Origin of the sequence: Acidovorax sp. NPDC077693 (genome assembly GCF_044542805.1) — a bacterium.
Classification (GTDB): Bacteria; Pseudomonadota; Gammaproteobacteria; order Burkholderiales; family Burkholderiaceae_C; genus Acidovorax.
Window position 1 is genome coordinate 115,343 of record NZ_JBITVD010000010.1, and the last position, 164,124, is coordinate 279,466.

Here is a 164,124-nt window from a genome sequence, read left to right on the forward strand (position 1 = left end):
CGACGGCACCCCCGACGAGGTGCGCAACAACGAAGACGTGATCAGCGCCTACCTGGGCACCAGCCACTGAAGGGCGGGAGAAAAAACAATGGCATTCTTTCTCGAAACACTGATCGGCGGCCTCATGGCCGGCATGCTGTATTCGCTGGTGGCCCTGGGCTTCGTGCTGATCTACAAGGCCTCGGGCGTCTTCAACTTCGCGCAGGGCGCGATGGTGCTGTTCGCCGCGCTGGCGATGGCGCGCTTTGCCGAATGGATCCCCAAGTGGACGGGCATCGCGAACCCCATCGTCGCCACGGTGGCGGCCTTCATCATCGCGGGCGCCATCATGTTCGTTGTGGCCTGGCTGATCGAGAAGCTGGTGCTGCGCCACCTGGTGAACCAAGAGGGCGCCACGCTGCTCATGGCCACGCTGGGCATCACCTACTTCCTCGAAGGCCTGGGCCAGACGATGTTCGGCAGCGACATCTACAAGATCGACATCGGCATGCCCAAGGAACCGATCTTCATGCTCGAGTCCCTGTTCCAAGGCGGCATCCTCGTCAACAAGGAAGACGTGATCGCCGCGGGCATCGCTGCAGCGCTGGTGGTGCTGCTCAGCGTCTTCTTCCAGAAGACCTCCACCGGCCGCGCCCTGCGCGCCGTGGCCGACGACCACCAGGCTGCCCAGTCCATCGGCATTCCCTTGAACCGCATCTGGGTCATCGTGTGGTGCGTGGCCGGGGTCGTGGCGCTGGTCGCCGGGATGATCTGGGGAAGCAAGCTCGGCGTGCAGTTCTCGCTGACCACGGTGGCGCTGCGTGCGCTGCCGGTGGTGATCCTGGGCGGCCTCACCTCGGTGCCCGGCGCCATCATCGGCGGGCTGATCATCGGTGTGGGCGAGAAGCTGTCCGAGGTGTACCTGGGCCCGTTCGTGGGCGGGGGCATCGAGATCTGGTTTGCGTATGTGCTGGCGCTGGTGTTCCTGCTGTTCAGACCGCAGGGCTTGTTCGGCGAAAAAATTATTGATCGCGTATGACGTACGCGACCAATAATTTTTCGAAGGAGGCACAACGCGCACCGCGCGTTGTCAGCGGGGCCGCAGGCGCCGCGTGGCACCGCAGGTGCGCCCCCGTGCAAAAGATCATCGATCGCGTCTGAAACATAACAAGACCAACAGGACACACACCATGCTCTACCGCGAAAACGGCCAGTTCAAGACCAGCTACCGCGCCGACCAGCAGATCTTCCCGATCGCGCAGGACCGCATCGCCATCGGCCTCATCCTGGCCGTGGCCTTCATCGCCGTGCCCATGCTGGCCAGCGACTACATCTTTCGCGCCATCCTGATCCCCTTCGTCATCATGGCGCTGGCGGCCCTGGGGGTGAACATCCTGGTGGGCTACTGCGGGCAGATCTCGCTGGGCTCGGGCGCCTTCATGGCCGTGGGGGCCTACGGTGCGTACAACTTCTTCGTGCGCATCCCCGGCATGCCGCTGGTGCCCGCGCTGATCCTGGGCGGCCTGTGCGCCACGTTCTTCGGCATCCTGTTCGGGCTGCCCAGCCTGCGCGTCAAGGGCCTGTACCTGGCGGTGGCCACGCTGGCCGCACAGTTCTTCTCGGACTGGATGTTCCTGCGCATCAAGTGGTTCACCAACAACTCCGATTCGGGCTCGGTGTCGGTGAACAGCCTGCAGGTCTTCGGCCTGCCCATCGAGAGCGCGACCAGCAAGTACATCTTCTGCCTGGCGGTGCTGGTGGTGGTGGCGCTGCTGGCCAAGAACCTGGTGCGCGGCGCCATCGGTCGCGAGTGGATGGCGATCCGCGACATGGACGTGGCCGCCGCGGTGATCGGCATCCGCCCGATGTATGCCAAGCTCAGCGCGTTTGCCGTCAGCTCCTTCATCATCGGCATGGCCGGCGCGCTGTGGGCCTTCGTGCACCTGGGTGCGTGGGAGCCGGCGGCCTTCTCGGTGGAGGTGTCGTTCCGCCTGCTGTTCATGGTGATCATCGGCGGCCTGGGCTCCATCATGGGCGGCTTCTTCGGCGCGGCCTTCATCGTGGTGCTGCCCATCGTGCTCAACCAGTTCCTGCCCGCACTGCTGGGCCTCTTCGGCATCACGATCTCCACGGCGGGCGTGTCGCATGCCGAGCTGATGATCTTCGGCGCGCTCATCGTCTGGTTCCTGATCGTCGAGCCCCACGGCCTGGCCAAGCTGTGGTCTACCGCCAAGCAAAAGCTGCGGCTGTGGCCCTTCCCGCATTGACTGATATGCACCCCCTGAGTCGCTTCGCGCCTTCCCCCTCTCCTTCGGGAGGGGGACGCCACCGGTGGCCTGGCAGAGCCAGTTCCACGGTGGCGCTGGCCTCGTGCATGCCAGTGCAAAGCTCGCAGCCCTTGAATCCGTCAGTTTCTTCCCCGTGCTTCAACACATTCATTCAAAGGAGACATCCATGAAGCTTTCGAAACTCGTGATCGCCGCTGCGGTGGTTGCCGCTGGCGCATCGTCCGTCGCGACGAGTGCCTTCGCGCAAGCCAAGGAGCAGTTCTTCCCGCTGCTGTCTTACCGCACGGGCCCCTACGCTCCCAACGGCGTGCCTTGGGCCAACGGCAAGCAGGACTACATCAAGATGATCAACGCCCGCGACGGCGGGATCAACGGCGTGAAGCTGACCTTTGAAGAATGTGAAACGGGCTACGCCACCGACCGCGGCGTGGAGTGCTACGAGCGTCTGAAGGGCAAGCCCGGCGTGGCGCTGTTCGACCCGCAGGCCACCGGCATCACCTTTGCGCTGACCGAAAAAGCGCCCGTGGACAAGATCCCGCTGATGACGCTGGGCTACGGCCTGTCGGTGGCGCAGGACGGCCAGGCCTTCAAGTGGAACTTCCCCTTCATGGGCAGCTACTGGACCGGCGCCGACATCCTGATCCAGCACATCGGCAAGTCCGCCGGCGGGCTGGACAAGCTCAAGGGCAAGAAGATCGCGCTGGTCTACCACGACAGCCCCTTCGGCAAGGAGCCCATCCCGCTGCTGCAGGAGCGCGCCAAGATGCACGGCTTCGAGCTGCAGATGCTGCCCGTGACCGCGCCCGGCGTGGAGCAGAAAGCCACCTGGCTGCAGGTGCGCCAGAGCCGCCCCGACTACGTGCTGCTGTGGGGCTGGGGCGTGATGAACTCCACCGCCCTGAAGGAAGCGCAGGCCACCGGCTTCCCGCGCGACAAGCTGTATGGCGTGTGGTGGGCCGGCGCCGAGCCGGACGTGCGCGATGTGGGCGAAGGCGCCAAGGGCTACCACGCCCTGGCGCTGAACGGCTACGGCACGCAGAGCAAGGTCATCCAGGACATCATGAAGCACGTGCACGACAAGGGCCAGGGCACGGGCCCCAAGGACGAAGTGGGCTCGGTGCTGTACACGCGCGGCGTGATCATCCAGATGCTGGCGGTCGAGTCGGTGCGCCGCGCGCAGGAGCGCTTCGGCAAGGGCAAGGTCATGACCGGCGAGCAGGTGCGCTGGGGCATGGAGAACCTGGCACTGGACCAGAAGAAGCTCGACGCCATGGGCTTTGGCGGCGTGATGCGCCCCCTGTCCACCAGCTGCGCCGACCACATGGGCTCGACCTGGGCGCGCGTGCACACCTGGGACGGCAAGAAGTGGGACTTCTCGTCCGACTGGTACCAGGCCGATGAGCAGATCCTGAAGCCCATGGTGAAGGCCGGGGCGGAGAAGTATCTGGCGGACAAGAAGATGACGCGTCGCGACGCTGCCGACTGCCAAAGCTAAGTACATCCCCCTGAGCGGCTGCGCCGCTCCCTTTCTCTCGAATCGCTGGCGCGATTCGGGAAGGGGGACGCCACCAGCGCGGCGGGGCGGCCCTTGCGCGGTGGCCCTCGCGTCTGGGCTGCGACCGTACCGACGGGCGTGACGAAGCGGTTGCTCCCGGGGGCAGCCGCCAACCCAAAGCGTTGCGAACTACCGCAGCTCTTTGGATTGGCACAGCGAAGGAAGAGAAGACCATGGACTCCAACAGCAATATCGTTCTCAACGTCAACGGCATCGAGGTCATCTACAACCACGTGATCCTGGTGCTCAAGGGCGTTTCGTTGCAGGTGCCGCAGGGCTCCATCGTGGCGATCCTGGGGGGCAACGGGGCGGGCAAGACCACCACGCTGCGCGCGATCTCCAACCTGCTGCAGGGGGAGCGCGGCGAGGTCACCAAGGGCAGCATCGAGCTGCGCGGCGAGCGCATCGAGAATTTGTCGCCCGCCGACCTGGTGCAGCGCGGCGTGGTGCAGGTGATGGAGGGGCGGCACTGCTTTGCCCACCTGACCATCGAAGAGAACCTGATGACGGGCAGCTACACCCGCACCAGCAAGGCCGAGATCGCGGCCAACCTGGAGAAGGTCTACAACTACTTTCCGCGCCTGAAGACGCGGCGCACCTCGCAGGCGGCGTACACGTCGGGCGGCGAGCAGCAGATGTGCGCCATCGGCCGCGCGTTGATGGCCAACCCCAGCATGGTGCTGCTCGACGAGCCCTCCATGGGCCTGGCGCCGCAGATCGTGGAGGAGGTGTTCAACATCGTGAAGGACCTGAACACCAAGGAGAAGGTCACCTTCCTGCTGGCCGAGCAGAACACCAACATGGCCCTCAAATATTCGGACTACGGCTACATCATGGAAAGCGGCCGCGTGGTCATGGACGGCGCCGCGAGCGACCTGGCCAACAACGAGGACGTCAAGGAGTTCTACCTGGGCGTGGGGGGCGGGGAGCGCAAGAGCTTCAAGGATGTCAAGAGCTACAAGCGGCGCAAGCGCTGGTTGGCCTAGGGTGCCCCCTGAGGCGCTGGCGCGCCTTCCCCCTCAGGGGGACGCACCCGGTGGACTGGCGGAGCCAGATCCACGGGTGCGCTGGTGGGGGCAGTGGGGGGGTTTGGCGGTGTGACGCAACCAACTTTTTTGTTTACTCCTGATTTCATAGCTGCTGGCGCTTGATGGGTGTGCGGTAGCGGCTTATTTCATTCAAAACACTGCAGAGGAATCCCGGCATGACGACGTTTTTTGACGCCCAGGAAACCCGGAGCACGGCCGAGCGCGAGGCGGCGCTGCTGGCGGCGTTGCCGCGGCAGGTGGGGCATGCGCAGCAGAACAGTGCGGCGTTTGCGGACATCCTGGCCGGCGTGGATGCGGCGGGGGTGACCAGCCGTGCAGCGCTGGCGCGACTGCCGGTCACGCGCAAGTACGAGCTGCTGGAGCGCCAGCAGGCGCAGCGCGCGAGCAATGTGTTCGGCGGGTTTTCGGCGCTGGGCTTTGGGGCGGGCATGCCGCGGGTGTTTGCAAGCCCGGGCACCATCTACGAGCCCGAGGGCACGCGGCCCAACTACTGGCGCATGGCGCGGGCGATCTACGCGGCGGGGTTCCGGCGGGGCGAGCTGATCCACAACAGCTTCAGCTACCACTTCGTGCCCGCGGGTTCGATGATGGAGACCGGTGCCCATGCGCTGGGCTGCACCGTGTTCGCGGGCGGTACGGGCCAGACCGAGCAGCAGGTGCAGGCCATGGCCGAGTTGCGGCCCGCGGGCTACATCGGCACGCCGAGCTTTCTGAAAATCATCGTGGAAAAAGCCGCCGAGCTGGGCGTGCCGCTGCCCACGGTGACCAAGGCGCTGGTGTCCGGCGAGGCGTTCCCGCCGTCGCTGCGCGACTGGTTTGCCGAGCGCGGCATCGCGGGCTACCAGTGCTACGCCACGGCCGACCTGGGCCTGATCGCCTACGAGACCTCGGCGCGCGAAGGCCTGGTGCTGGACGAAGACGTGATCGTCGAGATCGTGCGCCCCGGCACCGGCGACCCGGTGCCCGAGGGCGAGGTGGGCGAACTGGTGGTGACCACGCTCAACCCCGACTACCCGCTGATCCGCTTTGGCACCGGCGACCTCTCGGCCGTGCTGCCGGGCACCTGCCCCACGGGCCGCACCAACACCCGCATCAAGGGCTGGATGGGTCGCGCGGACCAGACGACCAAGGTGCGCGGCATGTTCGTGCATCCGGGCCAGATCGCGACCATCGCACGGCGCTTTCCGCAGGTGCTGCGCGCACGCTTGGTGGTCAGCGGCGAGATGGCCAACGACCAGATGGTGCTGCAGGTCGAGACCACCGAGACCGCCGAAGGCCTGGCGCGCCAACTGGGCGACGCCATCCGCGAAGTGACCAAGCTGCGCGGCGACGTGCAGATGGTGGCCCCCGGCACCCTGCCCAACGACGGCAAGGTGATCGAGGACGCCAGAAGCTACCAGTAGGCCATCGGCTTGGCCGCGGCGCGCCCGGCCGCCGGCTGCGGCCAACCCTAGTGCCAGGCGTCCACCGCACGGCACCGCAGGTTTGCGCCAGCGCAAGAAACCGCCCATTCAGGCGGCCGCCACCGCCCGCCATTCCCATCCTGCCCCCCCGGGAACTGCAGTATTTACCCTAACGCATGCTCACTATTCAATAGCACTTGGCGCTTGATAGGCAAGCCCTGCAGGCCTTTTTGGCTTGAAGACCCTGCAGGGGGTGTGCTACGTAATATCCGCAATACCTCGCCAGACCCCCCTCGCTATCATGGCCCGTCATTTACAGGAGAGACCATGAAAAAAATGCTGAAACTCGCACTGATCGCTGCCGCTGCAGCCACCGCCTTTGGCGCCAGCGCCCAGGAGTTCCCGTCCAAGGACAAGACGATCACCATCGTGGTCCCCTACGCCGCTGGCGGCCCCACCGACCGCGTGGCGCGCGACCTGGCCGAAGCCATCCGCAAGCCCCTGGGCGGCATCAGCGTGGTGGTGGACAACTCGGCCGGCGCCGGCAGCACTATCGGCTCCGCCAAGGTGGCCCGCGCCGCACCGGACGGCTACACCCTGCTGCTCAACCACGTGAGCATGGCCACCATGCCCACCATGTACCGCAAGCTGGCCTTCAACGTCGCCAACGACTTCGAATACCTGGGCGTGATCAACGACGTGCCCATGACGCTCATCGCCCGCCCCTCGATGCCCGCCAACAACTACAAGGAACTGGCTGGCTGGCTGCAGCAGAACAAGGGCAAGATCAACCTGGGCAACGCAGGCCAGGGCTCGGCATCGCACCTGTGCGGCCTGATCTTCCAGAGCGCCGTGCAGGTCGACATGACCGCCGTACCGTACAAGGGCACCGCACCTGCCATCACCGACCTGATCGGCGGCCAGATCGACCTGCTGTGCGACCAGACCACCAACACCACGTCGCAGATCGAAAGCAAGAAGGTCAAGGCCTATGCCGTGACCACCAGCAAGCGCCTGACCACCCCCGCCCTGAAAGACCTGCCCACGCTGGCCGAGTCGGGTGTGAAGGACTTCAACGTGACCATCTGGCACGGCCTGTACGCCCCCAAGGGCACGCCCGCACCGATACTGACCAAGATCAACGACGCCCTCAAGGTCGCCCTGAAGGACCCCGAGTTCATCAAGAAGCAGGAAGGCCTGGGCGCCGTGGTTGCGACCGACAAGCGTGTCGAGCCTGCGGAACACAAGAAGTTTGTGCTGGCTGAGACCGAGAAGTTCGGTGCGGCCATCAAGGCTGCGGGGTCGTACGCGGACTGATTGACCACCGCACAGACGGTCTGGCGCAGCCGGTTGCGCTGAGCCCGCAAAGCAGCCGCCCTGGCGAAAAGCAGGGCGGCTTTTTGTTGGCGGCAGTCGTGATGATTGGGCGGTTGCGTGACCCCGCTGGCCGCGCCCGCTAGAGGAATGAGGCAGACGAGCAGGGGGCGATCATTCAGTCATCTGTTCACAGCGGACATCGCGCGGGTCCAGCGCCACGAACCGGTCATTGGCCGCATCGATCATCCATACAGCCTCCACCCCCGGCGGCCCGGCCACTGTATCGCGCCCACCCCAGCGAAGCAGCACATAGACAGGTTGCGATCCAGACTGGCCCACATCGCATTGACCGGCTGTGGGGGAAATGAGCTCCAGAGGGTCGTCCCCCAAGCCTTCTTCGGCGTAGTTGCTGACTTGGGGGAGCACCTGGACCGCGACGATTTCCCAGAGGGGAAAACTGAGGAGCGGGGCATTGCTTTTACGCGTTTTGGCGATCAGAAGAACAGGCACGCCTTGACACACTGCCACCACGTCGGACCAGCCGATTTTCTCTGGCTCGTTCTCCCATTCCACACTGGCACCCATGAAATCGCAGGGAGAGCCCTCCACCAAACGTCCCTGGGCCGCGGAGGACAGGTAGGTTTTCCCGAGCAAGGCTTGCGCGTCGGAGACTCCAGCGATTGGGACCTCCTCGGTGCGCTGGCATGCCGCCAAGGCGCAGCACAGGGCCAGGGTTACAACCATGTGTTGGCCCATCACCAGCGCCTCATGTCTGTGGCGTGAATCTTCAAACCGGTGCTGCCTGACAACAGCCGCTTTTGCGCATGTGACTCCACGATGGTCATCCCCTTCGGAGCGCGTCCGTAAAGCTCCTCGGGATTGATTCTGCCGGCGAGCCCTCCACGGGCGTACTGGTCCGTCCGAATTTCGAAATGCAAGTGCTGATCTTCCCCGGTCATACCTCTGGCATTGCCGGAGGTGCCGGTATAGGCAATGATTTCCCCTTGCTCGACCTTGCAGCCCGCCGCCACGTTGAAGAGGCTCAAGTGCGAGTACAGCGCAAACAGCGCGCGTCCCTGAAATGAAAACTCCAGCACGACGGTCTTTCCGTGACCTTTGGGTCCTTCATCCTTCGCACTTTTGATCACACCGTCCGCAATTGCGTAGCAAGCCGTGAGCTTGGTCGCCACCAAGTCCCACCCTTGGTGATCACGCTTCGTCCCATCGGCGTTGGTCCGCACCGTGCCGAAAGTGTTGTTCGTCACATCACGCCGGATGCGGTTGCTCTCCAAAGGCCATGCCAGAAAACCCATCGACAAATCCCTCCTGATTCGCAGCACCTCTACTGGGTGCTGGCGGCGCGAATCATAGGAGTCGAAAATTCTTTTCAGCCACGAGAGGGCGTAACAGACTTGCTCGCGTGTAACGGGCTACAACCCCTCAGAACAATGTAGCAAAGTATGCACTTGATACGGGTTATCCCATCTGCGCAGGGCGTCCGAGCCCACGTACAAAGAGAGTCACAGCCGTCGAGCTGGAAGACCATCCGTACTACGAAAGCCCGCCCATGGCTCAGCCGCAACCAGCCCCCTACCAACCCGCGCGCACCAGCGCACAGATCCAGGCCCGCAGCCAGGCGCGCAGCCGCCGCAAGGCCGTCGCGCTCGCCTTCACCCTGAGCGCGCTCGGTGCCCTCGCCATCGCCGCGGCGGGCTCGCTGCTGGTAGCACCGGGCGCTGCCCATGCGCAGACCGCAGCGCCCACGACCGGCGGCGGCTGGCCCACCAAGCCCGTGCGCATCGTGGTGCCGTTCGCCCCGGGCGGCACCACCGACATCCTGGCGCGCGCCATGGCGCCCGAACTGAGCCGTGCATTCGGACAGCAGTTCATCGTTGACAACCGTGCGGGCGCGGGCGGCAATGTGGGGGCCGAGATCGTGGCCAAGTCACCGGCTGACGGCTACACGCTGCTGATGGGCACGGTGGGCACGCACGGCATCAACCGCGCGCTGTATGCCAAGCTGCCGTACGACCCGATCAAGGACTTCGTGCCCATCACCATGGTCGCTGCGGTGCCCAACGTGATGGTGATGAATGCCGACAAGGCCAAGGCCCAGGGCATCTCCAACGTGCAGGACTTCATCCGCGTGGCCAAGGCCAGCCCGGGCAAGATGAACATGGCGTCGAGCGGCAATGGCACGTCCATCCACCTCGCGGGCGAGCTGTTCAAGAGCATGACGGGCACCTTCATGCTGCACCTGCCCTACCGCGGCTCGGGCCCCGCGCTGCTGGACATGGTGGCGGGCAATGCCGATGTGATGTTCGACAACCTGCCGTCGTCGATGGCGCAGATCAAGGCGGGCAAGCTCACGGCGCTGGCGGTGACCAGCTCGCAGCGCTCCAGCGCCTTGCCCGATGTGCCGACGGTGGAGCAGGCCGGCGGCCCCACGCTCAAGGGTTACGAAGCCAGCTCGTGGTTCGGCCTGCTGGCGCCTGCTGGCACACCGGCCGACATCGTGAACCGCATCCAACAGGAAGTCTCCAAGTCGCTCGCCACGCCGGCGATGAAGGAGCGGCTGGTGGCGCAGGGCGCGATCCCTGGGGGCAACACGCCCGCCGACTTCGCCAGGCACATCGACAACGAGCACAAGAAGTGGGCGCAAGTGGTGAAGACGTCGGGAGCGAAGGTGGATTGATCGCCGCTGACGGCGCGGCCATCGCGCCACGCGCTGTCGCCACAACTATGCGCCTCTTTCAAATTTGAATGCCTGCCGGATCGCTGCGGGCATGTTCCGGCAGTGATTCAAAGGCGGCCAGGGCGTCCGTCCGCCCCAGTGCGAGAGTCCAGATCAGATCACATCTGATCACGCACCCCAGACCACATCCGCGCCCTCGGCCGCGCTGCGCTTGAGCATGTCGATCAGCGGTGCCACCCGCTGGCGCAGGCGCACGGCCTCGGCGCGTTCCTGCGTGGTGGCTTCGTCGTCGCCGTCCGCGTCTGCAGAGGCCGGCAGGGCTTCTTCGGCGGCCACGGCCGACTCGAGCGCTGCGATGGCGGCAGGGATCTGGGCGACCGTCACGATGCCGCTGGCACCCGGCGTCTTGCCCATGATGGTCACGACCTGGCGGCCCTGCGGCTCCAGCATGATCAGGTCGGCTGCAGCGCGGGATTTGAATTTGTAGAGCATGGAGGTGAACCGTTTTCTTGGTTGGATGAAGCAGACTCAGCTGCGGTAGATGTACTCGCGGGTGAACGGATAGTCCGATTGTGCGCCGGGCATCGCCCCCGTGGTCATGTCGCCGTCGGGCCGGACGGCCAGCATCTGGTGCAGGGCCATCCAGCCGCGCTCGAACCCCAGCGCACTGCCTGCAAGGTACAGGCGGTACGCACGCAGGACTTTATCGCCCTGCTCGCTGCCCCAGTGTGCGGCCAGCACGTCGCGCGCCGCAGGCAGGCGGGCCTCCAGCCTGTCGGACCATGCCCACAGCGTGCGCGCGTAGTGCGGGCGCAGGTTTTCGGTGTCCACCATCTCCAGGCCCGCGCGCGCCATGTCGTGCAGCACCGCGCTCACATGGATGAGCTCGCCGCCCGGAAAGATGTACTGCTCGATGAAATCCTCCATGCCCGCGCCCAGTTGCGCGTTGTCCACCGCGCCGGCGGTGATGCCGTGGTTCAGCATCAGGCCGCCCGGGCGCAGCAGGCGGTGCACGGTGTCGAAGTAGCGGCCCATCTGCGCGCGGCCCACGTGCTCGAACATGCCGACCGAGGCGATCTTGTCGAAGGGCTGGCCGGGCGGCAGCTCGCGGTAGTCGCGCAGCTCCATGCGCACCCGGCCCTGCAGGCCGCGCTCTGCGATGAGGCGCTGCACGTGCGCATGCTGGTGGTGCGACAGCGTGATGCCCGTGGCGTCCACGCCGTAATGCTCGGCCGCCCACAGCAGCAGGCCACCCCAGCCCGCGCCGATATCGAGAAAGCGCTCGCCGGGCGCCAGGCGCAGCTTGCGGCAGATGTGGTCGAGCTTGGCCTCCTGCGCGGAGGCCAGGTCCAGGGCGGCGTCCCGGTAGTAGGCGCACGAGTACACGCGCCGCTCGTCCAGCCACAGCGCATAGAAGTCGTCGGACAGGTCGTAGTGGAACTGCACATGCCGTGCATCGTGCCCCAGGGTGTGCACGGCCATGGAGCGGGCCCGCGCCAGCACGCGCTGCCACCAGCCATGGTGCTGGTCGCGGGCCGGATCGCGCGTCAGCAGGCCCGCGGCCGCAGCCATGAGGTCGCGCATGCCGCCCTCCAGCGCCACCCGGCCTTCGACGATGGCGGCGCCCACGTTGCCGATCTCGCCCGTGGCCAGCGCCACCAGCGCCAAGCGGTCGCGAAAGCGCAGCGTGACCGCGGGGTCGCGCGCGCCCAGTTGCTGCCCGGCGGGCAGTTGCACGGCCATCGGCACCGGCAGCGCCGCCAGCCGCCCTTCCAGGGTGTTCAGAAGGTGCTTCATGCAATTTATTTTTGGCAGCTTGCTGCACTGCGTCAACACCTGGCGCCATGACCTTGCCCGCGCCATGGGTCGCCGGGAAGGCCCCATTGACAGCATGTTGTTTAAGCCTAAACTATTTTCCCATGAACATCCTCTGCATTGGCGGCGGGCCCGCAGGCCTTTATTTCGCACTGCTCATGAAGCAGCAAGACCCTGCCCACCGGGTCACGGTGGTCGAGCGCAACCGGCCGTTCGACACCTTCGGCTGGGGCGTGGTGCTGTCCGACCAGACGCTGGCCAACCTGCAGGCGGCCGACGCGCCCACGGCCGCGCTCATCGGCGACGCGTTCAACCACTGGGACGACATCGAGGTGTTCTTCAAGGGCCGCAGCGTGCGTTCTTCGGGCCACGGCTTTTGCGGCATCGGGCGCAAGCGGCTGCTCAACATCCTGCAGGACCGGTGCCTGGCCGTGGGCGTGGAGCTGGTGTTCGAGACCGATGTAGCCGACGACCAGGCCCTGGCCGCGCAGTACGGCGCCGACCTGGTGATCGCCAGCGACGGCCTCAACAGCCGCATCCGCACGCGCTACGCCGCCACCTACCAGCCCGACATCGACCTGCGCGAGTGCCGCTTTGTCTGGCTGGGCACGCACAAGAAACTGGACGCTTTTACCTTCGCTTTCGAGCAGACCGAGCACGGCTGGTTTCAGGCGCACGCCTACCAGTTCGACGCCGACACCTCCACCTTCATCATCGAGACGCCCGAAGCGGTGTGGAAGGCGCACGGCCTGGACCAGATGGAGCAGCCCGAGGCGATTGCGTTCTGCGAAAAGCTGTTTGCCAAGTACCTCGATGGCAACGCCCTCATCAGCAATGCCACGCACCTGCGCGGCTCGGCCAACTGGATCCGCTTTCCGCGCGTGATCTGCAACACCTGGGTGCACCGCGAGACCATCGGCGGCAAGCAGGTGCCCATCGTGCTGATGGGCGACGCGGCGCACACCGCGCATTTCTCGATCGGCAGCGGCACCAAGCTCGCGCTCGAAGACGCGATCGACCTGGCCAACGAGTTCGCCACCGGGCTGCCGAACGGCATGCCCATGGATGAAATCCTCACCCACTACGAGGCGCGCCGCAGCGTCGAGGTGCTCAAGATCCAGAACGCCGCGCGCAACTCCACCGAGTGGTTCGAGAATGTCAACCGCTACACCGGCATGCAGGTGGAGCAGTTCGCGTACTCCCTGCTCACCCGCAGCCAGCGCATCAGCCACGAAAACCTGCGGCTGCGCGATGCGCAGTGGCTGGAGGGCTATGAAACCTGGCTGGCCGGTGGCAAGACAGCCGTTCCCCCGATGCTCACGCCCTTTGCGTTGAAGGGCCTCACGCTCAAGAACCGCATCGTCGTCTCGCCCATGGCCACCTACAGCGCGGTCGATGGCGTGCCGCAGGACTTCCACCTGGTGCACCTGGGCGCGCGCGCGCTGGGCGGTGCGGCGCTGGTGATGGTGGAGATGACCAGCCCCACGCCCGAGGGCCGCATCACCCCTGCCTGCACCGGGCTGTGGAACGATGCGCAGCAGGCCGCGTTCACGCGCATCGTGCACTTCGTGCACGGCAGCAGCACCGCCAAGATCGGCCTGCAGCTGGGCCACAGCGGCCCCAAGGGCTCCACGCGCGTGGGCTGGGAAGGCACGGACGAGCCGCTGCCTGATGGCAACTGGCCCCTGCTGGCCGCCAGCGCCCTGGCCTACGGCGAGCAGAACCAGTCGCCCGCCGCCATGACCCGCACCGACATGGACCAGATGACCGCCGCGTTCACCGACAGCACACGGCGCGCACTGGCCTGCGGCTTCGACTGGCTGGAGCTGCACTGCGCGCACGGCTACCTGCTGGCCAGCTTCATCAGCCCCATCACCAACCAGCGCACGGATGAATACGGCGGCAGCAGCATCGACAACCGCTGCCGCTACCCGCTCGAAGCGTTCGCCGCCGTGCGCGCTGTGTGGCCGGCCGACAAGCCGCTCTCCGTGCGCATCTCGGCCCACGACTGGGCGCCGGGCGGCACCACGCCCGACGACGCGGTGCAGATCGCGCGCCTGTTCCAGGCCGCCGGCGCCGACCTGATCGACGTGTCGTCCGGCCAGACCACGCGTGCCGCCAAGCCGGTGTACGGCCGCATGTACCAGACGCCGTTTGCCGACCGCATCCGCAATGAGGTGGGCATTGCCACCATGGCCGTGGGCGCGATCAGCGAGGCCGACCACGCCAACAGCATCATTGCCGCCGGCCGCGCCGACCTGTGCGCCATCGCCCGCCCCCACCTGGCCGATCCGGCATGGACGCTGCACGCCGCTGCGCAGCTGAGCCCCGTGGCCGCCGCGCACACCGACTGGCCGGAGCAGTACGCCAGCGGCCGCGACCAGATGCTGCGCGAGATCGCCAAGCAAAAGCAGGTCGCAGCGCTGGCTGCACAATCGCCATCAGCTATCAAAAACAGAGCATCAGCCGAGGAAGAGGGCTAGCCATGGACCTCGAAGCCCGCCTGCACGGCGCCGCCCCCAGCGAGCACCCCGAGGCGCTGCGCCTGTGGCTGCGCATGCTCACCTGCACGCAGCTCATCGAAAAGCAGGTGCGCAGCAACCTGCGCGCGCAGTTCGACACCACGCTGCCGCGCTTTGACCTGATGGCGCAGCTCGAACGCGCGCCCGAAGGCATGAAGATGAAAGAGCTCTCGCGCCGCATGATGGTGACGAGCGGCAACATCACGGGCATCACCGACCAGCTGGTGGCCGAAGGCCTGGTGGAGCGCCTGGACGTGGAGGGCGACCGCCGCGCCTACCTGGTGCGCCTGACACCGCAAGGCCGCCAGCAGTTCAACGACATGGCGCGCCAGCACGAGCAGTGGATCGTCGAGGCGTTTGCCACGCTGGGCGAACGCGACATCGCCACCTTGCACCGCCTGCTGGGCAAGGTGAAAGAACACACCCAAGACAACTCTTTGGAGACAGCCGAATGAAACACTTCATCGGGGCCAGCAACCCCATGCGCGAGCAGTTCAACCCAGAGGCCCGCTACGTGGCCGAGCATTTTGCGTGGAGCTTTGACGGCGGTGTGGGCACCGTCAAGCTCAACCGGCCAGACCGCAAGAACCCGCTCACCTTCCAGAGCTACTCGGAGCTGCGCGACTTCTTCTACGCGCTGCGGTTCGCGACCGACGTGAAGGCCATCGTCGTCACCGGTGCGGGCGGCAACTTCTGCTCGGGCGGCGACGTGCACGAGATCATCGGGCCGCTGACCACCATGACCATGCCCGAGCTGCTGGAGTTCACGCGCATGACGGGCGACCTCGTCAAGGCCATGCGCGCCTGCCCGCAGCCCGTGCTAGGCGCCATCGACGGCATCTGCGCCGGTGCGGGCGCGATGATGGCGCTGGCCTGCGACATGCGCTACGGCACCCAGGCGACCAAGACCGCCTTCCTCTTCACCCGCGTGGGCCTGGCCGGTGCCGACATGGGCGCCTGCGCCCTGCTGCCCCGGATGATCGGCCAGGGCCGCGCCAGCGAGCTGCTGTTCACCGGCCGCGCGATGACGGCGCACGAAGGCCTGGCCTGGGGCTTCTTCAATGATTTGTATGAGAGCGCCGACCTGCTGGCCAACGTGCAGGCCACGGCGCGCACGCTGGCCGACGGCCCCACCTTTGCCCACGGCATGACCAAGACCATGCTCAGCCAGGAGTGGAGCATGACCATCGAGCAGGCCATCGAAGCCGAGGCGCAGGCGCAGGCCATCTGCATGCAGACCGAAGACTTCCGGCGCGCGTACGAGGCGTTTGCGGCCAAGCAAAAGCCTGTGTTCCAAGGGGATTGAGAAGATGCACGTCGCAACGCCCCCAGCCCCCCGCCCGCCCTCCACGGCGCACCTGGCTCTGCCCTTCTTCGACGACGCCCACCGCGCGCTGGCCGGCGGCCTGGTGCCCTGGGCTGCCGCGCAGCAGGTCGACGAAACCGACGACCGCGCCGCCTGCCGCGACTGGGTGCAGCGCCTGGGCGCGGGCGGCTGGCTGCGCTACTGCGTGCCCGCCGAACACGGCGGCGCGCTGCCCGCACTCGACTCGCGCGCGCTGGTGCTGCTGCGCGAGACACTGGCTTACCACTCGCCGCTGGCGGACTTTGCCTTTGCGATGCAGGGCCTGGGCAGCGGCGCCATCACGCTGGCCGGCAGCCCCGCGCAGCAGGCGCACTACCTGCAGGGCGTGGCGCGCGGCGAACTGATCGCGGCATTCGCGCTGAGCGAGCCCGAGGCAGGCTCCGATGTGGGCGCTATGCAAACGATAGCTACTTGCGCTCATCCATCCAGCGATAGCGGCCACAACGGCTCCTATTCGCTGACCGGCACCAAGACCTGGATCAGCAACGGCGGCATTGCCGACTTCTACTGCGTGTTCGCCAAGACCGACCCGGCGGGCGGCACGCGCGGCATCAGCGCCTTCATCGTCGATGCGGACACGCCGGGGCTCGATGCCTCGCACCACATCCACGTGATGGCACCGCACCCGCTGGCCACGCTGCAGTTCACCGATTGCAAAGTGCCTGGCGACGCGTTGCTGGGCGAAGAAAATGGCGGTTTCAAACTGGCCATGCGCACGCTCGACATCTTTCGCGCGTCGGTCGCCGCCGCCGCGCTGGGCATGGCGCGCCGCGCACTGGCTGAGGCCGTGCACCACGCGCGCCAGCGCCGCATGTTCGGCCAGACGCTGGCGGACTTCCAACTCACGCAGGCCAAGATCGGCGAGATGGCCGCGCTGGTGGACAGCGCCGCGCTGCTCACCTACCGCGCGGCCTGGCTGCGCGACACGGGCCAGGCCCGGGTCACGGCCGAAGCCGCGATGGCAAAAATGACCGCCACCGAAAACGCCCAGCGCGTCATCGACATGGCGCTGCAACTGCACGGCGGGCGCGGCGTGGAAGTGGGCAGCAAGGTCGAGTCGCTGTACCGCGACATCCGCTCGCTGCGCATCTACGAAGGTGCCACCGAAGTGCAGCAACTCATCATCGGCAAGGCCACCCTGCAGGAGTAACACGACATGAGCAGCACCAGCACGAGCAGCAGCAGCAGCAGCAGCACCGCCCCGTCCGCACAGCCCGACCATTTCGTGCACGACCGCCTGCCCCCACCCGAGGCCTGGCCCACGCTGCACTACGACCTGCCCGAGCAGCAGATCGCCGCGCAGGCCAACCTGGTGCAGGCGCTGTTCGAGCAGGCCGAGCGCGCCGGCCACATCGACCGCCCCCTGCTGCGCGGCCCGCACCGCACGTACACCTACCGCGACGCCTGGACCGAAGCCGCGCGCATCGCCGAGGTATTGACGCAGGACCACGGCCTCGTGCCCGGCAACCGCGTGCTGCTGCGCGGCGGCAACACGGTGGAGATGGCGCTGGCTTGGCTGGGCACGGTGTACGCCGGCCTGGTCGCAGTGGCCACCATGCCGCTGCTGCGCGCGGGCGAGCTGGCCAGCATCATCGAACGCGCACAGCCCACGCTGGCGCTGTGCGACGGCCGCCTGCTGGCCGAACTGCAGGCGGCGCAGGCGCAGCAACCGGTGCTGGCCGCCATCGTGCCGTTCCACACCGCGCCCGACGCGGCCGACCTGATCCAGCGCGCCCAGGCCAAGCCGGGCACCACGCCGCCCTGCCCCACATCGGCCGACGACATCGCGCTCATGGCCTTTACGTCCGGCACCACGGGCGCACCCAAGGCCGCGGTGCACACCCACCGCGACGTGCTCGCCGCCTGCGAGGCCTGGCCGCGCCATGTGCTCAAGGCCACGCCCGACGACATCGTGGCCGGATCGCCGCCGCTGGCCTTCACCTTCGGGCTGGGCGGCCTGCTCGTCTTCCCCATGTGGGCCGGGGCCAGCGTGTACTTCCCGGACCAGCCCTACACGCCCGAGACCATGGTCACGCTGATGCGCGATGCGGGCGTCACCATCTGCTACACCGCGCCCACCTTCTACCGGCAGATGGCGCCGTTCGCCCAACAGATCGGCCTGCCGCAACTGCGCATCAGCGTGAGCGCGGGCGAAGGCCTGCCTGACGCCACACGCCAGCTGTGGAAAAACGCTACCGGCATCGACATGACGGATGGCATCGGCGCCACCGAGATGTTCCACATCTTTGTCTCGTCGGCGGGCGGCGAAACACGCCCCGGCGCCATCGGCAAGGTCGTGCCCGGCTACACCGCCAAGGTGGTGGACGACGACGGCCAGGAGGTGCCGCTGGGCACCGTGGGCAAGCTCGCCGTCGTCGGGCCCACTGGCTGCAAGTACCTGGACGACCCGCGCCAGGCCAAGTATGTGAAGGATGGCTGGAACTATCCCGGCGACGCGTTCACGCAGGACGCTGACGGCTATTTCTTCTACCAGGCGCGCGACGACGACATGATCATCACCGCTGGCTACAACGTGGGCGGCCCCGAGGTGGAAGACGCCCTGCTGCGCCACCCCGCGGTGGCCGAGTGCGGCGTGATCGGCGTGCCTGACGAAGAGCGCGGCATGGTGGTCAAGGCCATCTGCGTGCTGAAACCCGGGCACACCGGCGACGCAGCCATGGTGAAGACCTTGCAGGACCACGTGAAGGCCACGATTGCCCCGTTCAAGTACCCGCGCGTAGTGGAGTTCGTCACGGTATTGCCGCGCACCGAGACGGGCAAGCTGCAGCGGTTCAAGCTGCGTCAGGGGGCTATGGGCGCGCCTTCGCCTGCTCCGTCTTCCTCATCGTCGTCCTCGTCGTCGTCCTCTTAGAAGATAGTAGAAACAACATGATCAACACACTTTTGCAACCGGAAGGTTGGGTGGCACCCAAGGGCTATGCCAATGGCGTGGCGGCGCGTGGCACGATGGTGTTTACCGGCGGTCAGATCGGCTGGAATGCGCAGCAGCAGTTCGAGAGCGATGACTTCATTGCGCAGACGCGGCAGACGCTGCTGAACGTGCGGGCCGTGCTGCAGGCCGGTGGCGCTGGGCCGGAGCATCTGGTGCGGCTGACGTGGTATGTGGTGGACCGCCAGGAGTACAACGCGCGGCTGAAGGAGCTGGGGGCGGTGTACCGCGAGGTGCTGGGGAAGAATTTTCCGGCGATGGCGTGTGTGCAGGTGGCGGGGTTGATGGAGGAGCGGGCGAAGGTGGAGATTGAGGCGACGGCGGTGGTGCCGGATGGGGAGTGATGGGTGACTGGGTACGCTGGTGCTGAGCCGGTCGGACCCGACCGACAGGCCGCAAACTTCGATCCAGTCCGTTCGGGCAGAACCTCTCACGTTCTTGAGGCTGTTGTCCGGGCTTGCCTGGGTAAGTGGGAGCAGCAGATCGAGCAGATCGCCCAGTTGCCCAAGGCCCGCCAGCGCTTCGTGAGCCAGGTGCTGGACCCACGCGCGAGACTTCGATGCACTCTTCGCGCTGCTGATGCCGGGGCGCCTGAACGACATCCGGCTGATGACCACCGCCAGCAGCGAAGGGAGCAGCCCGGGCACGCCCACCTATGCGGTTTTCAATACCAACGTGATCGGCTCCCAGGAGATGCGGGCCGTGCTGGCGGCGATGAACCGCGCGGGGGTGCAGGACTGACGGCGCAGGTCGGCAGCAACAGCAGGCAGCGAACCCAACCCTTACGACAAAGCCCTCGCCAACCCCGGCCTATGCGCGAGGGTGGGGAGGCTTTGTCGATTTTTACTGCTTATATCCAGGCGGTACACGATTGGCTTGTGGCGGCATGGGCCTACTTCCTCGTTGCTCCAAGCTCCTTCATGAATGCACGCATGTTATTCATGGAAGCCGCATTTTCACCATATAGCAGGTAATGTCGCTGGTTTGTCGGGCACACAAGGCCAGATATGGGATGCCCCGGCTGCACTCCTGCGGGAATGGGCTGAAGCGCTGCAGCGCACACAGGACAGACAACGCGCAGGCCAGCCTCATACTTTCGGAGCGCTTCAGATCCTGTAAGAGAAGCTGCATTGACGGTTTCTTGCATCATTGACCTCCGAAGGGGTTTTTCCACTAGGCTGATGGGGATACAGGTCCTGCACCCTTCCCATGATTTGTTGACGCTCAAACAAACTCGGTCTACGACCTTCGCTGAAGAGGCACTCGTTACGTGTCGTATCCCGGACGATCATATGGCCGCTTGAGAAACAGATCCGGGCGCTCCTGGTACCACTCTTTCATCGCCTGCATGGGCGTCTTGCTGCCCAGCGCTGACTGTGGCAATTGGTGGTTGTACAGCGCCACATAGCGCCGCAAGGTCTGCTGCATGTCCTCGCGACTGTTGAAGCGGTGGGTCTTGAGCACGTCTGCGATGCGGCTATTGAAGCGCTCCACCATGCCATTGGTTTTGGGCGTCCTGCGCCTTGTCATGGTCCTGCGCCCGCTCCCGCTATTGCACTGCCGATGCTCTTGCTGATCCTTCGCCCGAATGGGTCATACCGGTACCTGGTCCAGTACCTCGTCGAAGTGGTGCCCGTCGTGCTCGCTGGCCGTGCCCGTGGCGAGGCGGCGGATGAAGCCGTGCTTGAGGTCCACACTGACGCTGAGCTTGTAGCCGAAGTAACTCTTGCCGTGCTTCTTGGTGTGCGTGGCGTCCACATCCTTTTGCCGGGCTGAGCCTCGCTCCACTCGGGCGTTTTGCCTTCGGACAGTGCCTGGCGCTCTTGCCTGCCCAGGTGCTGGCGGGGCGCGGGCACCAGCGTGGCATCGATGGCCTGTCCGCCCCGGGCTATGTAGCCGTGGCGCTGCAGTTGCGCATCCCCCCCTGGAACAGCGCCGTCGCCCCATCCGCGCCCAGGCGCTCGCCGAAGCGCCAGATTGTGTTGCGGTTCGGCACGTTCATCGCGTCCTGCAGCAGGCAAAAACGCTGATAGCTCGCACGATCAGAAACTGGTATTGCATCTGCTCGCGCGAGAGGTTGTACAGCCGCTTCAGTACCAGGATGCGCACCATGACCTCGGTGGGGTAGCTGGGCCGCCCGCCCTTGCAGCCATCGCCGCGCTCGATGACTGCATCCACCAGCCGGGCCAGCTGCGCGAAGTCGATGTGCCGTGCGATCACCTGCAACGGATCGCCCGCCTCATCCCTCTTGTGCTGGCGCGAGACCTCGGCGAACAGGTCGAACTTCGGGGGGTGATCATGGCTATGGCGACTCAGGCGTTTTGGGTCAAAGAGGGGCTGGGTTTTGAGAGGTTCCCAATCATCCGGGATGCGACAGCTACCTCTTAAAAATAAACTCTCTTTAGAAATATGCAAATATCAAGAAGTGGCAATAAAAAAGAAACAAAACAACCAGACAAAAACCATTTTTTAGCGGAAAAATCCGTCTCCCTCATAGATAAAACTATCTTAACAACGAAGAATCCAGTTACCCCCAATGGAATAGATATAATTGGTGAAAAAATAATGGGGTAAATCACCCCCATTTCAGGAGCATCATTTTGCAAGAAATAATAAATTGATCTGACCAATTGATACAAAAGTACAGAGACAAAAACACCGACTACAAAATAAAAAAAATTTTTAATTTCCGCAGCAACCATTTTTACAATCCTTAGTACTATATTTCGACGAGCAAGATAATCCAAAATTAAAGGCAACTCCTCCCAAGTCGCGAAAACCACCGCAAACTCCCCATCTTTGACACAAATCTACAGGATCTGTAAATCTGTCGAAAGCTTTCGCAGTCAAAGAGCATTTGCTTTCAACGCAACAACCATCCCCTGAAGCGATACAGTCGGCATCTTGCATATGCCCATTTCCGCTGCCAAAAGAATAAATCGAGAAAGGACTAATAACCAAATTTCGGTTCTTCTTGATTTGATATTGAAGGGTACCTCGAAAGCCGAGTAGTTTTTTGTTTTGAATTTTAATATCTTTTTTTATTGATTCAATGGACCCTTCAACTTGAGCATCAGAAACATAGTCGCCGCACCATTCAGATATGTCCATATAGCTGCCTGTTCCCCCGTAAAAGTGACGCACCAGAGCAAAATCAGCCCCAGAAGAAAACAAACCATAGGCATCTTTACGCATCAAAGGATTTCCCTCAACATAGGCAAATTCGTTGACCCCACCATTCAATCCGATCGGATCAGATTGCACATATCTGCCGAGGCTTGGCACGTAATCCCGATGGAAGTTGTAATGCGCTCCGGTCTCACTGTCCCAATACTGCCCCGGGAACCTGATGTTCATCTCGATAGCCTGGATCGTTGTGGTAGTCGCCCCAAACGCCTCTGACGCCCCCTTCCATGTAGTGCTGCCCGTCTTATCCGTCGCCAGGGTCAGTGTTGCCAAGTGATCCGTGTGCAGATAGTGGTAGATCGTGGCTCGGTCGGTCAAGCTGTTGCTGTTGGCTCTCACGTCGGCCTGCCAGATCGGATCCGTGCTCCACAACCCTTGCTGCGCTGCCTTGGGATCGAAGCCGTACGCTTTGCTCAGTTGCCCCTGGCTGTCGGTTTCTGCCATCAGCCCCGTCTCGCTGTACAGGTAGTACGTGGTCGTTGATGGTCCTGCTCCCGCTCTTGCACTGCCGATGCTCTTGCTGATCCTTCGCCCAAACGGGTCATACCGGTAGCTGGTGCTTTGCCCGTTCTGGTTCGTCTCGATCAGACGCTCGGCCGCGTTGTAGCGGTAGTCTCTTTGCCAGGCCCCACTTTTCTCATTCTGCGTGTGCCCCTGTGCGGTGTAGGTGACCTGCGTGTTCTGCGCTGGTGCCCCGCTGAAGGGCGTGGTGCGCGGGTACTGGGTGAGCTGGTTGTCCCCGTTGTAGCTCCACACTCCCGGCTGGTGGCCGCTGCTGGTGCGGTTGCCCACCGGGTCGTAGCTGTATTGCTCCAGCGGCAGGCCCAGGTTCTTGAGGCTGTTGTCTGGTGCGGCCTGGGTGAGGCGGCTCAGTTTGTCGTAGCCGTACTGGGTGTTGCCCAGGTCGCTGCCGATCTGCGTGATGTTGCCCGCCAGGTCATATTCGTATTGGCGGCTTGCCAGTAGCTGGTTGGCGTTGGTTTTGACTTCGATGCGGGTGTGCCTTTGCAGGGCGTCGAATGCCTGGGTCTTGGCCGCTCCCGGGGTCTGGATGCGGGTGGGTTGCATCCATTGGTAGTCCAGGTAGCTGATGCGGCTCTGGTCGGGCAGCGTGACCTGGGCCAGGCGTCCTTTGTCGTAGGTGTAGCTTTGCTGGCTGCCGTCCGGGTAGGTGTGGCTTTGCAGTTGGCCGTCGGCGTTGAAGGTTTGGCCGATGGTGAAGCTGAATGTTCCTGCGTTAGCTCCGGCTGCTGTCCCCGCATTCACCTTGCCGTAGGTGATTGCGCTCTGCGTGGTGCGTCCTTGGGCGTCTTTGATATAGCTGGCACTGCTGATCAGTTGGCCCGCGCCGTCTTGTTGTTCGTAACCTGCCAGCAGGCCGTCCTTGTCGTACTGGCGGCCGATGCGCTGGTCCATCTGGCTGCCCTGCAGGCGGTGTTCTTCCAGGCCCATGCGACCGGCGGTGTCGTAGCTGTAGCTTCGGGTGTTGCCGCCCGCATCGGTTCTTTGGGTCAGCTGGCCTGCGGCGTCGTAGCTATACTGGATGGCTCCGCCCATCGGTCTGGTTTCTTTGGTAAGGCGCCCTGCCTTGTCGTAGTCGAACCGGTGGGTGTTGCCGTTGGCATCAGTCACGGCCACGAGTTGGTCTTGTGCGTCCCAGCTTTGCTTGGTGCTCTGGTTCAGGCTGTCGATGGTTTCCACCAGCCGGCCCAGCGCGTCGTAGCGGTACAGCGTGGGGTTGCCCGCCGGGTCGGTGCTGCTGACGCGCTGGCCTCGCGCGTCGTAGGCCTGGTGCTGGGTGCGGCTCTTGGCTGGGGTGGCTGGGTTTGCCGGGGCGTCCAGGCTCTGGATGGTCTGGGTCTGCCGCCCTCTTTGGTCGTAGCGGTAGGTTTCTGTGTAGGTGGGATAGGCGGTGGCCGTCAGCAGGCCGGCCAGGGGCGTGCCTGCAGCGCCGTACTCGTATCGGGTGGTGTTGCCTGCGGGGTCGGTGGTCTGGGTGATGCGACCCAGGGCGTCGTAAGCGCTGGTGCTGATGAGGCCGCCAGGGCTGGTGGTGGCTGTGGCGCGGCCTGCCACGTCGTAGCTGACCTTGGTGCCTCTGGCTTGACCGGGCTGGCGTTGTTCCACAACGCGGCCTGCCGCGTCGTACACGGTCTGGCGGGTGCGGCCTTCTGCGCTAGTTGTTTGAATGCGCCTGCCTAAGTTGTCGTAGCTGAGGCGTGTGGGGTGGCCCAGGGCATCGGTGTTTGTAAGCAGGTTGCCTGCAGCGTCCCAGGTATGGAGGCTGGTGTGGCCCAGAGGATTTTTCTGAGTGAGGATCTTTCCTTGACTATTGAAAGTGAAGCTGGCGCTGTGCCCCATGCTGTTGGTGGTTTTGACGAGGTTGCCTGCGCTGTCGTATTCATAGCTGATACCCACAGCGTCGGGCCCGAGGCCGTTGCCTGTGCCTTTGCTACGGCGAATCAGTTGGCCCCATTGATCGTATGTGTTGCGCGTGGTGCGTTGCTCGGAGAGACCAAGCGCCTCGATGTGCTCGAGTGCATTTCCTGCCGCGTCATAGACCCAGGTGCTGATGACACCCAAAGGGTCTGTATATCGCACGGTGCGGCCATGGCCGTCGTACTGAAATGCTTCCCGGCTGCCATCCGGGTAAGTGATCTGCAGCGGCTGCCGGGCGGCATCGTAGTGGGTGGTTGTGGTTTGTCCGCGGGCGTCGATGCTGCGCTCCTGACTCAAGCTGTCGATGATGCGTTTAATTTGCAGTTGGTCGTTCGTGCCATCTTCCAGCAGCAGCCCGGCCTTGTTGTAGACCCGTGTGCGACTTGCGCCTGCGGGGTCCTGGCTGTGGATGGTGTACTGCTGGCGTGTGCGGTCGTACTCCACCCTGTAAAGGGTGTTGGCGCCAGCTTCGTCCTGAATGCTGGCCACACGTGCGATAAGCGGTGGCGCGACTTTGGTCTGCCCGCTCGAGGCTGTCGAACTGCCGGCGGGATCCTTGCCCGCTCCGAACCCACTGCCAGCACCGGTGCCCGCGAAACCGGGGCTTGCGGGAATGGGCGACATGCTGGTGAGATAGGTGATGCTGAGCGCTGCCCCCTGGGGGTTGGTGCGCTTGGTGATTTGCCCATCTCCGTTGTACTCGTACTTCCAGGTTTGCCCTAGCAGGTCCGTCACTTGGCTGAGCCTACTGTCAACGCCGCTGCCGCTCCACTGGTAGCTGACTTTGCGGCCTTCACTGTCAGTCACACGAACAATGCGACCTTCGCTATCGCTTTCCAGCATGAGCACGGAACGTCCGCCGTGATCCACAACAGTGTTGATCTGACCCCGGGCATCACGCTCAAAGCTGACTCTCACCCCATTGGGATTTTCGTAACGCTCGATACCTCCTACCGAATCGTAGTGGACGCTATTGCCCAGACGGTCATACCAGCGCCATCCATTCGGCGTTTGGGCGATGTAATTGTTGGAGTCGAAGCGATAAACACTACCTGCACCTTGGCCGGTCTGACTTCCTGTGCGCTCGTAAGTGCTGCTGGCACGTTGTACTGCAAGTACGCCGCCCAGCGGATCGGCGATAAATCGCAGGTTCGACCAGGCGGGGTTGAGGTACCAGCGGCCTGCCGACCACGTGCGATAGATGGCTACTTCTCCACCCAAGACTTTCACGGCGATGTCCTGTCGGGTTTCTGTGTATTCCTGGTTGGGCAAGCGCACGGTGTGGCTGAGGGACTGCGCGTATCCAGGTGCGGGTAAGCAAAAGCAAGCTGCAAATGCGACGGCAACGAAAAAAAAGAGCTTCATGAACTTCGCAGAAATAAACAAAACGGAAAGCAATTCGCCCAAATCGGGAAACGCTGCGCAGTGTGAAAAATTTGTGGCTATGCGAGTGAGCGAGGCTATGCACAATGGCGCTTGATCCAGAGCAAGGTTTGGGTCCCAGCGGTGGCCTATTGCTAGCAGCATCACAAAGAGAACCAACCGCTAAGACCCACCGCCACCGGCACCACAGCCGGGCGGCGACCCACCCCCACCGGTTCCGCCACCAGGGGACCCAGCACACGTGCAGCCAGGCATGCAAGTGGTAGACAACGGCATCGGTGTGCTAGAACTGCCACTGCCGCCTCCCCAGCCCCCTCCCGCACCGCCACCGGGCCGTCCCGCATTGGAGGGGCCATAGGTGTTGTTGCCCGTCGCACAACTTGCGCCAGAAATACGGCTCATGTTCGTGCAAGCAGCCCCTTGGCGTTTGTCGCCCGCCGCACAGGCGTACGCGTAGCCAACGCATGCACTAGCTGCGTAGCTGCTGCAACCGGTAGCCTTTGCGACCAACTCTGCCTTGGACTGCGGCACCGCCGAACTGCGGCCAGTGCTCAACATGTGCCGGATCGCATGCTGGATTTGCAGGCTGGGGCTATAGCCACTGAACAACGGCAGCTCTGCAGCCGCGCCCTGGGTTGCGCGCGAAGTGGACAAGGCCAGACTCTTGACCGGAGCCAATGCGGTGATTCGGTAGGGGATCACCACACGGCTTTTCGCAGCAAGCTCCCTGGGCATATCTCCAAAGAACTCATACCGGTAATTCGCATCAGACTTGGGAAGAACAAAATCCAATTCGTCAGCCCGGACCAGCCCGTAGTTGCTGACCGTGAGTTCCCCCGTCAGCTCTTCCCCCACCTGCATATCGGGCAGATTGATGCTCATAGGCTCCATCAGCACCACAGGCGCCGGTACCTGGGTCTGGTAGGTGGCTTCCAGTGTGATGTGGTATTCATCCGTGATGGTCGTTTCCGTGACGCTGAACTCAATGCTGATGAGTTGGCTGTCCAGAAAAACCCGCTCGTTGGCGGTCAGGCCCGCTTTAATCTGGATGCGACCGCTGGCATCGGTGTGCTGCGGCGCGCTGGCTCGCCAGCGGTAGTTGCCCGGTGGCAGATCTGGCAACTCAGCAATGCCCTGCTCATTGCTCAGGAGGCTGCGAATGTCAGCAGTCAGCGCCTCGTTCTGTAGCTTGATGGTGGCGCCTTGCAGGCCGGCAATCAGTTGGCCGCTTTTGTTCAAGGTGTTGGTATAGATGTCCACCATCTTGAAGCGCACGCCGCCTTGGCCACTTTGTGCCACGGCGACGGTGACAGGCACCTTGCCACCAGGATCGTTGTCTGCGCCAACGCGGAGCTCGAACTGGTAGTAGCCGTCCACCACATCGGCGCCAGGCCTGGCCAACAGCTGCAGCGTCGTGGCTTGGCCCACATCGAGATTGCCGATGTCTCCATTGCTGGCCAGGCGCATCCACGCGGGCGTTCCAGTGCCTTGTGGAGTCACCAGTTGCGCCCGCACGTTGCGCGCCACCGCCAATCCCTTGTTGGTCAGCGTGACCGAACCACTTGCGGCCTCCCCCTGCCTCACGCCAATTTCGATGAACCCCGGGTTGGGACTCAAACCCGGCGTCGCCTCGTGGAGCTGATAGTCCAGGCGCAGCTCCGCACGCGGCACTGCGCCGCTTTCGTGAGCAAACGCCTTGAGAATGATGCTGCCTGTGGCGCCCGCCGAAGCTGCGCCGGTCACATTGATTGTCATGGGTACGCTGGTGCCCGCGGCCACATCGACAGGCTCGCCAACATCCAGCGTGATGCCCGGCGGCAGTGCGCCCGAGGGCTGGTCCGCTGCCAATGCCTGCCAACGAACGGCCTTGGCACCTGTTCCGGCGCTCGCCCTGACCTCCAGCACAGCCGGTGTTGCCTGGCCCCGGATCGCGTTCAGCTTGTACTGGCTGTAGTTCACACTCAGACGGTTGATGGTGAACTGTGCGGGCGCGGGTTGAGCCGCATACACGGTGTCGTCTGGATGAACGACATGGACCGAATATGTGCCGGCATCGTTGGCCTGTGGTACGAAGCTGTAGCTGAACTTGCCGGTCGAATCGCTCACCAGCGTGATACGTCGCTCGAACCCCTGTATCCGAAGTGCCAGGCGCACGGTAGCGTTCGGCACGGGTTGAGCCGCTGCATTCAACGCGACCACCTGTCCACTGATCAAGATCGGCTGCTCTCCGAAAGAGAACGCAGGGGAGACGCTCACGCCGCGAACGCCGTAGGGCAGCACAGGAGGTGGCGATGCAGGAGGCAACTGCTGCACGCGCACGGCGCGTGAAGCCTGGGCGGTTTTTCCGGCATTGCCTGTCGCAGTCGCTCTGAGAACATAGTCGCCATCGGGCACCTGGGTGGTATCCCAGTCCACACTCCAGGGCTGCTGGTCCAAGGTCCCCAGCAGCTGGTCAACGTTCTGCCCCTGCAGCCGAACCTGGACCTGAGCGATACCGCTGGCATCGAGAGCTGCGACCTGCACGGGTACCGTAGCACGCACCAGCGCTTGGTCCGAGGGGCTCAGGAAGGTCACCGTGGGAATGGGCGCTGTGTAGTTCAGAGATATTGGACTACTGAGCGGCCCCATGCCCCGCGCGTTCGTTGCCCTTGCTTGAATGCTGTGAACACCTTCACTTGGCAACAATACGCCCCCGGCAAAATTGCCAGCAGCATCCGTGTTCAAAGCCTGCCCCACAGCCTGCCCGTTGACGAAAACCTGCACCAGCGCTGCCGGCTCCGCAGTGCCTGCGACTGCGATTTGCGACATGACGACCGAGGATCCAGAAGTCGGTTGCGTGATCAGGGGCGCCGCCGGGGCGCTCAGTTCAAGGCGAAAAGAAATGCTGGATGTCGTGGTGCCGCCATCTGCATCTTGCGCGGTGATCAACAGCACATGCGCACCGTTGGCCAAGCCATTGAACCCCAGTAGTTGGCTTGCAGTACTCGGGCTGGCAGGTGTACTGGGCTGTGCCATCGGAAGGTCCTGCCGCAGCACGGACATGCCGTCGATGAAGGCCTCCAGCATCTTGACGCCTTTGGAGCTGTGGGCACTGAGCGTCAGAACACCCGACATGGAGAGTGCGGCGCCGTCCAGCAAGGGTTTGTCATTGAAGGCGGCATTCAGTACCGGCCCACCTAATTGCGCCACATCCGAAGTGAGATAGGGCTGGTAGACAACTCCTGCACTGACACGGCTTCCTTTCCCATAGGGGTTATTTTCTGCCAGAGGACCCGTAGCGTGCCCCCACCAATTGCCCGAGGCCTGCACCACTGACGTGGGGGTTTCATTGGAAATACCGTAGAAACGGTTGCCGGCGAAACTGCTCTGCGTCACTGCCGGCGTAGCGCCACGCACAGCAACGAGGCCAACGCCATTGGCTTCAATGCGAGCGTTGCGAATCTGCGGAGAGCCCAGCCCCACCACGCGCACGCCCGCAATGCTGTTGGAAATTTTCAGTCCTGAAAGCTCATAGCCTTTTCCAGGCATGACCAACGCAGCACCAGCTTCTTGGAGCCTGATGGGCAGAGCTTGGGTACCTCCGCCATAGCGCAACGTCAATCCATCAATGGATACTGACGAGGGCGATGTTCGTGAACCCAGAAACACACCGAGCCAGTCACCTGCAGCGGCTGCCGCCGCAGGCGCTGCACCAGTCTGCCCGGCAACTGCGTCGTCTCGTTCGCTTGTCAGAACGACCCCAGCGCCAGTCCGCAGGCTTCCGTGCACGAGCAACCCCGCGCCTTCTTTTGCCGGATCCTGAACTGCGCCAAATTTGACGACCACGCCTGCACCGAGCGTCAGCTGTGCATTGGAGTGTGCGTGAGCCATACCAGGCACTGCCAATACAAGGAGTGCCAATGCAACAGTCCACCAAACGATATTCCAGAAGGTCTGGCGGATGGCACCTGCCGCTCGGTCCGTTGCACTGTGAGCAAACAGACAGAAGCTTTCCAGTGACATTGGGTAGAACTTCATGGAAGCACCTCGACGGCAATCACGGCGGGCGTGAGACCAGGCGCCTCAAAGCTGACCCTGGCCTTTCCTGTAGCAATGCCCAGCAGATCGACTCCGACACAGCTGTCTCCCTCGGCCAAGCTCAATGTCCTCACACTGGGTCGCAAGACCTCGGGCTTGCTGCTGGCAACGGACACCGAAACCGGCGCCGTCGCATAGCTTCTGCCGTCCCATTTACCGATGCACACCTGGGAGTACGAAGACTGCCCCACAGGAACGGTCAGGGTGTCGTCATCGGAGCTGAAGGTCCACACGGGTGGGGCGACACTGACGGCCACGCTGTAAACCTCCGGGTAGCGTTGCGACCCCGGCACGCTGGCCTCGATGGTGGTCGTCCCTTCTTGCAAACCGAGAACCGGCAGCCTCACGGGAGTCCATGGACTCGTCCCCGAAGGAATGGTGATTTCCGCGGGAACAGAACAGATTGACGCATCGACGCAGCGCAGTTTGAGAGTCAAGGTCTCCGGCGCATCTTCGTAGTCCCCTAGATGCAGCGTGCGTACCGCAATGTCCGCATGGAAGCCCTTGACGACGGAGAACTGGATGCAGTCGCTGCAAGCAGCGCCCAACGACAGTTCCCTGTCTGCATGAATCTGCTGCACGGCAGACTGCGCGAGGCGAATACCTGCCGAACTCGCATTGACGCGGTAGCGGCCCATCTGGCTTGCTTCTCCCACAAACAACGGAGATGAGCACCCCATTCCCGGACTGATGGTCGACTGCGCAGCAGATGACCCCCCTGAGCTTTGGGCGTAGATGCCCGACACCACGCCCGCGGGATTTTGGTCACTGAGGTCGAAATCAATCGACCATGGCTTGTCGGTGACGAAGCGCACATGATCATGTGCCGCGGGCACAGAGAAACACAGCGATAGGTCTTGACGCAAGCCCATGTAGCGGTGGCCGCTCCATGGAGTTCCGTACCTGTCGGCAAATTTGAAAGTGGGCTCAACGACGTGCACGCCAATCTTTGTGGCTTGCACCCCCGCGGCCTTTGCCTCGATCTCCGAGACACCCAGCCCGACACCTATCGCGGTCACTTCCACAGACGCTCGCCCAGAGGGAATGGTCAGGGTGAACGGAATTTCGCAAACCGCGCTCGACACGCAGCGCAATTCGACCGACAAATTCTCAGCGCCGTAGTCGGGCTCGCCGTCCACCGTCCGTTCGATCCAGAGTCCACCGACGCTGCGCAGTTGATGACCCAGAACGACTGCGCTCTGGCTATCGACATATCCCCACCTCAGCACCGTCGGACTTCGCACTGTGACGTTGGCGTATCCATCCTGGGAGTTGGCGGCACTGAGTTGGACCCGTGCCTGGCCTTTTGCCTTGGCCTGCAGCATGGCTTTGCCGACGGACGCGTAGTCGCCCTCGGCCACCACCAGCTCGGCAGGTGACACGCCCACAACGTTGGGCGCCTCCGACGCGATACGGACCGTCAATCCACCCAGGGGCGCGCGGTGACTCAAAGCGACTGAAGCTTCTCGTGCATCGCCCACCACGATGGGTACGGAAGCACGCAATTCATGAGGACGGAGGATCAAGGTCATGCGGCTGGTCTCCACGTCCACGCTCGCCGCGCGAAGGCCTTGTGCCTGCGCAGAAATCCGGGCACTGCCGTGTGCCAAACCCTGTACAACGAACTGCACCTGAGATTGCCCTGCAGGCACGGTGATGCCAGCAGGAAGCTGGAAAATCCCTGAAGGCTCGGCACGCAACTGAATCGGAATGCCGCCGGCCGGCGCCGCGGCGGGCAGGCGCACCGTGATGCCGTAGGGCATGCCCAGTGCCATCGACCATACAGAGGGATCCAGCTGCAGCGCAGGAAGACTCACCACATTGACCTGGGCCCGAGCGCTTCCCAGTTCTGGGTGAGAAGCCGACAGCAATGCACTGGTGAACCCCAAGGCCCGCACCTCGAACCCGGCGCTCGAACTACCTTCCGCAACCGTCACGGTGGCAGGCACCTTGACCGCGTCGCTGCTACTGCTCGACAGCGCAATCAACCGACCTCCTGCAGGCGCCGCAGCGTCGAGCACAACGCGCATGGGCGTCAGCGTGCCAGCCCCGACATTCAGCAGCTCTGGCTCGATGGTCAACGACGGCTGTCCAATCTCGACCAAGCCTTCGCGCACCAGGTAGGGAATTCCGACAAGCCCCCAGAGGATCTGTCCGCGCACAATTCCAGACGGAACCACAATCGCATTCAGCGTATTGCCTGCCGCACTCAACGACTGCCCGGATGGCGACGATTCCAAGTCCATCTCGATGGCAGGGCCGCGGTGGTGGTTGATGGAAACGCGATCAAGCGTCGGCGAAGACTTCTCGATCACCACACCGCTGCCGTACTCGATGCGCACGTGCTCCAGGCGCGTCTGCGCACTCCGTGTGCCTTGACTGAAACGCCATTGCCCCCATGAGCCCGGTGCAGGCGCTGCAATGGCAGATGAGATCACGATGGGTTTGTCAACCGTGCCCACTGCCACTACCGCACCGCGATTCAGGGTGAAACTCGCATTGGCTGCCATGCGCACTTCAACCCCCGGCTCCACGGTCAACGTTGCGTCCTGGTCCACCGTCACGTCGCCCTGCACAGTCACCGGTGACTGTGCCGCACTCCATACCGTATCGGTGGATATCACACCACTCACCATCATCGCAGCCGCCGCATCACTCAAGCCGCCCATCGACAAGCCGAGGACTACACAGGCCATGGCCATGGATGAGCGCATGGTCCTCATGATCCGTCGACAACGCGCTGTACGCAGCCATGGAACTTCGTCCAAAGAAAAATTGCCGGGCACGGTGGGGGTTTGCATGAAAAACTTCTTCGTCTTCAAAGGTCACGAGCCGCAGTTGCGCGGCAATGGGCGGCCGGCGTGAGCAGCCAAGATCTTTTGCTGCGCGATGTAGGCTTCGTACGCGCTCCAGCCTCCTGCCAGCCATTTCACGGAGTTGCCTGTTTGCGCAGAAAAGCCACTGGCATCTGACGCGAACCAATCGGTAAACAGCGCTTGTGCTGCGGCAGGATCCGCACCCACAACCAACCACTGCGTGGGCCTCTGGAGCGGATTGGCTGCGGCATTCGCGGACATGGCCCGCCGCAAGTCAAAGGCATTGGCTCCTGCAGGCAACTGCACAGCAGCAGGTTGTGGCAAAGACCGCAGTTGCCGGGCTGAAAAGCCCACGGCGGCAATCCTCCACAGCCCCTCGCCACTCCCTAGCCATGCGTGTTGCGCCGAAGTCCAGGATGCTTGCGGCTCTTTGCTCCAGGTGCTGGCACCACCGAGCAGCACATGCACATCGCCAAATCCCTTGCTGCGCAACGCTACGCATGTCTGCGTCAGGCTCCGCAGATCGACGCCCGTTCCGACCAGCAGCAGCCGCTGTGGCTTGAGATAGCTTTTGTCCGCTACCGCTGACAGCGCCATGGGCGTCGCGCCACCGATTACCGAAGTCGCGGCGGCGTCCTGTTCGCGAACATCGAGAACCATCAGGGAAGCATCCTTCAAGGCTTCCACTCCCGCCCAACAGGAAGCTTGCTCGCTGCTGTATGCCGGCAGCGGTAGGTGTTCGAACGACACCGGGTCTGGTTCCTCGCGATGGTCCGTGCGCAGGCAGGCAGCAGCAGCTTCGTCCGACTCTTGCGCCTGCGCAATCGTCAGGCACACCAGCAGCACGCAGGTCAGCGCACTGCATGCGCTGTCCACCCATGTCCTGGATTTCATGGTTCACCCACCCGCGGCCGGCGAGCTTGCGTGAAACGACCCAGCGCGCCCGCGAGCACGGACAGCAAGGCGCTCAACAAGATCAGGGCACGCCAGTCCAGCGAAGGAATCGCCTGAGCGCTCGCTGGCGCCGCCATGATCACGGGTCCTCCGGGATCACGAATGACACCATTGGCCTGCAAATCATCGTCACCCAGCGCGCCGTCCCGGATGGTGTAAGTCACGGTATTGCCGCTGATGCGCAGGTTGCTGGGTGGGTACCAGGTCTTGCGCCCGCCGGAGCCCGGTGTAACGCCGTACTTGAGGTATCCGGTGATCCCGCGCAGGTCAGGCCATGTAGTGACGATCGTCACCTCACCCCCCGGCGCGCAACCCGTGAGTTCAAAGTCGAAGACCCCATGGGGAAGCAGGATGCTGCCGAGCGCCACGCCCAGGCCCTGTGCTGGAAGAAGGCGGGTGGCATGGGGGTTGAAGGTGCACGAAGCCCCCCCGCCCGAAACCGTCGCCGTGAACAGCCCTGTTCCGGTGGGGGTCGTGGCTTCGAAACGGGACGCTGAGCCGATGCCTGCCACATTGGTCAGGTCGAAAGACTGCGTGCCAGCGGCAGCCGATCCCGGCAACGACGCAGTGGCCAGGAATGCACCTGTCTGGGCATTGGCACGGAACGCCGGGCTCACCGCCACACCGTTTTGAGCAGTCATGATGTCGACGCTGAAGCTCGCAGCGGACGCTCCCGGCTCAAATTGTGCCGACGCACCCATCTGCGGCAGTTCAAAACGAACGGCAATGCCCGACTGAGGCTGGTTCTGGGCATTCACGACCCGGACACTGAGCGGTTTGCCGTACAGCGCACTCACGCGGGCCGTCTGGTTGTTCCCGTCCACCCGTTGCAACATCAAGGGCGCCGAGACCGCAGGCAAGTTCTCCAATGCGAAGCTCACCGGGCTCACGTTGCCACCCACGGTTGCACTGGCGGAATATCTGCCCACGAACAAGTTGGCCACCAAGGCTGGTGAAGTCGCCAAGCCGTCGGCGTCGGTCAATACACTGGCGCTGGTGCCACCACCCAAGGTAGCTGCAGGCCCAGAGACTGGGACCTCGAAGCGAACGGTCACGCCGCCCACGGGGCGGCCGAATCGATCAAGAACCCGAGCCCGCAGTGGCTGTGCGAATGCTTGACCGACGATGGCTGCCTGGACGCCGCTGCCCACTGCGATCAGTCGCGCAGGCGGCTCGGTGATTTCTGGCGTCCACCGCATTTGCGCCAAGCCCATCCATCGAGCGACGTCCAGCTGAAGCTCCACCAGTACAAGCGAGTGCGGAGCCCGGGCAAGTGCATCCACGTGCGCCTGCAGCACGGCCAATGCGTCAATGACTTGGCTCCACCGGCCTTGTGCCTGCTCGTCACGCGCCAACGTGTGGGCGTTGACTGCGGCATCGAGCAACGCGCGTGCCTCTGGTGTTGCAGCTGCGACAGCCCCCAGCGCGTTGCCAACACGCGGCACGACGGCATCAAGGCCCAGCACGGTCAACGGCAAGACCTTTTCGGCCCCGCTGTTTGGAGCAGCAGCTCCCAGCAACCGCGACACAACCTGGGACTGGCCCGAGCTTGCAGGCATGGTCAGCACGAACGATGCACTGCGATCCTGACCGGCGGGGAGCGCCCATGACCAGTTCAGACTACTGCTGCCAGCACCCGTCGTTGGCTGTGGCACCAGGTGATCGTATTGAATCCCCGTGGGTAGACGGGTCTCCAGCGTGACCGATTGATCGGCCGTGCCCGGGGCGCCCGGGTTGCGCACGACAAGACGCACGGGCACTGAAGAGCCAGCCAGCGCGGGAGCGGTGCGCACAGCCGGGGTCAGGGCTTTGATCTGCTGATGCAAATAGTCGGACCAGCCCATGTGCGTCGGACTGATCGCGGTGTCCAGCAGGTCGAACCCGGCCAGCAGCGTTTGTCCATGCCCGAAACTGTGTCCAGCGATGGCGGGCAAGCCCGACGCTTCGTAGGTCGCCAGCGCAGCAGCCGTCTGCAGTTCCAGCGCATACCCTTTTCCAGCGGTTGGCTGGGCAGTTCCCGCGCCCTGCAGACGTACGGTGAGTGCGTTACCCAGGGAAGTGTCCGTTGGCAGTGCACCCAGTACATCCGACAGAGGGACCACGCTCGACGCTTTGGCGCCATCCACCACCAACGTCTGTCCACGCCGCACAGCAGCCCGGATTTCGGCCAGCGAGGTCGGGTCGAGCCCCACGGCGCCGCCATTGAGCCACTGCAGGTTGTATTTGCCGCTGCGCATCGCCACCCGCCATTCGTTCAAGTCGGCAGTCGCGACTCCTTCGTGGCTTTTGCCCGCCAACCACGATCTTGCTGCTTGTGCCTTCGCCTTGGCACAAGTCTCTTTCTCTGATGCATCCGCCAGCGGGCAGGCAGCCCAGACCAGCACGCGGGCTTGGGCCTGGACGTCTTGCTCCAGCGTCACTTGTTCGTTGTCACCCTGGACAAGCACACTCATGCGCGCCTGGTTGTTGCCCGCCATCGGGTCGGCGGTTTGCGCCCCTGCGGTAGCCGTCCAGACGATGCTGCGGCTGGCACCTCCCGACGGAGCCGCTGCCAGCGCATTGAAGGTCAATGTCGCGGACTGGTCCTTCTCGAGCGCACCCACATTCCACACCCCGTTGGCGAAGCTGCCCAACGAAGCGCTCGAGCTTTGCAGTGTGAATCCCTCAGGAACCGCAGCCTGAAGGGATACCCCTTGTGCCGCAGACGGACCGGCATTCCTGACGCCGACAGTGACCGAGGCGCTTTGGCCCGGCCTGGTTTGGTAGGCACTCGACTGAATCGAGGCAGATACGTCCGCTGACGACGTACCGCTGGCGCCTGCTGCTGATGTGCGTTTGGACAGCACATAGCCCTGCCCGTCGGAACCGGCCAGCAGCAGAATGTCCGAAATGAGCCCGGGGGTGGCTTTACCGCCGGCGCTTCCAGCGAGCCACACCCCATTGACCACACCATCGCGGGACGCCGCTTCCAGCTGATACTTGCCTGGAGGCACCGAAGCATAGGAAAACTCACCCGACGGATCGGTGTAGGCCTGTAGAACGACACTCTTGCCCGAGGTATCAATGCCTTTGAGCGCAATGCCGAGGTTTCCTTCTGCTGGCTCCCCCGCTTCTCGAACGCCATTGCCATTGCTGTCGCGATAGACCTGCCCAGACAGTCGCGCCGTCTGCGCGCCCGACATGACAAGGGTGTATTGCCCCGTTGGGTTCGCGTCGAACACATGGATGAAGTAGCTCCAGCTCAGATCCTGGTTGCGCGAGCGTGACAGCCAGAAATTCTGCGGCAACAGCGACTGACCGTCGCTTCGAATCACCTGCACGGGCCGCTGGGTCCCTCGCCCAGGATCAGAAAGCTTTACATGTACAAAGCCCTGCGTGGGGGGAAGCCGCAGCGACAGGTTCCCACCCGCCAGGGCTGTCAAAGAAGCGGATGACGACAGATTGAAAACAGGGCTGTCGTCGCCTTCCGAGTCGTACACGCGATAGCTGTCACCGTGTTCAGCCAGAAAGTCATCAATGCCGTCGCGACCAGGAAGATCGATGCGCACGTCGTGCACGAGCCTGTGCGTCACCACCTCCTTGATCAAAGAGGTCACAGCACCACCCAACGAATCCGCATGCACAAAGCTCGCATCAAATGCGGTGAAGCGCCCGGCCAATGTGGTCTGCATGAGCCAACGCCCCATTTTGGCCGTCAGCGGGGCAATGTCGCCAAAATCAAGCAGCAGACTTTTGCCTGCCATCTCGTTGCCAACATATCCACCAAGGATGGTGAAATCGATGAGCAAGCCCTGGCGGTTCTCGACGATCTTCGGCTGCGCGGATTCAATGCGCGTCTTGTGGGCGGCGCCAGCCCCTACATTGGCCACGCGCACTCCCAGCGTGAACGTCTCGGGCGGCTCGACTTCTGCAGTGAACGGGTCGTCCGCAAAGACATCGGTGGGAAGGAAATAGTCCAACCGCAACAGAGGTTGAGGGCGAACCACGACATAGTCGGGAGTGACGTCCACCGAGCTGGTTTGCCCATCCAGGGTGTAAGTGACGCGGGCACCGATGTAGTACAGACGCCCCTGCGAGGTGTTTCCGCCCGCACCCTGCGACGGGATGATCAGCCAACGCACATCGGCAGTCGTCTTCGGGGCCAGGGTCGCGCTCCCGTCCAGCGCTGACAGTCCGGTCAAACTATCGGTGCGAACAAAAAACGCGGCCCCTGTCGCATTGGGATCGGTGGTCGCAACCACGTCTTTCTGATCTTGGTCCTTGAAGATCAGATCGACTTTTACGTTCGAAAGAGCACTTGCATCAAGACCATTCCGCAGGACCATGTGTGCATCGAAGGCTTGCCGCTCCAGCGAGAGCTTTTGCTCGATGACGATCTTGACCTCAGCACAGACAGCCTCTTCGGCTCGCGCGGCATTCGCCCACAAACCAGCAAGAACCAGCACAGCGAGACGCACAAGCGTCCACCACGTGGGGTGACCTTGAGACTCCTTGCAGTGCTGATGATTTGCCCATAGCCGGCTCCCGTGCATGCACGCCCTCCCTGCTCATTCTTTTTGTGGGGATCGTCGGCGCCCTCCAGCGCTCGTTGACGAAGCACAACTTGTTTGAAATGTCGAACGGGGGCGATGCTAAGGGCTGACTTATTGCAAAAGTTACAAGATGTATGTTGCGCCAAAACCGTGCTGTCACGGGTGATTTTGCGCGGAGCGTTGCGCATCAAGCAACTCCAGATGGGCACCCGCAAACCAATGCGCGTACCTGCTGAAAGTTAGAAGGTCAACGCACCAAAACCCGCCCACACAACAAGATTTTTTTGCGGAAACCACGAAAAAACGGCACGGGGCCGCAATCGTTTTGACCTTGATCGAACGATCAAAGGAAGTGCAGCCCAAGAGCACACTCCTTGGCGCAAACAAAGAGTAGGGACCACGCCCGCTATGGGCCAATTCTGGCGGGCGAATTTTTCCGGATCGGTGAAACCCAGGAGCACCGGGAGCAGCTTCCGCCACGACGGCCACGAAGTGCCTCAACCTCGACATGCCGGTTGGCTGGCAAGCCGCCCGCTACCCGGCGCGAGCTCCCCACAACGCCTTCTTGCGCCCCACCGACCAGACCTTCAACGCCTTGCCATACAAAATCAACACCAGCGCCGCCCCAATCAGCGGCAACGCCGCAAACACCCACCCCGTCAGCAACTCACCCCCCAGCGCCACCCCCACCAACAACGCCACGGCCGGGTTCACAAACGAATAGCTCCCCGCCAACGCCGCCGACGTGTTCTGCAGCAGCCACAGATACGCATTGAGCGCCACCAGCGTGCCAAAAACCAGCAGGTACACCCACGCAGCCCACGACTTCGCACTCACCTGCCCCAGCGCGCTCAGCGGCTCGAAGCACAGTGCCGCCACCAGCCCCATCGCCCCACCCACCAGCCACTGCGCAGCCGCCGCCATGGCCGGGGCGGGCAGCGACAACTTGCGCGATGCGTACGAACCCACGCTCCAGCACAGCGGCGCGCCAAAGGCCAGCAATGCCCCGAGCCAAGTCGCAGAAAAGTCCCCCTCCAGCGCCAGCAGCAGCGCACCGACCACGCCCAGTGCCAGGCCGATCCAGCTGGTGACCGGCACCCGCTCGCCGCCCCAGTGCGACCACAGGGCCAGCCACATCGGCATGGTGGTCACCACCGTGGCCATCAGGCCCGAGCCGATGCCCAACTTCTGCGCAAAGCCCACCAGGTTCATCGCCAAAAACACCATCAGCGCACCCACGATGGCCGCGTTGCGCCACTGCACTGCGGTGGGCAGCGCGTGCCCCTGCCACAGCGCCACCAGCAGCATCACGCCACCCGCGCACAGGAAACGGATCGCGCTCATCAACAGGGGCGGCATGGTCTGCAGGGCGATGCCGATGGCAAAGTACGTGGTGCCCCACACCACGTACACCAACAGCAGGGCGAGGCCCAAGGCCCATGGCGCGGGGTGGCGGGCTTGCACATTGATATTTGCCGGCATATTCTTCACCTGACCGAATAATTTATGGAATTCGCAAGAATTTCGGAATTTTTACCAAATTCATGCCGCTATGCAAGCAAATATTCAGACAGATGACATGGACGCCAGAATTATTTCGGCGCTGAGCGTGGATGGCCGACGTTCGTACGCCGAAGTGGGCAGCGAAGTGGGGTTGTCCACGGCGGCCGTGCACGAGCGCGTGAAGAAGCTGCTGGACAAGGGGGTGATCCGCCGGTTCTCCATCAGCGTGGAGCCGGAGCGCGTGGGGCTGTCCTTCACGGCCTTCGTGGCCATCCGCAACGACGGCGGGGCCCACTGCCGCGACATCGCACCGCGCCTGCAGGCGATGCCCGAGATCGAAGAGCTGCACAGCGTGGCGGGTGAATACGACTTCCTGGCCAAGGTGCGCACCACCCACGCGCGGGCGCTGGAAGGCGTGCTCTACCAGATCAAGGCCATCGAGGGCGTGGCGCGCACCACCAGCACCGTGGTGCTCAACACCGAGTTCGAAGACCGCCCGCTCAACCTGGGGTGGATGAGCGAAGACCGCAATGCCGCCTGAGACCAAGACCACGCCGTGCCCGCACCAGGCGGCGACCGCAACCCCTCTGCCGGCAGCCTCCGAGACCGCGGCAGCCCATCGCTATGCGGTCTACTTCGCGCCCAGCCCCGGGAGCCTGGGATGGCTGGCGGGCAGCCATTGGCTGGGCCGATGCGCAGCCTTGCTGCAGCCGCTGCCACAGCTCGACATCCATGGCGTGCCTGCCGATGTGCTGGAACGCCTCACCGCTGCACCTCGCCGATACGGCTGGCACGCCACACTCAAGGCCCCGTTCTCACTGGCGCCCGGCGTGGATTGGATGACGCTGCACCACGCCGTGCAGACCGTGGCGCAGAGCCTGAGCGCATTCCAGCTGCCGCCGTTGCACGTGGAGCGCCTGGGCGACTTCCTGGCGCTGGTGCCGCCGCCTTCGCATGCGGCCAACGCAGCCCTGCGCGACGCGGCGGCGGCCTGCGTCATGCAATTGCAGCCCCTGGCAGCGCCCCTGTCCAAGGCCGATCTGGCGCGTCGCCGCGCCGTCGGTCTCAGCGCGCGGCAGGACGAGCTGATGCAGCTTTGGGGCTACCCCTTCGTGCTGGAGGAGTTCCGCTTCCACATGACGATCACGGGGCGACTGTCGCAGGTGGATGCCCGCACCCAGGCGCTGGTGCTGGATGCCGCGCAGGAATACTTCTCCGACATGCCCGCACTGAAGTTCGACAGCCTCGCGCTGTTCGCCGAGCCGGCGCCGGGGGCCGACTTCGCGCTGCTCGACCACCTGGAGCTGGGCGCCGGATGACGTGCCGGCAGCAAGGCGGCCCGCTGATGTCCCGCTCGTGGCCCGCCCGCTCGTGGCCGCGATACTCGCAACCCTTGTCCATCGATCCATGACCAACCACGCCATGTCCACCGTCACCATCTATCACAACCCGAAGTGCGGCACCTCCCGCAACACGCTCGCCATGATCCGCAACAGCGGCATCGAGCCCGAGGTCATCGAGTACCTGAAGACCCCGCCGGACCGCGCCACGCTGGTCGCGCTGATCGCCGCCATGGGTGCCCCCGTGATCGACGCCGTGCGCACCAAGGAGGCGCTGTTCACCGAGCTGCACCTGAACGCGCCGGGCGTGACGGACGCGCAGCTCATCGACGCCATGCTGGCCCACCCCATCCTCATCAACCGGCCGCTGGTGGTCACCCCGCTGGGCACCCGGCTGTGCCGGCCGTCGGAGTTGGCGCTGGACATCCTGCCCGCGTCGCAGCAGGGCGCGTTCAGCAAGGAAGACGGGGAAGTGGTGGTCAACGCCCAGGGACAGCGGACCTGAGGTCTTGGCGCCCCGCCGCAGTCACCCTGCGGCGATGGCTCGGTGGCTCGGTGGCTCAGTGGCTCAGTGGCTCAGTGGCTCAGTGGCTCAGTGGCTCAGTGGAAAAGGCACAGCATCACGCCCAGCGCCGTGGTCGTCCAGCCCACGCGGTTCGCGGTCTGCGCTGTTGTGCGGTCGATGGGGATCAGCGCGCAGCGGCGCCACATCCACACATTGCCGATGCAGGCCACCAACACGGCTGCCACCGCCAACACCACCGAACCGAGTACGAAGGCCAGGCCCAAGCCGCCGATCAGCGTCACCCAGGTGAACATGGCGATCGCGCTGGAGGTGCTGGCCAGCACGTGCGACAGGCCGCCGCAGTAACTGCACTGCGTGGGGTTCTCGCGCGCGGACCAGCGGACCGCCGGCTCGCGGACGCCTGGCTTCTGGCAGTGGGGACAGGCATGCATGGTGCGCAGCTCCGAAAGGGTGACCTGCACCACTATAGCCATTGACGCAGCCCCCCCGCCAATGGGTGGGGCTAGGGCAGCGTGAACTCGGCCCGCGCCTGCAGCGCCCGGTCGCGCGAATGGCAGCCCTCGATGTGGTCGTTCACCAGCCCCATCGCCTGCATGAAGGCGTACACGGTGGTGGGCCCAACAAACGTCCAGCCGCGCTTCTTGAGGTCCTTGGACATGGCCACCGAGGCGGGCGATGTGGACAGCGCGCGCGCTGCCTCGCGCGTGAGGCGCTCGGGCCGGTCGGCGGCGGTGGGCTCGTAGCGCCAGGCGTAGCGGGCGAGCGAGCCGAACTCGCGGCGCAGCTCCAGCACGCGGCGCGCATTGTTGATGGTGGAGACGATCTTGCCGCGGTGGCGCACGATGGCCGCGTCCTGCACCAGGCGCTCGATGTCGGCCTCTCCATAGGCCGCGACCTTCTCGGCGTCGAAGTGGTCGAACGCCGCGCGAAAGCCCTCGCGCTTGTTCAGGATGGTGAGCCAGCTCAGGCCGGACTGAAAGCCCTCCAGGCAGAGCTTTTCGAACAGGCGCCGGTCGTCGTCCACCGGAAAGCCCCACTCGGTGTCGTGGTAGTGGCGGTACAGCGGCGTGGCTTGGCACCAGGTGCAGCGCGGGCAGCCGGCGTCGTCGGCGAAAAGGCCTTCGGGCAAGGCGGTGGGGGCGTCGGTCATGGTGGGGCATTCTAGGCAGGCACAGCGCAGGCCCCGGGCACACACGGCGTGCCGCACCGCGGTCCACCGGTTGCCCTAAACTGCCCGGCAGGCGCGCCCTGCCGCCCGCGCCCCCCGCCTTTTCACACCCTGTTCCGAGACGACTGCCTGCATGCGCCTGCTTCCCGTACGCCCCCTGCTGTGGCTGGCCCTCGCCACCCCGTTCCTGCTGGCGGGTTGCGCCAGCACCACCGACTCGCTGGGCTACTACTGGCAGTCGGTGCGCGGCCACATGCAGCTGATGCAGGCGGCCCAGCCCATCGACCGCTGGATCGCGCGCAGCGACATCAAACCCGCGCTGCGCGAGCGGCTGCAGCTGGCGCAAAAAGCCCGCGCCTTTGCGGTGGCCGAACTGGGCCTGCCCGACAACGCCAGCTACCGCCGCTATGCGGACCTCCAGCGCCCCGCCGCGGTGTGGAACGTGGTGGCCGCGCCGCCGTATGCGCTGACGCTGCACACCTGGTGCTTTCCGGTCACGGGCTGCATCGGCTACCGCGGCTACTTCGCGCAGGCCGACGCCCAGGCCGAGGCCGACCAGCTCGCGGCGCAGGGGCTGGAGGTGGAGGTGTACGGCGTGCCCGCGTACTCCACGCTGGGCTACATGAACTGGGCAGGGGGCGACCCGCTGCTGTCCACCTTCATCGGCTGGCCCGAGGGCGACTTCGTGCGCCTGCTGTTCCACGAGCTGGCGCACCAGGTGGTGTACGCCGAGGGCGACACGCTGTTCAACGAATCGTTCGCCACGGCGGTGGAACGCATCGGCGTGGCGCAGTGGCTGGCCACCCATTCCACACCCGCCGTGCGCGAGGCCTACGCCACCAGCGAGTCGCGCCGCGCCGCCTTCCGTGCGCTGACCCGTGCCACGCGCGCCCGGCTGGCGGCCATTTATGAGCAAAAAGAGTCTCCACCGCTGGATGGACAAGCGCTAGCCGCTATGAAAACAGAAGCAATGCAGGATTTCCGCAGCCGCTACGACGCCTTGCGCGCGCAGTGGCTGGGCACCGCGCCGGGCTCCACGCCCCAGGTCACCACCGCCCAGGTGGCGGGCTACGACCGCTGGGTGGCCAAGGCCAACAACGCCAGCTTTGCAGCGCAGGCCGCCTACGACGAACTGGTGCCGGGCTTCGAGGCCCTGTTCGCGCAGCAGGGCCGCGACTGGAGCCGGTTCTATGATGCCGTACGACAACTGACCCGCCAGCCGCTGCAGGAGCGCCAAGACGCCCTGCGCGCACTGGCGCCCACGACCCCCAAGGAGACACCCGGTGCCTGACATCCACATCCATCGCGAACACCAACTGGGCCTGAAAGAGGCCCGCAAGATTGCTTTCTCGTGGGCCGAAAAGGCCGAGGAAAAATTCGACATGGAATGTGTCTACGAAGAGGGCGACACCGAAGACACGCTCACCTTCAGCCGCTCGGGCGTGAAGGGCACGCTGCTGGTGGACGCCACGCAGTTCGAGATGAAGGCGCAGCTGGGCTTTTTGTTCGGCGCGTTCAAGGACCGCATCGAGTCCGAGATCGGCGACCAGCTCGACGCCCTGCTGAACGGCAAGCCGGCCAAGGCCGCAGGCAACAAGAAGGCGGCGGCAGCGGACGCCGGCGAGCCCGAGAAGGACAAGGCCACCGCCAAGGCAGCCCCCAAGGCCGCCCCTAAGGAAGCCCCCAAGGCCGCCGCCAAGACGCCCGCCAAAACCGCGGCCAAGCCCAAGAAGGCCTGAGGCCCACAGCCCGCCATGGCCTCCCCGGCACCCACCACCCCCACAGGCACTGCTGCAGCGCCGGCCACCGAGGCCACGGCGTTCGACACGCTGTCGGCCCTGCTGCACACCCGCTACAGCTGCCGCGCCTACCAGCCCGAGCCCCTGCCGCGCGCCACCATTGAGCAGATTCTGGCGACGGCGCAGCGCACCGCATCCTGGTGCAACGCGCAGCCCTGGCAGGTGCACATCGCCAGCGGCGCCACGCTGGCACGGCTGCGCGAAGCCTTCGCCGCCGTGGTGCCCACCACGCCCGACCTGCCCTGGCCGCGCGAGTACCGCGGCGTGTACCAGGAGCGCCGCCGCGAATGCGGCTGGGGGTTGTACGAGGCCCTGGGCATTGCCAAGGGCGACCGCGAAGCCTCGGCCCGCCAGGCGGCGCAGAACTTCACGATGTTCGGCGCGCCGCACGTGGCCATCGTCAGCAGCGATGAGGCACTGGGCACCTACGGCGCGGTGGACTGCGGCGCGTATGTGGCCCACTTCATGCTGGCCGCGCACAGCCTGGGCGTGGGCTCCATCGCGCAGGCCGCGCTCGCGTCGTACCCCGCCGTGCTGCGCGATGTGCTGGGCATTGGCGATGACCGCACCATCGTCTGCGGCATCTCGTTCGGGCTGGCGGACCTGACGCACCCGGCCAACCACTTTCGCACCACGCGGGCCGATGCGGCCGACAGCGTGGTGTGGCGCGACTGACGGGGCCTTCGGTCACGCCGCTGCGCGCAGCAAGGGGCTGCTGCGCGCCTGCAGCACGCCGAACAGATTCTTCGGGTCGGCCAGCGCGGGGATCAGCTCGATGCGCTCGCCCACACCCAGCACCTGCGCCGCATCGCGCAGAAAGCGCAGGGCCGAGAAGTCCTCCAGCGCAAAGCCCACGGAATCGAAGACGGTGACCGCGGCATCGCCGCTGCGGCCTGCGCGCCGGCCGGCCAGCACCTCCCACAGCTCGGTCACCGCGAAATCGGCGGGCAGTTGCTGGATGTCGCCTTCGATGCGGGTCTGCGGCGCGTATTCCACAAACACCTGCGCCGCACGCAGCACATCGGCATGCAGCTCGGTCTTGCCGGGGCAGTCGCCGCCCACCGCGTTGATGTGCATGCCGGGCGCCAGCATGTCGGGCGTGAGGATGGTGGCGTTGGTCTTGTCGGCCGTCACCGTGGTCACGATGTCGGCCCCGCGCACCGCGTCGGCCGTGCTGGCGCAGGCGATGGTGGCGATGCCCGTGCCCTGCAGGTTGGCCTGCAGCTTGGGGGTGGCGGCCGGGTCGGTGTCGAACAGCCGCAGCGTGGTGATGCCCAGCAGGTGGTGAAACGCCAGCGCCTGGAACTCGCTTTGCGCGCCGTTGCCGATGAGCGCCATGGTGCGGCTGCCGGGCCGCGCCAGTGCCCGCGCGGCCACGGCCGACATGGCGGCGGTGCGCAGTGCGGTGGTGAGCGTGAGCTCACTCAGCAGCACCGGCGCGCCCGTGGCCACATCGGCCAGCACGCCGAACGCCATCACCGTCGACAGGCCGTGGCGCGTGTTGCGCGGGTGGCCATTGACGTACTTGAAGGCGTAGGTTGCATCGTCGGCAATCGGCATGAGCTCGATCACGCCGTCCTGCGAATGGCTGGCCACGCGCGCCGACTTGTCGAACGACTCCCAGCGCAGGAAGTCGGCCTCGATGTTGTCGGCGATGCCCCGCAGGCAGGCTTCGATGCCTTTGCGCCGCACGAGGGCAATGACGTCCGGCGCACTGAGGTACAGGGTGGAGAAGGTGGTGGGGGTGGCTTGCGATGCGGTGGGTGTCAGGTTCTGCGTGACCATGGTCTTGTCTCCAAAGGGATGGAGACAAGTTTCCGCCGGGCAGATGGCAATGGGAATCGCCAGAACTGCCGCATATTGCGCACCGCCCTGGCGAACTGGCAGCCAAAACTGGCCTTCTGACCAGTCGGCAATGCTCGGTCTGCGCGTCAGACCTGCCCGCTCAACCGGCGCGCCGCCTCCAGTACGGCCTTGACGTACCGCTCTTCATAGCGGTGCGCCGGCATGGTCAGCGTGACAGCGGCGGCCAGGCTGCCGTCGGCATGGAACACGGGTGCCGAGATGCCCGCCACCTCGTGCAGCCGGTCGCCCGCGCCGGCCATGTAGCCGTCCGCGCGGATGCGGGCGTAGAGCGCACGGTCCTTCTGGCCCAGCGTGCGGCTGAGCGCCGGGTCGAACGCCACCAGCACCCGCCCGCCGGTGCCGCGCCCGAGCGGCAGCACATCGCCCGCGCGGATGTGGTCGCGCACGGGGTGCGGCGAATCCACGCGGAACTGGCACAGCCGCACCGCGTCAGCGCCCTGCCCCTGGCGCAGGTGGTAGGCCGCGCTCTCGCCCGTGGCGGCCACCAGGTCGCGCAGCACGGGCAGCACCACCCGGTCGAGCGAGAACGATGCCGCGTACAGCGCATGCAGCCGCGCCACTTCAGCGCCCAGTGCGTAACGCCCGTCCGCCAGGCGCTGCACCCAGCGCGCATGCTCCAGCGACGCCAGCAGGCGCAGCGCGGTGCTCTTGTGCAGTTGTGTGCGGGCGGCCAGTTCGGCCAGTGTGAGAGCGCCTTCCCCCGCGCGAAAGGCGGCTACCAGCGTGAGGGCGCGGTCCACGGCCGCCACACCGCCGGGCGCTGCGTGGGCGTCGGCCAGGGATTCGTGCGCGGATTTGCGGGGCATGGCGAGGGACCGTTGGCGAATGAGGGGCTTGGATGCGGGGGTTGACGTGACGGCGCAAAAAGCCAATCATTCCATAAGAAAGAACACCGTTCTATCTATTAGAACAACGCACCGCGGCAGCGTCAAGCCTTTGCAGCCGCCCCGCACTGCACCAAGGACCCCATGGCAACCCCCGATATCCTCATCAGCGAAGTAGGCCCGCGCGACGGCCTGCAGTCCGTGAAGGCCACCATGCCCACGGCGCACAAGCTGCGCTGGATCGACGCGCTCGTCGCCGCAGGCCTGCGCGAGATCGAAGTCGGCTCGTTCGTGCCCGCACGCCTGCTGCCCCAGATGGCCGACGTGGCCGAGGTGGTGCGCCACGCGCTCACCCACCCCGGCATCACCGTGATGGCCCTGGTGCCCAACCTGCGCGGCGCCGAGTCCGCGCTGGCCAGCGGCGTGCACAAGATCACGCTGCCCGTGTCGGCCAGCGCGGCGCATTCACAGGCCAATGTGCGCAAGACCCCCGACGAGATGGTGCAGGAGCTGCGCGCCATCACCCGCCTGCGCGCCGAGACCGCGCCCCAGGTGCAGGTGGAAGTGGGCATCTCCACCGCCTTTGGCTGCACGCTGCAGGGCGAGGTGCCCGAGGACGACGTGATCCGCCTGGCTGCAGCGTGCGTGGCGGCGGGCGTGGACGAGGTGGGCCTGTCGGACACCACCGGCATGGCCAACCCCGCCCAGGTGCGCCGCCTGTTCACCCGGCTGCGCAGCGAGATCGGCCCGCACGCGGGCGCGGCCCACATGCACAACACGCGCGGCCTGGGCCTGGCCAACTGCCTGGCCGCGTACGACGTGGGCGTGCGCACCTTCGACGCATCGCTGGGCGGCCTGGGCGGCTGCCCCTATGCACCGGGAGCCTCGGGCAATGTGGTCACCGAAGACCTGGTGTTCATGTTCGAGGCCATGGGCGTGACCACCGGCGTGGACCTGGCCCGGCTGTTCGCCGCGCGCATCCCGCTGCAGGCCGGGCTGCCCGGCGAACCGGTGTACGGCATGACGCCCGAAGCGGGGCTGCCCAAGGGCTGGACGCAGGAGGCAACACATGGTTGAGAACGATGATGGTGCCCCGGGCCAGGGCCGCACCAACCTGCCCTACGCCGGCATCCGCGTGGTGGAGTTCACCCACATGGTCATGGGCCCCACCTGCGGCCTGGTGCTGGCCGACCTGGGGGCCGAGGTCATCAAGGTCGAGCCCATCGGCCACGGCCGCGAGGGCGATGCCACGCGCAAGCTGCGCGGGTCGGGGGCGGGCTTCTTCCCGCTGTTCAACCGCAACAAGAAGAGCCTGGCCCTGGACCTGGAAACCCCCGAGGGCAAGGAGGCCGTGCTGCGCCTGATCACCACGGCCGACATCGTGAGCGAGAACTTCAAGCCCGGCACCATGAAGAAGCTGGGCCTGGACTACGCCAGCCTGAAGGCCCTGAACCCGCGCCTCATCTACGTGAGCCACAAGGGCTTTCTGCCCGGCCCGTACGACCACCGCACTGCGCTCGACGAGGTGGTGCAGATGATGGGCGGCCTGGCCTACATGACCGGCCGGCCCGGCGACCCGCTGCGCGCGGGCACCAGCGTGAACGACATCATGGGCGGCATGTTCGGCGCCATCGGCGCGATGGCCGCGCTGGCCCAGCGCGAGAAGACGGGGCGCGGGCAAGAGGTGCAGAGCGCACTGTTCGAGAACAACGTGTTCCTCGTCGCGCAGCACATCATGCAGTTCGCCGTCACGGGCCAGCCCGCGGCGCCCATGCCTGCGCGCATCTCGGCCTGGGCGATCTACGACGTGTTCCAGGTGAAGGATGGCGAGCAGATCTTCCTGGCCGTGGTGAGCGACGGCGCGTGGGCGGTGTTCTGCGACGCCTTCGGCTTTGCGGACCTGAAGGCCGACCCGCGCCTGGCCAGCAACAACGACCGCGTGCGCGAACGCGCGTGGATGATGCCGCTGCTGCGCGAGCGGCTTGCGCCCTTCAGCGCCGCGCACCTGGCCGACGTGTTCGAGCGGCACGCCCTGCCCTTTGCGCCCATCACGCGGCCAGAAGACCTGCTGACCGACCCGCACCTGAACGCCACCGGCGCCCTCGCCCCCATGACCCTGCCCGACGGCCGCGCCACCCAGACGGTGCTGCTGCCCCTGGCCATGGACGGCGAGCGCCCCGGCGTGCGCCTGTCGCCGCCCCGTGTGGGTGAGCACAATGCAGAGCTGCTGGCCGAGCTGGGTTACGATGCTATAAAAATAGAAGCGCTTGGCGCTTATCCAGCCAGCGGTAGGGCCTGATTTTTTCTTGAATGGTGCTTGATGGGCCAATGACCTCGGTCTTCACATGCCCTCATCCCCTCATCCCCTCATCCCAACCTCTCCACCACCGTTCGGGCTGAGCCCGTCGAAGCCAGGGCGTGCCCCGCGCGCGCAAGGCTTCGACAAGCTCAGCCCGAACGGATGGGGGATCGGATTGGGGTCTCCGAGGCGAGTGGCCCACCAGGCTGATTGATCTCCAGGGCTGAGTGACGCCCCCAGAAAAAGCAAAAGCGGCCTGGGCCGCTTTTGCTGTGGGGGACCGGCTGCTTACTGCAGCGATGTGATCAGGTCGACGTACTGCTGCTTGGCAGCATCGGCCTCGGTGCCCTTGAGCTTTTCCCACGCGTCCCACTTGGCACGGCCCACCATGTCGGAGAAGCTGGGCTTCTTCTCGGCGTTGTCGCCGGCCGTGGCCTGCTTGTACAGCGCGTAGATCTTGAGCAGCGTGGCGTTGTCGGGGCGCTCGCTGAGGTTCTTGGAATTGGCGACGGCGGCTTCAAAAGTCTCGTTCAGATCGGCCATGGGAGTTGCTCCTGGGTGAATTCTTGAGGGGGAGGGAAAGAACGGTATTGGCAAGGGTTTGCTGCGTTGTATCTTACGGTCTGCACACTGCGGCCAGCGCTGCATCCATAGAGGCAAGCCCCCAAAAACGAACAACAGGTGTACATCCGATGGTGACCCGCATTTCCTCCCCCAGCGCCACGGCCACCGAAGGCGCCGCCAGCCCCTTGCGCAAGGCCCGCACCCAGGCCCCCGCCGCGGCGCGCCGTGCGGCCCAGGCGCTGCCGCCTGCGGCGCGCAAGGCCGCGGGCGTGGTGCAAAAGAACGTGCGCCGCGCAGCCACCGGCATGCTGGGGCTGTCCGGCGAGCGCATGAGCAAGGTCGACACCGCCTGGCTGCGCATGGACTCGGCCAGCAACCTGATGATGATCAACGGCGTGTGGACGCTGTCGCCCGGCATCGGGTGGGAGGCCCTGTGCGAGCGCGTGCAGCAGCGCCTGCTGCAGTACCCGCGCTTTCGCCAGCGGGTGGTGGAAGACGCGGCGGGTGCCACCTGGGTGGAAGACCGGCAGTTCGACATCGCGGCCCACGTGCTGCGTGAAAAGCTCACAGCCCCGAAAGGCGAGAAAAGCATGCAGCGCGCGCTGCAGGACCGCGTGGGCGAGCTGGCCATGCAGCCGCTGGACCCGCGCCGCCCGCTGTGGCAAATGCACCTCGTCGAGGACTTCATCGGCGACGACGGCCAACCGGGCAGCGCGCTCATCGTGCGCATCCACCACTGCATCGCCGACGGCATCGCGCTGATCTCGGTCACGATGTCCATCGTGGACGGCGGCGCCGAGCCACCCAAGCGCACCCGCAAAGAGCGCGAGCAGGCCGCCACCGCCGAGGACTGGATCGCCGAGACGCTCATCAAGCCCTTCACCGGCATGACGGTGAAGGCGCTGGACCTGGCGGGCGACGGCGCCGCCAAGTCGCTGCAGATGCTGGGCGACCCCGAAAAGACCATGCACAGCGGCCTGTCGGGCACGATGGACATGGCGCGCGTGGCCTACCAGCTGGTGAGCGACGCCGCCGCCCTGGCGCTCATGCCCGACGACTCGCCCACGCGCCTGAAGGGCCAGCCCGGCAGCGCCAAGCGCGTGGCCTGGTGCCCGCCGATCCCGCTGGAGGAGGTCAAGGCCATCGGCAAGGCGCTCAACTGCTCCATCAACGACGTGCTGCTGTCGTGCGTGGCCGGCGCCATCGGCGGCTACCTGCGCAGCGAGGGCGACGACCCCACGGGCCAGGAGATCCGCGCGATGATCCCCGTCAACCTGCGCCCCATGGAAGACGCCTGGAAGCTGGGCAACCGCTTCGGCCTGGTGCCGCTGGTGCTGCCCATCGGCATGGCCAACCCGGTGGAGCGGGTGTACGAGGTGCGCCGGCGCATGAATGCGCTGAAGGGCAGCACCCAGCCCATCCTGGCGTTTGCGATGCTGGCCGTGGCGGGGCTGTTGATCAAGCCCGCGCAGGACGCGCTGCTCAACCTCTTTGGCCGCAAGACCACGGCCGTGATGACCAACGTGCCCGGCCCCAAGGAGCAACTCACGCTGTGCGGGGCGCGCGTCACGCAGTGCATGTTCTGGGTGCCGCAGTCGGGCGACATCGGCCTGGGGGTCTCCATCCTGAGCTACGGCGGCGGCGTGCAGTTCGGCGTGATCACCGACACCGCGCTGTGCCCCGAGCCGCAGCGCATCATCGACGCGTTCGCGCCGGAGTTCGCGCAGCTGTCGCTGCTCACGCTCATGCTGCCCTGGGGCGAATGAGGCAGCCCCCTGCGGTGAAAGCCGTCGCCCTGTTCCTGGCACCGTGGGCCGCTGCGGCGGCCAGTTGCGCGCAGGCCGCGGTGATCGAGGAGCATGCCGAGCGCCCGTACGCGGTGTACGCGCAGCCGGCCGACACGCTGCGCCAGGCGCTCAATGCGGCCACGCCCATCACCGTGGACGGCCAGCGCTTTCACGGCCATGCGCACTGGGACGTGCGCTGGACCTTCCGCTGGTCGCGCGACGCCTCGGGCCGCTGCCGCATCACCGAAGTGACCACGCGGCTGCGCAGCGAGGTGCAGCTGCCCGAACTGCGGCGCGCCACGCCCGACCAGCGCGCGCTGTTCGACCGCTACCTGCCCGCCCTGTCGCGCCACGAGCAAGGCCACGTGCAGTTCGGCCGCGATGCGGCGCGCGCCATCGACCAAGGCATTGCGAAGTTGCCCGCCGCGCCCGACTGCGCCACGCTGGAGCGCCAGGCCAACGCCCTGGGCCACCGCCTGCTGCGCGAGCACACCGAGCGCGAACGGCAGTACGACCGCGACACGCGCCACGGCGCGTCGCAGGGCGCCAAGCTCGATTGAAGCCGCCAGCCCACCCGCCGAGGCGCAGCGCGCTGTTCAGCCGCTCCCGTCCGCCGCCAGCGACGCGGACAGCTCCCACACCGCCTCGGCCATGGGCGACATCTCGGCGCGCTGGCGGTACAGGCGGATCTGCACCGGCAGGCTCCAGTCGCTGCCGCCCGCGGCGACCAACGTGCCGGCCTTGAGCTCATCGGCGATCAAACTCTCGGGCAGCCAGGCCACGCCACGACCTTCGAGCGCCATGGTCTTGAGCAGCACCGCATGGTGCGCGGTGAACACCACCGCTACGCCCTGCGGCATGGCGGCATCCGGCCCTTCGCTGAACAGGTGGCGCATGCGCGACCGCATGATGCGGCCCAGCCCCGACGCCTCGCTGTAGGCCAGCACGGGCACCGCGTCCTGCTGCACGATGGCGTGCAGCGGCCGGCCCGGCGACGTGGGAGTGGGCGCGCTCACCGGCAGCAGCACATCGCCGGACAGGCGCAGCACCGGGTACTGCGCCTCGTCCAGCCGGCCCGGCACGTCCGGGTGGCCGTGGCACAGCACGAACTGCACGCGCCGCTGCAGCATGAGGTCCTCGCAGGCGTGCGAGCTGTCGGACATGGTCTGGATGGGGCCCATCTGCAGCCGGGTTTCGACGCCCACCAGCCAGCGCGGAAAGAACGTGAGCGACAGCACGTGCGTGGCCGCAAAGCGCAGGCTGGCCGCGGCCACGTCGTGCGCGGCGCGGGCCTTGATGCGGGCGGCCTCCAGGTTGGCCAGGATGGCTTCGAGCAGCGGCAGGAACCGCTGGCCGGCCGGCGTGAGCGCAGCCGGGTGCGCGCTGCGGTCGAACAGCTCGACCCCCACCCAGTCCTCCAGCGCCCGGATGTGGCGGCTGAACGCGGGCTGGGCAATCGAGCGCGCCTCGGCCGCGCGCGAGAAATTGCCGGTCTCAGCCAGGGCCAGGAAGTCCTCCAGCCACTCCAGATCCAGCGGTCGGTTGCCAGGGCCCATGGGTGCGTTCCTGCCTTGCGATAGTTGTATGCGATTGAAGTATTGGACCGCTGGCGCGCCACGGGAAATGATCCACCCCGTCGTTCACCCGCTTTCCCCTACGGAGACAAAAAAGCATGCCTGCCATCTCGAATTATCGCGGGATCACTCCCGCCATCTCGTGCCCCTTCACCCCGGACCACCGCATCGACGAGCCCGCGCTGCGCAAGCTCGCCGCCTGGCTGGCGGGCCACGAAGGCGTGGTCGCCATCATGACCAACGGGCACACGGGCGAGGTGTTTTCGCTGACGCCCACCGAGCGCGCGGAGGTCACGCGCATCGTGGCCGACGAGCTCAAGGGCCTGGCACGGCCTGTGCCGGTGATCTCCTCCATCGTCTGCGAAGGCCTGAAGGATGCGGCCGAGCATGCCCGCGCCGCCGTCGAGGGCGGCGCCGTGGCGCTCGACGTGATGCCCCCGCACCACTGGCTGCGCTTCGGCTTCACGCCCGGCCACGCGCTGCAGTACTTCGAGGCCATCCACCAGGCCGCACCCAGTGCCGACCTGGTCTGCCACGTCTACCCCGCCTGGACGCGCGCCTCGTACTCGTCGCAGTTGCTGGCCGACCTGGCCCGGCTGCCCTACCTGCAGGCCTTCAAGGTGGGCCAGCGCGACATGAACAAGTACGCCCGCGACATCCAGGCGATCCGCGAGGCGGATGCATCCAAGGCCATCCTGACCTGCCACGACGAGTACCTGCTGGCCTCGATGGTGCAGGGCGTGGACGGCGCACTGGTGGGCTTTGCCACCTTCATCCCGCAGCTCATCATCGATTTGTGGAACGCGGTGAAGGCCGGTGATTTGAAGAAGGCCATGGCCGTGCAGGCCGTCATCACGCCGCTGAAGGACGCCGTGTACGGCGGCGGCGAGCCCACCGGCGAGGCCCATGCCCGCATGAAGGGCGGCATGTACCTGGCCGGTGTGCTGGACGACGCCACCGTGCGTCCGCCGACCGAAGCGCCCAACGCGAAGGAAGTCGAGGCCCTGCGCGCTGCGGTGAAGCAGGCGGGCCTGCTCAAGCGCTGAGTGATGGATGTGGGCGGGGGATCTCAAATCAATCCCCCGCGTTGGTAGTTCTCGAACAAAAAGACTGGAGACAAGACACCATGCGACGCAATCAATTTCTCAGCATCACACTGCGCACAGCCCTGGGCGCCGCCACGCTCGCAATGGCAGCCAGCAGCTTTGCGCAGGCCTACCCCACCAAGCCGGTGCGGGTGGTCATTCCCTTCCCCCCCGGCGGCACGCTCGACACCGTGGGCCGCCAGCTGGCGCAAAAGCTCGGCGAGCAGATGGGCCAGAACTTCATCGTGGAGAACAAGCCCGGCGGCAACGGCGTGATCGGCGGCGACGTGGTGGCCAAGGCCCCGGCCGACGGCTACACGCTGCTGTTCAACGCATCCACCTTCACCACCGCGCCCATGACCATGAAGTCCGTGCCCTACGGCGTGGTCAAGGACTTCGCGCCCGTGGCGCTGGTGGCCAAGGCCCCGCTGTCGGTGGCCATCAACAAGAACCTGCCGGTCACCGACATCAAGTCGCTGATGGCGTACGCCAAGGCCAACCCCGGCAAGATGACCTTCGCCGTGGGCTCCATCGGGTCGGCCGGGCACCTGTCGACCGAGCTGCTCAAACGCGCCGGCCAGCTCGACTACCTGATCGTGCCGTACAAGGGCACGGCGCCTGCGTTCCAGGACCTGATCGGCGGGCAGATCGACGGCTTCATCGACCCCATTCTCGGCTCGCTGCAGTACCACAAGAGCGGCATGCTGCGCGTAGTGGCCGTCACCTCTGCCCAGCGCGCGGCCAGCCTGCCCGACGTGCCCACGGTGGGCGAGACGATCCCGGGCTACGAGTTCTACAGCTGGTATGGCCTGTGGGGCCCGGCTAAGCTGCCGGCCGACATCACCCAGCGGCTGAACACCGAGGTGAACAAGGCCCTGGCCGAGATGACACCCAAGCTCAAGGAGCAAGGCCTGCTGACCACTCCGGGCAGCGTGGAGGACTTCGCGAAGTTCCAGCGCAGCGACATGGAGCGGTCCCAGAAGATCGTCACCGAGGGCAACATCCGTGTCGAGTAATGCCCGCCACGCCGTAGTCACCGGCGTCAGCAGCGGCATAGGCCGCAGCATCGCCGAATCGCTGCTGGCAGACGGCTGGCGTGTGAGCGGTCTGGACGTTGCGCAGCCGTCGATCGTCGATCCATCGTTCACCCACATGCCCGTCAACCTGGCCGAAGGCGCCGACATCGCCCGCGTGGCCGCTGCCCTGCCCGCGGTGGACGCGCTGGTCCATGCGGCCGGCGTGCTGCGCGTGGGGCCGCTGGGCCAGCTCGACCATGCGGGCGGCGAGCTGATGTGGCGCCTGCATGTGGACGCAGCCACCCGCCTGGCCGACGCCATCGTGCCCGGCATGGCGCAGCGCGGCCGGGGCCGTGTGGTGTTTATCGGCAGCCGCGTGGCGCAGGGCATGGCCGGGCGTGGGCAGTACGCCGCAACCAAGGCCGCGCTGATCGCGCTGGCGCGCAGTTGGGCGGCCGAGGTGGCCGCGCAGGGCGTGACGGTGAACGTGGTCTCCCCCGCGGCCACGGCCACCGGCATGTTGAACGACCCGGCGCGCGCCGGGAGCGCACCGCGCCTGCCACCCATCGGCCGGCTGATCGAGCCGGCCGAGATCGCCGCGCTGGTGGGATTTCTGCTCTCCGACCCTGCAGCCGCTATCACGGGGCAGGACATCGCGATCTGCGGAGGCTCGTCGCTCGCCCGCTGATCGCTTGTTTCGTCACCCTTCCTTTTTTGTTTCATCCACCACCACGACCACCATGAAGATCGTCAACATCCTCGAATCGACCCGTCCCATCAAATCGGACATCCGCAACGCCTACATCGACTTCTCGAAGATGACGCTCAGCCTCGTGGCCGTGGTCACCGATGTGATCCGCGACGGCAAGCCGGTGATCGGCTACGGCTTCAACTCCAACGGCCGCTACGGCCAGGGCGCGCTGATGCGTGACCGCTTCATCCCGCGTGTGCTGCAGGCCGAGCCCACCAGCCTGCTCGACGCCACCGGCGAGAACATCGACCCGCACAAGGTTTGGGCGCAGATGATGATCAACGAGAAGCCCGGCGGCCACGGCGAGCGCTCGGTGGCGGTGGGCACCATCGATATGGCGGTGTGGGACGCCACGGCAAAAATAGCGCGCAAGCCGCTGTTCCAGCTGCTGGCCGAACGCTACGGCAACGGCACGCCCAACCCGCGCGTGTTCGTCTACGCGGCCGGTGGCTACTACTACCCGGGCAAGGGGCTCGAAGCGCTGCAGCGTGAGATGGAAAGCTACCTGGCGCGCGGCTACTCGGTGGTCAAGATGAAGATCGGCGGCGCCACGCTGGCCGAGGACTGCGAGCGCATCGAGTCGGTGCTCAAGATCCTGGGCCCGGGCCAGCAGTTGGCGGTGGACGCCAACGGCCGGTTCGACCTGGCCACCGCCATCGACTATGGCAAGGCCCTGTCGCAGTACCCGCTGTTCTGGTACGAGGAAGCCGGTGACCCGCTGGACTACGAGCTGCAGGCCAAGCTGGGCGAGGTCTACAAGGGCCCGATGGCCACGGGCGAGAACCTGTTCTCGATGCAGGACGCACGCAACCTGATCCGCCACGGTGGCATGCACAAGGACCGCGACTGGCTGCAGTTCGACTGCGCACTGAGCTATGGCCTGGTGGAGTACCTGCGCACGCTGGACATGCTCAAGGAACACGGCTGGTCCCCCAGCCGCTGCATCCCGCACGGCGGCCACCAGATGTCGCTGGCCATTGCCGCGGGCCTGGGCCTGGGCGGCAACGAGAGCTACCCCGACCTGTTCCAGCCCTACGGCGGCTTCCCCGATGGCGTGAAGGTCGAGAACGGCTACGTCACGCTGCCGCCGCTGCCGGGCATCGGCTTCGAGGGCAAGTCGGACCTGATCGCGGAGATGCGTGCGTTGGCGTCTTGACAGTGAAACGGGGCTCCAGCGCTTGTTAGGCAAGCGCTGGCAGCTATGAAATTTGAAGTGGCCGCGTTGGCGGCCACTTCAGTATCCGATGCCTGACGGAGTCATCCAGCGGGCGCAGCACCAAGACAACCCGGCTGGCGTTACGCCGCGGCGAGCCGTTCCTTGGCCAGCTTTGTGCCCTCTGCCAGCGCTTTCAGCTTGCGCCAGGCGACGTCCCGCCCCATGGGCGCCAGACCACAATTCGTGCAAGGGAACAGCCGCTCCTTGGGCACGAACTCCAGTGCCCGGGCGATGGTGTCCGCTACTTCCTCAGGGGTTTCGACCACGTCGCTCGCCACATCGATCACGCCGACCATCACGTCCTTGCCGGCCAGCAGCTTCATCAGGTCGGGCGGCACATGGGAATGGATGCATTCCAGGCTCACCTGGTCGATGCTGCTCTTGGCCAGCGCGGGGAACACTGCCTCGTACTGGCGCCATTCGTCGCCCAGAGTGCTCTTCCAGTCGGTGTTGGCCTTGATGCCGTAGCCGTAGCAGATGTGCACCGCCGTCGTGCAAGTCAGGCCCTGCGCTGCGCGCTCCAGCGCCTGCACGCCCCAGTCGGCGGCGTCCTTCATGTAGACGTTGAAGGCGGGTTCGTCGAACTGGATGATGTCCACGCCATCGGCCTGCAGCGCCAGCGCTTCTTGGTTGAGCAGCTCCGCAAACGCGAAGGCCATCTTGACCTTGTCTCCGTAGAAGCGGTCTGCCACGGTGTCGACGATGGTCATCGGGCCGGGCAGGGTGAACTTCAGTTTTTTGCTGGTGTGCGCGCGGGCGAGCTGTGCCTCGAAGGCATGCACGCGGCCCTTCAGGCGCAGGGCCGAGACCACCTGAGGCACCATCGCGTCGTAGCGGTTGTCGCGGATGCCCATCTTCACCTTGTGCTCGAAGTCGATGCCTTCGACCTGCTCGAGAAAGCCGTGCACGAAGTGCTGGCGCGATTGCTCGCCGTCGCCCACGATGTCCAGGCCCGCGTCTTCCTGGGCCTTGATCCACAGCAAGGTGGCGTCGGCCTTGGCCTGGCGCAGCGCATCGCCCTCGGCCATCCACTGGGGCCAGAGCTTGTTGGTTTCAGCCAGCCAGGCGGGTTTGGGCAGGCTGCCTGCGATGGAGGTTTCAAACATCTGACAATTCCTTTGAAGCAAAAGAGGGGTGGGTGAGCATATTCCGGGACTTTGGCCCGGCGATGGAAGCCGAGTATTCAGTGGGCGTGGGCTTGGGCAACTGCAGCAGCAGCACCAGTCCATTGCTCCAGGACCTTCTTGTACGGCCGGATGAAGTGCTCCTGCGCAAACTTGCCCTGCTTGACCGCCAGCTGGCTGCGCTCTTCCCGGTCATACACGATCTGCGTCAACGAATAGTCCTCGTTCTTCAGGCTCGGTCGGTAGAGTTGCCCTGCCGCTGAATTGGCGTTGTAAATCTCGGGGCGGTAGATCTTCTGAAAGGTTTCCATCGTGCTGATGGTGCCGATCAACTCCAGGCTCGTGTAGTCGCCCAGCAGGTCTCCCTGAAAGTAGAAAGCCAGCGGCGCAACGCCATTCGCGGGCATGAAGAAGCGGACCTGCATCCCCATTTTTGCGAAGTATTGGTCGGTTGAGGACAGCCCACTCTGCTGGTATTCGATGCCCAGTACCGGGTGCTGATTGCCGGTGCGTCGATAGGTCTTGCTGGTCGAAGCGCTGATGCAGATGACGGGCGGCTTGCCGAAGCGTTCCTTGTAGATGCGCGAGTTGGCGAACTGCTGGAACAGCTTTCCATGCAGGTCGCCAAAATCATCGGGGGTGCTGAATTGCGCCCGATCGGCGTTGTACTCAGGAAGCAGCACGCTGAAGTCGTAGTCGCGCACGTAGGAGGAAAAATTGTTCCCTGCAATGCCAGGGATGCGTTGGTTCGCCGTCTTGTCGAGAATGCAGGTTTTCAGTATCTCGATCAGCGGAAAAGCAGCATGGCCAGCCTTGGCATTCACGCTCATCTCGACTGAGATGATCTCGAGCTCGACGCAGTAGCGGTCCCCCGTCGGGTTGTCCCAATGCGCCAGGTCGTTGAAGCGGTTGTCAATCATCTTCAGCGTGTTGCGCAGGTTCTGTTGCCGACTGGCTCCCCGGGCCAGGTTGGCAAAGTTGGTGGTCATGCGTGTGCTGTCCGATGGTTCATAGTTTTCATCGAAACATATGCTTTTGAGGCTGAAGCTGAGTTCGTCGTTCATGGCGGTCCAGTGGCTTGAATTGATGGAGGGGGAAAGGCCGGTGCTTGTGTCAGGCCAGCGCCACTTCGGCGGCCGGCGAGGGCTGGGCGAGGCGCGCCAACGGCATGAGCGGCAGTGCCCGCTGGACGGCCAGTCTGGCCCGGTCGATCAGGGCCTGGCTTTGCAACTGGTAGTCCACGAAATCCTTGTCGGTCGCATACACGCCCAGCGGCAGCGTGCGCGCCTGGAAGAAGCTGAACAGCGGCCGCAGCTGGTGGTCGATCACCAGCGCATGGCGCTCGCTGCCGCCGGTGGCGGCCAGCAGCACCGGCGTGTCGATCAAGGCGTCCTGGTGTACGAAGTCGAAGAAGTGCTTGAACAGCCCCGCATAGGCACCGCGGTACACCGGTGTCGCCACCACCAGGATGTCGGCCTGCTCGACCGCCGCCAATTCCCGCTCTACAGCGCTGGGCAGTTGATCGCGCCTGACCGCGCCAGCGAACATCGGTGCGAGCTGGCCCAGGTCGACCAGGCGTTGTTCGCAGGGACGCTCATCGGCGATGAGGTCCAGCAGGTGCTCTGCCAGCGCAGCGGACCTGGAGGGGCGCTGCAGCCCGCCGGAGACTGCGACGATGCGCAGGGGATGTGCTGTAAGTGCGTTCATGGGAGGGAATGCTAGTGGCTGTGAACCATGAAGTAAAATGGTCTTATTTCATCAACCCATGAACACGGTTCATTAAAATGCTCGAACGCATTCACCTCAACATCGTTCAGCAGGTTGAGAAGCAAGGGTCGTTGACGGCCGCGGCGGGCGTGTTGAACCTCACCCAGTCGGCCCTGAGCCACAGCATGAAGAAGCTGGAGCAGCAACTGGGCACCGACGTGTGGTTGCGCGAAGGTCGAAGCCTGCGCCTCACGCAGGCCGGCCAGTACCTGCTGGCGGTGGCCAACCGCGTGCTGCCGCAGCTGGACCTGGCCGAAGAGCGCCTGGGCCAGTTTGCACAGGGCGAACGCGGTGCGCTGCGCATCGGCATGGAATGCCACCCTTGCTACCAGTGGCTGCTCAAGGTGGTGTCCCCTTATCTGGCCGCATGGCCCGACGTGGACGTAGACGTCAAGCAGAAGTTTCAGTTCGGCGGGATCGGCGCGCTCTTCGGCTTCGAGATCGACCTGCTGGTCACGCCCGACCCGTTGTTCAAGCCAGGGCTGAAGTTCGAACCGGTGTTCGACTACGAGCAGGTGCTCGTCGTGGCCAAGGGCCATGCCCTGGCTTCGGCGGCCTATGTGAAACCCCAGCAATTGACACAGGAAGTGCTCATCAGCTACCCCGTCGACATCGAGCGCCTGGACATCTACAGCCAGTTCCTGCTACCGGCCGGTGTCACGCCCAAGCGCCACAAGGCCATCGAGACCACCGACATCATGCTGCAGATGGTGGCCAGCGGCCGGGGGGTGGCCGCCCTGCCGCGTTGGCTGGTGCAAGAGTACGCGGCCAAGATGGATGTGGTGCCTGTCCGGCTGGGCGCGCGCGGCATCGCCAAGCAGATCTTCCTCGGGGCACGCGAGACGGACACCGCCATTGACTACGTGCGGGCCTTCATCGAACTGGCCCGCACTGCAGTGCCTACGTCGCAGAGCAGGTGAAGCTCTCGGCCTTGGCCGGATCGCCCGTGCCGTTGTAGCGCGGGAATTTCGGGTACTCGCACACCGGGCGCTGCGCCACGGGGGTGCTGGTGCCGGGTGCGAACTTGGTGGCCACCAGCTTGTCGGGCGCCGTGCTCTTTTCCACCCAGGCATCCATGGCTGCCAGCAGGTCGATGGAGCGCGGCTCGGTGCCCGCGCCGTCCAGGTCATGCCCGTTGGAGGGCGAGGTGACCATGCGCGCAAAGCCCTGCACCTTGCTGGCGCCCAGGCGCTGCTTGACCGACTCGAAGTAGTCCGCCGTGCGGTACACCGACACGCAGGTGTCGCCCAGGCCATACCAGATCAGCAGCTTGCCGCCGTTGTCGGCAAAGGCGGAGATGTCGGGGTCCGTGCCATCGATCATCCCGGCCAGCCGCGCGTACTGCGCCTGGTACTGCGTGGGGTCGTGCGTCAGGATGTTGGCGTTGGGGTTGCCCTCCACCAGCCGCGCGGCTTCCGTCACGGCCATGTGGTTGAACGAATCGGGCGCGTCGAAGCTGGTGCCGAATATGTACGACTGCCAGTCCGAGGTGGACGCCCCGCCCCGGCCGTAGCGCGGATAGCCCACCGCACCGCGCGACAGGGTCACGGGCGTCTTGTGGTCGCTGTAGATGAGGCGGATCGATTCGATCTGCCCGGCCGTCAGGCAGGTGTCGCTGTCGGCCCCCTTGCACAGCAGCTCGGTGGGCACATAGCTGCAGGCTTCGACGTTGCCGATGATGCCGTCCTTCAGGCCGTCCAGGCCGTCGCACGCCGCGGTTTCGGCCTTGGCGTAGAGCGTGATCTTGGCGGGGCTGAGCCAGTTGTCGCGGCTCTTGAAGATGTGCCGCAGCACCGTGGGGCCCAGGTTGACCTGGTGCGCCTGCTGGCTGATGGCGGGCTCCATGGCCACCACGCCGTCGTAGTCCTTGGGGTACTTCTGCGTGGCGATGAGGCCGGAGCGCCCGCCGTTGGAATGGCCCATGTGGTAGCGCCGCGCGGGGCGCTTGCCATAGAACTCGGTGGCGATCGCCGTGCCGACCTCGAGCACGAAATGGTTCGCGTCGAACGCATGGTTGCGCAGCGCGACATCGCTCTTGCCCCAGGCGAAGCCGCGAATCTGGTGGCCCGAGTCGGAGCTGATCTTCACGTAGGCGTGGGCGGACGGCCCCACGAGCTGCTGGTACCACGGGTCGTCGGTGGGGATGAACCCGTCGAAGCCCCCGCCGCCGATGGTGAGCGTCTTGCCGTTCCACTGCGCGAGCGTGGGCAGCTCCACCGCCCAGTTGATGGTGGACTCGGGCGACGAGACGATCTCGCCGCGCACGATGCAGGCGTCGGGCAGCGTGCTGTCGGCCTTGCGCAGCTCGGTGCGGGTGACCTTGGCACCATGGGGCAGCGCGGCCGAGGTGTAGGCGGCGCAGGCTTCGGCCAGGGGCCTGGCGGCCAGGGATGGGGCGTCGCTGCCGCCACCGCCGCAGGCCGCCAGCGCCAGGGCCGCGCTGGCGCCCAGGGTTCGGGCGGCCCATCGCCCTGCGTGTACAGGGCCGGGGATGCTGCGGCGGTGCGCCTCGGTGGCGCGGGATGTGCTCGGGAACATGGGATGCGTCTCCTGTGATGATGGTTCTTCAGGAGCCGCAAGGGCTGTGCGCGGCAGCACCGCCACCGCAGCCCTTGCGGCTCCGGTGCGGACGATAGGAAAAGAAGGCGCTGCTGCAGCCTCTGCAAATGCAGAGGGCCCGGGAAACTACCGAGCGCCGCGATCGACCCGCACGGACACCAACACCCGGCAGGAAGACCGAGGCAGCACGTGTGCTGAACGCCCTCAGGCGGTGCGCAGCGCCGCCACCAGCTCCAGCTTGTTGCTCACCCCCAGCGCCGCATAGGCGGTGCGCAGGTACGTGCGCACGGTGGCGGGCGTGAGCCCGAGCGTGGCGGCGATGTCCTTGTGCGAGCGCCCCTGCGCATAGAGCATGGCCGCGCTCAGTTCGCGCGGCGCCAGCGGCGACTTCGGGTGGCGCGATGCGATGCTGATGGCCACCAGCGAACCGCAGGGCTCCATCCGCAGGCGGCAGGCCTTGCCCACGGCCACGGTGCACGGCGCGCGCGCGAGGCCTTGCACCACCGCCGTCGGCAGCCGCGTGCCGGCCCAGCCGGGGTGGGCCTCGCCCAGCGCCAGGCTGATGCGCAGCCCCGCGAACAGCAGATCGCCCGAAGGCCCTGCGAGCGCAAAGCTGTCCCACGGGCGGCTGGGCGAATCGCTTTGCAGCGCCTGCAGCCGGTGGTGCCAGTGCTGCAGCAGGTGCACGACAAACTCGCCGAACAGCACGGTCTCCTGGTCGGTGAATTCGGTGCGGGTCTGCGGGCGGTACACCGAGACGAAGAACAGCAGGCCGCTGTGCGGCAGCTCGGCCGTGAGCGCCATGCAGTGGTACAGGCCATGGCGCTCGCTGAACGCCAGCACCTCGGCGTGTTCGGCGATGTCGCCGGTCACGTCGCGTTCGCGGATCACCACGCCGAGCCGGCTCATGGACTGGCGCGCGAACTCGTCCACCGCAGACAGTTCATTCCATTCCTGCGCAAAGCTCTGGCTCAGGCCCATGCTGCCATGCAGCCAGTTGCGGGGGCTGGTGTGCACATCGCCTGCCGACATTTCGCCCCACCAGGCCGAGTCGAACGGCACCAGCTCCTGCAGCGTCTGCAGGGCCTGGTGCAGCATGTCCTGGGGTTGCGTGTGCCGCGCCAGCTGCCCCAGCGCGAGCAGGCTGCAGCTGAGCGCCCGCACGGCATCGGGGTGCGGGCCCGCGCCGGGCTGGGGGGCCGGAACGCTCATCGGAGCGGGCGCTGCGCCGCGCGCAGCGAGGTAGGGGCAAAGGCCATGGCGCGGTCTCCTGGGTTTGGCGCGATGGTAGCCGCCGCGCGCACGACGCCAGCGCCCCCGGCCCGCCCAGAGCGTGCACCCGCACCGCCCTGCGCCACGGCGCACAGGGCCTCAAGCCCCAAAATGACTATGTTTTTTGTAGCACCTTGCGCTTGCCAGGCAAGCGCTGGAGGCCGATGAAACCCAACTACCGGGCCAGGCCGTCGACCGCCTGGAACATCGACTGGCGCGCCTGGCTCACGATCTGGCCTTTCCACACATCGGTGTCGGTGTAGAACGCTGCCAGCATCTGCGCCTTGATCTGGGCATGCTGCTCGGCCGGTGCCTCGGGGTGCAGGTTGAGCCACTGCTCGGCGCGGATAGCGTCCATCACCTCCAGCACCGGCACGGTGCCGTATTCCATCGCAATGCCCGTGGTTTCGGCGTGCGGGCATTCGTCGTACACGGAGTTCCACATCAGCCCGGTGAGGAAGGCCGACGTCGAGGAGCCGTCGTAGATGGACGTGACCGGCGTGGCGCCGCCACCGTCCCACCAGGCCCGGGCGCGCGCCACGGAGTCGGCATCGTCCTTGCCGGCGTAGATGCGCTCACCATGGCCGCTGGGGCCCAGGCCCGTGTGCAGGTCGATCCAGGCGATGCGCGATGCGTTGGCGCCGTGCTGGCGCAGCACCTGGCGCAGCGTGCGGTTGCTCCAGGTGGGCTCGGTGCCGCCGAAGAACACGCCCTGCGGAAACTCGTGCTGGCCCTGCGAGATGGCGGCCTGCCAGGCGGCTTCGCCGTGCGTGTCGATGTACTGCTGCCGGGCGGCGGCATTCTCGGCCGAGGGCGGCCACTGCTCGGGCAGCAGCAGGGGCTGCACCTCGCGGTAGGCCTTGTTCACCGGCAGGGGCTGGGAGAAGTCCTGGAAGTTGCGGTTCAGGTCCACGTTCTCGTGCGTGAAGCGGCGCACGTGCGAGAAGCCGTAGGGGTTGAGCGCATGGATGTACAGCGTGGCCACGCCGGCGGCGCGTGCCTTGTCGCGCCACTCTTGGTCGTGCAGCGCGAACACCTGCACGCCGCTGCCGCAGTAGCCCTCCACGCCGTGGCAGGCGCTGCTCACGATGAGCAGCTTTTTCGCATCGGCCGGGCCGTCCAGCACCACGTCCATCGCCAGGTCCTCGCCGTCACGGCCTTTGAGCGGGTGGGCGTGCGACTCGATGGGCAGGCCGGCCGCGGCGGCGGCTTCGAGGAGCTTGGTGCGGGCCTCTGCGTAGCTGGAGGAAAAGGCGCTGGGGATGCCGATCATGGGCGGGGCTTTCAGGGGTCGGGGGGGAGGGGGACAAAAGAAAACCCGGGGCACACGGGGCGCCCAGGGTTTCAAGGCAGAACGAGAAATCAGCGGCGGCGGGGCGGTGGCGTTCAGGCCGTCGCCGTGGGCTGGGCCAGCCACTGCTCGGCCAGCTTGACCCAGTAGGTGGCGCCCAGCGGGATCAGGTCGTCGTTGAAGTCGTAGCTCGGGTTGTGCAGCATGCAGGGGCCGCCGCCATGGCCCATCTCCCGGTGCGCGCCGTCGCCATTGGCGATGAAGCAGTACGCGCCGGGCTTGGCCTGCAGCATGTAGGCAAAGTCTTCGGCGCCCATGGTGGGCTCCTGGGGCAGGACATGTTCAGCGCCGACGATCTCGGTCATCACCTTGCGCGCGAACTCGGCCTCGGCGGGCGAGTTGACGGTGGGCGGGTAGTTGCGCACGAACGCGAATTCGCAGGTGGCGTCGTGCGCCGCGCAGGTGTGTTCGGCGATCTGGCGCATGCGCTTTTCGATCAGCTCCAGCACCTCGACGGTGAAGGTGCGCACGGTGCCCTGCAGTTCGACGCTGTCGGGCACCACGTTGGTGGCCTCGCCCGCGTTGATCATGGTGACCGAGATCACGCCCGCATCCACCGGCTTCTTGTTGCGGCTGATGATGGTCTGGAAGGTCTGCACCATCTGGCAGGCGATCGGCACCGGGTCGATGCCGGTGTGCGGCAGCGCTGCATGGCCGCCCTTGCCGCGGATCACGATCTTGAATTCGCTGGTCGACGCCATCACCGGGCCGGGGCTCACGGCAAACGTGCCCACCGGCATGCCGGGCCAGTTGTGCATGCCGTACACGGCCTGCATGGGGAACTGCTCGAACAGGCCGTCCTCGATCATCACGCGGGCACCGCCGCCGCCCTCTTCCGCGGGCTGGAAGATCAGGTACACGGTGCCGTCGAAATTGCGGTGCTTGGCAAAGTGCTGCGCCGCGGCCAGCAGCATGGCCACGTGGCCGTCGTGGCCGCAGGCGTGCATCTTGCCCTGGTGCTTGCTGGCGTGGGCGAAGGTGTTGAACTCCTGCATGGGCAGGGCGTCCATGTCGGCACGCAGGCCGATGGCCCGGCCGCTGGCGCCGCCGTCGCGGCCCTTGACGATGCCCACCACGCCCGTCTTGCCCAGGCCGCGGTGGATCGGAATCCCCCATTCGGTGAGCTTTTGGGCCACCACGTCAGCGGTGCGCACCTCTTCGAAGCACAGCTCGGGATGCGCGTGAATGTCCTTGCGCACCGCGGCAATGCTGGCCGCCTGCGTGACGATGGAATCAATTACGTTCATGATATGTATCCTTACGATCTCACAGTCTAGCCCGTCAGCAAGCCACGTGCCAACCCGGGTTTATCACCAGTCCACACCATGATTTCGCCCCACGCCCTCGAACTTGCGCAAACCCTGGTGCGCATGAACACCGTCAGCCACAACTCCAATCTGGAGCTGATCCACTTCATCCGCGACCACCTGGCCAGGCTGGGGGTGAAGAGCCGCCTGACCTTCAACGACGACAAGACCAAGGCCAACCTGTTCGCCACGCTGGGCGAGGGCAAACCGGCCGGCATCATCCTGTCGGGCCACACCGACACCGTTCCATGGGACGGCCAGGACTGGACCATGGACCCGCTGAGCGCGCTGATCAAGGACGGTCCCGAAGGCCCGAGCCTGTATGGCCGTGGCAGCGCCGACATGAAGGCGTTCATCGGCATCGCCGTGTCGCAGGCCGAGCAGTTCTTGAACAGCAACGCACCCTTTGCCGTGCACCTGGCCTTCAGCTACGAGGAAGAGATCGGCTGCTTTGGCGTGAAGGAGCTCATCGCCGACCTGCGCGACGCGAACATCCGGCCCCTGGCCTGCATCGTGGGCGAGCCCACCAGCATGGTGCCCGCCATTGCCCACAAGGGCGTGTACCGCTACAAGTGCTGCGTGCGCGGCAAGGAGGCGCACTCCTCGCTCACGCCCCACTCGGTCAACGCCATCGAGATGGCGGCCCGCGTGGTCAGCCGCCTGCGCGACATGGGTGAGGGATTCGAGCGCGAGGAGCCCCGCTTCGAAGGCTTCGATGTGCCGTTCTCGACCACCAGCGTGGGGCAGTTCCACGGCGGCATCGCCGACAACGTGGTGCCGCGCGACGCCGAGTTCCGCTACGAATTCCGCGACCTGCCCACAGCCAACGCCGCGCAGATGCAGTCCGAGGTGGTGGCGTACGCCAAGTCGCTGGAGCCGCGCATGAAACAGGTGGCGCCCGCGGCCGGCTTCTCGTTCGAAACCATCTGCGAGATCCCGAGCTTCCTGGGCAGCAAGGACGACCCCGTCACGCGCCTGGCGCAGACCCTGTCGGGCGAGAAGAGCACCACCCTCGTGGCCTTCGGCACCGAGGCTGGCCTGTTCAAGAACGCCGGCATCTCCACCGTGGTCTGCGGCCCCGGCAGCATCCAGCAGGCGCACCAGCCCGACGAGTACGTGAGCCTCGAACAGCTCGGCCGCTGCGAGGCCTTCATGCAAGGGCTGGCGCGCACTACGTCGATCGACTAGTCAAATCCCGTGAAGCCTTACTTTCAAAAATACACAACCGTTCACGCTGAGCCTGTCGAAGCGCCGCGCAGGGCTTCGACAAGCTCAGCCCGAACGGTCGTGGGCATTGGATGATGGGACGCGAACCCGCGCGTCCATCCGGGCTCAAGTCCTCACACGTCCGTCGCCGGTCAGCATCGACATCTCCACGAACTTCGACGCCGCATGGCTGGTGGCGCTGAAGGCCACCGGAAAGCCCGAGATCGTCTGGTTGCCGATGGCTTCGGTGCCGGTGATGAAGCTCTCGCGCGTGAGGCCCTTGCCGCCGGCCTGCGCCTGGCGCAGGCCTTCGGAGAACACGCGGGCGGCCAGGTAGCCCTCCATGCTGGAGTAGTTGGCCTGCACCTTGTCGCCGCCCTTCTTGATCGCCTCCAGGAACTCGCGCGTGATCTGGCGCGAGGGCTGGTAGGGCGAAGGCACGACCTGCGAGACGACCACGCCAGCGCCGTCCTTGCCCAGCTCGTCGGCCAGGGCCTGCGTGCCCACGAACGACACGTTGTAGAACGTGCCGCCGAACCCCGCCTTGCGCGCCGAGCGCACGAAGGCCGCGCTGCCCGCATAGGCCGCGATCTGCACCACGGCGTCGGGCTTGGCGGCCATGAGCTTGTCGGTGGCGGCTTTGACCTCCACCGAGTTGCGCTCCACCGTGGCCGTGGCGACGGGGGCCAGCTTCAGATCAGCCAGCGCGCGGGTCACGCCGTCGAGCCCCGCCTTGCCGTAGGCATCGTTCTGGTAGAACACCGCGATCTTCTTGAGGCCCAGGTTGGTGAGCTGGCGCACGATGAGCGCGGTCTCGTCGTAGTACGAGGCGCGCACATGGAAGATGAGCCGGTTGAACGGCTGGCGCAGCGCCTCGGCCCCGGTGAACGGGCCGAAGAACGGCAGCCTGGCCTGCGTGAACAGCGGCAGCGCGGCCAGGCTGGTGGGCGTGCCGATGTAGCCGAACAGCGCGAACACGTCGTCGGCGATGAACTTCTTCGTGTTCTCCGCGCAGCGCTCGGGCTCATAGCCGTCGTCCAGCGTGCGAATCTCGACCAGCCGCTTGCCCACCCCACCCTGGGCATTGAACTGGTCGAAAAAGAGCTTGGCGCCCTGGTTGAACTGCACGCCCAGCTGCGCGGCCGGGCCGGTGAATGCGGCCGACTGACCCAGTACGATGCGGGCTTCGCCCTGGGCCTGCGCGGTGTGGAAACCGCCGAGCGCGACCGCGCCCAGACCGATGGAAAGCTGTCTGCGCCCCAATGCCTTTGGCTTCATGGTGAAATCCCTCTTCCTGTCAACACAACGAGGTTGACACCTCGGCGCTGCCGGCAAGAACCTGCGCACAGGTCCCCGGCAGTCTGCGGTGAAGCGGCGGGCTTTTTGTTGGATATTGGTTCGATATGCACGCCGCTTCCTACGAAGTTTAACGATCGCCCCACCCATGTCCACGCCTTCTGCCGCCATTTCCCTCCCTTCTGGCCCGATCCAGGTGCGCGGTGCCTGCCCGCACGACTGTCCGGATACCTGCGCCCTGATCACCACCGTGGACGACAACGGCGTGGCCACCCGCGTGCAGGGCAACCCCGACCACCCGCACACCGACGGCGTGCTCTGCGCCAAGGTGAGCAAGTACACCGAACGCAGCTACCACCCCGAGCGCGTGCTCACACCGCTCAAGCGCACGGGCCCCAAAGGCCCGGGCGGCAGCGGCCAGTTCGCACCCGTCAGCTGGGACGAGGCCCTGGACGACATCGCGCAGCGCCTGCAGTCCATCGCCGCCCGCGCGCCCGAGGCCATCCTGCCCTACAGCTACGCCGGCACCATGGGCATGGTGCAGGGCGAGAGCATGGACCGGCGCTTCTTCCACCAGCTGGGGGCATCGCTGCTGGACCGCACCATCTGCGCATCGGCGGGCGCTGAGGCGCTGACGCAGACCCTGGGCGGCAAGGTGGGCATGAAGGTGGAGTTCTTCGCCGAATCACAGCTCATCCTGATCTGGGGCAGCAACTCCATCGGCAGCAACCTGCATTTTTGGCGCTACGCGCAGCAGGCCAAGAGGAATGGCGCCCGGCTGGTGTGCATCGACCCGCGCAAGAGCGAGACGGCCGACAAGTGCCACGAGCACATCGCCCTGCGCCCGGGCACCGATGCCGCGCTGGCCCTGGCGCTGATGCACGAGCTGATCGCCCACGACTGGCTGGACCACGACTACATCGCGCGCCACACGCTGGGCTGGGACCCGCTGCGCGAGCGCGCCCTGCAGTGGCCGCCCGAGCGCGCGGCCGAAGTCTGCGGCATTCCGGTCGAGCAGATCCGCCAGCTGGCCCGCGACTACGGCACCACCCAGCCCGCCGCCATCCGCCTGAACTACGGCATGCAGCGCGTGCGCGGCGGCGGCAACGCCGTGCGCGCCGTGGCCTGCCTGCCCGCCCTCACCGGCGCCTGGCGCCACCGCGCTGGCGGCTTGCTGCTGTCGAGCTCGGGCCAGTTCCCGGCGCAGCGCGCGGTGCTGCAGCGGCCCGACCTGATGCCCCAGGCGGCCGCAGGGCGCGTGCCGCGCACCATCAACATGACGACCATCGGCGACGACCTGCTGCGCGAGGCATCGCCCGCCTTCGGCCCGAAGGTCGAGGCCGTGGTGGTCTACAACAGCAACCCCGTGGCCGTGGCCCCGGACTCGGGCAAGGTAGTGCGCGGGTTTGCGCGCGAAGACCTTTTCACCGTGGTGCTGGAGCACTTCCAGACCGACACCACCGACTACGCGGACTACATCCTGCCCGCCACCACACAGCTCGAACACTGGGACGTGCACCTGTCGTACGGCCACACCGACGTGGTGCTCAACCGCCCCGCGATTGCGCCGCTGGGCGCAGCCCGCAGCAACGCCCAGATCTTCCGCGACCTGGCCGCGCGCATGGGCTTTGCCGACCCCTGCTTTGCCGACACCGACGAGGCACTGTGCCGCCAGGCCTTCGGCGATGCGGTGGACTACGCGCTGCTCGAATCCCAGGGCTTTGCCACGGTGGCCATTCCCGATGCGCTGTTTGCCGAAGGCAACTTCCCGTCACCGTCGGGCAAGTGCGAGTTCTACAGCGCCCGCCTCGCCGCCCAGGGCCTGGACGGCCTGCCCGACCACCTGCCCAACTACGAGCTGCAGGGCACCGACGCACGCTACCCCCTGGCCATGATCTCGCCGCCCGCGCGCAACTTCTTGAACTCCACCTTCGTGAACGTGACGAGCCTGCGCAACATCGAAGGCCGCCCGATCCTGGAGATCCACCCCGACGACGCCGAAGCCCGCGGCATCGCCAACGACGCCGTGGTGCGCGTGTTCAACGACCGCGGCAGCTACCAGTGCCACGCCACCGTCTCGCGCCGCGCCCGCCCCGGCGTGGTCAACGGCCTGGGCATCTGGTGGCGCAAGCTGGGGCTCGATGGGACGAACGTGAACGAGGTGACGAGCCAGGCACTGACGGACCTGGGGCGGGCGCCGACGTTTTATGACTGCCTGGTGGAGGTGGAGGCTTGCGCAGCCAGTGAATCCGCACTGCCTCACTGAACCGCAAACCGCTTCAACGATTGTTGAGCGGCTGGCGGCTCACGCTTTACCGTCTTTGCTGGTTTTGCTGGCCTTGGCCTTCGACGGGGCGGCAGTGGTCCTGGGCTTGCGCGCAGTGGCTTGCACGGTTGGCTGCGCCATGGCAGACAGTTGCCGCAGTTCGCGGCGCAGTTCCTGCTGCAGGTCTTCTTCCGTCGGTACATGAAACTGATAGCGGCTCGCAAAAATATTGCGCGCTTGTTGCTCCCCCAAGGTGTACTTCACCACGGCATCGTTCTTGTCGGGGCAAAGGATCAAGCCTAGCGTGGGGTTGTCCCCCTCGGTCCGCCGCTCTTGATCGAAGTAGTTCACGTAGAACTGCAGCTGGCCCAGGTCGCCGTGGGTGAGCTTTCCCACCTTCAGGTCGATCAACACGTAGCACTTCAGTACCGTGTGATAGAACACCAGATCGATGTAGAAATGGTCGCCGTCGACGGTGATGCGCTCTTGCCGTGAGACAAAGGCAAAGCCCTTGCCCAGCTCCAACAAAAAGGTCTGCAGGTTGTTGATCAGCGCCTGCTCCAGCTTGGACTCCACCAGACGCGGCGACTCCGGCAGGCTGAGGAACTCCAGCACCATCGGGTCTTTCAGCACGTCAATCGGCTGGCTGACCTCCTGGCCCTCCGTTGCCAAGCGCATCAGCCCTTGCTTGTCGCGGCTTTTTGCCAGGCGATCAAACAGCAGCGTATTGATCTGCCGCTCCAACTCGCGGGCCGACCAGGCGTGGCGGATGGCTTCGATCTCGTAGAAGGCACGTGCTTCGGCGCGGTCTACACGCAGCAAGGTGCGGTAGTGCGTCCAGGCCAGGTTGGGGTGCAGCGCGCCGGGCGTCCAAGGGGCAGTTTCTCCACGCGGTGCGTGGAGCTTTGCAATCGCACTGGTTTCTCCACGCACTGCGTGGAGAAAGTCGTCCTTCTCCATCAAGCTGGGGTACGCCAGGTAAAACTGCTTCATGTAAAACAGACTCTGGGCCGACCATCCCTTGCCGTAAGCCGCCGTCAGTTGCGCAGACAGCTGGACCACCAACTGCCGCCCATAGTCGGCACGCCGCTTGCCGCGTTGCTCCTCTTCCACCATTTCACGCCCGATAAGCCAGTTGGCCATCACTTGCGTGGTGTTCACGGTTCTCGCAACGTGAGCACGGGCAGCGTCAAGAATTTCACAGACCCGTCCGTACAGCGGAACAGCCACCGCCACCTCTTTGCCTGCTGCAGCCTTACGCGTCATACGCCATCCTCCCCAGCCACATTGGCACACGCACCCGTCACATCCCAGCAAGCACTAGAGCGCATCGCCGCCATTCCTACAGTCGCCAGAGCCGGAGCTGATGGTCGCAAAAATTTCGGTGCTGCCTGCCACGACAACAGCCAGGCGATGTTTTGTTTGTGGCACGGGGTGGGGAGTGAAAGCAAGGTGGTTCTCGTTGCAGTTCGGCCTGGAATTATGGGGTGTTCCGCCCGTTGCGCTTCACGCCCATTGGCCTTTGAAAACGGCGTGCGCGAGATGGACAGCCAGGCACAGGAGCGGCCGGGAAATGCGAAGCTCTGCAACCGCCTGACGAAAACCCTGTGGCAACGGTGTGCCCGAGCCGGACGAACTCCGCACGCCAGAGCAGCCTTGCAAGCTCACATTTTGATAGCTGCTTGCGCTTACCCTATAAGCGGTCGCAGCTATTTATCTTCAAAGATCTACCGATCAATGTGCTGGCTGGGCGCCAACGCGGCCCGCCTCACCCGCATCGTCGACAGTCAACGCCAGAAAGTGATGCACCACAGGCCGCCCAGGCCCCTGGTGAAACCGCAGCGCCTCCGCCTGCAGGTCTGCATCCGCCTTGGACACGCGGTGGTGCTGGCGCAGGTGCTCCGCCCAGGACTCGACCAGGAACCACTCGATCACGCGGCCCGGCTCGCCGGTGTGTTCGGCCACGCCCCAGGCGTAGGCGCCGTCGCGGCGGCGTTCCTGGGACAGGTGCTGCATGGCCTGCAGGAACGCGGGCAGGTCGGGCTTGGCGATGCGGTATTCGATCTGCACCATCACCGGGCCCCGGTCGTGCGCGACGGGCTGGGCCATCAGGGGCTCGGGCCAGTGGTTGGAGGGCTGCAGGTCGGCCTCGCCGGTGGGCAGCTTCACGCGGTGAAAGATGAGCGACGCCACCACCAGCCCGGCCGCGCCCAGCAGCAGCGTGACCGGCAAGCCGGCCTGCCCCGCGATGAGGCCCCAGCCCAGGCTGCCGGCGGCCATCGCGCCGTTAAAGACCATGAGGTAGATGGCCAGGCCGCGGCCGCGCACCCAGTTGGGCAGCACGGCCTGGGCCACGCCGTTGAGGGTGGTCAGCGCGATGATCCAGCCCAGGCCCAGCACCAGCATCAGCGCCACGGCGGCCCACTGGGGCGGGGCCACGGTCAGCACGCCCATGACGGCGGCGGTGAGCAGGGATGCCAGCAGCACCAGGCCATCGGTGTCGAGCCGCTGGCGCAAGCGGGGCAGCAGCACAGCGCCCAGGATGGCGCCAGCGCCCACGGCACCCAGCATCACGCCGTAAAAGCCTGCCGAGCCGCCCAGCATGCGGCGCGCCACCAGCGGCAGCAGCGCCCAGACGGAGCTGGCGAACAGGAAGAACACGGCCGCGCGCAGCAGCACCACATGCAGTTCGCGGCTGGCGCGGGCGTAGCGCACGCCGGCGCGGAAGGCGCCGAAGAACTGCTCGTTCAGGCCTGACGCCTCGGCCTTCGGGCGCTTCCACCACAGCAGCGCGGCGATCACGAATACATAGCTCAGCACGTCCAGGCCGTAGGCCATGGCCGCGCCGAAGCTGGCCAGCAGCAGGCCGCCCGCCGCCGGGCCGATGGCGCGTGCGATGTTGATGCCCAGCGAGTTGAGCGCCACGGCGCTCTTGAGTTCGCTGCGCGGCACCAGTTCGGGCACGATGGACTGCCACGTGGGGCCCATGAGCGCGGCACCGATGCCGCCCACGAAGGTCAGCGCCACCAGCCACTCCACCGTCAGCGCGTGGGTGTTGGCCAGGATGAGCAGCGTGCCGCTGACGGCCGCCAGCAGCACCTGCACGCCGATGAGGAAGCGGCGGCGGTCCAGGATGTCCGACAGCACGCCCGCAGGGATGGCAAGCAGAAAGACGGGCAGCGTAGCGGCGGTCTGGATCAGCGCGACCGCGGTGGGGCTGGACGAGAGCTCGGTCACCATCCAGGCGCTGGCGACGTCGCGCATGAAGCTGCCGATGTTGCCCAGTACGGTGGCGGCCCAGAGCACCGCGAAGACGGGGATGGCCAGGGGAGCGAAGCTGCCGGATGCCGCGGGCGCTGTGGAGCCCTTGGGCGCTGCAGCAGCGGGGGTATGGTGGTGGTGATGATCGTGTTGGTTATCCGGCATGGCGGCCTCCGAGGTCGTGCCAGGCGACGAGCAGCATGCCACCCACCAGGCCCCAGTGTTCAAAAAATGCGTTGGCGCTGCGCTGCCGATCGGCGGGCGGCGCGGCCCAGAAGCGGTCTGCCAGCAAAGCGGCGAGCACGGTGAAGCCCGCCAGGGCCAATGCCCCGAGCCAGCGGTACCAGCCCGACAGGATGAGCGCCGAGGCCGAAAGCTGCAGCACCAGCGTGGCGGCCGCGATGGGCGCGGCGGGCGCGAGGCCGAGCGAGCGCACTTCGGCCACGGCGCCGGCAAAGTCGCGGGCCTTGCCGATGCCGCCCTGCAGGTAGGCGGCGCACAGGCACAGCAGCGCCAGCGTCTGCACCCAGGGCGCGGTGGCGGCAGTTTGCAATGCGTGCTGCACCGTCACACCGCCCAGCAGGCGCAGCCCAGCGCACCCCAAAAGCCCTGCAGGTCGGACACCGGCAGCTTGCTGCTCCAAGCCGTGGCGTGGGCGTGGCCGTGCAGGTTGCAGTTGCTGGCGCAACCGCAGTTCGCGGCCGCGTTGCGCAGCACGGCCTGCAGTGGCGCGCCGTCCGGCCCTCCCTGGGCGCCCCAGGCGCCCCAGGCGCCCCAGGCGCCGTAGCCGCCGAAGGTGCGCACGGGCGACCAGTCGGGCATGGCGGGCGGCGGGGCCGCGTCGTCGAAGCGCGCGAAGTCGCCCACTCCATAGACCACCTTGCCGCCCACCACGGTGAGCAGGGCCGTGGTGTCGGCGATGTCGGACTCGGGGCAGGCAAAGAAGTCGCGGTCGGGCACGACCAAGTCGGCCAGCTGGCCCGCTTCGATGCGGCCCTTCTTGCCCTGCTCGTTGCTGAACCAGGTGACGTTCTCGGTCCACATGCGCAGGGCCTGGTCGCGGGTGAGGCAGTTGCGCTGCGGGGTGAGCTGCAGGCCGCCCACCGTCTTGCCGGTGACGAGCCAGGACAGCGACACCCAGGGGTTGTAGCTGGCCACGCGGGTGGCGTCGGTGCCGGCGGACACGTTGACGCCCTTCTCCAGCATGCGCTTGACCGGGGGCGTGGCCTCTGCCGCCTCGGCGCCATAGCGCCCCACGAAGTACTCGCCCTGGTAGGCCATGCGGTGCTGCACGGCCACGCCGCCGCCGAGGGCGGCGATGCGGTCGATGGACTTTTCCGAGATGGTCTCGGCGTGGTCGAAGAACCAGTTCAGGCCGGCCAGCGGTGTGTCCTGGTTGACCTTTTCGAACACGTTGAGCGCGCGCTCGATGGTCTCGTCATACGTGGCGTGCATGCGCCAGGGCCAGCGGTTCTGCGCGAGGATGCGCACCACCTCTTCCAGCTCGCCTTCCATGCCGGGCGCGAGCTCGGGCTGGGGCTGGCGGAAGTCCTCGAAGTCGGCGGCGGAGAACACGAGCATCTCGCCCGCACCGTTGTGGCGGAAGTAGTCCGTGCCCTGCTTGTACTGCGAGGTGGCCGTCCAGTTCAGGAAGTCTTCCTTCTCGTGCTGCGGCTTTTGCGTGAACAGGTTGTAGGCCAGGCGGATGGTGAGCTGATCAGCATCGGCCAGCTCCTGGATCACGTCGTAGTCATCCGGGTAGTTCTGCATGCCGCCGCCCGCATCGATGGCGCCGGTCACGCCCAGGCGGTTGAGCTCGCGCATGAAGTGGCGCGTAGAGTTGACCTGGTAGTCGTGCGGCAGCTTGGGGCCCTTGGCCAGCGTGGCATACAGGATGGCCGCATTGGGCTTGGCCAGCAGCAGACCCGTGGGGTTGCCCGCGCTGTCGCGCACGATCTCGCCGCCGGGTGGCGCGGGCGTGTCCTTGCCGTAGCCCACGGCGCGCAGCGCGGCGCCGTTGAGCAGCGCGCGGTCGTACAAATGCAGGATGAACACGGGCGTATCGGGCGCCACGGCGTTCAGCTCGGCCAGCGTGGGCAGGCGCTTTTCCACAAACTGGTGCTCGGTGAAGCCGCCCACCACGCGCACCCACTGCGGCGCGGGCGTCACCGCCACCTGGGCTTTGAGCATGGCCATGGCATCGGCCAGGCTGCGCACCCCGTCCCACCGCAGCTCCATGTTGAAGTTGAGGCCGCCGCGGATGATGTGCAGGTGGTTGTCGATGAGCCCCGGCAGCACGCTGCGCCCGCCCAGGTCGATGACCCGCGTGCCCGCACCGGCCAGCGCCATCACCTCGCGGTCATCACCCACCTTGGTGAAGCGCCCTTGCGCGATGGCGACCGCACTGGCCGTGGGGTTGGCGCGGTCCAGCGTGGTGAAGCGGCCGTTGCGCAGGATGAGGTCGGGAGTGGTGGCAGGTTGGTTCATGTCTTGGGGCTCAGAGAATTTCAGCAATGGCAGAGCGCAAAAAGGGTGCAGTGGCCGTAGCGAGCGGCCCTGGCCTGCATCGAGGACCGCAGCCGTACAAGCGTACGGCGAGAACCGCAGGTGCGGGATCGGGTCGCGCAGTAGGCCAATGCACCCCTTTTTTAGGATTCTTGGGCGTTGAACATGGTCTTGGCGTAGGTGATGCCCAGGCCGTAGCCGCCGCCGAACTTCTTGGCGATACCCGTCGTCATGTCGTACGTCTCGCCCCGCGCCCAGTCGCGCTGCAGCTCCAGCAGGTACTGCAGGGCCGTGATGGGCCGCGCGCCGGCCTGCACCATGCGCTCCATGGCGCGGTTGTGGGCTTCCACGGAGATGTCGCCACTGGCGTCGGCGATCACATACACCTCGAAGCCCTGGTCCAGCGCCGACAGCGCCGGGCCCACGATGCACACGCTGGTCCACAGGCCGGCCAGCACGATGCGCGGCTTGCCGATGGCGTTGACACGGGCGATCACGGCCTCGTCCTCCCAGGTGTTCATGGAGGTGCGGTCCAGCAGCGCCTGACCCGGGAACGGTGCGGTCACTTCTTCGAACATGGGGCCGCTGAAGCTCTTCTCAGCCACCGTGGTGAGGATGGTGTCCACGCCAAACCCGGCGGCTGCACTGGCCACCAGGCCGGCGTTGGAGCGCAGCGTGATCGCGTCGATGGAGTGCGTGGCAAAGGCCATCTGCGACTGGAAGTCGATCATGACCAGGGTGTGGTCGCCGGCGTTCAGCAGCGTGGCGCCGGGCTTGGCGTAGGCGACGGGGCGGGCGGCGTTGGCGCTGGCAGTCGTGGTCGTGGTCGTGGTCGTGTTGGCGTGGGTCATGGTGAACTCCCTGGAAATTGAAGATGAGGTGCGTCGAGAAGAAGAACAAACAAAAAAACGAGACAAGGCAATGCGGCGGGCCGGGGCGCAAGGGATGGGCGGCATCGCCCACCCCGCTCCTCAGCGGCGCCCCATCCGCTCAGTGCGGCATCGTGGGCAGCTCGTTGGGCCGCAGGTCGAACACCAGCACCTCGGCGCCTTCGCCATGGGCAAAGCGCAGGGCCCCGGCGTCGCGGATGCGGGCACCGTCGCCTTCGGACAGCCGCTCGCCGTTCACCTCCAGGCTGCCGCGGGCCACGTGCACATACACGTTGCGGCCCGGGCCCACGTCCAGATCGGCCGCTTCTTCGCTGCCGTCGAACAAGCCGGCGTACACCCGGGCGTCCTGGTGCACGGCCAGCGATCCGTCGGCCCCTTCGGGCGAGATGATCTGGCGCAGGCGGCCGCGCTTGTCGGCCTCGCTGAAGTGCACCTGCTGGTAGCGGGGTGCGGCGCCGCGGGCACCGGGCACGATCCAGATCTGCAGGAAGTGCACGGGCTCAACGCCCGAGTGGTTGAACTCGCTGTGGCGCACGCCGGTGCCGGCGCTCATCATCTGCACGTCGCCGGGGCGGATGACCGAGCCGGTGCCCATGGAGTCCTTGTGCTCCAGCGCGCCTTCCAGCACGTACGAGAAGATTTCCATGTCGCGGTGCGGGTGGGTGCCGAAGCCCTTGCCGGGAGCCACGCGGTCGTCGTTGATGACCAGCAGGTCGGAAAAACCTTGCTGATTGGCGTCGTGGTAGTGGCCGAACGAGAAGGTGTGGCGCGAATGGAGCCAGCCGTGGTTGGCGTTGCCGCGGTGTTGGGCTTTGCGGATGTCGAGCATGGTGTCTTCCTTTCGATGTCTGTCGATGAATTTCACACTGGGCGCACGGTTTGAAATCTGCTGGATTTCATGGGGCATCAGTGCTGCGATGGATGAAGTATCCGGCGCATGGCAGGGCATCAGGTTGAAAGGTTTGGCCATCCATCATCGATAATTTCGATGATCGAAATTCCGGGCCTTTTGCCATGCTGAAACTCTCCCTCGAAGCCATCGAACTGGTGGATGCGATTGCCCGCTACGGCTCGTTCGCGGGCGCCTCGGAGCGGCTGCACAAGGTGCCGTCCACCATCTCCTATGCCGTGGGCAAGCTCGAGGAGCAACTGGGCTTGGCCCTGTTCACGCGCAACGGGCCGCGCGTGGCGCTCACGCCCGCGGGGCACGAGCTGCTCAAGGAGGGCCGCTGGCTGCTGGCCTCAGCGCGGCAGCTCGAATCGCGCCTGCGGCAGATCGCCACGGGGTTCGAGTCCGAGCTGCGGCTGGTGCACGACTCGCTGATACCCACCAGCGCGTTCAACGACGACATCGCGGCCTTTGAGGGGCTGGACTGCGGCACGCGCCTGCGCATCGGCTGCGAGGCGCTGACGGGCACCTGGGAGGCGCTGCGCGACGGGCGCGCCGACATCATCGTGGCGGCGGGCGAAGGCCCCGCCGGCGGCGGCTACAAGGCCGTGGCGGTGGGCAGCCTGGACTTCGTGTTCTGCGTGACCGCGTCGCACCCGCTGGCGCGCATGGGCCGGCCGCTCACGCGCAGCGACCTGCTGGAGCACACGGCCGTGGTGGTGGGCGACGGGGCGCGCACGCTGTCGGACCGCACGGTGGGCCTGCTGTCGGGCCAGCGGCGCATCACCGTGCCGTCGATGCAGGCCAAGATCGCCTGCCAGGCCGCCGGGCTGGGCCACGGCTTCGTGCCGCGCGCCTGCGTGCGGGTGGAGCTGGAAAACGGCATCCTGGTGGAGGTGCCGGTGGAGGAGCCCCGGGCCGATGAGACCTTCTGGCTGGCCTGGAAGCCCGAGCACCGGGGCGAGGCGCTCAAGTGGTGGTGCGAGCGGCTGGCACGGCCGCTGCTGCCCGGAATCCTGCCGTACTAGCGGGCCCGGCAGAAGCCGGCACTACACTTTTGATAGCTGCTTGCGCTTGCCAGACAAGCGGTAGGCAGCTTTTTTATCTTGATAATTCAGACTCAGCGCCACTGCTGCGCGAAGAACTGCACCACCTGCGCCTCCAGCACCGCGTGGTAGGCCACGCGGTCGAAGCCCGCCGGGTTGGCGGCGGCGTCGCCCGCGTCGGACGGCAGGCTCTGGCTGGGCTGGGCCATGAAGGCGAAGTGGCCGGCACCCGGCACGGTGTCCGCCCGCGCGGTGGCCAGATTCGCGGCCACCAGCCCGCCGTGGTACTTGCCTGTGAGCACGGCGTCCTGCTCGGCCACGCGCAGCAGCACCGGCACGGTCACGGCTTTGAGGCTCTCGGGGGTGAACACCACGGCCATGGGCGCCAGGGCCACGACGGCGCGGATGCGCGGGTCGGGCGCGGAGACCAGGGCGCCGTCCGGCACCACGTTGGCGGGCGTGGCCGTGTTGGCAGCGGCTGGCTGCAGCGCCTTGGGGCCCTGGGCCAGGCCGCAGAAGCCGGGGTCGTCCTGCACGCTGCGGCAGTGCTGCGCGGCGCGGGCGGGCTCGGCCTGGGCGCCGGCCAGGGCCAGCACGGTGTAGCCGCCGGCCGAGTGGCCCAGTGCGCCGATGCGGCCGGCGGGGATGCGGGGCCCCCACTCAGGGCTGGCCAGCAGCGCGTCGAGCACGCGGCTGACCTGGCGCGGGCGCTCGCCGAAGTAGCGGCCCGAGGTGATCATGGAGCGGTCCTGCCAGTTGTCGCCCGGGTGGCGCACGGCGGCCACGAGGTAGCCCTCCGCCGCCAGGCGCGTGGCCAGGTTGTGGTGCGCGAGCTCATTGCCGCCCGTGCCGTGCGACACCAGGATCAGCCCCTTGAGCGGCTCGGCCGACACGGACGCGCCCAGGCCGACCACCGGGCGCCAGGGGCCCAGCTGCACCACGCCCGCGCTGCGCACGGTGGGGTAGAACAGCGCGACGTTGATCGGCTCGCCACCGGGCACGACCAGGGTGCGCAGGCCGGCGTGCTGGGCCGATGCGGGGCCTGCCAGTGCGACCAGCGCCACGAACGCGGTGGCCGTCACGGGCCGGACATGCCGCGCTGCCCACCGCAGGGCGAGGGAAAGAAGAACAAGGAGGAGGATCACGGTGCGCCTTTCGTCTTGGAGTGCCAGGGGCCGCGACCGTGGAGTGACGGTCGGTGCGGCATGGCGGCACTGTAGGCACCGCGGGCCGGCAGCGGCAGCGGCATGCGACGAAATGCAAGGGCGTGGCGCGAAACGGCAGGCGGCGGGCGCGAGCCGTTCGCGGACGAGCGCTAGGTTGACGGGTTGTTGCCCGTCTGGTGGTTAGGAGGCCGGGCGGCCACCTCGCTGTCGCGCGCCAGGCCAGCCCGGCCCGTGGGCGTCAACCCAGCGCTTTGAGCAGCGCCTGCGCCGCAGGCTCCGACGACGCCGGGTTCTGCCCGGTGATCAGCAGCCCGTCGGTGACGACGTGCGGCTGCCAGTCGGCCTGCTTGGTGTACAGGCCGCCGTGCGACATGAGCATGTTCTCCACCAGGAAGGGCACCACGTCCGTCAGGCCCGCAGCGGCCTCCTCGCCGTTGGTGAAGCCCGTCACGTTCTTGCCGCGCACCAGGGGCGTGCCGTCTGCCGCCTTGACGCCGCGCAGCACGCCGGGCGCGTGGCACACGGCCGCCAGGGGCTTGCCGGCGGCCAGGGTGGCCTCGATGAGGGCGATGGACTGCGTGTCGTACGCCAGGTCCCACAGCGGGCCGTGGCCGCCGGGGTAGAACACGGCGTCGAACCGGGCCGCGTTCACTTCGGACAGCTTCAGGGTGCTGGCCAGGTGCGCCTGGGCGGCGGCATCGCCCTTGAAGCGGCGCGTGGCATCGGTCTGCGCATCGGGGGCATCGCTCTTGGGGTCCAGCGGGGGCTGGCCGCCCTGGGGCGATGCCAGGGTCACCTCGGCCCCCGCATCCTTGAAAACGTAGTACGGGGCGGCGAACTCTTCCAGCCAGAAGCCGGTTTTCTTGCCGGTGTCGCCCAACTCGCTGTGGGACGTGAGAACCATGAGGATGTGGGCCATTGCGATCCCTTTCTGGGGGTGAGTGAAACGTCAAGCCGCCCACCGTACCCGCAATCCGCGCAGATACGCCCTGGCGCGGCGCAGGTTGCGGCGTTGGCTTACAGCGCCGCTTCGAGAATGCGCCGGCTCACGGCGGGCGTGATCTCGCGCTGCTCGCCCAGCGTGAGCATGCCGTGCGCCTCCAGCTGCGCCACCACGGCGCCCACGGTGTCGGCGCCCAGGCCGTAGCCCGACAGGCGCGTGGCGATGCCCATGCTTTCAAAGAAGCCGCGCGTGCGGTCGATGGCGGCGGTGATGCGCTCGTCGTCGGTGCCGGTGGTGATGCACCACACGCGCTCGCCGTACTGCAGCAGCTTGGCGCGCTTCGGGCCCCGGCGCTCGTGCAGCAGCGCGGGCAGCACGATGGCCAGCGTGCGCGCGTGGTCGATGCCATGCAGCGCGGTGAGCTCGTGGCCGATCATGTGCGTGGCCCAGTCCTGCGGCACGCCCGCGCCGATCAGGCCGTTGAGCGCCATGGTGGCCGCCCACATGAGGTTGGCGCGGTCGTCGTACACGGGCTCGGGGGCGGCCAGCAGGCGCGGGCCGATCTCGATAAGAGTCTGCAAAATGCCCTCGGCAAAGCGGTCCTGCACGGGCGCGTTGACCGGGTAGGTGAGGTACTGCTCCACCGTGTGCACGAAGGCATCGACCACGCCATTGGCCAGCTGCTGGGGCGGCAGGGTGTAGGTCTTGGTGGGGTCGAGCACCGAGAACACGGGGTAGGTGTGATTGCTGCCAAAGGCCAGCTTGGCGCCTTTGGCACGGTGCGTGATGACGCCGCCGTTGTTCATCTCGGAGCCCGTGGCGGGCAGCGTGAGCACGGCGCCGAAGGGCAGTGCGGCGGTGACGTTGCGGCCGTGCTTTTCCAGAATGGCCCAGGGGTCGCCGCCGTCGAACTTGACGGCCGCGGCGATGAATTTGACTGCATCGATCACCGAGCCGCCGCCCACCGCGAGCAGGAAGTCGAACCCGCCGCTCTTGATCTGCGCCACGGCCTTCATCGAGGTTTCGTAGCTGGGGTTGGGCTCGATGCCGCTGAAGGTGGCGTGCTGGCGGCTGGCCAGCGCCGTGCGCACCTCGGCCAACGTGCCGGTCTTCTCGGCACTGGCGCCGCCCACGAGGATGAGCACCTTGGCGGAGGCGGGCACGAGCTTGTCCAGGTCGGCGATGCGGCCCTGGCCGAAGGCGATGTGGGTGGGGTTGTGGAAGTCGAAGTTCAGCATGGCAATCCTGGCAGTCCTTGGGTGGGGGGTGCATTGTGTCGCTGGCGTGCCCGGCTTGCCGGTCGCCTTGGCAACAACACGGACAGGCCCGTGGGCACTTCGGGACGGGCCTGCGATGGTGCGCGCGCTGTGGTTACCGCCACCAACCACCAACCGCCAACCACCCAGCGCTCAAGCCCCGCCCTGCCCCGCCCACCCTGACGACCTATCGCACCACCACCAGCACCACGAACCCCACCAGAAACACGATCGCCAGGGCCACCACGCCTGCGGTGCCTGCCGTCAGCACCTTGACGAGCCAGACCCACGCGCCGCCCTGCGCGCCACGGCGGCGCAGGGTGCTCCAGCCCCGCAGCAGCAGGACCAGCGTGACGCACAGGGTGCACAGCAGCATGCCGAAAGCCATGGCCACGCAGTCCAGGCCGAACGTGCCGCAGGCCATGGACTGCCCCAAGCCGCTGGCGACGGCCACCGACGCGCCAAGCCCCACCGCCAGCACGCCCCACCCGGCCCAGACCGCGCCGGGCACGCGAAACGCTGAAGGGGTGACAGGTGCCATGGGGTCAGTCCCTGGCCGGCTGCCAGGGCAGCGCAGGGTCGGTGAAGGCGGGCTGCCACAGGTCGGCATAGACCGGGAACGCCTGCCTGCGGGTCTCGTCGGACTCCAGCTCGACCGATGCATCGTCGAGCCCGCGCACGCTCCAGTCGGCCAGCACGGCGTAGCGGCGCTGCGCGGTGTCGATCAGCACCGTGTGCAGGGCGTGGGTCGTGCAGGCCACGTAACGCCCGCCGGGGCTGACCAGGAAGTAGTCCACATCGCCGGGCTGCAGGGCGGCCAGCGGCAGGGCGCGGCGCAATGCGTCGGTCCATTCGGGCGGGGCGGGTACGGACATGAAAGCGGCGGGTTCCTGGTGGGCGGTGGACTTGTCGCGCGGCACAGGGGGCCCGGCGGTGACCGACTGTAGCGGCAACCGTACGAACATTGCACAAACACCGCACGGCCACCGCACGGCCACCGCACGGAAGGCGCCGGATGCGGCCTTGTGCGCTGGGCACCGGCGCTGCCATGGCACCTGCGGCCAGGGTGGGGGCAGCCGTCTGTACTTACCCTACCCGTGCAGGGCCCGCCGCTCCCGCGGCCGGGCTCTGCAGCCCGGGCGCCGCACTGGCCAGCGACTGCAGCCGCTCGGCCATGAAGTCCCGCAGCGCGCGCACCAGCGGCGTGATCTGGTGGCGGCTGGGCGCCACCAGGTACAGAGGCACGGCTTCGGTCTCAAAGCCCGGGCACAGCGGCACCAGGCGCCCGGCGGCCAGGTCGTCGGCCACGTCGAAGTACGACTTGTAGGCAATGCCCCGCCCCAGCACGGCCCAGCGGCGCACGGCGTCGCCGTCGTTGGCCACGTTGCGGCTGCGCACGCGCACCAGCACCTCCTGGCCCGCCGCGTCCCAGAAACGCCAGCGGTCGTGCACGTCGCTGCCGAGCATGAAGCACAGGCAGGCGTGGTCGGCCAGCGCCTGCGGCGCGTCCGGCGCGCCGTGGGCCTGCACATAGGCCGGCGCGGCGCACAGCACGCGCCGGTGGTCGAGCGCCAGCGGCAACGCCACCAGGCCGGAGTCCTGCGGCTTGCCGTAGCGAAAGGCCGCGTCCACCGGCTCGCTGTAGACATTGGCCACGCGGTCGGACAGCTGCAGGCGGATGTCGACGCCCGGGTGCTCCGACTGGAATGCGTCCAGCCAGGGCAGCAGCACATTGCGCCCCAGGTCGGACGGCGCCGCCAGCTGCAGCGTTCCCTCGAATGCACTGGCCCGCCCGCCCTGCAACTGGCCGCGCACCTGGTGCAGTGCGGCCAGTGCGGGGCGGCAGTGCTCGAGAAACAGCGCGCCCTGCTGCGTGAGCCGCAGGCTGCGGGTGGACCGCACGAAGAGCGCCACGCCCAGCTCGGCCTCCAGGCGCTTGAGGGCGGCGCTGGCCGCTGCGGGCGTGAGGTCGAGCGCCCGCGCGGTGGCCGACAGGCTGCCGCTGTCCACGGTGCGCACGAAGATGTCGAGGTCTTGCAGGCTTTTCATGGGGTCTTGTCTGAGAGGTGGCGGGAGCGACGGCAACCGGTATTTTCAAATTTTCATTGAATATGAATTCAATCGCCTGCCTATTTGCAAACATGCCCACAAACCCGACCATTGCTTCACTCGCTTCACCCCATTGTTTGACCACCCCGGAGTCCTCCCCATGAAAGCCATCGGCTACACCCACCCAGGCCCCATCGACCGCCCCGACGCCCTGCTCGACATCACCTTGCCCGACCCCGTGGCCACCGGCCGCGACCTGCTGGTGGAGGTGCATGCGGTGTCGGTCAACCCCGTGGACACCAAGGTGCGCAACAGCAGCGCACGCAGCGGCGACGGCCCCGACCACAAGGTGCTGGGCTGGGACGCCAGCGGCATCGTGCGCGCGGTGGGCCCGGACGTGACGCTCTTTGCGCCCGGCGACCGCGTCTGGTATGCAGGCTCCATCGCCCGCCCCGGCACCAACAGCGAACTGCACCTGGTGGACGAGCGCATCGTCGGCCACGCCCCGAAGTCGCTGGACTTTGCCGAGGCCGCCGCACTGCCGCTGACCACCATCACCGCGTGGGAGCTGCTGTTCGACCGCCTGGGCGTGGCGCCTGGCAAGCAGCCCACCCACAAGACCCTGCTCATCATCGGCGCGAGCGGCGGCGTGGGCTCCATCCTCACGCAGTTGGCGGCGCGGCTGACGAGCCTGACGGTGATCGGCACCGCATCGCGCCCCGAGACGCAGGCCTGGGTGCGCGACCTGGGCGCCCACCACGTCATCGACCACAGCAAGCCGCTGACGCAGGAGCTGGCGCGCATCGGCCACCCCGCGGTGGACATCATCGTGAGCCTCACACAGACCGACGCGCACTTCGACCAGATCGTGGAGGCCATCGCGCCGCAGGGCCGGTTCGCGCTGATCGACGACCCGGTGTCGCTCGACGTGACGAAATTCAAACGCAAGTCGGTGTCGGTGCACTGGGAGCTGATGTTCACGCGCGCGCTGTTCGGCACCGACGACATGGTCGGCCAGCACCGGCTGCTGACCGAGGTGGCGCAGCTGGTGGACGCAGGACTGATCCGCACGACGCTGGACCAGCGCTTCGGCACCATCAACGCCGAGAACCTCCAGCGCGCGCACGCGCTGATCGAAAGCGGCAAGGCCCGCGGCAAGCTGGTGCTGGAGGGGTGGAACTGACGGGACTTGGCCCGGCAGCGACGGGGGCTGCGCCACCGGACGGGGCGTTTTGGTGCTTGCCACCGATACTGTATTTAAATACAGTATCGGTGGTGCATGAAGAGAACAGAGACATGCACGCCACACACCCAAAAAGGAGCACTCCCATGATCGACCATATGACCTTCCGCGTGACCGACATCGCGCGCGCCAAACAGTTCTACAGCGCCGCCCTGGCGCCCCTGGGCTACAGCCTGTGCTTCGAGGGCAACTACGGCTCCAACATGCTGGGCTTTGCCTACCCCGATGCTTACGAGCCCGACGGCAAGAAGGCCGACGTGTGGTTCATCGACGGCCCCTCGCCCTACGGCGGCGCACCGGCCACCACGGGTTGCCACCTGGCATGGCGCGCGCCCAACCGGTCGCAGGTGGACGCCTTCTACGCCGCAGCCATCGCCGCGGGCGGCAAAGACAACGGAGCCCCTGGCTTGCGCACCGACTACCACGAGCACTACTACGGCGCTTTCGTCATCGACCCCGAAGGCAACAACGTGGAAGCGGTGTGCCACCTGCCGGAGTAGGCGGCAAGACGCCCATGGCTGAAAAGGGCGTGTCTGCGGCCAGTGCATCCGGGGACTGGCTTGGGCGAGCCACCGGGTACGCATCCATTGGGGAATGCGGCGCCGCCTCTCAGAGCGGTCAGTCCAGCTTCACCCCGGCGGCCTTGATGATCTCGCCCCAGCGCTTGGACTCGGCACGTGCCATGGCGCGGAACTGCTCGGGCGTGCCGGGCAGGGCTTCCATGCCGAAGTCGTTCATGCGCTTGACCACGGCGGGGTTGAGCAGGGCCTTGTTCAGGTCGCCGTTGAGGCGCGCCGTGATGGCCGCGGGCAAACCGGCGGGCGCCAGGATGCCCTGGAAGGCGAATACCTCGGTGTTGGGCACACCGGCTTCGGCCAGCGTGGGCACGTCTGGCAGCGCAGCCACGCGCTTGGCCGAGCCGATGGCCAGCGCACGCACCTTGCCCGAGGTGATCACCGGCAGGCCGGCGGCCAGGTCCAGGAACATGCAGGGCACCTGCCCGCCCATCACGTCCTGCAGCGCAGGCGCGGCGCCCCGGTAGGGGATGTGCGTGAGGAAGGTCTTGGTGCGGTTCTTGAACATCTCCATCGCCAGGTGGTGCGGCGAGCCGTTGCCGGGCGATGCGTAGTTGAGCTTGCCAGGGTTGGCGCGCGCGTAGGCCAGGAATTCCTTCACGGTCTTGGCTTCGAACGCGGGGTTGACCACGAGCGCCAGCGGAAAGCGGCTGATGCCGCCCACGTAGGTGAAGTCTTTCTCGGGGTTGAACGGCAGCTTGGTGAACAGGTGCTCGTTGAAAGCCAGCACGGCGTTGTCGGCCGACATGAAGGTGTTGCCGTCGGGCTTGGCCGTGGCCACCATCTGCGCGCCGATGTTGGTGGACGCGCCGGGGCGGTTGTCCACGATGATCTGCTGGCCCAGCGTCTGGCGCATGGCCTCGGCCACGGTGCGCGCCAGCACGTCGGTGCCGCCGCCGGCCGGGTACGGCACGACCCAGCGCAGGGGCTGGTCGGGCCACGCGGACTGCTGGGCTGCGGCCCAGGGAGCGGCGGAGGTGGCGCCTGCGGCGGCCAGGGCGGACAAGAGGGTTCTGCGTTGCATGGGGTTGTCTCCTTGTGGTTACTATTGATTTGATAGCTGCTAGCGCTTGACTATCAAGCGGTAGGGCCTGTTTTTATGGGCACTTTGCACCGGCTGCGGGAGCCTGGGGCTGAACACGAAGTTCGATTGATCGGCCCTGGCTTCCCAGATTCAGCCCGAACGGGTGGGGGGTGGGCTGGCAGGCGCATCCCGAAGGACGCGCGGTGCGCACGGTGCGCCCTGCTGGGCAAGGCCGCTGCACATGCGCCGCTACCGCTGCCGCTACGGATACAGCTACCCATACCAGCAGCCACTGGCTGCGGCGATGGTTGCAGTTGCAGTGGCAGTTGCAGTTGCAGTGGCCGTCGCGGCTCAGGCTTCAGGCGCTGCGACCGTCTGGTCGATGGCGCCGAAGATGCTCGCGCCGTCCTTGCCCTTGACCTCGATGCGGATGGTGTCGCCGAACTTCATGAAGTCGGTGCTGGGCTTGCCGTCCTGGATGGTCTCGATGCAGCGCTTTTCGGCGATGCAGCTGTAGCCCTTGGGCCACTCGGTGCGGCCGCTGGCGTCGGTGACGCCCTTGTTGCTCACGGTGCCGCTGCCGATGATGGAGCCGGCGCGCAGGTTGCGCGTCTTGGCGACGTGGGCGATGAGCTGGCCGAAGTGAAAAGTCATCTCGGGGCCGGCGTCGCACATGCCGACCTTGCGGCCGTTCCAGGTGGACTGCACGGTCAGGTGCACGCGGCCGTGGTCCCAGGTGTCGCCCAGCTCGTCCAGCGTGACGGCCACGGGGCCGAAGGCGGTGGCGGGCTTGCTCTGGAAGAAGCCGAAGCCCTTGGCCAGCTCGGCCGGGATGAGGTTGCGCAGGCTCACGTCGTTGGCGATCATCACCAGGCGGATGCCGTCCAGCGCCTGGTCGGCGTTGGTGCCCATCTTCACGTCGCCGGTGATGACGGCGATCTCGGCCTCGAAGTCGATGCCCATGGCTTCGCTCGGAACCACCACGTCGTCACGCGGGCCGATGAAGTCGTCGCTGCCGCCCTGGTACATCAGCGGGTCGGTGTAGAAGCTCTCCGGCACTTCGGAGTTGCGCGCTTTTCGCACCAGTTCGACGTGGTTGATGTAGGCCGAGCCGTCAGCCCACTGGTACGCACGCGGCAGCGGTGCCATGCACTGGGCGGGGTCGAAGGGGAAGGCGTGGCGCGCGCGGCCGCTGTTGAGCTGGTCGTACAGGTCCTGCAGCTGGGGCGAGAGGAAGCCCCAGTCGTCCAGCACCTGCTGCAGCTTGCTGGCAATGCCGGTCGCATAATGGGCCGTGCCCAGATCGCGGGAGACAACGACCAGTTGGCCGTCGCGCGAGCCGTCTTTGTAGGTAGCAAGTTTCATGGTGGCAGGACCTTTGTCTCAGGGTGGTGGAAGGGTACCCTTAGCGAAATTACGCTTGGGTAAATTGATTTAACTAAACAAAACTAGCGAATTTTAGTGCACATGGACAAAGAACGTGCAGGTATTCAGTCCGTGGAGGTCGGTTTTGCCTTGCTGGAGGGGCTGACCCGCTCGCGCGGGCCGCTGATGCTCAAGGATGTGGCGGCCTCGGCCGGCATGAGCGCGGCCAAGGCGCACCGGTACCTGGTGAGCTTTCAGCGCCTGGGCCTGGTCACGCAGGACAGCCGCACCGCCCGCTACGACCTGGGCCCCGCGGCGCTCAAGCTGGGCCTGGCATCGCTGGCGCGGCTCGACGCGGTGCGGCTGGCGCGCGAACGCATGCCCGCGCTGATGGAAGGCATCGGCCACACGCTGGCGCTGGCGGTGTGGGGCAACCACGGCCCAACCATCGTGCACTGGGAAGAGTCACCCCAGGCCGTGACCGCCAACCTGCGCCTGGGCGACGTGATGCCGCTGCTGTCGTCCGCCACCGGCCGCTGCTTTGCCGCCCACATGGCGCCCGAGGTGGTGGCGCCGCTGCTCAAGGACGAGCTGGCCCGCGCGGTCAAGATGCGCCGCGCCGACCTGCCCGCCACCATGGGCGAGGTGAACACCCTGCTGGCCGACGTGCGCCAGCGTGGCGTGGCCCGCGTGGTCGACACCCTGCTGCCCGGCATCGTGGCGTTCTGCGCGCCAGTGTTCGACGCCGACGGCCACCTGGAGCTGGGCATCACCACGCTGGGCTCCATCGCCACCTTCGACCCCGAGTGGGGCGGCGCCATCGACGCGCCCCTGCGCGCGGCCGCGGCCCAGCTGTCGAGCGACCTGGGCGCGGGCAGCGCCTGATTCACCCCCGGCTCCGCGACACACTGCATGCCCCGGCGCGCCCTGGTCCTCATCACCGCCCTGGTACTGGCCCTGCACTGGCTGGTGCTGCACGGCGTGCCCCTGGCGTGGGACAGCCCCCAGCCGCCCGCGGCGGGGCCTGTCTTCAGCACCCGCAGCGTGCCGGCGCCGCCGCCCGCACCGGCCGCTGCCCCTGAGCCCACGTCCGTCGCAGTGGCGGCCCCCATGGCCCCCGCCGCGCCCCCGCCCAAGCCCCCGGCGCGCGCCAAGAAACCCGCACAGCCAGCCCCCGCCGCCCCCGCCTCCCCCGCGGAAGACTCGCTGGCAGTGGCGCCCGAGGCACCCGTGCAGGTGGCGGCCGCCGATGCCGGCGCGCCTGCACCCACGTCAGAGCCGCCTGCGGCCAGCACCGCAGTGCCAGACCCTGCGCCCGCTGCGTCGGCGCCCCAGGCCGAAGCCCCCCCGCCCGTGGCCTCGGCACCGCCCGCCGAAGCACCCAACCCCACCGCTGCCGGGACCGAGATTGCGCCCCCTGGCTCCGGCACGGGGCGCGAGGCCGCGACACCGCCGCCGCCCGTGCGCATTCCGGCCCCCACCCGGCTGGCCTTCGACGTGAGCGGGCAGGCCAAGAAGTTCGCGTACAGCGCCCGCGCCGAGCTGCTGTGGCAGCACGACGGCAGCCGCTACGAGGCGCGCCAGGAGGTCAGCGCCTTCCTGGTGGGCAGCCGCACCCAGCGCAGCGTGGGCGCCATCACCGCCCAGGGCCTGCTGCCCGAGAAGTTTTCCGACAAGTCCCGCAGCGAACAGGCCGCGCATTTCGACCATGCCAAGGGCCGCGTGACCTTCAGCGCCAACACGCCCGAGGCCGCCGTGGGCCCGGGCGCGCAGGACCGGTTGAGCCTGTTCATCCAGCTGGGCGCCATGCTGGCGGCTGACCCGGGCCGGTTCACGCCCGGCACGCAGGTCACGCTCACCACGGTGAGCGCCCGCACCGCCGACCGCTGGACCTTCACGGTCGAAGGTCCCGAAACCCTGGACCTGCCCGCCGGCCCCACCCCCGCACTGAAGCTGCTGCGCCTGCCCCGCAAGGACTACGACCAGAAAGCCGAGCTGTGGGTGGCGCCCGGCCTCAACTACCTGCCGGTGCGCATCAAGCTGACCCAGGCGAACGGCGACTTCGCCGACCTGCTGCTGCGCAGCAGCAGCGCGCCCTGACGAGACCCGTCCCAGCGCGCCCCACGCACAGCGGGCCGCCATGGGCCACAGGCGGCCGCACAGGCGCCCCGCATGCCTGCCCATCCACCCACCGCCAGCGTCCGCCACGGCCTACGCGCCAAAGGTGTTGCGTCCTCGCGCCACTGGCCGGGCGGGGCGGTAAAAAAGACCCACCAGCCCGGAGAGGCCGGTTTTTCGTGAAATACTGGACCGCAGTTCAGGTGCCATACCGGGGCGGGCTTCCCCTGATAACCGGGGCGCGGCGCAAGGCGTTACAAGCTTGCCAGCGCTCCACCGAAGCCGCCCTGGGCCTTGAACTCTGCGAACCCGCTGTCATCTGACTTTTATATCGACAAGGGGAACACGATGCACATGCTCTACGACTCAGAATCCTTCGTGGTGGTCCACATGCTGCCCGACGCCGTGGAGAAAAGCACCGGCCCGGTGCTCAACGACACTGCACCCGCCCTTCCCCAGCTCGCCCGCCACGGTTTCGAGATCGTGGACAAGCGGTCCGGCAAAGAGGTGTACCTGGACGGCTCGTGGGCCGAAATGTTCCAGGAACAGATCCTGGCGTGGCAGCGCGACACCCCCACCCAGGAAGAAGTGGAAGACGCGCTCGACCGCTATGCGGGCCTGGCGCAAAACCCGGTGGTGGTGCACTAGCTCTCCCTTGAGGCGCTGCGCGCCTTCCCCCGGAGGGGATGCACCCGGTGGCCCGGCAAAGCCGGTTCCACGGATACGCTGGCGTTGGGGCAGCGCGCGCTCAAAGCTTGGTCGGCTTCTCCTCGGACGGATAGATCCGCCGGTACAACGGGTCCACCAGCATCAGCACCGCGATCAGCCGGCACACCTGGAACGCAGTGACCACCGGCACACCGAGCTGCAGCACCTTGGCCGTGATGGCCATTTCGGTGATGCCCCCGGGCGATGAGCCCAGCAGCAGCGTGACCCATGGCAGCCCGGTCGCCCAGGCCAGCACCCCGGCAAAGAGGGCGCACACCCCCATCAGCACCAGCGTGCCCAGCGCCACCGACACCATCCACCGCGGCGCGGTGCGCAAGAAGTCGGCCCGAAAGCGCACCCCCAGGCTCACCCCGATCACCAGCTGCGCGGCGTTCACCATCACCTGCGGCACGGCCGACAGGCTGATGCCCGCCATCGTGATACCCATCGACACCAGCATGGCGCCCATGAACCAGGGGTTGGCCCGACCGAGCTTGTCCATCAACAACGCGCCCACGCCCGTGAGCGCGGCCAGCAGCGCCAGGGCGGGCAGGTCGACCACGCGCGCCACCGTGGGCGGCAGCACGTCCAGGCCATGCAGGCCGCTCCACTGCAGCGCAAATGGAATCGTGACGGTGACGATGAGCAGGCGCAGGCTGTGGCTGGCTGCCACCAGGTCGGTGCGGGCGTTCTCGCGCTCGGCCAGCAGCGTCATCTCCGACGCGGCGCCGATGGCCCCAGCGAAGTAGCTGGTGGCGCGCATCATCGGTGCCGGCACGCCATGCATGCGCGGTGCATGCACCCGGTACAGCCAGGCACCGAACAGCCAGCCCAGGAACAGCGCCCACACGATGCCCAGCGCAATGGCCCACCACAGCCCGCCGATCAGCGCCACCACCTGCGGCGTGAAGTACAGGCCCAGCGCCGCGCCGATGGTCCACTGCCCGGCATTGCGCAGCGGCCCCCAGCTCTCCGTCGGCCCGCCGACGATGGACACCACCGACGTGGCCAGCAGCGGGCCGATCATCCAGGGCAGCGGCGTGTGCAAGGCCACGCAGGCGGCGGCCGCGGCCCAGGCCAGCAGCAGCGTGCCCAGCACGCGGGCGGCGAATTTCAAGCGGGGAGGCAGGGGGGACAAAGGGAACAGGGGTGATGACGACACAGTGACGGCACGCGCAAAAAGGCAACGCCGAGTATCGCGCCCCGCCCGCCACCCCAGGTGGCCAGGCCTTACCCGCCCGGCATGGCAGGCATCGCCAAAGACAGGGCGCGGGTCCAACGGCTGAAGCGGGCCTAGGTCCTTGCGGCGCGCGCCAGCAGCGACAACCGCTGCACCAGGGGCTCGAACAGTTCCACCGGCGTGTTGCCGTAGCCCAGCACCAGGCCGTTGTCCTGCGGCTGCGGCCGCATCGCAAAGCCCGACAGCGGCGACGGCGCCATGCCGTGGCTGCGCGCCGCGGCGGCGATGGCCTGGTCCGGGCAGTTGGCCGGCAGGCGCACCAGCAGGTGCATGCCGCAGTGCCCGCCCTCGGTCTGGTGGGGCAGCGCCAGGTGCTGCGCCAGCGCGGCCCGCAGCGCCTGCTGGCGCTCGCGGTACAGGCGGCGCATGCGGCCCAGGTGGCGGCTGAACTGGCCGCTGTCCATGAAATGCGCCATGGCCAGTTGCGCGTGCCGCTGGCCGCCACGCAGCATCTCGGCCAGGGGCACGCGCACAGCGTCCAGCACGGCCGCGGGCAGCACCACGAAGCCCAGGCGCAGCGACGGGAACATCGTCTTGCTGAAGGTGCCCACGTACAGCACCGGCGCGCCATCCACCAGCCCCTGCATGGCGCCGATGGGCTCGCCCGCGTGCCGGAACTCGCTGTCGTAGTCGTCCTCGATGATCCACGCGCCGTGGCGCCGCGCCTGCTCGATGAGCGCCAGCCGCCGCGCCACCGACATCACCGCACCGCCTGGGTACTGGTGCGATGGCGAGGTGTAGACCAGGCGCGGCGTGCGCGCCGCCCAGTCGGACTCGCTCGCCACCAGCCCCTGCGCATCCACCCGCAGCGGCACGGTGCGCAGGTCGCCCGCCTGCAGGGCGGACTTGGCGCCCCGGTAGCCGGGGTCTTCCACCCAGGCCACGTCGCCAGGGTTCGACAGCAGGCGCACGCACAGCGCCAGCGCCTCCTGCGCGCCTTCGGTGATGACCACCTGCTCGGCCGCACAGCGCACGCCGCGCGCCACGGCCAGGTGGCGCGCGATGGCCGTGCGCAGCGCCAGCTCGCCCAGCGGATCGCCATAGCCCAGCGCTGCGGGGCCGCCACCGAGCACCGCATGGTCGAGCGCACGGCGCCAGGCCGCCAGCGGAAACTGCGAGAGTGCCGGCATGCCCGGGCTCAGTGCCAAGGGGGTCGCCCCGGTGCGTGGCGCGCGCGGCTGGATGAGCGCAAGGCGGGCGGCCATCGCTGGAACTTCCGGCACCGCCGGCGCCGGGTGCCGGGCGGCCGAAGGTCCGGCCGGCCGCTGCGCCAGCGCCGCCACCCGCGTGCCCTGCCGGTCCGACACCACATAACCCTCGGCCACCAGTTGCTCGTAGGCCGCGGTCACCGTGTTGCGCGACAGGGCCAGGCCCTCGGCCAGCGCACGCGACCCTGGCAGCGCGCTGCCGGCCACCAGCCGCCCGTCGAAGATCGCCTGGCGCAGCCGCTGGAACAGCTGCCGCCGCAATGGCTCCGCGCCGGGCCCGTGGTCCAGCGCGCGTTCGAGCAGCGTCTGCGCGACCGGGGCCTGCGGGGTTGGCTGCGCCATCTGGGCCCCACGGGAAGGCGACGATGGACCGCCGGGCACAGTGCTGGACATGCGTGGCACCTTAAAAATGCTGGATTCTGGCACTTTTCACCACACCACGCCGCAGCTAACTTCAGGGTGTCTTACGCCGATTCATTTTTCTTTTTCTTTTCCCTATCTCTCTGCAAGGACCCCGCGCATGCCATCTTCCGTTGTGAACGAATACCAGCAACCCGTGGGCGCACCGCTGCCCGGCTGGAGCCCCCGGCCGCGCCCAGCCCGCACCGTGCTAGAAGGCCACTACGGCCGACTGGAACCGCTGGACGCCGCCCGCCATGCCAGCGACCTGTACGCCGCCTACGCGCAGGCGCCGGACGGCCGCGGCTGGACCTACATGGGCGTGGGGCCGTTCACCGACGCTGCCAGCTACCGCGCCCACTGCGAGCAGGCCGCCGCCAGCACCGACCCGCTGCACTACGCCGTGATCGACCGGCGCACCGGCCGCGCCGTGGGCACGCTGTCGCTGATGCGCATCGACCCGGCCCACGGCGTGGTCGAGGTGGGGCATGTGATGTTCTCGCCGCTGCTCCAGCGCACCCCGATCTCCACCGAGGCGCAGTACCTGCTGATGCAGTATGTGTTCGCGGACCTGGGCTACCGCCGCTACGAGTGGAAGTGCGACAGCCTGAATGCGCCGTCCCGCGAGGCGGCAAAGCGCCTGGGCTTCCAGTTCGAAGGCGTCTTTCGCCAGGCCCTCGTCTACAAGGGCCGCAGCCGCGACACGGCGTGGTTCTCGATCCTGGACAGCGAATGGCCCGCGTTGAAGGCAGGCTTCGAGCGCTGGCTCCCCCCGGGCAACTTCACCGAGGACGGCAGCCAGCGCGTGTCCCTGGCGGCACTGCGCGAGGGTACGACAGCGCAAGCCGCCTGATCCGCCTGCCGATCCGCCACGCACCCTGCCCTGCGCTACCCCTGCGGGCCCGGGCGCGCTGCCACCGGGGACTGCCGCCGGCCCGCCATCTCCAGGCCCATGGCCTGCAGCGTGGCGCCGGGCAGCAGGCCATGGGCCGCCGGGTAAGCGATCTGTTCTTCGTCCTCGATGTGGCGGGCGTAGCGCTCGGCAAAGCGGTCCAGCACCGCGCCGTCGGCGGCACCGAAGGCATCGGCCCGGCCCTCCAACAGCGCCTGCAGGGGCTGGCGCGCGGCGGCCCAGTCGGCCACCATGTCGCGGTGGTCCTGCAGCAGCCGCTGCACCAGCGCCACCACCTCGGCCGGCCCCTGGGCCAGCAGGGGCGGAAACACATGCAGCTCTTCATCCTCATGGTGCAGCGGCGCCGCGATGTCGAAGTAGCGCAGCACGTCGCGGGCCGCCTGGCGGGCAGGCTCGTCGGCGCCGTGGGTCTGCACGTGGGCGCGCAGCCGTCCCAGCAATGCCAGCGTGCGCTGCACGCGCTCGTGGCAGGCCTCGAGCATGGCAAAGGGCTGCTCGAACCCCACGCCCGGCGTGTTGAAACCCGGGATCTCGCGGGCAGAGGCAGGCGTGGTCGTCATGCGGCCACTACCTCAGCCAAACCACACGGGCTGGCCCTGGCGGTCAAAGGGGATGTACGCACCGAGCGCACCTTGCTGGATCGCATCGACCATGCGCTGCGGCGGGGCCCCGGCCTCCGCGGGGGTGGACGCCTGTTCAAGGTGCCCGGCATCGCCGCGGCAAACACCATCGCCCAGTCGTGGCCCGGCGCGGTGAACTGGCGGGCGTCCTCCACCAGTGCAGCGAACGATGGCAGCTCCTGCGGCGTCTTGTCCACGCACATCAGCGGCACCGGGGCGCAGCCCTGCCCCGCCTCGAAGCGTGCATGCTGGGCAGTGGTGGCGTCATCGGGCAGATCCACCGCCGTGAACACGAACAGCAGGCGCTGCGGCTCGGGCTGCTGGCGCGCGGCCTGCAGCAGGTCATCGAAACTTGAAATATCCATGGGGCGGCACCGAAACGGTTGTAAGAGAAAAGACAGAGAAAAAGGAAATCAGAACCCAGGCACCACGCCCCTCTGCGCATCCAGCGTGCTCACGTAGTTGCGCGCCGCAGGCCGCGACCGCGCCGACTTGCGCGACTGCACCGTGCCGATGCTGATGAAGCACAGCGCCTGTTCGGAGTCCGCCAGCCTGAACAGCGCACGCAAGCCCGGCGCCTTGAGCGCCTTGCCGCTGGTGAGTGCCGAGCCGTAGCCCTGCGCCGTGGCCATGAGCAGCATGTTCTGCACCGCGCAGCCGGCCGACACCAGGCGCTCGGCCAGGTCGATGCCGGGGTCGCCGCGCTGCGCGTCCACCACGGCCAGCATGAGCACCGGCGCGCGGTGCGCCTTCTCGCGCGCCTGCGCGGCCTGCTCGGGCGTGGCGGCGGGGTCGCGCTGCTGCAGCGCCTGGGCGAACACCTCGGCCAGCGCCGCACGTGCAGCCTCGGGCACCAGCACGAACCGCCAGGGCACCAGTTGCCCGTGGTCGGGCGCGTGGGCCGCGGCCTGGAGAATCTGCGCCAGTTCGTCGGTACCGGGCCCGGGGCCCGCCAAACGCTTGGGCAGGATGGTCTGGCGCGACTGGATGAGCGTGGCCGCGATGGCCGCCACGTCGTCGATGCCACTGGCAGGCACCGCAGGCGCGGCCGTGCTCTGCCGTGCGGCGCCGCGCGGGTTCAGGGGCCAGGGGATGACAGCCATCGCAGTTCCTTGTCCAACAAACAGGGGCTCAGCCCGGACGGCCATCGGCCCGCAGGCGGCCATACCAGCCACTGAGCCGCACGCCCCAGACCCCCATGGTGGCCGCCCACAGCACGGCCGCCACCGGAAGCAGCCAGGCCCAGGCCACGCCGAATGCGCCCGGCATGGCCGCCGCAATGCGCAGCAGCGTGGCCGCCTGCAGCAACCAGAACAGCGCCCAGACAATGCGGTCGGCCACGAGCGCGCGGCCGCTGTGGCCGCACGACACGCGCGTGACCATGGCCAGCATCAGCGATGCCAGGCACCCCATGGTGAGCGCATGCAGCGCACCCAGCCCCAGCGTGCCGATGCCAAAGGCCCAGGCCAGCCACGGCGACAGGCCGCCCAGCAAGAACGCCACGCCCAGCCACACAAAGCCGATGTGCAGCATGGCCAGAAGCCGGTTCTTCAGGCTCTGCACCAGCCCCCACACACAGGCCAGCCACACCAGCACGCCCCCCACCACCAGCTGCAGGGCGCCGTGCACCAGCATCCAGGCGGGCCCGGCGCGGCTGGCGGGCACGCCCGCCCATTCCAGCCAGGTGGCCAGCACCTGCATGCCGGCCGCGGCCAGCATGAGCCACAGCGCCCAGAACGGCCGCCAAGAGCGCACTGTGGGCATGGCGCTGGAGGTAAAGAACGGAATCATCCGGTGCGCCACCGTGACGTACACCACGACCACGAAGCCCCACAGCCCCGTGTACACACAGGCCCGCGCCAGCGCATGCGTGCCCACCGCCAGGCTGAACCACAGCGCCACCAGGCTCATGCAGCCCACGCCGCAGGCCACGCCGATCACGCGGGCATGGAGCTGGTCTTCCGCGCGGCTGGCGCGCACACGCCCCCAGAACAGCGCCGTCATCCACACCAGGCCCGCACAGGCCAGGGCCAGGCCGACCAGCACCGCGCCGATGCGCCAGTGCGCCCCCACCAGCCACAGCAGCCAGCCCAGCGCCTGCAATACCAGCGGCGCGCGCAGCGCCTGCGGCGGCAAGGGGGTCACCCCCAGCCACTTGGGGCCGGCCGTGAACAAAAAGCCCGAGAAGAACAGCGGAATGAAACCCAGCGCCATCACCGCCGCATGCACGGTGGTGGGCGACATCGCGTAGTACATGCCCCACCAGCCGGTGGAGCGCGCCACCTGCACCAGCGCCCACCAGGCGCCCGAGGCCACCAGCACCACCATCGCCAGGAAGAACCCCAGCCGGTGCGGCGCCAGCATCAGGTACTGCCAGCGCCAGCGATTGTCCTGCTGCGCAATGGCCTCTGCCGACGGCTTGCCTGCGGCGACGGGGATGACCTTGCTCATGGCGTGTACCTACCCTGCGAAAGATTGCCGTGCACGGCGAACGCGCTCATCCGCAGCTGCCCAGATGGCCGCACTGCGTGCAGTAGTCGCAGCCGTCCTTGCGGATCACCGCATGGGCGCCGCATTCGCTGCACTTCTTGCCCGCCATGGCCTGTGGCACGGCCACGGGCGGCGGCGCGGGCTCGTCCAGCGGCAGCAGTTGCTGCACCGGGTCCGCCACGCGGCGCGACAGGATGTTCTGGATGGCATAGGCCATGGCCGCCACTTCCGAGTCGTGCCACATCGGCACCAGCGTGCCGTCGTCCTTGCGGTGCTGCCCCAGGCGCACAGGGCCCCGGTCCCATGCCACCTTGCGCATGTCGGACAGGGCCCGTTCCAGAAAACCGCCGCGCGCCGCCAGCGACAGCATGCGCATGCTGGAGGTGATCCACTGCTGCGACTCGCCGCTTTGCCCCACGGGCATGAAGAACTCGATCGCACGGTCCACCGTGCGGCCACCCACGCCCGTGGGCACGGGCAGGAAGGACACGATGAGGTACAGCGTCTTGTGGCCCTCCTGCGTCCAGTATTCGAGCTTCTCGGCCACCGCCGACAGGCCGCCCTGCGGCCGGCTCTCGATGACAGTGCGCATCGGGTCCACAGGCGCTGCGGCGGGGGCAGCAGGCGCGGGCTTTGCCACGGCAGCGGCTTCAGGCGCGGGCTCTGCGTGCGTTTCGAGCACCGAGCCGAGGATGCTGTTGGGCCGGTAGGTGGCCAGCCCCTTGAGCCGCGCGCGCCAGGCCTGCAGGTACAGGTCCTTGAAGTCGTCGTAGGGGTAGTCCGCCGGGATGTTCACCGTCTTGGAGATGGCCGTGTCCACGAAGGGCTGCACGGTTTCCATCATCGCGATGTGGTCCTGCGCAGACATCGCCAGGGCCGAGACGAAATAGTCGGGCAGCGCATTCACGTCGCCGCCCAGGTCGCGGTACAGCCGCCAGGCGTGGTCCTCCACCGCGTACTCCAGCGTGCTGCCATCGGACTCGCGCTTCTTGCGCTTGTACATCCACGAGAACGGCGGCTCGATGCCGTTGGAAGCGTTGTCGGCAAACGCCAGGCTCACCGTGCCCGTGGGCGCGATGGACAGCAGATGGCTGTTGCGGATGCCATGCTCGCGGATCGACACCTGTATTGGCGCAGGCAGCCGGCTGGCAAAGGTGCCCTCGGCCAGGTAGCCCCGCGCATCGAACTTCGGGAACGCCCCTTTCTCGCGCGCCAGCTCCACCGACGCCGCATAGGCCGCATCGCGCATGTGCTCGGCAATGCGCGCCGCCATGGTGCGGCCCTCGGGCCGGTCGTAGCGCAGGCACAGCATGGCCAGCGTATTGCCCATGCCGGTAAAGCCCACGCCGATGCGCCGCTTGGCCATGGCCTCGTCGCGCTGCTGCGGCAGCGGCCAGAAGGTCACATCCAGCACGTTGTCGAGCGCCCGCACCTGCAGCGCCACCGCCTGGCCGAAGGCCTCGAAGTCGAACGCTGCCACACCACCAAAGCCGAAAGCGTGCCGCACGAAGCGGGTCAGGATGACGGGGCCGAGGTCGCAGCAGCCATACGACGGAAGCGGCTGCTCGCCGCACGGGTTGGTCGCCGCGATGTCCTCGCAGTAATGCAGGTTGTTGTCTTCGTTGATGCGGCCCAGGAACAGGATCCCAGGCTCGGCGAAGTCGTAGGCGGACTTCATGATCGTGTCCCACAACTGGCGCGCCCGCGCGGTGGCGTAGACCCACTGGCCATCGGCCCGCTGGCGGGCGCCTTGCGCCTGCAATGCGGCGCCGGGGGCGGCCTTGTGCACCAGCTCCCAGGGGGTGTCGTTCTGCACCGCATCGATGAAGGCGTCCGACACGCCCACCGACACGTTGAAATTGTTCCAGCGGCCCGGGGTGCGCTTGGCGGTGATGAACTCCTGCACATCGGGGTGGTCGATGCGCAGCACGCCCATCTGCGCGCCCCGGCGCGCACCCGCGCTCTCCACGGTGGAGCAGGACTGGTCGAACACGTTCATGTAGCTGCACGGCCCCGAGGCCATGGAGGCCGTGCCCTTCACATGTGCGCCCTTGGGGCGGATGCGCGAGAAGTCGTAGCCCACGCCGCCGCCACGGCGCATGGTCTCGGCCGCTTCGCGCAGCGCTTCGTAGATGCCCGGAAAGCCTTCGTCGTCCACGCCCTGGATGCAGTCGCCCACGGGCTGCACGAAGCAGTTGATCAGCGTGGCCTGAATGTCGGTGCCCGCCGCACTCATGATGCGGCCCGCGCCGATGGCGCCAGCCTGGAGGTTGGCCAGGAACAGGGCTTCGTACTTCACACGCAGATCGGGCGCCTCCACCGAAGCGAGCGCACGCGCCACGCGGGCGTACAGCTCGTCCACGGAGGTTTCGCCGGGCTTGAGGTACTTCTCGCGCAGCACATCCAGGCTGATGGGCTGCAGGGACGAGGGAGTGGCCAGAGTGTGCTGTGGTTCGCGCTTCATGGGTACCGATGGTTGGGGGTTCACGACAGTAGGGGCTTGCGCTGGGTCAAGACGCACGCAGTGCCATTGCAGGGGCGCCATGCGGCGCGGGGTTCAGACGCAAACAGAGACGCACGCGTGCTGCACGTGTGCATGTCGCGCCAGGCATCGTCGAGCCACACTGGGCTGTCATGCTCGGCATGGGGGTGGGCACAAAGCCACCACTTCGGACGTCAAAGACATGGACTTCGCCCTCCTCGATCACATGGTGCCAGCCCTGCGGGCTGATCTGCCCCGACAGCACCCGACCGCGCACCATGGGTACTCCATGAGGCGCTCGAGCCGCAGCACCACCGGGCGCTGCTGCATGCAGCAAAGGACCTCGGGCCCCGCCTGCGAGGGCAGCCAGCGTCTGGAAGGTTTTCCGGTACTGCGCAAAGGCATCGTCATGGAAACGGCGCAGCCGGTCAAGTAGCCCGTCGGGCTTGGGGCAGTGCTTGCGATTGGTGACAAGATTTACCCGCGCGCAGGGTCACTGCACCACCCCACAGCGTGAGGCCCGCCGCGCGTAGCATCACGCCATGCACACACCGCCATCGACCTACTTCACATTCCGCCGCGCTGCACCTGGGCTCGCGGCGGCCAGCCTGGCGCTGCTGGGGGGCTGCACCGGCCTGGGCACAGCCCCCACGGCCTCGTCACCCACCACGACCTCTGCCACCGCTGTCTCCCCCGCCGCCTGGCCTGCGCGCCTGCAGGCCCTGCTGCCCGCAGATGTGCTGCTGCTGGGCGAAAAGCACGATGCCGCCGAGCACCAGCAATGGCAGCGCGACACCGTGCAGGCGCTGGCCGCCCGGGGTCAGCTGGCAGCCGTGGTGATGGAGATGGCCGAGCAAGGCCACAGCACCACCGGCCTGCCCCGCGATGCCACCGAGGTCCAAGTGCAGGCCGCCCTGCAGTGGAAGGACGCCGCCTGGCCCTGGAAGGCCTACGGCCCGGTGGTGATGGCTGCCGTGGCTGCGGGCGTGCCGGTGTGGGGCGGCAACCTGCCCCGCGCTCGCATGCGCGACGCCATGGCCGACGCCGCGTGGGACCGGCACCTGCCCGCCCCCGCATTGCAGCGCCAGTACGAAGCGCTGCGCGAAGGCCACTGCGGCCTGCTGCCCGAGTCGCAGATCGCGCCCATGGCCCGCATCCAGATCGCCCGGGACGCCGCCATGGCCCGCACCGCGACCGAAGCGCGCGTGAGCGGCCAGACCGTGCTGCTGATCGCCGGTGGCGGCCATGTGCTGCGCAGCCTGGGCGTGCCCACGCACTTGCCTGCAGGTTTGACGTCCAAAGTGGCCATGGCGCAGGCAGGGCAAGCGCAAGCAGCTATCAAAAACGGAGCGGTCGCCAATGTTGATGCGGATGCAGACGCCATCGTGGCCACCCCGGCCCTGCCCGCCAAGGGCCACTGCGCGGAGCTGCGCGAGCAGTGGGGCAAGGGCGCAAACCCGGCGCGGTGATGCCGGCGTGCATTCATGCGTTCATGCGTTCATGCGTGCGTTCAAAAAATTCCCTATCCGTTCACGCTGGGCTTGTCGCAGGGCTCAGCCCGAACGAGTGGGTCATCCAGCACTGATTCCGAAGTCAACGCGCTGGCGGCCCAGCGTCCGCCTGCCGTTCTTCCCCTTCAGCCCGCCCCGCTGCGCTCGCGCAGCAGCGCCGCAAACGCCTCCGCGGGCAGCGGCCGGCTGCACAGGTAGCCCTGGTAGGCGTCGCACCCGCGCTCTTGCAAGAAGGCCAGTTGGCCTTCGTCCTCCACGCCCTCGGCCAGTACCGACAGGCCCATGCTGTGCCCCATGGCGATGATGGCCGCGCTGATGGCCATGTCGTCGCTGCTTTGCGGAATGTCGCGGATGAAGCCCTGGTCGATCTTGAGCACGTCGATCGGAAAGCGCTTGAGCTGCGCGAGCGACGAGTAGCCGGTGCCGAAGTCGTCCACCGCGATGCGCACGCCCAGGCTGCGCAGGCGCATCAGCACCAGGCGCGCCTCTTCGGTGCGCTCGGCCAGCGCGGATTCGGTGATCTCCAGCTCCAGCCATTCGCTCGGAAAGCCCGAGTCCGCGAGCGCCGCCGACGTGCAGCCCGCCAGGTCGGTCAGGTGGAACTGGCGCGGCGACACGTTGACGGCCAGCGTCAGGTCGGGCAGGCCTTCGGCGCGCCATTGCTGGCCCTGGCGGCAGACCTCGCGCAGCACCCATTCGCCCAGCGGGCCGATCACGCCCGAGGTCTCGGCCACAGGGATGAAGCGCGCGGGCGATATCAGCCCCTCGTCGGGGTCGTTCCAGCGCACCAGCGCCTCGGCGCCCAGGATGCGGCCCGAGCGGATGTCCACCTGCGGCTGGTAGTACATCTGCAGGTGCCCGAGCGCCAGCGCCAGCCGCAGGCGGGATTCGAGCGCCAGCCGCTCGCGCGCGGCCTGGGTCATGGCCTCGTGGAAGAAGCACCACGCGCCCCGGCCCCGCGCCTTGGCGCCGTACACCGCCGCGTGCGCGCCCTGCAGCAGCAGCTCGGTGGTAGCGGCATGCTCGGGGAACATGCAGATGCCCACGCTCACGCCGGCCACCACCTCGAAGCCGTCGGGCGAGCGCCAGGGCTCGGCCACGGCGGCGATCAGGTGCCGCGCCACCGCCGCCGCGCCGTCGGCATGGCGCATGTGGCGCGCCACCACGGCCAGCTCGTCGCCGGCCAGGCGCCCCAGCACGTCGCCGGGCCGCAGGGCCGACTGCACCCGCCGCGCGATGTGCTTGAGCACCTCGTCGCCGGTGGTGTGGCCGTAGCTGTCGTTCACGTCCTTGAAGCGGTCCAGGTTGAGCAGCAGCACGGCGATGTGCTCGCCGCTGGCGCGCGCCTCCTGCACCACCTGCTCGACCTGGTGCCCGAACCAGGCGCGGTTGGACAGCCCCGTGAGCGCGTCGTTGTGCGCCAGGAATTCGAGCTGCCGCTGGTGCGCCTTTTCTTCGGAGATGTCGGTGAACATGCAGACGTAGTGCGTCACCTCGCCCGCCGGGTCGCGCACGGCCGACAGCGACATGTGCTCGGGAAAGACCTCGCCGTTCTTGCGGCGGTTCCATATCTCGCCCTGCCAGTGGCCCGTCTGGCGCAGTGTGCCCCACAGGGCGTCGTAGAACGCGCGGTCGTGCCGGCCGGACTTGAACACGCGCGGCGTCTTGCCCAGCAGCTCCTCCTCGGTGTAGCCCAGAAGGCGTGTGACGGCCGCGTTGACCGACAGGATGCGGCTGTGGGCGTCGGTCACCACCACGCCCTCGACGGTGTTGTCCACCACCGTGGCGGCCAGGCGCTGGCGGGTTTCGCTGGACTGCAGCGCGGCGCGCGCGGCCGTGATCTCGTCGAGGTCCTGCACCACGCAGACCAGGTGCGCGGGCTCGTCGCCGGCCTCGGGGATCTGCGTCACGGTGCACAGCACCGGCACCCTGCGGCCACCGCCGGGGGGCTGGCATTCGCGCTCGTCCACGTAGTGGTCGATCTCGCCTGCCAGCAGGCGGGCCAGCTGCAGGGTGGCGCCGTCCGGCTCGCGCGCCAGCATCACATCGCGGAAGTTGAGGATGCGCACCTGCGCCAGCGTCACGCCCAGCAGGCCACAGAGCCGCTCGTTGGCCCACAGGAAGCGCCCGTCCGGCGCCACCCGCGCGAACCCGGCGGGCGCATGGCGCACCACCTGCGACAGCTCCCGCGCCGTGGCCCAGCGCACCTTCTCGGCGCGGCGCATGCGCCGCAGCATCCACCAGGCCAGCGCGCTGGTCAGCAGCACATAGCCCCAGCCCTTCCAGGTTTGCCAGTGGGTGATCCGCGCAGGGTCGGTCACCCAGTGCGCCAGCAGCGCGTCGCCCGCAAACACCCAGGCCACCCCGAGCACCAGGTACAGCAGCATCCCCCGCCAGGGAGCGAAACGCGGGACCTCGCCCGGATTGACCATCGATTTCCCCCGTTATCCGCCCACCGGCCGTACTAAGGCCGCAAAGGGCGCGGCCACACGGTGCCAGCCATGCTGCGACAATGTCGCGGCTATGACGACCAACGCCTACATCCTTACCCTGTCCTGCCCCGACCGCCTGGGGCTGGTGCACGCTGTCTCCGGCTTCCTGCTGGAGCACGGCGGCAACATCGAAGAAGCCGCACAGTACAACGACCACGCCACGGGTCTGTTCTTCATGCGGGTGCAGTTCGCCTGCGACCAGCACGACCACGCCACGCTCAAGACCCGCCTGGCCAGCTTTGCAGAGCCCCACACCATGCGCTGGAGCCTGCACGCCACCGCGGCGCCCATGAAGACGGTGCTCATGGTCAGCAAGGAGGGCCACTGCCTGAACGACCTGCTGTTCCGCTGGAAGAGCGGCCTCTTGCCCATCGACATCCGCGCCATCGTCAGCAACCACCGCGACTTCTATCAACTGGCGGCCAGCTACAACGTGCCGTTTCACCACATCCCGGTGACCGCTGCCACCAAGCCGCAGGCCGAAGCCAGGCAGCTTGAGATTATCGAGGCCGAAGGGGCCGAACTGGTGGTGCTGGCGCGCTACATGCAGGTCCTTTCTCTTGATCTGTGTCAAGCTTTGGCCGGACGGGCGATCAACATCCACCACAGCTTCCTGCCCAGCTTCAAGGGCGCCAAGCCCTACTACCAGGCCCACGACCGCGGCGTGAAGCTCATCGGCGCCACCGCCCACTATGTGACGGCCGACCTGGACGAAGGTCCCATCATCGAGCAGGACGTAGCCCGCGCCGACCACACCGACACGGTGGAAGACCTGACCGCCCGCGGCCGCGACACCGAAAGCCAGGTGCTGGCCCGCGCGGTGAAGTGGCACAGCGAGCACCGCGTGATCCTGAACGGCCACAAGACCGTCGTCTTCCGATAGCCGTCGCATCGCCCGCAGATGGCCACTGCCGCTCCCTCGTCCTTTCTCAGCAGCGCGGCGCGGCGTATACCGCCCATCCAGTGCCTGCTCACGTTCGAAGCGCTGGCGCGCCTGCGCAGCGTGACGCAGACGGCCGAGGAGCTGTGCGTCACGCCCAGCGCGGTGAGCCACCGGGTCAAGCAGCTCGAGCAGATCCTGGGCGTGCGGCTGTTTGGCCGGGCCGACTTTTCGCTGACCACCGAAGGCAGCGCCTACCTGGCCCATGTGCGCGAGGGGCTGGGGGCGCTGCAGCGGTTTCCGGGGGCGGCATCGGCCCCCGGGCGACGGCGGCTCAAGCTGGCCGTCACGCCCACCTTTGCGCGCACCATCCTCATCCCGCGCCTGCGGCAGTTCACCGAGGCTTACCCCGAGATCGACCTGGCGCTGCAGGTGTCCATCCCGCTCCTGGACGTGGTGGCCGAAGACGCCGACCTGATGGTGCGCTTCGGCCCCGGCCACTATGCCGACGTGGAGCATGTGGAACTGGCCCGCGACGTCGTCACGCCCCTGGCCTCGCCCGCGTTCGTGCGCGAACACGGGCCCTTCGACAAGCCCGAGGACCTGGAGGGCGTGCCCCTGCTGCGCAGCCCGCTCGAGCCGTGGCGCACCTGGTTCGCCGCCACCGCGCTGGACTGGGCCGAGCCCAGCGAAGGCTCGCAGTTCAACGACATCGGACTGATGTGCGACGCCGCATCCGCCGGCATGGGCGTGGCCCTGGTGCGGCTGAAGCTCGGTGCGCCGTGGCTGGAGAACGGCACGCTGGTGCGCCTGTTCGACGCCGACACCGCCAGCCCGCACGCGCACTACCTGTGCTGGCGCACCGGCACCATGGACCGCTGGGAATGCGCGGCCTTTGCCGACTGGCTGCGCAAGACGATGGCGTGATCGGCAGCAGCGCGGCGCATGGCTCGCTGCGGCGCTACTTCATGGCGCCATCGGCTCACCCACGCACCACTGCAACACCGCGCCAACGCAGCATCACCATCACCGTCGCATCCATCCACCACCTGCCGACATGAATCTCACCATCCGCCCTGCACAGCCCGCCGACGCCAACGCCATCGCGCGCATCCACGTTGCGGCCTGGCAGGCGGCGTACGCCGGCATCATCGACGCCGCCTACCTGGCCGCCATGTCCGCGGCGCAACGCGAAGGCTACTGGGCCCAAGCGATTGCCCAGGGCGCACCCGAGGTGCTGCTGGCGCAGGACGACAGCGACGGCGCGGTGACCGGCTGGATCGCCCTGGGCGACTGCCGAGACCCCGGAGCGCCCGCCACGCGGGGCGAAGTCTGGGCCTTCTATGTAGACCCTGCGCGTTGGGCCCGCGGCACGGGGCACGCCCTGTGGCAGCACGCCCGCGAGCACCTGTTGGCCCGTGGCAAGGCAGAGGCAAGCCTGTGGGTGCTGGCGGCCAACGCGCCTGCCATCCGGTTCTACACGCGGCAGGGTTTTGCGCCCGATGCGGATGGGGTCAAAAGCATCACGGTAGCGGGCACCACCTTGCAGGAGCTGCGGTACACGGCATTGCTGGCGCCCAGCGGTGGGTAGTGCTTGGATAGTGTTTGGATAGCGCTTGGATAGCGAGCGGGTGGCGGGTAGTGAGCGACCCGCATACGGCCCAGTGGGTGGCAAGTCGGTAGTGAAAACTGCAGAGGTCGACGCGACCAGTGACCCGTAGCCAAGCCGCACAGCCCGCGGCCTCGCCAGGATTTTCACGGCCGCTCTGCAAAAATCTCACGCCCGCGCCTGCCGCCATCCCCTACAGTGGCGGCATGCAGACTCCCGCCGCCACCCCTACCGCCCCTGCAGCCGCGCACGCACCGGCCGGGTCCATACCGTCCGAGCGCGCCGCGCGCCAGGCCGAGGTCGTGCAGGCCCTGGGCCGCGTGGTGCCCGCCCACGCCCTGCTGTGGAATGCCGAAGACACCACGCCGTATGAATGCGACGGCCTCACCGCCTACCGCCAGCGTCCGCTGGTCGTGTGCCTGCCCGAAACGTACGACCAGGTGCAGGCCGTGCTCCAGGCCTGCCACCACCTGCAGGTGCCCGTGGTGGCCCGCGGCGCGGGCACGGGCCTGTCGGGCGGTGCCATGCCGCATGCGATGGGCGTCACGCTGTCGCTGGCCAAGTTCAACCGCATCCTGGACGTGGACCCGGTCAGCCGCACAGCGCGCGTGCAGAGCGGCGTGCGCAACCTGGCCATCAGCGAAGCCGCCGCACCGTACAGCCTGTACTACGCCCCCGACCCCAGCAGCCAGATCGCCTGCACCATCGGCGGCAACGTGGCCGAAAATTCCGGCGGCGTGCACTGCCTGAAATACGGCCTCACGGTGCACAACGTGCTGGCCGTGAAGGGCTTCACCGTGGACGGCGAGCCCGTCGAATTCGGCAGCCAGGCGCTGGACACCCCCGGCTACGACCTGCTGGCCGCCGTGGTCGGCAGCGAAGGCATGCTCGCCGTCATCACCGAAGTGACGGTGCGCCTGATCCCCAAGCCCCAGCTGGCGCGCTGCATCATGGCCAGCTTCGACGACGTGCGCAAAGCCGGCGACGCCGTGGCCGCGGTCATCGCGGCCGGCATCATCCCCGCAGGCCTGGAGATGATGGACAAGCCCATGACCGCCGCCGTGGAAGACTTCGTCAAAGCCGGCTACGACCTCACCGCCGAAGCCATCCTGCTGTGCGAGAGCGACGGCACGCCCGAAGAGGTGGAAGAAGAAATCGGCCGCATGAGCGACGTGCTGCGCGCGGCTGGCGCCACTGCCATCTCGGTCAGCCACGACGAGGCCGAACGCCTGCGCTTTTGGAGCGGCCGCAAGAACGCCTTCCCCGCCAGCGGCCGCATCAGCCCCGACTACATGTGCATGGACTCGACCATCCCGAGGAAGCGCTTGGCCGACATCCTGCTGGCCATCCAGGAGATGGAGAAGAAGTACCAACTGCGCTGCGCCAACGTGTTCCACGCGGGCGACGGCAACCTGCATCCGCTGATCCTTTTCGACGCGAACGACGCCGACCAACTGCACCGCTGCGAACTGTTCGGCGCCGACATCCTGGAGACCAGCGTGGCCATGGGCGGCACAGTGACGGGCGAACACGGCGTGGGCGTGGAGAAGCTCAACAGCATGTGCGTGCAGTTCACGGCCGAGGAGAACGCGCAGATGTTAGCGCTGAAACACGCGTTCGACCCGGCGGGGTTGTTGAACCCGGGGAAGGTGATTCCAACGCTGAACCGGTGTGCGGAGTACGGGAAGATGTTGGTGCGTGGGGGGGCGATCAAGCATCCGGATTTGCCGCGGTTTTGAAGGGTGGCGTCTACCGGATACCAAAGATGGCGAATGTTCAGCTGGATATATATCGAGGATGACAGGTGAGTTCACCCTATCGACCACCGTTGCCCGAAGGTTGGGAGTGGTCCCAGAACCCGGAAAAAACCGCGCTTCAGGCCGAGTACATGCTTGAGCTTGCTGACGTTCATCCACTTGCAGGAATACCCGTGGAAGTCGTTGCCCACCGAGAAGGAGACGACGACATTCTGGTCCGGCACTGCAACCATGAGGACCACGTATCCGTCGTGCATCTCACCTGGCGCCAGGAGAAGGAATGGCCAAATCACCCCACGGTGGCTTTTAGCGGCTCGCATTCTGAGTTCGTTGAATGGGAGTACCAGACATATGAAGTTCCCCCAAAGTCATAACCTGTCGTTGCAGCGGACGGTATAGCCGTCGACAATCCCCAGCCCCTTTCCTCCATCTTTGCATCCTCATGCCCAGCGACTCCGCCTCCACCCTCCTCCAATCCGGCAACGCCCTGGTCGCCCAGGCACAAGCCGTAGCCACGCAAGACTTCGCAGCAGCACGCGCGTTGTGGCGGCAGGCGGGGGTGTTGTTCCAACGCGCGCACGATGCCGACCCCGGGCAGCACGCGGCAGCGTTCCGACTGGGTCAGGCGTGGATAGCAGAAGCCCATGCGTTGCAGAAAGAAGGATCTGAAGATGCGATCGCGATGTGGCGGCAGGCGGCGCTGCAGTGCGAGGTGGCCTTCGCGCTCGACCCGCACCATGCAGTGACGGCCATGCACATCGCCAGTTGCTACGCCTGGGCGCAGGACGCCGACGCCAAGCTGGCCTGGGCGCAGATTGCGCAGCATCTGCAGGAAGAACACGCGGCCAACATGGCGGCGGATGAGGCGGCACGCTAGCTGAGGTAGCCAGGGCGCGGCCGAGCAACGCGACGGCCCGTGTGGCTGTTCGGATGTTCGGCTGTCCACCCCCTGCTGGCTGCGCCTGCGGCGGGGCGGTTGCGGGGTGAGCATGGGCGTCGGAGCGCTCATGCTTCGTCATCTAGCTCGACGTGGCTGTCTGAACGGAGCGCCAACGGCGCGCAGCGAGTTCCACGGCGCACCCCGCAACCGCCCCGACGCAGGTTTGCCCCGTAGCGCAGCGCAGGGGTCGCAGACTGGGGGTCGCCTTTCTTTTGGGTACTTTTCTTTGGCGAAGCAAAGAACAAGTACCTCGCCCGCCGGGGCGAATCCCGGCCTCCGCCCTCCACACAGGCACACCGTCCAGATCAGCGAGCAGCACCCAGGTTTCGACAAGCTCAACCCGAACGGTTAGGGATAGTGATGGTGACAAGCACAGGTTTCGACAGGCTCACCCGAACGGCTCAGGTTGCGATGGGCAAAGGCTTCGACAGGCTCAGCCCGAACGGACAGGGCCCCAACTCAGCCACCCACCGCCGCCCGCCAAATTTCCCCCACGTGCGACACCGCAAACAGCACCAGCCCGATCAACCCACCTACCACCGTACCGTTGATCCGGATGTACTGCAGATCCTTGCCAATGTTCAGCTCAATCAGCTGCGTCATCTCTTCGGTATCCCACCGCCGCACCGTGTCCTCGATATGCTGCGCTACGAACTGCGACACATCGGGCGCCAGGCCCTGCACCCAGTGCTCCAGCCGGTCGTTCAGCGACTGCCGCAGCGCGGCATCGCCCGCGAGCGACTGGCCCAGCCACTGGCCCAGGTTGCGCACCTGCCGCGCCACGACCGAATCGGCATCGGCCAGGTCGCGCTGCAGGGTGCCGCGCAGGTCCTGCCACAGGGTCTGCACATAGCCCGCCACGGTCGCGTCGGTCTGCAGATAGGTGCGGATCTCCTCGCCCTTGCGCACCCAGTCGGGGTCGCTGCGCAGGCGCTCGATAAAACGCTGCACCGCCGCATCGAACTGCGCGCGCAGGGCATGCTGCGGGTTGTCAGCGACGTCGGCCATCACGCTCTCCAGCGCGCGGGCCAGCAGGGCCGAGCCCTTGTCGCCCAGCCAGTCGCTGGGCAACAGCTTTTCAGTGCGCGGGTGGTCCTTCTTGAGCCACAGCACGATGGTCTGCGCCACCCAGGCGCGGGTCTGCTCGTTGTGCAGCAGCTCGATGAGTTTCTCCAGCACGTCGTCCAGCAGCGCCTGGTGGCGGCCGTTGTGCGTGAGGGTGTCGAGCACCGCCGCCAGCGCGCGCGACATGTCCACCTGCCCGATCAACGCGCGCGCTGCCTTCTGAATAAAGCGCTCCACCTGCGCGTCCTGCACCGTCTCCAGCGCGGCCGACGCCAGGCGCGTGGCCTGGTGCCCCAGCAGCGCGGCGTTGCCGGGCGCCGTGAGCCACTGCGCCAGCCGCTCGGCGGGATCGTGCCGGCGGATCAGCGCCACCAGCGAGGGCACATCCAGGAACTTGTCGCGCACGAACGTGGCCAGGTTGCGGCCGATGCGCGCCTGGTTGCGCGCGATGACCGCAGTGTGCGGAATGGGCAGGCCCAGCGGGCGGCGGAACAGGGCCACCACCGCGAACCAGTCGGCCAGCGCGCCCACCATGGCAGCCTCGGCCATGGCCTTCGCGCCGTTGAGCCACAGGCCGCGCTCGACCACGCTGGTCGCCACGAACACGGCGGTGACCAGCAGCAACAGGGCGAGGGCCTGCCGCTTGGCGCGCCGCAGGGCGCGCGCCGGGTCTTCGGTGGCGTCTGAAGAAGGGGGCAGCGGACTGCTGTTCATGCCAACAGGGCGCGCGCGGGCACAACGATGCCCTGCGCCACGCCACAACGCAGGTCAGGGCGCGGCTGCAATCTGGTCCAGCGCCTTCGACAAGTGGCCCACGGTGCGGTCCACGTTGTGCCACTTCTCAAGGCCGAACAGGCCGACGCGGAAGGTCTTGAAGTCCGGGCCTTCGTCGCACTGCAGCGGCACGCCGGCAGCGGTCTGCAGGCCCACTTCCATGAACTTCTTGCCGTTCTGGATGCCGGGGTCGGTGGTGTAGCTCACGACCACGCCGGGCGCCTTGAAGCCTTCGGCCGCCACGCTGGGGAAGCCGCGCGATTCGAGCAGCGCGCGCACCTTGGCGCCCAGCTCGATCTGCTCGTCGCGCACCTTGGCGAAGCCATAAGCGCGCGTCTCGGCCATCACTTCGGACAGGCGCACCAGGGCGTCGGTGGGCATGGTGGTGTGGTACGCGTGCTGGCCCTTTTCATAGCCTTCGGCGATCTGCATCCACTTCTTGAGGTCGCACGAAAAGCTGCTGCTCGTGGTGCCGTCGATGGCCTGGCGCGCGCGTTCACCCAGCATCACCATGGCGCAGCAGGGCGAGCCGCTCCAGCCCTTTTGCGGCGCGCTGATGAGCACGTCCACGCCCGTGGCCTGCATGTCCACCCACATGGCGCCCGAGGCCACGCAGTCGAGCACGAACAGCGCGCCCACATCGTGGGCCGCAGCCGTCACGGTGCGGAGGTAGTCGTCGGACAGGATGATGCCGCTGGCCGTCTCCACATGGGGGGCGAACACCACCTTGGGTTTTTCGGCGCGGATGGTGGCTGCGACTTCGTCGGCCGGGCATGGCGCCCAGGGCGCCTGCGGACCGCTGCCCTGCGGGCGTGCCTTGCACACCACCGAGCCGCCGCCCAGGCCCTGGTCGGCGTCGAAGATCTGCGTCCAGCGGTAGCTGAACCAGCCGTTGCGCACGATGAGCACTTTCTCGCGGTTGGCGAACTGGCGGGCCACGGCCTCCATGCCGAAGGTGCCGCTGCCGGGCACCAGCACGGCCGTGTGGGCGTGGTAGACCTCTTTCAGCGTGCCCAGAATGTCCTGCACCACGCCGGTAAAGCGCTTGGACATGTGGTTGAGCGCGCGGTCGGTGTAGACCACCGAAAACTCAAGCAAACCATCGGGGTCGATATCGGGCAAAAGGCCGGGCATGGGGAGTCTCCACGTGTGAAACTGGGGGCATGAAACAAGGTGATCGGGCCAGCTTATCATGGCCCCGCGCCACCCGAAGCCCGTGCGCCATGCCGTCCAAACCCTTCCAGTTCCTGCCCACCGCCGTGCCCGGCATCGATGCGATGCGGGCCGATTCGCAGTTCGCGTTCGGCAGGCACATGCACCTGCAGTTCGGCCTGGGCGTGATCGACCGGGGCGCGCAGAAATCCTTCAGCGGCCAGGGCACGGTGGAGTCGCTTCCGGGCGACACCATCACGGTCAATCCCGGCGAGGTCCACGATGGCAAGCCGCTGGGCGACGGCGGTCGCGCATGGCGCATGCTGTACCTGGAACCGGCCTTGGTGGCGGACCTGGCGGCCGAGGTGCGCCCGGGCCTGCCAGGCGCCAGCTTCGAGTTCCATGCGCCCAACCTGCGCGACGCAGGGCTCGCGGCGCAGGTCCACGCGCTGTTCACCGCGGCCACTGCGCACCCGGCCCACGCCGCCGCACCGCTGCGGGTGGAGGAATGCCTGTTGCAGATCCTGGCGTGCCTGCTGCGCTTGCCGGGCCCCGGCCGGCATGCCGCTGCGCGCATTGCAACCGCCCGCGCCATGATGGACGACGACCCCACGACCGCCTGGAGCCTGGCGCAACTGGCCCACGAAGCCGGCTTGAGCCGATACCAGCTGGTGCGCCAGTTCGCGCAGGCGACGGGCCTGACCCCGCATGCCTACCTCGTGCAGCGCAGGCTGCACCACGCGCGGCGACTGATGGCGGCGCGGATGCCGCTGGCCGAAGTCGCCGCCGCCAGCGGCTTTGCCGACCAGAGCCACCTGACACGCCTGTTCGCGCGCAGCTTCGGCGCCACACCGCACGCCTATTTGCGCGCCCACGGCTGATGGCGGGGGCGAGAGCTCGCCTGCAATTTTGTTCAAGACGGCAGGCCGGTGGTGGGTCGATGCTGCGGCCATCTCCACCTCATGCCGCTGCGACGCGGCTCCAGCGCCATGGGCATCGAATTCCTCATCACCTCACTCATCGTCGTCGTCTCGCCGGGGCCGGGCGCACTGCTGACCGTGGCGGCCGGGCTCTCGGGCGGCGCACGGGCGGCTGCCGTCACGGCCCTGGGCTGCACGCTGGGCATCGTGCCGCACCTGTTGGCGGCCGTCACCGGGCTGGCCGCGCTGCTCCATGCCAGCGCCACCGCCTTCGACGTTCTGCGCTACGTGGGCGTGGCGTACCTGCTGTACATGGGCTGGGCTACGTGGCGCTCGCCCGCTGCCCTGCAGGTGCGCACCGACGCGCCCGCACGCTCCACCGGCGCACGCATCGCAGAGGCCATGCTGGTCAACCTCCTCAATCCCAAGCTGTCGCTGTTCTTCCTCACGTTCCTGCCGCAGTTCATCGCGCCGGGCGAAGCGCAGCCCGCGGCACGCATGGCGCAGTTGTCGCTGGTGTTCATGGCGATGACGTTCGTGGTGTTCCTGGCCTACGGCGTCTTTGCGGCACGGTTTCGCAACCAGGTCCTGGAGCGCCCGAGCGTGCTGCTGTGGCTGCGGCGCGGCTTTGCTGCGGCGTTCGTGGCACTGGGGGGAAAGCTGGCGCTGATGCAGCGTTAGACCAGCGCCAGCGCCGGCGCCGGCGCCGGCTCACCAGGTATCGACGAACCGGTGCCCCAGCGGCGCCACCTGCGCCGACGCCAGACCGCGCGCGAGCCACGCCCGGGTGTCGGCCGGGTCGATCACCGCATCGATCTCCAGCGTGGCGGCCATGTGCAGCGCCTCGCCGTTGGCGTATGACCTGGCCAGGAGCTTGGCGAACAGCGCGTCGCGCTCGGGGCCTTCGGGCAGGGCCTCCAGCTCCTTGCGAAAGCCCAGGCGCACCGCGCCTTCCAGGCCCATGGCGCCGAACTCGCCCGTGGGCCAGGCCACCGTGAACACGGGCGCATGGAAGCCCCCGGCCGTCATCCCCATCGCGCCCAGGCCGTAGCCCTTGCGCAGCACCACGCTGAAGGTGGGCACGCGCAGGCTGGCGGCGGTGACGAACAGGCGACTCACGTGGCGCACCTGGGCCGTGGCCTCGACCTCGGGGCCGACCATGAAGCCGGGCGTGTCCACCAGGCTCACGATAGGCAGACCATGCGCGTTGCACAGCTGCATGAAGCGCGCGCCTTTGTCGGCCGCATCGGCGTCGATGGCGCCGCCCAGGTGCAGCGGGTTGTTGGCCAGAAGGCCCACGGGGCGGCCTTCGATGCGCGCCAGCGCGGTGTGGATGCCGGCGCCGAAGCCGGTGCGCAGCGGCAGCAGGCTGCCGTCGTCCACCAGGCCCGCCATCGCCGTGCGGGTGTCGTACACGCGCAGGCGGTTCTGGGGCGCCACGGCGCGCAGCAGGCGCTGGTCGGGTGCGGACCACTGCGGTGTGCGGCCCTGGAAGAACGACAGGTAGTGGCGCGCGGCCTGCACCGCCCCGGCCTCGTCCTCCACCAGCACGTCGATCACGCCATTGGCATGCTGCACGCGGCTCGGGCCGATCTGCTCGGGCTTGAAGATGCCCAGGCCGCCGCCTTCGATCATGGCCGGGCCGCCCATGCCGATGTTGCTGCCGCGCGTGGCGATGATCACGTCGCTGCAGCCCAGCAGCGCCGCGTTGCCCGCAAAGCAGCGCCCCGCCGCGATGCCGATCACCGGCACCTGGCCCGACAGCGCGGCGTAGCTGGCGAACGTGTGCACGTGCAGGCCTGCCACGATGGGCATGTCGGTATCGCCCGGGCGGCCACCGCCGCCTTCGGCCCACAGCACCACCGGGAGCTTCTGCGCGAGGGCGATGCCCAGCATGCGGTCGGTCTTGGCGTGGTTGCGCGCACCCTGGGTGCCGGCCAGCACGGTGGCGTCGTACGACATGACGACGGCGCGGGATTTCTCGGGCCCGAAGAGTGCGCCGTTGATGCCGCCGATGCCGGTGACCATGCCGTCGGCCGGCGTGTTGGCGATCAGATCCTGAAGGCTGCGGCGGCGCGTCTGCGCGGCGATGGCCAGCGCCCCGTATTCGATGAAGCTGCCGTCGTCGCACAGGTCGGCGATGTTCTCGCGCGCGGAGCGGCCGCCTTGGGCGTGGCGCTTGTCCATCGCCTCGGGGCGCGCGGCGTCGAGCGTGAAGGCATGGCGGTCGATCACGCGCTGCAGGTCGGCGCGGATGTGGTCGGGGTCGAGCGCGGCGCTGCCCGGCGCTTGCACAGCCGCCGCATCTGCGACGGCCTCCAGCACCAGCAGCGGCTGCCCCTGCACCAGGTAGCCGCCCGCCACGGCCAGCAGCGCACCCACGCGGCCTGCATGCGGGGCCAGCAGCACGTGCTCCATCTTCATGGCCTCGAGCACGGCCAGCTCGGCACCTGCGGCGACCACGTCGCCCTGGGCCACGCTGAGCTGCACCAAGCGTGCAGGCATGGGAGCCAGCACCGCGCCTGGCGGTGCGAGCGTGGGGGCGAGAGCGGACGCAGTGTTTTGAGTGTCTTTCAGGCCGCTACCGCTTGTTGGACGAGCGCTAGCAGCTATGTTTTTAGTAGCATCCAGCAATGCAGGCAGCACCGATTCGAGCCAGCGCGTGTGCACCTGCTGGCTCTCCATCTCGGGCCGCGCGGCCAGCGCCTGCAGCAGCGCCAGGTTGGTGGCCACGCCCTCGATGCGGCACTCGGCCAGCGCGCGCTGCGAGCGGCGCAGTGCATCGGCAAAGCGCGGGCTGCGCGTGTGCACGATGAGCTTGGCCAGCAGCGTGTCGTAGTGCGGCGACGGCGCGTCGCCCGCTGCGCCGTGCGTGTCCACGCGCACGCCGGGGCCCGTGGGCAGGTCGAAGCGGACCAGCGTGCCGCTGCCGGGCATGGCGCCGCCCTGGGCATCCAGCGTCTCGGCGTTGATGCGCCACTGCACCGCAAAACCATGGACAGGCGGCGGCGCGGCGGGGTTCAGGCCAATGTCCTGCAGCGTGCGGCCCGCGGCCAGCGCGATCTGGGCCTGCACCAGGTCCACGCCGGTGACTTCTTCGGTGATGGTGTGCTCCACCTGCAGGCGCGGGTTGCATTCGATGAAGACAAACGGCAGGTCGCTCGACGCCAGGTCCACCAGGAACTCGAAGGTGCCCAGGCCTTCGTAGGCCACGGCCCGCGCCATCGACAAGGCAGCGGTGGTGATGCGCTCGCGCAGCGCTGCGGGCAGCGAAGGGCTGGGCGCGATCTCCACCACCTTCTGAAAGCGCCGCTGCAGCGTGCACTCGCGCTCGCCCAGCGCGATCACCTCGCGCCCGTCGCCCAGCACCTGCACTTCGATGTGGCGGGCGTTGACCATCAGGCGCTCCACGTACACGCCGTCCACCCCAAAGGCAGCCTGCGCCTCGCTGCGGCAGCGTGCGTAGGCGGCGGGCAGGTCATCGGCCGACGCCACCGCGCGCATGCCGCGCCCGCCGCCGCCGCCGATGGCCTTGATGACGATGCCTGCCGTGGCGTGCTGCGCGAAGAAGGCCTGCGCCTCGCCCAGCGCCACCGCCGCCTGCGTGCCGGGCATGAGGGGCACGCCCTGCTGCTGTGCCAGCGCGCGGGCCTGCGCCTTGTCGCCGAACAGCGCCAGCTGCGCGGGCGTGGGGCCGATGAAGCGCAGCCCGGCCTCGGCGCACGCACGGGCGAAGTCGGCGCGCTCGCTCAGGAAGCCGTAGCCCGGGTGCACGGCATCGCAGCCCTGGGCCTTGGCAATGGCGATGAGGCGTGCACCGTCCAGGTATGCCGCCGGGCCGGTCGACCCCAACGCCACGGCCGTGGTGGCCGCGTGCACGTGGGGGCTGGCGGCGTCATCGTCGGCATACACGGCCACGCTGGCAATGCCCAGGTCGTGCAGGGCGCGCACAGTGCGCAGTGCGATCTCTCCCCGGTTGGCGATCAGGACTTTGGCGAAGAAGGGCAAGGTCATGGTTTTGATTCTTTTTTTATAGCTTTTAGCGCTTTACTGATAAGCGCTGGCGGCCATTTTTTCTGGTTGATGGACTCATGGAACTGCGCTCGCCTCGCAGCGCTTGCAACTGCCGGGGCCCACACCAGGGCTCCCGCGCAAGGGCCGCCCCGCCGCGCTGGGAGCGCCCCCGTCCCTAGCGCGAAGCGCGTAGAGAGAGGGGGAAGGCGCCGCAGGCGACTCAGGGGGTGTTTCATGCATCCCGAAGCAGGCGGCGCAGCACTTTGCCAGCGCCCGTGGCGGGCAGTGCGTCGATGAAACGCACCTCGCGCGGGGCTTTGTAGGGCGCCATGTTCTCGCGGCACCAAGCCACTAGGCCGGCAGCGTCCACATCCTGGCCGGGCTTCTTGACGATGAAGGCGCGCACCACCTCACCCTTTTCTGCATCGGGCACGCCAATAACCGCGGCCTGTGCCACGGCAGGGTGTTTGATGAGCAAGGTCTCGACCTCTTCGGGGAACACGCTGTAGCCCGACACCTTGATCATCTCCTTGAAACGGCCGATGAAGGTGAGGTAGCCCTCCGCATCGATCTTGCCCATGTCGCCGGTGTAGACCCAGCCGTCACGCAGCGTCTTGGCCGTGGCCTCGGGCTTGTTCCAGTAGCCCTGGAAGTTGCCGGGGCCGTGGATGGTGATCTCGCCCACCTCGCCGGTGGGCAGCGGCGCGCCGGTGTCGGGGTCGACGATGCGCAGGGTGTTGCCCGGCACGGGCTTGCCCTGCGTGCCCCAGCGGATGGCGTCCACCGGCATGGCGGTGTCTACCGTGTGGGTTTCGGACAGCCCGTAAGCCGCCTCGTGCGAGATGCAGTTCGGCGCGAACTGCTGCCATTGCTGGGCCAGCGCCTCGGTGAAGGTGATGCCGAAGCTCGTGACCGGGTTGCGGCGCAGCGCGCTCCAGTCCATGCCGCGCGCGCCCGGCACTTGCATGAGCGCGCCGTTCATGGGCGCGATGCTGTACCACCAGGTGACGCGGTGGCGCTCCAGCGCCTGGGCCACGCCCAGCGGGTCGAAGCGGTACAGCAGCACCGCGGTGGCGCCGGTGTAGACCGGCAGGTTCACCCCCATCACCATGCCGGCGATGTGGTACAGCGGTGCCACGGCCAGCAGCGTCTCGTGCGGCGTCATGCCGTTGCAGTCGGCGGAGGCCGCCGTCTTGAACGTGGCGTTGCCGTAGCTCAGCATCGCGCCCTTCGGCAGGCCGGTGGTGCCCGAGGTGTAGGTCATCAGCGAGACGTCGTCCATCGACAAGGCCACCGGCGCGGGCCGCGCGCCGGTGCGCGTGGCGGCCAGAAAGTCCTCACAGCCCGGCGGCACGGGGGCCATGGCGGCGCGCAGGGCCAGTAGCTCGGCGGGGATGTCGATGCTGGGTTCGCCGGCCGGCAGCAGTTCGGCGTAGCGCACCACGAACACGTGCGCGAGCGCGGTCTTCGCGCGCACCTTGTCCACCACGGGCAGCAGCACGTCGGCCGCCACCACCACGCGCGCCTGCAGGTCGGTGAGCTGGTATTCGAGCTCGTGCTCCTTGTTCAGCGGCCCGCAGGGGCATACGATGGCACCGATCTTCTGGATGCCGTAGTGCGCCATCACGTACTGCGGGCAGTTGTTCATGAACAGCGCCACGGGCTCGCCCTTGGCCACGCCGAGTGCCTGCAGCCGCGCCGCGAATGCGTCGCTGGCCGCGTCGATCTCTGCCCAGGTGAGGGGCCGGCCGTACCAGAGGTAGGCCACGCGGTCGGGCGTGTCGCGCGCGTGGCGGCGCAGGTGTTCGTGCAGCGGCAGCTGCGGTGCGGCAGAGGTCATGGCGTTGTCTCCGAGGTGTCTGGCATCGCTGGTTCCTGGCGGCTGCTCAGGGTTTTCGCTGAGTGCCCGCACCCGCCAGCGTCTTGCCAATATATACCGCTCGGTAGAACAATGCTACCCATGGGTATAAGTCAACCGTCGCACAAAGGACAGCCATGAAACAGCAGCCCCCCGTGCAGGCCACCGGCCGGCAAAAGGCCGCCACGGCCGGCTCGGACGAGAAGCGCGAACGCATCCTGCGCGCGGCCGAGGCGCTGTTCGATGCGCAGGGCTACGCCAACACCACCATCGAGCAGATCGTGCAGCGGCTGGGCGTGACCAAGCCCTTTGTGTACTACTACTTCCGCAACAAGCAGGAGATCTTCGAGACGCTGTCGTGGGCGCCCGCGGTGGCGTGCTTCACGGCCATGGACTTTGCCGAGGACGATGCGCGCGCCGCCCATGTCAAGGTGACCGAAGGCATCGAGCGGCTGATCCGCGCGACGCTGGCGCACCACCCGTCGGCGTTCTTCCCGTACCGCGAGCCGCAGGTCTACCGGCCCGAGTACCTGGCGGCGCAAAAGGATCTGGCGAACCACTTCTACGACCAGTTGTGCGCGCTGCTCGAACAGGGCCGCGACGACGGCATGTTCGAGTTCAACGACACCAAGATCACCGCGCTGGCCGCGTGCAGCCTGCCCGGCTTTCTCTACAACTGGTACCGGCCCGATGGGCGCCTGTCGCAGGACGAGGTGGCACACGAGCTGGCTCAACTGGCCTGGCGCGTGCTGGGGCTGCGGCGCACCCGCAAGCGGGACAAGGCATAGCAGCCCACGGCCCCGCGGCGCAGGGCCCTGCAGACGACAGCTTCACAACAACAGGAGACAACGACGCCATGAAAACCGCCTTCCTCACCACCCCGCTGGCCGCTGCGGCAGCCCTGCTGATCGGCACGGCCGCCAGCGCGCAGGAGACCTTCAAGGTCGCCTACATCGACCCGCTGTCGGGCCCGTTCGCCAACGTGGGCGAGCTGATGCTCACGCACACGCAGTACGCCATCGAGGACATCAACGCCAAGGGCGGCGTGCTCAAGGGCGTGAAGCTGCAATTGCTGCAGTTCGACAGCAAGCTGTCTGCGCAGGAGAGCCAGAGCGCGCTGCAGGCCGCCATCGACCAGGGGGCCAAGGCCATCGTGACCGGCGGCTCGGGCTCGTCGGTGGTCACCGCGCTGGTGCAGGCCGCGGCGCGCCACAACCAGCGCAACCCGGGCAAGGAGATCCTGGTGCTGAACCACTCGTCCATCGACCCGGAGCTGACGGGCAAGGCATGCAACTTCTGGCACTTCCAGTTCGAGGCGAACACCGCCATGAAGATGAAGGCGATTGCCAACTACATCAAGAAGCAGCCGGACATCAAGAAGGTGTACCTGCTGAACCAGGACTACGCGCACGGCAAGCAGTGGGCACACTACGGCCGCGAGATGGTGGGCCTGGCGCGGCCCGACGTGCAGTTCGTGGGCGAGGCGCTGCACCCCATCGGCCGCGTGAAGGACTTTGCGCCCTACCTCGCCAAGGTCAAGAGCACCGACGCCGACTCCATCATCACCGGCAACTGGGGGCAGGACATGACGCTGCTGCTGAAAGCCGCGGGCGATGCGGGCTACAACCTGCGCTACTTCAACCACAGCGCGGGCTCCATTCCCGGGACGGTGCTGGCCGTATCGCAGGCCAAGCAGGGCCAGCTGACCTGGGTGGCCGAATGGCATCCGGGCCAGGCCGACACCCCCAAGGTGGATGGCCTTGCCAAGGCCTACAAGGCCAAGACGGGCAAGGACTTCCTTGCGCCGCGCATCGAGATGACGCCGCGCTTTCTGGCCGCCGCGATCCAGAAGGCGCAGTCCACCGACGCGGTGAAGGTGGCGCGCGCCCTGGAAGACCTGACGCTCGACTCCGTGGTGGGCCCGGTGCGCATGCGCGCAGAGGACCACCAGCTGCTGCTGCCGCAGGTGGTCAACACCATCGCGCCGGTGGATGGCAAGACCGTCAAGGTCGGATGGGAGGGCACGAACTACGGCTTCCGCACCGACGCGGCCTACACCGGCAATGAGCTGGCGCAAGGCACGGACTGCAAGATGACCCGGCCTTGACTGCACGGCACATCTGCGCGCGGTAGACCCCACAGCGGCAGCCGCCACAGGCCGCCGCTACCATGGCCGGTCTTTGCATTCATCGACCCGACCCACAAGGACCGCGCCCATGCCCGACTTTCGCAGCGACACCGTCACCCAGCCCACGCCCGCCATGCGCGAGGCCATGTTCAAGGCCCCGCTGGGCGACGATGTGTTTGCCGACGACCCTTCGGTGAACGCGCTGCAGGAGCATGCGGCGCAGTTGCTGGGCTTCGAGGCCGCACTGTTCGCGCCCTCGGGCACGCAGACCAACCTGATCGCGCTGTGGGGGCACTGCCAGCGCGGCGACGAGGCCATCGTGGGCCAGAGCTGGCACACCTACCGCTGGGAGGCCGGCGGCATGGCGGTGCTGGGCTCCATCCAGCCGCAGCCGGTGGAGACGCAGCCCGATGGCACGCTGCGCATTGCCGACATCGCTGCCGCCATCAAGCCTGACGACCCGCACTTCGCGCGCACCCGCCTCGTGGTGCTGGAGAACACGACCGGCGGCCAGGTGCTGCCGCCCGCCTACATCGCCGAGGTGGCCCAGCTGGCGCGCAGCCGGGGGCTGGCCATGCACCTGGACGGCGCGCGCCTGTTCAACGCCGCCACGGCCAACGCGGCGCGCCACGGCACCGATGTGTACGACGAGGCGCGTGCGCTGTGCAGCCATTTCGATTCGGCGTCGCTGTGCCTGAGCAAGGGGCTGGGGGCGCCGGTCGGCTCGCTGGTGCTGGGCTCGCGCGACTTCATCCGCCAGGCCCGCCGCACCCGCAAGATCCTGGGCGGCGGCATGCGCCAGGCCGGCGTGCTGGCCGCCGCGGGCCACTACGCGCTGGACCACCACGTGCGCCGCCTGGCCGACGACCACGCGAACCTGGCAAGGCTGGCCCAGGGGCTGAGCGATGTCAACCAGCGCCATCCGGTGCTGCAGGGCAAGATCACGGTCCACCCCTGGCAGACCAACATCCTGTTCACCGACCTGCATGCGGATGTGGCCCCGGCGTTCACGGCCTGGCTGGCCGAGCACGGCGTGCGGGTGACGAGCAGCCTGTACGGCGTCGCCACGCGCCTGCGCTGGGTGGCGCACCTGGACGTGAGCGAGGCGGATGTGACCGCGGCGCTGGACTGCGTGGCGCGGTTCCAGTTGCCGGGCTGATCGACCTTCTCGCGCTTCAGGCGGTGGGGTAAGTCCGCCCGCCGAAGATGCCGGTGCCCACGCGCACCATCGTGCTGCCGGCGTGGATGGCAGCTTCCAGGTCGGCGGTCATGCCCAGGGACAGGGTGTCGAAGTGTTCGAGGCTGGGTTCCTGCAGCGCCGCTATCTGGTCAAAAAGCGCCTTGGCGCCCGCATGAAGGGCGCGCTGCGCTTCGAATTCAGGAGCATGGTCCGGGATGCTCATGATCCCGCGCACCACCAGCCGTGGCAGTTTCGCGACAGCGCGCACCAATTCCAGCGTGTCGGCGGGCGCCACGCCGGACTTGGTGGCGCCGCCGTCGATGTTGACCTGCACGCATATTTGTAACGGCGCCAGGTGCTCCGGCCGCTGGGCCGACAGGCGCTCGGCGATCTTCAGGCGGTCCACCGTGTGAACCCAGTCGAAGTGCTCGGCCACCAGGCGCGTCTTGTTGCTCTGGATGGGCCCGATGCAGTGCCACTGCAGCGCCACGGCGGGCTCCGCCGCGCGCAGGGCGATGATCTTGTCCACGCCTTCCTGGATGTAGTTCTCGCCGAAGTCGCGCTGCCCGGCAGCAACAGCCTCGGTCACCGCGTCGGCGCCGAAGGTCTTGGAAACGGCCAGCAGGAGGACGCTGGCGGGGTCGCGCGCGGCGGCTGTGCACGCCTGCGCCATCCTGCCCAGAACCTGTTGGAGGTTGTTAGCAATCGTGGTCATAATGTTTGACAGCGTATCAAACGATAGAGGGATTCCGTGGACATTACCCAACTGCTCGCTTTCAGCGTCAAGAACAAGGCCTCCGACCTGCACCTTTCAGCCGGTCTGCCGCCCATGATCCGGGTCCACGGGGATGTCCGCCGCATCAATGTCGATGCGCTCGACCACAAGACGGTGCATGCCATGGTGTACGACATCATGAGCGACTCGCAGCGCAAGACGTACGAAGAATTCCTCGAGGTCGACTTCTCGTTCGAGATCGAAGGCCTGGCGCGCTTTCGCGTCAACGCCTTCAACCAGAACCGCGGCGCGGCCGCCGTGTTCCGGACCATTCCTTCCAAGATCCTGACCCTTGAGCAGCTCAACGCGCCCAAGATCTTCGGCGACCTGGCCTTGAAGCCGCGCGGCCTGGTGCTGGTGACCGGCCCCACGGGCTCGGGCAAGTCCACCACGCTGGCCGCCATGGTCAACTACCTGAACGAAACCGAGTACGGCCACATCCTCACGGTGGAGGACCCGATCGAGTTCGTGCACGAATCCAAGAAGTGCCTGATCAACCAGCGCGAAGTCGGCCCGATGACGCTGTCGTTCGCCGCCGCGCTGAAGTCCGCGCTGCGCGAAGACCCGGACGCCATCCTGGTGGGCGAAATGCGCGACCTGGAAACCATCCGCCTGGCCATGACGGCTGCGGAAACGGGCCACTTGGTGTTCGGCACGCTGCACACCTCCAGCGCCGCCAAGACCATCGACCGGATCATCGACGTGTTCCCGGCCGAAGAAAAGGAAATGGTCCGCGCGATGCTGTCCGAGTCGCTGCAGGCCGTGATCTCGCAGACGCTGTGCAAGACCAAGGACGGCTCGGGCCGCGTGGCGGCGCACGAGATCATGCTGGGCACCAGCGCCATCCGCAACCTGATCCGCGAAGCCAAGGTGGCGCAGATGTACTCCACCATCCAGACCAGCAACAGCGTGGGCATGCAGACGCTGGACCAGAACCTGACCGACCTGGTCCGCCGCAACATCATCAGCCCGGCCGAAGCGCGTGCCAAGGCCAAGATCCCCGACAACTTCCCCGGCTGAAATGCGACACCCCCTGAGTCGCTTCGCGCCTTCCCCCTCTCTCGCATTGCTGCGCAATGCGGGATGGGGACACCCCCAGTGCGGCGGGGCGGCCCTTGCACGGGGGCGCTGGCTTGGGCCGCGCCGACTCCGAACGCTCTGCGATCCAGACTTCACCACATTGACAGACGACACGGCGGCGCACAGCGTCGCACTACGGAGCTCACTATGAAAGGCATTCTTGGCCTTCTGAAAATGAAAACCCGCAACGGCAAGCCCGCGGACGACCACACGGATTCCGTGCTGTTCTCCACCGCGTTCGCCGGCCAGGGCGTGGACGACTCGATGCTGGTGCCCTGGGAGGCCCGCGCTGTGGAAGTGGGCGCCAAGCGCCTGCCCACGAGCCGCGGCGGCAAGCTGCTGCAGGGGCTGTGGGCCAAGGACAAGTACATGGCGCACCTGGACAAGGACGCCGTGGAGCGCATGGAGCGCTTCTTCGAGTTCGCCGCCATCCCGTCCAACCGCGATGTGATCCGCCAGGACGAGTACGGCAACTTCATGGTGGTGCTGCTCACCGGCACCATCGCGGTGGACCGCGTGCAGCCCTGGGGCGAGCAGCTGCGCCTGGCCGAGACGCGGCCCGGCGACATCCTGGGCGAGATGTCGCTGCTGGACAGCGGCATCCGCTTTTCGGCCTGCACCACGCTGACCGACTGCGAGATTGCGGTGCTGTCGGCCGAAGCCATGGACGACATGATGACCAAGGACCCGCAACTGGCAGCCAGCCTGATCGCCCTGCTGGCCCGCAAGCTGTCGCTGCGGCTGCGCGTCGTCAGCGCCCGCCTGAGCGACAACCAGAAGTGACACCACCGATGCGCCGACGATTCAACATCATCAACAGTGGCCGTCCCGCGGACGAACACGCCAGGGAGAAAATCTGATGGAACGCGATCAGGCCAGTAAATTCATCAATGACCTGCTCAAGCTGATGGTGAGCCGCAATGGCAGCGACTTGTTCATCACGGCAGACTTCCCGCCCGCGATCAAGGTGGATGGCAAGGTGACCAAGGTCTCGCCGCAGCCGCTCACGCCCGCCCACACGCTGACTCTGGCCCGCTCGGTGATGAGCGACAAGCAGGTGGCCGACTTCGAGCGCACCAAGGAATGCAACTTCGCCATCTCGCCCGCAGGCGTGGGCCGGTTCCGGGTGAACGCGTTCGTGCAGCAGGGGCGCGTGGGCATGGTGATGCGGACGATTCCGCTCACGCTGCCCACCATCGACGGACTGGGCGTGCCGCAGGTGCTCAAGGACGTGACGATGACCAAGCGCGGCCTGTGCATCCTGGTGGGTGCCACGGGCTCGGGCAAGTCGACCACCCTGGCCGCCATGGTGGACTGGCGCAACGAGAACTCGTTCGGCCACATCATCACCGTGGAAGACCCGGTGGAATTCGTGCACCCGCACAAGAACTGCGTGGTCACGCAGCGCGAAGTGGGCCTGGATACCGACAGCTGGGAAGCGGCCCTGAAGAACACGCTGCGCCAGGCGCCCGACGTGATCCTGATGGGCGAAATCCGCGACCGCGAAACCATGGAGCACGCCGTGGCGTTTGCCGAGACCGGCCACTTGTGCCTGGCCACGCTGCACGCCAACAGCGCCAACCAGGCGCTGGACCGGATCATCAACTTCTTCCCCGAAGAGCGCCGCCCGCAACTGCTGATGGACCTGTCGCTCAACCTGCGCGCCATGGTGTCGCAGCGCCTGATTCCCAAGCAGGACGGCAAGGGCCGGGCTGCCGCCGTGGAGATCATGCTGAACACGCCGCTGATCTCGGATCTGATCTTCAAGGGCGATGTCCACGAGATCAAGGAGATCATGAAGAAGAGCCGCAACCTGGGCATGCAGACCTTCGACCAGGCGCTGTTCGACCTGTACGAGGCCAACATGATCACCTACGAGGACGCGCTGCGCAACGCCGATTCGCTGAACGACCTGCGCCTGCAGATCAAGCTCAACAGCCAGCGTGCCAAGTCGCCGGACCTGGCGCAGGGTACCGAGCATTTCGCGATTGTTTGAAGCCCCCTGAGTCGCCTGCGGCGCCATCCCCCTCAGGGGGACGCCACCGGTGGCCGGGCAAAGCCCGCTCCACGGTGGCCCTGGCAAGTGCACGCCCATCGCGGGCTTTTCGTTTTTTTGATCCACCCATTTCTGTATTCACATGCCAAGCACGAATCCCCGCAGCTACGACGCCACCCCTTCCCGCAAGGTCGCCTTCCTGGGCCTGGGGGTGATGGGCTATCCGATGGCCGGACACCTCGCGCTGGCGGGGCATGAGGTCACGGTGTACAACCGCACCGCTACCAAATCGATAGCTTGGTGCGCAGAGTACGCGGGCGCCACAGCCCCAAAACATGCACCCACGCCGCGCGAGGCGGCGGCCGGGGCGGACATCGTGTTCTGCTGCGTGGGCAATGACGATGACCTGCGCTCCGTGACGCTCGGTGCCGACGGTGCGTTTGCGGGCATGAAGCCGGGCGCGGTCTTCGTGGACCACACCACCGCGTCGGCCGAGGTGGCGCGCGAGCTGTATGCCGCCGCCAAGGCGCAGGGCCTGCAGTTTGTCGATGCGCCCGTGTCGGGCGGCCAGGCCGGTGCGCAGAACGGGCAGCTCACGGTGATGTGCGGTGGCGACGCCGACGCATTCAACACCGCCCAGCCCGTGGCCGCGGCGTTTGCCCGCGCCTTCACGCTGCTGGGCGACAGCGGCGCGGGCCAGCTGGCGAAGATGGTCAACCAGATCTGCATCGCCGGGCTGGTGCAGGGCCTGTCCGAGGCCGTGGCCTTTGGCCAGAACGCGGGCTTGGACATGAAGCAGGTGCTGGACGTGATCGGCAAGGGCGCGGCCCAGAGCTGGCAGATGGACAACCGCGGCAAGACCATGGTGGACGACAAGTTCGACTTCGGCTTTGCGGTGGACTGGATGCGCAAGGACCTGGGCCTGGTGCTGGACGAGGCCAAGCGCAACGGCTCGCGCGTGCCGGTGACGGCGCTGGTGGACCAGTTCTATGCCGACGTGCAGAAGATGGGCGGCAACCGCTGGGATACGTCGAGCCTGGTCAAGCGGCTGAAATAACTCCCCCTGAGTCGCCTGCGGCGCCTCGGTGGCACGCGCCGCAGGCGCGGCCTCTTCGGCCTGTCCAAGCCTGCGCAGGCAGGCTTGGAGCCGCGGGCCTCAGCCCCCGAGGGGGGACGCACCCGGTGGCCCGGCGGAGCCGGTTCCACGGGTGCGCTGGCTTGTGCAGCGCCAGTTTCACAGCACGGCGCGCAGGGTCGTCGCCAAGAAAAGAATCCCGGCCGCGTGTTGCGCGCCGGGATTTCTTTTTTAGTCAGAGGTCGTGCAGGCTGGCACGCCCGCCCGCTGATCTTCAGCCGCCTGCAGGCCGGGTGTTGTCCGTGGTGACGGGCGCGGGCTGCGGGGCGATGCGGCGCAGTTCTTCTTCCGAGACAATCTCGAACACGCGCACCACCTTGGTCACGCCGCTCACGCCGCGCGCGATGTCGGAGGCGCGGGTGGCTTCGCGCTGCGACACGCGGCCCATCAGGTAGACGATGCCGCGCTCGGTCACCACCTTGAAGGAGTTGGCCGAGATGTCCTTGGCGTCCACCAGACTGGCGCGCACCTTGCCGGTGATGAAGGTGTCGTTGGAGCGCTGGCTCAGCGTGGTGGTGGGCATGACGGCCAGGTCGTTAACCACCGAGCGGGTGTTCTCCACCTGCGAGACGATCTGCTCCACGGTCTGCCGGTCCTGGGCGCTGGCCACTTCGCCGGTCAGCAGGGCCTGGCGGTTGTAGCTGGTCACGTTGACGTGCGCGCGGTCGCCCAACGTTTCGCGGATGCGGGCGGCAGCGCGCAGTTCGATGCCTTCGTCCTCGATCTGCGTGCCGGCCGTGCGGCGGTCGATGGCCATCACGCCACCGACCATCGCGCCGCCGACGATCAGCGGTGCGCAGGCCGACAGGCCCGCAGCCAGGGCGGCTGTGGCGAGCACGGTGCATACGGCACGGGACGCGCGCGATGCACGGCGAAGGGTCGGGTTCATGGTCGTCGTCGTTTGCGTCATAGCGGAATCTCCTGTTCACCAAGTAACTGAGCGTCCACGCCGTCGCTCAGGCAGTGCAGCACCAGGGCATGCACTTCGCGCACACGCGCGGCGCGGTCGTGGGGGACGCTGATCAACACATCGGTCTCGCGCAGCAGCGCCGCCAGCTTGCCGCCCGTGCGGCCGGTGAGGGCCACCACGGTCATGTCGCGCTCATGCGCGGCCTCGGTGGCGGCGATCAGGTTGGCATCGTTGCCGGTGGCCGAGAGCAGCAGCAGCACGTCGCCCGCCTGGCCCAGCGCGCGCACCTGGCGGGCGAACTGCTGCGTGGCGTCGTGCACCGCCCCCGCGCCGACGGCGGCCGAGGTGAGCAAAGTGCTGTCGGACGAGAGGGCCAGCGCGGCCAGCTCCGGACGTTCGCGCTCGAAGCCGGTGACGCAGAAGGCGGCGAACTGCTGGGCTTCGGCGGCCGAGGGGCCGTTGCCGCAGGCCAGGACCTTGCCGCCGCTGGTCACGCAGGCCAGGATGGCCTGCACGGCGGCGGCGATGGGGTGGCTCAGGGCTTGCGCGGCCTGGTACTTCAGGTCGGCGCTGTCGATGAAATGCTGTTGGATGCGTTGCTCAAGCATGAGGGCCCGATGATACCCGCCGCGTGTTACAGCTTTTGTAGCAAACCGTTGCCGCCTGCCGTGGCCTGCAAGTGCTACTGTGCATCGAACGCCGCCTTGATCCACTGCACCGTGCCCTCCAGCAGCACCACGTCGAACCGGCACGGCGGCGGCGATGGCAGGCGCAACAGGTAGTGGCGCGCCGCAAAGACGATGCGCTGCTGCTTGGCGGCGCTGATGCTCGCGCCCGCGCCGCCGAAGGACGTGCTGGCGCGGCTGCGCACCTCCACGAACACCAGCGTGCCGTCCCGATCGCGCATGATGAGGTCGATCTCGCCCCCGCCGCGGCCGGGCGTCCGATAATTGCGCACCACGAGCTGCAGGCCCTGCGCCTGCAGGTACGCCAGGGCCCGGTCTTCTGCCGCATTGCCGCGCTCGCGCGTGGTGGTGCTGGCGGTCGCCGTGGCTGTGGTGCCCGCAGCGCGGCCGGGCGCCACAGGCGTGGCCGCAGCAGACTTCTTTCTTCCAAGGAAATTCATTGAGCGCTTCTTTCGCTTCAGCCCAGAGCGCCGCGCATGAGGCAGCGGCTGCGCAGCATTATCCGCAGGGGGCGCTGTACGTGGTGGCCACGCCCATCGGCAACCTGGCGGACATCACGCTGCGCGCGCTGCACGTGCTGCAGCTGGTGAACGCCGTGGCCTGCGAGGACACGCGCCACACGCAGTCGCTGCTGCGCGCCTACGGCATCGACAAGAACGCCGGTCAGCTGCTGGCCGTGCACCAGCACAACGAGGCCGAGGCCGCGCAGGCCGTGGTGCAGCGGCTGCAGCAAGGCCAGCGCGTGGCCTACGTGAGCGACGCCGGCACCCCGGGCGTGAGCGACCCCGGCGCGCGCCTGGTGGCCGCCGTGCAGGCCGCCGGGCTGCGGGCCGTGCCCCTGCCGGGCGCGAGCAGCGTGACCACGGCGCTGAGCGTGGCGGGTGCGGTGGCGCACAGCACCGAGCACGGCGGCTTTGTGTTTGCGGGTTTTCTGCCGGTCAAGAATGCCGAGCGGGCCGCCGTCATCCACAAGCAGCTGGCCGGCGAGCCCCGCTGCGTGGTGCTGCTGGAGGCCCCGCACCGCATCGGCGAACTGGCCACCGCCCTGGCCGTGCTGGGCGACCGCCCGGTGACGCTGGCGCGCGAGCTGACCAAGCAGTTCGAGGAAGTGACCACCCAGCCCGCGCATGCCCTGGCGGCCTGGCTGGACGGCGGGCCGCAGCGCTCGCGCGGCGAGTTCGTGGTGCTGCTGCACCCGGTGCCCGTGGCGGCCGACGACGGCGAGAGCCTGCGCGTGCTGCGCCTGCTGGTGCGGGAGCTGCCCCTGAAGACCGCCGTGCGGCTGGCGGCCGAGATCACAGGCGCATCGCGCAACGTGCTGTACGACACGGCGCTGGCGTGGAAGCGCGGCGATGCAGCGGGTGTTGAAGACAGCGAAGAGCCGGCAGACTGAATACGGCCTGCATCCAGCATGAAAATGGCCTCTACCGCTTGATAGACAAGCGCTAGCAGCTATAACTTTAGTAGCAAATGGATTCCGGCAGGGACGCCGCCCACGGTGCGGCTGCACCCCGTGCCGCGCGCACCTCGCAACGGCCCGATCAGCCCGATAGCTGAACCCACTGAACCCACCGAACTCACTGAATCGACTGGATCAACTCGATTCAGCGCATCGGCTCACCAACAACTCAGCACTCTCAGCGCGACACGGCCAGTCCCGCCGCCACCCCGCCGAACAGGTCTCCCTCGACCTGCGGCGTGTCCGGGAAAGCTTCCCTCAGTGCCTGCCGCAGCGGCCGCAGCGCGGACGAGCCACCCGTCAGGTAGATGGCGTCCACGCCCTGCGGGCCCAGGCCCGCCTGCTGCACGCAGTCGTGCGCGCAGGCCACCACCTGGGCCAGCGGCTGGGCCAGAAACTGCGACAACCCCTGGGGCGTGACGGCGGCCTGCAGCCCGCGCTCGATCCAGTCGAGCGGCATGGGCGCCTCGGCGTCGGCCAGGGACGCCGCGATCTTGGCCTGCTCCACCGTGTCGGCCATGCGGTGCCCCAGCCGTTCGCGCAGCACGTACATCAGGCGCTCGTACAGGCGCGGGTCCGCGTAGTCGGTGCGCAGGCTCTGCGCGTCGCGCAGCGCCTTGGGCGAGTACAGCCACTGGATCAGGTGCCAGGTCGACAAATCGAAAAACACGCGGCTGGGCACCTCCCGCCCCGAGGGCCCGGTGTGGCGAAAGCCCAGCAGCGGCATCAGCAGGTCCAGGCTGAGGCGGCGGTCGAAGTCCGTGCCGCCCACGTGCACGCCGGTGGTGGCCAGCACGTCGCCGCTGCGGTCGGGCCGCGCAAAGCGGTCCGGCCCCAGCCGCACCACGGTGAAGTCGGACGTACCGCCGCCGATGTCCACCACCAGCACGATGGATTCGCGGGCTATGCGCTGCTCGTAGTCGAGCGCGGCGGCGATGGGCTCCAGCTGGAACGACACCTCGGAAAACCCCGCGTCCACCGCGGCCTGGCGCAGCGCGGCCTCGGCCTGCTGGTCGCGCTCGGCATCGTCGTCCACAAAATGCACCGGCCGCCCCATCACCACGCGCGCGGGCATGCCGCCCAGGTCGTCGCAGGCCTTGCCCACCAGCATCCGCAAAAACAGGCTGATGACGTCCTGGTAGCTCACCAGCTTGTCGTGCACCACGGTCTTGTCCTGCAGCAGCGCGCTGCCCAGCAGGCTCTTGAGCGAGCGCATCAACCGCCCCTCGGTGCCCGCCAGGTACTGCGCCACCGCGTCCCGCCCGAAGTGGGTGCGGTGGTCCTCACCGTTGAAGAACAGCGCCGTGGGCAGCGCGCGCGCCTCGCCCTCCAGCGCGATCATCCGGGCCGGGCCCGTGCCCTGGCGCACCGCCATCGCGGAGTTGGACGTGCCGAAGTCGATACCGAGGGTGGTGTCCTGCAAAAGACGCATGGTCATGAAAATAGGGCAATGAAAGAACGCTTGCAGCAGCAGCACGCGCTCACACACGCTCGGAACCTGCAGACGAAAAAATGAAGAATGGAGGATGAAAAACGGGGCACCAAGCCCCGTGGCTGCCGACCCATGGGCGGCACACCCCAGGCAGTGCTTGCGCAACGTCGGGCCGAAATGATAGTGGCGCCCGCAGCGAGTGCGGCGCAAACACCGGCAAAGGGCCTGGATTCTCCACCATCCGGCGCACACCCGGGCGGTCACCGCCGCGGGCTGCAACGGACTGGTGCGCCGGCCCCTCAGCGTGGGTATCGACGGGGGGTGCCGCTCAAAGGCAGTCCGCGACGAGCTGGAACGCCTGGCCCGAGCCCACCATCGGCTCTGCGGGCGCGCCGGGTGCCGCATGCACCTGCCGCCCGACGGTGGCCAGGAAAGTGCCCGGCGCCACCTCCGAGATGGCGATCACGCCGATGATGGGCCGCTTGCTCTGCGCATGGTCGCCGCAGTGGTGCGACAGGGCCAGGCCCCGCGCGTCGAGCTTCACGCCCACCATCTCGCAGGATTTGAGGGGTGCCGCGAAGTAGGTGCCGCGCCCCACCAGATAGGCATTCATCCGGTCCATGCACACGCGGCGCGGGCCCGAGGCGCCCGAAGCCTTGGGGGCGCCGTCCGCCAGGTCGAAGTCCACGAACTCGTAGAGCCCTGGAGGGAATTTCGCATCCCACTGCCGAAACTGGTCCGGTGTGGGCAACCCCTGCGCTGACGCCAGCGGCGCTGCGGCGGCGATCAATACGGTGGCTATCAAAAGGGTCGATGGACGCATGGCTTCTTTTCCTGTCGGTCGGTCGATGGGTATGTTGGCAGGCTGCCGGTTGGCTCGTCGGTGGTGTTCGGGGATCGCCCGCTCGGCCCGCCCGGCGCCGCAGGGGGCCACACTACACGCTCCCAGGCCATCCCGGCCAACCGCACTCCAAAATCGAAGTGATGGCTCGCATCAGCGCCGACCGCTGTGCATGGCAGGGCGCCTCATGCACCATGGCGGGTTTGTCATCCTTCACCGCCCACCATGAAACTCGCTGCCGTCATCACCACCCTGTCCCTGGCCGCCACCTGCGCGCACGCGCAGTCCAAGCAGGACTTTCAGGCCGCACTCGACCGCGAGATGCATGTCATCGACGCGGCCACGGTGGCCACCTGCAGCGCCCTGCACCCGGACCTGGCCCAGGACATCGACAAGAACTGGCGCCAGAACCTCGCCGCGCTGTCGGCCGACCTTACCGAGTACCGCAAGACCGACGCCTTTGCCAAGGCGAAGGCCAAGTACGAGCAGGAACAAACCCTCGAAGCCAGAAAGCCCGCGAACCAGAAGGTGTTTCAAGGCACCTGCAAGGCGATGGCCGGGCGATAGCGACGTCTGCGGGCGCCCAGCGCCGTGTGCGGCATGATGCCGGCACCTCTGGCGCGCCGGTGCTGCCAGAGACCCGGCCCGTTGACCCGGGGCACGGCGCCCCCAACCCGAGGATTGCCCCATGACCGCCCCTTCGACACCCGATACCCCGCCGCGCGTGGCCCTGGTGACCGGCTCCACATCGGGCATCGGCGCCGCCATTGCGCGCAGGCTCCGCCGCGAGGGCTATGCGGTGGTCCTGCACTCCCGCAGCTCGGCCGACACGGGGCGCGCCATGGCCGCCGAGCTGGTGCAGGCAACGTATGTGCAGGCGGACCTAGCGCTCGAAACCGACCGAATCCGGCTGGTCGACGAGGCCATGGGCGCCTGGGGGCAGCTCGACGTGCTGGTCAACAACGCCGGCATCAGCCGCGTCATCCCGCACGGCGACCTGGCGGCGGCCACGTCGGCGGTGTGGCATGAGCTGCACGAGGTCAATGTCGTGGCGCCCTTTCACCTCGTCGCCCTGGCCGAGCCCGCCCTGCGCGCGGCGGCGCAGCGTGGCCGCGCGGGCAGCGTCGTCAACATCAGCTCGCACGCAGGCGTGCGCCCGAAGGGTGCGTCCATTCCGTATGCGGTGAGCAAGGCGTCGCTCAACCACCTGACCCGCCTGCTGGCCCTGTCGCTCGGGCCGGACATCCGCGTCAACGCCGTGGCGCCGGGCCTGGTCGACACGCCGCTCACGGCCGACTGGACCGCCGCGCAGGCCCTGTGGCGCGAACGCGCCCCCATGCACCGCGCGGCCAGCGCCGACGACATCGCCCACGCCGTGGCGATGCTGGTGGCCTCCGACTATCTGACCGGGGAAGTGCTGCTGTCGGACGGTGGCTTGAACCTGACGTGAGGCCAGCGGGGCCGCACCCGCGGCCACCGGGCCACCGGGCCACCGGGCCACCGGGCTGCCAAGTAGGACGGCATCCATTGTGTGCAGCGGCGGCCCGCGCCCGCACCGCCAGCACGGGTTGCGATTTAAGATGCGCGCGTTTCCCGCCCGCGGGAAACAGCGAGCGGCCATGGAGCCCACGCACGCCTGCACAGCAGGGATGCGATGCAGGCTGGAGCCGACCGGTATCCCCTCACTACAGCTGCACACCATGGACTACCTGCAAACGCTCGCGGCCGACCCCGCCGCCTGGATCGCCCTGGCCACCCTCATTGCGATGGAGGTGGTGCTGGGGATCGACAACCTGATCTTCATCTCCATCCTCACCAACAAGCTGCCCGAGAAGGACCGCGCCCGCGCGCGCAACATCGGCATCGGGGCTGCACTGGTCATGCGGCTGGCGTTGCTGGGCACCATCGCCTTCATCGTCGGCCTGACCGAAACGGTGTTCACGCTCTTCGGCAAAGGCTTCTCCTGGCGCGACGTGATCCTGATCGCCGGGGGCCTCTTCCTGGTCTGGAAGGCCACCAAGGAAATCCACCACAGCGTGGACCCCGACCCCGGCCCCGACGTGTTCACCCCGCAAGGCCCGGGCCTGACCACGGCGGCAGCCATCGGGCAGATCCTGATGCTGGATCTGGTGTTCTCCATCGACAGCATCATCACGGCGGTGGGCATGACCCCCCACATCCCCATCATGGTGATCGCGATCCTGGTCACCGTCGCCGTGATGCTGTTCGCCGCCACGCCGCTGGCCAACTTCATCCAGGCCAACCCCACCATCGTGATGCTGGCGCTGGGCTTTCTGCTCCTGATCGGCACCACGCTGATCGCGGAAGGCTTTGGCGCGCCGATCCCCAAGGGCTACATCTACGCAGCGATGGCGTTCTCAGCGCTGGTCGAGGTGCTCAACATGGTGTCGCGCCGGGCGCGGCAGCGGCGCTCCGCGAAGTAACGACCGGGCCGGGCCGCGCTGCGCAGCGTTGCGTTGCGTTGCGTTGCAGTGCAGTGCAGTGCAGTGCAGTTCAGTGCAGTGCAGTGGGGCAATCAGCCCCCGTTGCCCCATCGCGGCACACCGGCCGGGTTATTTGTCGAACCCGCCCCGGTACCCAGCACTGCTCGGCTCAACGATGTCGCTGGCCGCCTCCGCAGTGCCCATGGCCGAGCTGGCATTCAGGTTCGGGCCGGCGGAATACTTCTCGCTGATGGTTCCAGGGCTTGTCGGTGCGGCCGTGCTCGCCCCGGGCTCGCTGCTAGAAAGCCGTGGGCATGATCCTTCTGGGCCTGGTGCTGGGGCTGGCGGGCACGGACGGCAACTCCGGCACGGCCCGCTATTCCCTCAGCGTGCCGGAACTCACCGACGGCCTCCACTTCGTGGCCCTGGCGATGGGCGTCTTCGGCTTTGCGGAAATCACCGCCAACGTCGAGCAGTGCGAGCACCGCGAGCCCTTCGGAAGAAAACCTGCGCGGGCCCCTGCTGCTCTCGCGCGGCGAGATCAAAGCCCTTGCCTCAGCCCGCACCTCAGCCCATGCCACCGGCACACCCAGGCTAGCGGCCCTCGCCCATTAAAGCGTTGGAAGGCAACATCTCGTCCAGCAGCTTGCGCGCCGTCTCCACGCCGGCCACGGGCAGGCCTGCGGGGTCGAGCAGGCCGACCTGCACCAGCACGCTGGCCTGGTCCCAGTAGATGTGCTCGTGGTAGAGCTTGTCGCCGCGGAACTTCACCACCGCCAGCAGCGGTATCTCCACACGCCGGCCCGTGGGCGCCACGCCGGGCAGCATCCACGGGATCTCGGTGGTGTGGGTAAAGCTAAAGAGCATTTCGTCGACCACCTGCGTGGCCCCGACCGTGCGGGAGATCGGGGTGAGGCTCGTGTCCGGCGGGTTGCTGTTGACGAAGTGGCGTGTGTAGAAGTCGTGCAGGTGCTTGTAACCCACTCCGCCCGTCATGGTGGGGATGTGGTTCACATACGGCTCGGCCACCATGGTCGCCATGGTGGCGTCCACATCACGGGTGGCGAACTCGTATTCGCAATGCTTGTCCCACAGCGCCGACAGGTCGTAGTGCGGGCCCATCTCGCGCCGCAGCGCGGCCACGCTGCGCTGGTGCGCCATGAGGGCCGACGGCTTGTGGAAGTGGTCGCCGCCCACGCGGGCGAAGGCATGGTCGGTGCCGGGGTAGACGTACAGCTCCACGTTCTCGCGGCCCGACAGGGCCTGCACGATGGTGTCCCGCGCAGGCGGCGGACAGAAGCCGTCGAGCTCGGCGATGTGCAGCACCAGGCGGCAACGGATGCCGGGCGCCTCGGCCAGCGCGGCCTCGATGCCCACGCCGTAGTAGCCCACGGCCACGTCGGCGTCGGTGCGGCAGGCCGCCAGATAGGCGAGCTTGCCGCCCAGGCAAAAGCCCAGCACACCGACCTTGCCCGGGCCGGCCGCGCTGCCCGCGCTGCCCGCGCTCTGGACCTCTGGCCGCGCGCGCAGGGCGGTGATGGCGGTTTGCAGGTCGTCCACGCCCTTGGCTTCATCGAAGCCCTGGTACAGCGCGAATGCGCGCGGCATGTCGCTGGCGGCGTCCAGCTCGACCTCGGGCTCCTGCCGCCAGAACAGGTCCGGCACCAGCACCACATAGCCTTCTTCTGCGTAGTAGTCGGCCACGTCGCGCATGGTGGCATTGACGCCAAAAATCTCCTGCGCAATCACCAGGCCGGGACCGCTGCCGCTGGCAGGGGTGGCGAGGTAGGCGCGAAAGCGGCCGCTGCCGTCGGCGGCGTCCAGCGTGGTCCATTGTCCTGGCATGGGATGTCCTTCTTGGTGGGGTAAGAGTCGGAGCGAATTCTTTCAGACACCGGTGCCGGCTGCGGCGCGGGCGGCCAGCGGCGCACCGGCAGCTGCACCCGCATGCCGGGCCAGCAACTGCCGGGTGACCACAGCATAGTCGGCGGGGTTCACCGGCTCCAGCCATTGCCTGAAACGCGTGACGGCGCCGAGCGGCAAGCCCATGTCCTGCAGCAGCTCGTCGATGTTGTGCACCGAGAACGGGATGATGTTGGTGCCCTTGGAATGCTTGCCATCGGTGCGCTCCTCCATCCAGGCCAGGCGCCGGTCGATCTGCGCATTCATGTCGGCCTGGGACGGCAGCTGCAGGCCGCCGCGCAGGTGGTTGGCCAGCCACAACGCACCCACCTCGCAGTTGAGCTGGCTGAAGAACGAGGAGTTGTAGCCATTGAAGGCCAGGCGCGGCATGCCCACCGGCAGGATGGAGCGGTACAGCCGGAAGTTGCCGCGCGCATCGGTGATGCGCTGCATCACGCCAGTGTCGAAGAACGGCACCTGCTGGTGCCAGCCGGTGCCGCAGACCACGATGTCGGCCGGCACCGTCTCGCCATTGCTCAGTACCGCCTGGCCGGGCTGCAGCTCGCGGATGGTCACGCCCTTGCGCACGCCGAGCGCTCCCGCGGCCACCTTTTCGTAAAAGCCGTCGGTCACCAGGCTCACCGTGCTGCGGGCGATGGTCTCCAGCGGTGTGCCCGGGTGCAGGCCGATCTCGCGCAGCTTCAGCTGCCGGGTGACCACCGACTCCACACTGCCCAGCATGGAGTTGCGCACCGGCAGGCCCGCACCATGCAGGAATTTTTCGAAGCCCTTGGGCTCGATGTACTTGAACAGCGCCTCGCCCATGCGCGTGAGCAGCAGGAACTTGAAGTTCAGCACGTTCATGAACTTCTTCGGGATCTTCCAGATCAGGTGGCGCGCGAGCACTGTGGTGCTGGCGCTGTCGGCCGCAATGGCGTTGGCCACGTCGCACGACGACTTGCCGTAGCCCACCACCAGCACGTGCTTGCCGCGTGCAGCGCTCGCGTCGTTGAACTGGCTGGTATGGCACACACGCCCGCCGCCCGCCACGAAGGCGTCCGCACCCGGATAGTGCGGCACCGCCGGTTCGCTGAAGATGCCATTGCACACCACCAGGTAGTCGAAGCGGTGGGTCTGCGTTTGCGTTTGCGCTTGCATGGGCGTCACGCCATCGCCCTGTCCTTGACTTTGCGCAGGCCGCGTTTGCACCGTCCACGTGCCGGCATCTTCATCCAGTACCGCCCGCTCCACCACCGTGGACATGCGCAGGTGGGGCACCAGGCCGAAGTGCTCTGCATACGATTGCAGATAGGCCTGCACCTGCTGGCCCGACGGCCATTCGGGGTAGTGCGCCGGCATCGGAAAGTCCGACAGCGCGTAGGTGGTGCGCGGGTTCTGCGTGGTCAGGCCCGGATAGCGGCGCGACGCGGCCCACACGCCGCCCACGTCGGGCTCTTTTTCGAACACCGTTACTTCAAAGCCGAAGGCGCGCAGCACCTTGGCGGTGGACAGGCCAGCAAAGCCGGCACCGACGATGCCTACGGATCGAATGGTCATGGCGACTGCTCCTTCACGACATCAGCTGAGGAATGGCGGGGGTATAGGACTCGGGGCCCATGGCCGAGTAGCCGCCGTCGCAGGCATAGTCGGCCCCCGTCACGAAACTGGCCAGGTCCGAGCACAGGAACAGCACCACGTTGGCCACTTCGGCCGGGTCGCCCACGCGGCGCAGCAGGTGAAACGGCGCGGCCACGCGGTCGGTCTTGGCGCGGTCGCCGCCGGTGAGCTGGTCCATGATGGCCGACCACGTCCAGCCCGGGGAGACGCTGTTCACGCGCACACCTTCTCCCGCCAGGTCCATGGCCATGCTGCGCGTCAGCTGCACCATGGCGGCCTTGCCCACGGGGTAGAGCCAGCGCCCGGTCTGCGCCACGCCCGAGGAAATGCTGGTGAAGTTGACCACCGCACCGCCGCCCGCGCGCTGAAAATGCGGGCGCACGGCCTTGAGCACCATCACCGCGCTGACCAGGTTCACGTTGAGCGAAGCCAGCCAGTCCTCCCGCGGCGATGCAATGCCATCGTCCAGATAGGAGCAGGCCAGGTTCACCAGGTAGTGGACCCCGCCGTGGCGCTCTGCAGCTTCGGCCACGCAGGCGGCGATCTCCGCGTCGCTGGTGATGTCGGTGCGCCGAAACAGCACGCCGGCACCCAGTTCATCCGCCAATGCCTGCCCGGCTTCTGCGTTGATGTCGGCCACCATGACCCTCACCCCCGCCTGGTGCAGTGCGCGCACCACCCCGGCCCCGATGAGCGTGGCGCCCCCCGTCACGATGGCGCTCTTGCCGCGCATTCCTTCGAACCCCTGGACCATGATGGTGACTCCTGTGCGTTGCGCCCCGGGCAGTGCGCCCGGCAGCCTTTGCTGCGCTGCAGCAGCGCTCACACGCTGACACAGTCGCGCCCGATGCCCCGGGGTAACGCTCTTGCGCAGGGCTCGGGGCCTGCACAAGAATAGAAAAGGAGCCGGCCCGACCGCATCCGGAAAGCGCAGGCGGTATCCCTAAAACGCAGGATTTCGTTCGCACCGCCGCCGTGGCGCACTGGCTGCATGCAGCACACGATCCACCGACCGACCGACCGACGCACGCCCACGCCGCCAAGACCATGGACATCGCCCCGCAGAGCACCGCCGCCGACCGGCTACCGCTGCAGCGCTATCGCCTGTTCGACAGCCACGACCTGGACGAAGCGCGGGAGTTCGTGGGCCGCGTGTTCTGCCCGCACGACCTGGCCACCCTGCACCCCGGCGACAGGCTGGACGCATGCCACCACAGCGCCCCGCTGCACCGCCATGTCAGCCTGAACTATGTGCAGTACGGCCCTGCGGTGCGGATCGAGCCCGGGTACCTGCGCAGTTTTTATTTGCTGCAGATACCGCTGCGCGGCGGCGCCACGGTCCGCTGCGGCGGGCAAACGGTGGAGTCGCACACGCTGATGGCCTCGGTACCCTCGCCCACCGAGCCGCTGTCCATGCGCTGGCATGAAGACAGCCCGCAGTTCATCGTCAAGATTGAGCGCGACGCGCTGCACGCCCGCTTGTCGGACCTGCTGCAAGCGCCGGTGCAGCAGCCCCTGGTGTTCGACCTGGGCATGGACCTGGCCAACCCCGCACTCATGGGCATGGCCAGCTTCATCGCCTACCTGCGTTCGGCGGTGGAAACCAGTGCGTTCCTGCTGGGGCACCCGGTGCTGGCGGAACAGGCCGAGAACCACCTGCTCACCAGCCTGCTGCTGTCCGCGCAGCACAACCATTCGGCAGTGCTCGCCGCTGGCGCAGGCGCGGGCGCATCCACAGCCGGCGCCGGTCGCATGGTGCTGCCACGTGCCGTCAAGCGCGCGCAGGAGTTCATGCACAGCCAACTGGAGCTGCCCATCACCCTGGCCGACGTGTGCGCCCACGTGGGCACCAGCGCCCGGTCGTTGCAGCAGGCCTTTGCCCAATGCACAGGCAAAAGCCCCATGGCCTTTCTGCGCGACCTGCGGCTGGATGCCGCCCGCGCCGCACTGCAGCAGCCCACCAGCGCAGACCGCGCCCCGCACGTAGCGGACATTGCAGCGCGCTATGGGTTCTTTCATCTGGGGCACTTTGCAGTGGGCTACCGCAAGCGGTTTGGAGAGACGCCGTCGGATACGCGGCAGCGGGGGTGTGGGGGGCACTGATTGAGCCGGGGATTCGGAGGCCGACGCCGAGGGAGTAGTCGATGTGACGTGGCCGGCGAACCCAGGGGAATACGTCGTCGGGTCAGAAAAGCAAAAGCCCAGTTGGATTGAACTGGGGCTTATCGGATTTGGTGGCTTAGGCTCTACAAGAAGGCGCCCAGAAGCACGCGCGGAATCTAGAAACTATTATTTGATAGCACCACAGTGCTCCCCCAGAGTTCCCCCAAATTCGACAAAGTACGGTCATACGATTGACGCTCAATCGGAGGCCTCACAAGAGAGCAAAGCCTGAAACGTTGCGTCACCTTGCGTGTCCGTTGTGGGCTGCGGACTAGGGCAAGATGAGTTCCGTGTCCTTTTCGGGAATAGTCAATCTGACGCCAGGTTTGGGCAATGGCGTGCCGTTGACCGATTTCGCCGCAATCAGCCATCGGTCTCCCCAACGCAACTGCACTTCTACGGACAAGGTATTCACCGCGCGTTCGCAAATAGGCTGCGGGTCTGCGCCGGTCAGTTTTTCGAGACGCTTCGCTGCTGCAATTACGGTCGCACAGGTGCTTGTCGGAACCAGAATTTCAACGGTTCCGGGCAGTCGCAAACCGACTTGAGATGCCACGACTGCGGTCACATACCTGGGTCCCGCCACAGCCATAACAATCAACCCTGACGAGAAAAAACATAGGGCCAATACAGCCACAGGGGCAGCGCGCACATAGGTGACAGCTGCATTTGCGCATATCAACACCACAGTTGCGCCGCACCATAATGCAATCGTCCAAACCCCGGGGTCGCCGAGGAGGCCAAGCCTAGCCGAATGTGCCCCAATCAAGAGGACTCCGAGAGACACCAACGGACCTCCCAATAGCAACGCGACTATTGCCAAGAGGAAGCCCTCTGTCTCCCTCCTAGGCTGCTCACGCCAGAGCCTCGCAAGTGTCCAGACTATTGCGCACAGACCGCAAACGGCGCACAACACAGAAAACCACAACCCTAACGGCCGGAAAAAGATTCCCATCAACAAGAAGAATGGACCCAGTTGCCCGAGAAGGGTGGTTCTCCAATTAAGGTTCTTTACCTCATATACAACCGCTGTCGCCACAACGCCGAACATCAAGACCGTTATCAAGGTCCAGAGCAACAAGAGCCACACCGACGAAATACCGGCCAAACCCAAAAGCCCGAGCAAATTAGTTGGCACATAGCCAACGAAGATCAGGTATCCAAGCAAAGGCATGCAGCCGACTACAAAAAACAGCGCACCTACCCATTTCCAAGGCAGCCCGCTCGTTACCGCCTCGACCTTCCGCATGGTGCTCAGTATCGCTGGCTCACGTCTTTCGGCTTGACTCAGTCGAGTGCGCCAACGCGCGGACCAATCAGCCCGCCCTGCCTTTTGATTTGTCATGTCCCCTCCATCGAATCAAATTGAAAAACCCTCGTCAGCCATCGCAATGTCATCATTCGGGGCTCGTGATTTCAAATCGCATGGCACGGCCAAAGTTGGATGACCTCGGCGTCATTACCGCATGTGTAGAGCTCAAACACATGCTGATTCGCTTCGTTTATCCGCGGCCAAATGGCAAAAGTACGCGCCAATCGCGATAATGCCCTGTTCTCGCACATCTTCAACTAGGCCAGGGATGGAGTCCCACCACAGAACAAACAGGGCGCTCGCGCTGTGTCACTGATGAGGAAGCGAACGCGTACTGGCCAACGCGCATCCCACGGTGATAGGTGCCATAGATATTGCCTTGCTAACGGGGCAACGGCCGACCGATGTGCTTAAGATCAAGCGCACCGATATTCGGGATGGCGCATTGTGGATCCTGCAGAACAAGACCGGAGCACGCCTGGGGCATCGAGATTACCGGCGAGCTGGCGGCCGTCATGGGCCGCATCAACCAGCGACCCAGGAAGGCCATTAGCGCGTCTTTGTCGGGAGATTTGGGCGAAGGCCGCGACCGACACCGGCGACCTTGCTCACTCGCAGAAGCTGCTGGCGTAAAAGAATCGGGAGATGACCGAGCACTACGCGAACGCTCGGATGGGTGAACGGGTGCGCCCGCTCCGCTAGTGCAGCAGAATGGTCGCCACCCGATGGAGACCTACCCATGTCCGTGCCTGCAATCCCTTCGCTGGTCTTTGTACCCAGCGAAGATCCATATGACCCTGAGGCTCTATACGCAATTGCGACCGCTTACGCTCGCGCGGGGCTGCTGGTGAGCGACTACGGCAAGCGCTGTGAGGAAATGGCTTTGACCTTCCCGGCAGTCGTTTGCTCCAGCTTCGCACTCGAGCTTTTTCTGAAGTTCTTTTTGATGGTGGACCTTATTGACCGAGGAGAGTCATCGGAAAAAGTCAGCTTTGGCCACGCCATCCCTCCACTATGGTCAAAGGTGGCGCCCGCACACAAAACGCTCATCGGAGGGATGTTCGGTCACTTAAACCCAGAACCCTATTCAACAGGCCCCGACATTCGCCTTGAATCTTTTGAAAGGGCTCTTGAAACCCTTGGGAAACAGCCTTTCGTGCAATGGCGATATGCGCATGAACTGAAGGGACCGCAACTGATGTCGCATGCCACGATCAGCCTTGTGGTCGATACCTTCTGGCGAGCCGCCGCATACATCGTGCAAAGGAACCGAAGCCAATGGCAGCCGGGAGTGGCACCGGATGCAACGTGGGTTGAATCAACCTCGCTCCGCTGAATTGTAAAAACCGACGTTGAATGTAGAAGCGCCCCAGAACCCTTTCGGGCGCTGGGGCGCATGCTGACTGGTGGCCTGGGGCGGAATCGAACCACCGACACAAGGATTTTCAATCCTCTGCTCTACCGACTGAGCTACCGGGCCTGAGCCTCAAATTATAACCAGAAAAAAGGGCTTTCTGGCGATGAACGGAAATTTTTGACGATGCCTGAAGATCAACCGCGCTTGCCGCGGCCCAGGTCCACGCCCAGCTGGCGCAGTTTGCGGTACAGGTGGGTGCGTTCCAGGCCGGTCTTTTCGGCCACGCGGGTCATGGAGCCGCCTTCGCGGGCCAGGTGGAATTCGAAGTAGGCCTTCTCAAAGCCGTCGCGCGCTTCGCGCAGGGGGCGGTCGAGGTCGAAGCCCTGGTGGGCGTGGGGGCCGGCGTCCACGCCGGCCATCACCGTCGACACGGCAGGCAGTTGCGCAAAGGTGGGGTCGGCCGGGGGCTGGACGGGTGCCTGGGCGGCGGCGGCAGGTGCGGCCTGGTGGGCGGCGTTGCGGGCCAGGCCCTGCTCTACTGCCTTGAGCAGCTTTTGCAGGGTGATGGGCTTTTCCAGGAAGGAGAAGGCGCCGATGCGGGTGGCTTCGACCGCGGTGTCGATGGTGGCGTGGCCGCTCATCATGATCACGGGCATGGTCAGCACGCCGGCGGTGGCCCATTCCTTGAGCAGGGAGACGCCATCGGTGTCGGGCATCCAGATGTCGAGCAGCACCAGGTCGTAGCTGTTCCCGGCCCGGGCGCTGCGCGCCTGGGTGGCGTTTTCTGCAAGGTCTACGCTGTGACCTTCGTCGTTCAGGATTTCCGACAGCAGATCACGAATGCCGAGCTCATCGTCGACCACCAGAATGTTTGCCATGTGTGTAGAAACGCCTTGGGAAGTACTGCGGGGCGGTGTTGTTATGCCGCCAACGCTGGTTCAGGGGCGAATGATAACGACACTTGGGCCCCGCGCACCACGCCATCTTCGGTGCGGTTGGACAGGTCGATGCGTGCGCCGTGCTCGTCGGCGATCTTTTTGACCACGGCCAGACCCAGGCCGGTGCCGCGTGGCTTGGTGGTGACATAGGGCTCGAAAGCGCGTTGCAGGATGTGCGCCGGAAAGCCGCCGCCACTGTCTGCCACTGTGAGCCGCACGCGGCGTGAAGACTCACTCCAGCGGGTGCTGATGCGCACGGGCGGCAGCGGCTCGGTGGCTGTGGCGCGCGCTTGCTCGGTAGAGTCCTGGGCGTTTTGCAGGAGGTTGTGGACGACCTGGCGCAGCTGCTGGGCATCGCCCGCTATCGAGGGGCAACGCGGGTCCAGCTCGGCTTCCACGCGGACCGTGGCGTTCTCTTCGCCGTAGAGGTTCAGCACGTCGGTGACCAGCGCATTGATGTCCAGCAGCTGCAATTCCGCGGCGGGCAGGCGGGCGTAGTCGCGAAACTCGTTGACCAGCCGCTTCATCGCGTCGACCTGGTCGACGATGGTCTTGACGGACTTGGTCAGCACGGCCTGTTCGGGTGCCGGCAGCTTGCCGGCGAGCTTCATTTCCAGGCGTTCGGCCGACAACTGGATGGGTGTCAGGGGGTTCTTGATTTCGTGTGCGAGGCGGCGCGCCACCTCGCCCCAGGCCTGCGCACGCTGTGCAGAAACAATCTCTGAAATGTCGTCAAAAACCAACAGTCGAGCGGAATCGGGCAGTTCTGCGCCCCGCGCGACCAGGCTGGTGGCGTGCTGCCCCACGCCGGTGGACGACGCATGCAGCTCGAAGGGTTGCTGCCAATGATCCAGCCCGTGGCGTTCGTTGTCGCCCAGGAAGGCGTCGAAGTGGCCCTGCACGGACGCCGCGAACTCGGACAAGCCGGGCACTTCTGCCAGCGCCCGCCCTTCGTAGGCGGCCATGGGCGCGCGCAGGATGCGGGTGGCGCCGGGGTTGGACGAGCGGATCACGCCGCGCTCGTCCAGCACGATGACGCCGGCGGTGAGGTTGTCGAGGATGGTCTGCAGGTTGGCGCGCGCGGCATCGACCTCGCCCATGCTCAGCTCCACCGCCTGGCGGGCGTCGGCCAGCTGCTGCGTCATGAGCGCGAACGACCGCGTCAGGCCGCCCAGTTCGTCCTTGCCCTGCAGCGCGGCCTTGGGGCTCAGGTTGCCTGCCGCCACTTCGCGAACGCCTTCGGCCAGCACCAAGAGGGGCCGCACCAACTGGTTGCCCAGCAGCACGGCCAGCAGCACCGCGCCGAACACGGCCAGAAACAGGCTCAGTGTGAGCGTGCCGACGTACATGCGCCGCAGGCCGCCGCGGGACAGGGCTCGTTCCTGGTACTCGCGGTTGGCCTCCTGCACGGCGATGGCATTGGCTACCAGCGCGGCTGGCAGCGGCAATGTGGCCTGCAGGTAGCGCGGCTCGGCCAGCAGGCCCACGCTGGGGTTGCTGACGAGTGCCAGCACCTTCACCCGCGCGTTCTGCGCGGCGGCGGGGTCGGAGACATCGTCCAGCCCCTCGATCAGGGCGCTGGCGCGCTGCTGGCGCACGGTGCGCAGCAGCGACACGCTGGGGCGCTCGGGGTTGAGGCTGAAGCGGGACTGGCCGGCGCTGGCCACCGCCTGGCCCGCCGCGTTCCAGAGCACGACGTCGCTGGCACCCAACTGGTCGCGGATGCGCTCCAGGACCAGCCCGGCCGCGGCGTCGGGCACCTGGGCCACCTGGGCCGCGGCGTTGCGGGTTTTGGAGGCCATGTCGGCGGCCAGCGAATCGAGGGACACCCGGGCCAGGTTGACCCCGGCGGACAGCGCGCCCTCGACCTTCACGTCGAACCAGCTTTCGATCGAGCGGGTGACGAACTGGTAGGACACCACGTAGATCAGCAGCCCCGGCATGAGGCCCACCAGCGCAAAGATGGCGGCCAGCTTGACCAGCAGCCGGCTGCCGAAGCGCCCCTTGCGCAGCCGCATGGCCAGGCGCACCGCCACCCAGGCCAGCACCGCCAGCAGCAGCAGCGCCACCAGCACGTTCACCCCGAAGAGCCAGGCGTAGTTGCGCTCGTACAGGGCGCGGTTATTGGTGGCCAGCGTGAGCAGGAACAGCAGTACCAGCCCGATGGCCGACATGATGGCCGCGCCCACCCCCACCGCCCAACGCACAGCGCGGGACTGGCGGGCCGCCGCGTGGGCAGAGGCGGAGGGGGACGGGCTGGAGGGTTCGGAACTCACTTGGCGGGCTCGGGAGCGCCGATGCGCTGGCTGCGCGACACCAGCAGGTTCCAGCCCGTGCGGCCTACGGCACCGATCTGGAAGGGCCGAGGGAGTTGAGAGGTGTCGAGCCGGAACCGGAAGTGGACGGTGTGGACCGCGTCGGCATCCATGACGTCGCCATCGGCGATCTTCCACCTTGAAAAGCGCTGTATGGCGGCCATCGCATCTTCATATTCGTCAAACGTCTGGCCCAGCACCACGCCCAGCCCGCTGTTGGTGAAGGGGACGGGGGAAATGTTCAGCCGCCACCGGCGGGTCAGGGGCTGGTAACTTAGGCGCAGATAGCGGCTGGTTTCTGCCACTTGGCGGTCGTACCAGTACCAGCGGTCGCGGGTGACCTGGGCCTCGGCCACAAAGTACATGGGGATGCCTTTGTAGAGGGCATCCTCGGCCAGCTCGGGCAACGCGACCTGCAGGTTGGCGCTCAGGTACAGGCCGTCTTCGGTGCGGTCGATCCGCAGGTCGCCCACTTCGGGGACGGAGGATGAGGCCGCCAGCGCGGTGGATGCGAGGAAAAGGCAGCCCCACAGCACCAGGATCCAGCCACACAGCAGGTGCCAATGGGCCCGTGGAGGCTCATTGCGGCGATTTCTGCAACAGTGCGTAAAAAAATCCGTCGTGGTCACCGAACTGATTGTCCGGGACAGCCCCGGCCTTGTCCCCATTACCGGGAATTAAATGCCCGGGCGACGGCAGCAATTGCGCATCGGTGTTGTGCGCAAGAAACGTTTGAACCTGCCCGTCTCCCTCGGCGCGGAACACGGAACAGGTGCAGTACAGCAGCCGCCCGCCAGGGCGCACCAGCGGCCACAAGGCCGCCAGCAGCTGCGCCTGCAGCACCGCCAGCTGGGCGATGTCGCTCTCGCGGCGCAGCCAGCGCACATCGGGATGGCGCCGCACGATGCCCGACGCCGTGCAGGGCGCATCCAGCAAGATGGCATCGAAAAGCGCGCCGCCGCAGTGCTGCTGCCACCAGCCCTCGGGGCGCGCGGCATCGGCCACCAGCACGTTTGCCTGCAGTCCCAGCCGCTGCAGGGTTTCACCAATGCGCGCGCTGCGCACCGGGTCGATCTCCAGCGCGGTCACCTGCAGGGGCGCACCGGCACCGGCCATTTCCAGCAGGTGGGCGGTCTTGCCGCCCGGGGCGGCGCAGGCGTCCAGCACCCGCAGGGGCTGAGACAGGTCCAGCCCGTTCAGCAACAGAGGCGCCGCCAGCTGGGCAGCCGCGTCCTGCACGGACACCTGGCCGTCGCCAAAGCCCGGCAAGGCCTGCACCGGCACGGGCTGGCGCAGCTCCAGCCCTGACGGGCCCACCGGCTTTGCTTCCAAATTAATAGCGCTTAGCGCTTGCTGGTAGAGCGGTAGCGTGCTTTTTTGTGCATTGACCCGCAGCGTCATGGGCGCGTGGGTGTTGTTGGCCTGCAGGATCTGCTCCCAGTGCGCGGGGTGGTCCTTGCGCAAGCGCGCTATCCACCAGGCGGGGTGGTTCCAGCGCGCCAGCGGATCGGCGTCGGTGCCTTGTACCAGCGCGGCTTGCTCGCGCAGGAATCTGCGCAGGCAGCCGTTGATGAAGGACGCCTGTGCGCGCGTGGCGGTGTGGCGCTTGGCGGCCTCGACCGACTGGTTCACCAGGGTGAAGGGCTCGTAGGGAGATTCCTGCGGGTTCCAGCACAGCGCCAGGGCGGTGCAGAGCAAGGCGTCTGCGGCCGGGGGCGGCGTGCGCGGCACCATGGCCCGGCGCAGCGCTTCGGCGCGCCCGGCCTGGCGCAGCACCTGGAACAGCAGCGCCTGCACGCCGGGGCGCAGGGCCGCGTCCACCGCCGCCAGCGCCGCTGTGCCGGACTGGCCGGACCGAATGGCCTGCAGCGCGGCGGCCACGGCCAGCAGTTGCTGCCACAGCGCCACGGGCTGCTGCTGCGGCGGCGGTTGGTGGCCGGCCGATGGCGCGCTGTTGCGGTGGCCAGCGGGCGCAGGGCCTGCACCCTGCGGGCGCCGCGGGGCACGGGGCGCACCGCCGTGGGAATGTGAGGGGCTCATCATGTTGGGTCCTTGCGGTCAGGGGCTACAGCCCACGCGCCGCCTTGAAGCCGAACGCCCAGGCCAGCAGGTTGGCCGGGAACTGGGCGATGGCTTCGTTGTACTGGACCACTGCGTCGTTGAAGACGGCGATGGCCTGTTCGTTCTGCTGTATGTGGTCGTTCCAGCGCACCGGCCAGAACAACGCGGGCGGTACCTCGGCCAGCGGGGCCGCGCCCTCTTCCCCCTCCTCTTCGGCCGGTGTGGCTGTGGTCGCCACCGCCACCGCCACCGCCACCGGCTCTTCGGCCGCCTGTGCCGCCGACGGGGCGGGAGCCGGCTGTGCAGCGGCCGCGGCTTCCTGTGCCTTGCGCAGCGCGCCGGGCCAGCTGGCATGCAGCACATCGCGCGCAGCAGCCAGCGCTGCCATCGCATCGGCACGCAAGGGCCGGGCACGGGCCACGGCCAGCGACGCACTCAGCTGGGTGGTGGCGCCCTGCAGCGCTGCGATCTCCTGGTCTGCCGGCGGCGGCATCGCCCCGTCGCGCTGCACGGCGCAGGACGCATGAAACTCACCCAGCAGCGCCATCAGGCGCACCATGTGCGCGTCAAAACTGCCGAACGACTGCACGACGGCCGAGCGCAACCGCATCAGCCGGTTGTAGGCCCCCAGCGCCCAGAACAGTGCGATGGCAAAGACGATCCAGAAAAGAGGCGATGACCACATGCAATGCACATCTGCCGGCGGCGCCCACGTGGCGCGCACGGCCCGAAGAAGAGATGAACGGAAAAAGAGGCACCATGAAAAACGCTCCCGGCCTGCCTGGGACAGGACGGGAGCGCTTCAATGACGGCCCGGGGGCTCGGGGCAGCGGCGAACAAGTCCCTCGCGCATGGCGCAGACCTGTTCGGGCGTTGCCTTAGTCGGCCGTGTTGTCGCTGGCAGACACCGTGGCGCCGCCTTCGACGTCCGCCGTATCCGCCTGGGCTTCCATTTCTGCCGCTTCAGCGTCGGCGATGGCACGGCGCTCTGCGTCGTCCATGGCGTCCTTGGCCTTGCGTGCCTGGTGGTAAGCCATGCCGGTACCGGCAGGGATCAGGCGACCCACGATCACGTTTTCCTTCAGGCCACGCAGCTCGTCGCGCTTGCCCATGATGGCAGCCTCGGTGAGCACGCGGGTGGTTTCCTGGAAGGAAGCCGCCGAGATGAACGAGTCGGTGGACAGCGATGCCTTCGTGATACCCAGCAGCAGGTTGCTGTAGGTCGCGGCGATCTTGCCTTCGGAGTGCAGTGCATCGTTGGTGTTCAGGATCTCGGAGCGCTCGACCTGTTCACCGGCAATGTAGTTCGACTCGCCGACGTTCTCGACCACGACGCGGCGCAGCATCTGGCGAACGATCACCTCGATGTGCTTGTCGTTGATCTTCACGCCCTGCAAGCGGTACACGTCCTGCACTTCGTCCACGATGTAGCGCGACAGCTCTTCGATGCCCAGCAGGCGCAGGATGTCTTGCGGATCGGCGGGGCCGTCCACAATCGATTCGCCCTTGTTCACCACCTGGCCTTCGTGCACCAGGATGTTCTTTTCCTTGGGCACGAGTTCTTCGAACACGTGGCCTTCAGGATCGGTGATCTGCAGGCGGACCTTGCCCTTGGTTTCCTTGCCGAACGACACGGTACCGGTCATTTCGGCCAGCGTGCCCTTGTCCTTCGGAGTACGGGCTTCGAACAGCTCGGCCACGCGGGGCAGACCGCCGGTAATGTCGCGGGTCTTCTGACCTTCGACCGGGATACGGGCCAGCACTTCGCCGGGGCCCACGTCCTGGCCGTCGCGCACCTGGATCAGCGCGCCCACCTGGAAGCCGATGGTCACCGAGTGGTCGGTGCCAGGGATCTTCACTTCGTTGCCTTGCGCGTCGATCAGCTTCACCTGTGGACGAACGACCTTGGCAGCGCCGCGGCGCTTGGGGTCGATCACCACCAGCGTGGAAAGGCCGGTCACTTCGTCGACCTGCTTGGCCACCGTGAGGCCTTCTTCGACGTTCTCGAACTTGGTCTGGCCGGCGAACTCGGTGATGATGGGGCGCGTCAGCGGATCCCAGTTGGCGAGGATGGTGCCAGCCTTGATGGTCTGGTCGGCCTTCACCGTCAGCGTCGCGCCGTAAGGCACCTTGTGGCGTTCGCGCTCGCGGCCATGCTCGTCGTGGATGATGATCTCACCCGAACGTGCAATGACGACCAGCTCGCCCTTGGTGTTGCTCACGTAGCGCATCGTGGCGTTGAAGCCGATCACGCCATTGGACTTGGCTTCCACGCTCGACGCGATGGCTGCACGCGAAGCGGCACCACCGATGTGGAACGTACGCATGGTCAGCTGCGTGCCGGGCTCGCCGATGGACTGGGCAGCGATCACACCCACGGCTTCGCCGAGGTTGATCAGGCCGCCGCGGCCCAGGTCGCGTCCGTAGCACTTGGCGCACAGGCCGTAGCGGGTTTCGCAGGTCAGTGCCGTGCGCACCTTCACCTCGTCCACACCAGCGGCTTCCATCTCTTCGATGAGGTCTTCTTCCAGCATCACGCCGGCAGGCACCAGCACCGAGCGGTTCTCGGGGTGCAGCACGTCCTCGGCCGCGGTGCGGCCCAGGATACGGTCGCGCAGCGATTCGATCACTTCACCGCCTTCGACGATGGCGCGCATCAGCGAACCATTGGAAGTGCCGCAATCCTCTTCGGTCACCACCAGATCCTGCGTCACGTCCACCAGACGGCGGGTCAGGTAACCCGAGTTGGCGGTCTTCAGCGCCGTGTCGGCCAGACCCTTACGGGCACCGTGGGTGGAGATGAAGTACTCCAGCACGTTCAGACCTTCGCGGAAGTTCGCGGTGATGGGCGTCTCGATGATCGAGCCGTCAGGCTTGGCCATCAGGCCCCGCATACCGGCCACCTGGCGAATCTGCGCCGCAGAACCACGGGCGCCCGAGTCGGCCATCATGTAGATGGAGTTGAAGGACTCCTGGTCCACTTCCTTGCCGTGGCGGTCCATGACCTTCTGCTTGGACAGCTGGGCCATCATCACCTTGGACACTTCGTCGCCGGCCTTGCCCCAGATGTCCACCACCTTGTTGTAGCGCTCGCCGGAGGTGACCAGACCGGACACGTACTGCTGTTCGATCTCCTTCACTTCCTTCTCGGAACGCTCGATGATGCCGGCCTTCTGTGGAGGCACCAGCATGTCATCGATGGCGATCGAGATACCGGCGCGCGTGGCCAGACGGAAGCCGTTTTGCAGCAGCTTGTCGGCGAACACGACCGTTTCCTTCAGGCCGCACTTGCGGAAGGACACGTTGATCAGGCGCGAGATTTCCTTCTTCTTGAGCGCCTTGTTCATGTTGGAGAACGGCAGGCCCTTCGGAAGAATCTCGGACAGCAGTGCACGGCCGGCGGTGGTCTCCACGAGCGAGGTGGACGGAACGAATTCGCCCGTTTCCTTGTTCTTGGTCCACTCGGTCATGCGCACCGTGATCTTGGCGGCGAGTTCGACTTCGCCGGCGTCCAGAGCACGCTGCACTTCACCGGTATCGGCGAACACCAGGCCTTCGCCCTTGCCGTTGATGCGGTCACGGGTGGCGTAGTACAGGCCCAGCACCACGTCCTGCGAAGGAACGATGGAGGGTTCGCCCGATGCGGGGAACAGCACGTTGTTGGAGGCCAGCATCAGCGTGCGGGCCTCCATCTGCGCTTCCACCGACAGCGGTACGTGGACGGCCATCTGGTCACCGTCGAAGTCGGCGTTGAAGGCCGCGCAGACGAGGGGGTGCAGCTGGATGGCCTTGCCTTCGATCAGGATGGGCTCGAAGGCCTGGATGCCCAGACGGTGCAGCGTAGGCGCACGGTTGAGCATCACGGGGTGTTCCTTGATGACCTCTTCCAGGATGTCCCACACCACCGGCGTGCCGGATTCGACTTCCTTCTTGGCAGCCTTGATCGTCGTCGCGATGCCCATGGCTTCCAGGCGCGAGAAGATGAAGGGCTTGAACAGCTCCAGAGCCATCAGCTTGGGCAGGCCGCACTGGTGCAGCTTGAGCGTCGGACCCACGGTGATCACGGAACGGCCCGAGTAGTCCACCCGCTTGCCCAGCAAGTTCTGGCGGAAACGGCCCGACTTGCCCTTGATCATGTCGGCCAGCGACTTCAGCGCGCGCTTGTTGGCGCCCGTCATGGCCTTGCCACGGCGGCCGTTGTCCAGCAGCGAGTCGACGGCTTCCTGCAGCATCCGCTTTTCGTTGCGGGCGATGATTTCAGGGGCCTTCAGCTCCAGCAGGCGGCGCAGGCGCGAGTTGCGGTTGATGACGCGGCGGTACAGATCGTTCAGGTCGGACGTGGCGAAGCGGCCGCCATCGAGCGGCACCAGCGGACGCAGGTCCGGTGGCAGCACGGGCAGCACTTCGAGCACCATCCACTCGGGCTTGATGCCCGACTTCTTGAAGGCTTCCAGCACCTTCAGGCGCTTGGCGTTCTTCTTGACCTTGACTTCGGAGCCGGTCAGGTCGCCGCGCAGGCGTTCGATCGACAGGTCGATGTCGATGGATTCCAGCAGGTCCTTGATACCTTCGGCGCCCATCTTGGCGATGAACTCGTCGCCGTATTCCTTGCGCTTGGCGTCGTAGTCGTCCTCGGACATGATGCTGAACTTCTTCAGCGGGGTCATGCCTGGGTCGGTCACCACGTAGGCTTCAAAGTACAGCACGCGTTCGATGTCGCGCAGCGTCATGTCGAGCACCAGGCCCAGGCGCGATGGCAGCGACTTCAGGAACCAGATGTGCGCGCAGGGCGCGGCCAGGTCGATGTGACCCATGCGCTCGCGGCGCACCTTGGTCTGCGTGACTTCAACGCCGCACTTCTCGCAGATCACGCCGCGGTGCTTGAGGCGCTTGTACTTGCCGCACAGGCACTCATAGTCCTTGATGGGGCCGAAGATCTTGGCGCAGAACAGACCGTCGCGCTCGGGCTTGAACGTGCGGTAGTTGATGGTCTCGGGCTTCTTCACTTCGCCGAAAGACCACGAGCGGATCTTTTCGGGCGAAGCCATGCCGATGCGGATGGCATCGAAGTGCTCATCCGGCGTGAATTGCTTGAACAGGTCGAGTAGCGATTTCATAGTGACTCTTTCCTTTTCTGCTTAGGAGCGTTCCAGCTCGATGTCCAGGCCCAGCGAACGGATTTCCTTGACCAGCACGTTGAACGATTCCGGCATGCCGGCTTCGATCGCGTGCTCGCCCTTGACGATGGACTCGTACACCTTGGTACGGCCCACCACGTCGTCGGACTTCACCGTCAGCATTTCCTGCAGCACGTAGGCGGCGCCGTAAGCTTCCAGCGCCCACACTTCCATTTCCCCGAAACGCTGGCCACCGAACTGCGCCTTGCCGCCCAGCGGTTGCTGCGTGACGAGCGAGTAAGGACCGGTCGAACGGGCATGCATCTTGTCGTCCACCAAATGGTGCAGCTTCAGGTAGTGCATGTAGCCGATGGTCGTCGGACGCTCGAAGCGTTCGCCGGTGCGGCCGTCGAACAGGTACGCCTGGGTGCGCGTGGGCGTGAGGCCCTTGCGCTCGGCGATGTCGTCCGGGTAGGCGATCTTCAGCATGTCCTTGATTTCTTCTTCCGAAGCACCATCGAACACCGGGGTCGCGTACGGCACGCCATTGGTGAGGTTGACCGCCATGGCCATGAGGTCGTCGTCGCTCAGTTGCGACAGGTCCTCGGTACGGCCGCGGGAGTTGTAGACCTCTTCCATGAACTTGCGCAGTTCGGAAGCCTTGGCTTCTTCCTGCAGCATGTTGCCGATGCGCTGGCCAATGCCCTTGCCGGCCCAGCCCAGGTGGACTTCCAGCACCTGGCCGATGTTCATCCGCGAAGGCACGCCCAGCGGGTTCAGAACGATGTCGGCGGGGGTGCCGTCGGCCATGTAAGGCATGTCTTCGACCGGGACGATCTTGGAGACCACACCCTTGTTGCCGTGGCGACCGGCCATCTTGTCACCAGGCTGCAGGCGGCGCTTGACGGCCAGGTACACCTTGACCATCTTGAGCACGCCCGCAGGCAGCTCGTCGCCTTGCGTGAGCTTCTTGCGCTTTTCTTCAAAGGCCAGGTCGAAGCTGTGGCGCGTCTGCTCCAGAGCGTTCTTGATGGACTCGAGCTGCGTGGCGACTTCGTCTTCCGCGGGGCGGATGTCGAACCAGTGGAACTTCTCGACCGACGCCAGGTAGGCCTTGTCGATCTTGGTGCCCTTGGCAAGCTTTTGCGGGCCGCCGTTGGCCACGCGGTTGTTCAGCAGCTTCTCGATACGGTCGAAGGCGTCGGCCTCGACGATGCGCAGCTGGTCGTTCAGGTCCAGGCGGAAGCGCTTGAGTTCATCGTCGATGATCTGCTGGGCGCGCTTGTCGCGCTGGATGCCTTCGCGGGTGAACACCTGCACGTCGATCACGGTGCCCGACGAGCCCTGGTCCACGCGCAGCGAGGTGTCCTTCACGTCGGAAGCCTTCTCGCCGAAGATGGCGCGCAGGAGCTTCTCTTCGGGCGTGAGGGTGGTCTCGCCCTTGGGCGTGACCTTGCCCACCAGCGTGTCGCCGGGTTGCACTTCAGCGCCCACGTAGATGATGCCGGACTCGTCCAGACGGTTCAGCTGCTGCTCCGACAGGTTCGGGATGTCGCGCGTGATTTCTTCGGCGCCCAGCTTGGTGTCGCGGGCCATGACCACCAGTTCCTCGATGTGGATCGAGGTGTAGCGGTCTTCGGCCACCACGCGTTCGGAGATCAGGATCGAGTCTTCGAAGTTGTAGCCGTTCCAGGGCATGAACGCGATCAGCATGTTCTGGCCGATGGCGATTTCGCCGAAGTCCGTCGATGCGCCGTCGGCGATCACGTCACCCTTGACCAGCTTGTCGCCCTTCTGGACGATGGGACGCTGGTGGATGTTGGTGTTCTGGTTGGAACGCTGGTACTTGATGAGGTTGTAGATGTCCACACCCACTTCACCGGCCACGGCTTCCTCGTCGTTCACGCGCACCACGATGCGGGTCGCGTCGACATAGTCGACGATACCGCCGCGGGTGGCCGTGACCACGGTGCCCGAGTCCACGGCAGCCACGCGCTCGATGCCCGTGCCCACCAGGGGCTTTTCAGGACGCAGCACAGGCACGGCCTGGCGCGACATGTTGGCGCCCATCAGCGCGCGGTTCGCATCGTCGTGCTCCAGGAACGGAACCAGCGATGCCGCCACCGACACGATCTGCGCGGGCGACACGTCCATGTACTGCACGCGGTCTGCGCCGCACAGGATGGATTCACCCTTCTCACGGGCAGAGACCAGGTCACCGGTCAGGCGGCCGTCCTTGTCGAGCACGGCGTTGGCCTGCGCGATCACGTACTTGCCTTCTTCGATGGCCGACAGGTAGTCGATCTCGTTCGTCACCGTGCCATCGGCCACGCGGCGGTACGGGGTTTCGATGAAGCCGTACTCGTTCAGGCGTGCGTACAGCGCCAGCGAGTTGATCAGGCCGATGTTCGGGCCTTCAGGCGTTTCGATAGGGCAGACGCGGCCGTAATGGGTCACGTGCACGTCGCGCACTTCGAAGCCGGCACGTTCGCGGGTCAGACCGCCCGGGCCCAGTGCGGAAACACGGCGCTTGTGCGTGATTTCGGCGAGCGGGTTGGTCTGGTCCATGAACTGCGACAGCTGCGACGCACCGAAGAACTCCTTCAGGGCGGCCGAAATCGGCTTGCTGTTGATCAGGTCGTGCGGCATCAGCGGCTCTTGCTCGGCCTGGCCCAGACGCTCCTTCACAGCCTTTTCGATACGTGCCAGGCCCGTGCGGTACTGGTTTTCGGCCAGTTCGCCCACGCAGCGCACGCGGCGGTTGCCCAGGTGATCGATGTCATCGACTTCGCCGTTGCCGTTGCGCAGGTCCACGAGGATCTTGACCACGGCCAGGATGTCTTCGTTGGACAGCACCATGGGGCCGGTGGATTCGTTGCGGCCGATCTTGGCGTTGAACTTCATGCGGCCCACGCGCGACAGGTCGTACGTGTCGGGGTTGTAGAACAGGCGCTGGAACAGGGCCTGCACGGCGTCTTCCGTCGGCGGCTCGCCGGGACGCATCATGCGGTAGATGGCCACGCGGGCCGCGAACTCGTCCACCGTTTCGTCGATGCGCAGCGTCTGCGAGATGTAGGCGCCCTGGTCGAGTTCGTTGGTGTAGATGACCTGCAAGTCCTGCACGCCGGCCGAGCGCAGCTTCTTGAGCAGTGCTTCGGTCAGTTCGTCATTCGCCTTGGCAATGATTTCACCGGTGTCCGCATCCACGATGTTGCGGGCCACGACGCGGCCGATCAGGAAGTCTTCGGGCACGCTGATGTGCGTGGTGCCGGACTGCTCCAGTTCGCGGGTGTGGCGGGCCGTGACGCGCTTGTCCTTGGCCACGACGACCTTGCCGGACTTGTCGGTGATGTCGAAACGGGCCACTTCGCCGCGCAGGCGCTCGGAGACGAACTCCATCTGCGCGCCGCTGTCCATCAGGCGGAAGTTGTCGTTGACGAAGAAGTTCGCCAGGATCGATTCGGGGTTCAGGCCGATGGCCTTGAGCAGGATCGTGACCGGCATCTTGCGGCGACGATCCACGCGGAAGTACAGGATGTCCTTCGGGTCGAATTCGAAGTCCAGCCACGAGCCGCGGTAGGGGATGATGCGCGCCGAGAACAGCAGCTTGCCCGAGCTGTGCGTCTTGCCCTTGTCGTGCTCGAAGAACACGCCGGGCGAGCGGTGCAGCTGGGACACGATCACGCGCTCGGTACCGTTGATGATGAACGAGCCCTTGTCGGTCATCAAAGGCACTTCGCCCATGTAGACCTCTTGCTCCTTCACTTCCTTGACCACCTTGGACTGCGACGTCGAGGACTCGCGGTCATAGATGATCAGCTGGACCTTGGCACGCACGGCCGAGGCGAACGTCAGACCACGGGTCTGGCACTCGCGCACGTCGAAGGCGGGCTTGGCCAGGTTGTACTCGATGAACTTCATCTCCACAAAACCGTTGTGGGAGACGATGGGGAAAGCGGCGTCGAACGCAGCCTGCAGGCCTTCAATGGTGCGTTTCTGCGGTGCTTTATCTGCCTGCAGGAATGCGGTGTATGCGTCCTTCTGCATTTGCAGCAGATAAGGAACTTCGAGCACGCTATCGCGGGTGCCGAAGCTCTTGCGGATTCGCTTGCGTTCGGTGTAGGAATAGGCCATGAGATCTCCGGGCAAAGACATGAGTCCTGGGTCTTCGACGACTGACCCGCATGGAGAGGTTTCCGTGCGGGCTTGGCGGTTGGCCACTACCAACCATGGCGGACGGTGATGCGTTGCACATCACCCGAACCAAGGCGTCTTCTGCTGTCGGGATTGACAGAAGACACTCGAAAACCGACTGGGGTTTTCGGGTGCGCTCTGAAAGCACCAAAGGCTGGAGGCCCGCGAGGAGCACTCCAGCCCTTGAAGGGGACTGAATTACTTCAGTTCAGCCTTGGCACCGGCTTCCACCAGCTTCTTGACTGCTGCTTCGGCGTCAGCCTTGGCAATAGCTTCCTTGACGTTCTTTGGAGCGCCGTCCACCAGATCCTTGGCTTCCTTGAGGCCCAGGCCGGTGATTTCGCGCACAGCCTTGATGACGGACACCTTGTTGGCGCCGGCTTCGGTCAGCACCACGTTGAATTCCGTCTTCTCTTCAGCAGCTGCAGCGCCGCCGCCGCCGCCGCCGGCAGCAGGTGCAGCCATGGCTGCAGCGCTCACGCCAAACTTCTCTTCAATGGCCTTCACCAGGTCATTGAGTTCCAGAACCGTCATGCTGTCCAGAGCGGTCAAAAATGCGTCTTTATCGAATGCCATTTTTATTTCCTAACAATTAGTTGGTTGTCTGCCGGGCTATCAAGCCGCAACAGGTTCGGCGGCCGTTTCGGCTGCGCCTTCGCCTTTTTTCGCCGCCAGTGCGCCCAGCACAACGGCCGTACGCGACATGGGGGACATAAGCAAGCCACAAATCTGAGCCAGCAAAACTTCCTTGGAAGGAATGTTGGCCAGTTGCTTAACGCCGTTGACATCCAGGGCCTTGCCACCGAAAGCGCCACCGCGAATCACCAGCTTGTCGTTGGTTTTCGCGAAATCGGCCACCACCTTGGCGGCGGCCACAGCGTCTTCGGAGAAGCCATAGATGAGCGGACCGGTCATCTGGTCTGCCACAACGTCAAATGCGCTACCTGCCACAGCACGGCGAGCCAGGGTGTTCTTCAGAACACTCAGGGTCACGCCCTTGCTGCGAGCATCAACACGCAGTTTGGTCATGTCGGCGACCGTGATGCCACGGTATTCCGCGATCACAAGCGTTTGAGCTTTAGCGGCGAGGCTGGTCACTTCACTGATGACCGCTTCTTTCTCACTGCGATTAAGACTCAAGGTCTACTCCTTAAAATGCGCACTCGGCGGTTGCCTCATGCGCGCTCTTGTTGCAGCGACCAACTGTTTCGGAAAAATTTTCCATCTGCAGCGGGATCGCCATCTGCGTTGGTGCCTTGTGTGGCTTTAAGCGCGACCTGATCGCGCACCAACGGTCTTGGATGGCCTGCGGCTGCCTTGGCAGCCCCAGCCCACCACATCGGGCCTGCCCGTGAAGGCCGGCCCGAAGATTTCTTGCAATTACGCTGCAGCGATGGTTTGCGTATCCACGCGGACACCCAGGCCCATCGTGGAAGACACGGCCACCTTGCGCAGGTAGACGCCCTTGCTGGTAGCTGGCTTTGCCTTGGTCAGGGCATCGATCAGTGCAGCCAGATTGCCTTGCAGCTTGTCGTTGTCGAATGAGCGGCGGCCGATCGTGCTGTGCACGATGCCGGCCTTGTCGACGCGGAACTGCACCTGGCCAGCCTTGGCGTTTTTCACGGCCGTGGCGACGTCAGGGGTCACGGTGCCGACCTTGGGGTTGGGCATCAGGCCACGTGGGCCCAGGATCTGGCCCAGCGTACCCACGACGCGCATGGCGTCAGGGGCAGCGATCACCACGTCGAAAGGCATGTCGCCGGCCTTGACCATGGCGGCCAGGTCGTCCATACCCACGATGTCGGCGCCAGCAGCCTTGGCTTCTTCAGCCTTGGCGCCTTGGGCGAACACGGCCACGCGGGTCGTCTTGCCGGTACCGTTGGGCAGCACCACGGCGCCGCGAACCACCTGGTCGGACTTCTTGGCATCGATGCCAAGCTGCACGGCGACGTCGATGGATTCGTCGAACTTGGCCGTAGCGGCGTCCTTCACGATCGCAACTGCTTCAGCGAATGCGTACAGCTTCGTGCTGTCAACCTTGCCTTGCAGGGCTTTTTGCTTCTTAGTCAGCTTGGCCATTTTACAAACCCTCCACCGTCACGCCCATCGAGCGTGCAGAGCCAGCCAGCGTGCGCACTGCGGCGTCGACGTTGGCAGCGTTCATGTCCTTCATCTTGGTCTTGGCGATCTCTTCGAGCTGTTCGCGCGTGATCTTGCCGACCTTCGTCTTCAGTGGGTTCGAAGAACCCTTGTCGAGCTTGATGGCCTTCTTGATCAGGGTCGTCGCTGGCGGCGTCTTGATGATGAAGGTGAAGCTCTTGTCTGCAAAAGCCGTGATGACCACGGGCAATGGCAGGCCTGGCTCAACGCCCTGGGTCTGCGCATTGAATGCCTTGCAGAACTCCATGATGTTGAGGCCACGCTGACCCAGTGCCGGGCCGATAGGTGGGGATGGGTTGGCTTTACCAGCTGGAACTTGCAGCTTGATGAAACCGACGATTTTCTTCGCCATGTTTTACTCCTTGCGGGTGATGACGCCATCCGCTGCACCATGCAGCATCGGCTCCCCGGGGTTAAGACTCTCTCCTGACAATCACCGCGCCGAGTCGAAAGCGCGGGATCCGAAATGTGTGGTCCTGCCTGACGGCAGACCTGCGGCCTGGGCCGAAAGGCTTAGGTCTTTTCGACCTGACCGAATTCCAGCTCGACGGGCGTGGAGCGACCGAAGATCATCACAGAGACGCGCACGCGGCTCTTTTCGTAATTGACTTCTTCGACCGAGCCATTGAAGTCCGTGAACGGGCCTTCCTTGACGCGCACGAGCTCGCCCACCATGAATTCGATCTTGTGGCGCGGCTTTTCCGTGCCTTCCTGCATCTGGCTGACGATCTTTTGCACTTCGTCTTCAGAGATGGGGGCAGGACGGTTCTTTGCACCACCCACGAAGCCGGTCACCTTGCTGGTGTGCTTCACCAAGTGCCAGGTGTCGTCGTCCATGATCATTTCGACGAACACATAGCCGGGGAACAAGCGACGCTCGGTCGTCTTGCGCTGGCCGTTCTTCATCTCCACCACCTCTTCGGTGGGCACCAGGATGCGACCGAACTTGGTCTCCATGCCCGAACGGGCGATGCGCTCCTGGATGTTGCGCTCCACCGCCTTTTCCATGCCCGAGTAGGCATGAACGATGTACCAACGCAGGTCAGGGTTGGCGGAAGCAGAAGCGCCAGAAGGAGCCTCAGCTCCAGTGATTTCCGTAGCGCTCGTCATGACTTTCTCCATCCCAAAATCAAGTCGTACAAGACCCACTCCAGCGTCTTGTCGGTGAACCACAGGAAAAGCGCCATGATCACCACGAAGGCGAACACATACGCGGTCATCTGCAAGGTTTCCTTGCGGGTCGGCCAGACGACCTTCTTGACTTCACGCCAGGCTTCCTGGGCGAAGGCGACGAACTGGCGGCCTGGCTCCGAGATCAGGAAGACGGCAACTGCCGCGATCAGGCCGACGATCAATGCGGCCCACTGGACGATTGCACCTTGCTTGCTCAGCAAATAGAAACCAGCCACCGACGCAATGACCAAAGCCACCACTGCCGCGAGCTTGGCTTTGTCTGCGCCTGTATTGACGGTCTCAACCTGTGAAGTGGCCATGTTTGAGTAATTCCTGCTACGAGTCCCGGCGTCGCTTAAGACACCGAAGCCCGCCAGGGTCTGGCGGGCTTGTTGAGGGCCACTTTCAAGTGGCAGGGGCAGTAGGAATCGAACCTACAACCTTTGGTTTTGGAGACCAACGCTCTGCCAATTGAGCTATACCCCTGTATCTGCCTTGCTTGAATTAAGCAATGATCTTGGCCACGACGCCAGCGCCCACGGTGCGGCCGCCTTCGCGGATAGCGAAGCGCAGACCTTCTTCCATGGCGATGGGG

At 66.6% G+C, this 164,124-nt stretch carries 133 protein-coding genes, 2 tRNA genes and 6 pseudogenes (1 of these 141 running past the window's edge); 61 read left to right on the top strand and 80 right to left on the bottom strand.

Features of this window, described 5'->3' with window-relative positions; genetic code table 11:
- The 7 genes from ACIGHN_RS15605 to ACIGHN_RS15635 form a co-directional block, all read left to right on the top strand.
- Nucleotides 1–70 carry the end of an ABC transporter ATP-binding protein gene (locus ACIGHN_RS15605; RefSeq protein ID WP_056411486.1) on the top strand. It extends 716 nt beyond the left edge of the window, so only the last 70 of its 786 coding nucleotides appear in the window; its start codon lies beyond the left edge, outside the window; its stop codon occupies nt 68–70.
- Nucleotides 71–88: 18 nt separating this feature from the next.
- On the top strand, nt 89–1,018 hold the full coding sequence (locus ACIGHN_RS15610; RefSeq protein WP_396505088.1) for a branched-chain amino acid ABC transporter permease: 930 nt from the start codon (nt 89–91) through the stop codon (nt 1,016–1,018).
- 151 nt (nt 1,019–1,169) lie between these two features.
- On the top strand, nt 1,170–2,246 hold the full coding sequence (locus ACIGHN_RS15615) for a branched-chain amino acid ABC transporter permease (RefSeq protein ID WP_056164211.1): 1,077 nt from the start codon (nt 1,170–1,172) through the stop codon (nt 2,244–2,246).
- A 187-nt stretch (nt 2,247–2,433) separates the two neighbouring features.
- On the top strand, nt 2,434–3,762 hold the full coding sequence (locus ACIGHN_RS15620; protein WP_056164207.1) for an ABC transporter substrate-binding protein: 1,329 nt from the start codon (nt 2,434–2,436) through the stop codon (nt 3,760–3,762).
- Between the two features lie 233 nt (nt 3,763–3,995).
- Entirely contained in the window at nt 3,996–4,808 is an 813-nt protein-coding gene (locus tag ACIGHN_RS15625) for an ABC transporter ATP-binding protein (RefSeq protein ID WP_055400025.1), read from the top strand.
- 218 nt (nt 4,809–5,026) lie between these two features.
- Entirely contained in the window at nt 5,027–6,274 is a 1,248-nt protein-coding gene (locus ACIGHN_RS15630; protein ID WP_396505089.1) for a phenylacetate--CoA ligase family protein, read from the top strand.
- 327 nt (nt 6,275–6,601) lie between these two features.
- Nucleotides 6,602–7,591 carry a tripartite tricarboxylate transporter substrate-binding protein gene (locus ACIGHN_RS15635; protein WP_056164202.1) on the top strand — a complete coding sequence of 330 codons (990 nt, stop codon included), beginning with the start codon at nt 6,602–6,604 and terminating at the stop codon, nt 7,589–7,591.
- A gap of 171 nt (nt 7,592–7,762) precedes the next feature.
- Here ACIGHN_RS15635 and ACIGHN_RS15640 read toward each other — a convergent pair whose 3' ends face one another.
- Both ACIGHN_RS15640 and ACIGHN_RS15645 read right to left on the bottom strand, forming a co-directional pair.
- Complete coding sequence (locus ACIGHN_RS15640) at nt 7,763–8,335, bottom strand: hypothetical protein (RefSeq protein WP_396505090.1); 573 nt, start codon at nt 8,333–8,335, stop codon at nt 7,763–7,765.
- An 11-nt stretch (nt 8,336–8,346) separates the two neighbouring features.
- Nucleotides 8,347–8,904, bottom strand: coding sequence for a M23 family metallopeptidase (locus tag ACIGHN_RS15645; RefSeq protein ID WP_396505091.1), 558 nt, complete (start codon nt 8,902–8,904; stop codon nt 8,347–8,349).
- Between the two features lie 254 nt (nt 8,905–9,158).
- On the opposite strand from ACIGHN_RS15645, the gene ACIGHN_RS15650 reads away from it, so the two are divergent.
- A complete protein-coding gene (locus tag ACIGHN_RS15650) occupies nt 9,159–10,286 on the top strand; it encodes a Bug family tripartite tricarboxylate transporter substrate binding protein (RefSeq protein ID WP_396505092.1) in 1,128 nt (375 codons plus the stop codon).
- 168 nt (nt 10,287–10,454) lie between these two features.
- Here ACIGHN_RS15650 and ACIGHN_RS15655 read toward each other — a convergent pair whose 3' ends face one another.
- Together ACIGHN_RS15655 and ACIGHN_RS15660 are read right to left on the bottom strand one after the other, a co-directional pair.
- Nucleotides 10,455–10,778, bottom strand: coding sequence for a DUF1840 domain-containing protein (locus tag ACIGHN_RS15655; RefSeq protein WP_396505093.1), 324 nt, complete (start codon nt 10,776–10,778; stop codon nt 10,455–10,457).
- Nucleotides 10,779–10,814: 36 nt separating this feature from the next.
- Nucleotides 10,815–12,083, bottom strand: a complete 1,269-nt coding sequence (locus tag ACIGHN_RS15660) for a class I SAM-dependent methyltransferase (protein ID WP_396505094.1) — start codon at nt 12,081–12,083, stop codon at nt 10,815–10,817.
- A 122-nt stretch (nt 12,084–12,205) separates the two neighbouring features.
- Here ACIGHN_RS15660 and ACIGHN_RS15665 point away from each other — a divergent pair, with 122 nt between their 5' ends.
- From ACIGHN_RS15665 to ACIGHN_RS15695, 7 genes are all read left to right on the top strand, one after another.
- Nucleotides 12,206–14,584, top strand: coding sequence for a bifunctional salicylyl-CoA 5-hydroxylase/oxidoreductase (locus ACIGHN_RS15665; RefSeq protein WP_396505095.1), 2,379 nt, complete (start codon nt 12,206–12,208; stop codon nt 14,582–14,584).
- A gap of 2 nt (nt 14,585–14,586) precedes the next feature.
- Nucleotides 14,587–15,078, top strand: a complete 492-nt coding sequence (locus ACIGHN_RS15670; RefSeq protein ID WP_056164186.1) for a MarR family winged helix-turn-helix transcriptional regulator — start codon at nt 14,587–14,589, stop codon at nt 15,076–15,078.
- Nucleotides 15,075–15,929, top strand: coding sequence for an enoyl-CoA hydratase family protein (locus ACIGHN_RS15675; RefSeq protein WP_396505096.1), 855 nt, complete (start codon nt 15,075–15,077; stop codon nt 15,927–15,929). The genes ACIGHN_RS15670 and ACIGHN_RS15675 overlap by 4 nt, the downstream gene beginning before the upstream one ends.
- A gap of 4 nt (nt 15,930–15,933) precedes the next feature.
- Nucleotides 15,934–17,139 carry an acyl-CoA dehydrogenase family protein gene (locus tag ACIGHN_RS15680; protein WP_396505097.1) on the top strand — a complete coding sequence of 402 codons (1,206 nt, stop codon included), beginning with the start codon at nt 15,934–15,936 and terminating at the stop codon, nt 17,137–17,139.
- Nucleotides 17,140–17,145: 6 nt separating this feature from the next.
- Nucleotides 17,146–18,861 carry an AMP-binding protein gene (locus ACIGHN_RS15685; protein ID WP_396505098.1) on the top strand — a complete coding sequence of 572 codons (1,716 nt, stop codon included), beginning with the start codon at nt 17,146–17,148 and terminating at the stop codon, nt 18,859–18,861.
- A gap of 17 nt (nt 18,862–18,878) precedes the next feature.
- The gene (locus ACIGHN_RS15690; RefSeq protein ID WP_396505099.1) at nt 18,879–19,283 is read left to right on the top strand and encodes a RidA family protein; all 405 of its coding nucleotides are present in this window, start codon (nt 18,879–18,881) and stop codon (nt 19,281–19,283) included.
- 265 nt (nt 19,284–19,548) lie between these two features.
- Complete coding sequence (locus tag ACIGHN_RS15695; protein WP_396505100.1) at nt 19,549–19,680, top strand: hypothetical protein; 132 nt, start codon at nt 19,549–19,551, stop codon at nt 19,678–19,680.
- A 525-nt stretch (nt 19,681–20,205) separates the two neighbouring features.
- Here the strand turns inward: ACIGHN_RS15695 and ACIGHN_RS15700 are convergent.
- From ACIGHN_RS15700 to ACIGHN_RS15740, 9 genes and pseudogenes are all read right to left on the bottom strand, one after another.
- Nucleotides 20,206–20,466: pseudogene (locus ACIGHN_RS15700) on the bottom strand (integrase core domain-containing protein); the annotation flags it as partial.
- A gap of 81 nt (nt 20,467–20,547) precedes the next feature.
- Nucleotides 20,548–21,255, bottom strand: a pseudogene (locus tag ACIGHN_RS15705) (IS5 family transposase); the annotation flags it as partial.
- 68 nt (nt 21,256–21,323) lie between these two features.
- Nucleotides 21,324–21,641: a hypothetical protein gene (locus ACIGHN_RS15710; RefSeq protein WP_396505101.1), complete on the bottom strand. Its 318-nt coding sequence runs from the start codon at nt 21,639–21,641 to the stop codon at nt 21,324–21,326.
- Nucleotides 21,622–25,971 carry an RHS repeat-associated core domain-containing protein gene (locus ACIGHN_RS15715; RefSeq protein ID WP_396505102.1) on the bottom strand — a complete coding sequence of 1,450 codons (4,350 nt, stop codon included), beginning with the start codon at nt 25,969–25,971 and terminating at the stop codon, nt 21,622–21,624. Before ACIGHN_RS15715 ends, ACIGHN_RS15710 begins: the two co-directional genes overlap by 20 nt.
- A gap of 138 nt (nt 25,972–26,109) precedes the next feature.
- Nucleotides 26,110–29,964 (bottom strand): Ig-like domain-containing protein, encoded by a 3,855-nt coding sequence (locus tag ACIGHN_RS15720; protein ID WP_396505103.1) that lies wholly within the window; start codon nt 29,962–29,964, stop codon nt 26,110–26,112.
- Nucleotides 29,961–32,825: a hypothetical protein gene (locus ACIGHN_RS15725; protein ID WP_396505104.1), complete on the bottom strand. Its 2,865-nt coding sequence runs from the start codon at nt 32,823–32,825 to the stop codon at nt 29,961–29,963. Before ACIGHN_RS15725 ends, ACIGHN_RS15720 begins: the two co-directional genes overlap by 4 nt.
- 24 nt (nt 32,826–32,849) lie before the next feature.
- Nucleotides 32,850–33,734 (bottom strand): rhodanese-like domain-containing protein, encoded by an 885-nt coding sequence (locus ACIGHN_RS15730; protein WP_396505105.1) that lies wholly within the window; start codon nt 33,732–33,734, stop codon nt 32,850–32,852.
- A complete protein-coding gene (locus ACIGHN_RS15735) occupies nt 33,731–38,251 on the bottom strand; it encodes a choice-of-anchor U domain-containing protein (protein ID WP_396505106.1) in 4,521 nt (1,506 codons plus the stop codon). Before ACIGHN_RS15735 ends, ACIGHN_RS15730 begins: the two co-directional genes overlap by 4 nt.
- Before the next feature lie 609 nt (nt 38,252–38,860).
- Nucleotides 38,861–39,808, bottom strand: coding sequence for an EamA family transporter (locus ACIGHN_RS15740; protein WP_396505107.1), 948 nt, complete (start codon nt 39,806–39,808; stop codon nt 38,861–38,863).
- A gap of 97 nt (nt 39,809–39,905) precedes the next feature.
- On the opposite strand from ACIGHN_RS15740, the gene ACIGHN_RS15745 reads away from it, so the two are divergent.
- The 3 genes from ACIGHN_RS15745 to arsC all read left to right on the top strand — a co-directional run bounded on the left by ACIGHN_RS15745 (nt 39,906) and on the right by arsC (nt 41,674).
- Complete coding sequence (locus ACIGHN_RS15745; RefSeq protein ID WP_396505108.1) at nt 39,906–40,370, top strand: Lrp/AsnC family transcriptional regulator; 465 nt, start codon at nt 39,906–39,908, stop codon at nt 40,368–40,370.
- On the top strand, nt 40,360–41,148 hold the full coding sequence (locus ACIGHN_RS15750) for a DUF1045 domain-containing protein (protein ID WP_396505109.1): 789 nt from the start codon (nt 40,360–40,362) through the stop codon (nt 41,146–41,148). Before ACIGHN_RS15745 ends, ACIGHN_RS15750 begins: the two co-directional genes overlap by 11 nt.
- 103 nt (nt 41,149–41,251) lie before the next feature.
- Complete coding sequence (gene arsC / locus ACIGHN_RS15755; protein ID WP_396505184.1) at nt 41,252–41,674, top strand: arsenate reductase (glutaredoxin); 423 nt, start codon at nt 41,252–41,254, stop codon at nt 41,672–41,674.
- A gap of 95 nt (nt 41,675–41,769) precedes the next feature.
- Here the strand turns inward: arsC and ACIGHN_RS15760 are convergent, their stop codons facing one another.
- Both ACIGHN_RS15760 and ACIGHN_RS15765 read right to left on the bottom strand, forming a co-directional pair.
- The gene (locus ACIGHN_RS15760) at nt 41,770–42,126 is read right to left on the bottom strand and encodes a hypothetical protein (protein WP_396505110.1); all 357 of its coding nucleotides are present in this window, start codon (nt 42,124–42,126) and stop codon (nt 41,770–41,772) included.
- 71 nt (nt 42,127–42,197) lie between these two features.
- The gene (locus tag ACIGHN_RS15765; protein WP_396505111.1) at nt 42,198–42,845 is read right to left on the bottom strand and encodes a DNA-3-methyladenine glycosylase I; all 648 of its coding nucleotides are present in this window, start codon (nt 42,843–42,845) and stop codon (nt 42,198–42,200) included.
- A gap of 151 nt (nt 42,846–42,996) precedes the next feature.
- On the opposite strand from ACIGHN_RS15765, the gene ACIGHN_RS15770 reads away from it, so the two are divergent.
- From ACIGHN_RS15770 to ACIGHN_RS15780, 3 genes are read left to right on the top strand one after another with little or no spacing between them, the layout of a single operon-like run.
- Nucleotides 42,997–44,154 carry an aminopeptidase gene (locus ACIGHN_RS15770; protein WP_396505112.1) on the top strand — a complete coding sequence of 386 codons (1,158 nt, stop codon included), beginning with the start codon at nt 42,997–42,999 and terminating at the stop codon, nt 44,152–44,154.
- Nucleotides 44,147–44,602 carry a polyhydroxyalkanoic acid system family protein gene (locus ACIGHN_RS15775; protein ID WP_396505113.1) on the top strand — a complete coding sequence of 152 codons (456 nt, stop codon included), beginning with the start codon at nt 44,147–44,149 and terminating at the stop codon, nt 44,600–44,602. The genes ACIGHN_RS15770 and ACIGHN_RS15775 overlap by 8 nt, the downstream gene beginning before the upstream one ends.
- A 15-nt stretch (nt 44,603–44,617) precedes the next feature.
- On the top strand, nt 44,618–45,337 hold the full coding sequence (locus tag ACIGHN_RS15780) for a nitroreductase (RefSeq protein WP_396505114.1): 720 nt from the start codon (nt 44,618–44,620) through the stop codon (nt 45,335–45,337).
- 12 nt (nt 45,338–45,349) lie between these two features.
- Here ACIGHN_RS15780 and ACIGHN_RS15785 read toward each other — a convergent pair whose 3' ends face one another.
- Both ACIGHN_RS15785 and ACIGHN_RS15790 read right to left on the bottom strand, forming a co-directional pair.
- Nucleotides 45,350–46,447: an ornithine cyclodeaminase gene (locus tag ACIGHN_RS15785; protein WP_396505115.1), complete on the bottom strand. Its 1,098-nt coding sequence runs from the start codon at nt 46,445–46,447 to the stop codon at nt 45,350–45,352.
- Nucleotides 46,448–46,593: 146 nt separating this feature from the next.
- Complete coding sequence (locus ACIGHN_RS15790) at nt 46,594–47,334, bottom strand: IclR family transcriptional regulator (RefSeq protein WP_396505116.1); 741 nt, start codon at nt 47,332–47,334, stop codon at nt 46,594–46,596.
- 162 nt (nt 47,335–47,496) lie between these two features.
- Here ACIGHN_RS15790 and ACIGHN_RS15795 point away from each other — a divergent pair, with 162 nt between their 5' ends.
- Both ACIGHN_RS15795 and ACIGHN_RS15800 read left to right on the top strand, forming a co-directional pair.
- Nucleotides 47,497–48,429 (top strand): hydroxymethylglutaryl-CoA lyase, encoded by a 933-nt coding sequence (locus ACIGHN_RS15795; protein ID WP_396505117.1) that lies wholly within the window; start codon nt 47,497–47,499, stop codon nt 48,427–48,429.
- Nucleotides 48,422–49,651 (top strand): CaiB/BaiF CoA transferase family protein, encoded by a 1,230-nt coding sequence (locus ACIGHN_RS15800; RefSeq protein WP_396505118.1) that lies wholly within the window; start codon nt 48,422–48,424, stop codon nt 49,649–49,651. The genes ACIGHN_RS15795 and ACIGHN_RS15800 overlap by 8 nt, the downstream gene beginning before the upstream one ends.
- 288 nt (nt 49,652–49,939) lie before the next feature.
- Here ACIGHN_RS15800 and ACIGHN_RS15805 read toward each other — a convergent pair whose 3' ends face one another.
- Nucleotides 49,940–50,194 (bottom strand): acyl-CoA-binding protein, encoded by a 255-nt coding sequence (locus ACIGHN_RS15805; protein WP_056409910.1) that lies wholly within the window; start codon nt 50,192–50,194, stop codon nt 49,940–49,942.
- 149 nt (nt 50,195–50,343) lie between these two features.
- Between ACIGHN_RS15805 and ACIGHN_RS15810 the strand changes: the two genes are divergently transcribed.
- A complete protein-coding gene (locus tag ACIGHN_RS15810) occupies nt 50,344–51,981 on the top strand; it encodes a wax ester/triacylglycerol synthase family O-acyltransferase (protein WP_396505119.1) in 1,638 nt (545 codons plus the stop codon).
- Between the two features lie 14 nt (nt 51,982–51,995).
- On the top strand, nt 51,996–52,562 hold the full coding sequence (locus ACIGHN_RS15815; RefSeq protein ID WP_396505120.1) for a DUF922 domain-containing Zn-dependent protease: 567 nt from the start codon (nt 51,996–51,998) through the stop codon (nt 52,560–52,562).
- A 36-nt stretch (nt 52,563–52,598) separates the two neighbouring features.
- On the opposite strand, the gene ACIGHN_RS15820 is transcribed toward ACIGHN_RS15815, so the two are convergent.
- Nucleotides 52,599–53,558 carry a LysR family transcriptional regulator gene (locus ACIGHN_RS15820; protein WP_396505121.1) on the bottom strand — a complete coding sequence of 320 codons (960 nt, stop codon included), beginning with the start codon at nt 53,556–53,558 and terminating at the stop codon, nt 52,599–52,601.
- A 116-nt stretch (nt 53,559–53,674) separates the two neighbouring features.
- On the opposite strand from ACIGHN_RS15820, the gene ACIGHN_RS15825 reads away from it, so the two are divergent.
- From ACIGHN_RS15825 to ACIGHN_RS15840, 4 genes are all read left to right on the top strand, one after another.
- The gene (locus tag ACIGHN_RS15825) at nt 53,675–54,622 is read left to right on the top strand and encodes a dihydrodipicolinate synthase family protein (protein ID WP_396505122.1); all 948 of its coding nucleotides are present in this window, start codon (nt 53,675–53,677) and stop codon (nt 54,620–54,622) included.
- An 80-nt stretch (nt 54,623–54,702) separates the two neighbouring features.
- Nucleotides 54,703–55,677: a Bug family tripartite tricarboxylate transporter substrate binding protein gene (locus ACIGHN_RS15830; RefSeq protein ID WP_396505123.1), complete on the top strand. Its 975-nt coding sequence runs from the start codon at nt 54,703–54,705 to the stop codon at nt 55,675–55,677.
- The gene (locus ACIGHN_RS15835; protein ID WP_396505124.1) at nt 55,667–56,365 is read left to right on the top strand and encodes an SDR family NAD(P)-dependent oxidoreductase; all 699 of its coding nucleotides are present in this window, start codon (nt 55,667–55,669) and stop codon (nt 56,363–56,365) included. The genes ACIGHN_RS15830 and ACIGHN_RS15835 overlap by 11 nt, the downstream gene beginning before the upstream one ends.
- A gap of 52 nt (nt 56,366–56,417) precedes the next feature.
- Entirely contained in the window at nt 56,418–57,584 is a 1,167-nt protein-coding gene (locus ACIGHN_RS15840; protein WP_396505125.1) for a mandelate racemase/muconate lactonizing enzyme family protein, read from the top strand.
- A gap of 140 nt (nt 57,585–57,724) precedes the next feature.
- Here ACIGHN_RS15840 and ACIGHN_RS15845 read toward each other — a convergent pair whose 3' ends face one another.
- From ACIGHN_RS15845 to msuE, 3 genes are all read right to left on the bottom strand, one after another.
- On the bottom strand, nt 57,725–58,750 hold the full coding sequence (locus tag ACIGHN_RS15845; protein ID WP_056165138.1) for a methionine synthase: 1,026 nt from the start codon (nt 58,748–58,750) through the stop codon (nt 57,725–57,727).
- A 77-nt stretch (nt 58,751–58,827) separates the two neighbouring features.
- Nucleotides 58,828–59,832: a DUF1852 domain-containing protein gene (locus tag ACIGHN_RS15850; RefSeq protein ID WP_396505126.1), complete on the bottom strand. Its 1,005-nt coding sequence runs from the start codon at nt 59,830–59,832 to the stop codon at nt 58,828–58,830.
- A 49-nt stretch (nt 59,833–59,881) separates the two neighbouring features.
- On the bottom strand, nt 59,882–60,475 hold the full coding sequence (msuE, locus tag ACIGHN_RS15855) for an FMN reductase (protein WP_396505127.1): 594 nt from the start codon (nt 60,473–60,475) through the stop codon (nt 59,882–59,884).
- 77 nt (nt 60,476–60,552) lie between these two features.
- On the opposite strand from msuE, the gene ACIGHN_RS15860 reads away from it, so the two are divergent.
- Nucleotides 60,553–61,455 carry a LysR family transcriptional regulator gene (locus ACIGHN_RS15860; RefSeq protein WP_056165132.1) on the top strand — a complete coding sequence of 301 codons (903 nt, stop codon included), beginning with the start codon at nt 60,553–60,555 and terminating at the stop codon, nt 61,453–61,455.
- Here ACIGHN_RS15860 and ACIGHN_RS15865 read toward each other — a convergent pair.
- The 4 genes from ACIGHN_RS15865 to ACIGHN_RS15880 form a co-directional block, all read right to left on the bottom strand.
- A complete protein-coding gene (locus tag ACIGHN_RS15865; RefSeq protein ID WP_396505128.1) occupies nt 61,436–63,073 on the bottom strand; it encodes a tannase/feruloyl esterase family alpha/beta hydrolase in 1,638 nt (545 codons plus the stop codon). The two genes, ACIGHN_RS15860 and ACIGHN_RS15865, sit on opposite strands and share 20 nt — an antisense overlap.
- 225 nt (nt 63,074–63,298) lie before the next feature.
- Nucleotides 63,299–64,306, bottom strand: coding sequence for a response regulator transcription factor (locus ACIGHN_RS15870; protein ID WP_396505129.1), 1,008 nt, complete (start codon nt 64,304–64,306; stop codon nt 63,299–63,301).
- Nucleotides 64,307–64,541: 235 nt separating this feature from the next.
- A complete protein-coding gene (locus tag ACIGHN_RS15875) occupies nt 64,542–65,639 on the bottom strand; it encodes a M14 family metallopeptidase (protein WP_056409940.1) in 1,098 nt (365 codons plus the stop codon).
- Nucleotides 65,640–65,752: 113 nt separating this feature from the next.
- Nucleotides 65,753–66,964 carry a M20 aminoacylase family protein gene (locus tag ACIGHN_RS15880; RefSeq protein WP_056165124.1) on the bottom strand — a complete coding sequence of 404 codons (1,212 nt, stop codon included), beginning with the start codon at nt 66,962–66,964 and terminating at the stop codon, nt 65,753–65,755.
- Between the two features lie 78 nt (nt 66,965–67,042).
- On the opposite strand from ACIGHN_RS15880, the gene argE reads away from it, so the two are divergent.
- Nucleotides 67,043–68,212 (top strand): acetylornithine deacetylase, encoded by a 1,170-nt coding sequence (gene argE / locus ACIGHN_RS15885; RefSeq protein ID WP_056409944.1) that lies wholly within the window; start codon nt 67,043–67,045, stop codon nt 68,210–68,212.
- Between the two features lie 144 nt (nt 68,213–68,356).
- Here argE and ACIGHN_RS15890 read toward each other — a convergent pair whose 3' ends face one another.
- Entirely contained in the window at nt 68,357–69,508 is a 1,152-nt protein-coding gene (locus ACIGHN_RS15890) for an ABC transporter substrate-binding protein (protein WP_396505130.1), read from the bottom strand.
- A gap of 166 nt (nt 69,509–69,674) precedes the next feature.
- Between ACIGHN_RS15890 and ACIGHN_RS15895 the strand changes: the two genes are divergently transcribed.
- Nucleotides 69,675–71,792 (top strand): molybdopterin-dependent oxidoreductase, encoded by a 2,118-nt coding sequence (locus ACIGHN_RS15895; protein WP_396505131.1) that lies wholly within the window; start codon nt 69,675–69,677, stop codon nt 71,790–71,792.
- 39 nt (nt 71,793–71,831) lie between these two features.
- Here the strand turns inward: ACIGHN_RS15895 and ACIGHN_RS15900 are convergent, their stop codons facing one another.
- The 6 genes from ACIGHN_RS15900 to ACIGHN_RS15925 form a co-directional block, all read right to left on the bottom strand.
- Nucleotides 71,832–72,953, bottom strand: coding sequence for a YhcG family protein (locus tag ACIGHN_RS15900; protein ID WP_396505132.1), 1,122 nt, complete (start codon nt 72,951–72,953; stop codon nt 71,832–71,834).
- 573 nt (nt 72,954–73,526) lie between these two features.
- Nucleotides 73,527–75,218: an MFS transporter gene (locus tag ACIGHN_RS15905; RefSeq protein WP_396505133.1), complete on the bottom strand. Its 1,692-nt coding sequence runs from the start codon at nt 75,216–75,218 to the stop codon at nt 73,527–73,529.
- Nucleotides 75,208–75,606, bottom strand: coding sequence for a DoxX family protein (locus ACIGHN_RS15910; RefSeq protein WP_396505134.1), 399 nt, complete (start codon nt 75,604–75,606; stop codon nt 75,208–75,210). The genes ACIGHN_RS15905 and ACIGHN_RS15910 overlap by 11 nt, the downstream gene beginning before the upstream one ends.
- 14 nt (nt 75,607–75,620) lie before the next feature.
- Nucleotides 75,621–77,540, bottom strand: a complete 1,920-nt coding sequence (locus tag ACIGHN_RS15915; RefSeq protein ID WP_396505135.1) for an amidohydrolase — start codon at nt 77,538–77,540, stop codon at nt 75,621–75,623.
- Between the two features lie 161 nt (nt 77,541–77,701).
- Nucleotides 77,702–78,409, bottom strand: coding sequence for a hydrolase (locus ACIGHN_RS15920; protein ID WP_396505136.1), 708 nt, complete (start codon nt 78,407–78,409; stop codon nt 77,702–77,704).
- 139 nt (nt 78,410–78,548) lie between these two features.
- Entirely contained in the window at nt 78,549–79,277 is a 729-nt protein-coding gene (locus ACIGHN_RS15925) for a pirin family protein (protein ID WP_396505137.1), read from the bottom strand.
- A gap of 185 nt (nt 79,278–79,462) precedes the next feature.
- Here ACIGHN_RS15925 and ACIGHN_RS15930 point away from each other — a divergent pair, with 185 nt between their 5' ends.
- The gene (locus tag ACIGHN_RS15930; protein WP_396505138.1) at nt 79,463–80,365 is read left to right on the top strand and encodes a LysR family transcriptional regulator; all 903 of its coding nucleotides are present in this window, start codon (nt 79,463–79,465) and stop codon (nt 80,363–80,365) included.
- Nucleotides 80,366–80,457: 92 nt separating this feature from the next.
- On the opposite strand, the gene ACIGHN_RS15935 is transcribed toward ACIGHN_RS15930, so the two are convergent.
- From ACIGHN_RS15935 to ACIGHN_RS15960, 6 genes are all read right to left on the bottom strand, one after another.
- Nucleotides 80,458–81,528 carry an alpha/beta hydrolase family protein gene (locus tag ACIGHN_RS15935; RefSeq protein ID WP_396505139.1) on the bottom strand — a complete coding sequence of 357 codons (1,071 nt, stop codon included), beginning with the start codon at nt 81,526–81,528 and terminating at the stop codon, nt 80,458–80,460.
- A 259-nt stretch (nt 81,529–81,787) separates the two neighbouring features.
- A complete protein-coding gene (locus ACIGHN_RS15940) occupies nt 81,788–82,468 on the bottom strand; it encodes a type 1 glutamine amidotransferase domain-containing protein (protein ID WP_056409969.1) in 681 nt (226 codons plus the stop codon).
- A gap of 98 nt (nt 82,469–82,566) precedes the next feature.
- Nucleotides 82,567–83,730, bottom strand: a complete 1,164-nt coding sequence (locus ACIGHN_RS15945; protein WP_396505140.1) for an iron-containing alcohol dehydrogenase — start codon at nt 83,728–83,730, stop codon at nt 82,567–82,569.
- A 205-nt stretch (nt 83,731–83,935) separates the two neighbouring features.
- Complete coding sequence (locus ACIGHN_RS15950) at nt 83,936–84,289, bottom strand: hypothetical protein (protein WP_396505141.1); 354 nt, start codon at nt 84,287–84,289, stop codon at nt 83,936–83,938.
- A gap of 4 nt (nt 84,290–84,293) precedes the next feature.
- On the bottom strand, nt 84,294–84,623 hold the full coding sequence (locus tag ACIGHN_RS15955) for a hypothetical protein (protein ID WP_396505142.1): 330 nt from the start codon (nt 84,621–84,623) through the stop codon (nt 84,294–84,296).
- A 211-nt stretch (nt 84,624–84,834) separates the two neighbouring features.
- Nucleotides 84,835–85,797 (bottom strand): LysR substrate-binding domain-containing protein, encoded by a 963-nt coding sequence (locus ACIGHN_RS15960; protein WP_396505143.1) that lies wholly within the window; start codon nt 85,795–85,797, stop codon nt 84,835–84,837.
- A gap of 160 nt (nt 85,798–85,957) precedes the next feature.
- Between ACIGHN_RS15960 and ACIGHN_RS15965 the strand changes: the two genes are divergently transcribed.
- A complete protein-coding gene (locus ACIGHN_RS15965; protein ID WP_056422684.1) occupies nt 85,958–86,980 on the top strand; it encodes a zinc-binding alcohol dehydrogenase family protein in 1,023 nt (340 codons plus the stop codon).
- A gap of 146 nt (nt 86,981–87,126) precedes the next feature.
- The gene (locus ACIGHN_RS15970; protein ID WP_396505144.1) at nt 87,127–87,540 is read left to right on the top strand and encodes a VOC family protein; all 414 of its coding nucleotides are present in this window, start codon (nt 87,127–87,129) and stop codon (nt 87,538–87,540) included.
- A gap of 118 nt (nt 87,541–87,658) precedes the next feature.
- On the opposite strand, the gene ACIGHN_RS15975 is transcribed toward ACIGHN_RS15970, so the two are convergent.
- Both ACIGHN_RS15975 and ACIGHN_RS15980 read right to left on the bottom strand, forming a co-directional pair.
- On the bottom strand, nt 87,659–88,639 hold the full coding sequence (locus ACIGHN_RS15975; RefSeq protein WP_056165091.1) for a tripartite tricarboxylate transporter substrate binding protein: 981 nt from the start codon (nt 88,637–88,639) through the stop codon (nt 87,659–87,661).
- A gap of 351 nt (nt 88,640–88,990) precedes the next feature.
- The gene (locus ACIGHN_RS15980) at nt 88,991–90,004 is read right to left on the bottom strand and encodes a fumarylacetoacetate hydrolase family protein (protein ID WP_396505145.1); all 1,014 of its coding nucleotides are present in this window, start codon (nt 90,002–90,004) and stop codon (nt 88,991–88,993) included.
- Nucleotides 90,005–90,106: 102 nt separating this feature from the next.
- Here ACIGHN_RS15980 and ACIGHN_RS15985 point away from each other — a divergent pair, with 102 nt between their 5' ends.
- From ACIGHN_RS15985 to ACIGHN_RS15995, 3 genes are all read left to right on the top strand, one after another.
- A complete protein-coding gene (locus tag ACIGHN_RS15985; protein ID WP_396505146.1) occupies nt 90,107–90,889 on the top strand; it encodes an IclR family transcriptional regulator in 783 nt (260 codons plus the stop codon).
- 27 nt (nt 90,890–90,916) lie between these two features.
- The gene (locus ACIGHN_RS15990) at nt 90,917–92,104 is read left to right on the top strand and encodes a DUF3108 domain-containing protein (protein ID WP_396505147.1); all 1,188 of its coding nucleotides are present in this window, start codon (nt 90,917–90,919) and stop codon (nt 92,102–92,104) included.
- 366 nt (nt 92,105–92,470) lie between these two features.
- On the top strand, nt 92,471–92,770 hold the full coding sequence (locus ACIGHN_RS15995) for a DUF3567 domain-containing protein (protein WP_056409989.1): 300 nt from the start codon (nt 92,471–92,473) through the stop codon (nt 92,768–92,770).
- Nucleotides 92,771–92,870: 100 nt separating this feature from the next.
- Here ACIGHN_RS15995 and ACIGHN_RS16000 read toward each other — a convergent pair whose 3' ends face one another.
- Complete coding sequence (locus ACIGHN_RS16000; protein WP_396505148.1) at nt 92,871–93,947, bottom strand: AbrB family transcriptional regulator; 1,077 nt, start codon at nt 93,945–93,947, stop codon at nt 92,871–92,873.
- Between the two features lie 176 nt (nt 93,948–94,123).
- Nucleotides 94,124–95,620 carry a PLP-dependent aminotransferase family protein gene (locus tag ACIGHN_RS16005; RefSeq protein ID WP_396505185.1) on the bottom strand — a complete coding sequence of 499 codons (1,497 nt, stop codon included), beginning with the start codon at nt 95,618–95,620 and terminating at the stop codon, nt 94,124–94,126.
- Nucleotides 95,621–95,798: 178 nt separating this feature from the next.
- On the opposite strand from ACIGHN_RS16005, the gene ACIGHN_RS16010 reads away from it, so the two are divergent.
- Nucleotides 95,799–96,530, top strand: coding sequence for a GNAT family N-acetyltransferase (locus ACIGHN_RS16010; RefSeq protein WP_396505149.1), 732 nt, complete (start codon nt 95,799–95,801; stop codon nt 96,528–96,530).
- Nucleotides 96,531–96,565: 35 nt separating this feature from the next.
- Here ACIGHN_RS16010 and ACIGHN_RS16015 read toward each other — a convergent pair whose 3' ends face one another.
- From ACIGHN_RS16015 to ACIGHN_RS16040, 6 genes and pseudogenes are all read right to left on the bottom strand, one after another.
- Nucleotides 96,566–97,150, bottom strand: a complete 585-nt coding sequence (locus ACIGHN_RS16015) for a hemerythrin domain-containing protein (protein ID WP_056166960.1) — start codon at nt 97,148–97,150, stop codon at nt 96,566–96,568.
- A gap of 12 nt (nt 97,151–97,162) precedes the next feature.
- A pseudogene (locus tag ACIGHN_RS16020) lies at nt 97,163–97,575 on the bottom strand (ribonucleotide reductase subunit alpha).
- Nucleotides 97,576–97,623: 48 nt separating this feature from the next.
- Complete coding sequence (locus ACIGHN_RS16025; protein WP_396505150.1) at nt 97,624–98,313, bottom strand: nitroreductase; 690 nt, start codon at nt 98,311–98,313, stop codon at nt 97,624–97,626.
- A 28-nt stretch (nt 98,314–98,341) separates the two neighbouring features.
- Entirely contained in the window at nt 98,342–99,661 is a 1,320-nt protein-coding gene (locus ACIGHN_RS16030) for an NnrS family protein (RefSeq protein WP_396505151.1), read from the bottom strand.
- 46 nt (nt 99,662–99,707) lie between these two features.
- A complete protein-coding gene (locus ACIGHN_RS16035; protein ID WP_396505152.1) occupies nt 99,708–102,164 on the bottom strand; it encodes an adenosylcobalamin-dependent ribonucleoside-diphosphate reductase in 2,457 nt (818 codons plus the stop codon).
- A 190-nt stretch (nt 102,165–102,354) separates the two neighbouring features.
- A pseudogene (locus tag ACIGHN_RS16040) lies at nt 102,355–102,548 on the bottom strand (carbonic anhydrase); the annotation flags it as partial.
- A 176-nt stretch (nt 102,549–102,724) separates the two neighbouring features.
- Here ACIGHN_RS16040 and ACIGHN_RS16045 point away from each other — a divergent pair.
- A complete protein-coding gene (locus ACIGHN_RS16045; protein WP_396505153.1) occupies nt 102,725–103,651 on the top strand; it encodes a ChaN family lipoprotein in 927 nt (308 codons plus the stop codon).
- Nucleotides 103,652–103,818: 167 nt separating this feature from the next.
- Here the strand turns inward: ACIGHN_RS16045 and ACIGHN_RS16050 are convergent, their stop codons facing one another.
- The gene (locus ACIGHN_RS16050; protein ID WP_396505154.1) at nt 103,819–106,080 is read right to left on the bottom strand and encodes a putative bifunctional diguanylate cyclase/phosphodiesterase; all 2,262 of its coding nucleotides are present in this window, start codon (nt 106,078–106,080) and stop codon (nt 103,819–103,821) included.
- A 136-nt stretch (nt 106,081–106,216) separates the two neighbouring features.
- Between ACIGHN_RS16050 and purU the strand changes: the two genes are divergently transcribed.
- The 5 genes from purU to ACIGHN_RS16075 all read left to right on the top strand — a co-directional run bounded on the left by purU (nt 106,217) and on the right by ACIGHN_RS16075 (nt 111,308).
- Nucleotides 106,217–107,068, top strand: a complete 852-nt coding sequence (purU, locus tag ACIGHN_RS16055) for a formyltetrahydrofolate deformylase (protein WP_056166978.1) — start codon at nt 106,217–106,219, stop codon at nt 107,066–107,068.
- 18 nt (nt 107,069–107,086) lie between these two features.
- The gene (locus tag ACIGHN_RS16060; protein WP_056166981.1) at nt 107,087–107,992 is read left to right on the top strand and encodes a LysR substrate-binding domain-containing protein; all 906 of its coding nucleotides are present in this window, start codon (nt 107,087–107,089) and stop codon (nt 107,990–107,992) included.
- A gap of 130 nt (nt 107,993–108,122) precedes the next feature.
- Nucleotides 108,123–108,656, top strand: coding sequence for a GNAT family N-acetyltransferase (locus ACIGHN_RS16065; protein WP_396505155.1), 534 nt, complete (start codon nt 108,123–108,125; stop codon nt 108,654–108,656).
- A 224-nt stretch (nt 108,657–108,880) separates the two neighbouring features.
- Complete coding sequence (locus ACIGHN_RS16070; protein WP_396505156.1) at nt 108,881–110,413, top strand: FAD-linked oxidase C-terminal domain-containing protein; 1,533 nt, start codon at nt 108,881–108,883, stop codon at nt 110,411–110,413.
- A 460-nt stretch (nt 110,414–110,873) separates the two neighbouring features.
- Nucleotides 110,874–111,308, top strand: coding sequence for a hypothetical protein (locus tag ACIGHN_RS16075; protein ID WP_396505157.1), 435 nt, complete (start codon nt 110,874–110,876; stop codon nt 111,306–111,308).
- A gap of 522 nt (nt 111,309–111,830) precedes the next feature.
- On the opposite strand, the gene ACIGHN_RS16080 is transcribed toward ACIGHN_RS16075, so the two are convergent.
- Both ACIGHN_RS16080 and ACIGHN_RS16085 read right to left on the bottom strand, forming a co-directional pair.
- Nucleotides 111,831–113,150: a DUF445 domain-containing protein gene (locus ACIGHN_RS16080; protein ID WP_396505158.1), complete on the bottom strand. Its 1,320-nt coding sequence runs from the start codon at nt 113,148–113,150 to the stop codon at nt 111,831–111,833.
- Nucleotides 113,151–113,204: 54 nt separating this feature from the next.
- On the bottom strand, nt 113,205–114,344 hold the full coding sequence (locus ACIGHN_RS16085; RefSeq protein WP_396505159.1) for an aminotransferase class V-fold PLP-dependent enzyme: 1,140 nt from the start codon (nt 114,342–114,344) through the stop codon (nt 113,205–113,207).
- An 89-nt stretch (nt 114,345–114,433) separates the two neighbouring features.
- Here ACIGHN_RS16085 and ACIGHN_RS16090 point away from each other — a divergent pair, with 89 nt between their 5' ends.
- Entirely contained in the window at nt 114,434–115,243 is an 810-nt protein-coding gene (locus tag ACIGHN_RS16090) for an AraC family transcriptional regulator (protein ID WP_396505160.1), read from the top strand.
- Nucleotides 115,244–115,324: 81 nt separating this feature from the next.
- Nucleotides 115,325–115,963: a LysE family translocator gene (locus tag ACIGHN_RS16095; protein ID WP_396505161.1), complete on the top strand. Its 639-nt coding sequence runs from the start codon at nt 115,325–115,327 to the stop codon at nt 115,961–115,963.
- 30 nt (nt 115,964–115,993) lie between these two features.
- Here the strand turns inward: ACIGHN_RS16095 and ACIGHN_RS16100 are convergent, their stop codons facing one another.
- Nucleotides 115,994–119,296, bottom strand: coding sequence for a carboxyl transferase domain-containing protein (locus ACIGHN_RS16100; RefSeq protein ID WP_396505162.1), 3,303 nt, complete (start codon nt 119,294–119,296; stop codon nt 115,994–115,996).
- A 232-nt stretch (nt 119,297–119,528) separates the two neighbouring features.
- Nucleotides 119,529–121,136 (bottom strand): AMP-binding protein, encoded by a 1,608-nt coding sequence (locus ACIGHN_RS16105; RefSeq protein WP_396505163.1) that lies wholly within the window; start codon nt 121,134–121,136, stop codon nt 119,529–119,531.
- A gap of 155 nt (nt 121,137–121,291) precedes the next feature.
- Here ACIGHN_RS16105 and ACIGHN_RS16110 point away from each other — a divergent pair, with 155 nt between their 5' ends.
- From ACIGHN_RS16110 to ltaE, 3 genes are all read left to right on the top strand, one after another.
- On the top strand, nt 121,292–121,942 hold the full coding sequence (locus ACIGHN_RS16110) for a TetR/AcrR family transcriptional regulator (RefSeq protein ID WP_396505164.1): 651 nt from the start codon (nt 121,292–121,294) through the stop codon (nt 121,940–121,942).
- Between the two features lie 68 nt (nt 121,943–122,010).
- Complete coding sequence (locus ACIGHN_RS16115) at nt 122,011–123,261, top strand: branched-chain amino acid ABC transporter substrate-binding protein (protein ID WP_156370530.1); 1,251 nt, start codon at nt 122,011–122,013, stop codon at nt 123,259–123,261.
- 109 nt (nt 123,262–123,370) lie between these two features.
- Nucleotides 123,371–124,441 carry a low-specificity L-threonine aldolase gene (gene ltaE / locus ACIGHN_RS16120; protein ID WP_396505165.1) on the top strand — a complete coding sequence of 357 codons (1,071 nt, stop codon included), beginning with the start codon at nt 123,371–123,373 and terminating at the stop codon, nt 124,439–124,441.
- Between the two features lie 16 nt (nt 124,442–124,457).
- Here the strand turns inward: ltaE and ACIGHN_RS16125 are convergent, their stop codons facing one another.
- Nucleotides 124,458–125,177 carry a YggS family pyridoxal phosphate-dependent enzyme gene (locus ACIGHN_RS16125; RefSeq protein WP_396505166.1) on the bottom strand — a complete coding sequence of 240 codons (720 nt, stop codon included), beginning with the start codon at nt 125,175–125,177 and terminating at the stop codon, nt 124,458–124,460.
- Nucleotides 125,178–125,213: 36 nt separating this feature from the next.
- Here ACIGHN_RS16125 and ACIGHN_RS16130 point away from each other — a divergent pair, with 36 nt between their 5' ends.
- From ACIGHN_RS16130 to ACIGHN_RS16145, 4 genes are all read left to right on the top strand, one after another.
- Entirely contained in the window at nt 125,214–126,257 is a 1,044-nt protein-coding gene (locus ACIGHN_RS16130; RefSeq protein WP_056165066.1) for a type IV pilus twitching motility protein PilT, read from the top strand.
- 207 nt (nt 126,258–126,464) lie between these two features.
- A complete protein-coding gene (locus ACIGHN_RS16135; RefSeq protein ID WP_056165064.1) occupies nt 126,465–127,100 on the top strand; it encodes a Crp/Fnr family transcriptional regulator in 636 nt (211 codons plus the stop codon).
- 76 nt (nt 127,101–127,176) lie between these two features.
- A complete protein-coding gene (locus ACIGHN_RS16140; RefSeq protein ID WP_056410031.1) occupies nt 127,177–128,313 on the top strand; it encodes a PilT/PilU family type 4a pilus ATPase in 1,137 nt (378 codons plus the stop codon).
- Nucleotides 128,314–128,455: 142 nt separating this feature from the next.
- On the top strand, nt 128,456–129,370 hold the full coding sequence (locus ACIGHN_RS16145) for an NAD(P)-dependent oxidoreductase (protein WP_396505167.1): 915 nt from the start codon (nt 128,456–128,458) through the stop codon (nt 129,368–129,370).
- Nucleotides 129,371–129,662: 292 nt separating this feature from the next.
- Here the strand turns inward: ACIGHN_RS16145 and ACIGHN_RS16150 are convergent, their stop codons facing one another.
- From ACIGHN_RS16150 to ACIGHN_RS16160, 3 genes are all read right to left on the bottom strand, one after another.
- On the bottom strand, nt 129,663–130,337 hold the full coding sequence (locus ACIGHN_RS16150) for a BON domain-containing protein (RefSeq protein ID WP_056410035.1): 675 nt from the start codon (nt 130,335–130,337) through the stop codon (nt 129,663–129,665).
- A gap of 17 nt (nt 130,338–130,354) precedes the next feature.
- Nucleotides 130,355–130,966 (bottom strand): SIS domain-containing protein, encoded by a 612-nt coding sequence (locus ACIGHN_RS16155; protein ID WP_056410037.1) that lies wholly within the window; start codon nt 130,964–130,966, stop codon nt 130,355–130,357.
- A 74-nt stretch (nt 130,967–131,040) separates the two neighbouring features.
- Nucleotides 131,041–131,484 (bottom strand): YraN family protein, encoded by a 444-nt coding sequence (locus tag ACIGHN_RS16160; protein WP_396505168.1) that lies wholly within the window; start codon nt 131,482–131,484, stop codon nt 131,041–131,043.
- Between ACIGHN_RS16160 and rsmI the strand changes: the two genes are divergently transcribed.
- Nucleotides 131,484–132,437: a 16S rRNA (cytidine(1402)-2'-O)-methyltransferase gene (gene rsmI / locus ACIGHN_RS16165; RefSeq protein ID WP_396505169.1), complete on the top strand. Its 954-nt coding sequence runs from the start codon at nt 131,484–131,486 to the stop codon at nt 132,435–132,437. The genes ACIGHN_RS16160 and rsmI overlap by 1 nt on opposite strands.
- Nucleotides 132,438–132,681: 244 nt before the next feature.
- On the opposite strand, the gene ACIGHN_RS16170 is transcribed toward rsmI, so the two are convergent.
- The gene (locus ACIGHN_RS16170; RefSeq protein ID WP_082485860.1) at nt 132,682–133,935 is read right to left on the bottom strand and encodes an Hsp70 family protein; all 1,254 of its coding nucleotides are present in this window, start codon (nt 133,933–133,935) and stop codon (nt 132,682–132,684) included.
- A 328-nt stretch (nt 133,936–134,263) separates the two neighbouring features.
- Nucleotides 134,264–134,758 carry a hypothetical protein gene (locus ACIGHN_RS16175; RefSeq protein ID WP_396505170.1) on the bottom strand — a complete coding sequence of 165 codons (495 nt, stop codon included), beginning with the start codon at nt 134,756–134,758 and terminating at the stop codon, nt 134,264–134,266.
- A gap of 243 nt (nt 134,759–135,001) precedes the next feature.
- On the opposite strand from ACIGHN_RS16175, the gene ACIGHN_RS16180 reads away from it, so the two are divergent.
- From ACIGHN_RS16180 to ACIGHN_RS16195, 4 genes and pseudogenes are all read left to right on the top strand, one after another.
- Nucleotides 135,002–135,343: a hypothetical protein gene (locus ACIGHN_RS16180; protein ID WP_056410043.1), complete on the top strand. Its 342-nt coding sequence runs from the start codon at nt 135,002–135,004 to the stop codon at nt 135,341–135,343.
- Between the two features lie 121 nt (nt 135,344–135,464).
- Nucleotides 135,465–136,226, top strand: a complete 762-nt coding sequence (locus tag ACIGHN_RS16185) for an SDR family NAD(P)-dependent oxidoreductase (protein WP_396505171.1) — start codon at nt 135,465–135,467, stop codon at nt 136,224–136,226.
- Between the two features lie 250 nt (nt 136,227–136,476).
- Nucleotides 136,477–137,220, top strand: coding sequence for a TerC family protein (locus tag ACIGHN_RS16190; RefSeq protein WP_056410047.1), 744 nt, complete (start codon nt 136,477–136,479; stop codon nt 137,218–137,220).
- Between the two features lie 169 nt (nt 137,221–137,389).
- Nucleotides 137,390–137,717 (top strand): annotated as a pseudogene (locus tag ACIGHN_RS16195) (tripartite tricarboxylate transporter permease); the annotation flags it as partial.
- A 97-nt stretch (nt 137,718–137,814) separates the two neighbouring features.
- On the opposite strand, the gene ACIGHN_RS16200 reads toward ACIGHN_RS16195, so the two are convergent.
- Genes ACIGHN_RS16200 through ACIGHN_RS16210 form a run of 3 tightly spaced genes read right to left on the bottom strand, consistent with a single transcriptional unit; the run spans nt 137,815 to nt 141,493 of the window.
- Complete coding sequence (locus tag ACIGHN_RS16200; protein WP_396505172.1) at nt 137,815–139,065, bottom strand: dienelactone hydrolase family protein; 1,251 nt, start codon at nt 139,063–139,065, stop codon at nt 137,815–137,817.
- 42 nt (nt 139,066–139,107) lie between these two features.
- Nucleotides 139,108–140,679 carry a flavin-containing monooxygenase gene (locus ACIGHN_RS16205; RefSeq protein WP_396505173.1) on the bottom strand — a complete coding sequence of 524 codons (1,572 nt, stop codon included), beginning with the start codon at nt 140,677–140,679 and terminating at the stop codon, nt 139,108–139,110.
- A 13-nt stretch (nt 140,680–140,692) separates the two neighbouring features.
- Nucleotides 140,693–141,493, bottom strand: coding sequence for an SDR family oxidoreductase (locus ACIGHN_RS16210; RefSeq protein WP_396505174.1), 801 nt, complete (start codon nt 141,491–141,493; stop codon nt 140,693–140,695).
- A 293-nt stretch (nt 141,494–141,786) separates the two neighbouring features.
- Here ACIGHN_RS16210 and ACIGHN_RS16215 point away from each other — a divergent pair, with 293 nt between their 5' ends.
- Entirely contained in the window at nt 141,787–142,842 is a 1,056-nt protein-coding gene (locus ACIGHN_RS16215; protein WP_396505175.1) for an AraC family transcriptional regulator, read from the top strand.
- Nucleotides 142,843–143,173: 331 nt separating this feature from the next.
- Here the strand turns inward: ACIGHN_RS16215 and ACIGHN_RS16220 are convergent, their stop codons facing one another.
- Entirely contained in the window at nt 143,174–144,247 is a 1,074-nt protein-coding gene (locus ACIGHN_RS16220) for a hypothetical protein (protein WP_396505176.1), read from the bottom strand.
- A 706-nt stretch (nt 144,248–144,953) separates the two neighbouring features.
- Between ACIGHN_RS16220 and ACIGHN_RS16225 the strand changes: the two genes are divergently transcribed.
- Nucleotides 144,954–145,550 carry a hypothetical protein gene (locus ACIGHN_RS16225; protein WP_156371989.1) on the top strand — a complete coding sequence of 199 codons (597 nt, stop codon included), beginning with the start codon at nt 144,954–144,956 and terminating at the stop codon, nt 145,548–145,550.
- Nucleotides 145,551–145,618: 68 nt separating this feature from the next.
- Here the strand turns inward: ACIGHN_RS16225 and ACIGHN_RS16230 are convergent.
- From ACIGHN_RS16230 to ACIGHN_RS16305, 16 genes and pseudogenes are all read right to left on the bottom strand, one after another.
- Nucleotides 145,619–145,694 (bottom strand) — tRNA-Phe (locus ACIGHN_RS16230).
- Nucleotides 145,695–145,765: 71 nt separating this feature from the next.
- The gene (locus ACIGHN_RS16235; RefSeq protein WP_056422728.1) at nt 145,766–146,449 is read right to left on the bottom strand and encodes a response regulator; all 684 of its coding nucleotides are present in this window, start codon (nt 146,447–146,449) and stop codon (nt 145,766–145,768) included.
- A gap of 41 nt (nt 146,450–146,490) precedes the next feature.
- Nucleotides 146,491–148,785 (bottom strand): ATP-binding protein, encoded by a 2,295-nt coding sequence (locus ACIGHN_RS16240; protein ID WP_396505177.1) that lies wholly within the window; start codon nt 148,783–148,785, stop codon nt 146,491–146,493.
- On the bottom strand, nt 148,782–149,360 hold the full coding sequence (locus ACIGHN_RS16245; protein WP_396505178.1) for a DUF4390 domain-containing protein: 579 nt from the start codon (nt 149,358–149,360) through the stop codon (nt 148,782–148,784). The genes ACIGHN_RS16240 and ACIGHN_RS16245 overlap by 4 nt, the downstream gene beginning before the upstream one ends.
- 43 nt (nt 149,361–149,403) lie before the next feature.
- Complete coding sequence (gene rsmB / locus ACIGHN_RS16250) at nt 149,404–150,864, bottom strand: 16S rRNA (cytosine(967)-C(5))-methyltransferase RsmB (RefSeq protein WP_396505179.1); 1,461 nt, start codon at nt 150,862–150,864, stop codon at nt 149,404–149,406.
- Nucleotides 150,865–150,889: 25 nt separating this feature from the next.
- Nucleotides 150,890–151,570 (bottom strand): LemA family protein, encoded by a 681-nt coding sequence (locus ACIGHN_RS16255; protein ID WP_396505180.1) that lies wholly within the window; start codon nt 151,568–151,570, stop codon nt 150,890–150,892.
- Nucleotides 151,571–151,763: 193 nt separating this feature from the next.
- A complete protein-coding gene (gene rpoC / locus ACIGHN_RS16260) occupies nt 151,764–156,002 on the bottom strand; it encodes a DNA-directed RNA polymerase subunit beta' (protein ID WP_056410076.1) in 4,239 nt (1,412 codons plus the stop codon).
- Between the two features lie 21 nt (nt 156,003–156,023).
- Nucleotides 156,024–160,136, bottom strand: a complete 4,113-nt coding sequence (gene rpoB / locus ACIGHN_RS16265) for a DNA-directed RNA polymerase subunit beta (RefSeq protein ID WP_396505181.1) — start codon at nt 160,134–160,136, stop codon at nt 156,024–156,026.
- Nucleotides 160,137–160,394: 258 nt separating this feature from the next.
- Nucleotides 160,395–160,772, bottom strand: a complete 378-nt coding sequence (gene rplL, locus ACIGHN_RS16270) for a 50S ribosomal protein L7/L12 (protein ID WP_056410080.1) — start codon at nt 160,770–160,772, stop codon at nt 160,395–160,397.
- Between the two features lie 39 nt (nt 160,773–160,811).
- Nucleotides 160,812–161,336 carry a 50S ribosomal protein L10 gene (gene rplJ / locus ACIGHN_RS16275; RefSeq protein WP_056165010.1) on the bottom strand — a complete coding sequence of 175 codons (525 nt, stop codon included), beginning with the start codon at nt 161,334–161,336 and terminating at the stop codon, nt 160,812–160,814.
- Nucleotides 161,337–161,576: 240 nt separating this feature from the next.
- Nucleotides 161,577–162,275: a 50S ribosomal protein L1 gene (rplA, locus tag ACIGHN_RS16280; protein WP_056410082.1), complete on the bottom strand. Its 699-nt coding sequence runs from the start codon at nt 162,273–162,275 to the stop codon at nt 161,577–161,579.
- 1 nt (nt 162,276) lies between these two features.
- Nucleotides 162,277–162,708 carry a 50S ribosomal protein L11 gene (gene rplK / locus ACIGHN_RS16285; protein ID WP_007850051.1) on the bottom strand — a complete coding sequence of 144 codons (432 nt, stop codon included), beginning with the start codon at nt 162,706–162,708 and terminating at the stop codon, nt 162,277–162,279.
- A 161-nt stretch (nt 162,709–162,869) separates the two neighbouring features.
- Complete coding sequence (gene nusG, locus ACIGHN_RS16290; RefSeq protein ID WP_056410084.1) at nt 162,870–163,466, bottom strand: transcription termination/antitermination protein NusG; 597 nt, start codon at nt 163,464–163,466, stop codon at nt 162,870–162,872.
- Complete coding sequence (gene secE, locus ACIGHN_RS16295; RefSeq protein WP_056410086.1) at nt 163,463–163,849, bottom strand: preprotein translocase subunit SecE; 387 nt, start codon at nt 163,847–163,849, stop codon at nt 163,463–163,465. Before secE ends, nusG begins: the two co-directional genes overlap by 4 nt.
- Before the next feature lie 90 nt (nt 163,850–163,939).
- Nucleotides 163,940–164,015 (bottom strand) — tRNA-Trp (locus ACIGHN_RS16300).
- A gap of 18 nt (nt 164,016–164,033) precedes the next feature.
- Nucleotides 164,034–164,124, bottom strand: a pseudogene (locus ACIGHN_RS16305) (elongation factor Tu); the annotation flags it as partial.

Excerpts from the sequence above, each read along its gene's own strand:
- ACIGHN_RS15610 (WP_396505088.1), top strand. The coding sequence starts at position 89 with ATGGCATTCTTTCTCGAAACACTGATCGGCGGCCTCATGGCCGGCATG.
- ACIGHN_RS15615 (WP_056164211.1), top strand. The coding sequence starts at position 1,170 with ATGCTCTACCGCGAAAACGGCCAGTTCAAGACCAGCTACCGCGCCGAC.
- ACIGHN_RS15620 (WP_056164207.1), top strand. The coding sequence starts at position 2,434 with ATGAAGCTTTCGAAACTCGTGATCGCCGCTGCGGTGGTTGCCGCTGGC.
- ACIGHN_RS15625 (WP_055400025.1), top strand. The coding sequence starts at position 3,996 with ATGGACTCCAACAGCAATATCGTTCTCAACGTCAACGGCATCGAGGTC.
- ACIGHN_RS15630 (WP_396505089.1), top strand. The coding sequence starts at position 5,027 with ATGACGACGTTTTTTGACGCCCAGGAAACCCGGAGCACGGCCGAGCGC.
- ACIGHN_RS15635 (WP_056164202.1), top strand. The coding sequence starts at position 6,602 with ATGAAAAAAATGCTGAAACTCGCACTGATCGCTGCCGCTGCAGCCACC.
- ACIGHN_RS15640 (WP_396505090.1), bottom strand. The coding sequence starts at position 8,335 with ATGGTTGTAACCCTGGCCCTGTGCTGCGCCTTGGCGGCATGCCAGCGC.
- ACIGHN_RS15645 (WP_396505091.1), bottom strand. The coding sequence starts at position 8,904 with ATGGGTTTTCTGGCATGGCCTTTGGAGAGCAACCGCATCCGGCGTGAT.
- ACIGHN_RS15650 (WP_396505092.1), top strand. The coding sequence starts at position 9,159 with ATGGCTCAGCCGCAACCAGCCCCCTACCAACCCGCGCGCACCAGCGCA.
- ACIGHN_RS15655 (WP_396505093.1), bottom strand. The coding sequence starts at position 10,778 with ATGCTCTACAAATTCAAATCCCGCGCTGCAGCCGACCTGATCATGCTG.
- ACIGHN_RS15660 (WP_396505094.1), bottom strand. The coding sequence starts at position 12,083 with ATGAAGCACCTTCTGAACACCCTGGAAGGGCGGCTGGCGGCGCTGCCG.
- ACIGHN_RS15665 (WP_396505095.1), top strand. The coding sequence starts at position 12,206 with ATGAACATCCTCTGCATTGGCGGCGGGCCCGCAGGCCTTTATTTCGCA.
- ACIGHN_RS15670 (WP_056164186.1), top strand. The coding sequence starts at position 14,587 with ATGGACCTCGAAGCCCGCCTGCACGGCGCCGCCCCCAGCGAGCACCCC.
- ACIGHN_RS15675 (WP_396505096.1), top strand. The coding sequence starts at position 15,075 with ATGAAACACTTCATCGGGGCCAGCAACCCCATGCGCGAGCAGTTCAAC.
- ACIGHN_RS15680 (WP_396505097.1), top strand. The coding sequence starts at position 15,934 with ATGCACGTCGCAACGCCCCCAGCCCCCCGCCCGCCCTCCACGGCGCAC.
- ACIGHN_RS15685 (WP_396505098.1), top strand. The coding sequence starts at position 17,146 with ATGAGCAGCACCAGCACGAGCAGCAGCAGCAGCAGCAGCACCGCCCCG.
- ACIGHN_RS15690 (WP_396505099.1), top strand. The coding sequence starts at position 18,879 with ATGATCAACACACTTTTGCAACCGGAAGGTTGGGTGGCACCCAAGGGC.
- ACIGHN_RS15695 (WP_396505100.1), top strand. The coding sequence starts at position 19,549 with ATGACCACCGCCAGCAGCGAAGGGAGCAGCCCGGGCACGCCCACCTAT.
- ACIGHN_RS15710 (WP_396505101.1), bottom strand. The coding sequence starts at position 21,641 with ATGGTTGCTGCGGAAATTAAAAATTTTTTTTATTTTGTAGTCGGTGTT.
- ACIGHN_RS15720 (WP_396505103.1), bottom strand. The coding sequence starts at position 29,964 with ATGAAGTTCTACCCAATGTCACTGGAAAGCTTCTGTCTGTTTGCTCAC.
- ACIGHN_RS15725 (WP_396505104.1), bottom strand. The coding sequence starts at position 32,825 with ATGCAAACCCCCACCGTGCCCGGCAATTTTTCTTTGGACGAAGTTCCA.
- ACIGHN_RS15730 (WP_396505105.1), bottom strand. The coding sequence starts at position 33,734 with ATGAAATCCAGGACATGGGTGGACAGCGCATGCAGTGCGCTGACCTGC.
- ACIGHN_RS15740 (WP_396505107.1), bottom strand. The coding sequence starts at position 39,808 with ATGCCGGCAAATATCAATGTGCAAGCCCGCCACCCCGCGCCATGGGCC.
- ACIGHN_RS15745 (WP_396505108.1), top strand. The coding sequence starts at position 39,906 with ATGGACGCCAGAATTATTTCGGCGCTGAGCGTGGATGGCCGACGTTCG.
- ACIGHN_RS15750 (WP_396505109.1), top strand. The coding sequence starts at position 40,360 with ATGCCGCCTGAGACCAAGACCACGCCGTGCCCGCACCAGGCGGCGACC.
- arsC (WP_396505184.1), top strand. The coding sequence starts at position 41,252 with ATGTCCACCGTCACCATCTATCACAACCCGAAGTGCGGCACCTCCCGC.
- ACIGHN_RS15760 (WP_396505110.1), bottom strand. The coding sequence starts at position 42,126 with ATGCATGCCTGTCCCCACTGCCAGAAGCCAGGCGTCCGCGAGCCGGCG.
- ACIGHN_RS15765 (WP_396505111.1), bottom strand. The coding sequence starts at position 42,845 with ATGACCGACGCCCCCACCGCCTTGCCCGAAGGCCTTTTCGCCGACGAC.
- ACIGHN_RS15770 (WP_396505112.1), top strand. The coding sequence starts at position 42,997 with ATGCGCCTGCTTCCCGTACGCCCCCTGCTGTGGCTGGCCCTCGCCACC.
- ACIGHN_RS15780 (WP_396505114.1), top strand. The coding sequence starts at position 44,618 with ATGGCCTCCCCGGCACCCACCACCCCCACAGGCACTGCTGCAGCGCCG.
- ACIGHN_RS15785 (WP_396505115.1), bottom strand. The coding sequence starts at position 46,447 with ATGGTCACGCAGAACCTGACACCCACCGCATCGCAAGCCACCCCCACC.
- ACIGHN_RS15790 (WP_396505116.1), bottom strand. The coding sequence starts at position 47,334 with ATGCCCCGCAAATCCGCGCACGAATCCCTGGCCGACGCCCACGCAGCG.
- ACIGHN_RS15795 (WP_396505117.1), top strand. The coding sequence starts at position 47,497 with ATGGCAACCCCCGATATCCTCATCAGCGAAGTAGGCCCGCGCGACGGC.
- ACIGHN_RS15800 (WP_396505118.1), top strand. The coding sequence starts at position 48,422 with ATGGTTGAGAACGATGATGGTGCCCCGGGCCAGGGCCGCACCAACCTG.
- ACIGHN_RS15805 (WP_056409910.1), bottom strand. The coding sequence starts at position 50,194 with ATGGCCGATCTGAACGAGACTTTTGAAGCCGCCGTCGCCAATTCCAAG.
- ACIGHN_RS15810 (WP_396505119.1), top strand. The coding sequence starts at position 50,344 with ATGGTGACCCGCATTTCCTCCCCCAGCGCCACGGCCACCGAAGGCGCC.
- ACIGHN_RS15820 (WP_396505121.1), bottom strand. The coding sequence starts at position 53,558 with ATGGGCCCTGGCAACCGACCGCTGGATCTGGAGTGGCTGGAGGACTTC.
- ACIGHN_RS15825 (WP_396505122.1), top strand. The coding sequence starts at position 53,675 with ATGCCTGCCATCTCGAATTATCGCGGGATCACTCCCGCCATCTCGTGC.
- ACIGHN_RS15830 (WP_396505123.1), top strand. The coding sequence starts at position 54,703 with ATGCGACGCAATCAATTTCTCAGCATCACACTGCGCACAGCCCTGGGC.
- ACIGHN_RS15840 (WP_396505125.1), top strand. The coding sequence starts at position 56,418 with ATGAAGATCGTCAACATCCTCGAATCGACCCGTCCCATCAAATCGGAC.
- ACIGHN_RS15845 (WP_056165138.1), bottom strand. The coding sequence starts at position 58,750 with ATGTTTGAAACCTCCATCGCAGGCAGCCTGCCCAAACCCGCCTGGCTG.
- ACIGHN_RS15850 (WP_396505126.1), bottom strand. The coding sequence starts at position 59,832 with ATGAACGACGAACTCAGCTTCAGCCTCAAAAGCATATGTTTCGATGAA.
- msuE (WP_396505127.1), bottom strand. The coding sequence starts at position 60,475 with ATGAACGCACTTACAGCACATCCCCTGCGCATCGTCGCAGTCTCCGGC.
- ACIGHN_RS15860 (WP_056165132.1), top strand. The coding sequence starts at position 60,553 with ATGCTCGAACGCATTCACCTCAACATCGTTCAGCAGGTTGAGAAGCAA.
- ACIGHN_RS15865 (WP_396505128.1), bottom strand. The coding sequence starts at position 63,073 with ATGTTCCCGAGCACATCCCGCGCCACCGAGGCGCACCGCCGCAGCATC.
- ACIGHN_RS15870 (WP_396505129.1), bottom strand. The coding sequence starts at position 64,306 with ATGAGCGTTCCGGCCCCCCAGCCCGGCGCGGGCCCGCACCCCGATGCC.
- ACIGHN_RS15875 (WP_056409940.1), bottom strand. The coding sequence starts at position 65,639 with ATGATCGGCATCCCCAGCGCCTTTTCCTCCAGCTACGCAGAGGCCCGC.
- ACIGHN_RS15880 (WP_056165124.1), bottom strand. The coding sequence starts at position 66,964 with ATGAACGTAATTGATTCCATCGTCACGCAGGCGGCCAGCATTGCCGCG.
- argE (WP_056409944.1), top strand. The coding sequence starts at position 67,043 with ATGATTTCGCCCCACGCCCTCGAACTTGCGCAAACCCTGGTGCGCATG.
- ACIGHN_RS15890 (WP_396505130.1), bottom strand. The coding sequence starts at position 69,508 with ATGAAGCCAAAGGCATTGGGGCGCAGACAGCTTTCCATCGGTCTGGGC.
- ACIGHN_RS15895 (WP_396505131.1), top strand. The coding sequence starts at position 69,675 with ATGTCCACGCCTTCTGCCGCCATTTCCCTCCCTTCTGGCCCGATCCAG.
- ACIGHN_RS15905 (WP_396505133.1), bottom strand. The coding sequence starts at position 75,218 with ATGCCGGATAACCAACACGATCATCACCACCACCATACCCCCGCTGCT.
- ACIGHN_RS15915 (WP_396505135.1), bottom strand. The coding sequence starts at position 77,540 with ATGAACCAACCTGCCACCACTCCCGACCTCATCCTGCGCAACGGCCGC.
- ACIGHN_RS15920 (WP_396505136.1), bottom strand. The coding sequence starts at position 78,409 with ATGACCCACGCCAACACGACCACGACCACGACCACGACTGCCAGCGCC.
- ACIGHN_RS15925 (WP_396505137.1), bottom strand. The coding sequence starts at position 79,277 with ATGCTCGACATCCGCAAAGCCCAACACCGCGGCAACGCCAACCACGGC.
- ACIGHN_RS15930 (WP_396505138.1), top strand. The coding sequence starts at position 79,463 with ATGCTGAAACTCTCCCTCGAAGCCATCGAACTGGTGGATGCGATTGCC.
- ACIGHN_RS15940 (WP_056409969.1), bottom strand. The coding sequence starts at position 82,468 with ATGGCCCACATCCTCATGGTTCTCACGTCCCACAGCGAGTTGGGCGAC.
- ACIGHN_RS15945 (WP_396505140.1), bottom strand. The coding sequence starts at position 83,730 with ATGCTGAACTTCGACTTCCACAACCCCACCCACATCGCCTTCGGCCAG.
- ACIGHN_RS15950 (WP_396505141.1), bottom strand. The coding sequence starts at position 84,289 with ATGGCACCTGTCACCCCTTCAGCGTTTCGCGTGCCCGGCGCGGTCTGG.
- ACIGHN_RS15955 (WP_396505142.1), bottom strand. The coding sequence starts at position 84,623 with ATGTCCGTACCCGCCCCGCCCGAATGGACCGACGCATTGCGCCGCGCC.
- ACIGHN_RS15960 (WP_396505143.1), bottom strand. The coding sequence starts at position 85,797 with ATGAAAAGCCTGCAAGACCTCGACATCTTCGTGCGCACCGTGGACAGC.
- ACIGHN_RS15965 (WP_056422684.1), top strand. The coding sequence starts at position 85,958 with ATGAAAGCCATCGGCTACACCCACCCAGGCCCCATCGACCGCCCCGAC.
- ACIGHN_RS15970 (WP_396505144.1), top strand. The coding sequence starts at position 87,127 with ATGATCGACCATATGACCTTCCGCGTGACCGACATCGCGCGCGCCAAA.
- ACIGHN_RS15975 (WP_056165091.1), bottom strand. The coding sequence starts at position 88,639 with ATGCAACGCAGAACCCTCTTGTCCGCCCTGGCCGCCGCAGGCGCCACC.
- ACIGHN_RS15980 (WP_396505145.1), bottom strand. The coding sequence starts at position 90,004 with ATGAAACTTGCTACCTACAAAGACGGCTCGCGCGACGGCCAACTGGTC.
- ACIGHN_RS15985 (WP_396505146.1), top strand. The coding sequence starts at position 90,107 with ATGGACAAAGAACGTGCAGGTATTCAGTCCGTGGAGGTCGGTTTTGCC.
- ACIGHN_RS15990 (WP_396505147.1), top strand. The coding sequence starts at position 90,917 with ATGCCCCGGCGCGCCCTGGTCCTCATCACCGCCCTGGTACTGGCCCTG.
- ACIGHN_RS15995 (WP_056409989.1), top strand. The coding sequence starts at position 92,471 with ATGCACATGCTCTACGACTCAGAATCCTTCGTGGTGGTCCACATGCTG.
- ACIGHN_RS16005 (WP_396505185.1), bottom strand. The coding sequence starts at position 95,620 with ATGGCGCAGCCAACCCCGCAGGCCCCGGTCGCGCAGACGCTGCTCGAA.
- ACIGHN_RS16010 (WP_396505149.1), top strand. The coding sequence starts at position 95,799 with ATGCCATCTTCCGTTGTGAACGAATACCAGCAACCCGTGGGCGCACCG.
- ACIGHN_RS16015 (WP_056166960.1), bottom strand. The coding sequence starts at position 97,150 with ATGACGACCACGCCTGCCTCTGCCCGCGAGATCCCGGGTTTCAACACG.
- ACIGHN_RS16025 (WP_396505150.1), bottom strand. The coding sequence starts at position 98,313 with ATGGCTGTCATCCCCTGGCCCCTGAACCCGCGCGGCGCCGCACGGCAG.
- ACIGHN_RS16030 (WP_396505151.1), bottom strand. The coding sequence starts at position 99,661 with ATGAGCAAGGTCATCCCCGTCGCCGCAGGCAAGCCGTCGGCAGAGGCC.
- ACIGHN_RS16035 (WP_396505152.1), bottom strand. The coding sequence starts at position 102,164 with ATGAAGCGCGAACCACAGCACACTCTGGCCACTCCCTCGTCCCTGCAG.
- ACIGHN_RS16045 (WP_396505153.1), top strand. The coding sequence starts at position 102,725 with ATGCACACACCGCCATCGACCTACTTCACATTCCGCCGCGCTGCACCT.
- ACIGHN_RS16050 (WP_396505154.1), bottom strand. The coding sequence starts at position 106,080 with ATGCTGCTGTACCTGGTGCTCGGGGTGGCCTGGGTGTTTGCGGGCGAC.
- purU (WP_056166978.1), top strand. The coding sequence starts at position 106,217 with ATGACGACCAACGCCTACATCCTTACCCTGTCCTGCCCCGACCGCCTG.
- ACIGHN_RS16060 (WP_056166981.1), top strand. The coding sequence starts at position 107,087 with ATGGCCACTGCCGCTCCCTCGTCCTTTCTCAGCAGCGCGGCGCGGCGT.
- ACIGHN_RS16065 (WP_396505155.1), top strand. The coding sequence starts at position 108,123 with ATGAATCTCACCATCCGCCCTGCACAGCCCGCCGACGCCAACGCCATC.
- ACIGHN_RS16070 (WP_396505156.1), top strand. The coding sequence starts at position 108,881 with ATGCAGACTCCCGCCGCCACCCCTACCGCCCCTGCAGCCGCGCACGCA.
- ACIGHN_RS16075 (WP_396505157.1), top strand. The coding sequence starts at position 110,874 with ATGCCCAGCGACTCCGCCTCCACCCTCCTCCAATCCGGCAACGCCCTG.
- ACIGHN_RS16080 (WP_396505158.1), bottom strand. The coding sequence starts at position 113,150 with ATGAACAGCAGTCCGCTGCCCCCTTCTTCAGACGCCACCGAAGACCCG.
- ACIGHN_RS16085 (WP_396505159.1), bottom strand. The coding sequence starts at position 114,344 with ATGCCCGGCCTTTTGCCCGATATCGACCCCGATGGTTTGCTTGAGTTT.
- ACIGHN_RS16090 (WP_396505160.1), top strand. The coding sequence starts at position 114,434 with ATGCCGTCCAAACCCTTCCAGTTCCTGCCCACCGCCGTGCCCGGCATC.
- ACIGHN_RS16095 (WP_396505161.1), top strand. The coding sequence starts at position 115,325 with ATGCCGCTGCGACGCGGCTCCAGCGCCATGGGCATCGAATTCCTCATC.
- ACIGHN_RS16100 (WP_396505162.1), bottom strand. The coding sequence starts at position 119,296 with ATGACCTTGCCCTTCTTCGCCAAAGTCCTGATCGCCAACCGGGGAGAG.
- ACIGHN_RS16105 (WP_396505163.1), bottom strand. The coding sequence starts at position 121,136 with ATGACCTCTGCCGCACCGCAGCTGCCGCTGCACGAACACCTGCGCCGC.
- ACIGHN_RS16110 (WP_396505164.1), top strand. The coding sequence starts at position 121,292 with ATGAAACAGCAGCCCCCCGTGCAGGCCACCGGCCGGCAAAAGGCCGCC.
- ACIGHN_RS16115 (WP_156370530.1), top strand. The coding sequence starts at position 122,011 with ATGAAAACCGCCTTCCTCACCACCCCGCTGGCCGCTGCGGCAGCCCTG.
- ltaE (WP_396505165.1), top strand. The coding sequence starts at position 123,371 with ATGCCCGACTTTCGCAGCGACACCGTCACCCAGCCCACGCCCGCCATG.
- ACIGHN_RS16125 (WP_396505166.1), bottom strand. The coding sequence starts at position 125,177 with ATGACCACGATTGCTAACAACCTCCAACAGGTTCTGGGCAGGATGGCG.
- ACIGHN_RS16135 (WP_056165064.1), top strand. The coding sequence starts at position 126,465 with ATGAAAGGCATTCTTGGCCTTCTGAAAATGAAAACCCGCAACGGCAAG.
- ACIGHN_RS16140 (WP_056410031.1), top strand. The coding sequence starts at position 127,177 with ATGGAACGCGATCAGGCCAGTAAATTCATCAATGACCTGCTCAAGCTG.
- ACIGHN_RS16145 (WP_396505167.1), top strand. The coding sequence starts at position 128,456 with ATGCCAAGCACGAATCCCCGCAGCTACGACGCCACCCCTTCCCGCAAG.
- ACIGHN_RS16150 (WP_056410035.1), bottom strand. The coding sequence starts at position 130,337 with ATGAACCCGACCCTTCGCCGTGCATCGCGCGCGTCCCGTGCCGTATGC.
- ACIGHN_RS16155 (WP_056410037.1), bottom strand. The coding sequence starts at position 130,966 with ATGCTTGAGCAACGCATCCAACAGCATTTCATCGACAGCGCCGACCTG.
- ACIGHN_RS16160 (WP_396505168.1), bottom strand. The coding sequence starts at position 131,484 with ATGAATTTCCTTGGAAGAAAGAAGTCTGCTGCGGCCACGCCTGTGGCG.
- ACIGHN_RS16170 (WP_082485860.1), bottom strand. The coding sequence starts at position 133,935 with ATGCGTCTTTTGCAGGACACCACCCTCGGTATCGACTTCGGCACGTCC.
- ACIGHN_RS16175 (WP_396505170.1), bottom strand. The coding sequence starts at position 134,758 with ATGCGTCCATCGACCCTTTTGATAGCCACCGTATTGATCGCCGCCGCA.
- ACIGHN_RS16180 (WP_056410043.1), top strand. The coding sequence starts at position 135,002 with ATGAAACTCGCTGCCGTCATCACCACCCTGTCCCTGGCCGCCACCTGC.
- ACIGHN_RS16185 (WP_396505171.1), top strand. The coding sequence starts at position 135,465 with ATGACCGCCCCTTCGACACCCGATACCCCGCCGCGCGTGGCCCTGGTG.
- ACIGHN_RS16190 (WP_056410047.1), top strand. The coding sequence starts at position 136,477 with ATGGACTACCTGCAAACGCTCGCGGCCGACCCCGCCGCCTGGATCGCC.
- ACIGHN_RS16200 (WP_396505172.1), bottom strand. The coding sequence starts at position 139,065 with ATGCCAGGACAATGGACCACGCTGGACGCCGCCGACGGCAGCGGCCGC.
- ACIGHN_RS16205 (WP_396505173.1), bottom strand. The coding sequence starts at position 140,679 with ATGACCATTCGATCCGTAGGCATCGTCGGTGCCGGCTTTGCTGGCCTG.
- ACIGHN_RS16210 (WP_396505174.1), bottom strand. The coding sequence starts at position 141,493 with ATGGTCCAGGGGTTCGAAGGAATGCGCGGCAAGAGCGCCATCGTGACG.
- ACIGHN_RS16215 (WP_396505175.1), top strand. The coding sequence starts at position 141,787 with ATGGACATCGCCCCGCAGAGCACCGCCGCCGACCGGCTACCGCTGCAG.
- ACIGHN_RS16220 (WP_396505176.1), bottom strand. The coding sequence starts at position 144,247 with ATGACAAATCAAAAGGCAGGGCGGGCTGATTGGTCCGCGCGTTGGCGC.
- ACIGHN_RS16225 (WP_156371989.1), top strand. The coding sequence starts at position 144,954 with ATGTCCGTGCCTGCAATCCCTTCGCTGGTCTTTGTACCCAGCGAAGAT.
- ACIGHN_RS16235 (WP_056422728.1), bottom strand. The coding sequence starts at position 146,449 with ATGGCAAACATTCTGGTGGTCGACGATGAGCTCGGCATTCGTGATCTG.
- rsmB (WP_396505179.1), bottom strand. The coding sequence starts at position 150,864 with ATGAGCCCCTCACATTCCCACGGCGGTGCGCCCCGTGCCCCGCGGCGC.
- ACIGHN_RS16255 (WP_396505180.1), bottom strand. The coding sequence starts at position 151,570 with ATGTGGTCATCGCCTCTTTTCTGGATCGTCTTTGCCATCGCACTGTTC.
- rpoC (WP_056410076.1), bottom strand. The coding sequence starts at position 156,002 with ATGAAATCGCTACTCGACCTGTTCAAGCAATTCACGCCGGATGAGCAC.
- rpoB (WP_396505181.1), bottom strand. The coding sequence starts at position 160,136 with ATGGCCTATTCCTACACCGAACGCAAGCGAATCCGCAAGAGCTTCGGC.
- rplL (WP_056410080.1), bottom strand. The coding sequence starts at position 160,772 with ATGGCATTCGATAAAGACGCATTTTTGACCGCTCTGGACAGCATGACG.
- rplA (WP_056410082.1), bottom strand. The coding sequence starts at position 162,275 with ATGGCCAAGCTGACTAAGAAGCAAAAAGCCCTGCAAGGCAAGGTTGAC.
- rplK (WP_007850051.1), bottom strand. The coding sequence starts at position 162,708 with ATGGCGAAGAAAATCGTCGGTTTCATCAAGCTGCAAGTTCCAGCTGGT.
- nusG (WP_056410084.1), bottom strand. The coding sequence starts at position 163,466 with ATGACGAGCGCTACGGAAATCACTGGAGCTGAGGCTCCTTCTGGCGCT.
- secE (WP_056410086.1), bottom strand. The coding sequence starts at position 163,849 with ATGGCCACTTCACAGGTTGAGACCGTCAATACAGGCGCAGACAAAGCC.